Annotated in this window: 193 protein-coding genes, 1 tRNA gene and 10 pseudogenes (2 of these 204 cut by a window edge); 102 read left to right on the top strand and 102 right to left on the bottom strand. The window is 72.7% G+C overall.

What is annotated here, in order from left to right; translation table 11 throughout:
* A pseudogene (locus ACSU6L_RS08685) lies at nucleotides 1–189 on the bottom strand (hypothetical protein); its annotated part reaches 12 nt to the left of the window's first position; the annotation flags it as partial.
* 17 nt (nucleotides 190–206) lie between these two features.
* Here ACSU6L_RS08685 and ACSU6L_RS08680 point away from each other — a divergent pair.
* Nucleotides 207–398, top strand: a pseudogene (locus ACSU6L_RS08680) (carbohydrate ABC transporter permease); the annotation flags it as partial.
* Between the two features lie 42 nt (nucleotides 399–440).
* Here ACSU6L_RS08680 and ACSU6L_RS08675 read toward each other — a convergent pair.
* The 3 genes and pseudogenes from ACSU6L_RS08675 to ACSU6L_RS08665 all read right to left on the bottom strand — a co-directional run bounded on the left by ACSU6L_RS08675 (nucleotide 441) and on the right by ACSU6L_RS08665 (nucleotide 3430).
* Nucleotides 441–1729 (bottom strand): annotated as a pseudogene (locus ACSU6L_RS08675) (ribonuclease D).
* A gap of 130 nt (nucleotides 1730–1859) precedes the next feature.
* Entirely contained in the window at nucleotides 1860–2522 is a 663-nt protein-coding gene (locus ACSU6L_RS08670) for a response regulator transcription factor (protein ID WP_003993737.1), read from the bottom strand.
* Nucleotides 2523–2755: 233 nt separating this feature from the next.
* The gene (locus ACSU6L_RS08665) at nucleotides 2756–3430 is read right to left on the bottom strand and encodes a DUF3000 domain-containing protein (RefSeq protein ID WP_437055190.1); all 675 of its coding nucleotides are present in this window, start codon (nucleotides 3428–3430) and stop codon (nucleotides 2756–2758) included.
* A gap of 114 nt (nucleotides 3431–3544) precedes the next feature.
* Here ACSU6L_RS08665 and hemE point away from each other — a divergent pair, with 114 nt between their 5' ends.
* Nucleotides 3545–4600, top strand: coding sequence for a uroporphyrinogen decarboxylase (gene hemE, locus ACSU6L_RS08660; protein ID WP_437055188.1), 1056 nt, complete (start codon nucleotides 3545–3547; stop codon nucleotides 4598–4600).
* Nucleotide 4601: 1 nt separating this feature from the next.
* Here hemE and ACSU6L_RS08655 read toward each other — a convergent pair whose 3' ends face one another.
* Nucleotides 4602–5426: a rhomboid family intramembrane serine protease gene (locus ACSU6L_RS08655; RefSeq protein ID WP_437055186.1), complete on the bottom strand. Its 825-nt coding sequence runs from the start codon at nucleotides 5424–5426 to the stop codon at nucleotides 4602–4604.
* Nucleotides 5427–5533: 107 nt separating this feature from the next.
* Between ACSU6L_RS08655 and ACSU6L_RS08650 the strand changes: the two genes are divergently transcribed.
* A complete protein-coding gene (locus tag ACSU6L_RS08650; protein WP_073939209.1) occupies nucleotides 5534–5794 on the top strand; it encodes a hypothetical protein in 261 nt (86 codons plus the stop codon).
* A 142-nt stretch (nucleotides 5795–5936) separates the two neighbouring features.
* Here ACSU6L_RS08650 and ACSU6L_RS08645 read toward each other — a convergent pair whose 3' ends face one another.
* Nucleotides 5937–7334, bottom strand: a complete 1398-nt coding sequence (locus ACSU6L_RS08645) for an FAD-dependent oxidoreductase (RefSeq protein ID WP_437055184.1) — start codon at nucleotides 7332–7334, stop codon at nucleotides 5937–5939.
* Nucleotides 7335–7361: 27 nt separating this feature from the next.
* Nucleotides 7362–8324, bottom strand: coding sequence for a DUF4349 domain-containing protein (locus ACSU6L_RS08640; RefSeq protein WP_437055182.1), 963 nt, complete (start codon nucleotides 8322–8324; stop codon nucleotides 7362–7364).
* 157 nt (nucleotides 8325–8481) lie between these two features.
* Here ACSU6L_RS08640 and hemG point away from each other — a divergent pair, with 157 nt between their 5' ends.
* Nucleotides 8482–9936 (top strand): protoporphyrinogen oxidase, encoded by a 1455-nt coding sequence (gene hemG / locus ACSU6L_RS08635; RefSeq protein ID WP_437055180.1) that lies wholly within the window; start codon nucleotides 8482–8484, stop codon nucleotides 9934–9936.
* Nucleotides 9937–9940: 4 nt separating this feature from the next.
* Nucleotides 9941–10666 (top strand): hydrogen peroxide-dependent heme synthase, encoded by a 726-nt coding sequence (gene hemQ / locus ACSU6L_RS08630; protein ID WP_073939205.1) that lies wholly within the window; start codon nucleotides 9941–9943, stop codon nucleotides 10664–10666.
* Between the two features lie 48 nt (nucleotides 10667–10714).
* On the opposite strand, the gene ACSU6L_RS08625 is transcribed toward hemQ, so the two are convergent.
* From ACSU6L_RS08625 to ACSU6L_RS08605, 5 genes are all read right to left on the bottom strand, one after another.
* Complete coding sequence (locus tag ACSU6L_RS08625; RefSeq protein WP_437055178.1) at nucleotides 10715–12301, bottom strand: alpha/beta hydrolase; 1587 nt, start codon at nucleotides 12299–12301, stop codon at nucleotides 10715–10717.
* A gap of 148 nt (nucleotides 12302–12449) precedes the next feature.
* Nucleotides 12450–13226: a TIGR04222 domain-containing membrane protein gene (locus tag ACSU6L_RS08620; RefSeq protein WP_437055176.1), complete on the bottom strand. Its 777-nt coding sequence runs from the start codon at nucleotides 13224–13226 to the stop codon at nucleotides 12450–12452.
* Nucleotides 13227–13412: 186 nt separating this feature from the next.
* Nucleotides 13413–14744, bottom strand: a complete 1332-nt coding sequence (locus ACSU6L_RS08615; RefSeq protein WP_437055174.1) for a DUF692 domain-containing protein — start codon at nucleotides 14742–14744, stop codon at nucleotides 13413–13415.
* A 164-nt stretch (nucleotides 14745–14908) separates the two neighbouring features.
* Nucleotides 14909–15748, bottom strand: a complete 840-nt coding sequence (locus ACSU6L_RS08610; protein ID WP_437055172.1) for a DUF1206 domain-containing protein — start codon at nucleotides 15746–15748, stop codon at nucleotides 14909–14911.
* A 131-nt stretch (nucleotides 15749–15879) separates the two neighbouring features.
* Nucleotides 15880–16023, bottom strand: coding sequence for a hypothetical protein (locus ACSU6L_RS08605; RefSeq protein ID WP_437055170.1), 144 nt, complete (start codon nucleotides 16021–16023; stop codon nucleotides 15880–15882).
* Between the two features lie 159 nt (nucleotides 16024–16182).
* Here ACSU6L_RS08605 and ACSU6L_RS08600 point away from each other — a divergent pair, with 159 nt between their 5' ends.
* Nucleotides 16183–16566 carry a hypothetical protein gene (locus ACSU6L_RS08600; protein ID WP_437055168.1) on the top strand — a complete coding sequence of 128 codons (384 nt, stop codon included), beginning with the start codon at nucleotides 16183–16185 and terminating at the stop codon, nucleotides 16564–16566.
* A 124-nt stretch (nucleotides 16567–16690) separates the two neighbouring features.
* On the opposite strand, the gene ACSU6L_RS08595 is transcribed toward ACSU6L_RS08600, so the two are convergent.
* The 9 genes from ACSU6L_RS08595 to zapE form a co-directional block, all read right to left on the bottom strand.
* Nucleotides 16691–17407 carry a peptidyl-tRNA hydrolase gene (locus ACSU6L_RS08595; protein ID WP_437055166.1) on the bottom strand — a complete coding sequence of 239 codons (717 nt, stop codon included), beginning with the start codon at nucleotides 17405–17407 and terminating at the stop codon, nucleotides 16691–16693.
* A gap of 101 nt (nucleotides 17408–17508) precedes the next feature.
* Nucleotides 17509–17697 carry a hypothetical protein gene (locus ACSU6L_RS08590; protein ID WP_365509927.1) on the bottom strand — a complete coding sequence of 63 codons (189 nt, stop codon included), beginning with the start codon at nucleotides 17695–17697 and terminating at the stop codon, nucleotides 17509–17511.
* 20 nt (nucleotides 17698–17717) lie between these two features.
* Nucleotides 17718–18602, bottom strand: coding sequence for a polysaccharide deacetylase family protein (locus tag ACSU6L_RS08585; protein WP_437055164.1), 885 nt, complete (start codon nucleotides 18600–18602; stop codon nucleotides 17718–17720).
* 102 nt (nucleotides 18603–18704) lie between these two features.
* The gene (locus tag ACSU6L_RS08580) at nucleotides 18705–20072 is read right to left on the bottom strand and encodes a PhoX family protein (RefSeq protein ID WP_437055162.1); all 1368 of its coding nucleotides are present in this window, start codon (nucleotides 20070–20072) and stop codon (nucleotides 18705–18707) included.
* Nucleotides 20073–20160: 88 nt separating this feature from the next.
* Nucleotides 20161–20961, bottom strand: a complete 801-nt coding sequence (locus ACSU6L_RS08575; protein WP_437055160.1) for a slipin family protein — start codon at nucleotides 20959–20961, stop codon at nucleotides 20161–20163.
* Between the two features lie 115 nt (nucleotides 20962–21076).
* Nucleotides 21077–22534 carry a SulP family inorganic anion transporter gene (locus tag ACSU6L_RS08570; protein ID WP_437055158.1) on the bottom strand — a complete coding sequence of 486 codons (1458 nt, stop codon included), beginning with the start codon at nucleotides 22532–22534 and terminating at the stop codon, nucleotides 21077–21079.
* Between the two features lie 8 nt (nucleotides 22535–22542).
* Entirely contained in the window at nucleotides 22543–23124 is a 582-nt protein-coding gene (locus ACSU6L_RS08565) for a carbonic anhydrase (protein ID WP_437055156.1), read from the bottom strand.
* A 79-nt stretch (nucleotides 23125–23203) separates the two neighbouring features.
* The gene (locus ACSU6L_RS08560; protein WP_437055154.1) at nucleotides 23204–23602 is read right to left on the bottom strand and encodes a hypothetical protein; all 399 of its coding nucleotides are present in this window, start codon (nucleotides 23600–23602) and stop codon (nucleotides 23204–23206) included.
* Nucleotides 23603–23816: 214 nt separating this feature from the next.
* Nucleotides 23817–24950 carry a cell division protein ZapE gene (gene zapE, locus ACSU6L_RS08555; RefSeq protein WP_437055152.1) on the bottom strand — a complete coding sequence of 378 codons (1134 nt, stop codon included), beginning with the start codon at nucleotides 24948–24950 and terminating at the stop codon, nucleotides 23817–23819.
* Nucleotides 24951–25051: 101 nt separating this feature from the next.
* Between zapE and ACSU6L_RS08550 the strand changes: the two genes are divergently transcribed.
* From ACSU6L_RS08550 to ACSU6L_RS08510, 9 genes are all read left to right on the top strand, one after another.
* Nucleotides 25052–25819: a pyrimidine reductase family protein gene (locus ACSU6L_RS08550; protein ID WP_437055150.1), complete on the top strand. Its 768-nt coding sequence runs from the start codon at nucleotides 25052–25054 to the stop codon at nucleotides 25817–25819.
* Between the two features lie 178 nt (nucleotides 25820–25997).
* Nucleotides 25998–26471, top strand: coding sequence for an indole-3-glycerol phosphate synthase (locus ACSU6L_RS08545; RefSeq protein WP_437055148.1), 474 nt, complete (start codon nucleotides 25998–26000; stop codon nucleotides 26469–26471).
* 76 nt (nucleotides 26472–26547) lie between these two features.
* A complete protein-coding gene (gene murC / locus ACSU6L_RS08540; protein ID WP_437055146.1) occupies nucleotides 26548–27939 on the top strand; it encodes a UDP-N-acetylmuramate--L-alanine ligase in 1392 nt (463 codons plus the stop codon).
* 18 nt (nucleotides 27940–27957) lie between these two features.
* The gene (msrB, locus tag ACSU6L_RS08535) at nucleotides 27958–28365 is read left to right on the top strand and encodes a peptide-methionine (R)-S-oxide reductase MsrB (protein ID WP_437055144.1); all 408 of its coding nucleotides are present in this window, start codon (nucleotides 27958–27960) and stop codon (nucleotides 28363–28365) included.
* 147 nt (nucleotides 28366–28512) lie between these two features.
* Nucleotides 28513–29868, top strand: a complete 1356-nt coding sequence (locus ACSU6L_RS08530) for an FAD-dependent oxidoreductase (RefSeq protein WP_437055142.1) — start codon at nucleotides 28513–28515, stop codon at nucleotides 29866–29868.
* 220 nt (nucleotides 29869–30088) lie between these two features.
* The gene (locus ACSU6L_RS08525; RefSeq protein ID WP_437055140.1) at nucleotides 30089–30691 is read left to right on the top strand and encodes a toxin-antitoxin system, toxin component; all 603 of its coding nucleotides are present in this window, start codon (nucleotides 30089–30091) and stop codon (nucleotides 30689–30691) included.
* Between the two features lie 53 nt (nucleotides 30692–30744).
* Nucleotides 30745–31932 carry an MAB_1171c family putative transporter gene (locus ACSU6L_RS08520; protein WP_437055138.1) on the top strand — a complete coding sequence of 396 codons (1188 nt, stop codon included), beginning with the start codon at nucleotides 30745–30747 and terminating at the stop codon, nucleotides 31930–31932.
* Nucleotides 31925–33328 (top strand): FAD-dependent oxidoreductase, encoded by a 1404-nt coding sequence (locus tag ACSU6L_RS08515; protein WP_437055136.1) that lies wholly within the window; start codon nucleotides 31925–31927, stop codon nucleotides 33326–33328. The genes ACSU6L_RS08520 and ACSU6L_RS08515 overlap by 8 nt, the downstream gene beginning before the upstream one ends.
* A complete protein-coding gene (locus tag ACSU6L_RS08510) occupies nucleotides 33325–33702 on the top strand; it encodes an FCD domain-containing protein (protein WP_437064815.1) in 378 nt (125 codons plus the stop codon). Before ACSU6L_RS08515 ends, ACSU6L_RS08510 begins: the two co-directional genes overlap by 4 nt.
* 31 nt (nucleotides 33703–33733) lie before the next feature.
* Here the strand turns inward: ACSU6L_RS08510 and ACSU6L_RS08505 are convergent, their stop codons facing one another.
* The 3 genes from ACSU6L_RS08505 to ACSU6L_RS08495 form a co-directional block, all read right to left on the bottom strand.
* Complete coding sequence (locus ACSU6L_RS08505) at nucleotides 33734–36037, bottom strand: hypothetical protein (protein ID WP_437055135.1); 2304 nt, start codon at nucleotides 36035–36037, stop codon at nucleotides 33734–33736.
* Nucleotides 36038–36040: 3 nt separating this feature from the next.
* Nucleotides 36041–36112 (bottom strand) — tRNA-Gly (locus tag ACSU6L_RS08500).
* 87 nt (nucleotides 36113–36199) lie between these two features.
* The gene (locus ACSU6L_RS08495; protein WP_437055133.1) at nucleotides 36200–36394 is read right to left on the bottom strand and encodes a hypothetical protein; all 195 of its coding nucleotides are present in this window, start codon (nucleotides 36392–36394) and stop codon (nucleotides 36200–36202) included.
* An 83-nt stretch (nucleotides 36395–36477) separates the two neighbouring features.
* Here ACSU6L_RS08495 and ACSU6L_RS08490 point away from each other — a divergent pair.
* The 5 genes and pseudogenes from ACSU6L_RS08490 to ACSU6L_RS08470 form a co-directional block, all read left to right on the top strand.
* A pseudogene (locus ACSU6L_RS08490) lies at nucleotides 36478–36823 on the top strand (amidohydrolase family protein); the annotation flags it as partial.
* Nucleotides 36819–36995 (top strand): annotated as a pseudogene (locus ACSU6L_RS08485) (FAD:protein FMN transferase); the annotation flags it as partial. The pseudogenes ACSU6L_RS08490 and ACSU6L_RS08485, both read left to right, overlap by 5 nt.
* Nucleotides 36996–37145: 150 nt before the next feature.
* Entirely contained in the window at nucleotides 37146–38288 is a 1143-nt protein-coding gene (locus ACSU6L_RS08480; RefSeq protein ID WP_437055131.1) for an ABC transporter ATP-binding protein, read from the top strand.
* Nucleotides 38285–38956: an ABC transporter permease gene (locus ACSU6L_RS08475; protein WP_437055129.1), complete on the top strand. Its 672-nt coding sequence runs from the start codon at nucleotides 38285–38287 to the stop codon at nucleotides 38954–38956. The genes ACSU6L_RS08480 and ACSU6L_RS08475 overlap by 4 nt, the downstream gene beginning before the upstream one ends.
* A complete protein-coding gene (locus tag ACSU6L_RS08470) occupies nucleotides 38953–39621 on the top strand; it encodes an ABC transporter permease (protein WP_437055127.1) in 669 nt (222 codons plus the stop codon). The genes ACSU6L_RS08475 and ACSU6L_RS08470 overlap by 4 nt, the downstream gene beginning before the upstream one ends.
* 14 nt (nucleotides 39622–39635) lie before the next feature.
* Here the strand turns inward: ACSU6L_RS08470 and ACSU6L_RS08465 are convergent, their stop codons facing one another.
* The 4 genes from ACSU6L_RS08465 to ACSU6L_RS08450 are packed head-to-tail and all read right to left on the bottom strand — an operon-like array spanning nucleotide 39636 to nucleotide 43722.
* Nucleotides 39636–40256 (bottom strand): GTP-binding protein, encoded by a 621-nt coding sequence (locus ACSU6L_RS08465; RefSeq protein ID WP_437055125.1) that lies wholly within the window; start codon nucleotides 40254–40256, stop codon nucleotides 39636–39638.
* Nucleotides 40243–40683 carry a DUF742 domain-containing protein gene (locus ACSU6L_RS08460; RefSeq protein ID WP_437055123.1) on the bottom strand — a complete coding sequence of 147 codons (441 nt, stop codon included), beginning with the start codon at nucleotides 40681–40683 and terminating at the stop codon, nucleotides 40243–40245. Before ACSU6L_RS08460 ends, ACSU6L_RS08465 begins: the two co-directional genes overlap by 14 nt.
* A gap of 52 nt (nucleotides 40684–40735) precedes the next feature.
* Nucleotides 40736–41212, bottom strand: coding sequence for a roadblock/LC7 domain-containing protein (locus ACSU6L_RS08455; protein ID WP_365509993.1), 477 nt, complete (start codon nucleotides 41210–41212; stop codon nucleotides 40736–40738).
* Complete coding sequence (locus ACSU6L_RS08450) at nucleotides 41209–43722, bottom strand: ATP-binding protein (RefSeq protein WP_437055120.1); 2514 nt, start codon at nucleotides 43720–43722, stop codon at nucleotides 41209–41211. The genes ACSU6L_RS08455 and ACSU6L_RS08450 overlap by 4 nt, the downstream gene beginning before the upstream one ends.
* Before the next feature lie 320 nt (nucleotides 43723–44042).
* Between ACSU6L_RS08450 and ACSU6L_RS08445 the strand changes: the two genes are divergently transcribed.
* The 8 genes from ACSU6L_RS08445 (at nucleotide 44043) to cyc2 (ending at nucleotide 54422) form a co-directional block, all read left to right on the top strand.
* The gene (locus tag ACSU6L_RS08445; protein WP_437055119.1) at nucleotides 44043–45005 is read left to right on the top strand and encodes an ABC transporter substrate-binding protein; all 963 of its coding nucleotides are present in this window, start codon (nucleotides 44043–44045) and stop codon (nucleotides 45003–45005) included.
* A gap of 34 nt (nucleotides 45006–45039) precedes the next feature.
* Complete coding sequence (locus ACSU6L_RS08440) at nucleotides 45040–46530, top strand: aromatic amino acid ammonia-lyase (protein WP_437055117.1); 1491 nt, start codon at nucleotides 45040–45042, stop codon at nucleotides 46528–46530.
* Between the two features lie 115 nt (nucleotides 46531–46645).
* Nucleotides 46646–47131: a hypothetical protein gene (locus ACSU6L_RS08435; protein WP_437055115.1), complete on the top strand. Its 486-nt coding sequence runs from the start codon at nucleotides 46646–46648 to the stop codon at nucleotides 47129–47131.
* Nucleotides 47132–47273: 142 nt separating this feature from the next.
* Entirely contained in the window at nucleotides 47274–47828 is a 555-nt protein-coding gene (locus ACSU6L_RS08430) for a hypothetical protein (protein ID WP_437055113.1), read from the top strand.
* Nucleotides 47829–48120: 292 nt separating this feature from the next.
* The gene (locus tag ACSU6L_RS08425) at nucleotides 48121–49926 is read left to right on the top strand and encodes a S8 family peptidase (protein ID WP_437055111.1); all 1806 of its coding nucleotides are present in this window, start codon (nucleotides 48121–48123) and stop codon (nucleotides 49924–49926) included.
* 324 nt (nucleotides 49927–50250) lie between these two features.
* Nucleotides 50251–50898 carry a ScbR family autoregulator-binding transcription factor gene (locus tag ACSU6L_RS08420; protein ID WP_073939164.1) on the top strand — a complete coding sequence of 216 codons (648 nt, stop codon included), beginning with the start codon at nucleotides 50251–50253 and terminating at the stop codon, nucleotides 50896–50898.
* Nucleotides 50899–50951: 53 nt separating this feature from the next.
* Entirely contained in the window at nucleotides 50952–52130 is a 1179-nt protein-coding gene (locus ACSU6L_RS08415) for a damage-control phosphatase ARMT1 family protein (RefSeq protein ID WP_437055109.1), read from the top strand.
* 123 nt (nucleotides 52131–52253) lie between these two features.
* A complete protein-coding gene (gene cyc2 / locus ACSU6L_RS08410; RefSeq protein ID WP_437055107.1) occupies nucleotides 52254–54422 on the top strand; it encodes a germacradienol/geosmin synthase Cyc2 in 2169 nt (722 codons plus the stop codon).
* Here cyc2 and ACSU6L_RS08405 read toward each other — a convergent pair.
* Nucleotides 54415–55944, bottom strand: a complete 1530-nt coding sequence (locus ACSU6L_RS08405; RefSeq protein WP_437055105.1) for a hypothetical protein — start codon at nucleotides 55942–55944, stop codon at nucleotides 54415–54417. The genes cyc2 and ACSU6L_RS08405 overlap by 8 nt on opposite strands.
* A gap of 186 nt (nucleotides 55945–56130) precedes the next feature.
* Between ACSU6L_RS08405 and phsA the strand changes: the two are divergent.
* A pseudogene (phsA, locus tag ACSU6L_RS08400) lies at nucleotides 56131–58014 on the top strand (O-aminophenol oxidase PhsA).
* Here the strand turns inward: phsA and ACSU6L_RS08395 are convergent.
* Nucleotides 58002–58739, bottom strand: a complete 738-nt coding sequence (locus ACSU6L_RS08395) for a CTP synthase C-terminal region-related (seleno)protein (protein ID WP_437055103.1) — start codon at nucleotides 58737–58739, stop codon at nucleotides 58002–58004. The pseudogene phsA and the gene ACSU6L_RS08395 overlap by 13 nt on opposite strands.
* An 88-nt stretch (nucleotides 58740–58827) precedes the next feature.
* On the opposite strand from ACSU6L_RS08395, the gene ACSU6L_RS08390 reads away from it, so the two are divergent.
* A complete protein-coding gene (locus ACSU6L_RS08390; RefSeq protein WP_437055102.1) occupies nucleotides 58828–59694 on the top strand; it encodes a LysR family transcriptional regulator in 867 nt (288 codons plus the stop codon).
* A 249-nt stretch (nucleotides 59695–59943) separates the two neighbouring features.
* Nucleotides 59944–60540 (top strand): PDZ domain-containing protein, encoded by a 597-nt coding sequence (locus ACSU6L_RS08385; RefSeq protein ID WP_437055100.1) that lies wholly within the window; start codon nucleotides 59944–59946, stop codon nucleotides 60538–60540.
* A 12-nt stretch (nucleotides 60541–60552) separates the two neighbouring features.
* On the opposite strand, the pseudogene ACSU6L_RS08380 reads toward ACSU6L_RS08385, so the two are convergent.
* Nucleotides 60553–61301 (bottom strand): annotated as a pseudogene (locus ACSU6L_RS08380) (metallophosphoesterase).
* 179 nt (nucleotides 61302–61480) lie between these two features.
* On the opposite strand from ACSU6L_RS08380, the gene ACSU6L_RS08375 reads away from it, so the two are divergent.
* From ACSU6L_RS08375 to ACSU6L_RS08365, 3 genes are all read left to right on the top strand, one after another.
* Complete coding sequence (locus ACSU6L_RS08375; RefSeq protein WP_437055098.1) at nucleotides 61481–62107, top strand: LysE family translocator; 627 nt, start codon at nucleotides 61481–61483, stop codon at nucleotides 62105–62107.
* A 115-nt stretch (nucleotides 62108–62222) separates the two neighbouring features.
* The gene (locus ACSU6L_RS08370) at nucleotides 62223–63353 is read left to right on the top strand and encodes an aminopeptidase P family protein (RefSeq protein ID WP_437055096.1); all 1131 of its coding nucleotides are present in this window, start codon (nucleotides 62223–62225) and stop codon (nucleotides 63351–63353) included.
* Nucleotides 63354–63405: 52 nt separating this feature from the next.
* Nucleotides 63406–64395 carry an aminoglycoside phosphotransferase family protein gene (locus ACSU6L_RS08365; RefSeq protein WP_437055094.1) on the top strand — a complete coding sequence of 330 codons (990 nt, stop codon included), beginning with the start codon at nucleotides 63406–63408 and terminating at the stop codon, nucleotides 64393–64395.
* A gap of 56 nt (nucleotides 64396–64451) precedes the next feature.
* Here ACSU6L_RS08365 and treZ read toward each other — a convergent pair whose 3' ends face one another.
* Nucleotides 64452–66197 (bottom strand): malto-oligosyltrehalose trehalohydrolase, encoded by a 1746-nt coding sequence (treZ, locus tag ACSU6L_RS08360; protein WP_437055092.1) that lies wholly within the window; start codon nucleotides 66195–66197, stop codon nucleotides 64452–64454.
* A 174-nt stretch (nucleotides 66198–66371) separates the two neighbouring features.
* Between treZ and ACSU6L_RS08355 the strand changes: the two genes are divergently transcribed.
* The 3 genes from ACSU6L_RS08355 (at nucleotide 66372) to ACSU6L_RS08345 (ending at nucleotide 68863) form a co-directional block, all read left to right on the top strand.
* On the top strand, nucleotides 66372–66923 hold the full coding sequence (locus tag ACSU6L_RS08355; protein ID WP_073939151.1) for a DUF1707 and FHA domain-containing protein: 552 nt from the start codon (nucleotides 66372–66374) through the stop codon (nucleotides 66921–66923).
* Nucleotides 66924–66986: 63 nt separating this feature from the next.
* The gene (locus ACSU6L_RS08350; RefSeq protein WP_437055090.1) at nucleotides 66987–68390 is read left to right on the top strand and encodes a M14 family zinc carboxypeptidase; all 1404 of its coding nucleotides are present in this window, start codon (nucleotides 66987–66989) and stop codon (nucleotides 68388–68390) included.
* Nucleotides 68387–68863 carry an SSI family serine proteinase inhibitor gene (locus tag ACSU6L_RS08345; protein ID WP_437055088.1) on the top strand — a complete coding sequence of 159 codons (477 nt, stop codon included), beginning with the start codon at nucleotides 68387–68389 and terminating at the stop codon, nucleotides 68861–68863. Before ACSU6L_RS08350 ends, ACSU6L_RS08345 begins: the two co-directional genes overlap by 4 nt.
* A gap of 146 nt (nucleotides 68864–69009) precedes the next feature.
* Here the strand turns inward: ACSU6L_RS08345 and ACSU6L_RS08340 are convergent, their stop codons facing one another.
* Nucleotides 69010–70257, bottom strand: a complete 1248-nt coding sequence (locus ACSU6L_RS08340; RefSeq protein ID WP_437055086.1) for a M14 family zinc carboxypeptidase — start codon at nucleotides 70255–70257, stop codon at nucleotides 69010–69012.
* A 132-nt stretch (nucleotides 70258–70389) separates the two neighbouring features.
* Nucleotides 70390–71820, bottom strand: a complete 1431-nt coding sequence (gene lpdA, locus ACSU6L_RS08335; RefSeq protein WP_437055084.1) for a dihydrolipoyl dehydrogenase — start codon at nucleotides 71818–71820, stop codon at nucleotides 70390–70392.
* Nucleotides 71821–71971: 151 nt separating this feature from the next.
* Here lpdA and ACSU6L_RS08330 point away from each other — a divergent pair, with 151 nt between their 5' ends.
* Nucleotides 71972–72949, top strand: a complete 978-nt coding sequence (locus tag ACSU6L_RS08330) for a LysR family transcriptional regulator (protein WP_437055082.1) — start codon at nucleotides 71972–71974, stop codon at nucleotides 72947–72949.
* Here ACSU6L_RS08330 and treY read toward each other — a convergent pair.
* The gene (gene treY / locus ACSU6L_RS08325; RefSeq protein WP_437055080.1) at nucleotides 72870–75227 is read right to left on the bottom strand and encodes a malto-oligosyltrehalose synthase; all 2358 of its coding nucleotides are present in this window, start codon (nucleotides 75225–75227) and stop codon (nucleotides 72870–72872) included. The two genes, ACSU6L_RS08330 and treY, sit on opposite strands and share 80 nt — an antisense overlap.
* An 81-nt stretch (nucleotides 75228–75308) precedes the next feature.
* On the opposite strand from treY, the gene ACSU6L_RS08320 reads away from it, so the two are divergent.
* Complete coding sequence (locus ACSU6L_RS08320) at nucleotides 75309–76592, top strand: MFS transporter (protein ID WP_437055078.1); 1284 nt, start codon at nucleotides 75309–75311, stop codon at nucleotides 76590–76592.
* A gap of 16 nt (nucleotides 76593–76608) precedes the next feature.
* Here the strand turns inward: ACSU6L_RS08320 and glgX are convergent, their stop codons facing one another.
* Nucleotides 76609–78726, bottom strand: coding sequence for a glycogen debranching protein GlgX (gene glgX / locus ACSU6L_RS08315; protein WP_437055076.1), 2118 nt, complete (start codon nucleotides 78724–78726; stop codon nucleotides 76609–76611).
* Between the two features lie 181 nt (nucleotides 78727–78907).
* Between glgX and ACSU6L_RS08310 the strand changes: the two genes are divergently transcribed.
* The 4 genes from ACSU6L_RS08310 (at nucleotide 78908) to ACSU6L_RS08295 (ending at nucleotide 83358) form a co-directional block, all read left to right on the top strand.
* Nucleotides 78908–79750, top strand: coding sequence for a Tat pathway signal sequence domain protein (locus ACSU6L_RS08310; RefSeq protein WP_437055074.1), 843 nt, complete (start codon nucleotides 78908–78910; stop codon nucleotides 79748–79750).
* Between the two features lie 77 nt (nucleotides 79751–79827).
* Nucleotides 79828–81159 (top strand): copper amine oxidase, encoded by a 1332-nt coding sequence (locus ACSU6L_RS08305; protein ID WP_437055072.1) that lies wholly within the window; start codon nucleotides 79828–79830, stop codon nucleotides 81157–81159.
* A 102-nt stretch (nucleotides 81160–81261) separates the two neighbouring features.
* Nucleotides 81262–82509: an SAV2148 family HEPN domain-containing protein gene (locus tag ACSU6L_RS08300; RefSeq protein ID WP_437055070.1), complete on the top strand. Its 1248-nt coding sequence runs from the start codon at nucleotides 81262–81264 to the stop codon at nucleotides 82507–82509.
* Nucleotides 82510–82629: 120 nt separating this feature from the next.
* A complete protein-coding gene (locus ACSU6L_RS08295) occupies nucleotides 82630–83358 on the top strand; it encodes a 3'-5' exonuclease (RefSeq protein ID WP_437055068.1) in 729 nt (242 codons plus the stop codon).
* A 49-nt stretch (nucleotides 83359–83407) separates the two neighbouring features.
* Here ACSU6L_RS08295 and ACSU6L_RS08290 read toward each other — a convergent pair whose 3' ends face one another.
* Complete coding sequence (locus ACSU6L_RS08290) at nucleotides 83408–84271, bottom strand: phosphotransferase enzyme family protein (RefSeq protein ID WP_437055066.1); 864 nt, start codon at nucleotides 84269–84271, stop codon at nucleotides 83408–83410.
* Nucleotides 84272–84509: 238 nt separating this feature from the next.
* Here ACSU6L_RS08290 and ACSU6L_RS08285 point away from each other — a divergent pair, with 238 nt between their 5' ends.
* From ACSU6L_RS08285 to ACSU6L_RS08265, 5 genes and pseudogenes are all read left to right on the top strand, one after another.
* The gene (locus tag ACSU6L_RS08285; protein ID WP_437055064.1) at nucleotides 84510–85445 is read left to right on the top strand and encodes a carbohydrate ABC transporter permease; all 936 of its coding nucleotides are present in this window, start codon (nucleotides 84510–84512) and stop codon (nucleotides 85443–85445) included.
* Entirely contained in the window at nucleotides 85442–86275 is an 834-nt protein-coding gene (locus tag ACSU6L_RS08280) for a carbohydrate ABC transporter permease (protein ID WP_437055062.1), read from the top strand. The genes ACSU6L_RS08285 and ACSU6L_RS08280 overlap by 4 nt, the downstream gene beginning before the upstream one ends.
* Nucleotides 86275–87564, top strand: coding sequence for an ABC transporter substrate-binding protein (locus ACSU6L_RS08275; RefSeq protein ID WP_437055060.1), 1290 nt, complete (start codon nucleotides 86275–86277; stop codon nucleotides 87562–87564). The genes ACSU6L_RS08280 and ACSU6L_RS08275 overlap by 1 nt, the downstream gene beginning before the upstream one ends.
* A gap of 271 nt (nucleotides 87565–87835) precedes the next feature.
* A complete protein-coding gene (gene erm(O), locus ACSU6L_RS08270; protein ID WP_437055058.1) occupies nucleotides 87836–88615 on the top strand; it encodes a 23S rRNA (adenine(2058)-N(6))-methyltransferase Erm(O) in 780 nt (259 codons plus the stop codon).
* Between the two features lie 13 nt (nucleotides 88616–88628).
* Nucleotides 88629–89868, top strand: a pseudogene (locus tag ACSU6L_RS08265) (glycosyltransferase).
* Between the two features lie 58 nt (nucleotides 89869–89926).
* Here ACSU6L_RS08265 and ACSU6L_RS08260 read toward each other — a convergent pair.
* Nucleotides 89927–92173 carry an MMPL family transporter gene (locus ACSU6L_RS08260; RefSeq protein WP_437055057.1) on the bottom strand — a complete coding sequence of 749 codons (2247 nt, stop codon included), beginning with the start codon at nucleotides 92171–92173 and terminating at the stop codon, nucleotides 89927–89929.
* A 391-nt stretch (nucleotides 92174–92564) separates the two neighbouring features.
* Between ACSU6L_RS08260 and ACSU6L_RS08255 the strand changes: the two genes are divergently transcribed.
* The gene (locus ACSU6L_RS08255; protein ID WP_437055055.1) at nucleotides 92565–93113 is read left to right on the top strand and encodes a DUF1697 domain-containing protein; all 549 of its coding nucleotides are present in this window, start codon (nucleotides 92565–92567) and stop codon (nucleotides 93111–93113) included.
* Between the two features lie 82 nt (nucleotides 93114–93195).
* The gene (locus tag ACSU6L_RS08250; protein ID WP_437055053.1) at nucleotides 93196–93420 is read left to right on the top strand and encodes a hypothetical protein; all 225 of its coding nucleotides are present in this window, start codon (nucleotides 93196–93198) and stop codon (nucleotides 93418–93420) included.
* Between the two features lie 231 nt (nucleotides 93421–93651).
* Here the strand turns inward: ACSU6L_RS08250 and ACSU6L_RS08245 are convergent, their stop codons facing one another.
* The 15 genes from ACSU6L_RS08245 to ACSU6L_RS08175 form a co-directional block, all read right to left on the bottom strand.
* Entirely contained in the window at nucleotides 93652–94395 is a 744-nt protein-coding gene (locus tag ACSU6L_RS08245) for a sirohydrochlorin chelatase (protein ID WP_437055051.1), read from the bottom strand.
* Between the two features lie 5 nt (nucleotides 94396–94400).
* On the bottom strand, nucleotides 94401–95303 hold the full coding sequence (locus tag ACSU6L_RS08240) for an ABC transporter permease (protein ID WP_437055049.1): 903 nt from the start codon (nucleotides 95301–95303) through the stop codon (nucleotides 94401–94403).
* The gene (locus ACSU6L_RS08235; protein ID WP_437055047.1) at nucleotides 95290–96081 is read right to left on the bottom strand and encodes an ABC transporter ATP-binding protein; all 792 of its coding nucleotides are present in this window, start codon (nucleotides 96079–96081) and stop codon (nucleotides 95290–95292) included. The genes ACSU6L_RS08240 and ACSU6L_RS08235 overlap by 14 nt, the downstream gene beginning before the upstream one ends.
* 32 nt (nucleotides 96082–96113) lie before the next feature.
* On the bottom strand, nucleotides 96114–97217 hold the full coding sequence (locus ACSU6L_RS08230; RefSeq protein ID WP_437055045.1) for an aliphatic sulfonate ABC transporter substrate-binding protein: 1104 nt from the start codon (nucleotides 97215–97217) through the stop codon (nucleotides 96114–96116).
* 147 nt (nucleotides 97218–97364) lie between these two features.
* Entirely contained in the window at nucleotides 97365–98699 is a 1335-nt protein-coding gene (locus ACSU6L_RS08225) for a sulfate adenylyltransferase subunit 1 (protein WP_437055043.1), read from the bottom strand.
* A 2-nt stretch (nucleotides 98700–98701) separates the two neighbouring features.
* Nucleotides 98702–99640, bottom strand: coding sequence for a sulfate adenylyltransferase subunit CysD (gene cysD / locus ACSU6L_RS08220; RefSeq protein ID WP_437055041.1), 939 nt, complete (start codon nucleotides 99638–99640; stop codon nucleotides 98702–98704).
* Complete coding sequence (gene cysC, locus ACSU6L_RS08215; protein WP_437055039.1) at nucleotides 99637–100173, bottom strand: adenylyl-sulfate kinase; 537 nt, start codon at nucleotides 100171–100173, stop codon at nucleotides 99637–99639. Before cysC ends, cysD begins: the two co-directional genes overlap by 4 nt.
* Before the next feature lie 38 nt (nucleotides 100174–100211).
* Complete coding sequence (locus ACSU6L_RS08210) at nucleotides 100212–100922, bottom strand: phosphoadenylyl-sulfate reductase (protein WP_437055037.1); 711 nt, start codon at nucleotides 100920–100922, stop codon at nucleotides 100212–100214.
* A complete protein-coding gene (locus ACSU6L_RS08205) occupies nucleotides 100919–101098 on the bottom strand; it encodes a hypothetical protein (RefSeq protein ID WP_437055035.1) in 180 nt (59 codons plus the stop codon). Before ACSU6L_RS08205 ends, ACSU6L_RS08210 begins: the two co-directional genes overlap by 4 nt.
* Complete coding sequence (locus tag ACSU6L_RS08200) at nucleotides 101095–102795, bottom strand: nitrite/sulfite reductase (RefSeq protein ID WP_073939121.1); 1701 nt, start codon at nucleotides 102793–102795, stop codon at nucleotides 101095–101097. The genes ACSU6L_RS08205 and ACSU6L_RS08200 overlap by 4 nt, the downstream gene beginning before the upstream one ends.
* 128 nt (nucleotides 102796–102923) lie before the next feature.
* Nucleotides 102924–103007, bottom strand: coding sequence for a putative leader peptide (locus ACSU6L_RS08195; protein ID WP_310591794.1), 84 nt, complete (start codon nucleotides 103005–103007; stop codon nucleotides 102924–102926).
* A 127-nt stretch (nucleotides 103008–103134) separates the two neighbouring features.
* Nucleotides 103135–103707: a GNAT family N-acetyltransferase gene (locus ACSU6L_RS08190; protein WP_437055033.1), complete on the bottom strand. Its 573-nt coding sequence runs from the start codon at nucleotides 103705–103707 to the stop codon at nucleotides 103135–103137.
* Between the two features lie 16 nt (nucleotides 103708–103723).
* Nucleotides 103724–104902 carry a hypothetical protein gene (locus tag ACSU6L_RS08185; protein WP_437055031.1) on the bottom strand — a complete coding sequence of 393 codons (1179 nt, stop codon included), beginning with the start codon at nucleotides 104900–104902 and terminating at the stop codon, nucleotides 103724–103726.
* A 161-nt stretch (nucleotides 104903–105063) separates the two neighbouring features.
* A complete protein-coding gene (locus tag ACSU6L_RS08180) occupies nucleotides 105064–106359 on the bottom strand; it encodes a GAF domain-containing protein (RefSeq protein ID WP_437055029.1) in 1296 nt (431 codons plus the stop codon).
* Between the two features lie 294 nt (nucleotides 106360–106653).
* Nucleotides 106654–108288, bottom strand: a complete 1635-nt coding sequence (locus ACSU6L_RS08175; protein ID WP_437055027.1) for an acyl-CoA dehydrogenase family protein — start codon at nucleotides 108286–108288, stop codon at nucleotides 106654–106656.
* A gap of 110 nt (nucleotides 108289–108398) precedes the next feature.
* On the opposite strand from ACSU6L_RS08175, the gene ACSU6L_RS08170 reads away from it, so the two are divergent.
* Complete coding sequence (locus ACSU6L_RS08170; protein WP_437055025.1) at nucleotides 108399–109538, top strand: YihY/virulence factor BrkB family protein; 1140 nt, start codon at nucleotides 108399–108401, stop codon at nucleotides 109536–109538.
* A gap of 1 nt (nucleotide 109539) precedes the next feature.
* On the opposite strand, the gene ACSU6L_RS08165 is transcribed toward ACSU6L_RS08170, so the two are convergent.
* Nucleotides 109540–110415 (bottom strand): NmrA family transcriptional regulator, encoded by an 876-nt coding sequence (locus ACSU6L_RS08165; RefSeq protein ID WP_437055023.1) that lies wholly within the window; start codon nucleotides 110413–110415, stop codon nucleotides 109540–109542.
* A gap of 80 nt (nucleotides 110416–110495) precedes the next feature.
* Here ACSU6L_RS08165 and ACSU6L_RS08160 point away from each other — a divergent pair, with 80 nt between their 5' ends.
* Nucleotides 110496–111437: an AraC family transcriptional regulator gene (locus ACSU6L_RS08160; protein WP_437055021.1), complete on the top strand. Its 942-nt coding sequence runs from the start codon at nucleotides 110496–110498 to the stop codon at nucleotides 111435–111437.
* A gap of 10 nt (nucleotides 111438–111447) precedes the next feature.
* Nucleotides 111448–112134, top strand: coding sequence for a helix-turn-helix domain-containing protein (locus ACSU6L_RS08155; protein ID WP_437055019.1), 687 nt, complete (start codon nucleotides 111448–111450; stop codon nucleotides 112132–112134).
* Here the strand turns inward: ACSU6L_RS08155 and ACSU6L_RS08150 are convergent.
* Nucleotides 112117–112521 carry a VOC family protein gene (locus ACSU6L_RS08150; protein ID WP_437055017.1) on the bottom strand — a complete coding sequence of 135 codons (405 nt, stop codon included), beginning with the start codon at nucleotides 112519–112521 and terminating at the stop codon, nucleotides 112117–112119. The genes ACSU6L_RS08155 and ACSU6L_RS08150 overlap by 18 nt on opposite strands.
* A 329-nt stretch (nucleotides 112522–112850) precedes the next feature.
* On the opposite strand from ACSU6L_RS08150, the gene ACSU6L_RS08145 reads away from it, so the two are divergent.
* The gene (locus tag ACSU6L_RS08145; protein WP_437055015.1) at nucleotides 112851–113669 is read left to right on the top strand and encodes a class I SAM-dependent methyltransferase; all 819 of its coding nucleotides are present in this window, start codon (nucleotides 112851–112853) and stop codon (nucleotides 113667–113669) included.
* Here ACSU6L_RS08145 and ACSU6L_RS08140 read toward each other — a convergent pair.
* Entirely contained in the window at nucleotides 113577–114209 is a 633-nt protein-coding gene (locus ACSU6L_RS08140) for a VOC family protein (RefSeq protein ID WP_437055013.1), read from the bottom strand. The genes ACSU6L_RS08145 and ACSU6L_RS08140 overlap by 93 nt on opposite strands.
* A 62-nt stretch (nucleotides 114210–114271) precedes the next feature.
* Here ACSU6L_RS08140 and ACSU6L_RS08135 point away from each other — a divergent pair, with 62 nt between their 5' ends.
* Both ACSU6L_RS08135 and ACSU6L_RS08130 read left to right on the top strand, forming a co-directional pair.
* Entirely contained in the window at nucleotides 114272–114931 is a 660-nt protein-coding gene (locus ACSU6L_RS08135; protein WP_437055011.1) for a hypothetical protein, read from the top strand.
* Nucleotides 114932–115187: 256 nt separating this feature from the next.
* The gene (locus ACSU6L_RS08130) at nucleotides 115188–115841 is read left to right on the top strand and encodes a ThuA domain-containing protein (protein ID WP_437055009.1); all 654 of its coding nucleotides are present in this window, start codon (nucleotides 115188–115190) and stop codon (nucleotides 115839–115841) included.
* Between the two features lie 25 nt (nucleotides 115842–115866).
* Here the strand turns inward: ACSU6L_RS08130 and ACSU6L_RS08125 are convergent, their stop codons facing one another.
* Nucleotides 115867–116910 (bottom strand): LacI family DNA-binding transcriptional regulator, encoded by a 1044-nt coding sequence (locus tag ACSU6L_RS08125; RefSeq protein WP_437055007.1) that lies wholly within the window; start codon nucleotides 116908–116910, stop codon nucleotides 115867–115869.
* A 257-nt stretch (nucleotides 116911–117167) separates the two neighbouring features.
* Nucleotides 117168–118181 (bottom strand): hydroxyacid dehydrogenase, encoded by a 1014-nt coding sequence (locus ACSU6L_RS08120; RefSeq protein WP_437055005.1) that lies wholly within the window; start codon nucleotides 118179–118181, stop codon nucleotides 117168–117170.
* A gap of 410 nt (nucleotides 118182–118591) precedes the next feature.
* Between ACSU6L_RS08120 and ACSU6L_RS08115 the strand changes: the two genes are divergently transcribed.
* Nucleotides 118592–120202 carry a carboxylesterase/lipase family protein gene (locus tag ACSU6L_RS08115; RefSeq protein ID WP_437055003.1) on the top strand — a complete coding sequence of 537 codons (1611 nt, stop codon included), beginning with the start codon at nucleotides 118592–118594 and terminating at the stop codon, nucleotides 120200–120202.
* Between the two features lie 66 nt (nucleotides 120203–120268).
* Here ACSU6L_RS08115 and ACSU6L_RS08110 read toward each other — a convergent pair whose 3' ends face one another.
* Together ACSU6L_RS08110 and mmuM are read right to left on the bottom strand one after the other, a co-directional pair.
* The gene (locus ACSU6L_RS08110) at nucleotides 120269–121321 is read right to left on the bottom strand and encodes a LacI family DNA-binding transcriptional regulator (protein ID WP_437055001.1); all 1053 of its coding nucleotides are present in this window, start codon (nucleotides 121319–121321) and stop codon (nucleotides 120269–120271) included.
* 189 nt (nucleotides 121322–121510) lie between these two features.
* Nucleotides 121511–122434 (bottom strand): homocysteine S-methyltransferase, encoded by a 924-nt coding sequence (gene mmuM, locus ACSU6L_RS08105; protein WP_437054999.1) that lies wholly within the window; start codon nucleotides 122432–122434, stop codon nucleotides 121511–121513.
* A 139-nt stretch (nucleotides 122435–122573) separates the two neighbouring features.
* Between mmuM and ACSU6L_RS08100 the strand changes: the two genes are divergently transcribed.
* Nucleotides 122574–123680 carry an aminoglycoside phosphotransferase gene (locus ACSU6L_RS08100; protein WP_437054997.1) on the top strand — a complete coding sequence of 369 codons (1107 nt, stop codon included), beginning with the start codon at nucleotides 122574–122576 and terminating at the stop codon, nucleotides 123678–123680.
* A gap of 79 nt (nucleotides 123681–123759) precedes the next feature.
* A complete protein-coding gene (locus tag ACSU6L_RS08095; protein WP_437054995.1) occupies nucleotides 123760–124620 on the top strand; it encodes a GNAT family N-acetyltransferase in 861 nt (286 codons plus the stop codon).
* An 82-nt stretch (nucleotides 124621–124702) separates the two neighbouring features.
* Here the strand turns inward: ACSU6L_RS08095 and ACSU6L_RS08090 are convergent, their stop codons facing one another.
* Nucleotides 124703–125077, bottom strand: coding sequence for a hypothetical protein (locus ACSU6L_RS08090; RefSeq protein WP_437054993.1), 375 nt, complete (start codon nucleotides 125075–125077; stop codon nucleotides 124703–124705).
* 223 nt (nucleotides 125078–125300) lie between these two features.
* Between ACSU6L_RS08090 and ACSU6L_RS08085 the strand changes: the two genes are divergently transcribed.
* Both ACSU6L_RS08085 and ACSU6L_RS08080 read left to right on the top strand, forming a co-directional pair.
* Nucleotides 125301–126398 carry a glycoside hydrolase family 43 protein gene (locus ACSU6L_RS08085; protein ID WP_437054991.1) on the top strand — a complete coding sequence of 366 codons (1098 nt, stop codon included), beginning with the start codon at nucleotides 125301–125303 and terminating at the stop codon, nucleotides 126396–126398.
* 1 nt (nucleotide 126399) lies between these two features.
* Nucleotides 126400–127812 (top strand): RICIN domain-containing protein, encoded by a 1413-nt coding sequence (locus ACSU6L_RS08080; RefSeq protein ID WP_437054989.1) that lies wholly within the window; start codon nucleotides 126400–126402, stop codon nucleotides 127810–127812.
* 26 nt (nucleotides 127813–127838) lie between these two features.
* On the opposite strand, the gene ACSU6L_RS08075 is transcribed toward ACSU6L_RS08080, so the two are convergent.
* Nucleotides 127839–129518 carry a rhamnogalacturonan lyase B N-terminal domain-containing protein gene (locus ACSU6L_RS08075; protein ID WP_437054987.1) on the bottom strand — a complete coding sequence of 560 codons (1680 nt, stop codon included), beginning with the start codon at nucleotides 129516–129518 and terminating at the stop codon, nucleotides 127839–127841.
* A gap of 191 nt (nucleotides 129519–129709) precedes the next feature.
* Here ACSU6L_RS08075 and ACSU6L_RS08070 point away from each other — a divergent pair, with 191 nt between their 5' ends.
* Complete coding sequence (locus ACSU6L_RS08070) at nucleotides 129710–130780, top strand: rhamnogalacturonan acetylesterase (protein ID WP_437054985.1); 1071 nt, start codon at nucleotides 129710–129712, stop codon at nucleotides 130778–130780.
* A gap of 186 nt (nucleotides 130781–130966) precedes the next feature.
* On the opposite strand, the gene ACSU6L_RS08065 is transcribed toward ACSU6L_RS08070, so the two are convergent.
* A complete protein-coding gene (locus ACSU6L_RS08065) occupies nucleotides 130967–131581 on the bottom strand; it encodes a DUF3995 domain-containing protein (RefSeq protein ID WP_437054983.1) in 615 nt (204 codons plus the stop codon).
* A gap of 368 nt (nucleotides 131582–131949) precedes the next feature.
* Between ACSU6L_RS08065 and ACSU6L_RS08060 the strand changes: the two genes are divergently transcribed.
* Both ACSU6L_RS08060 and ACSU6L_RS08055 read left to right on the top strand, forming a co-directional pair.
* Entirely contained in the window at nucleotides 131950–133641 is a 1692-nt protein-coding gene (locus ACSU6L_RS08060) for a DUF2264 domain-containing protein (RefSeq protein ID WP_437054981.1), read from the top strand.
* 375 nt (nucleotides 133642–134016) lie between these two features.
* Nucleotides 134017–134784 (top strand): isocitrate lyase/PEP mutase family protein, encoded by a 768-nt coding sequence (locus ACSU6L_RS08055; protein ID WP_437054979.1) that lies wholly within the window; start codon nucleotides 134017–134019, stop codon nucleotides 134782–134784.
* Between the two features lie 27 nt (nucleotides 134785–134811).
* Here ACSU6L_RS08055 and ACSU6L_RS08050 read toward each other — a convergent pair whose 3' ends face one another.
* Nucleotides 134812–135426 carry a TetR/AcrR family transcriptional regulator gene (locus tag ACSU6L_RS08050; protein ID WP_437054977.1) on the bottom strand — a complete coding sequence of 205 codons (615 nt, stop codon included), beginning with the start codon at nucleotides 135424–135426 and terminating at the stop codon, nucleotides 134812–134814.
* Between the two features lie 258 nt (nucleotides 135427–135684).
* Between ACSU6L_RS08050 and ACSU6L_RS08045 the strand changes: the two genes are divergently transcribed.
* Together ACSU6L_RS08045 and ACSU6L_RS08040 are read left to right on the top strand one after the other, a co-directional pair.
* Nucleotides 135685–137388: a PHP domain-containing protein gene (locus tag ACSU6L_RS08045; protein WP_437054975.1), complete on the top strand. Its 1704-nt coding sequence runs from the start codon at nucleotides 135685–135687 to the stop codon at nucleotides 137386–137388.
* Entirely contained in the window at nucleotides 137385–137888 is a 504-nt protein-coding gene (locus tag ACSU6L_RS08040) for a hypothetical protein (protein WP_437054973.1), read from the top strand. Before ACSU6L_RS08045 ends, ACSU6L_RS08040 begins: the two co-directional genes overlap by 4 nt.
* A 129-nt stretch (nucleotides 137889–138017) precedes the next feature.
* Here the strand turns inward: ACSU6L_RS08040 and ACSU6L_RS08035 are convergent, their stop codons facing one another.
* The 8 genes from ACSU6L_RS08035 to ACSU6L_RS08000 form a co-directional block, all read right to left on the bottom strand.
* The gene (locus ACSU6L_RS08035) at nucleotides 138018–140879 is read right to left on the bottom strand and encodes a glycoside hydrolase family 2 TIM barrel-domain containing protein (RefSeq protein ID WP_437054971.1); all 2862 of its coding nucleotides are present in this window, start codon (nucleotides 140877–140879) and stop codon (nucleotides 138018–138020) included.
* 12 nt (nucleotides 140880–140891) lie between these two features.
* Nucleotides 140892–141728 (bottom strand): carbohydrate ABC transporter permease, encoded by an 837-nt coding sequence (locus tag ACSU6L_RS08030; protein WP_437054969.1) that lies wholly within the window; start codon nucleotides 141726–141728, stop codon nucleotides 140892–140894.
* The gene (locus tag ACSU6L_RS08025) at nucleotides 141725–142690 is read right to left on the bottom strand and encodes a carbohydrate ABC transporter permease (protein ID WP_437054967.1); all 966 of its coding nucleotides are present in this window, start codon (nucleotides 142688–142690) and stop codon (nucleotides 141725–141727) included. The genes ACSU6L_RS08030 and ACSU6L_RS08025 overlap by 4 nt, the downstream gene beginning before the upstream one ends.
* A gap of 21 nt (nucleotides 142691–142711) precedes the next feature.
* Nucleotides 142712–143977, bottom strand: a complete 1266-nt coding sequence (locus ACSU6L_RS08020) for an ABC transporter substrate-binding protein (RefSeq protein ID WP_437054965.1) — start codon at nucleotides 143975–143977, stop codon at nucleotides 142712–142714.
* 87 nt (nucleotides 143978–144064) lie between these two features.
* Nucleotides 144065–145897: a glycoside hydrolase gene (locus ACSU6L_RS08015; protein ID WP_437054963.1), complete on the bottom strand. Its 1833-nt coding sequence runs from the start codon at nucleotides 145895–145897 to the stop codon at nucleotides 144065–144067.
* Between the two features lie 18 nt (nucleotides 145898–145915).
* Nucleotides 145916–147181 (bottom strand): ROK family transcriptional regulator, encoded by a 1266-nt coding sequence (locus ACSU6L_RS08010; RefSeq protein ID WP_437054961.1) that lies wholly within the window; start codon nucleotides 147179–147181, stop codon nucleotides 145916–145918.
* Between the two features lie 179 nt (nucleotides 147182–147360).
* Nucleotides 147361–148620, bottom strand: a complete 1260-nt coding sequence (locus tag ACSU6L_RS08005) for an FAD-binding protein (RefSeq protein ID WP_437054959.1) — start codon at nucleotides 148618–148620, stop codon at nucleotides 147361–147363.
* A gap of 184 nt (nucleotides 148621–148804) precedes the next feature.
* Nucleotides 148805–149332, bottom strand: a complete 528-nt coding sequence (locus ACSU6L_RS08000) for a TetR/AcrR family transcriptional regulator (protein ID WP_437054957.1) — start codon at nucleotides 149330–149332, stop codon at nucleotides 148805–148807.
* A gap of 135 nt (nucleotides 149333–149467) precedes the next feature.
* On the opposite strand from ACSU6L_RS08000, the gene ACSU6L_RS07995 reads away from it, so the two are divergent.
* The 10 genes and pseudogenes from ACSU6L_RS07995 to ACSU6L_RS07950 all read left to right on the top strand — a co-directional run bounded on the left by ACSU6L_RS07995 (nucleotide 149468) and on the right by ACSU6L_RS07950 (nucleotide 163816).
* Nucleotides 149468–150793: a radical SAM protein gene (locus tag ACSU6L_RS07995; protein WP_437054955.1), complete on the top strand. Its 1326-nt coding sequence runs from the start codon at nucleotides 149468–149470 to the stop codon at nucleotides 150791–150793.
* Between the two features lie 158 nt (nucleotides 150794–150951).
* Nucleotides 150952–152526, top strand: a complete 1575-nt coding sequence (locus ACSU6L_RS07990) for a cellulose binding domain-containing protein (protein ID WP_437054953.1) — start codon at nucleotides 150952–150954, stop codon at nucleotides 152524–152526.
* A 482-nt stretch (nucleotides 152527–153008) separates the two neighbouring features.
* Entirely contained in the window at nucleotides 153009–154001 is a 993-nt protein-coding gene (locus ACSU6L_RS07985) for an alpha/beta hydrolase (protein WP_437054951.1), read from the top strand.
* Nucleotides 153998–156022: a hypothetical protein gene (locus ACSU6L_RS07980; RefSeq protein WP_437054949.1), complete on the top strand. Its 2025-nt coding sequence runs from the start codon at nucleotides 153998–154000 to the stop codon at nucleotides 156020–156022. The genes ACSU6L_RS07985 and ACSU6L_RS07980 overlap by 4 nt, the downstream gene beginning before the upstream one ends.
* Nucleotides 156019–156951: an AAA family ATPase gene (locus ACSU6L_RS07975; protein ID WP_437054947.1), complete on the top strand. Its 933-nt coding sequence runs from the start codon at nucleotides 156019–156021 to the stop codon at nucleotides 156949–156951. Before ACSU6L_RS07980 ends, ACSU6L_RS07975 begins: the two co-directional genes overlap by 4 nt.
* Nucleotides 156857–158254, top strand: a pseudogene (locus tag ACSU6L_RS07970) (SAV_2336 N-terminal domain-related protein); the annotation flags it as partial. The gene ACSU6L_RS07975 and the pseudogene ACSU6L_RS07970, both read left to right, overlap by 95 nt.
* 342 nt (nucleotides 158255–158596) lie before the next feature.
* Entirely contained in the window at nucleotides 158597–160081 is a 1485-nt protein-coding gene (locus tag ACSU6L_RS07965) for a N,N-dimethylformamidase beta subunit family domain-containing protein (RefSeq protein WP_437064813.1), read from the top strand.
* Nucleotides 160082–160639: 558 nt separating this feature from the next.
* A complete protein-coding gene (gene rsgA, locus ACSU6L_RS07960) occupies nucleotides 160640–161752 on the top strand; it encodes a ribosome small subunit-dependent GTPase A (protein WP_437054945.1) in 1113 nt (370 codons plus the stop codon).
* A 115-nt stretch (nucleotides 161753–161867) separates the two neighbouring features.
* Nucleotides 161868–163238: a bifunctional transcriptional activator/DNA repair enzyme AdaA gene (locus ACSU6L_RS07955; RefSeq protein WP_437054943.1), complete on the top strand. Its 1371-nt coding sequence runs from the start codon at nucleotides 161868–161870 to the stop codon at nucleotides 163236–163238.
* Between the two features lie 8 nt (nucleotides 163239–163246).
* Complete coding sequence (locus tag ACSU6L_RS07950; protein WP_437054941.1) at nucleotides 163247–163816, top strand: methylated-DNA--[protein]-cysteine S-methyltransferase; 570 nt, start codon at nucleotides 163247–163249, stop codon at nucleotides 163814–163816.
* Here the strand turns inward: ACSU6L_RS07950 and ACSU6L_RS07945 are convergent.
* From ACSU6L_RS07945 to ACSU6L_RS07935, 3 genes are all read right to left on the bottom strand, one after another.
* A complete protein-coding gene (locus tag ACSU6L_RS07945; protein WP_437054939.1) occupies nucleotides 163813–164187 on the bottom strand; it encodes a PPOX class F420-dependent oxidoreductase in 375 nt (124 codons plus the stop codon). The two genes, ACSU6L_RS07950 and ACSU6L_RS07945, sit on opposite strands and share 4 nt — an antisense overlap.
* A 149-nt stretch (nucleotides 164188–164336) precedes the next feature.
* Nucleotides 164337–164819 (bottom strand): DUF456 domain-containing protein, encoded by a 483-nt coding sequence (locus tag ACSU6L_RS07940; protein WP_437054937.1) that lies wholly within the window; start codon nucleotides 164817–164819, stop codon nucleotides 164337–164339.
* A gap of 79 nt (nucleotides 164820–164898) precedes the next feature.
* Nucleotides 164899–165885: a helix-turn-helix domain-containing protein gene (locus ACSU6L_RS07935; protein ID WP_437054935.1), complete on the bottom strand. Its 987-nt coding sequence runs from the start codon at nucleotides 165883–165885 to the stop codon at nucleotides 164899–164901.
* 299 nt (nucleotides 165886–166184) lie between these two features.
* Here ACSU6L_RS07935 and ACSU6L_RS07930 point away from each other — a divergent pair, with 299 nt between their 5' ends.
* Both ACSU6L_RS07930 and ACSU6L_RS07925 read left to right on the top strand, forming a co-directional pair.
* Nucleotides 166185–168158: a protein phosphatase 2C domain-containing protein gene (locus ACSU6L_RS07930; protein WP_437054933.1), complete on the top strand. Its 1974-nt coding sequence runs from the start codon at nucleotides 166185–166187 to the stop codon at nucleotides 168156–168158.
* 71 nt (nucleotides 168159–168229) lie between these two features.
* Entirely contained in the window at nucleotides 168230–169972 is a 1743-nt protein-coding gene (locus ACSU6L_RS07925; protein ID WP_437054931.1) for a pyruvate dehydrogenase, read from the top strand.
* Nucleotides 169973–170317: 345 nt separating this feature from the next.
* Here ACSU6L_RS07925 and ACSU6L_RS07920 read toward each other — a convergent pair whose 3' ends face one another.
* Entirely contained in the window at nucleotides 170318–171892 is a 1575-nt protein-coding gene (locus ACSU6L_RS07920; RefSeq protein ID WP_437054929.1) for a helix-turn-helix domain-containing protein, read from the bottom strand.
* A gap of 220 nt (nucleotides 171893–172112) precedes the next feature.
* On the opposite strand from ACSU6L_RS07920, the gene ACSU6L_RS07915 reads away from it, so the two are divergent.
* Nucleotides 172113–172721 (top strand): hypothetical protein, encoded by a 609-nt coding sequence (locus ACSU6L_RS07915; RefSeq protein ID WP_437054927.1) that lies wholly within the window; start codon nucleotides 172113–172115, stop codon nucleotides 172719–172721.
* Nucleotides 172722–173124: 403 nt separating this feature from the next.
* Nucleotides 173125–173607, top strand: coding sequence for an ATP-binding protein (locus ACSU6L_RS07910; protein ID WP_437054925.1), 483 nt, complete (start codon nucleotides 173125–173127; stop codon nucleotides 173605–173607).
* A 99-nt stretch (nucleotides 173608–173706) separates the two neighbouring features.
* On the opposite strand, the gene ACSU6L_RS07905 is transcribed toward ACSU6L_RS07910, so the two are convergent.
* Both ACSU6L_RS07905 and ACSU6L_RS07900 read right to left on the bottom strand, forming a co-directional pair.
* Nucleotides 173707–174753, bottom strand: coding sequence for a DUF2637 domain-containing protein (locus tag ACSU6L_RS07905; protein WP_073939070.1), 1047 nt, complete (start codon nucleotides 174751–174753; stop codon nucleotides 173707–173709).
* A 291-nt stretch (nucleotides 174754–175044) separates the two neighbouring features.
* Nucleotides 175045–175896 (bottom strand): (2Fe-2S)-binding protein, encoded by an 852-nt coding sequence (locus tag ACSU6L_RS07900; RefSeq protein WP_437054923.1) that lies wholly within the window; start codon nucleotides 175894–175896, stop codon nucleotides 175045–175047.
* Between the two features lie 175 nt (nucleotides 175897–176071).
* Here ACSU6L_RS07900 and ACSU6L_RS07895 point away from each other — a divergent pair, with 175 nt between their 5' ends.
* Entirely contained in the window at nucleotides 176072–176947 is an 876-nt protein-coding gene (locus ACSU6L_RS07895; RefSeq protein WP_437054921.1) for a GntR family transcriptional regulator, read from the top strand.
* 48 nt (nucleotides 176948–176995) lie between these two features.
* On the opposite strand, the gene ACSU6L_RS07890 is transcribed toward ACSU6L_RS07895, so the two are convergent.
* Both ACSU6L_RS07890 and ACSU6L_RS07885 read right to left on the bottom strand, forming a co-directional pair.
* Nucleotides 176996–177763 (bottom strand): hypothetical protein, encoded by a 768-nt coding sequence (locus ACSU6L_RS07890; protein WP_073939538.1) that lies wholly within the window; start codon nucleotides 177761–177763, stop codon nucleotides 176996–176998.
* A gap of 144 nt (nucleotides 177764–177907) precedes the next feature.
* Nucleotides 177908–179581: a PucR family transcriptional regulator gene (locus ACSU6L_RS07885; RefSeq protein ID WP_437054918.1), complete on the bottom strand. Its 1674-nt coding sequence runs from the start codon at nucleotides 179579–179581 to the stop codon at nucleotides 177908–177910.
* A gap of 386 nt (nucleotides 179582–179967) precedes the next feature.
* On the opposite strand from ACSU6L_RS07885, the gene ACSU6L_RS07880 reads away from it, so the two are divergent.
* The 5 genes from ACSU6L_RS07880 to ACSU6L_RS07860 all read left to right on the top strand — a co-directional run bounded on the left by ACSU6L_RS07880 (nucleotide 179968) and on the right by ACSU6L_RS07860 (nucleotide 186705).
* Nucleotides 179968–180858 (top strand): FAD binding domain-containing protein, encoded by an 891-nt coding sequence (locus tag ACSU6L_RS07880; protein WP_437054916.1) that lies wholly within the window; start codon nucleotides 179968–179970, stop codon nucleotides 180856–180858.
* Nucleotides 180858–181439: a (2Fe-2S)-binding protein gene (locus ACSU6L_RS07875; RefSeq protein ID WP_437054914.1), complete on the top strand. Its 582-nt coding sequence runs from the start codon at nucleotides 180858–180860 to the stop codon at nucleotides 181437–181439. The genes ACSU6L_RS07880 and ACSU6L_RS07875 overlap by 1 nt, the downstream gene beginning before the upstream one ends.
* Nucleotides 181440–181441: 2 nt before the next feature.
* Nucleotides 181442–183826, top strand: a complete 2385-nt coding sequence (locus tag ACSU6L_RS07870) for a xanthine dehydrogenase family protein molybdopterin-binding subunit (RefSeq protein ID WP_437054912.1) — start codon at nucleotides 181442–181444, stop codon at nucleotides 183824–183826.
* A 213-nt stretch (nucleotides 183827–184039) separates the two neighbouring features.
* On the top strand, nucleotides 184040–185506 hold the full coding sequence (locus ACSU6L_RS07865) for an NCS2 family permease (RefSeq protein ID WP_437054910.1): 1467 nt from the start codon (nucleotides 184040–184042) through the stop codon (nucleotides 185504–185506).
* 47 nt (nucleotides 185507–185553) lie between these two features.
* Nucleotides 185554–186705 (top strand): XdhC family protein, encoded by a 1152-nt coding sequence (locus ACSU6L_RS07860; protein WP_437054908.1) that lies wholly within the window; start codon nucleotides 185554–185556, stop codon nucleotides 186703–186705.
* 139 nt (nucleotides 186706–186844) lie between these two features.
* Here the strand turns inward: ACSU6L_RS07860 and ACSU6L_RS07855 are convergent, their stop codons facing one another.
* A complete protein-coding gene (locus tag ACSU6L_RS07855; RefSeq protein WP_073939060.1) occupies nucleotides 186845–187285 on the bottom strand; it encodes an Immediate-early protein 2 in 441 nt (146 codons plus the stop codon).
* Nucleotides 187286–187307: 22 nt separating this feature from the next.
* Nucleotides 187308–188075, bottom strand: coding sequence for a polysaccharide deacetylase family protein (locus tag ACSU6L_RS07850; RefSeq protein ID WP_437064811.1), 768 nt, complete (start codon nucleotides 188073–188075; stop codon nucleotides 187308–187310).
* A 191-nt stretch (nucleotides 188076–188266) separates the two neighbouring features.
* Between ACSU6L_RS07850 and ACSU6L_RS07845 the strand changes: the two genes are divergently transcribed.
* Together ACSU6L_RS07845 and ACSU6L_RS07840 are read left to right on the top strand one after the other, a co-directional pair.
* Nucleotides 188267–189265 (top strand): glycosyltransferase family 2 protein, encoded by a 999-nt coding sequence (locus ACSU6L_RS07845; RefSeq protein WP_437054906.1) that lies wholly within the window; start codon nucleotides 188267–188269, stop codon nucleotides 189263–189265.
* Complete coding sequence (locus ACSU6L_RS07840; protein ID WP_437054904.1) at nucleotides 189262–189825, top strand: HAD-IIIA family hydrolase; 564 nt, start codon at nucleotides 189262–189264, stop codon at nucleotides 189823–189825. The genes ACSU6L_RS07845 and ACSU6L_RS07840 overlap by 4 nt, the downstream gene beginning before the upstream one ends.
* An 84-nt stretch (nucleotides 189826–189909) precedes the next feature.
* On the opposite strand, the gene ACSU6L_RS07835 is transcribed toward ACSU6L_RS07840, so the two are convergent.
* From ACSU6L_RS07835 to ACSU6L_RS07815, 5 genes are all read right to left on the bottom strand, one after another.
* Complete coding sequence (locus tag ACSU6L_RS07835) at nucleotides 189910–190110, bottom strand: hypothetical protein (protein WP_437054902.1); 201 nt, start codon at nucleotides 190108–190110, stop codon at nucleotides 189910–189912.
* 132 nt (nucleotides 190111–190242) lie between these two features.
* Nucleotides 190243–191163, bottom strand: coding sequence for a polysaccharide pyruvyl transferase family protein (locus ACSU6L_RS07830; protein ID WP_437054900.1), 921 nt, complete (start codon nucleotides 191161–191163; stop codon nucleotides 190243–190245).
* A 46-nt stretch (nucleotides 191164–191209) separates the two neighbouring features.
* The gene (locus ACSU6L_RS07825; protein ID WP_437054898.1) at nucleotides 191210–191893 is read right to left on the bottom strand and encodes a DUF6766 family protein; all 684 of its coding nucleotides are present in this window, start codon (nucleotides 191891–191893) and stop codon (nucleotides 191210–191212) included.
* Between the two features lie 85 nt (nucleotides 191894–191978).
* The gene (locus ACSU6L_RS07820) at nucleotides 191979–192389 is read right to left on the bottom strand and encodes a hypothetical protein (RefSeq protein ID WP_437054896.1); all 411 of its coding nucleotides are present in this window, start codon (nucleotides 192387–192389) and stop codon (nucleotides 191979–191981) included.
* Between the two features lie 755 nt (nucleotides 192390–193144).
* Nucleotides 193145–194548: an esterase/lipase family protein gene (locus tag ACSU6L_RS07815; RefSeq protein WP_437054894.1), complete on the bottom strand. Its 1404-nt coding sequence runs from the start codon at nucleotides 194546–194548 to the stop codon at nucleotides 193145–193147.
* 70 nt (nucleotides 194549–194618) lie between these two features.
* Here ACSU6L_RS07815 and ACSU6L_RS07810 point away from each other — a divergent pair, with 70 nt between their 5' ends.
* A complete protein-coding gene (locus ACSU6L_RS07810; protein ID WP_437054892.1) occupies nucleotides 194619–194843 on the top strand; it encodes a peptidoglycan-binding domain-containing protein in 225 nt (74 codons plus the stop codon).
* Nucleotides 194844–195009: 166 nt separating this feature from the next.
* On the opposite strand, the gene ACSU6L_RS07805 is transcribed toward ACSU6L_RS07810, so the two are convergent.
* The 4 genes from ACSU6L_RS07805 to ACSU6L_RS07790 all read right to left on the bottom strand — a co-directional run bounded on the left by ACSU6L_RS07805 (nucleotide 195010) and on the right by ACSU6L_RS07790 (nucleotide 200767).
* Entirely contained in the window at nucleotides 195010–195537 is a 528-nt protein-coding gene (locus ACSU6L_RS07805) for a hypothetical protein (RefSeq protein WP_437054890.1), read from the bottom strand.
* Nucleotides 195538–195772: 235 nt separating this feature from the next.
* Nucleotides 195773–196777, bottom strand: a complete 1005-nt coding sequence (meaB, locus tag ACSU6L_RS07800) for a methylmalonyl Co-A mutase-associated GTPase MeaB (RefSeq protein ID WP_437054888.1) — start codon at nucleotides 196775–196777, stop codon at nucleotides 195773–195775.
* 13 nt (nucleotides 196778–196790) lie between these two features.
* Nucleotides 196791–198965 carry a methylmalonyl-CoA mutase gene (gene scpA / locus ACSU6L_RS07795; RefSeq protein WP_437054886.1) on the bottom strand — a complete coding sequence of 725 codons (2175 nt, stop codon included), beginning with the start codon at nucleotides 198963–198965 and terminating at the stop codon, nucleotides 196791–196793.
* Nucleotides 198965–200767 (bottom strand): methylmalonyl-CoA mutase family protein, encoded by a 1803-nt coding sequence (locus ACSU6L_RS07790; protein WP_437054884.1) that lies wholly within the window; start codon nucleotides 200765–200767, stop codon nucleotides 198965–198967. Before ACSU6L_RS07790 ends, scpA begins: the two co-directional genes overlap by 1 nt.
* A gap of 272 nt (nucleotides 200768–201039) precedes the next feature.
* On the opposite strand from ACSU6L_RS07790, the gene ACSU6L_RS07785 reads away from it, so the two are divergent.
* Both ACSU6L_RS07785 and ACSU6L_RS07780 read left to right on the top strand, forming a co-directional pair.
* Entirely contained in the window at nucleotides 201040–201492 is a 453-nt protein-coding gene (locus ACSU6L_RS07785) for an FAD-binding protein (protein WP_437054882.1), read from the top strand.
* A 159-nt stretch (nucleotides 201493–201651) separates the two neighbouring features.
* Nucleotides 201652–201933: an FAD-binding protein gene (locus ACSU6L_RS07780; RefSeq protein WP_437054880.1), complete on the top strand. Its 282-nt coding sequence runs from the start codon at nucleotides 201652–201654 to the stop codon at nucleotides 201931–201933.
* Nucleotides 201934–201949: 16 nt separating this feature from the next.
* Here the strand turns inward: ACSU6L_RS07780 and ACSU6L_RS07775 are convergent, their stop codons facing one another.
* The gene (locus ACSU6L_RS07775; protein ID WP_437054878.1) at nucleotides 201950–203479 is read right to left on the bottom strand and encodes a ricin-type beta-trefoil lectin domain protein; all 1530 of its coding nucleotides are present in this window, start codon (nucleotides 203477–203479) and stop codon (nucleotides 201950–201952) included.
* A gap of 143 nt (nucleotides 203480–203622) precedes the next feature.
* On the opposite strand from ACSU6L_RS07775, the gene ACSU6L_RS07770 reads away from it, so the two are divergent.
* Nucleotides 203623–205038, top strand: a complete 1416-nt coding sequence (locus ACSU6L_RS07770) for a cellulase family glycosylhydrolase (protein WP_437054876.1) — start codon at nucleotides 203623–203625, stop codon at nucleotides 205036–205038.
* Nucleotides 205035–206156 carry a winged helix DNA-binding domain-containing protein gene (locus ACSU6L_RS07765; protein ID WP_437054874.1) on the top strand — a complete coding sequence of 374 codons (1122 nt, stop codon included), beginning with the start codon at nucleotides 205035–205037 and terminating at the stop codon, nucleotides 206154–206156. The genes ACSU6L_RS07770 and ACSU6L_RS07765 overlap by 4 nt, the downstream gene beginning before the upstream one ends.
* A gap of 107 nt (nucleotides 206157–206263) precedes the next feature.
* Here the strand turns inward: ACSU6L_RS07765 and ACSU6L_RS07760 are convergent, their stop codons facing one another.
* From ACSU6L_RS07760 to ACSU6L_RS07750, 3 genes and pseudogenes are all read right to left on the bottom strand, one after another.
* Nucleotides 206264–207055 (bottom strand): S1 family peptidase, encoded by a 792-nt coding sequence (locus tag ACSU6L_RS07760; RefSeq protein ID WP_437054872.1) that lies wholly within the window; start codon nucleotides 207053–207055, stop codon nucleotides 206264–206266.
* Nucleotides 207056–207232: 177 nt separating this feature from the next.
* Nucleotides 207233–210046 (bottom strand): helix-turn-helix transcriptional regulator, encoded by a 2814-nt coding sequence (locus ACSU6L_RS07755; RefSeq protein WP_437054870.1) that lies wholly within the window; start codon nucleotides 210044–210046, stop codon nucleotides 207233–207235.
* A 230-nt stretch (nucleotides 210047–210276) separates the two neighbouring features.
* A pseudogene (locus ACSU6L_RS07750) lies at nucleotides 210277–211112 on the bottom strand (response regulator transcription factor).
* 124 nt (nucleotides 211113–211236) lie between these two features.
* Between ACSU6L_RS07750 and ACSU6L_RS07745 the strand changes: the two are divergent.
* The 4 genes from ACSU6L_RS07745 to ACSU6L_RS07730 all read left to right on the top strand — a co-directional run bounded on the left by ACSU6L_RS07745 (nucleotide 211237) and on the right by ACSU6L_RS07730 (nucleotide 216078).
* Entirely contained in the window at nucleotides 211237–212913 is a 1677-nt protein-coding gene (locus ACSU6L_RS07745; protein WP_437054868.1) for an AMP-binding protein, read from the top strand.
* Complete coding sequence (locus tag ACSU6L_RS07740) at nucleotides 212910–214493, top strand: AMP-binding protein (protein WP_437054866.1); 1584 nt, start codon at nucleotides 212910–212912, stop codon at nucleotides 214491–214493. Before ACSU6L_RS07745 ends, ACSU6L_RS07740 begins: the two co-directional genes overlap by 4 nt.
* 67 nt (nucleotides 214494–214560) lie before the next feature.
* A complete protein-coding gene (locus ACSU6L_RS07735) occupies nucleotides 214561–215586 on the top strand; it encodes a LacI family DNA-binding transcriptional regulator (protein ID WP_437054864.1) in 1026 nt (341 codons plus the stop codon).
* 54 nt (nucleotides 215587–215640) lie between these two features.
* Complete coding sequence (locus tag ACSU6L_RS07730; RefSeq protein WP_437054862.1) at nucleotides 215641–216078, top strand: hypothetical protein; 438 nt, start codon at nucleotides 215641–215643, stop codon at nucleotides 216076–216078.
* A gap of 401 nt (nucleotides 216079–216479) precedes the next feature.
* Here the strand turns inward: ACSU6L_RS07730 and ACSU6L_RS07725 are convergent, their stop codons facing one another.
* Entirely contained in the window at nucleotides 216480–216929 is a 450-nt protein-coding gene (locus ACSU6L_RS07725; protein WP_437054860.1) for a hypothetical protein, read from the bottom strand.
* A gap of 228 nt (nucleotides 216930–217157) precedes the next feature.
* Between ACSU6L_RS07725 and ACSU6L_RS07720 the strand changes: the two genes are divergently transcribed.
* The 4 genes from ACSU6L_RS07720 (at nucleotide 217158) to ACSU6L_RS07705 (ending at nucleotide 220596) form a co-directional block, all read left to right on the top strand.
* Entirely contained in the window at nucleotides 217158–218288 is a 1131-nt protein-coding gene (locus tag ACSU6L_RS07720; protein WP_437054858.1) for a GH12 family glycosyl hydrolase domain-containing protein, read from the top strand.
* A gap of 172 nt (nucleotides 218289–218460) precedes the next feature.
* On the top strand, nucleotides 218461–219102 hold the full coding sequence (locus ACSU6L_RS07715; protein ID WP_437054856.1) for a glycoside hydrolase family 3 N-terminal domain-containing protein: 642 nt from the start codon (nucleotides 218461–218463) through the stop codon (nucleotides 219100–219102).
* Nucleotides 219103–219212: 110 nt separating this feature from the next.
* Nucleotides 219213–219392, top strand: coding sequence for a hypothetical protein (locus tag ACSU6L_RS07710; RefSeq protein WP_437054854.1), 180 nt, complete (start codon nucleotides 219213–219215; stop codon nucleotides 219390–219392).
* 109 nt (nucleotides 219393–219501) lie between these two features.
* Nucleotides 219502–220596 carry a lytic polysaccharide monooxygenase gene (locus ACSU6L_RS07705; RefSeq protein ID WP_437054852.1) on the top strand — a complete coding sequence of 365 codons (1095 nt, stop codon included), beginning with the start codon at nucleotides 219502–219504 and terminating at the stop codon, nucleotides 220594–220596.
* Between the two features lie 48 nt (nucleotides 220597–220644).
* On the opposite strand, the gene ACSU6L_RS07700 is transcribed toward ACSU6L_RS07705, so the two are convergent.
* Complete coding sequence (locus ACSU6L_RS07700) at nucleotides 220645–221328, bottom strand: hypothetical protein (RefSeq protein ID WP_437054850.1); 684 nt, start codon at nucleotides 221326–221328, stop codon at nucleotides 220645–220647.
* A gap of 201 nt (nucleotides 221329–221529) precedes the next feature.
* Here ACSU6L_RS07700 and gcl point away from each other — a divergent pair, with 201 nt between their 5' ends.
* A complete protein-coding gene (gcl, locus tag ACSU6L_RS07695) occupies nucleotides 221530–223314 on the top strand; it encodes a glyoxylate carboligase (RefSeq protein WP_437054848.1) in 1785 nt (594 codons plus the stop codon).
* 248 nt (nucleotides 223315–223562) lie between these two features.
* Here the strand turns inward: gcl and ACSU6L_RS07690 are convergent, their stop codons facing one another.
* From ACSU6L_RS07690 to ACSU6L_RS07670, 5 genes are all read right to left on the bottom strand, one after another.
* Nucleotides 223563–224102, bottom strand: coding sequence for a TIGR04222 domain-containing membrane protein (locus ACSU6L_RS07690; protein WP_437054846.1), 540 nt, complete (start codon nucleotides 224100–224102; stop codon nucleotides 223563–223565).
* Between the two features lie 156 nt (nucleotides 224103–224258).
* The gene (locus tag ACSU6L_RS07685) at nucleotides 224259–224495 is read right to left on the bottom strand and encodes a hypothetical protein (protein WP_073939031.1); all 237 of its coding nucleotides are present in this window, start codon (nucleotides 224493–224495) and stop codon (nucleotides 224259–224261) included.
* 317 nt (nucleotides 224496–224812) lie between these two features.
* Nucleotides 224813–226270: a catalase gene (locus ACSU6L_RS07680; RefSeq protein WP_437054843.1), complete on the bottom strand. Its 1458-nt coding sequence runs from the start codon at nucleotides 226268–226270 to the stop codon at nucleotides 224813–224815.
* A gap of 173 nt (nucleotides 226271–226443) precedes the next feature.
* Nucleotides 226444–227334 (bottom strand): 2-hydroxy-3-oxopropionate reductase, encoded by an 891-nt coding sequence (locus tag ACSU6L_RS07675; protein ID WP_437054841.1) that lies wholly within the window; start codon nucleotides 227332–227334, stop codon nucleotides 226444–226446.
* Between the two features lie 29 nt (nucleotides 227335–227363).
* Nucleotides 227364–227801, bottom strand: partial view of a TIM barrel protein gene (locus ACSU6L_RS07670; RefSeq protein WP_437054839.1) — the 3' portion only. 402 nt of this gene lie beyond the right edge of the window; only the last 438 of its 840 coding nucleotides appear in the window; its start codon lies off the right edge, out of view — the gene reads right to left on this strand; it ends in the stop codon at nucleotides 227364–227366.

The following is a 227801-nucleotide window of genomic DNA, read 5'->3' as shown; positions in this document are numbered from 1 at the left end:
CTCCATGCAGTACAGGGCGGCCCGGGCGGCGGCCGCGTCGGCATTCTCCCAGCCCCCGACACCGATGGTCACCCGCTCCCCGGGCAGCAGCGTCACCAGGCCCCGGCCGGCCCGCGCCGCCGGGTCCAGCCGGTCGGCCTGCAGCAGCAGATCCCGTACGAGGGCCTGGGCCGTCACCTCGATCCCGCCGGCACCAGGGCGACCTCATCCCCTTCCTCTACATGCCGTCCGAAGACCTTGGCGTGATCTCGACGTCCCTGTTCCGCTTCCGCGGCCCGTTCGGCGCGCACTGGGAGGCGATCTCGGCCGGGGCGGTCCTGGTGATCCTCCCGACCCTGATCGTCTTCCTGCTCCTGCAGAGGTTCATCTACAACTTCATGAAGGGGGCGACCAGGTGAGACGCCGTACGGCCCCCACGGCCCCCACGGCCCCTGTGGCCCCTATGGCGCCTTGGCGGACAATGCCTCGACCAGGACCGGCGTGACCAGTTCGACCTGCCACGGCCGGGCCCCGTACCCCACCAGTGCCTGGGAAACGCCCTCGGCGTCGGCGCCCTTCGGCGGCTCCCAGCAGACCCGCCGTACCGTGTCCGGCGCGACCAGGTTCTCCTGGGGCAGATTGAGCTCCTCGGCCAGCGCGGTGACCTTCGCGCGGGCGGCGGACAGCCGGGCGCGGCCGCCGGATCCTTGTCCGCCCACGCCCGGGGCGGCGGCGGCCCGGCGACCGGCTGCCCCGGCTGCGGCAGCTGGGACTCGGACAGCGCCTTGGCCCGGTCCACCGCGGCCTGCCACTGTTCCAGCTGGCGCCGCCCCATCCGGTGCCCGAACCCGTTCAGCGCGGAAAGGGCGTGCGTGTTGCCCGGCAGCGCGAGCGCGGCCTCGACGATGGCCGCGTCCGACAGCACCTTGCCCGGCGAGACGTCGCGCCGCTGGGCGATCCGGTCGCGGGTCTGCCACAGCTCCCGCACCACGGCGAGCTGCCGTCGGCGCCGCACCTTGTGCATGCCGGAGGTGCGCCGCCAGGGGTCCTTGCGGGGCTCGGGCGGCGGCGCGGAGGCGATCGCGTCGAACTCCTGCCGGGCCCACTCGAGCTTGCCCTGCCGGTCCAGCTCCTTCTCCAGCGCGTCGCGCAGGTCGACCAGCAGCTCCACGTCCAGGGCGGCGTACCGCAGCCAGGGCTCGGGCAGCGGGCGGGTGGACCAGTCGACGGCGGAGTGGCCCTTCTCCAGGACGAAGCCGAGGACGTTCTCGACCATGGCGCCGAGGCCGACCCTCGGGAACCCGGCGAGCCGGCCGGCCAGCTCGGTGTCGAACAGCCGGGTCGGCACCATGCCTATTTCGCGCAGGCAGGGCAGGTCCTGGGTGGCGGCGTGCAGCACCCACTCCACGCCGGACAGCGCCTCGCCGAGGCCGGACAGGTCGGGGCAGGCGACGGGGTCGATCAACGCGGTGCCGGCGCCCGCGCGGCGCAGCTGCACCAGGTAGGCGCGCTGGCCGTAGCGGTAGCCGGAGGCGCGCTCGGCGTCGACGGCGACGGGGCCGGAGCCGGCGGCGAAGGCGGCGATCACCTCGGCGAGGCCGGCCTCGTCCGCGATCACGGGCGGAATGCCCTCGCGGGGTTCCAGCAAGGGGATCGGCGCCTCCGTAGCAGAAGATCCGCCGTCGTCCGGAGGGGCGCCTCCGGTGGTTCGCAGTGAGCTGTCTGCTGCGGTGTTGTGGGCGTCGGTCACCTGTCAAGGGTATCCGTGGATGCCCGACGCCCGTCGACGTAACGTTCCGTCGACGGGCGCCCGAGGGTCGTAAACCGGTCAGCTCGGGGAAACACCGGTGTTCACGAGCCGTGGGCCGGGGTTCAGGGATTCAGTGGATGATGCCGGTCCGCAGGGCCACGGCGACCATGCCGGCGCGGTCGCCGGTGCCGAGCTTGCGGGCGATTCGGGCGAGGTGGCTCTTGACGGTCAGTGCGGACAGGCCCATCGAGACGCCGATGGCCTTGTTGGACTGCCCCTCGGCGACCAGTCGCAGCACCTCCACCTCGCGGCCGGACAGCTCGCGGTAGCCGCCCGGGTGGCTCGGAGCACCCGGGGGGCGGCGGTGGAGGCGGGCGGCGGCCGCGCCGATCGGGGCGGCACCGGGCCGGGTGGGGAGCCCGACGTTGGTGCGGGTGCCGGTGACGACGTAGCCCTTGACGCCGCCCGCGAGGGCGTTGCGCACGGCTCCGATGTCGTCGGCGGCGGACAGGGCGAGCCCGTTGGGCCAGCCCGCGGCGCGCGTCTCCGACAGGAGGGTCAGGCCGGAGCCGTCGGGCAGGTGGACGTCGGCGACGCAGATGTCTCGTGGGTTGCCGATGCGGGGACGAGCCTCGGCGATGGACGACGCCTCGATGACATCGCGCACACCGAGCGCCCACAGATGGCGGGTGACGGTGGAGCGGACGCGAGGATCGGCGACGACGACCATGGCGGTGGGCTTGTTCGGGCGGTAGGCGACCAGGCTTGCGGGCTGCTCGAGGAGAACGGACACCAGGCCTCCTGGGTGCGGGACGGCTTTGAAGGTCAAAGACCTCTTCGGCAGCAAACCCGGCGGCCTTTAGAGAATGATCACGATCTAGTGAGTAGCAATCGGTGCAATTCGGACACGCGGTCGATCGTTCGGTGAACGAATCGGTTCGTTCGAGCGACTGGTCCTGACTGAAAGTGGCCGTATCGACAAAACGACGGCAAAGCCGGAGTGTCGCTCCCGGCGTGACCGCCGACTCAGCGGGACTGCGGCCCCCGCCGCTGCGGCAGCGTCACCACCGACGCGTCGCCCGGACCGGCCGGCGGCAGCCCCGCCACCTGCGCCAGCAGATCGCACCAGGACGCCAGGTGCGCCGCCGTGTCCGGCACCCCGCCCAGGCCCTCGCGGGGCGTCCAGGAGGCGCGGATCTCGATCTGCGAGGCGGCCGGGCGGGAGGCCAGCCCGCCGAAGTAGTGCGAGCTCGCACGGGTGACGGTGCCGCTCGGCTCGCCGTACCCCAGCCCGCGCGCCTGCAACGCCCCCGTCAGCCACGACCAGCACACCTCCGGCAGCAGCGGATCGGCCGCCATCTCCGGCTCCAGCTCCGCGCGCACCAGCGTCACCAGCCGGAAGGTGCCCTGCCAGGCGTCGTGCCCGGCCGGGTCGTGCAGCAGCACCAGCCGGCCGTCGGCCAGATCCTGGTCGCCGTCGACGACCGCCGCCTCCAGGGCGTACGCGTACGGCGCGAGCCGCTGCGGGGCCCGGGTAGGCTCGACCTCGACCTGCGGACGCAGCCGCGCCGACCGCAGCGCGTCGACGGCGGTCCGGAAGACCGGCGGCGCCGCCTCGCCCTCGCCCGTATGCAGATCCCTCTCCTTCGGATCGTCCATTCCGCCAGCGCCGTCCGACAGTCGTCCCTGAGCCGCAGCCATGCGGGGAAGATTAAGCGGAACGGGCGCCCGGCGCAGGGAGAGACACCCCGCCGGGCGCACCGGCCTGCACGGGGCCCGGCCGGGGCCGTCACCGCGCCGTGCGAAACTTGCCCCGTGAGTGCCAACCAGACGCAGCCTTCCGCGACGTACGACTCCGCCTTCCTCAAGGCGTGCAGGCGCGAACCCGTGCCGCACACGCCCGTGTGGTTCATGCGGCAGGCCGGGCGCTCGCTGCCCGAGTACCGCAAGGTCCGCGAGGGCGTCCCCATGCTGGAGTCCTGCATGCGGCCCGAGCTGGTCACCGAGATCACCCTCCAGCCCGTGCGCCGGCACGGAGTGGACGCGGCGATCTACTTCAGCGACATCGTCGTCCCGCTGAAGGCCATCGGCGTCGACCTCGACATCAAGCCGGGCGTCGGCCCGGTCGTCGAGCGCCCGATCCGCTCCCGCGCGGACCTCGCCCAGCTGCGCGACCTCACCCCCGAGGACGTCTCCTACGTCACCGAGGCGATCGGCCTGCTCGTCCGCGAGCTGGGCGGCACCCCGCTCATCGGCTTCGCCGGCGCCCCGTTCACCCTCGCGAGCTACCTCGTCGAGGGCGGCCCGTCGCGTACGTACGAGAACGCCAAGGCGATGATGTACGGCGACCCCGAGCTGTGGGCCGACCTCCTCGACCGCCTCGCGGACATCACCTCCGCGTTCCTGAAGGTGCAGATCGAGGCGGGCGCGAGCGCGGTCCAGCTGTTCGACTCCTGGGCCGGTGCCCTCGCCCCCGTCGACTACCGGCGTTCCGTCCTGCCCGCCTCGGCGAAGGTCTTCCAGGCCGTCGCCGGCTACGGCGTCCCGCGCATCCACTTCGGCGTCGGCACCGGCGAGCTGCTGGGGCTCATGGGCGAGGCCGGCGCGGACGTCGTCGGCGTCGACTGGCGCGTCCCGCTGGACGAGGCCGCCCGCCGCGTCGGCCCCGGCAAGGCGCTCCAGGGCAACCTCGACCCCACGGTCCTGTTCGCCCCGCAGCCGGCGGTCGAGGCCAAGACCCGCGAGGTCCTGGAGGCGGCGGCCGGCCTGGAGGGCCACGTCTTCAACCTCGGCCACGGCGTGATGCCGTCCACCGACCCGGACGCGCTGACCCGGCTCGTGGACTACGTCCACACCAACACCGCCCGCTGACTCACCAGGTGTGCCGGGGCCGTGCCTGCCTGCCGAAGAGCAGGCCACGCGGCTCCGGCGGCGGGGGAGTACCCGGTCTGAGCGGCCAGGCGAGCAGCATCCCGGCGAGGAAGCCGGCGATGTGCGCCGCGTACGCCACGGTGCCCGCGTCGGAGACGCCCTCGCCGGAGGAGTACACCGCCTGGAGCCCGAACCAGAACCCCAGCACCAGCCAGGCGGGCAGCCGCAGCGGCAGGAAGATCAGGAACGGCACGAGGACCCACACCCGGGCCCTCGGATACAGCACCAGATAAGCGCCGAGGACCCCGGCGATCGCCCCGGAGGCGCCGATCAGGGGATCGGCGGAGCCGTCGTTGAGAAGCGCGAAGCCGTACGTCGCCGCGTAGCCGCAGACGGCGTAGAAGAGCGCGAAGCGGGCATGGCCCATGCGGTCCTCGATGTTGTTGCCGAAGATCAGCAGGAAGAGCATGTTGCCGAGCAGGTGCAGCCAGCCGCCGTGCAGGAACAACGCGCTCAGCACGCTCAGCTCGGGCCACTTGGCGTAGTCCGGCGGCCTGACGACACAGCCCGGCCCCTGCGGGCCCAGCGCGGTCTCGCCGGTCGGGACCAGCCGCGGCATCCGATGGTGGATCAGCTCCTGCGGCACCGCCGCGTACTGGTCCAGGAACGCCTGCAGCCGGCACAACTGCGCCAGGCCGCCCTCCCCGGTCACTGACGCGGCCAGGCCGGGCGTGAACAGGAACACCAGCACGTTGGCGGCGATCAGCGCGTACGTCACCCATGGCGTACGGCGCGCCGGGTTCACGTCATGGACGGGGATGACCACGAGGAACTACTGCCCGGGAAGCGTTCGCCGAACCGGTGAACACGGCCGTCCGTGTCTGCGTATGTCTCGGCGGACGGTCCGTGGCACGACGACGTGAGGAACAGGCGATGAGCGACCGTGTGACCCCACCGATGCACGCGATGCCCGACGGCGAGGCCGAACTCGCCCTGGTCATCCGCCTGCCCTGGGAGGACGTGGCCCGCCTCGGCCAGGAGGCGGGGCGGCTGGCGGCGCAGACCCAGCGGCCGGTGACGCTGGACGAGGCGGTGAGCCATCGGCTGCGGTCGGCACGGCTGCCCGCGGCGCACGCGAAGCCGGAGCAGCCGGCGTCGGTGGCGTCGCTGCCGAGGATGAACGGGACGGCTTAGGCGGTCTGCGGTCTGCGGGTGGGCGGGGGTTGCTCCCGCAGTTCCCCGCACCCCTGAGGGCGTCCACTGGTCCGGCCTCCAGGGCGCGGGGAACTGCGCGACCAGCCACCCTCCACCCGCACCCGGCGACGCGACCGCACCCCTACGGCGCCCCCCGCACCGCCTGCGCAGCCTTCCGCGCGGCGACAAGAACCGGGTCCCACACCGGCGAGAACGGCGGCGCGTACCCCAGGTCCAGGTGGATCACCTGGTCCACGGTCAGCCCAGCGGTCAGCGCCACCGCGGCGATGTCGACGCGCTTGCCCGCTCCCTCCCGGCCGACGATCTGCACACCCAGCAGACGGCCGGTGCGGCGCTCGGCGAGCATCTTGACGGTCATGGGGGAGGCGCCGGGGTAGTAACCCGCGCGGCTGGTCGACTCGATGGTGACCGTCTCGTACCGCAGGCCCGCCCGCCGCGCGTCCTTCTCGCGCAGGCCGGTGCGGGCGATCTCCAGGTCGCAGACCTTGCTCACCGCGGTGCCGACGACGCCGGGGAAGGTGGCGTAGCCGCCGCCGACGTTGGTGCCGATGACCTGGCCGTGCTTGTTGGCGTGGGTGCCGAGGGCGATGTGCCGCTCGCGGCCCGAGACCAGGTCCAGCACCTCCACGCAGTCGCCGCCCGCCCAGATGTCCTCGTGGCCGCGCACCCGCATCGCGAGATCGGTGAGCAGCCCGCCGTGGTCGCCGAGGGGGAGGCCCGCCGCGCGGGCGAGCCCGGTCTCGGGGCGCACGCCGATGCCCAGCACCACCACGTCCGCCGGGTACTCGGCGTTCTGCGTGGCCACCGCGCGGACCCGGCCGTCGTCCCCGGTGAGCACCTTGGTCACCTCGGCGTCGTTCACCATGGTGATGCCGAGGCCCTCCATGGCCCGGTGCACCAGGCGGCCCATGTCGGGGTCGAGCGTGGCCATCGGCTCGCTGCCCCGGTTGACGACCGTCACCTCGTAGCCGCGCTTGATCAGCGCCTCCGCCATCTCCACGCCGATGTACCCCGCGCCGACGACGACCGCGCGCCGGCCACGCGTGGCACCGAGGGTGTCCAGCAGGGCCTGGCCGTCGTCGAGGGTCTGCACCCCGTGCACACCGGGCGCGTCGGCGCCGGGCATGTCGGGGCGGACGGGCCGCGCCCCGGTGGCGATGACGAGACGGTCGTACGACATCCAGGACCCGGCGCCGGATTCCAGGTCCCGCGCGTACACCCGCCGCCCGTCGACGTCGATCTCCGTGACCTCCGTGCGCAGCCGCACGTCGATGCCGCGGGCCCGGTGCTCCTCGGGGGTCCGCGCGATCAGCTCGTCGCGCTCGGCGACGTCACCGCCCACCCAGTAGGGGATGCCGCACGCCGAGTAGGAGGTGAAGTGCCCCCGCTCGAACGCCACGATCTCCAACTCGTCGGCGTCCTTGAGCCGACGGGCCTGTGACGCCGCGGACATCCCCGCGGCGTCACCGCCGATCACCACCAGACGCTGCCGGTCACCCCTCGTACCGCTCATGCTCATGCGAACACGCTACGGGGGTCCGGCATTTCAGTCGCGCCCGGCACCCGCCTCGCCGGCCTCCGGGAGCGGGCCCGGCGCCGTCATCGCGGGTGCCTGCGCCGCGCGGCGCGGCAGCCGGGGCCGGACCAGCCGCAGCCACACCAGGACGAGCAGTGCCGTCAGCGCGGCGAAGGGCAGCACCGCGGCGAGGGCCACGACGATCCAGCGCAGCGTCGACACGAACGCGTCCCAGCCGCCCCCGAGCGCGTCGCCGATCCCCGGGTCGTCGTCATCGGCGGCCTTGTCCACCGGTGTCCCGGTCAGCGACAGGGTGATGGTCGCCAGGCCGGCGCGGTCCTTCAGGGACGCCTGCCGGGCGAGCAGTGCCTCCAGGTCGGCCTGCCGGCTGCTCAGTTCGCCCTCCAGCGTCACCACGTCGCTCAGCTTGGTCGCCTCGTCCATCAGCTCGCGGATCCGCGCCACGCTGGCCCGCTGCGACCGGATCCGGCTCTCCACGTCGACGACCTGCTCGGTGACGTCCTGCGCCTTCGCGGTGCGCTCCAGCAGCCTGCCCGCGCCCTCCAGGCCCTTCAGCACCTCCTCGTACCGGTCGACCGGCACCCGCAGCACGACCCTGGTCCGCTCGCCGCCCTCGTCGTCGCGGTGCGTGGTCTCCTGGCCGACGTAGCCGCCCGCGTCCTCGGTGACCGCGCGGGCGTCGGCGAGCGCCTTCGGCACGTCCTTGACCTGCACGGTCAGTGAGGCGGTGCGGATGATGTGGCTCGCGACCGGCTTCGGCGCGGCCTCGTCCCGGTCGTTCTGGCGGGCCTTCGAGTCGCCGCCGCCCGCCTCGTAGCCCGGCGCGGCGGCCTCCGCGGCCTTGGCGCCGTCACCGCCGGAGGAGGTGTCGCTCGCGCCGCTGCATCCGGTGGCCGCGAGGGCGGCGGCGAGCAGCAGCCCGGCGAGGAGCCTGCCGGGCCGGTGGGCGGGTGCGGAACGTGGTGTGCGCATGTGGGATCCCCCGGGGTTCGCTGCGACGGACGTTCCTTCGACGTCCGGCCGGCGCCGGGCGTTTGACGGCACCGGTTCCGAACCGGTCACGGTCGGGACTCGGCCGGGCCACGGCCCCGCGACGGCGCCGCCGGTGCCGTCTGAGAAGGTGGAGGGCATGAGCGGAGTACGGAGCGACGCCGGGCGGGTCGTCGTCATCGGAGCCGGGATCGCCGGGCTGGCCGCCGCCCACCGGCTGCTGGGGCGAGGCGCGCGGGTGACCGTGCTGGAGGCGTCCGACAGGGTCGGCGGCAAGCTCCTGCCCGGCGAGATCGCGGGCGTGCGGGTCGACCTCGGCGCCGAGTCCCTGCTGGCGCGCCGCCCCGAGGCGGTCGGCCTCGCGCGGGAGGCAGGCCTCGCCGACCGGCTGGAACCGCCGGCCACCGCGACCGCCGCGCTCTGGACCCGCGGCGCCCTGCGCCCCATGCCCAAGGGCCACGTCATGGGCGTGCCCGGCACCGCCGCCGCCCTGTCCGGGGTGCTCTCCGAGGAGGGCCTGCGCCGCATCGAGCGGGACGCCGAGCTGCCCCGCACCGAGGTCGGCGACGACGTGGCGGTGGGGGAGTACGTCGCCGCCAGGCTGGGCCGCGAGGTCGTCGACCGCCTCGTCGAACCCCTGCTCGGCGGGGTCTACGCGGGCGACGCGTACCGCATCTCCCTGCGCTCCGCCGTCCCCCAGCTCTTCCAGGCCGCCCACACCCACGACTCGCTCACCGAGGCGGTCCGCGAGATCCAGGCCAAGGCGGCGGCGAACCCGCGGACCGGCCCGGTGTTCATGGGCCTGCGGGGCGGCGTCGGCACCCTGCCGCTGGCGGTGGCCGACTCCGTGCGGGCGCGCGGCGGGGAGATCCTGACCCGGACGGCGGCCACGGAGCTGCGCCGCCGGCCCGACGGCGGCTGGCTCGTCACGGCCGGGGACCGGGTGCTGCCCGCGGACGCCGTGGTCGTCGCCGTCCCCGCGCCCGCCGCGGCCGGACTGCTGCGCGCCGAGGCCCCCGCCGCCGCGGCCGAGCTGACGGCCGTGGAGTACGCGTCGATGGCGCTGATCACCCTCGCCTACCGGCGCGCCGACATCCGCCTCCCCGAGGGCAGCGGCTTCCTGGTCCCGCCGGTCGACGGACGGACCATCAAGGCGTCCACGTTCGCCTCGCAGAAGTGGGGCTGGATCGCCGAGGAGGACCCGGAGACGGTGGTGCTGCGCACCTCGGTGGGACGCCACGGCGAGACGGAGATCCTGGACCGCGACGACGCCGGCCTCGTCGCCGTCTCCCGGCAGGACCTCGCGGCGGCCACCGGCCTCGACGCCACGCCCGTCGCCACCCGCGTCACCCGCTGGGACGGCGGCCTGCCGCAGTACCCGGTCGGGCACCACGCGCGCGTGGCCCGCATCCGCGGCCACGTCGCCGAACTGCCGGGACTGGCCGTGTGCGGCGCGGTGTACGACGGTGTCGGCGTCCCCGCCTGCATCGCGAGCGCGTATGCCGCGGTGGACCAGCTGGGCGGTGACCTGCGCGGTGTGCAGGAGCTCACCGCCCACCCGGTGCAGAGCCTGCACGGCGGAGCGGGAGAATGAGGGCATGAGTGACGACGCCACCACCACCGGACGGGTCCCGAACAAGGGCAAGCTGGCCAAGGACCTCAACGAGGTCATCCGCTACACCCTGTGGTCCGTGTTCAAGCTGAAGGACGTGCTCCCCGAGGACCGCGCGGGTTACGCCGACGAGGTCCAGGAGCTGTTCGACCAGCTCGCCGCGAAGGACGTGACCATCCGCGGCACCTATGACGTCTCGGGCCTGCGCGCCGACGCCGACGTGATGATCTGGTGGCACGCCGAGACCAGCGACCAGCTCCAGGAGGCGTACAACCTCTTCCGCCGCACCAGGCTGGGCCGTGCCCTGGAGCCGGTGTGGTCCAACATGGCGCTGCACCGCCCCGCCGAGTTCAACCGCTCGCACATCCCGGCGTTCCTCGCCGACGAGACGCCGCGCGACTACGTCAGCGTCTACCCGTTCGTGCGCTCCTACGACTGGTACCTGCTGCCCGACGAGGACCGCCGCCGGATGCTCGCCGACCACGGCAAGATGGCCCGCGGCTACCCGGACGTCCGCGCCAACACGGTCGCCTCGTTCTCGCTCGGCGACTACGAGTGGATCCTCGCCTTCGAGGCCGACGAGCTGTACCGCATCGTCGACCTCATGCGCCACCTGCGCGCCTCCGAGGCCCGGATGCACGTCCGCGAGGAGGTCCCGTTCTTCACGGGCCGCCGCAAGTCGGTCGCCGACCTGGTCGCCGGACTGGCCTGACGCCCGGCGGCGCGGGGCCGCGCACTGCCCCGCGGACGGCCGACGGTCCTACCGGTCGGTCCTCGGCTCGGGTTCCGGGCGTGGCGCGCACGCCGCCCGCCGCCCCGGAACCCACCCCTCCAGCAGATACGCGTCGACATACCCGTTGACGCAGGCGTTGGGACCGCCCACGAGCCCGTGCGTCCCCGCGTCCCGCTCCGTCACCAGCACCGACCCCGACAAACGCCGGTGCAGCTCCAACGCCCCCTCGTACGGCGCGGCGGCGTCCCGCTCAGCCGCCAGGATCAGCGTCGGCGGCAGCTCCCCGGGCCCCGTCCGCACGTCCAGCGGCTGCTGACGCGGCGCGGGCCAGTACGCGCAGGGCAGGTTCATCCACACGTTGTCCCACGTCTCGAACGGCGCCAGCCGCGCCAGCCGCGTGTTGTCCCGGTCCCACACCGCCCAGTCCGTCGGCCAGGGCGCGTCGTTGCACTCCACGGCCGTGTAGACCGCGCTCGAGTTCTCCGCCTCGGGCGAAGCCTTCCGGCGCGGACCGGCCAGGTCGATCAGCGGCTGCGGATCGCCCTTCAGATACGCCGACAGCGCCCGCGCTCGCGCCGGCCAGTGGTCGTCGTGGTACCCGGCCTGGAGGAACAGGCTCTGCAACTGCCCCGACCCGACCCGCCCGCCGGCCGGCTCCGCGGCGAGCCGCGCCCGCGCCAGGTCGTAGCCCTGCTGCACGTCCTGCGCCCGGGCTCCCAGCCCGTACACGTCGTGGTGCTTGGCGATCCAGTCCTTGAAATCCGCCCAGCGGTCTTCGAACGCGGCCGACTGGGCGAGGTTGTTGCGGTACCAGACGTCCGAAGGATGCGGGTTCACCGCCGCGTCGAACACCATCCGCCGCACACGCGAGGGGAACAGCGTCGCGTACAGCGCCCCGAAGTAGGTGCCGTACGACGAGCCGATGAAGTTGAGCCGGTCCTCGCCCAGCGCCGCGCGCAGTACGTCGAGGTCGCGGGCGTTGTTGAGGGAGTGGTAGTGGCGCAGCGCGTCGCCGGAGCGCTCCAGGCATCCGCGGGCGTACGCCTTCGCCTTCACGATGCGGTCGCGCTTGTACGACTCCAAGGGGTGCGCCGGGGACTGGGTGGGCCCCTTGAAGACCTGCGCGGGGTCCTGGCAGGACAGCGGCGCCGAACGGCCGACACCGCGCGGGGCGTAGCCGACCAGGTCGTAGGCGGCGGCGATCCGCTTCCACTTGGGAAGCATGCCGACCAGCGGGAAGTGGTAGCCGGAGGCGCCGGGGCCACCCGGGTTGTAGACCAGGGCGCCTTGCCGGGTCATCCGGCGCTCGCCGTCCTGCGGGTCGCGCTCGGTGGCGGGAACCCGGCTGACGGCGAGCTGGATCTGCCTGCCGTCCGGCTGCGCGTAGTCGAGCGGAACGGTCACGGTGCCGCACTCCATGCTGGCCGGCATGTCCCGCCCCGCCGTGCACCGGCCGAACCGGACCCCTTGGGCCGCGGCCCGGGCGACGGCCACCGCGGTGCCGCGTACCTCGGCGGCGGCCACCGGGGTCTTCGGCGCGCTGTCGGCGGGAGCGGCGGCGAGGGTGGTCAGCAGCAGGGACCCGGCGGCCGTGTAGAGGGCGGCAGCTCTCATCGCGTACTCCCTTTCGGTGCGCGGCAGCGACAAAAGGGAAGTTTCGTTTGGTTCTTGGCGAAGGCAAGCACCGGCCGCCCGGTGTCGGCGCCCGTGCTTCCGTACGCCCCCTGAATGGGCCTCCCCGGGCCGCGGGCCCGGCCCGCCGTCAGCCGCGCCGGACGGGCCCGCGCCGGGCGAAGGCCGCCCGCAGCTCGGGCTCGCCGACCGCACCGACCCCGCGGACGGCCACCGTGGTGAGGTAGACGCGGTCGTCGGCCGCGTCGCCGGAGTGCCGGGCCAGCCGGCCCAGCAGCCGCTGCCCGGCCGGGGAGGCCCAGTCCGAGTACGGGTGCGCCTCCATGCGGGCCAGGGCGAGGCAGCTCAGCGTGAGGGCGAGGGGCAGCGCGAACCAGAAGGCGACCAGATGGCGCGGCATGCCCGGCTCGACCGGCAGCAGCAGCGCCGTCACCCCCAGCGCGACCACGGCCAGCGCGGCGAACCGCACCCGCCGCACGCCCGCCGCGACCGTCGTACCGGCCCCGGCCGGGACGGCGAGACCCGCGCGGACCAGCCGGTCGGCGAGCCCGCGCACCGCCTCGGTGGCGGCCGCGGCGGCCCGCACAAGGGCGATCGGGGACTGCCCCTCCGGGCCGATGGCCCCTATCACCGAACGTTCCATCTCGTCGCGCCCGCGCGGGTCGACGACGGTCGCCCAGCCGGTGTGCGCGAGCAGCAGCCGGCGCTGGCGGGCCATCGAGACCAGCGTCAGATCGGCGACCCGCGCGGGCCCGCCGGACAGGAACGCGGCCTCGTAGAGCGTCAGATCGTGCGTTCCGCCCGTGTCCGCGTCGGTGTCGGCGGCGTGCACGGCGGCCAGACACAGCAAGGTGCACGCCGTACCGGCGGCGACCCAGGCGAGCAGCAGGAGGATGACCCAGAACATGCCGTGTTTCTATGCCGGTGATCTGTCGAGCGCCATCCCCTGTTCATCATCCGGACAGAGTGTCGCGGGTATGTGACGTTCCGTTTCCGCGCAGGTCGGAAAGGTGCGGACGGGCCCGAACAGGCGGGACAGGCCGGGCAGAGGAGGGACGAGCCGGGCGGGCCGGGGGCCGGCGGCTACCGCCGCTCAGCGCCCCAGCAGCACCCGGCGGGCGCCGCGCGCCAGCCGTGCCGCCGGACGTGCCGAACGCGGCGCCGGGCCCGAGCGCTCCCGCCACCACGCCCGCATCTCCCGCCGCACCCGCGCCTGCAGCCGGTCCGAATCCAGCAGGTGCTCGGCGAAGTCCAGGGCGTCCCGCCGGTAGCCGCCGGTCATCGGACGCCGGTGCGCGTACGCGAGGAACTCCGTCCGGTACGCGTCCCCGAGCAGCTCCGGCAGTTCCGGGGCCACCTTCGCCACGACCCCCGCCCGTTTCCCGGCGAGCGCCCGCGTCTGCACCCGCAGCCGGGCCCGGTCGAACCCCTCCGGGGCGGGTGTCCCGGCGACGAGCGCGGAGAGCAGCGCGGCCTGGGCGAGACCGAGCCGCTCGCGCACGCCGTCCGGCACGGCGCCCGCGGTGGCGGTCGCGGCGGTGGCCGCCGGGCGCGGCGCGGAGGTCTCCGCCGTCGCCGCCCCGGCCGCCCGCGACTGCCCCCGGCCCTTGCGCAGGGCCTCCCGGATGGCCGCCAGCTCGCCCTCCAGCTCGGCCGGTTCGGGGAAGTTCTCGTCCCGCTCCAGCAGCACCCCGGCCGGTGCCACCCGCGACGCCAGGTCGGTCAGGATGTCCAGGACCGGCCGGGGCACGGGGTGAGCGTGGCTGTCGTGCCAGACGCCGTCACGTTCGAAGCCGCCCGCGACATGGACGTAGGCGATGGCCTCCACGGGGAGTTCGGCGAGCGCCTTGGCCGGGTCCTCGCCCCGGTTGACGTGGTTGGTGTGCAGGTTGGCCACGTCGATCAGCAGGCGTACGCCGGTACGGTCGGCCAGCTCGTACAGGAACTGTCCCTCCGTCATCTCCTCGCCCGGCCACGAGAACAGCGCGGCGATGTTCTCCACCGCCAGCGGCACCGGCAGCGCGTCCTGCGCGATCCGCACGTTCTCGCACAGCACGTCGAGCGCGTCCCGGGTGCGCGGCACCGGCAGCAGGTGGCCCGCCTCCAGCCGGGGTGACGCGGTCAGCGGTCCGCCCGCGCGGACGAACGCGATGTGCTCGGTGACCAGCGGCGACCCCAGCGCCTCGGCCCGCTCGGCCAGCGCCGACAGCCGGCCCGGGTCCGGCCGGTCGGCGCCGCCGAGGCCGAGGGCGACGCCGTGCGGCACCACGGTCACCCCGCGCTCGCGCAACCGCCGCAGCGAGTCCGGCAGATGGCCGAGGCAGACGTTCTCGGCGACGACCTCGACCCAGTCGATGCCCGGCATCGCCTCCACGGCGTCCGCGATCTCCGGCCGCCACCCGATTCCCGTCCCCAGTCGCTGCATGCTTCCCCCACCTCCACGTTCTCGCACGGCGTTCCGCACACCGCGTGAGGGGGGTATGGCCACGCCGCCGGGGCGCGAACCCTGCGGGCCGCGCCTTCAGAGCAACATTTGAGGTTCCGGCCCTGCCCGTCGCGGAGAGGCCGGGAGGCCCGGCGCCGCCCGCTTCAGACCCTGCGGTAGCGGGCGAGAGCGACGGAGAACAGACCGAAGACGGCCAGACCGAGCGCCACCAGGGACAGCAGCCAGGGCCCGGCCGGGGCGTCGGCGAGAGCGCGCAGCGTGCCGTCCAGGCCCTTGGCCCGGTCGGGGTCGTAGTCCACCGCGGCGATCACCACGAAGACGCCCGCCGCCGCGTAGACCAGCCCGCGGGCCACACCGCCGGTGACGCCGAGGACGTCCACCACGCGACGGACCCGGCGGGACATGTCCGCCCGCTTGAGGTGCTTGTGGAAGGTACGCCGGACCGCGCGCACCCCGATGCCCACGCCGACCCCCAGGACGACGAGACCCGCGACGCCGACGAGCCAGCGGCCCAGGGGGAGTTCGAGAGCGCGGGCGGTGAGGTCGCGTGAGGTCGCGTCGCTTCCCTCGTCGTTCTTGGAGGAGGTCACGAACGACAGCACGGAGGACGCCACGAAGCCGTAGAAGACGCAGCGCCCGGCGTTCAGGGCGCGCTTGGACGCCTTGCGGCCGTCCGGGCCGGACGCGCCGAACAGGGCCTCGGACAACCGCCACAGCGCCATCCCGATCAGGCCGATCCCGATCGCCCACACCAGCGCCTCACCGAACGGCTGCCGCGCCAGCTCCTGGACGGCTCCGCTGCTGTCCGCCTGCCCGGCTCCGCCGCCATGGGCGATGCGCAGGGCCAGCAACCCTATCAGCAGATAGATCGTGCCGCGGGCCACCAGGCCCCAGCGGGCCCCGGCGTCGACGACGGAACCGTTCGCCGCCCGGCGAGCCCTCGCGGCCCCCTTGCCTCGCGTCACGGATGCTCCGGTCGCCATGGCCGCCGCCCTTCTGTCGTTGATTCGCCCGGCGGTGTTCGACGCCGGCGAAGGCCCGGATGCCCTGCCCGGGACGGGATATGCGTCCGCCCCGGGCAGGGAAGCCGGCACCTGTTCGCGGGCAGGCGCGGTCAGCGGCGGCGCAGTCGGCCGAGCAGGGTGCGGGCCTGCGCCCGGGTACGGGGATCGGAGGCCGCGCGCCGCGCCGACGCGATGGCCCGCCGGCCCTGAGGGGTGCGGCTGTACTGCTTGATCCGGTCGATGATGCCGGGCATGACACCTCCATGGTCGCTGTGCGGTGAGAAGCGATAGGCCTCCTCTTCGCTGCGTCTACCCGCGCGACGCCGCCGGAGGCAGCGCGGACGCACGACGGTTGTCCAAGGGCGCGTGGACGTAGTGCGTTTGTCCTGAGCGGAATCGGTAACGCGCTCTCCATGGCGAACACACAAGAGCGAGAAGGCAAGACCGCGCAGGCCGCCCGTACGGCGAAGACGGCCGCGTCGAAGACCGGGGACAAGGCCGCGTCGTCGGGCACCACCGCCGCGCGGGCCGCGCGTTCGGCGTCCGAGGGCGGATCGCGGGCGGTGGCGGCCGCGGGCACCGCGCTCGCGAGCACCAAGGACACCGTGGTGTCGACCGCCGGTCAGGTGGCCACCGCCGCCACGACGGCGTGGACGGTCATCAAGGCCCGCAAGCTGATGGCGACCGGTGCCGCGACGGGTGTGACGGCCCTCGCCACCCTGTCCTTCGCGGCGGGCCGGGTCTCCGCGCGCCGCGGGCACGGGCCGATCACGCGGCTGACCGGCGGACGCTTCTGAGCGCGCGGAACCCGCGGCCCCCGGGGGTCCTGAAAGGCTGTCGGCAGGCGCGCCGGCCATGTCCGTACCGCACGACGGCGAGCCCACGGCCTGCTCGTGACATGGCCGAGCCTGCGCACACCCGCTAACGCAGCGCCGGATGCTGGGCGACCACCGTGCAGGAGCCGGGCGCGATCTCCGTGAATCCGGCGTCCCGCACCACCGGCAGGCCGCTCGCGGTCAGCTCGCGCCAGCGCGCCGGGTCCGCGGTGCGCACGGCGAGTGGGAAACCGGCGTCGTGCCAGGCCGCGCGTTCCTCGTCCGGCAGCGCCCACCAGGCCAGTTGAGCGCCGTGCCCGGCCTGCGCCATGGCCTTGCCGGCCGACATCTCCACCTCCGGGCTCATCCACAGCACCGGCGTGCCCGGGTCGGCCGCGGTCGGCCGCTCCGGGTCGTCGAGGTCGGTGCCGGACACCTGGAGCTTGGCCAGTTCCTTCGGCCAGCCGTCCAGCGGCACCGGTGGGAAGACCCGCACCTCCGCCGACTTCCCGGTGACCGTGATCCCGGGCAGTGTCTCCGCCCGCCGCCACTCCGCGCCGCGGGCCCGCCGGACGACCTTGCGGATCCGGGCGTCCTGCCAGTCCCGCACGGCCTGCGCCCACTCGCCGTCCCCCAGCGACCGCTCGTCGGACAGCATCACGAGCACGGCCTTGGCCGCCGTCTCCAGCGCGTCGGTGCGCGCCGGGGGCTCGGCCCGCTCGATGCGCACGACCAGCGGGAGCACGAACTGCGGGGCCTCGTCACGGGCCGAGCGGACGGGACGGAAGGGACTGTCGCCGGGAACGGGGGAAGGATGTGTCACGTCCTTCAGTCTGCCAGGCGGAAGATCCGCGGGGGACGCCCGTCCCCGCCGCCCGGGACCCCGGCCCGCGACCGGGGCGCCGAGCGCCGGAGTCCCGCCGGTCAGCCGGAGCAGGCGGTGCGCTGGGCCTCCTGCCACTCGCAGACGGGGCACAGGGTGATGCCCTTGTACGACTCGGGGTACTCCGTCGGCTCCCGGCACAGCACGCACTCCGCGTACGGCGGCCCGTCCGCCTTGGGCGGCCTGGTCGCGTCGATCAGGCAGTAGTCGTTGACCTCGGCCTCACTCATACCCTCCAGGGTAGGCCTGGTCAGCGAGGTGCGGCACTGATCAGTTCGGACACCTTCACGAACCGGAAGCCCCGGTGGCGCAGCTCGGGCACGATCGTGCGGATCGCCCGCTCGGTCGCGGGGGCGGCGCTCGTCGTGCAGTGCAGGACGACCACCGATCCGGGCCGGACGCCGTCGAGCACCTGCCGGGCCACCGCGTCGGCGTCCGTCGCGAAGGCGTCCCCGCCCACCACGTCCCACTGCACGGCGGTCACCCCGGTGCCGGCGAGCGCCCGCAGGGCCCGCTGGTCATAACAGCCGCCGGGGAAGCGGAAGTACGGCCTGGCGTCCGGGACGCCCACCGCTCGGAAGGCGGCGTAGGCCCGCTCCACGTCCGCGCGCATCAGCGGTTCGTCGACGGTGGGCAGGCCGTAGCAGTCCTCGGTGTAGGAGTAGTGGCTGTAGGAGTGGTTGGCGACCTCGAACAGCGGGTCCCGGCCGATGGAGCGGGCCTGGACCGGATACTCCTCGGCCCACCGGCCCGTCATGAACACGGTGGCCGGCACCCCCAGCGCCCGCAGCGTGGCGATCAGCCGCGGATTGTCGAACCGCTCGCCCGCGGCGGCTCGTGGCCCCTGGTCGGCGGTCATGTCGGCGTCGAAGGTGAGCGCGACGGTCTTGTCGCCGGGCGTCCGGGGCCCGTTGTGGAACACCGGCGTCATTCCGCCGGGGCCGGGCGCGAGGGTGGGCGGCCGGGCGGGGGAGGGAGAGCCGGGGGAGGGGGAGGCAGGGGAAGGGGAGGGAGTGGAGGCTGAGGCCGGAGGGGTGGCCCGGGAGGCGGTACGGGCGGCCTCGGGCGCGCCGCACGCGGAGAGTGCGGCGCCGAGCGCACAGACGGCGGCAATACGTCGTACAAGAACGATCATAATACGAACGTAAGCGGGCGGAGGGGAGGAATCGGCCCGCGTTGCCGTCGGTGCGCTCGGCGCCCGCCGGAACTCACCCGGCCGGGCGGCCGGGCTCCGTCGCTACTTGCGCCAGGGGCCCGTCACCGCGAACGTCGTACCCGGCGTGTAGCAGTTGACGTACATGGTCCGGCCGTCGGGGGAGAAGGTGACGCCCGCGAACTCGCCCCACTCCGGCTCGTCGTCGGTGCCGATGTTCTGCCGGCCGCGGGCCATCTCGTACACCTCCCCCTTCCGGGTGACGCCGAAGACGTGCTGGGCGCCGTTGCCGTCCTCGCTGACCATCAGACCGCCGCTGGGCGCGAGGCAGATGTTGTCCGGGGACTCGCCCGGCAGCTGGACGTCCGTGTCCGGGCCGAAGACGATCACCAGGGTGAGACGGCGGCGGTCCGGGTCGTAGCGCCAGATCTGCCCGAAGTGGTCGGCGGCCGACCCCTCCCGGCTGCGGGCGTACGACGACACGAAGTACACGCTGCGCCCGCCCCAGTAGCAGCCCTCCAGCTTCTGCGCGCGGGTGATGCCCTTCCTGCCGTAGTCCTGGAGGCGGACCGGTGTCTCCGCGGCCAGCGGGTCCGGTACGTCCACCCACTCGACGCCGTCGAAGGAGGCGCCGGGTTCCTGCACGGCCGACAGGTCCGGCACGCCGGGGACCCGCATGGCCTGGAGGCTGCCGCCCGCCCGCAGGGCGCCGGTGCCGCCGAGCGGCTTGCGCGGCAGGAAGCGGTAGAAGAGGCCGAAGGGCTGGATGAACGCGTCCTCGGTCTCGTACACGATGCCGCTGCGCGGGTCGACGGCCACGGCCTCGTGCTGGAAGCGGCCCATCGCGGTCAGCGGGACCGCCCCGGTGCGGCGCGGGTCGGCCGGGTCGACCTCGAAGATGAACCCGTGGTCCTTGGTGTAGCCGTTCGTGCCCGCCTTGTCCTCGGTCTCCTCGCAGGTCAGCCAGGTGCCCCAGGGAGTCGGCCCGCCCGAGCAGTTGACGGCCGTACCGGCGATGGCGACCCGCTCGGACAGCACCTCGTTGCGGGCGTCGAGGGTGAGCGCCGTACAGCCGCCCTTGCCCGCCGGGTCGTAGGTCAGGCCGTCGACCGTGGGGACGCCGAGTCTGGCGGTGGCGCGGTTCTCGTGGTTGCGGACCAGGTGGACGCGGCCGCGCCGGCCGGCCAGGGCGGTCATGCCGTCGTGGTTGGAGGGCACCGGGCCCTCGCCGGAGCGCAGCGGGTCGCCCTCGCGGGACAGCACCTTGTAGCGGAAGCCCTCCGGCAGGTCGAGCAGACCGTCCGGGTCGGGGACGAGCGGACCGTAGCCGGTGTGGCCCAGTTCCTGGGCGGCGGCCGTACCCGCGAAGAGCTCGGAGACGGCTCCGGTGAACGCGATGCCCACTCCCAGGGCGCCGGTGCGGGCGAGGGCCTGACGACGGGTCACAGACATGGAAAAACCTTCCTGCTGGCGGACAGGACAGTTGATCCGCTGTGTCTATCACTCGTATCGCGTCACGGGAACAACGCGCGTAGCACCATCACGTGTCGAGCGCGGGCGGCGGCGGGTGCTTCCCGTCCTGCTCCTGGCCCCGCTCCAGGAAGCGCAGCAGCTCCACCGGGATCGGCAGCACCAGCGTGGAGTTCTTCTCCGCCGCGACCGCCATCACCGTCTGGAGCAGCCGCAGCTGGAGCGCGGACGGCGCGTCGGCCATCTGATGGGCGGCCTCCGCCAGCTTCTTGGAGGCCTGCAGCTCGGCGTCGGCGTTGATGATCCGGGCCCGGCGCTCACGGTCCGCCTCGGCCTGCCGGGCCATGGAGCGCTTCATCGTCTCGGGCAGCGACACGTCCTTGATCTCCACCCGGTCGACCTGGACGCCCCAGCCGACGGCGGGACTGTCGATCATCAGCTCCAGGCCCTGGTTGAGCTTCTCCCGGTTGGACAGCAGATCGTCGAGGTCGCTCTTGCCGATGATGGAGCGCAGCGAGGTCTGGGCCATCTGGGAGACCGCGAACTTGTAGTCCTCGACCTTGATCAGCGCGCTCGGCGGGTCGACGACCTTGAAGTAGACCACCGCGTCCACCCGCACGGTCACGTTGTCGCGGGTGATGCCCTCCTGGGCGGGCACCGGCATCGTGACGATCTGCAGATTGACCTTGTGCATCCGGTCCACGAACGGAACGATCATGGTGAGCCCGGGCGGGCGCACGCCGTCCAGGAGCCGTCCCAGCCGGAAGACCACTCCGCGTTCGTACTGCTTCACGACCCGTACCGCCGCCGCGACATAGACCACACTCGCGGTGCCGACCGCCGCGGCCGCCGTCAGCAGCTCCTCCACCATGACGTCCCCCTCACCCAGAGGGCTGAATGTCCGATGCTGCAACGATATGCCCGGTGTCCGGTCCGGGGCCACGGCGGGCCCCGGACCGGACGCCGGGCGGACGGTGGCTGCCTTGTCAGGCGGCCGTGGTGAGCTTCACCGGCTCTATGCCGGTGTGACTGTGCCGCTCGGCCCAGTTCTCCAGCGCCGTACGGCAGGCATGGTCGAGGTGGTGCACGCCGGACAGGTCCAGCTCCACCGGGCGGTCCTGGGGCAGCGACTCCAGGCTGTCGAGGATCTTCGGCAGCCGCAGGAACGTCGCGTTGCCCGACAGGCACGCCTGGATCGGTCCGGCACCCTTGTCGACGACCTCCAGCCTGATGTGCGAGGCCTCCCAGGCGGTCTTGACGACCGACAGGGCGAGACCGATCAGGACGCCCTCGAACATGTTCACCGCGACGATGGACACCGCGGTGACCACGAGGATCAGCGCCTCACCCTTGTGACTCCGCCACATGTCGACGATCTGGCGGAACGGGATCAGCTTCCAGCCCGCGTGGACCAGGATGCCGGCCAGGGCCGGAATGGGGATCAGGGCCAGGGCCCACGGCATCGCGGCGGCGAACAGCAGCAGCCACACGCCGTGCAGCACGCGAGACGCCTTGGTCTTGGCGCCCGCGTTGACGTTGGCGGAGCTGCGCACGATCACCGCGGTCATCGGCAGCGCGCCGAGCAGACCGCAGACCGTGTTGCCCGCGCCCTGGGCGATCATCTCCTTGTCGTACTGGGTGCGCGGACCGTCGTGAAGCCGGTCCACGGCCGCGGCGCTGAACAGGCTCTCCGCCGAGGCGATCAGCGCGAAGGCGACGATCGTGCCCCAGATGGCCGGGCTCGCCAGGTCGCCGAAGGCCTCCGCCCCGGGCGGCTGGATGACGCCGAGCAGGCCCTCCACCTCCACGGTGGCGACCGGGAGACCGAAGGCGGCCGTGGCGAGGGTGGCCAGGACCACCGCGGCGAGCGCGCCCGGCACGGACCGCACGGCCTTCGGCAGCTTCTTCCACAGCACGATGACCGCTATGGTGCCCGCGCCGATCGCGAGGGAGGTCAGCGCCTCGGTGCTGCCCAGGGCGTCCGCGAACGCCCCCGGCAGGCCCGCGATCTTGCCGACGCCGTTGTCCGGGGCCTTCAGGCCCGCCGCCGCGTATATCTGCCCGGCGATGATCACCAGGCCGATGCCGCAGAGCATCCCCTCGACGACGGCGACGGATATCGCCCGGAACCAGCGGCCGATCCTGAGGAAGCCCATGGCGAGCTGGAGCAGACCGGCGATCAGCACGATCACGCCGAGCGTGCCCACGCCGAACTCGCTGACGGCCTCGAAGACGATCACGGTCAGGCCGGCGGCCGGCCCCGACACCTGGAGGCTGCTCCCGGGCATGAGCCCGGTGAGCAGGCCGCCCACGATGCCGGTGACGAGTCCCAGTTCCGCCGGGACGCCGGAGGCGACCGCCACGCCGACGCACAGCGGCACGGCGACCAGGAATACGACGACGGACGCGAGGAAGTCCTGCCTTATGTGGGGGAATCTGGTCATGGCGGGACTCACAGCGCCTCGAACGCGTCGGTGGCGGAGCGGTGTTCGCGCACCTGGCCGGTGTGCACCTCGTAGTACCAGGCGTGCAGCCGGAGCCGGCCGTCCGTCAGACGGCTCTCGACACACGGGTAGGAGCGCAGCCTGAGCAGCTGGGTCAGCACGTGGTGCTGCACGGCCTCGTTGACCGTCGGGTCCGCCGGGTCGGCGGTCCGCGGCTCGTCGGCGGCGTGCGCCAGCCAGTCGCGTACGGCGGGCACGGCGCTCAGGTCGTCACCGCGCACCAGCGCGCCGACGGCGCCGCAGTGGGAGTGCCCGCAGACCACGATGTCCTGCACGCCGAGGACCTCCACGGCGTACTCGATGGTGGCCGCCTCGCCGGTGGGGGTGCCGGAGGCGTAGGGGGGAACGATGTTGCCCGCGGTGCGCAGCTCGAACAGCTGGCCGGGGCGGGCGCCCGTGATCAGGGCCGGGACGACCCGGGAGTCCGAGCAGGTGATGAACAGGACCTCGGGGGACTGGCCCGCGGCGAGGGTGGCGAACTCCTCAGGGCGCCGGCCGAAGGCCCGGGCGTTGTCGATGAGGGGCTGCATGGTCTGGTGATTCCTCCTGGCGCGCGTGGGGCGCGTCGGGCGTGCATGGCAGATACAGAGGTGGGGGACTGCTCTGTGCTCAGCAGCGGAAGACCTGGAGCGCGGCCGGGGAGTGGGCGGTCGGCGATCTCGCCTCGTCGTACGCGGCACCGGGCGGGGGCGCGGCGAGGCCGGTCCCCGGTGTGCCGCGGACCGGCAGCGGCCGTCCGGTCGTGTCAGGTGCGGGGGTGGACGGGCGGGTGCGGTCGCGGTGGTGCGGGAGACCGGTCGGGTCTCCGCAGAAGGGCGCGCGGTGGAGGTTGTGGTCCTCGGTGGTCCGCGCCGTAACGGAAGGGGGGATTCCGGCCGGGGTGATGGCCACGGGGTTACGGCTCGCGTACGCGTGTGCGAACGATGTGGCGACGACGAGGCAGGGGAAGAGGAAAAGGACGGCGGCGAGGGCCGCTAACCCGGCCCGGGCCGTCGCGCCACGGAACATGCGCTCCCTCCCTCTGTGCCGACACCTCTAGCCCGGACCAATGATTGGTCAACGGCTGGTCAAGAAACACGTTAACCCTGCAAAGTTGTTTGCAGGGTTAACTCGGTGTTTCGAGCGGAAGAGAGCCCAAAAAGCGCAGGTTGCATGGCCGGAACAAGACCTTGATCTTGTGCCGGGGGGTCGGGTGGAGCCGCCGGGTCCGGTAAAGGCGCCGTCAGTCCGTCTCGGCGGTTTCCACCAGGCGCCGGGCGTCGCGGGCGAGCGCGGTCAGACGCGAGATCGCCCGGAAGTACTTCTTGCGGTAGCCGCCCTTCAGCATCTCCTCGCTGAACAGCCGGTCGAACGGCAGCCCCGAGGCCAGCACCGGCACCTCGCGGTCGTAGAGCCGGTCCGCGAGGACCACGAGCCGCAGCGCGGTCGACTGGTCGGGCACCGGGCGGACATCGGTCAGGCAGACCGCCCTGATCCCGTCGGTCAGCGCGCCGTAGCGGCTGGGGTGGACGCGCGCCAGATGGTCCAGCAGTTGCGGGAAGTCGTCGAGCGAGGCGCCCTCGGTGGCGTACGCCGTCTTCGTCACCCGCTCGTCCGAGTACGGCGCCGGAGCCTCCGGCAGGCCGCGGTGGCGGTAGTCCTCGCCGTCGATGCGCAGGGCGCGGAAGTGGGCGGACAGGCCCTGGATCTCCCGCAGGAAGTCGGCCGCCGCGAAACGGCCCTCGCCGAGCTTGCCGGGCAGGGTGTTCGAGGTCGCGGCGAGCGCCACGCCGGCCTCGACCAGCTTGCCGAGCAGCGTCGACACCAGGACGGTGTCGCCCGGGTCGTCCAGCTCGAACTCGTCGATGCACAGCAGGCGGTGCTCCGACAGGGTGCGCACCGTCTGCTGGAAACCGAGGGCGCCGACCAGGTTCGTCAGCTCCACGAAGGTGCCGAACGCCTTGCGGGACGGGTCGGCGGGGGTGGCGTGCCAGAGGGAGGCGAGGAGGTGGGTCTTGCCCACGCCGTAGCCGCCGTCGAGGTAGACGCCGCGCGGGCCCGCCGGGGGCTTCGGCGCCTTGGCCCGGCCGAAGCCGAGGAAGCCGCGGCGGACCGTGCCCTTCCCGGTGGCGTGCGCGCCGCCCAGCCCGGACGCGAAGGACTCCAGGACCTGGACGGCCTCCGTCTGGCTCGGCTGGTTCGGGTCCGGGATGTACGTGCTGAAGCGGACCGAGTCGAACCGGGGCGGCGGGACCATCTCCGCGACGAGGCGCTCCGCGGGGACGTGCGGTTCGCGGGAGCAGAGGGAGAGCGGGGTCGCCGCGTCGCCGGGGTCGGCTATCGGGGGGCGGTGGGCGGGGGCGGGGGTGTCGGACACGGTTATCCATGCTAGAGGGTGCCGTCCCGCGCCCCACGCGTCGGCCCGGCCGCCGTCGCTCGGGAAGTTCGGTCCGGCTCTCGCGTGGAACACTGCTGGGCATGCGACGCCTGTTCCCTGGGGCCGATGAGGCCGAAGACCGCGAGTGGGGCCTTGCCGAGTTGGCGGAGGCCTATGCCTATCCCGAGCCGGGGCCGGGGGAGCCGGCGGCCTGGCTGCGGGCCAACATGGTGTCGACGCTGGACGGGGCCGCCCAGCACGACGGCCGGTCCCAGCCCATCTCCAGCGCGACCGACATGCGGGTCTTCGGCACCCTGCGGGCGCTGGCCGATGTGGTGGTGGTCGGTGCCGAAACGGTCCGCCAGGAGGGGTACCGGCCGGCACGCGCGCGTGCGGAGTTCGCGGCCATGCGGCAGGCGGCCGGACAGGGCCCGGCGCCGGCGATCGCGGTGGTCTCCGCCAGCCTGGACCTGGACTTCTCGCTGCCGCTGTTCACCTCGCCCCTGGTGCCCACGCTGGTGCTGACCGGCGCCGCGGCCGCTCCGGACCGGGTCGCCGCCGCCGGGAAGGCCGGGGCCCGGGTGGTGATCGCCGGGGACGGCGTCGGCGTGGAGCCCGCCCGCGCGGTACGGGAGCTGGCCGGGCTGGGGCACACCCGGCTGCTGACCGAGGGCGGTCCGCGGCTGCTGGGGCAGCTGGTGGCGGCGGGGGTGCTGGACGAGCTGTGTCTGACGGTCTCGCCGATGCTCACCGCGGGGGACGCGCAGCGCATCGCCGGAGGGCCGGGGGTGGCGGTTCCGCAGCAGTTCGCACTGGTGTCCCTGCTGGAGGAGTCCGGGTTCCTCTTCTCCCGCTACCGCCGGTCGTGAGTTCGATGGAATCCATTGTTCCGTTCAGGCGGAATGTACTACTCCGTTTTTCTTCCGCTGGGCACACTGGAACTCGCAGTACCCGTGCGAACACGGGGCAGGATGGTTTCCGCAGGGCCCGGTACGGCCCACGGAGGACAGAGGGCGTCGTAAGCCCTCGAAGGAGAAGGGGCGCCTGGTGTTCACAAGCGTATTGATGATCGAGAAGGCCCTGACGTCCGCCGACGTGGAGTTCGTCACCACCTTGCACGGCGACGAGCCGGTCCGCTTCCACGTGCTGCTCCAGCCGCGCGGCGAACAGGCGGACCGCCTGCTGCGCGCCATCGACGACCTCGCCCTGGGCGAACTGGAGGAGGCCGCGCGCGAGCGTGAGACCCCCGAGGGCGAGGAGGCCAGAACCGCCGGTGAGCAGGCGCTGGACGTGTCGCTGAAGGCGCTGCGCGCGGCGGGCGGCACCGCCGACGGCCGGCTCATCGAGGACCACCCGCTGGACGCGCTGAAAGGCCTGGTCGAGGAGACCGGCGCGGACGAGGTGATCGTGCTGACCGACCCGCACTACGTGGAGGAGTTCTTCCACCGGGACTGGGCGTCGCGGGCGCGCCACAAGGTGGGAGTACCGGTGCTCAAACTGTTCTCCCACAGCAAGGCATAGGCTTGGGCGGCACGCCCTCGGCCCGTCCGGCCCGGGTGTGCGCACATCCTGTACCGCATCTTGGGGAGAAGAACGCATGGCACCCGGCCTTCCTACCGCCATGGACCGACCGCACTTCATCGGCATCGGCGGCGCCGGGATGTCGGGCATCGCGAAGATCCTCGCGCAGCGCGGCGCCAAGGTCGCGGGCAGCGACGCCAAGGACTCGGCCACCGCCGAGGCGCTGCGCGCGCTGGGCGCGACGGTGCACATCGGGCACGCCGCCGAGCACCTGGCCGACGACGCCAGCTGCGTCGTCGTGTCCTCGGCGATCCGCGCCGACAACCCGGAGCTGACCCGCGCGGCCGAGCTGGGCATCCCGGTGGTGCACCGGTCCGACGCCCTCGCCGCGCTGATGCAGGGCCTGCGCCCGATCGCGGTGGCCGGCACCCACGGCAAGACGACGACCACGTCGATGCTGGCGGTCTCCCTCGGCGAGCTGGGCCTGAGGCCGTCGTACGCCATCGGCGGAGACCTCGACGCGCCCGGCTCCAACGCGCTGCACGGCGACGGCGAGATCTTCGTCGCCGAGGCGGACGAGAGCGACCGCAGCTTCCACAAGTACGCGCCCGAGGTCGCCATCGTCCTCAACGTCGAGCTGGACCACCACGCGAACTACGCCTCGATGGACGAGATCTACGAGTCCTTCGAGACCTTCGCCGGGAAGATCGTCCCCGGCGGCACCCTGGTGATCTCCGCGGACCACGAGGGCGCGCGTGAGCTGACCCGCCGCCTCGCGGGCACGGTGCGGACGGTGACGTACGGCGAGTCGCAGGACGCCGACGTCCGCGTCCTGTCGGTCGTCCCGCAGGGCCTGAAGAGCGAGGTCACCGTCGAGCTGGACGGCGCGCCGCTCACCTTCACGGTCTCCGTCCCGGGCCGCCACTACGCCCACAACGCGGTCGCCGCCCTCGCGGCGGGCGCCGCCATGGGCATCCCCGCGGCCGAGCTGGCCCCGGCGCTGGCGGCGTACACCGGCGTCAAGCGGCGCCTGCAGCTGAAGGGCGAGGCCGCCGGGGTCCAGGTCATCGACTCCTACGCCCACCACCCCACCGAGATGACCGCCGACCTGGAGGCGATGCGGGCCGCGGCCGGCGAGTCCCGCATCCTCGTCGTCTTCCAGCCGCACCTGTTCTCCCGCACGCAGGAGCTGGGCAAGGAGATGGGCCAGTCGCTGTCCCTGGCGGACGCCTCCGTCGTCCTCGACATCTACCCGGCCCGCGAGGACCCGATCCCCGGCATCACCAGCGAGCTGATCATCGACGCGGCCCGCGCGGCCGGCGCCGAGGTGACGGCCGTGCACGACAAGGCCGAGGTGCCGGACGCGATCGCGGGAATGGCCCGCCCCGGTGATCTCGTTCTCACCATGGGCGCGGGCGATGTCACCGACCTCGGCCCGCGCATCCTGGACCGTCTGTCGAGCCTGTGAAGTGAGGGGCTGAAGCTCATGTCGTACGACGTCGAGAAGCCGGACGAGCAGTGGCGCGCGGAGCTGAGCCCGGCCGAGTACGCGGTGCTGCGCCAGGCCGCGACCGAGCCCGCGTTCACCGGTGAGTACACGGACACCAAGACCAAGGGCGTCTACTCCTGCCGCGCGTGCGGCGCGGAACTGTTCACCTCGGACACCAAGTTCGAGTCCCACTGCGGCTGGCCGTCCTTCTTCGACCCCAAGGACACCGACGCCGTCGAGCTGATCGAGGACCGGTCGCACGGCATGGTCCGCACGGAGGTGCGGTGCGCGCGGTGCGGGTCCCACCTGGGACACGTCTTCGAGGGCGAGGGCTATCCGACCCCCACCGACCAGCGGTACTGCATCAACAGCATCGCGCTGCGGCTGGCGCCGGACGGGGACTGAGCCGGGAGTCGTCCACCGGCGGCGGCCGATCCGGCGATACTGGTCCCTTCGCACGAGGCGACCATGGGGAGCGGATCGGTGAACTCTGCTGGAGCAACGGGCCGTTGGGGCGAGAGCGGCGGTCGGGGAGGGCGGCACGCGGTCGTCGTGGGCGGGAGTCTCGCGGGGCTGCTCGCGGCGCACGTCCTCGCCGGGTACGCCGATCGGGTGACCGTCGTCGAGCGGGACCGGTTCCCGGACGGCACGAAGGCGCGGCCCGGTGTACCGCAGAGCCGGCATCCGCACGTCCTGCTGGAGGGCGGGCAGGTGGCGCTGGAGTCGCTGCTGCCGGGCCTGCTGGCGGAGCTGCGGGCGGCGGGGGCGCCGCGGGTGGGCCTGCCGGCGGACCTGGTGCTGCGGCAGGGCGAGCGCTGGTTCCGCCGGGTGCCGGCGACGACGCACATCTACACCGGCTCCCGCGCGCAGCTGGAGGAGCTCGTACGGCGGCAGGTGTTCGCCAACCCGGTGATCAGCGTGGTGGAGGGGGCGGACGTCGTCGGGCTCCTCGGTGACGCCTCGCGCGTGCGCGGCGTGCTGGTGCGGGACCGTACCGGTGACGCCAGCGCGGAGCAGCGGGCCATCGAGGCGGACCTGGTCGTCGACGCGTCCGGCAGCGGCACGAAGGCCCCGCAGTGGCTCACCGCGATCGGGGCCGACGCCCCGCGCGAGGAGACCATCGACACGGGACTCGCGTACGCCTCGCGCGTCTACCGCGGCCGCGGCGGCGTCCTCGACGGCGACACCCTCGGCTACTACGTCTATCCCACGCCCGACCAGGTCCACGCCGGCGGTGCGCTGCCGCTGGAGGACGGCACCCACCTGGTCATCGTCTCGGGGCTGCGCGGCGACGAACCGCCCACGGACGAGGACGAGTTCGCGGCCTACACCAAGAGGCTGCCGCACCCGCTGCTGCACCGGTGGCTGGACGAGGCCGAACCGCTCTCGCCGCCGTTCGGCTTCCGGCGCACCGCGAACATCCGCCGCCGCTACGACCTGCCGGGCCGCCACCCGGCCGGGTTCCTCGCCACCGGCGACGCGCTGTGCACCTTCAACCCGATCTACGGGCAGGGCATGGCCGTCGCCGCGATGAGCGCGGTCGCCCTGCGCGACGCGCTCGCCGATCCGCGCCGCACGCCCACGACGCGGCGTGTGCAGCGGGCCGTCCTCGCGGCGTCCCGGCAGGCGTGGGACATCTCCGCCGGGGCGGACCGCGCGATGCCGGGCGCGGTCGGCAACGCGGTCGACGGAGGGCCCGCTGCACGCGCCGCCGGCTGGTACCTGCGGCGCGTCCAGGAGCGCTACTACGGCGACCCCGAAGTGGGCCGCGCCTTCCGCTCCGTACTGACCCTGTCCGCGCCCGTCACCGCCCTGTTCGCCGCACCCGTGGCCCGGGCCGCCCTCTTCGGCCCGCCCGCGCCCACGCCGGCCGAGCCGCCGCTGGCGCCGGAGGCACCGCGGGCTTGACCCGAGCGCGCTCCGGCCACGCGAGCGGCGTGACCGGGCTCATCCCCTCAACGATCGTTTTCGGCTGATCGGCGATCGTTTTCGGCTGATAACGATCGTTGAGGGTGGTATCGACCGGGCGTTAGGGTGCGACGCGTACGCGACAGTCGCTCCGCCGGCGACCGGCTGGGCGCGGGCTCGACTGGGCGCGGCTCGATGAGGACGGAAGCGGAGAACACCGATGAGTACCGGATCGAGAGCGATGCGGCGGCTCAGCGCCCGACTCGTGGAGCACTTACGCCCGCCCCTGTGCGGCGAGGACGTCGTCCCCGCGATCGGCGAGGCCCTGACGCTGGTGCGGGGCAGGCCGGTCCAACTGCGCGCGGCCGCCTTCCCGCCGGCGACGGCCAGCGGTGTGTGGCTGGACCGCACCGGCCAGGACCTGATCGTCTACGAGGAGAACACCGACCCCGAACACCAGCTCGTGATCATCGGCCACGAGGCCTGGCACATGTTCCAGGACCACGGCGGCGACAGCACCGGCCACGGCCCCGCAGCGTCCCGCGCCGGAGACAGCCGGGCGGCGGGAAGGTCCGCCGAATGGGCGGCAGCCCTCTCCGAAGTCCTCGGTGGCGTCGTAGCACCCGGCACGCCCATGGACGCCGCGCTCCACTTCGCCGCCCGCACCGACGACCAGGAGGTGCGGGAGGAGGTCGAAGCGGAGCACTTCGGCTTCCGGTTCGCCACGGACGTGCGGGCCGCCCTGGCGGAGGCCCACGCGACCGGCGACCCGCACACCGGGCGCATCCAGGCCTCCATGGCACACCGGTTCCGCCGGATCTGACCCGTCCGACGCGGGTCGACCGCAGTGCCCGCACCGAGGAGAGAAGCGCCAAGGTGACATCCGGACCGAGCAGTCTCGGCTTCTACGTGTGCGGGCTCATGCTCCTGCTGGTGTGCGCCATGAAGATCCCCGCGCTGGCCCGCAGACGCCACGACACCCTGTTACGCGCGGCCTGCCTGCTGCTCTTCTCCGCGGGCTGCCTGATGATCCTCGCCGCCCCGGAGTCCATCGAGGGACTGAACCGGCTGACGGGCGTCCCCAACTTCGCCGCTCCCGTGGTCTACGCGACGACGACCGCGTTCTCCGGCGCCAGCCTGCTGCTGATCATCAACTGGCGGCCGGCTCCCCCCGAGCGGACCCGGCGGCTGTCCCGGCTGTGCGTGACCGCCTACAGCCTGACCGTCCTCGCCATCGCCGTCCTGTTCCGGGCCGGCAGCGCCCCGGTGGAGCAGCCCACGCTGTTCGACGCGCACTACGCCACCACGCCGTACATCCGGGAGATGATCGTCCTCTACCTGGTGGCCCAGACGGTGGCCATGACGGCCGCGAGCACCCTGTGCTGGCGCTGGTCCGCGAGAGTGCACGGCTCGCTCCGCGCGGGCCTGCGCATCCTGGCCCCCGCCTACCTGATCATCGTGTGCTACGACGTCATGCGACTGGTCGCGGTGGTGGCCCGGTGGACGGGGCACCGGCTGGACTTCCTCGTCGACCGGGTCTCCCCGCTGCTCGCCGCCCCCGCCTGCGTCCTCGGCGCGCTCGGCTTCGCCGTACCACTCGCCGGCCCGCACGTCGTCGAGACCGTCCGGGTCGTACGGCAGCTGCGGCAGCTCGCACCGCTGTGGCGGGCCCTGCGGGACGTCCCCACACCGAGCGCCATCCGCGCCTCGCTGCCGTGGTGGCGCACCCCGCCGGCCGTGCTCCTGACAGGACGCAGGACGGCCCTCTACGACGCCATCCTCGCGCTGAGCCCCTACTGCGACGCCGACGTCCGCGAGGCGGCCTACAGCGCGGCGCTCCGTGACGGCGACGCGTCCGACGCGGCGGTCACCGCCGACGCGGCCATGATCCTCGTCGCCCGCGAGCGCCAACGCGCCCTGAAGGACCAGCCGTTGGACGTCAGTCACGGCGCGGTGTGGCGTCCGCAGGACCTGGTGCCGATATCCAGGGCGCTCGCCTCGTCCGTCGTCCACGACCTCCTTCACCATCACGTGCCTCCGCAGAAAGCAGCCCATCATGAGTGAAACGCCGGCCCACCGTCCCGTCCACGCTGTCGTCGTCGGAGGCAGCATCGCCGGGATGCTCGCCGCGGCGGCCGTCAAGGAGCACGTCGACACCGTCGAGATCATCGAGGCCCACGAACTGCCCGAGGGCCCCGAGCCGCGCACCGGCGTTCCCCAGGCCGCCCACATCCACTTCCTGCAGACCGGCGGCGTCGAGGCGTTCGAGACCCTGCTGCCGGGCAGTGCCGACGCGCTGCTCGCCGCGGGCGCCCACCGCATACCGGTGACCACCGACATGCTCATCTACTCGCCCGAGGGCTGGTACCGCCGCTGGCGGCGGGCCACCCACCACCTGATCACCGCGAGCCGGGACCTGACCGACTCCGTCGTCCGGGCGCTGGTCCTCAAGGACCACCGGGTCGGCGTGCGCACGCACACCAAGGCCGTCGGGCTCCTCGGCGACCGCCGCCGCGTCACAGGCGTGCGGGTGCGCGGCGCCGACGGCACGGAGACGGACATCCGCGCCGACCTGGTCGTCGACGCCTCCGGCCGGGGCTCCCGCATGCCCGAATGGCTCACCGGCCTCGGCATCACCGGGCTCACCCGGGACCACATAGACTCCGGGCTCGTCTACGCCAGCCGCTTCTACCGCGCCCCCGTGCCCACCCAGGGCTGGCCCGTCGTCGGCGTGCAGGCCGACCCGAGCCTGCCCCGGCCCGGCAACGCCGGCGGCATCCTGCCGATCGAGGGGGAGCGCTGGCACGTCAGCCTCATGGGCGCGCCCGGCGGCCATCCCACCCGGGACGCCGACGCCTTCGAGCCCTTCGCCCGCACCCTGCGCCATCCGATCATGGCGGACCTCCTCCGGCACGCCGAACCGCTCTCCGACGTGACGGTCACCCACAGCACCGCCAACCGGCGCCACTACTACGAACGGCTCACCGTGTGGCCGGAGGGACTGGTGGCGCTCGGGGACTCCGTCGCGGCCTTCAACCCCCTCTACGGGCAGGGCATGTCGGCGGCGGCACAAGGCGCCGTCGCCCTCAGGGACGTCCTCTCGAACGGACCGGCCCCCGGCGTCGCCCGTCGCGCCCAGCGCGCCATCGCCCGCCGCGTGGACACCGCGTGGGCCCTCTCGGTGGGCCAGGACATCCACTTCCCCACCACCACCGGCAAGCGCCCGAACGTCGCCGACCGGCTGCTGCACCGCTACGTCAGCCGACTGTCCCGCACCGCGACGGGTTCGTTCCACGCGGCCACGGCCCTGACGGACGTCCTGGCCCTGCAGGCCACGCCTCCCTCACTCGTCCGTCCCGGAGCCCTGCTGTCAGCCCTTGTCGGTCCTTTGCGGCCGACACTCACGGAGCCGCAGTTCACGGCTGCCGAACGCCGGCTCCTGAAGAGCCTCAGCAGCTGAACCCGCGCGCCCCTGTCAGGCCCTCCAGCCCGGCGGGGGCGCGTTCGCATGGGCGTCGCACGCCTCCAAAAAGTCTGGAGGCGGCCCGCGCGGGTGACGCCGTACGCGCCCACCGCGCCGCGGCCGACTTCCATCAGACGGTCATCTCGCTCGCCGGCAACGAACTGCTGAGCGAACTCGAGGGCGTGCTGCGCAGCCGGCTGCGCTGGCTCCTCGGACGGCACGACGACCTGCTGGGCATCGCCGAGGAACACGAGGCGCTCTACCAGGCCATCGCGGAGCGGGACGTGTCCCGCGTCGAGTCCCTCGTCCTGGACCACCTGGCGACCAGCCGCGCCGCGGTGCAGGGCCACTTCAGGCAGGACAGCACCTGAGGCCGCGGCTGCCGGCCGGCGGCCGCGCCCGTCAGCCGGCCAGCAGCCAGTGCCGCTCCGTCGTCCAGCCGAGCAGCCGCCGCCCCCGCCCCCCGTCCGCCGTGCCGTCCGCGTCGAACGTGCCGCCCTCGGCGACCCACCGCAGGCCGTGCAGGGCCGGTGCCAGGCGGGTGGCGACGTGGGACGGGTGGCGGGCCGTCTCCTCGTCCAGCCAGGCGAGGGTGGCGCGCTGCTCGGCCGGTGCGCACCGGGACAGGTGGAAGAGCGTCTGCCGCCAGGCGTAGGCGGTGTCCTTGACGGTGGCCAGCGGACGCGGGTGGTGGTGGACGCGGGCGGTCAGGCGGCAGACCGTGGTGAAGGAGTGGCGGGCCAGGGCCGGCCAGCCGGGTTCCGGGGTGATGCCGGCCCGCGACACCAGCGTGGCCAGGTTGTGCGTCGTCAGGATCTGCGCCTGCTCGATGGTCTTGCCGTTGGCCGCCACCGACCAGGACGGACCGGCGGTCGTACCCGCCCGCTCGGCGCACAGCCGCGCGAACCCCGGGGACGTGCGGGCGCCGTGCCCACGGCTCAGGGCCGCGCCCGTCTCGGCGATCGCCAGGTCGCGGATCGCGCGGTAGTCGATGCCGTAGTAGCGCTCGTAGAGCGTGCCGGTGAGCAGTTCGGCCGCGATCCGTGCCGCCGTGAGGAACTTCGGGCTGAACGCGCCCATGAAGATGTCCGCGGCCAGCTCCTCCACGAACGGGGCGCCCAGGTCCGCCTGGCGGCCGAGCACGCCGAGCTCACGGACGAGCGGGTTGGGCAGGATCGTGCCCGGGAAGGCCCGCACCGCCAGTTCGCCGAGCTGCCGCAGCACGGTGAGCGCGGACGTGTCGGCGGCGGCGTCCTCGCGGTGCCCGGCCACCGCCCGCACCCAGGGCAGCTCCTCCACCCGCACCTGACGTTCCAGGTCGAGCAGGAGCAGCGAGCGGCGGTTGCGGAAGGCCCGGTAGGTGGCGGCCATCAGCGTGCGCAGCGGCTCGTCGCGGTACGCCTGCGCGGTGGTCGCGGCGACCAGCTGCGGCACCAGCTCGGCCAGGACCTCGGCGGACGGGACGACACCCCGGTCCACCAGGGTGCCGACGGGGGCGCTCAGCGCCGCCTCCACCGGCCGCCGGATCGCCGGCGGCAGGACGGCCCCGGCCGGCAGGCCGGTCTCCCGGCTCTCCTCCTCCGTCACCGGGGCGAGCAGCGGCTCCGTGTCCGGTATGCCGGTGTCCTGGGGCAGCGCGGCCAGCCGGCCCACCACGAGCCGGGCCAGCGCGTGGTAGGAGGGGAGCGCCGCCTGCCGTGCCTGCCGGCCGCGCAGTGCCGTGTGCGGGGCGGAGCCGGGCAGGCCGCGCCGCCGCACCATGCCCGTCACCGCCTGCCGCAGCAGGCCCAGCCGGCGCGGGTCCAGCGGCCGTCCGGCGACCGTCTCCTCCAGCGCGCCGCGCAGGATGCCCAGGTTCTCCTTGGGGTTGCGGTGCTTTCCGCACAGGTCGTGCTTCGCGGCCAGCCACCGGTAGCGGTCGAGCAGGGCAGCGCCGCGCGCCGGCCAGGCGGCGTCCGGGGTGCGCGCGAGCACCCGGCCGTCGTCGTCGGCCGTCTCCAGCCAGTGCGCGAGCAGTTCGTCGCCGAACGGCGCCCATACGGTGAGCGCCTCGCGCTGGGTCTCGACGGCCTCGCTGGGCCGCCGTCGTCGCAGGGTGCCGACGGCGTCGGAGGCGGTCCTGCGGTGCACCGCCTCGGCGTCCTTCGGAGCGGGCCGCTCCGTCGGCCGGGGCAGGAAACGCAACTGCCCGGCGAACGGCTCCAGTTCCGCCAGCAGGTCCAGTGCGTCGGCCGCCTCCCCGTGGCGCACCAGCCAGGCGGCGGTGAGCAGCGCGGCCTCCTCGGGGACCGTCACCTCGTACCGGCCGCCGTCCAGCAGTGCCCACAGCCAGTGGAGACCGGCCTCGGTGAGGCAGTGGTCGAACAGTGCCCGCCGGTCGGCCGGCACCCCGAACCGCCGCGCGAGTTCCCTCTCGTACGGCTGCAGGGGGCCACCGGCGCTCGGCGCTCCGGTGGCGAAGCCGCCGCGCACCACCTCGGGGGTCACCCAGGCCGGGAAGCCGCGCACCGGGGTGCGGGAGCCGATCCTCAGCCGGCCGTCGGCCATCCCGGCGAGCACGGCACGCCAGCGCTGCCCGCGCGCCGACGCCCGGTGCCGGGTCGTGGCGTCCTCGTGGGTCAGCGCGGTCACGAAGGCCTTGGCCAGCTGGGCGTGGGCGTAGGACGTGGACACGGTGAGAGGCTGCTGCTCAGCGTTGTCGTTCATAAGCCGGCGTGGCAGGTTCCGCCCCTGCGCCCTCCGGGTAGGAAGCCCGGTGCTCTGCTGCTGAGCTACACGCCGTCGGTCGCCGACCCTAGACGCCGGGGCCGGGCTCGATCAAACGTTTTCCCCACGCCGCGAACGTTCTCCGGTACCGCACGAGTTGTCTCACGCCTCCGCCAGCCTGCGCCGCGCGTCGGCGAGGAAGCCTTCCAGGGCGATGTCGAAGCCCCGGTCCGCGCGGTGCCCGCCGACGGCCGCCAGGGCCTCGGCCAGCCGGGGGGTCGCGGTGTCGTCGGCGACCTCCCACAGCGCTTCGCCGCCGAGCCGGACGCGGACCCGTCCCTCGAACCCGACGCTCACGGCGTCCCCGAAGCGCGCCCGCCACGCGGACTGACCCCCGGCACCCGCACACCCGTCCCACTACGTACGACAAGGAGCCCGCAATGCCCTCCGCCGACCTCGTCCTCACCGGCGCCGGTGTCCGCACCCTCGACCCCGAACGGCCGTACGCCGACGCGGTCGCCGTGCGCGACGGGCGGATCGCCGCCGTCGGGGACCGCGACGACGTACGCGACCTGGCAGGGGCGGGGCACCGAGGTCGTCGACCTGGGCGGCGCCTGCCTCGTGCCCGGCCTGGTGGACGGCCACAGCCGCCCCGTGTGGGGCCTGGACATGGCCACCGGGCTCGACCTGTCCACGGTCACCGACCTCGACGGCCTGCGCGCGGCGCTCGCCTCGGCGGAGCACACCGACGGCTGGGTGGTGGGCTTCGGCCTGAACCACAACAGTCACCGTCGTCGCGCCCACCCTGACCGAGGCCGACGCCGTCGCAACCGCCGCCTTCGCGCTGGGCCCGGACGGCGTCGCCTGGGCGGCCGGGCAGCAGGGCTGCGAGGTGTACGCCGTCGACGCCGGACACCGGGTGCGGCGCACGCCGGGCGTGCCGCTGGCCGCCGCGTGACCCACCGGCGGCAACTGCCCTGCGAGCGGCGGGAATCGGCGGTGGTCTGTTGATCTGGTAGCCATACAACCGGTCTAGACTCTCCCCGCAACGGCCCGCCGCCCGGCGCGAGCGCACAGCAGCTGCCAAACCCGAAGGGTGTTCGGCGTTTTGATACGGATAGATACAGTCACCAAGCGGTACCCGGACGGCACGGTGGCGGTCGACCGGCTCTCACTGGAGATACCGGACCGTTCGATCACGGTCCTCGTCGGACCGTCGGGCTGCGGCAAGACGACGACCCTGCGGATGATCAACCGGATGGTCGAGCCCAGCGAGGGCACCATCCACCTCGACGGCGCCGACATCCGCCGGCAGCCCGTCAGCGAACTGCGCCGGTCCATGGGCTACGTCATCCAGCACGCCGGGCTCTTTCCGCACCGCACGATCGTCGACAACATCGCCACCGTGCCCCGCCTGCTCGGCTGGCGCAAGGACAAGGCACGCGCCCGTGCCCGGGAACTGATGGAGCGGGTCGGCCTCGACGCCTCCCTCGCCCGCCGCTACCCCTACCAGCTCTCCGGCGGCCAGCAGCAACGCGTCGGCGTGGCCCGCGCGCTGGCCGCCGACCCGCCCGTCCTCCTCATGGACGAGCCGTTCTCCGCCGTCGACCCCGTCGTCCGCAAGGGCCTCCAGGACGAACTGCTGCGGCTTCAGGACGAGTTGGGCAAGACCATCGTCTTCGTCACCCACGACATCGACGAGGCCGTCAAACTCGGCACCATGGTCGCCGTGCTGCGCACCGGCGGCCGGCTGGCCCAGTTCGCGCCGCCCGCCGAACTGCTGAGCAACCCCGCCGACGACTTCGTCGAGGACTTCCTCGGCGCCGACCGGGGCATCCGCCGGCTCTCCTTCTTCACCGCGGCCGGGCTGGAACTGCTGACCACGCCGATCGTCGCCGTCGACGCCACCGCCGAGCAGATCGCCGCCCGCGACACCGCCGGCACCCCCTACCTCCTCGTCACCGGCCTCGACGGCAAGCCCCTCGGCTGGGCCGCGCCGCGCGACCTGGCCGCCGGGGACATCCGGCCGGAGCGGCTGCTGCCGTGCGGGCGGCCGTTCCGGAAGGACACCGACTCGCTGCGGGCCGCCCTCGACTGCGCGGTCCTGTCGCCCACCGGGTGGGCGGTCGCCGTGGACGGGGAGGGCCGGGCGGCCGGCGTGGTGTCCCAGCAGGCCATCGCGGAGGCGATCCGCGGGGCGCACGCCGAACGGCGCACCGACGCCGGACGCGTCGAGAAGGCCGTGCGATGAACGGCCTCTTCGACATGACCAGCGACCTCCAGAACAGCTACTGGGGGCTGATCGGGCTGCACCTGCGCGAGGCGCTGCTGCCCGTGCTGGCCGGGCTGCTGGTGGCGCTGCCCGTCGCCCAGCTGTGCGTCCGGCTGCGCTGGCTGTACCCGCCGGTGCTGGGCATCACGACCGTGCTGTACGCGATCCCCTCGCTCGCCTTCTTCGTCGTCCTCATCGACTACACCGGCCAGAGCGAGATCACGGTGATGATCCCGCTCGCCGTCTACAGCCTGGTCGTGTTCGTCCCGGCGATCGTCGACGGCGTCCGCTCGGTGCCCCGGGAGACCCTGGACGCCGCCACCGCCATGGGCTTCGGGCCCGTCCGGCGCTACCTCCAGGTGCAGTTGCCGATCGCCGCGCCCGCCATCATCGCCGCGCTGCGGGTGGCGTCGGTGTCCAGCATCTCCCTCGTCAGCGTCGGCATGCTGATCGGCAACCAGGGAGCGCTCGGCAACCTCCTCAACAGCGGCATGATCTACAACCAGCCGCGCCTGATCTGGCTCTCCGTGGTGGGCACCGCCGTCCTCGCCGTCCTCGTGGACGCCGTACTGATCCTGCTGCGGCTGCTGGTGACCCCCTGGATGCCGCGCGGCGCCCACGACAAGCGGGAAGGGGCGGCGGCGTGAACGTACTCGGCTTCATCGACGCGTTCTTCAGTGACGGCGCCCGCTGGCACGGCTACGACGGCATCCCGACCCGGGTGCTCGAACACCTCGGCTACTCACTGATGGCGCTCGGCATCGCCGCCGCGATCGGACTGCCGATCGGCCTGCTCACCGGCCACACCGGACGCGGCGGCAACACCCTCGCCCTGATCGCCACCGCCGGCCGCGCACTGCCCAGCTTCGGCCTGATGGTCCTGCTGTTCGTGCTGCTCGGCCTCGGCCTCGCCCCGGTGATGATCCCGCTGGTCGTCCTCGCCGTGCCGCCCATCCTCGTCACCACCTACGAGGCGGTGCGCTCCGTCGACCCGGCACCCGTGGACGCCGCCCGCGGCATGGGCATGCGAGAGACCGGGGTGCTGCTGCGGGTCGAACTCCCGGTGGCGCTCCCGCTGATCCTCGGCGGACTGCGCACGGCGGCCGTGCAGATCGTCTCCACGGCCACCATCGCCGCCTACGTCAGCTTCGGCGGTGTCGGCCGCTACATCATCGACGGCCTCTACCAGCGCGACTACGAGAAGGTCGCGGGCGGCGCCGCCCTGGTCGCCCTGCTCGCCCTGGCCACCCTCGCGGTGTTCTGGGCGATCGCCCGCATCACGGTCTCACCGGGGGTGCGGCGCAGCACCTGAGCGGGCCGGGGCCATCAGAAGTCCTGGCCCCCCGCCGTCTCGGTCCGCGCCAGCGCCAGCTCCAGTACGACCAGCAGCGCGTCCCGCACCGAACCGCGCTCCCGGGCGTCGAACACGACGACCGGGACGTGGTCGGCGACGTCCAGCGCCCAGCGCACCTCGTCCAGGGCGTGCTCGACCCGGCCGTCGAAGGCGTTGACCGCCACCGCGAACGGGATCCGCTTGTGCTCGAAGTAGTCCACGGCCGCGTAGCAGTCGTCCAGGCGGCGGGTGTCGACGATGACGAGCGCGCCGACCGCGCCCTCCACGATGTCGTCCCACATGAACCCGAACCGGTCCTGCCCGGGCGTGCCGAACAGATACAGCTTCAGCGTCGGGTCGATCGTCAGGCAGCCGAAGTCCATGGCCACCGTCGTGGTGGTCTTGCGCGGGGTGTGCGTGAGGTCGTCCACGCCCGCCGCGACCTCGGTGATCGCCGCCTCGGTGGTCAGCGGCTCGATCTCGGAGATGGCGCCGACCGCGGTGGTCTTGCCCACCCCGAAACCGCCCGCGATCACCATCTTCACCGGCAGCGGTGGCCGTACGGCGGTCCGCGCGGCGGCGCCCTGGCGGGTGGCGGGCTCAGTCGGTGTCACGGAGTACCCCTCGGGAGTCGGGGATGGCGCGCAGGCCATCGATAACCCTTCGCAGGACGGACGCGTCATGGGTGGCGGCCGCGTTCGGCACGTACACCGCCAGCTGCCCGGCGGCCCGCAGATCGTCGGCGAGCACCCGGACCACGTTGAGGTGCAGCCGCAGCCGGGCCGCGATCTCGGCGAGGGACTGCGGCCGCGCGCACGCGGCCACGATGTCGTGCCGTTCGAAGGAGAGCCCGCCGAGCGCTTCGAGGCCCTCCGCGGTGGCGATCACCTGGGTCTCCACCGGCATCGGCCGCTCGGCCGCGGCCTCGCCCGCGCCCGCCACCCGGCCCGAGGTGACGAGGAACGGGCGAACGGCGGGGACGGGGCCGGCCGGGTCCGGCACCTCGTCCGGGCCCGGGGGCGGCGGGAAGCCGTCCGCCATGAGTGGTCTCTTCCTCTCTCGGCCGGTCCTCGCGCGAGCGGGCCGTGACCGGTCAGCCCGTCGACGCGGCGCCGACGGTGTTCTTCAGCTCCAGCACCAGCTGCGGACTGAGCGCGGCACCGGCACGATTGGCGAACAGCGTCATCTCGTACGCGATGTTGCCGAGCTTGGCCTCCTTGTCGGCGACCACGCCGAGCACGGCCCCGCTGCCGATCGCCGAGACCAGCACATGGCCGCCCTCCAGGTCGATGATGACCTTGTTGAGCGCGCCCAGGCCGTAGTTGCCGGACGCGCCGGCGGCGAGGCTCGTCAGGCCGGACACGATCGCCGCCAGTCGTTCCGAATGGGCTCGCTCCCGCAACTGGGCCACCGCGATGAGCAGTCCGTCCGAGGACACCGCGATGGCGTCCACGACACCCGCGGTCTCGGTCGCGAAGCGGTTGAGCAGCCAGGTGAAGTCGGCTGCGGCGGCCCGCAGGTCGTCCGGTGCGGTGTCTCCGGCGGGAGTGCCACCTGTCTGCGTGCTCAACTCTGCGCTCCTTCCGGGGGGTTGGTCTGGGGGTGCGAGTCGGGGGTCTCGGGTGCGGTGCCGGGGGCATCGATGCCGTCCGGGCGGGGGATGCCGATGCCGTCGCTGTCCCGGTGGGCGCGTTCGACGGCCGCCTCGAACTCCTCCAGCGAGCTGCGCACCGCCTCCGCGTCGGCCGGGGGCACCGCCTCGCGCGGCGAACCGTTGGCGCCGTCCGCGCCGAGCGTCGTCCGCAGGGTCGCCCCGCGGACCCGGCGGCGCAGCGGACGGGCGCCGCCGCCCGCCGGGGCGGACTCGGTGCGGGCCCGCGGGATGAGCGGGGAGCCGTCGCCGCCGGCGGCACCCGGCTCACGCCGGGGCAGCCGCCGGGGGAGCGGGTGCGCGGCGTCGGGCCGCCCGGGCTCCGCACCGGCGTGCGGCGCGGGCCCGCCCGCCGTACCGGCGGCCGCGCCGGCCTCCGGGCGCGCGGGGTGCCGCTCCGGCGGTCGTACGGCGTTCGGCTCGGCGGTGGCGGCGGGCGTGCCGTGCGTGGCCGTACCGGCCGGGCGTACGTCCTTGTTCAGGGCCGGGGCCGAGCCGGTGGGCGTCAGCAGATGCGCGGGCGGGATGACCACCTCGGCCGTCACACCGCCGCCCGGCGTCCGGGTGAGCGTGACGCCGATGTCCCAGCGGCGGGCCAGCGTGCCCACCACGAACAGGCCGAGCACCTTCGTCGGCATGAGGTCGAGCCGTTCGCGGCGGATCAGCCGGGCGTTCTCCTCGGCCAGCCGCTCGGCGCTCATGCCCAGGCCGTGGTCGGCGACGGTGACCGTCGCCCCGTCCGCGCGGCCCTGCACCGTCACCTCGACGGCGCTCCCGGCGGGCGAGAACGACACCGCGTTCTCCAGCAGTTCGGCGACCATCAGGGTGAGGTCGCCGACGATGTCGGGCTCCACCATGACCTCGGTCCCGGCGTGCAGTTCGACCCGCTGGAACCCCTCGATCTGGCCGAGCGCGGCCCGCACCACGTTGGTGAGCGCGGTCGGCCCCGCGTCGAGGACGGTCTCCCGGATGCCGGCGAGCAGCATCAGGCTGTCGGCGTTGCGGCGCAGCCGGACCGCGATGTGGTCGATGCGGTACAGCCGCTCCAGCAGCGCCGGGTCGGTCTCGCCGCGCTCGACCGCGTCGATGAGGGCGAGCTGCCGGGTGGTCAGGTTGCTCACCCGGCGGCCCACGTTGCCGAACATCTCCGCGACGTTGCGCCGGCTCAGCACCTGCCGTTCCAGCAGCGCGGCGGCGGTGGTCTGGACGTGGTTGAAGGCGTCGGCGAGGTCACCGATCTCGTCCCGCGCGGTCACCGGCACCTCGCTCAGCCGCAGCGGCGCGTCGTCCTCGGCGTCGTCGTCGGCGACCCGGGCGAGTTCGCGTCCGGCGACGTCGGCGACCGCGCGGGCGGCACCGGTCAGCGCGTGCACCGGCCGTACCACCGAGCGGCGTACCGCCACTGCGAAGGCGAGCCACAGCGAGAAGCCGAGCAGTGCGAGGCCCAGCAGCCAGCCGGCGTTCCACCAGGCGTCGGAGGACGCGGTGTCGGCGCGGTCGGCGATCTGGTCGATGAGCGAGGCGGTGATCTCCAGCCGGGTCGCGGACTGGTCGCGATAGGCGGGGTAGGCGGCCAGCGCCTCGTTGAACTTCTCCCGGATCCGTTCCGGCGTGCCCGCCTGCAGCCCGCTCGGGTCGATCTGCAGCTCCGCGAACTGCCGGCCGATGACCGCCTGGGCCGCGCTGTGCTCGATCCCGCGCAGCTCGGCCGCCTGCGCCTCGGTGGCGAACCGGCCGAAGCGGTCGGCCTGGTGCCGGTACAGCTCGTCGGCGCCGACCGCGTTGACGAACTCGATCAGCGCGTTGGAGTCGCCCGTCGACGCGGAGAAGACACTCGTCTCGAAGGAGCTGTGGGCGGCGTCCGCGCGCAGCAGCGAGTCCAGCAGATTGCCGGTGAAGGTGGCCGCGAGGGCCGCGTTGCGGTCAAGGTTGAGCCCGTCGATCAGGCCCTCGGCGGCGCCCGTGTAGGCGGGGTCGATGTTGTCGGCGGGCAGGTAGCCCTGCTCGATGGTGGCGCGCAGGCTGTCCAGGCCGCTGATCTCGCGCAGCGCCCGGGACTCGGTGTCCGGCAGCCGGTCGCCGAAGGTGTCGCGCACCTTCTCCACCTGGGCGTCGACCGCGTCCTGCGCCTCGCGGTAGCCCTCCAGGGAGGGCTTCGTGCCGGTGCCCGCCGCCTCGTGGCGCACGGACAGCAGGATGGCCTGCTGGTGCTCCGCCTCCACCCGGTCGACCAGGGTGGCGACCTGGGTGCTGTCCCGGACCAGCCGTGCCGCGGCGGCCGCGTCCTGGGCCTGCTCGACCTGACCGGTGATCAGATAGGAGAGCACCGCGCCGAGCCCGGCGAGGGGCACGCCGACCAGGACGTTGAGCTTGCGACGGAACGGCCACCGGTCGGCGAAGCCACGGATCCCCACCTCGCGCGTGGACATCGGGCCTCCCTCGTGACCGTGTTCCATGACCGTCCTGATCGACACGCATCCGTGTGACGGGCGTCAACTCCGGGGAGACTACCGCCTCTTGAGATGATCGATCGCCACTGCACGTCAAGAATCAGTTACAACACGCTCAGGATCATTGCGAGTTCGTTCGCTTTTCTCACACAAGCTGCCACTTGGCCCCGTCAAACGGCCACTTGTTGAAGGCAATTGTGATCAGTGGGGCCTTGACCAATCGAGAAAGGCCTGGATTGGATCGACGGCGACGCCGGCACCACCGACCACCAACACTCACTCGGCCCGGAACGGGAAACGTGACTTCTACCGTGAAGAGCAGCTGGACCAGAACTCGACACCGCGGCGCCGCCGCCGTCGCACTCGCCGTCACCGCGGCGCTGGTGGCGGGCTGTGGCTCGTCGGACGACGAGGCCGACAACCCGCTCGCGGAGGACAAGGCGGCGGGCGGCGACACCGTCGTCGTCGGCTCCAACAACTTCGCCGAGAGCATCCTCCTCGCCGACATCTACGGCGAGGCGCTCAAGGCCAAGGGCATCGAGGTCAGCTACAAGCCCAACATCGGCAGCCGCGAGACCACCTACGGCATGCTGAAGAACGGCACCATCACCGTCCTGCCCGAGTACAACGGCTCGCTGCTCGCCTACCTCGACCCCAAGGCCGAGCAGAAGTCGGTCGAGGCGGTGAACGCCGCGGTCAAGACCAAGCTCGACACCAGGCTGACCCTGCTGGAGTCGGCGCCCGCCGAGGACAAGGACTCCGTCTCCATCAACGCCGAGACGGCGAAGAAGTACGGCCTCACCGGACAGTCCACCCTGGCCGACCTCCAGGAGATCGCTCCCAACCTGGTCATCGGCGGCTCACCCGAGTTCCAGACCCGGCACCAGGGACTGGTCGGACTGGAGAAGGAGTACGGCCTGAAGTTCAAGTCCTTCAAGGCGCTCGACGCCGGGGGACCGCTGACGCAGGCCGCCCTGACGAAGAACACCGTGCAGGCCGCGGACATCTTCACCACCGACCCGACCATCACCAAGGAGAAGTTCGTCGTCCTCCAGGACCCGAAGAACCTCTTCGGCTTCGCCAACGTGACCCCGCTGGTCCACAAGAGCGGCCTCTCCCAGGAGGGTGTCGACACCCTCGACGCGGTCTCCGCCAAGCTCGACACCAAGACGCTGCTCGACCTGGACTCCCAGGTGCAGCTCGAGAACAAGGACCCGCTCGACGTGGCCAAGGCCTGGCTGAAGTCGGTCGGCCTCGACTGACGTCCGTCCCCGGCACCCGCCCGCCGCACCGATCGTGAGCACCACCGCCGACGAACCGACGCGCATCCCCGGGGGTGCCGCCCGCGTCGCCCTCGACGGCGGTGGGCTCACGGCCGCGGACGTGGTGCGGCTCGCCGACGGCGCGGCCGTACCGGACGTGCCCGCGGCCGCGCTGCAACGCGTACGGGATTCCTGGCGCGCCGCGCAGCGACTCGCCGCCGCGGGGCGCCTGTACGGCCGGGGCACCGGTGTCGGAGCGCACCGCTCGGTCCCGGTCGGACCGGACGACGAGGCGGACCACGGCCTGCGCCTGCTGCGCAGCCACGCGGGCGGCGCCGGCGCCCCGCTGCCCGCCCGCCAGGTCCGGGCCATGCTCGCCGTCCGCGTCAACCAGCTCCTCGCCGGCGGCTCCGGCATCCACCCCGACTTCGTCCGCGCCCTCACCGAGGCACTGCGGCTCGGCCTCCACCCCGCGGTCCCCGAGTACGGCGGCCTCGGCACCGGCGACCTGACGGCCCTCGCGGAGACGGGCCTCGCCCTCATCGGGGAGCGGCCCTGGCTGCCCCACCCCGCCCCCGGCACCGCCCCCGCCCCCGTCACCCTCCGCCCCGGCGACGCGCTCGCGCTGCTCAGCAGCAACGCCCTCGCGCTCGGGCAGGCGGCGCTCGCCTGGCACACCCTCGACACCCTGCTGCGCGCCACGCACGCCGTCGCCGCGCTCTCGCTGGCCGCCGTGACCGGCTCGCCGGAGGCCTACGCGGCACCCGTGCACGCCCTGCGCCCGTACCCGGGTGCCGCGCGGGCCGCCGCGGAGGTACGGCGGCTGCTGGGGCTGCCGGAACGGCCGTACGGCACCGGCCGCCGCATCCAGGACCCGTACGGCTTCCGGGCCTTCCCCCAGGTGCACGGCTGCGCCCTGGACGCCGCGGACGGGCTGCGCCGCGTCGTGGAGACCGAGGTCAACTGCCCCACGGAGAACCCGCTCATCGCCCCGGACGGCACGGCCGCCTACCACCACGGCGGCTTCTACGCCGCCCCGCTCGCCCTCGCCCTGGACGCCCTGAACCTCGCCGTCCTGCAGACCGCCCAGCTCTCGGCCGCCCGCCTCACCGCGCTGGGCCGCCCCGACCTCACCGGCCTGCCCGCGTTCCTCGCCACCGGCCCGGCGGGCAGCTCCGGCACGATGATCCTCGAGTACACGGCCACCTCCGCCCTCGCCGAGCTGCGCACCTGCGCCACTCCCGCCTCCGCCGGCCACGCCGTCCTCTCCCACGGCCTGGAGGAGGCCGCCGGCTTCGCCTCGCAGTCAGCCCGCCAGACCCTGCGCGCCACCGAGGCGTACGCCACGGTCCTGTCCTGCGAGCTGGTCACCGCCGTACGGGCCCTCCGCCTGCACCCGTCCCCACCGGCGGCCCCCGCCCTCATGACGGCGACCAGCCCCCTCCCGCGCGCGACGGAGGACCGCCCCCTGACCACAGACCTGACAGGGGCCCGCGCCCTGCTGCCGGTTCTGGCGGCCCTGTGACCAACCCGCCCTTCCCTTCCCGCCAGGGCGGCCCCGACTGCCTCGAGACGGAGCGCCCCCGCCAGCATTCGGTCACCCTTTCGGCAACCCCGCGCCGCTTGCCTACTGTGGCCGCATGTCCCACGTTCTCGGCGCTCCCGATGCCGCCCGCGCCTCCCTGAGCCGGCTCGCCGCCGTGCTCGGGGCCGAGCCGGTGCCCGGCAGGGGCGGGGGTGCCGGGTTCAGGGCCGTGGTCATCTCCGAGTCCGACGAGGCCGTCGGGGAACCGGCCGGGGCGCTGGTGCTGGCGGTCGGCGCGCGGGGTGCCGAGGCGGTGGCGTCGCTGCGTGCCGCCGGGGCGGCGGGGGCCGTCGCCGTGGCCGTGCGCGAGGCCGGCGACGACGTACGCGCGGCCGCCGTGCCCGCGGGCGTCGCCCTGCCGGTCGTCCCGGCCGGGCTGCGCTGGGGCGAGGTGGAGACCGTGGCCCGCGCCGAACTGGCCCGCGCCGCCGCCACCGCCACGGGGCACCGCGGCGACCTGTACTCCCTCGCCCAGACCCTCGCCTTCCTCACCCAGGGCCTGGTCAGCGTCGAGGACACCGGCCACCGCGTCCTCGCCTAGGCGGGCCCGCCGACGACGCCGACGAACTGCGCCGCCGCTCCATCCTCGGCCGCAGCTGCCCCGAGCCCTGTCTCGCCCTGCTCCGCGACTGGGACTGCTCACCGGCCGTTTCAACGCCGCCGCCCACGCCGCCCACCTCGGCGTGGCCCCCACCGCGGGCGCCTGTGTCGTCGCCGTCGACCTGCGCGACGACCCGGCGCGCGGTGACGCCGCCTGGCGGGACGCCCGCCTCGCCGAGGCCGCCGAGACCGTCTCGGTGCACGCGGCGGCGTACCGCCGGGACGCGCTGGTCGCCCAGGCCTGCGGGCAGATCTACGCGATGCTGCCGCAGCCGCCCGCCGACGACCGCGCGGACACCGAACGGGCGCTGCTGCGCTGGGCCGGCGACGTGGTGAGCGTGCTGCGCGGCCACACCCGCACACCGGTTCAGGCCGTGGTGGCCGGAACCGCCGCCCGCCTCGGCGACATCCCCGCCGTGAAGCTGCGCGGCCACCACGGCCTGGAGATCCTGGCCCGCACCCCCGACCGGGCGGTCGAGACGCACGGCGCGCTCACCTCCTCGCTGCTGGACCGCGAGGCCGTCGCCCTGGCCGGCCTCGACCTCGACGACCCCGAGCACCGGCTCGCCGCCATGCCGGGCCTGCGGCTGCTGGACCACGCGCGGCCGAGGGCGGACGGCGCGCCCTACTTCCCGTAGTGAGCCGGTAACCGTCCCCGCATAGCGGGCGAATCCCGTCAGGAGCGGTCAACTCCCGGACAGCGAGGGTGGGTTTCCGGCCGGATCGAGGGTTTCCCCTGTATCCCTGTGACCTTTCATTTGCCTATCGTTCGAGCACAGCTGACCCACAGGTAACCCCTGACCCAGCTGACGCACCTCGCGCCTGGCCGGCCAACGCGCTCGCTTTTCGGTAAACCCCCCTCCGCTTCGACGAAGAAGCGCCCGACCGCCGCTCCGAGCTGCCCGGAGTACGGCCACGAAAGGCACGCCCTTGCGTACTTCCCCGTCCACCCGTCGCAAGCTGATATCCGTCGCCGCGCTTTCCGCGGCCCTGTTCACCGCCGCCGGCGCCTCGGTCGCCGTCGCCCAGGAGCCCGCCCCGCAGGCCCCCGCCGACCTCGCGGCCCGCACCGAGGCCGCCCCCGGCGTCACCGCCGAACGCCTCATCGTCGGCTACGAGTCGGGCGCCTCCGAGGCCAAGTCGAACAAGGCCGCCGAGGCCGACGCCGTGGCCAAGGGCAAGAAGGCCGGCGAGCGGCTGGACTTCCAGCGCCGCCTCGGCACCGGTGCCGCCCTGGTCGACCTCGGCGAGGACCTGACGAAGACGGACGTCGCCGACGTCATCGCCGAGTACCGGGCCGACCCGCAGGTCGCCTACGTCGTACCGGACCGTCTGAACAAGCCGCAGGCCGACCCGAACGACACCGACTACGCCAAGCAGTGGGACCTGTTCGAGGCCACCGCCGGCATGAACGTGCCGGGCGCCTGGAACGCCACCACCGGCACCGGCGTCACCGTCGCCGTCATCGACACCGGCTACGTCGCCCACTCCGACCTCGCCGCGAACATCGTCGGCGGCTACGACTTCATCGCCGACACCGCCGTCTCCGTCGACGGCGACGGCCGCGACTCCAACCCGGCCGACCCGGGCGACTGGTACAACGCGAACGAGTGCGGCGCCGGCGTCCCGGCCTCCAACTCCTCCTGGCACGGCACGCACGTCGCCGGCACCATCGCCGCGGCCACCAACAACGGCAAGGGCATGGCGGGCATCGCGTACGGCGCGAAGATCTCCCCGCTCCGCGTCCTCGGCAAGTGCGGCGGCTACGACTCCGACATCATCGACGCCATCACCTGGGCGTCCGGCGGCACCGTCTCCGGCGTGCCCGCCAACAGCAACGTCGCCAAGGTCATCAACATGAGCCTCGGCGGCGACGGCGCCTGCACCAGCGCCACCCAGAACGCCATCAACGCGGCCGTGAACCGCGGCACCACGGTGGTCGTGGCGGCGGGCAACGACAACGAGAACGTCTCCGGCCACTCGCCGGGCAACTGCAACAACGTCATCTCGGTGGCCGCGACCAGCCGTACCGGCGCCAAGGCCTCCTACTCCAACTACGGTTCCCTCGTGGACATCTCGGCGCCCGGCGGCCAGACCAGCACCGGCACCGCGAACGGCATCTACTCCACGCTGAACTCCGGCACGAAGACGCCGTCCACCGAGTCGTACGCCTACTACCAGGGCACCAGCATGGCCACCCCGCACATCGCGGGCCTCGCCGCGCTGATGGAATCGGCCAACCCGGCGCTGACCCCGGCCCAGATCGAGTCGGCGATCAAGTCCAACGCCCGTCCGCTGCCCGGCGCCTGCTCCGGCGGTTGCGGCGCGGGTCTCGCGGACGCCACGAAGACGGTGCAGGCGGTGAGCGGCTCCGGCGGCTCGACGGGGGGCACCACCTTCACCAGCACCACCGCGGTCTCCATCCCGGACGCCGGCTCGGCGATCGAGTCCCCTATCACCGTGAGCGGCCGCAGCGGCAACGCGCCGTCGGCCCTGCAGGTGGGCGTCGACATCACCCACACCTACCGCGGTGACCTGGTCCTGGACCTGGTGGCGCCGGACGGCTCGACCTACCGTCTGAAGTCCTCCAGCTCCTCGGACTCCGCGGACAACGTCGTGACCACCTACACGGTGAACGCGTCCGCCGAGGCGGCCAACGGCACCTGGAAGCTGCGGGTGCAGGACGTGGCGGCGCAGGACACGGGCAGGCTCAACAGCTGGAAGCTGACTTTCTGAGTCGCTTCCCCTGACGGGTGGGCCGGACGGTGCGGATGGGCACCGTCCGGCCCACCTTTTTGTTTTCTCGTCTATAAGAACCGCATATCCGGTATGTTTCGGCGGGAGTTTGTCATATGCCGGGCCCCGGGATCGTAAGGTTCCGGTCATCGGCCTCCTGGATCACCCCTGGTTGGGGCTACGATGAACTGCGTCAACGCGTCCACGTGGAGAGGCGTAGCCAGCTGACGGTCTGGCACATGCCAGCGGGGTGTGAGCTATCGTGTGCACCCCGTAACTAAAAAACGGCATGGCCCGTTCTTTTCATCCAGGAGAGTCGAGACGATGGCGAGGCAGTTACGCGCCGAACAGACCCGAGCGACGATTATCACAGCCGCCGCCGACCTGTTCGACCGGCACGGCTACGAATCGACCAGCCTGAGCGACATCGTCGAGCACGCCCATGTCACCAAGGGCGCCCTGTACTTCCACTTCGCCGCGAAGGAAGACCTGGCGCACGCCATCATGGAGATCCAGTCGCAGTCCTCGCGCCGACTGGCCCGCGAGGTCGACGACCGGGACTGTTCCTCCCTGGAAGCCCTGATGCGCATCACCTTCGGCATCGCCCGGCTCGCCGTCGAAGGCCCGGTCGCCCGCGCGGGACTGCGCCTGGCCACCGCCGGCGTGGGCGTACGGCCGCCGCTGCCGCACCCGTTCACGGAGTGGCTGGAGATCGCCTCCCGCAAACTCCTGGGCGCGGTCAAGGAGTCCGACGTCCACCCCGACACCGACATAGACGCCATCGCCCACTCCCTCGTCAGCTTCTTCGTCGGCCTGCGGGTCATGGGCCGTTCCCTCGAACCCCTCGTCCGGCTGCCCCGCCGCATGGCCGAGATGTGGTACGTCCTCATCCGCGGCCTGGTACCGGTGACCCGCCGCCCGCGCTACCTCAGCCTCGTCGCCCACCTGGAGCGGGAGATGAGAACCGCCTGACCGGCCGCGCCGGGACCGGCGAGGCGCCCGATCCCGCGGGTACGGTGAGGCGCATGCCCGACACCGCCCCCGCGCCCGTGCTCCTCGCCGACCGGCCCGGCTCCTTCCCGCACAGCGTGCTGGCCGAACGCCACCCCGCGATCATCCGGCAGGTACGGGAGTCCCTCCCGTACGACCCCGAGCGGCGGCGCGCCCTCGACACGCTGCTGGCGAACTGCACCGAGGGCGTCCTCGAACCGCTCCCCGCCGACGCACCCGACCTCGGCCGCTGGCGGGACTGGGGGCTCGACACCCACGTCGGACGGTCCTGGTTCGACGTGCCGTGGCTGTGGTCCGAGAGCTACTTCTACCGGCGACTCCTGCATGCCGTCGGCTACTTCACGCCAGGTCCCTGGCAGGGCATCGACCCGTTCCGCCCGGTCAAGCTCGCCGAGCTGGACGCCCCGGCGACGGACGACGAACTCGCCGCCCTGGACGCCCTGGAGGACCGCCCGGACGACGAACGCGCCCGCGCCCTGCTGCACGGCTCCCTCTGGGGCAACCGCGCCGACCTCGGTTTCCGGCTCTCCGCCGAGGGCGCCGAGACCCGGGCCGCCGTCCCGGGCCTGGTCGCCGACGACAGCGACACCCTCTGGTCGCTGCTCCCGCCCTCCGGCGCGGGCACCCTCTGCCTGGTCGCCGACAACGCGGGCCGTGAACTCGTCCCGGACCTGCTGCTCATCGCCGACCTCATCCGGCAGGGCCGCGTCGAACGGGCCGTGCTGCACGTCAAGCCGTACCCGTACTACGTCTCCGACGCCACCACCGCCGACGTCCTCGACGCCCTGCGCCGCCTGACCGCGGCATCCGGCGCGGCCGCCGGGTACGGACGGCGGCTGTGGGCGGCGATGACCGACGGCCGCCTCACCGTCCGCGCCCATCCCTTCTCCGGCGGCCCGCTGCCGTACGCCGAGATGCCGGACGACCTGCGCGCCGAGTTCGCCGCGGCCACGGTGACCGTCTTCAAGGGCGACCTCAACTACCGCCGTCTCGTGGGCGACCGGCGGTGGCCGCCGAGCACCCCCTTCGCCGACCTCACCGTCTGGTTCCCGGGTCCCGTCGCCGCCCTGCGCACCCTGAAGTCCGAGGTGATCTGCGGCCTCGACGCCCGCACCGAGGCCTCCCTCGTCGCGGCGGAGGGGCAGCGCTGGCGGACGGCGGGCACGCACGCGCTGATCCAGGTGAGGCCGTGACCCGCCTCGGCGCGGAGGCGTGACCCGAGCCGTCGGCCCCCGGATCGGCCTCGATTCACGCGATGGTGTGATCATGTCCCGCCGTACGGATGCCCCGGCGGGGGCACGGGTAGGGCCCCGGCCATGACGCAGCCGTTCGAACTCCCGCACTTCTACATGCCGTATCCGGCGCGGCTCAACCCGCATGTCGACGAGGCCCGCGCCCACTCGACCGTGTGGGCGCGCGAGATGGGCATGCTGGAGGGGTCCGGGATCTGGGAGCAGGCCGACCTCGACGCGCACGACTACGGCCTGCTCTGCGCCTACACCCACCCCGACTGCGACGCGGACGCGCTCTCGCTGATCACCGACTGGTACGTGTGGGTGTTCTTCTTCGACGACCACTTCCTGGAGACGTTCAAGCGCAGTCAGGACCGCGCCGGCGGCAAGGCCTACCTGGACCGGCTGCCGCTGTTCATGCCGCTGGACCTGGCCACTCCCGTGCCCGAGCCGCGGAACCCGGTCGAGGCGGGCCTCGCCGACCTGTGGACGCGCACGGTGCCCGCCATGTCGGTCGACTGGCGCCGCCGGTTCGCCGTGGCCACCGAGCACCTGCTGAACGAGTCCATGTGGGAGCTGTCCAACATCAACGAGGGGCGGATCGCCAACCCCGTCGAGTACATCGAGATGCGCCGCAAGGTCGGCGGCGCCCCCTGGTCGGCGGGTCTGGTGGAGTACGCGACCGCCGAGGTGCCCGCCTCCGTCGCCGGGAGCAGGCCGCTCAGGGTGCTGATGGAGACCTTCTCCGACGGCGTCCACCTGCGCAACGACCTCTTCTCCTACCAGCGGGAGGTCGAGGAGGAGGGCGAGAACAGCAACGGGGTGCTGGTCCTGGAGACCTTCTTCGGCTGCACCACCCAGGAGGCCGCCGACACCGTCAACGACGTCCTCACCTCCCGGCTCCACCAGTTCGAGCACACCGCGCTCACCGAAGTGCCCGCGCTGGCCCTGGAGAAGGGCCTCGGCCCGGCCGAGGTCGCGGCCGTCGCCGCCTACACCAAGGGACTCCAGGACTGGCAGTCCGGCGGCCACGAGTGGCACATGCGCTCCAGCCGGTACATGAACGAGAACGCCGCCTCGCAGAGCGCGCCGTGGGAGAGCCCCGGCGGACCGGGCACCTCGGCCGTCGACGTCCGGTCGCTGCTCGCCTCGGCGGGCGCCCAGCGGCTGCGGGCCTGGACGCACCGGCCGTACCAGAAGGTCGGCCCCGCCCTCATCCCCGACATCCGCATGCCGTACGAACTCCGCCTCAACCCCGGCCTGGACGGCGCCCGCGCCCGCCTCCTGCCCTGGGCGCAGCGGATGGGCATCCTCAGCGAGGGCGTCTGGGACGAGGACAAGCTCGACGCCTACGACCTGCCGCTGTGCTCCGCGGGGCTCGACCCGGACGGCTCCGAGGAGGCCCTCGACCTCAGCGCCCAGTGGCTGGCCTGGGGCACCTACGGCGACGACTACTACCCGCTGGTCTTCGGGCACCGCCGCGACCTCGCCGCCGCGCGGCTGACCACCGAGCGTCTGTCGGCGTGCATGCCGATCGCGGGCGAGGCGCCGCTCGTCCCCGTCAACGCCATGGAGCGCGGGCTGTGCGACCTGTGGCTGCGCACCACCGCCGGGATGGACGAGGACTCCCGCAGGGCGCTGAAGGCGACCGTGGACGTGATGACGGAGAGCTGGGTGTGGGAGGTGGCGAACCAGATCCAGAACCGCGTCCCCGACCCCGTCGACTACCTGGAGATGCGCCGCGCGACCTTCGGCTCCGACATGACCATGAGCCTGTGCCGCATGGGCCACGGCCCGGCGGTCCCGCCGGAGGTCTACCGCAGTGGCCCCGTCCGCTCGATGGAGAACGCGGCCGTCGACTTCGCCTGCCTCCTCAACGACGTCTTCTCCTACCAGAAGGAGATCGAGTACGAGGGGGAGATCCACAACGCGATCCTCGTCGTGCAGAACTTCTTCGGCATCGACTATCCGACCGCGCTCGGCGTCGTCGCCGACCTGATGAACCAGCGCATGGAACAGTTCGAGCACGTCATCGCGACCGAACTGCCCGTCGTCTGCGAGGACTTCGCTCTGTCGAAGGAGGCGCGGGCCGGGCTGGACGCGTATGTGGCCGCGCTGCAGAACTGGGTGGCCGGCATCCTGAACTGGCACCGCTCGGTGGACCGCTACAAGGCCGGGTGGCTGGCGGGCCGCACGCACGGCTTCGCCCCGGACCGGGCCCCGGCCGTCCCCGTCGCCGCGCGGGTCAGCTGACCGCCGCGAGCCTGTCGGCCGTCGCCTCGGCGAGTTCGCGCACTCCCCGGGCGGCGGCCTCCGACAGGCCGCCGCGTATCTCCTCCGCCGCCTCGAACAGCGCGCGGGCCTCCTCCGGCAGATCCGCGTCGGCCAGGGCGCCGGTCAGCTCGTAGTGCTCCCGGGCGATGAACAGACCGAAGTTGATCCGCCGCCAGTCCGGCACCGATGCGTCCGAGGTGTCGCCCAGCGCGTTCCTGACCCGGGCCAGCGAACCCACGGCCCGGTCGAGTTCGCCCGTGCGCCGCTCCAGTCCGGCCTGGCCGAGGAGGGCCGACGCGCGGTCCCACGCCCTGTCCTGGAGGGCCGCGCACAGCCGCTGGGCGCGCAGCGCCTGCGTGAGGTCGCCCAGCCGCTCGAAATCCGCGGCGATCCATTCCAGCGGGGAGGGGTCCAGCCGGTCCGGGTCGTCCGGTCGCCGCAGCAGGCCCTGCCCCACCTCGATCGCGTCGAGCCGGCGGATCGACGCCACCCGGGCGAGTTCGGTCAGCCCTTGGTCCATGGCCAGCTCGATCCAAGTGGACTCGGGTTCGTCGGCGGGGTCCGTGCCGCACAGCGCATCGTCCATCTCCCGGGCCCACTCCCGCAGTTCCGCGCCGTCGGCCCCGGGCCCGGGCACATCGCTCAGTCCGCAGTGCGTGTCGAAGTCCGTCTCGCGCACCTCGTGCAGCAGCGGCAGATCGCGGCTGTCGCCGTGCAGGCCGATCAGCACGGCGGCCAGCCGCAGCTCATCCGTCATCGACGAGGCCGCCTCCGCCCGCACCAGCCGCCGCAGCAGGCCGAGATCACCCTCCGCGCGGTCGAACTGCGCGGCGCGCAGCGCCAGTCGGCGCCGCACCGGGTCCGCGGCCACCGCCTCACCGGCCGCCGCGTCGCCGTCCCGCAGCAGCGCCAGGTCGGCGCGGCCCCGCGCCAGCACCGCCTCCCACAGGGGCGGCCGGGGGAGGTCGTCGAGGAGTTCGTAGGCGCGGTGCTCCTCGTCGTTGAGCAGGACGAAATCCGGCTCGGTGCGCAGCAGCGCGGCGCGCAGCATCCCCACCAGCTCCACCGGGGAGCGCTCGGGCAGGCCCAGCGCCGCGCGCAGCTCGGCCCGCTCCTCGTCGATGCCGTAGTACTCGCGGATCTCGTCCTCGGCCTCGGTGACCCGCGCGAGGATCTTCTCCTCGCCGTCCTCGGGCGACAGATCGGTGCAGGAGCCCCAGGCGGGCAGGCCGATCAGGATCTCCAGCGCCTCGTCGACGCTCGATCCGATGATCCCGGCCGCGCCCTCCGACGACGCGTACAGCACGGAGCCGTCCCCGCAGACGAAGTACGTGCCGCCCGTGTCGTCACCCGCGATCACCTCCAGCGGGCCGCCGGAGGCCAGCCGGACCGGCTCGACATGGCCGTGCGCCGCCCGGTCCAGGTCGAAGTCGAACGGGAACGCGGCCAGGGCGGCCAGCCGGCGGTCCTGCCGCAGCAGCCGGAGAGCGTGATCGGTCATGTTGCAGAACGTAACAGCCGCCACCGACAACGGCCTCCGGGCCGGTCAGGAACCGGATGAACAACTTCCCTTCACGGTTTCCGAACTTTCTCGTACGGAACGGGGCATTCAGTGAACCGGGGCGGGACGAACGGAGTCCTCTGGGGTGAGGGGAACAGTCGACAGAACACACGGGGGTGTTCGACCTTGACCGACATCATCGAGAGGACCACCGGGCAGCTCACCGAGCGCGACGACGGCGAGCGGCCCGTACCGGCCGACCTCACGCCCTACGTCGCCCCGCTGCCCGTCCCGCCGGTCCTGCGGCCGCGGGGCGACGACGTCCTGCGCGAGACCGAGATCGCGCTCCGCCCCACCTGGGTGCGCCTGCACCCGCAGCTGCCGCCGACCCTGATGTGGGGGTACGACGGCCAGGTGCCGGGCCCCACCATCGAGGTGCGCCGCGGGCAGCGCGTGCGCATCGCCTGGACCAACCGCATCCCCCGGGACGGCGAGTACCCGGTGACCTCCGTGGAGGTCCCGGCCCGCGCCCCCGGCACCCCGCCCGCCACCACCGAGCCGGGCCGCGAGGGCGTCGAGCCGAACAAGGACGTCGCCGCCCTGCCTCCGTGGTCCGTCACCCATCTGCACGGCGCGCAGACCGGCGGCGGCAACGACGGCTGGGCGGACAACGCGGTCGGCTTCGGCGACGCCCAGCTCTCCGAGTACCCGAACGACCACCAGGCGGTCTAGTGGTGGTACCACGACCACGCCATGAACATCACGCGATGGAACGTGATGACGGGCCTGTACGGCACCTACCTCGTCCGCGACGACGAGGAGGACGCCCTCCATCTCCCCTCCGGGGAGCGGGAGATCCCGCTGCTGCTCGCCGACCGCAACCTCGACACCGACGAGGACGGCCGTCTCAACGGCCGGCTGCTGCACAAGACGGTCGTCGTGATCCCGTCCCACCCGGAGACGGGCAAGCCGGTCAGCCTGCCCTTCACCGGCCCGTACACCACGGTCAACGGCCGTATCTGGCCGTACGCCGACGTGGCCGCGGCCTGGTACCGCTTCCGGCTGGTCAACGCGTCCAACGCGCGGATCTACGACCTCGTGCTGGTCGACGAGGACGACAACCCGGTGCCGGGCGTCGTGCACCAGATCGGCAGTGACGGCGGGCTGCTGCCGAGGCCGGTCCCGGTCGACTTCGACGAGACGCTGCCCACCCTGACCGCGGCGCCCGCCGAGCGGTTCGACCTGCTGGTGGACTTCCGAGGGCTCGAGGGCCGCACCCTGCGGCTGGTCAACAAGGGCGCCAACCAGCCGGCCGGAGTGCCCGATCCGGTGGGCAACGTGCGGTACCCGCACGTGATGGAGTTCCGTGTGGGCGACTGCGCGGAGCCCGACACCTTCGAGCTGCCCGAGGTGCTCTCCGGCTCGTTCCGCCGCCTCACCCACGACATCGAGCACGGCCACCGGCTGATCGTGCTGACCCCGCCCGCCACGAAGGGCGCCGGCGGCCACCCGGAGATGTGGGAGATGGCGGAGGTCAGGAACCCCGGCGACATCCAGGTGCCCACGGACGGGATCATCCAGGTCACCGGCCCGGACGGCAGGACGCGGACCTACCGGCGGATGGCCCGGACGTTCAACGACGCCCTCAACTACACCATCGCCGAGGGCAGTCACGAGCAGTGGAGCTTCCTCAACCTGGCGCCGATCGTCCACCCCATGCACATCCACCTGGCCGACTTCCAGCTCCTGGGCCGTGACGCCTACGACGTCTCCGGCTTCGACCCGGCGATCGGCGGCACCCGCACCCCGATCCGGTACGACGCGGACACCGAGATCCCGCTGGCGCCCAACGAGCGCGGCCACAAGGACGTGTTCCGGGTGCCCGGGAACCAGACGCTGCGCGTGATGGGCCGGTTCGACGGGGCGTACGGCCGCTTCATGTACCACTGCCACCTCCTCGAACACGAGGACATGGGCATGATGCGGCCGTTCGTGGTCATGCCGCCCGAGGCACTGAAGTTCGACCACGGCGGGGCGCACGGCGGCCACGGGGAGGGTCACACGGGCTGAGCCGCCTCCCGCGCGGCGGCGTGCTCGACCGCGGCTCGCGCCAGCCCCCGGATCACCGGGTGCGGGCGCGAGCCGTCGCCGGACAGCTCCGGCTGGAAGAGCGTCGCCACGAAGAAGGGGTGCCCCGGCAGTTCGACGATCCGGACGGCTCCGTCCTCGTCCCGTCCGGAGAACCGCAGCCCGTGCGCGCGCAGGGTGTCGAGGTGCCGGGAGGGCCCGTAGTTGCAGGAGTAGCGCTCGACGGTCCGCTCCGAGCCGAGCAGGGAGTGCACGAGCGAGCCCGGCTCCAGCCGTACGGCGGCCTCGTGGCCGGCCAGCGAGCAGGCGAGCGGTTCGATGAGGAAGTCCTCGGCGTCGGGCTCGTTCTCGGCGTGCGCCACCCGGGTCAGCCCGCACACCGCGCGGGCGTACTCCAGCAGCGCGTGCTGGAAGCCGCCGCACGTGCCGAGGAACGGGACGCCCTCCTCGCGCGCGGTACGGATCGCGGCGAGTACGCCCGCCTCGCTGCGGTACGGGCTGCCGGGCACCACCCACACCGCGTCGAACCCGCGCACCGCGCCGTCGGCCTCGGCTTCCTCGGAGGGGATCCAGTACGGGTCGAGGACGAGCCGGTCGCGGGCGGCGAGCGAGTCGAGCAGCAGGGGGATGCGGCTGTGTGAGACGACGTCGGGGGTGCGGTCGCCGACCAGGGCGACCCGCGCGGTGCGCGCTGCGGTCTGTGTCATGCCGTTCATCCTGGGCGCGGCCCTTCGTTCACGTCCAACGATGATCTCTGCATGCTCGATAAGCAGTGCTGATGAGAGGCTGGCCCGCATGGACCCGCACCTCCTGCGCACCTACGTCACCGTCGCCCGTCTCGCCTCCTTCTCCGAGGCCGCGCGCGAGCTGGGCTACACCCAGTCCGCCGTGTCCCAGCACATCGCCGCCCTCGAACAGGACCTCGGCGCATCCCTGCTCACCCGCCGTCCCGTCGCGCCCACCGCCGCCGGGGAACGGCTCCTGGAACACGCGGGCCCGCTGCTGCTCCGCCTCGACGCGGCCCGCGCGGACGTGGCCCGGATCGCGGCGGCACCCGCGCTCGGGCTGACCCTCGCGGCCGCCCCGACCGCGCTCGGCCCCCGAGTGCTCGCCGCGCTCCCGCCGGCCGGCGTCACCCTGCGGGTGCTGCCCCGCGCCGAGATCCCCGCGGCCGTCGCCACCGGCACCGCGGACCTCGGCCTCGTCGACGGCCTGGCCGCGCCCAGCGACCCCCTGCGGCTGCCGGACGTCGCCCCGCTGACCACCGAGGGCGTCGGGGAGGAACCGGTCTGCGTGCTGCTGCCCGAGTCGCACCCGCTGGCCGGCCGCACCGGGTTGCGTCTCGGCGACCTCGCCGACGCCCGCTGGCTCGACGCCCCCGACGCGGCCGTCCCGCTGGACCGGCTGCGGGCGGTGACGGGCGGGCACGGCTTCCGCCCGGCCCTCGGGTACGAGGGCACCGACGTCCGGGCGCTCGGCGCGCTGGCCGCCGCCGGTCACGGACTGGCCCTGCTGCCCCGCGCGGCGGCCGTCGCGGTGCCGGGCGCGGTCGCCGTCCCCGTCGTCGCCCCGCGTGTCGTGCACCGCACGGAACTGGTGTACGGCGGATCGCCGCGGGGAGCGGCGGCGGCACTCGCGGAGGCACTGCTGATCCGCGCGTGAGATGTGTGCCGTGACGTGCGCGCCGCGACCTGCGTGCCGTGTGGCGTGCGAGTCGTGATGTGCGCGCCGCGTCGTGCGCCGGGAGTGACCGTCGTGTGCCGGTAGCGCGGCGCTGTGTCCGGTAGTGCGGCGTCGTGTGCCGGTAGTGCGGCGTCCAAGGATTCCCTTGTCCGGCCACCGGTCAGTCTCACTCGTTCGTGGCACGTCGTGCGCTGGTGCCCCGGGTAGGGCACCAGCCGGAGGCGATCCATGGAACAGACTGCGTTGCGTCCCAAGCCGATGCCTGGTCAGGACCCCGGCGGGGGCGGCCGGAGCGGCGACTCCGCCCGGCGCCCGCACGCCGTGCGCCGGCGCGGCCGACGGCTCACGACCCTGCTGCTCGGCCTGTGCGCCGGGACGGTCCTGGTGCTGGCCGGGGTCGGGCTCGGCACGGTCGGCACCACCGTGGTCGGCATGCGTGAACTCGCCGAGTTCCAGGGCCAGGCCAGGCATCAGGCGCGGCACCAGGCGCAGGCACCGGCGGTCCCAGCCGGCCCGTCGGCTTCGGCCGGCGCCGGCGTGTCCGTGCCCCGGCCGGCCGCCGGGGCGGCCCTCGGCCTGGAGGTCGTGGACGCCGAGAAGGCCGGCGCCCAGGTGGTCGGGGTCCATGTGCCCGGCCCCGGGTACGCGGCGGGGCTGGTCCGCGGCGATGTGCTCCTCACCTTCGACGGTGCCCGGATCGACTCGGCGGCCGACCTGGTCCGTGCCGTCGACCGGGCGAGGCCGGGGGAGCACGTCACCCTGACGGTGCGCCACCGCGGCGGCGGCTACCAGCAGCTCTCGGTCGCTCCCGCGGTCGTGACCTGACCCGGTCCGCGCTCACACCACCCGGAAGTGGGTGGTCAGCCGCCCCTCGTCGTCCAGGACGTGGAAGGCCAGCCCGACCGGGGCGTCCCGGTCGGCCACCTGGTCGCCCTCCCACGGCAGCCGCAGCGTCCACGTCACCCCGGGCCCGACGACCAGCGGGCGTCCGGCGAACACGGTGGCCGCGGGCGTGTGCGCGTGGCCCGTGATCAGCCCGGCGATCTCGTGCCGGCGTGCCAGCAGCGCGGCCAGCCGGTCCGGGTCGCCCAACGGGTAGGAGTCGGGGAGGGGATGGTGCAGCGCCACCGGCGGATGGTGGAAGGCGAGCAGCGCCCGGCGCCCGCCGCCGAGCCCGTCGAGCGTCGACTCGATCCAGGCGTACGTCTCGTCCTCCAGCGCCCCGTCGTCCCGCCCCGGAATGCTGGAGTCGCACATCAGTACGGCGGTGTCGTCGAAGACCCGCACGCTGTTGACCGGCCCATCGGTGGCCGGCCCAGCAGGGCCTTGCGGTACGGCGCCCGGGCGTCGTGGTTGCCGGGACAGGTGAGCACGGGGAACGGCGCCTCGCCGTCCCGCAGCCCCAGGATCCGGGCGGCCTCCTCGTACTCCGCCTCGGCGCCGTGGTCCGCGATGTCCCCGGTCACCAGCAGGGCGTCCACCCGCCCCGGCAGCCGCCACAGCCGGTCCCGCACCCGCTCGGCGCGCTCCGTGGCCCGCGCGCTCCCGTCCAGATGCAGATCACTGATGTGTGCGAGTACGAGCACGGCGAGCGCCTCCTGCGGCCGGGGTCCGACGGTCTGCCGGGTTAACGGTTCATCCGCATCAAAGCATTAGCCATAATGGGTGATCAACCCCCAACCATTAGACGCGGACCGGGTGCGGCCGTCCCGGACTCCCGAAAACCACTGGTCGGCCCCGACCGCGCGGGGCGACGATGAGGCCCATGCTGAGCAGCCTCCTCGCCTTCCTCGGCGCCTGCGCCCTGATCGCAGCCTCACCCGGACCGAGCACCGTCCTGATCATCAAGCAGTCGCTGCGGAGCCGCCGTTCCGGCTTCCTGACCGTGCTCGGCAACGAGACCGGCGTCTTCCTCTGGGGTGTGGCCGCGGCGTTCGGACTCACCGTCCTGCTCACGGCTTCCCGGACGGCGTACGACGTGATGCGGATCGTCGGAGCCGCCGTCCTGGTCTGGTTCGGCGTCCAGGCCCTGCGGCAGGCCCACCGGATGCGCCGCACCGGCGAGGCAGGCGAGGCATGGGAGAGCGTCGAGCGCAGCGGCTGGTACGCCTACCGCGCGGGGCTGCTGCTGAACCTCGCCAACCCCAAGGCAGCCGTGTTCGCGCTGTCCTTCCTGCCGCAGTTCGTCCCCGAAGGCGCACCGCACCTGCCCGCGATGGTCGCGCTCGCCGCGATCTGGGCCGTCTTCGAGGTCGGCTACTACGGCCTGTACGTGTGGTTCGTCGGCCGCATGAAGGCCGTCCTCTCCCGCGCCGGGGCGCGCCGGCGGCTGGAGCAGGTCTCCGGCGGCGTGCTGCTGCTCCTGGGCGCGCGTATGGCCCTGGACGGCTGACCCGTGGCCGCCCGCCCGCTCGAAAGTCCCGAAAGCGCCGCACACCGGCTCGCGCCGCCCCCGCCGTCCGGGCAGGATGCTGCCCGTGGCTCCCACCCCCGCCGAGGAGGCCAGGATGACCGGCAGCAGTAAGCTCGCGCCCTTCACCGCCGACGACTACCGGGCCCGCATGGAGCGCGCCGCGCGGGCGGCCGCCGACGCGGGACTGGCCGGGCTGCTCGTCGCCCCGGGCCCGGACCTGGTGTGGCTCACCGGCTACGCGCCCACCGCCGACACCGAACGGCTCACCCTGCTCGTCGTCGCCGCAGGGCAGGACCCCGTCCTCGTCGTCCCCACCCTGGAGGCCCCGGACGCCGAGAAGGCGGCCGGCGCGCCCGCGCTGACACTGCGCGACTGGACCGACGGCAAGGACCCGTACGCCGCCACCGCGGCCCTCCTCGAGAGCACCGGCCGGTTCGGCGTCAGCGACAACGCGTGGGCCATGCACCTGCTGGCCCTGCAGAAGGCGCTGCCCGACACCACCTACGCCTCCCTCACCGAGGCCCTGCCGATGCTCCGCGCGGTCAAGGACGAGGCGGAACTGCGGCTCCTGGCGGCCGCGGGAGGCGCCGCCGACGCGACGTTCGAGGAGATCCGGAAGGTTCCCTTCGCCGGCCGCCGGGAGTCCGACCTCGCCGCCGACCTCGCCGGTCTGCTGCGCAGGTTCGGGCACGCCCAGGTCGACTTCACCATCGTCGCCTCCGGCCCGAACGGCGCCAACCCGCACCATGAGGTCGGCGACCGCGTCATCGAACGCGGCGACATGGTGGTCCTCGACTTCGGCGGCCTGAAGGACGGCTACGGCTCCGACACCTCCCGCACGGTCCACGTCGGCGAACCCACCGACGAGGAACGCCGGGTCCACGACCTCGTCCGCGAGGCGCAGGAGGCGGGCTTCCGCGCGGTGCGGCCCGGTGCCGCCTGCCAGGACGTCGACCGGGCGGCCCGCGCGGTCATCGCCGACGCCGGGTACGGCGAGTACTTCATCCACCGCACCGGCCACGGCATCGGCGTCACCACGCACGAACCGCCGTACATGATCGAGGGCGAGGAACAGCCCCTGGTGCCCGGCATGTGCTTCTCCGTGGAACCCGGTGTCTACCTGCCGGGACGCTTCGGCGTCCGCATCGAGGACATCGTGACCGTCACCGAGGACGGCGGCCGTCGTCTGAACAACACCCCGCGCGAGATGGTGATAGTGGACTGACCGCACACCACGAACCCGTCCCCGTACGCCCGCACACGACAACGGTCCGACCATGACCCAGGCACCGACACCCACCGAGGACACCGTCCGCCGACTGGTCCGCTCCCTGCTCAGGGAGGGCGCGGGCTCCGCCGCGGGCCCCGACGTCCGGCCGGTCGCCGGCGGCGAGCAGCCCGCCACCTGGTGGGTCGGCACCCGCCACGTGCTGCGCCTCGCCCCCGACGCCGAGGCGGCCGTCCGGCAGCGCCGCGAGCTACGGCTGCGCGACCTCGTCCGGCCGTACCTCCCGGTCGCCGTGCCGGCCAGCGTGGCGCACGGCGAGTGGGCGCCCGGCCTCACGTACACGCTGGACAGCAAGGTGCCCGGCGGCTCCGGCGAACAGCACGACGTCTCCGCCATCGGCGAGGCCGACCTCGCCGGGCTGCTCACCGGCCTGCGCGAGGTGCCGCTGCGGCAGGCCGAGACACTGGGCGTGCCGCGCACCGCCCCGCGCTCCCTGGAGACGCTGCGCCGGTCCGCCGGGCACGCCGCCGAACGCCTCGCCGCCGCCGACGAGTTCGACGCCGCGCGCCTGCACCAGCTCACCCCGGCCGCCGCCGTCCAGCTCGCCGCGCAGCCCGGCGGCGCCGTCCTCGTCCACCACGGCCTCACCGGCGAGCACCTGGTCGTGAGCGCCGACGGACGGGTGCGCGCCGTCCTCGGCTGGGCCGACGCGGTCGTCGGCGACCCCGCCGAGGACATCGCCGGACTCGCGCGCGCCCTGGGCGCCCCCGCGGCCGTACGCGCCGCCACCCTCGCCGGCTACGGCGCCCGCCCGTGCCTGCGCGGCCTCTGGCTGGCCCGCTGCGACAGCGTCCTCCACCTCGCCGAGACCCTGTCCGGCCGCGCCTCCGCCCCGCTGCCCCTCCTGCGCTTCCAACTGCGCCGCGCGTGGGAACCGATCCTGCTGGAGCGCGTGACGGAGCTGCGGGAGGACGCGGACACCGACGCGGGTGCCGACGACACGGGTGCCGGCAGGGACAGGGCGGACGGCACCCCGTAGCCGGGCCGCCCGCCCGGCCCGGCACCCGTCCCACGCGCGAGCAGTGGGTCCTCTGCTCAGGGCTGTGCCAGCACCACGCACGACTCCCCGGGCACCCGCAGCAACCCCTCCGCGTCCGGTACGTCCACCGGCTCCCACGCGGCGAGGATCCGGGCGGGACGGGTGCCCAGGGGGATCGCGGCGGGCTCCCCGGCCAGGTTCACGGCCACGCACACGTCACCGCGCCGGAAGGCGAGCCAGCGGGCCTCCTCGTCGTAGGCCACCCTGATGTCGGCCAGGTCGGGGTCGGTGAGGTCCGGCTGCGCGTGCCGCAGGGCGATGAGGCGGCGGTACCAGGCGAGCACGCGCGCGTGGGGCTCGCTCTCCGGCTCGGACCAGTCCAGGCAGGAGCGGTCCCGGGTCGCCGGGTCCTGCGGGTCCGGGACGTCCTCCTCCGCCCACCCGTGCGCCGCGAACTCCCGCCGTCGGCCCTGCCGTACCGCCTCCGCCAGTTCGGGATCGGTGTGGTCGGTGAAGAACTGCCAGGGCGTGCCCGCCGCCCACTCCTCGCCCATGAACAGCATCGGGGTGAGCGGCCCGGTCAGCGTCAGCGTCGCCGCGCAGGCCAGCAGCCCGGGGGAGAGGGACGCGGACAGCCGGTCGCCCACGGCCCGGTTGCCGACCTGGTCGTGCGTCTGGCTGTAGCCGAGCAGCCGGTGCGCGGCCACCCGGGTGCGGTCCAGGGGCCGCCCGTGACATCGGCCGCGGAAGCTGGAGTACGTGCCGTCGTGGAAGTACCCGCCGGTCAGCGTCTTGGCCAGCGCCTTCAGCGGGGCGCGCGCGAAGTCCGTGTAGTAGCCCTGGCCCTCGCCGGTCAGCGCGGTGTGCAGGGCGTGGTGGAAGTCGTCGTTCCACTGCGCGTGCAGCCCGAAACCGCCCTCCGCGCGGGGAGTGACGAGCCGGGGATCGTTCAGGTCGGACTCCGCGATCAGGAACAGCGGTCGACCCACGTCGGCGGCCAGCCCGTCCACCGCCGTCGAAAGCTCCTCCAGGAAGTGGTACGCGCGCGTGTCCACCAGCGCGTGCACCGCGTCCAGCCGCAGCCCGTCGATCCGGTAGTCCCGCAGCCAGGCCAGCGCGCTCCCCACCAGGTACGCGCGCACCTCGTCCGAGCCCGGCGCGTCCAGGTTCACGGCCGCGCCCCAGGGCGTTTGATGTGTATGGGTGAAGTAGGGGCCGAACGCCGGAAGGTAGTTGCCGGACGGGCCCAGATGGTTGTGCACGACGTCCAGGACCACGCCCAGCCCCAGTTCATGGGCCCGGTCCACGAACCGCTTCAGCCCCTCGGGGCCGCCGTACGGCTCGTGCACCGCCCACAGCGACACCCCCTCGTACCCCCAGCCGTGCCGCCCGGGGAACGGGCACAGCGGCATCAACTCCACGTGTGTCACGCCCAGTTCCACGAGGTGCCCGAGCCGCTCGGCGGCCGCGTCCAGGGTGCCCTCCGGGGTGTACGTGCCCACGTGCAGCTCGTACAGGACCGCGCCCGGCAGCGGACGCCCGGACCACTCCGCGCGCCACGCGTGACGCCCGTGGTCGACGACCGCGCTCAGCCCGTCCGGGCCGTCCGGCTGCCGCCGCGAGCGCGGGTCGGGCAGGGCGGGGCCGTCGTCCAGCGCGAAGCCGTAGCGGGTGCCGTCCCGCGCCTCCGCCTCGGCGACCCACCATCCCGCGCGCTCCGGATCGCCCTCCATCGCGCGCGTGCCCCCCTCGCAGTGGAGCGTCACTCGGTCGGCCTGCGGTGCCCACACCTCGAACTGCACGGACGGTTCCCCTTCGTCTGCTCACCGTGATGTAGCCCGTCCATGGTGCGCCAAAATGGATCAATCCGCTTTTGCATCTTCCCGATTCACCCCCGGTGTCGTCAGGTACGCGCGCGTGGTCGCCGATTTCCCGATTTCTGGACACCCGGGGTTCACTGACCGACAATCACCACCGTGACGTCGTCTTTCGAGTTCCCGACCTCTCTCGCGCGGCCCTCCGACGCGGAGCGCGACCAGGCGCTGAAGGTTCTGCGTGACGGCGTCGCCATGGGCCGGCTGTCCCACGACACGTTCATCCGGCGCATGGAGCTGGCCCTCTCCGCCCGCCACGCGGACGAGCTGGCCGCGCTCACCGCCGACCTGCCCACCGAGGGCCGCTTCTCCCGGCTGGTGTTCGGAAGCGTCGAGGCCGTCTCCGGCTTCACCGAGCGGCTGCGCCGCGCCTGGCAGGCCGAACGGCTGCCCAAGCTGCTGCTGCCCCACCCGTCGGCCGGCCGCCCGCTGAGCATAGGCCGCGACCCCGCCAGCGGCCTGCGGCTGAGCCACGAGACGGTCTCCCGCGTGCACGCCGAACTCAGCCGTCAGGGCGGCATGTGGATCCTGCGGGACCTCGGGTCGACCAACGGCACCGCCGTCAACGGCCGCCGCGTCATCGGCGCCACCGTCGTCCGCGAGGGCGACCAGGTGTCCTTCGGGCAGGTCGCCTTCCGGCTCGCCGCGCACTGAGCCGCGCGGCCAAGTCGCCCGCGCGGTCGCAGTGTTGACGTACACCTGAAGTCGTGACTGACTGTGCGTACACCACGTACACCAGGTGAATCCGCAGCGTCACGACGGAGGTGTGCCCTGCCGCCCCTCCTGCGCTATCCGACCGTCGACGAGCTGGGCGCCCGGGCCGCCGCCCTCGCCGCCCGCCACCCGCGTGACGCCCGGCTGCGCCGCGTGGGCACCTCCCGCGCGGGCACGCCCCTGTGGCTGCTCTCGATCGGTCACGGCCGCCGCCAGGCCCTGATCGTCGCCGGACCGCACGCCAACGAGCCCGTCGGCGGCGCCACCGTGCTGCGCCTGGCCGAGCGCGCCCTCGCCGACCCGCGCCTCACCGAGGGCGCCGACGCCACCTGGAACCTGCTGCTCTGCCTCGACCCCGACGGCCTGCGCCGCAACGAGGGCTGGCTGACGGGCCCGTACCGCCTCGGCCGCTATTTCCGGCACTTCTTCCGCCCCGGCTTCCTGGAACAGCCCGAATGGCTGCCCGACGGCGCGGCCGGCGCCACCTTGCCGGAAACCCGGGCCCTGCTCGCGCTCCAGGACGAGCTGAAACCTTTCTTCCATTGTTCGCTGCACGGCGTCGACGTCGGCGGCGGCTTCGTCGAGCTGACCCGCGACCTGCCCGGCCTCGCCGGGCGCGTCGCCCACATCGCGGCCCGGATGGACGTCCCGCGTGAACTCGGCCCCTACGACACCCTGTACTGGCCGTGCCTCGGCCCCGCCGTCTACCGGATCCCGCCGCCGCGCCGCGGCGACCGGGTCGCGGCCATCACCGAGGCCGCCGTCGAGTCCACCTGGTTCCACCCGCACCGGTACGGCACCGTCACGGCCGTCGTCGAGGCACCCATGTGGGGCGTGGCGGCCGTGGAGGACGACACCGTGCCCGCCGACCCGGAGGCGCGGTTGCGGACCGTCAGCCACACCCTGCGGCACGACACCCGGCTGCTGCGGGACCTCCTCGCCCGGCTCCGCCCGTACACCGCCGGCGCACCGGACGCGGCCCGCCTGCTGGCGCCGGTCGACGACTACCTGCTCGTCTGCCCCGGTCTCGCCGACGCCTGGGACCCCGACCTCGACGACCGGCGCCGTCCCCTGCCGCCGCTCGACGTCGCCCACCTGACCGCCCTGCGCATCGCCGGACGCCGCCTCGCCCTGCGCACCGCCGGACTGCTGCACCAGCTCGTCACCGGGTCGGGCCGGGACCCGGCCGGCGCGCTGCCCGAGCTGAACCGGCTCCTCGACGGGTGGTGCGCCGACTACCGCGACGGCTGCGGAGCCGAGTGGGTCCCGGTGGCACGCCAGACCGAATACCAGTCCCGCGTGGTCCTCGCCGCGTTCGAACTGGCCGCGCGGCAGCCGCCCGCGCGCTCCCGTTCGGGTGAGCCGGACTGGGGCTCCGAGCCGGTCGTGCCGATGCACCGGGAATGACGCACACCACCACAGCGAGAGCCGTACGGCGCGGTCTGCCGACGGCGGCCGCCCTGCTCGCCGCGCTCGCCGTCGCCCCCGCACCGGCGCGGGCCGCGGCCGATCCCATCCCCGCGAGCGGCCCGGGCACCTGGCTCCACCTCACCGTCACCCGGGGCGACGCGCTGTCCCCGGGCCTCGGCTGGCTCCGCCCCGGCGGCGCCCCCTCCGGCACCACGCGTGCCGTCCTGCTCCTGTGCGACCCGCCCCGGGGACACGCACGGGCCGGCGAGGCCTGCGCCCAGCTCGACGCCCTGGGCGGCGGCATCCGCCGTGTCGCGCCCGAGGGGGCCGCCTGCGCGATGATCTACGCGCCCGTGACTGCCCAGGCGCGCGGACAGTGGCGGGGGCGGCCGGTCGACTACCGGGAGACCTTCTCGAACACCTGTCAGCTGGAGGCGGTGACGGGAGCGGTGTTCGCGCTGGACTCCTGAACGGCTCGGGGCGGGCTCGGGGACGGGCACGCGCGCGTGGGGGCACTTTTCGCAGGCACGTGCGCGTGGGGCGCGTCTCACAGGAACGCCCAGGCGCGTGACCGGGACGCCGCCGCACGGTCCCGGCACGCGTCGGCGGGGACGCCTCACACCGCCCTGTCGCGCGCGTGCAGCGCCGCCGCGACCACCGTGCGGGACTGGTGCTCGACCTGGTGCTCCAACGGCACCCAGCGGGCCCGGAACCGATGCGCGAAGGCGTCGCTCCATCCCGTCACCAGCTGCTCCAGCCGCGGCACCGCGCGGTCGTCGGTCTCCCGCAGCACCCGCAGCAGCATCGCCGCGGCCCGCAGCGGCAGCCGCCGGGCGAACGCGTCCACGCTGCCGACGTACGCCATCGTGTGGTCCGCCGGCGGCGTCCGCCGCAGGTCCGCCGCCAGCCCCGGCACCAGCTCCAGCGCCCACCGGGCGGCCCGCAGCAGGGGCCCGTCGAAGCCGTCCAGGCGAGGCAGCGCCTCGGTGAGCACGTCCTCCACCGCCAGCGCGTCCCGCAGCAGCCGGTCCGCCAGCCGCCGGAGCGCCGCGCCCGGCGCGGGATGCGGTGCCGGATCGTCCACCAGGTCGCTCGCCCACATCGGCACCTCGACCACCGCGGTCAGCCCGCCGTACCGGTGGGCGTGGTACCAGGTGCTGCGCCGGGCGTCGTCCGGCATGCTCGGGTAGGCCACCGAGCCGGGCGCGGGCATCACATGCACGCCCGGACCGGAGGCGGGCCAGCCCGCCGCGTCGGAGGCGCCCGTCTCCACCGGTATGCGCAGCTCCGCCGCGGACTTGCCGAACGGCTCCGCGAGGCCCGGTATGTCCTTCGTCAGCTGCACCCAGCTGCCGCCCAGATCCGTCCCGTGGAGCGTCACCTGGAGGTAGGGGCGCAGCTCGTCTATCACGCCGGTCAGAGCGCGGGTCTCGGGCGGCAGCCGGTCCGGGGGCAGTACGGCGGGGGACCACTCGGGCTGCTCCGGTCCGGCGGGCCGGAAGAAGCCGCGGTGGTAGTCGAGCAGACTGCGCGGCGCCGGGGTCACGTGCAGGCTCGCCCCGTCCGGGTCCGCGCACAGCAGGAAGTGCCAGGACGTCCCCGCGCGCAGCCGTCGCTCGGCCGCCACCCGTCCGGCGAGCGCGAGGAGCGTGGAGCGGCCGGCCGGCTCGTTCGCGTGGGCGCCCGCGACGACGAGCACCGCGCGGCGCGCGCGTCCCACGGACAGCAGGTGCAGCGGACGGCCCGCGCGGGAGACACCCACCGCGCGGAGCGTGCACAAGCCGGGGTGCGAGGCGGCCAGCGTCCGCGCGGAGGCGACCTGTTCGGCCACGGTGGGGTAGCGCAGCTCCGGCAGAGGACTCACCCCCGTATGTCCGCCCGGGTTCGCACCGGCAGTACCGCACGCTCTCGGGACGGTGTCAAGGAGACCGCGCGGCACCACGGGGGAGCCTCCAGGGGGCGCCCGGGAGCACGCCCGCGCTGCCCGGCACCGGACTCACTGCTGATGCAGGCCCCGCCCGGCGAGCGTGAGGAACGCCTCGCCGACCGCCTCCGACAGTGTCGGATGCGCGTGCACGTGCCGGGCCACGTCGTCGGGCTGGGCGTCCCAGCCGACGATCAGCTGGCTCTCGGCGATCATCTCCGACACATGGGGGCCGACCAGGTGCACCCCGAGCACCTGTCCGCCGCCCGCCTCGGCGACGACCTTCACCATCCCGCCCTGCCCGTGCACCATGCCCTTCGCCACGGCGGTGAGCGGCATGGTGTTGACGTCGACCTCGTGCCCCCGCGCGCGTGCCCCCGCCGCGCTCAGGCCCACCGACGCGGTCTGCGGCGACGAGTACGTCACGCGGGGCACGGCCGCGTAGTCCACCGGCACGGACGGCACCCCGGCCAGGGTCTCGGCCACCAGCAGGCCCTCCGCGAACGAGGCGTGGGCCAGTCCGAGGGACGGCGGCGGCAGCAGGTCGCCGACGACGTGCACACCCGGCACGGCCGTCTCCAGACGGTTCCAGTCGGCCGGTACGACGAACCCCCGCTCGTCCGTGGAGAGGCCCGCGGCGGCCAGGTCCAGGCCGTCGGTGACCGGCACCCGGCCGACCGCCACCAGCAGCCGCTCGGCCTCGATCACGCGGGTCTCCCCCCGCGTGGTGCGCACCCGGGCGCGTACGCCGTCGGCCTGCACCTCCGCGTCGAGGAGCCGGGCGCCGGTCTGCACGTCGACCCCGCGCTTCTTCAGACCGCGCGTCAGATGCCGGGAGACGTCGGCGTCCTCCAGGGGCACGATCCGGTCGGCGGCCTCCACGAGGGTGACCTGCGCGCCCATCGAACGGTGGAACGAGGCGTACTCCACACCGATCGCACCGCCGCCCAGCACCAGCACGGAGGCCGGGAGCGCGGGCGCGAACAGCGCGTCGTCGCTGGTCACCACGCGTCGGCCGTCGGGTGTGAGCGCGGGGAGCTTGCGCGGGCGTGAGCCGGTCGCGAGCACGATTCCCCGGCGTGCGGCGAAGTCATGCACGCCCTCCGCGCCCCCGCGCCCGTCCACGCCGTCCACCCGCACCGAGCGCGCCCCCGTCAGCCGCGCGCTCCCTCGTACGACCCGCACGCCCGCGTGCGCGAGATGCGCCTCCACGCCCCGGTGGTTGCGGGCCACGATGTCGTCGCGGGTGGCGACCAGCGCCGACCAGTCCACCGCGTCCAGGGTCGCCTTCACCCCCCACCGCTCGCGCGCCTCCGCGATCCCGTCCACCAGTTCGGCGGCGTGCAGCATCGCCTTGCTCGGGATGCAGCCGCGGTGCAGACAGGTGCCGCCCACCTTGTCGCGCTCGACGAGCACCACGTCGAGACCGAGGGCCGCGGCGCGCAGCGCGGTGCTGTAACCGCCGGTGCCGCCGCCGATGACGATGACGTCCGCTGTGTCCATGCGCCCAGCCTCCGCCCGGCACTTGCCATACGTCCAAGGCAATGTTCTTGTGGATTCGATGAAGGACGTTTATGGCAGCCATGGCGGCGTCCATGGCGGCGCGCCGCGTGGGTGACGCGGGCACGGGAGCGGATGCGGGGGCGGTCGGGGCATGAGTCTGCGTCAGATGGAGTACTTCCTCACGGTCGTGGAGGAGCAGTCCTTCACCCGCGCGGCCGAGGTGCTGCACGTGTCCCAGCCGGCGCTGTCCCACCAGATCAAGGCCCTGGAGCGGTCGGTCGGCGGCGAGTTGCTGGAACGCCTCCCGCGCGGAGTCCGCCTGACGCCGATGGGCCGCGCCTTCCGCCCGCACGCCGAGGTCGCCGTCCGCAGTGCCGCCCAGGCGCGCCGCGCGGCCCGCGCCACCGCCGGAGCCGAGGGCGGCGAACTGCACGTCGCGGCCGTCCACGCGCTCGCGGTCGGCGTCCTGCCGGAGGTCTTCGCCCACTGGCGCACCGCCCACCCGGGCGTCGTGCTGCGCCTGCACGAGTACGCCGAGACGGAGTCCCTGCAGGACGCCGTGGAACGCGGCACGGCGGACCTCGCCCTCGGGCCGGCCCCCGCGGACTGGAGCGGCACGATCCTGCCCGTGGGCGAGGAGGAGATCGTCCTCGTGCTGCCGTTCGACGACCGCTTCGCCGGCCGTACGACGGTGTCGCTGCCCGAACTCGCGGACCGCGCCTGGATCCGCTGTTCCATGGAACCCTTCGTCCACGGCCGGCGCATCCTCGACTGGGCCTGCGGCCGCGCCGGATTCGTCCCGCGCAGCGCGGTGTGGACCGAGCACAGCTCCACGGCGGTGCGGATGGCCGCCGCCGGGGTCGGCGTGTGCGCCGTGCCCTCCCACATCGTGCGCGGCGCGGTCGGCGAGGACTGCGTGGTGGTGTCGCCCGACCCGCCGTGGAAGCGCACACTGAGCGTCTACACGCGCGTGCCCCCGACCGGCGTCGCGGAGGCCTTCGTGGACCTCCTGCGGGCCCGCTGGCCGCAGGGCACCGCACCGGCCCGGCTCACTCCTCCTCGCCGACCCGCTCCAGAAGCGCCACCGGCAGCGACTCCAGCAGCTCCGCCACGCGCGCGTACCCACTGAACTCCCGCCCGGTGCCGAGCACGTCGGTCCAGCGTCCCGGCGGCAGCTCCAGCCGGGTGTCGCGCCAGCCGCCCGCCTCCGCCAGCCGCAGGGACAACCGGGTGACCGCCGTGACCACCTGCCCCGAACGCGCGTACGCAAGCAGGTGCGCCGCCGCGGGCCCTTCGGCGGCCAGCGGCGTGTACGTCGCCGTGTCCCCGAACGCCCCCGGCCGCCGCGCCCGCAGCCGCAGCGCGGCCGCCGTCACCGCGCCCTTGTCGCCGGGGTCCTCGGGCGGGAACCGCACCAGCCGCCGGTTGTCCGGATCGACCAGCGCCCGGTACTCCACCTCCGTGCCCTGGTACACGTCCGGCACGCCCGGCATCGTCAGGTGCACCAGGGCGGTACCCAGCACGTTGGCCCGGATGTGCGGCTCCAGCGCGCGGCGCAGCCGGGCCACCGGCTCGCCCGGCGCCCCGCAAGGCCCGGCCGCCACGAACGCGGCCACCGCCTCCTCGTACGGCGGCTCCTGCTCCGTCCAGCTGGTGTACATCCCGGCCTCGCGCACATGCTTCAGCAGCGCCTCCCGCACCCGCTCCGGGTCGGCCGGCCCCAGCCCGAACACGGTCTGCCAGGCCGCCCACGCCAGCTGCCCGTCCGGCGCGCCGGTGTCGGCGCGGCTCACCTCGCCCAGTACGTCCGTCCAGCGTTCCGGGCACTCGGTCAGCACCATGAGCGCGGCCCGCACGTCCGCGCTGCGCTTGGTGTCGTGCGTCGAGACGACCGTCCCGGTGAGGGGCCAGTCACGCTGCACGCGCGCGCAGTACGCGTGGAACTCCTCCGGGGACATCGCGGGCCGCCCCGGGTTCCCGCCCACCTCGGTGGCCGACAGCAGCGGCACATAGCGGTAGAACGCCGTGTCCTCCACCGACTTCGCGCGCAGCGCCGACGCCGTCTGCGCGAACCGGGTGCGGAACTCCAGCTGGTCGGGTCCGCCGCCGTGCCGTCCGAGCACCAGCTCGCGGACCACGTCGACCGCGCCGGCCTCCTCCGGGACGGCGAACGCCGACCGGGCCCGCGCGGCGGCCTCCTCGGTGACGACCAGCGCCGGGTCGCCGGACTCGTAGGGGCGGTAGACCTCCATCCGGACCAGCAGTTCGCGCAGCGCGGTGTGCAGCGCCCAGGGCGCGCGGTCGCGCAGAGCCGGATCCGGCGACGCGGCGCACAGCCGGTTCGCCACCCGGGTCAGCCGGTCGACCTCGGTGGCCAGCTCGTGCTCCAGGACCCGGTACGCCGCCCGCCGCGCGGTCGCCTCCCAGTGCCCGCCCCGGTCCGTCTGGGGGGCCGCGAAACGCCGGTAGCGGGAGAGGAGTTCGGCGGCCCCGGACGGGTCCGTGAACACTCCGTCCACCCGCCGCAGGGCGTCGTAGCCGGTGGTGCCCGCGACCGGCCAGGACGCCGGCAGTTGCTCGTCGTCGGAGAGGATCTTCTCCACCACCGTCCAGCGGCCCCCCGTGGCCTCGTGCAGCCGCCGGAGATAGCCGTCGGGGTCCGCGAGACCGTCGGGGTGGTCGACGCGCAGGCCGTCCACGACTCCCTCGTGCAGCAGCCGCAGCACGGTGGCGTGCGTGGCGTCGAACACCTCCGGGTCCTCCACCCGCACCCCGATCAGCTCCGAGATGCTGAAGAACCGCCGGTAGTTCAGCTCCGTACGGGCCAGCCGCCACCACACCGGCCGGTACCACTGCGCGTCCAGCAGCCGTGGCAGCGGCAGGTCCTCGGTGCCCTCGCGCAGGGGGAACACCTGGTCGTGGTAGCGCAGCACGTCGCCGTCGACCGTCAGCCGCTCCAGCTCCGCGGCGAGCGGGTGACCGAGCACCGGCAGCAGCACCTGGCCGCCCTGCGCCTCCCAGTCGATGTCGAACCACCGCGCGTACGCGGACTTCGGTCCCTCCCGCAGCACCTCCCACAGGGCCCGGTTGTGCCGCGGGGCCATGGCCATGTGGTTCGGCACGATGTCCACCACCAGACCGAGACCGTGCTCCCGCGCGGTACGGGACAGCGCGCGCAGCCCGTCCTCACCGCCCAGTTCGGCGCGCACGCGCGCGTGGTCGACGACGTCGTAGCCGTGCACGGAACCCGGGACGGCCTCCAGCACGGGGGACAGGTGCAGGTGCGAGACGCCGAGCGAGGCCAGGTACGGTACGGCCGCCGCGGCGGCCGAGAACGGGAACTCGGGCTGCAACTGAAGCCGGTAGGTGGCGGTGGGCACCGCGCGGTCAGGGCGCTCAGGTGTCATGGAAAGCCACATACCCGCCCCGCGGTGTTTCGTGTCATCGTCCCCTCCGCGCGCACCCGCGCGCGTGGCTAGCTTCGAGCGATGGGGAGCACCGGGTTGCGCCGCACGCTGGGGACCTATCGCGAGGTGATCGCGCTGACCGGGCCGCTGCTGCCGGTCGTGTCGTTCCTCGGGCGGCTGCCGACCGCGACCATCCAGTTCGGCAGCGTGCTGCTGGTCGCCCGCACCAGCGGTTCCCTGGCCGTCGCCGGCCTGACGGGGGGCGCGCTGGCGCTCGGGCAGGTGGCGTGCGGGCCGCTGGTGGGCCGGCTGGCCGACCGGCACGGCCAGCGCCCGGTCGTGCTCGCCTGCTCCCTGCTCAACGCCCTCGCCGTCACCGCGCTGGTGGCGGGCGCGCTCGCCGCTCCGCCGACGCCGCTGCTCGTCCTGCTCGGCGCGCTCGCGGGCGCGTCGGTGCCGCTGATCGGCCCGCTCGCGCGGACCCGTCTGGTGGCCCTCGCCCGCCGCACCGGGGCCCCGGACGCCACGGTGGGCGCGGCGCTGTCCTTCGAGAGCACCCTCGACGAGATCTCGTTCGTGCTCGGACCCGCCCTGGTCGGCCTCGCGGCGGTCGTCGCCCATCCGGGTCACGCCCTCGCGCTGGCGGCCCTCCTGGTGGCCGTCTGCGGCACCGGCTTCGCCCTCCACCCGACCGCGCGGGCCACGGCGCCGGCCCGCTCCGGCCCCGCCCCCGAGTCCCCGGCCGCCCCGTCCCGGCCCCGCATGCCCCGTTCGGTCCACCCCCTGCGGGCCGCCCTCGCGCTCCAGGGTGCGATGTTCGGCGCCTGCCAGGCCGGCGTCACCGCGCTCACCGAACGGCTGGGCCGGCCGGAGCAGGCCGGGCTGGTGTACGCCGCGATGGGCGTGATGAGCGCGGTCGCGGGCCTCGCCATGGCCACCGTACCCGCCCGTTTCGGGCTGACGGCACGCTGGCGGACGGCCACCGCGGCGGCGTGCGCTCTGTCGCTGCCCCTGATGGCCACGGACGGCCTGGGCGCCCTGTACGCCGTCGTGACGGTGCTGGGCGTGGCCTACGCCCCGCACCTGATCACGGTGTTCGGGCTGACCGAACGCGTGGTCCCGCGAGCGCGGCTCGCCGAGGCGATGGCGTTCGCGACGAGCGCGCTCGTCGGCGGCCAGGCCCTGGCGCTCGCCCTCACCGGCCGGCTCGCCGAGTCGCACGGACCCGGCGCGGCGTTCGCGGCGGCGAGCCTCGCGGCCGCACTCGCCTGCGCGATCGCGCTGACGGCGCGTCCGACGACGTACTCCGGACGCGCCGAGAACCCCCTCCACGCGCGCGTGCCCGAAAAGCCGGGTCGGCCCTAGCCGGGCAAGCCAGGACCTAGGCGGGCCGCTGCAGCACCGTCAGGCTCCGGTCCAGCAGCCGCATCCGCTCGCCGGCCGCCACCTTCGCGCCCGTGCCCGGCTGCACCCCCTCCGGGAGGGCGGTGTCGACGACGACCTGCCACTGGCGGCCGTGGTTCACCGGCACCACGAAGTCCAGCGGCCTGGGGGAGGCGTTGAACATCAGCAGGAAGGAGTCGTCGCCGATGCGCTCCCCGCGCGGCCCCGGTTCTGAGATGGCGTTGCCGTTGAGGAACACCGACAGGGCCGAGGCCTGCGCCGACTCCCAGTCCCGCTGGGTCATCTCCCGGCCCTCGGGGGTGAACCAGGCGATGTCGGACAGGTCGTCGTGCGTGCCCTCCACCGGCCGCCCGTGGAAGAAGCGCCGGCGGCGGAAGACGGGGTGGTCCTTGCGCAGCCACACCATCGCCCGGGTGAACTCCAGCATCTCCGGGCCGAGGCCCTCGCCGTCCGGCCACTCCACCCAGGACAGCTCGTTGTCCTGGCAGTAGGCGTTGTTGTTGCCGCGCTGGGTGCGGGCGAACTCGTCGCCGTGGCTGATCATCGGCACACCCTGGGACAGCATCAGCGTGGCGATGAAGTTGCGCATCTGGCGGGCGCGCAGCTCCAGTACACCGGGGTCGTCGGTGTCGCCCTCCACCCCGCAGTTCCAGGACCGGTTGTGGCTCTCGCCGTCACGGTTGTCCTCGCCGTTGGCCTCGTTGTGCTTGTGGTTGTACGAGACGAGGTCGTGCAGGGTGAAGCCGTCGTGGCAGGTGACGAAGTTGATGGAGGCCAGCGGGCGCCGGCCGTCGTCCTGGTAGAGGTCGGAGGACCCGGTCAGCCGGGAGGCGAACTCCGCGAGCGTGCGGGGCTCGCCCCGCCACAGGTCGCGCACCGTGTCCCGGTACTTGCCGTTCCACTCGGTCCACAGCGGCGGGAAGTTGCCCACCTGGTAGCCGCCCTCGCCGACGTCCCACGGCTCGGCGATCAGCTTCACCTGGGACACCACCGGGTCCTGCTGCACCAGGTCGAAGAACGACGACAGCCGGTCGACCTCGTGGAACTGCCGGGCCAGGGTGGCCGCGAGGTCGAAGCGGAACCCGTCGACGTGCATCTCGGTCACCCAGTACCGCAGCGAGTCCATGATCAGCTGGAGTACGTGCGGGGAGCGCATCAGCAGCGAGTTGCCCGTCCCCGTGGTGTCCATGTAGTAGCGGGGGTCGTCCGCGAGCCGGTAGTACTGCGCGTTGTCCAGGCCCCGGAAGGACAGCGTCGGGCCCAGGTGGTTGCCCTCGGCGGTGTGGTTGTAGACCACGTCCAGGATGACCTCGATACCCGCCTCGTGCAGCGCTCGGACCGCCGACTTGAACTCCAGCACCTGCTGCCCGCGGTCGCCCCAGGAGGCGTACGCGTTGTGCGGGGCGAAGAAGCCGATCGTGTTGTAGCCCCAGTAGTTGTTCAGGCCCATGTCCACCAGACGGTGATCATTGACGAACTGGTGTACGGGCATCAGTTCGAGGGTGGTCACGCCCAGCTCGGTGAGGTGCTCGATGACCGCGGGATGGGCCAGGGCCGCGTAGGTGCCGCGCAGCTCCTCCGGGAGCCCCGGATGGCGCATGGTCAGGCCCTTCACATGGGCCTCGTAGATCACCGTCCGGTGGTACTCGACCCGGGGCCGCCGGTCGTCGCCCCAGTCGAAGTACGGGTTCACCACGACGGACGTCATGGTGTGCGGCGCGGAGTCCAGGTCGTTGCGCCGGTCGGGCGCGCCGAAGTGGTAGCCGTACACCTCCTCCCCCCAGTCGACCGCCCCGCTGATCGCACGGGCGTACGGGTCGAGCAGCAGCTTCGCGGAATTGCAGCGCAGCCCGCGCTCCGGGGCGTACGGGCCGTGCGCGCGGTAGCCGTACCGCTGCCCCGGCATCACACCCGGCAGGTAAGCGTGCCGTACGAACGCGTCGCTCTCCCGTAGTTCCACCGCCGTCTCCGAGCCGTCGTCGTGCAGCAGACACAGCTCTACTCGGTCCGCGGCCTCCGTGAAGACCGCGAAGTTGGTGCCGGCGCCGTCATACGTGGCGCCGAGTGGATACGCCTCTCCAGGCCAGACCTGCATGGTTACGACTCTTCCAGGTGTGCCGCGCCACGGGGGGTGCCTTGGGCCCGAGTCTCCTTCGAAAGTGAGGGAACCTCCTCTGCCCTACTTCCCTCTTACCGGTCGACCAGTGCATACGACGTATGCCGAACCAGCGGGGCAGAAACGTACTCCCATGCGAACCGGGGGAGTAGGGGGAGATGTGCGCGACACAGTGCGCCGCCATCTGGGCAAGGTGGTGGCGGGAACGGGGATCGCGGTCGCGGGGACCGCGTTGATGATGGCGATCACCCTGCCGGGCACGGCCGGGGCGGACGACACGGCCGGGGGGCCGGCGTCGGGCCGCACGACCGGACAGCCGGCCCAGGGGCAGAGCCGGGCAGAGGGGCCTCAGGAACAGGGAGCGGCCGTCGGGCCGGGCGTCGTCGAGGAGGCGCCGGCCGACGAGGAGCGCGGCACCGGCCGTGACCCGCTCACCGACGACGAGCGGGCGCGGGTCGAGCGGGTCGCCCTCAGCAAACAGCTCTTCCGCTCCAGCGAGGACGTCGACGGCGACCGCGGCCCGCAGCGCGTCGGCCTGGACCTCGCCGAGCCGGAGGCCGACGAACTCGACGACCCGGACGCGCCCCGGCGCGCCGAGGTGTCCTTCTACGACTACAAGGACGACACCCTCGTCACCAGGACGGTGAACCTGGAGACCGGCAAGGTGGAGGCGACCGCCACCCAGCGCGGCGTCCAGCCGCCGCTGAGCCGCGCCGAGCAGGACGAGGCGGCCGGGCTGCTCCTCGCCGACCCGCTGGCCGCGGGCCTGAAGGCGGACTACGAGGACGCCACCGGCAAGGAGCTCACCTCCGCGGACCAGCTCCAGCTGCACAGCATGATCTACAAGTCGGCCCCCGGTGCCCAGCCCGCCGTGCTCGACCAGTGCGGTGAGCACCGCTGCGCGCGGCTGTACCCGAAGGTCAAGAACGGCCCGTGGATCGACGCGGGGCACCTGGTGATCGACCTGAGCGCCCGCAAGGTCGCCGCGCTCGACCGCGACTGAGCCCGCCGAGGGTTCGCTTTTCCAACTCATCCTCCAGTCGGAGGACCTGCGTTCTCCTGTAAGGGAGTCACTTTTCCATGCGCCTCGACAGATTCAGCCGTGCCCGCACGCACGCGGCCGTGGGGCTCACCGTGGCAGCGCTGGCCGCCGGAGCCGCGGCCGGCGCGGGACCGGCCGCCGCCCAGCCCGCGGCACAGCCGAAGGCCGCCCCCGCCGCGCCCGCCGCCGACTGCGGCGCCGCCTACCGCATCGAGCAGAAGCTCGCCTCCGGCACCACCTGGCGGATGTGCTGGCGGTTCGAGAGCCGGGCCGGGATCGTCCTGGAGGACGTCTCCTACCAGCCGCCCGGCGAGCCCCGCCCGATCAAGGTGCTCAACAGCGCCAAGCTCGCCCAGATCCACGTGCCGTACGACGACGGGGGCAACGAGTTCAACGACCTGACGGAGTACTTCTTCGGCGACGGACTGATGAACCTGTCGCCCGGGGAGTGCCCCGGCGGCACCATCAAGACGGTCAAGGTCCCGGAGCCCTCGTACTCCGACAGCTCGAACGTCAAGGGCCTGTGCACCACGACCCGCTCCCGAGGCCACGCCTACCGCTGGCTGTCGGACGCCGGGAAGTCCTACCAGAAGCAGGGCAAGGACCTGCTCGTCTACAGCGTCAACAAGGTCGACTGGTACGAGTACATCACCGAGTGGCGCTTCTCCGACGACGGCACGATCTCCATGAACGTCGGCGCGACCGGCAGCCTCTCGCCCAACGACTACGACGCCGACGACGGCCGCGGCTGGCCGATCGGCAAGGGCGCCGAGGACAAGGCGACCAGCCACAGCCACAACGTCTTCTGGCGGCTCAACTTCGGCCTCGACGGCTCCTCCAAGACGAAGATCGAACAGTACGACTCCGTCGTCAGCCCGCCCTCCCAGGGCCGCCCGGCACCGTCCAACAAGACCACGCGCACCAAGGTCACCAAGGAACTCGCCGGCGACTCGAAGAACATGCGCTGGTGGCGCGTGGTCAGCACCGCCGGCAAGAACAAGGACGGGCACCCGCGCTCCTACGAACTGGTGCCCGGACCCACCGCCAAGTACCCCGGCCGGGCGTTCACCAAGCACGACGTCTACTTCACCGAGTACAAGAAGTGCGAACAGTACGCCAGTGACAACCCGCACCACTGCGGCACCGGCGCCGGAAACTCCGTCGACAAGTGGGTCGACGGGCAGACCCTCACCCGGCCCGTGGTCTGGATGAACATCGGCTTCCACCACGTCGCACGGGACGAGGACCAGCAGCCGATGCCCGTCCACTGGCAGGGCTTCACCATCGCCCCGCGCGACGTCACCGCTATGAATCCGCTCACTCCGAAGGAGCTGGCCGACCAGAACGGGCGCGTCACCCGGGGAAGTTGAGAAAACCGGCCTGCCCATCCGGCTGCACCGCCCACCGCTCCCGGAGTACCCTTCCTTGATCGTTGACACGGGGAGTGCCCGGGAGCGGAAGGCGGTGCGCGGGTGGGCTCGGGAGGGCTGGAGTTGCCCCCAGGTGACGAGGGTCACGAGGGGAACTCCACAGACGTCCCGCCCGGCACGGTGTCCCTGGCCAGGCCGATGGAGACCAACTCCATCGGCCCTGAGCTGGACTGGGACGCCGAGGCCTGGCGCGAGGTGCGCACCCGCGCCCAGCGCGCCGGCCGGGCCTACATCTGGCTGAACCTCGTGGAGCAGCGGATGCGCGCCGTCGTGGCCGCCGTCCTGCGCCCCATCTACGAACCCGTCCACGGCGACGAGTGGGTCGTCGCCGCCGCCGGACCGGCCGGACAGGAGTGGGTGCAGCGCGCGGTCGCGGTCCGCGAGGTCAGCCGCCGCAAGGGCTACCTGCTCGACCCCGCCGACGACAACGTCCTCAGCTTCCTCACCCTGCCGCAACTGCGCGAGCTGATGGTGCAGCACTGGCCCTGCTTCGAGCCGTACATCGACGAACGCCGGGACGTCGAACTCGCCCTGGACGAGCTGGAGGTCACCCGCAACGTCGTCTCCCGCAACCGCGCCCTCTCCGAGGCCGTGCTCGGCCAGGCCGAGCGGGCCTCCGCGCGGCTGCTGGAGATCCTGGGCGCGGGCGGCGACGTGCCGTCGGCCCGCCGGCTGCCCGTCGACGCGGTCGAGGACCTGGTCGGCGACCGGTACGCCGACGTGGTGGCCGTCCACCCGGACCGGGTGCGGCTGATGCGCCAGTTCCCGGCCGAGGACATCTTCGGCGGGGCCCGCCGCCTCGACGCCATCGGCATCGGCCTCAACCTGCTGGTGCAGAACTTCTCCGGACGGCGCCTGGTCCGTCTCGCCGAGGCCGGCTGCCGGACCCGGCTGCTGTTCCTCAACCCCGCCTCCAGTGCGGTGAAGCGGCGCGAGCGCGAACTGGGCATCAAACGCGGCGAGCTGAGCCGGGCCGTGGAGATGAACATCCTGCACATGCGCCGGGTAAGGGCCCGGCTGCGCGACCCGGGCGCGTTCGAGATCCAGGTCTTCGACGAGACGCCGCGCTTCACCGCCTACCTCGTCGACGGCGACGGCTCCGACGGCATCGCGGTCGTGCAGAACTATCTGCGACGCACCCGCGGCATGGAGGCGCCGGTGCTGGTGCTGCGCAACGGCGGCCGGGTGGTCAAGGCGGACGAACAGGACGGGGCGCTGGACGCCGGGCTCTTCTCCACGTACCGCGAGGAGTTCGAGGTGGCCTGGGCTGATTCGCGACCTGTGTCCTGAATGCCGGTGTCCTGAAGGCCCGGTGGGGTCGGTGAGCGGAACGTGGGCCGCCGATTGTCAGTGGCGCATGCGAAGGTGGAGACCACTGGGGGAAAGCACCACCGAGAAGGGGGACCGCCCATGGGCTGGCACCGCGAGCTGCTGATCGGCTTCGACCTGGAGACGACCGGGACGGATCCGCACGAGGCGCGTATCGTCACGGCCGCCGTCATCGAGGTCAGGGACGGGCAGCCGCTGGGCCGCAAGGAATGGCTGGCCGACCCGGGAGTCGAGATCCCGGCGGACGCGGTCGCCGTGCACGGCATCAGCAACGAACGCGCGGCCGCCGAGGGCCACCCCGCCGACCAGGTCGCCGACGCCGTCGCGGACGTCCTGGCCGGGTACTGGAAGGCGGGCGTCCCGGTCGTCGCCTACAACGCCTCCTTCGACCTGACCCTGCTCTCCGCCGAACTGCGCCGGCACGGACTGCCGTCCCTGCGCGAGCGCCTCGGCGGCCAGGACCCCGCCCCGGTCGTCGACCCGTACACCATCGACCGCCGGGCGGACCGCTACCGCCGCGGCAAGCGCACTCTCGAAGCGGTGTGCGCGGAGTACGGCGTTCCCCTCGACTCCGCCCACGACGCCTCCGCCGACGCCCTGGCCGCCGCGCGCCTGGCCGGTGCGATAGCCGACCGCCACCCGAAGATCGCGGCCCTCGGCCCGGCGGAACTGCACCGCCGCCAGATCGAGTGGTACGCGGACTGGGCGGCGGACTTCCAGAACTTCCTGCGCCGCAAGGGCGAGCGGGACGCGGTGATCGACGGCAACTGGCCGCTGCGGGAGCAGCCGGCCGGGGCGGCGCAGATCTGATGTGACGGGTGGACCGGGGCGGGGCTCGGAGCCCGGTCCGAGTGGTCCGTCAGAAGGGGTACCACCGCACCGTCTCGTCCCCGTCCCGCAGTGACGCCACCCGTCGCTCGAACTCGGCCAGCGCCTTGGGATTGCTCGGCGCGTGCTGGGCCACCCAGGCGCAACTCGCCGTCTCACGGGCGCCGCGCAGCACCGTACAGCCCTCCCAGGCGCGCACGTCCCAGCCGTAGGTCTCGGTGAATGTGCCGTACGCCTCGGCGGGCAGCCCGTACCGGTCGCGGGAGAGGGCCATCACCACCAGGTCGTGCTCGCGCAGGTCGGCGGAGAAGGTCTCCAGGTCGACCAGGACAGGCCCGTCGGGGCCGATGTGCACATTGCGGGGCAGCGCGTCGCCGTGGATCGGCCCCGGCGGCAGATGCGGGGTGAGCGCGGCCGCGGCCGCCGCGAAGCCGTCCCGGCGCTCGCGCAGATACGCCGCGTCCGCCGGGTCGATGGCATCGCCGGCCAGACGCAGCCAGCGTTCCACACCGCCCAGCAGCTCGCGGCGCGGCAGATCGAACGAGGGGGAGGGCAACGCGTGGACGACCCGCAGCAGTTCGGCGAGGTCCCGCGGCTCCGCGGGCCGCACGGCATCGGGCAGCCGGTGCCACACCGTCACCGGGTGGCCCTCGACGAGCAGCGCCTTCGGCTCGGCCGCCCGCACCGTGGGGACACCGGCCTCTTCCAGCCACACCGCGATGTCCAGCTCACGGCGGGCGCGGTCCAGCAGCTCGGCGTCCCGGCCCACCTTCACGACCAGGTCCCGGGCGGCGAACACGGCGTTCTCGCCCAGGGCGAGCAGCCGGGCGTCCCCCGCCGGGCCGGGCAGCACACCCGCCTCGGCCAGTACGTCCCGCGCCAGTGCCTCGTCCATCGTCCGCCTCCGTCTTCTCGATCCGTCGTTCCGTCGATCCGCGATCCGCTGATCCGCGATCTGCCGGTCCGTCGCCGTGGCCGATTTCCGCCGCTTGTCGGCCAGTCTCGCATCCGCACAGGTCGCACCGGGTAAGCGGCCGTATGCGCGGTGCCTTGACGGCGTATACCGCCTTCACGACCATGACGGTGGCCCGCCGGGCTTGGACCGTCACGACCCGCGCAAAGGAGCCGATGACGTGACAGTGGTGACCGAGGTGAGGCGCCCGGAGAAACGCGCGCCGAACCAGGGCCGCCGGCGGCGCGGCGACGGCCACGGGGCCTGGTTCCTGGTACTGCCCGCGCTCATCCCGATCCTGGTGCTGAGCGCCGGACCGCTGCTGTACGGGGTCCTGCTGGCCTTCACCGACGCGCAGTCGGGCCGGACCGAGCCCACCCAGTGGATCGGCGGACTCAACTTCCGGGACCTGGCGCAGGACACACTGTTCTGGGAGTCGTTCCGGATCGGCCTGGTGTGGGCGGTCGGGGTGACCGTGCCGCAGTTCCTGCTGGCCCTCGGCCTCGCCCTGCTGCTGAACCAGAACCTGCGCCTGAGATGGCTCGCCCGCGCCCTCGCCATCATCCCGTGGGCGATGCCCGAGGTGGTCGTCGGCATCATGTGGCGCCTGGTCTACAACCCGGACGCGGGCATCCTCAACGAGACCCTGCGCGACCTGGGACTCGGCGACGGCCGCGACTGGCTCAGCGGCCTCGGCACCGCACTCCCCGCGGTGATCGTCGTCGGCGTGTGGGCGGGAATGCCGCAGACCACGGTCGCCCTGCTCGCCGGGCTGCAGAACACCCCACGGGAACTGCACGAGGCGGCGGCCCTCGACGGCGCGGGCGCCTGGCGCCGCTTCCGCACCGTGACCTGGCCCGCCCTGCGCCCGATCGCGCTCGCCATCACCGCGCTGAACTTCATCTGGAACTTCAACTCCTTCGCCCTGGTCTACGTCCTGACCAACGGCGGCCCCGGCGGCCGCACCCGCCTGCCCATGCTCTTCGCCTACGAGGAGGCCTTCCGCTACGGCCAGTTCGGCTACGCCGCGGCGATGGGCTGCGTCATGGTGGCGGTGATCTCGGTACTGCTCGCCGTGTTCCTGGTCGGCCGGCTCAAGGGAGGTGACGACTCGTGAGGACCCGCACCGCGGCCCGGATCGGACAGTACGCGGCGCTGCTCGCGTACCTGCTGTTCCTCGCCTTCCCATTCCTCTGGCTGCTCTCCACGGCCTTCAAGCCGCCGCAGGAGCTTGGCAGTCTGCACCCCACCTGGATCCCCGAGAACCCCACCCTGGCCAACTTCCGGCAGGCCTTCGACGAGCAGCCGCTGCTGCGCGCGGCGCTCAACTCGCTGCTCGCGGCGGCCGCGGCGGCGGTGGCCGCGGTGCTGATCGCGACGCCGATGGCGTACGTCATGGCCCGGCACCGCACCCGGCTGGCGCGGGCGGCGACCGGATGGGTGGTGGTCAGCCAGGCGTTCCCGTTCGTGCTGGTGATCATCCCGCTGTTCCTGGTGCTGAAGAACCTCCGGCTGATCAACTCCCTGCCGGGCCTGGTGATGGTGTACGTGGTGTGGGCGCTGCCGTTCGCGCTGTGGATGCTCGCCGGGTACGTGCGCGCGGTGCCCACCGAACTGGAGGAGGCGGCCGCGGTCGACGGGGCCGGACGGCTGCGGACGCTGGTGTCGGTGACCGCGCCGCTGCTGGCGCCGGGCATCGTGGCGACGGCGCTGTTCGCGTTCATCACCGCGTGGAACGAGTTCTTCTTCGCGCTGGTCCTGCTCAAGTCCCCGGAGAAACAGACGCTGCCCGTGATCCTCACCCACTTCATCGGCGCGGAGGGCGTCGCCGACCTCGGCCCGCTGGCCGCCGCCGCGTTCCTCGCCACCCTGCCGTCGCTGGTCGTCTTCGCCGTCATCCAGCGGCGGATCACCGGCGGCATGCTCGCCGGGGCGGTGAAGAGCTGATGCGCACCAGGCTGACGGCGGCGTTCCTCGCGGCCCTGATGCTGCTCGCGGGCTGCTCCGGCGACGGCGCAGACGACGGGGGCGGGGACGGCCGGATCACCCTGCGCTTCCAGTCCCTGGCCTGGCAGCAGGAGTCCGTCGAGGCCAACAAGGAACTCGTGGCCGAGTGGAACGCCACCCACCCGGACGTCCGTGTCGAGTACGTCCAGGGCAGCTGGGACAGCGTGCACGACCAGCTCCTCACCTCCTTCGAGGGCGGCGAGGCCCCCGACATCATCCACGACGCCTCCGACGACCTCGCGGACTTCGCCTACGGCGGCTATCTCGCCGACCTGACCGACCTGCTGTCCGACCGCCTCAAGACGGACATCCCGCGGCACACCTGGGACACGACGACCTTCGGCGACGGCGTCTACGGCGTGCCATTCCTCCAGGAGCCCCGGGTGCTGATCGCCAACGCGACCTGGCTGAGGGAGTCGGGCGTGCGGATCCCGACACCCGAGGACCCGTGGAGCTGGGAGGAGTTCCGCGCCGTCACCCGCCGGCTGTCCGGGGAGGGGAAGTACGGCGTGGCCTGGCCCCTGAAGGAGCCCGTCTCCGCCACGCTCAACCTGTCCCTGTCGGCGGGCGGCCGGCTCTTCCACCGGGACGCGGACGGCAGGGTCACCGTGCGTTTCGAGGCGGCCGACGAGGTCGTGCCGCGCACCGTCCACGACCAGGTCGCCACCGACCGCAGCGCCTCGCCCACCACCCTCGGCAGCGGCGGCTCGGACACCCTGCCCGGCTTCTTCGGCGGCCGGTACGCGATGGTCCCGCTCGGCTTCTCCTACCGCCAGCAGATCGCGCAGCAGGCCCCGGAGGGCTTCGACTGGCAGGTGCTGCCCGCCCCGGCCGGCGCGGACGGCCTCGCCCAGGGCGTCAGCCCGCAGACGCTGTCCATCGCCGAGGACAGCCCGCACAAGAAGGAAGCCGCCGCGTTCGTCGACTTCCTGCTGCGGCCGGAGAACATGGTGCGTCTCGCCCTCGGCGACTGGATGCTGCCCACCGGCACCGAGGCCCTGAAGGACCCGGCGCTGCGCACCGCCGAGCACGACTGGGCCACGGGCACCGCCCTGGCCGCCCACCTGCGCTCGGCGCCCGCCCAGTCGGTGCGGGGCTATCCGGAGTGGAAGGACAAGGTGGCGACCCCGGCGTTCCAGGAGTACTACAGCGGCGGGATCGGCCTGGACGAGCTGCGCAGACGCCTGGAGGAGGACGGCAACCTCGTCCTCGCCCGCTACCAGCGCTGACGAAAACGCGTTGCCCGCCGGCCCCGGGGCGCCTAACGTCCGTTCCGTGGCAGCCTTCAACGCGATCTTCAACTCCGGTCACGGCCGGGGCATGACGTACTTCCTTCGGATGCGTCGTGGCCCCGGAGCCCTGACCGGCCTGGGGTCCCGCGCGCGCTGATCACCCGGCGCCCCGCGTCCGCCACCCCTTCTTCTCACCTTTCACGGTCTTCCGGTCAGGGCCTTCGGCTGCCCTTTTCCGCATCTCACCGGAAGACAAGGACCGCAGGCCATGGCCCGCCCCACGCGCACCTCCAAGGTGCTCTCGCAGAACTTCCTCGCCGACCGCCGCACCGCCGAACGCTTCGCGCGGCTCGCCGTCCCGGACGGCCGCCGCACCTCCCTGCTCCTCGAAGTCGGCGCGGGCAAGGGCGCCCTGACGGAGCCGCTCGCCCGCCGCTGCCGGGAACTGCTCGCCTACGAGATCGACCCGCGGCTCGTACCCGGGCTGCGCACCCGCTTCGACCGCAGCCCCCGCGTCCGGGTCGTCGCCGGCGACTTCCTCGCCGCCCGGCCCCCGCGCGTGCCGTTCTCCGTCGCCGGGAACGTGCCCTTCTCCCGCACCGCGGACATCGTCGACTGGTGTCTGAGGGCGCCCGCCCTCACCGACGCCACCCTCATCACCCAGCTCGAGTACGCCCGCAAGCGCACGGGCGACTACGGGCGCTGGACCCTGCTGACCATCCGCACCTGGCCGCGCCACGAGTGGCGGCTGGCCGGGCGGGTGGGCCGGCACCACTTCCGGCCCGCGCCGCGCGTCGACGCCGGGATCATCCGTATCGAACGCCGCCCCACACCGCTGCTGGACGGCGCCGCGTACCGCGACTGGGCCCGACTGGTCGAGCTGGGGTTCTCGGGGGTCGGCGGCTCGCTGCACGCGTCCCTGCGACGCGCCCATCCCGGGCGACGGGTCGACGCCGCCTTCCGCGCCGCGCGGCTGGACACGGCGGTGCTCGTCGGTGAGGTGCCGCCGGAGCGGTGGCTGCGGCTGCACGAGGCGCTGACGCGGTGATCGCCGAAATAAGTTGCACGAGACGTCTCGTCTCGCATACGCTCCGCGACATGACCAGCCGCGCCCACATCGCCATGTTCTCCATCGCCGCCCACGGCCACGTGAACCCCAGCCTGGAGGTGATCCGCGAACTCGTCGCACGGGGCCACCGGGTCACGTACGCGATCCCGCCCGTCTTCGCGGACAAGGTCGCCGAGACCGGCGCCGAGGTGAAGACCTGGAACTCGACGCTGCCCTCACCCGACGACGACCCGTCGGCCTGGGGCAGCACCCTCCTGGACAACGTCGAGCCGTTCCTGAACGACGCCATCCAGGCCCTGCCCCAGCTCATCGCGGCCTACGAGGGCGACGAACCCGACCTCGTCCTGCACGACATCACCTCGTACCCGGCACGGGTCCTCGCCCACCGGTGGGGCGTCCCGGCCGTCTCCCTGTCGCCGAACCTCGTCGCCTGGGAGGGGTACGAGAAGGAGGTCGCCGAACCGATGTGGGAGGAACCGAAGAAGACCGAACGCGGCCAGGCGTACTACGCGCGCTTCCACGCCTGGCTGGAGGAGAACGGGATCACCCAGCACCCCGACCCGTTCGCCGGGCGCCCCGACCGCTCCATCGTGCTGATCCCCAAGGCGCTCCAGCCCAACGCCGACCGCGTCGACGAGAGCGTCCACACCTTCGTCGGCGCCTGCCAGGGCGACCGGAGCGCGGAGGGCGGCTGGCGGCGGCCCGCCGGCGCGGAGAAGGTCGTCCTGGTCTCGCTGGGCTCGTCCTTCACCAAGCAGCCGGAGTTCTACCGCAACTGCGTCCGCGCCTTCGCCGACCTGCCGGGCTGGCACGTGGTGCTCCAGATCGGCAGGCACGTCGACCCCGCCGAACTGGGCGACGTACCGGCCAACTTCGAAGTGCGCTCCTGGGTGCCGCAGTTGGCGATCCTGCGGCAGGCCGACCTGTTCGTCACCCACGCCGGGGCGGGCGGCAGCCAGGAGGGACTGGCCACTGCCACCCCGATGATCGCCGTCCCGCAGGCCGTCGACCAGTTCGGCAACGCCGACATGCTCCAGGGCCTCGGTGTCGCCCGGCACCTGCCCACCGAGGAGGCCACCCCCGAGGCGCTGCGCGCCGCCGCCCTCGACCTCGTCGACGACCCCGAGGTCGCCCACCGCCTGAAGGAGATCCAGGCCGACATGGCCAAGGAGGGCGGCACCAGGCGGGCAGCCGGCCTCATCGAGGCCGAACTGGCCAAGCCGCGGGCATGAGTGAGGGCCCGTCGGCTCCCCCGGAACCGACGGGCCCTCGGTCATGAAGAGGACGCGGTCACACCCTCAGCGGCTCCTCCTCGCCCCGCACCGGCTCCGCCGCGATCGCCTCCGGCGCCTCGTCGTGCGTGAGGTCCGGCAGCCGGTGCAGCCACCGCGGCAGATACCAGTTGCGCTCGCCCAGCAGCGCCATCACCGCGGGCAGCAGCACACCCCGGATGACCGTCGCGTCGATCAGCACGGCCGCCGCGAGACCGACGCCCATCTGCTTCATCGACTGCATCGACAGCGTTCCGAAGATCGCGAAGACGGCGACCATGATGACCGCGGCGCTGGTGACCACCCCGGCCGTGGTGACCACCCCGTGGGCGATCGCGTCCTTCGTCGTCCGTCCGCGCAGCCGCGCCTCGCGGATCCGCGAGACCACGAACACGTGGTAGTCCATCGACAGGCCGAACAGGATCACGAACAGGAACAGCGGCAGCCAGCTGACGATCGCGCCGACGCCCTCCGCGCCCACCAGCGAGGCGCCCCAGCCGTGCTGGAAGACGGCGACCAGGATGCCGTAGGCCGCGCCCACCGACAGCAGGTTCAGCACGATCGAGGTGATCGCGACGGTCAGCGACCGGAACGACAGCAGCATCAGCAGGAAGGCGAAGACCACCACGAAGACGAAGACCGGGACGACCGAGCCGGCGAGCTGGTCGTTGAAGTCCTTCGACCCCGCGACCTGACCGGTGATCGGCGCCTCCACGCCGTCGACCTTGCCGAGCGTGGCCGGTCGCACCTCGTCACGCAGCTTGTCCAGGCTCGCGCCCGCCTTGTCCAGGTCGGAGCCGCCGACCAGCGGGACGTAGACGAAGGCGACGTTCCGCTCGTCGTGCAGCTTGATCTCGACCGGGCCCCGCGAGGCACCCGAACTGACCGCCCGCGCCCGGAAGTCGGCGAGCGCGTCCCGCACCTCGGGCGCGTTGATGTCGTCCGCCTTGACGACCACCTCGGCCGGCTCGGAACCGCCGGGGAAGGCCTCGTTGACCCGGTTGTACGTCTGCACGATCGGCAGCGAGTCGCCGAACTCCTGGTCCAGGGTGAGCTGCTGCGTCTTCATGCCGACCGCCGGAGCCGCGATCGCCAGCAGCGCCCCCGTCGCCACCAGCACGGACACCACGGGCCGGGCGAGCACGCCCTTCAGCACGGCCGTCCAGAACCGGCTCTCCCCGCTGCCGCCGCGGCGCCGCCGGGACAGGAACGGCAGGCGGCCCTTGTCCACCCGCTCACCGAGCAGCGACAGCAGCGCCGGCAGCACGGTCACCGAACCGACCATGGCGACCGCCACCACCATCAGCGACGCCAGACCCATCGCCTCGAACTCGGCGAGCCCGGTGAACAGCATGCCCGCCATCGCCACGCACACCGTGACACCGGAGACGACGATCGCGCGGCCACTGGTCGCGGCGGCGATCCGCAGCGCGGTCTGCGCGTCACGCCCCGCGGCCCGCTCCTCGCGCTCCCGGCGCAGATAGAACAGGCAGTAGTCGACACCGACGGCCATACCGACCAGCAGCATCACGGAGTTCGCGGTGTCACTCATCGGCATCACATGGCTGACGACGCCCATCAGGCCCATCGTCGCCATGATCGCGGTGATCGCCAGCAGCACCGGCAGCAGCGCCGCCACCAGCGCGCCGAAGGCGATCAGCAGGATGCCCAGGGCCACCGGAACGGCCGAGTACTCGGCCTTCTTGAAGTCGTCGCCGAACGCGTCGTCGAACGTCTTCATCATGCTCGCGCCGCCGATCTCCTCGATCCGCAGCGTCCCGTGGTCCTTCTGCACCTCCTCGACGGCCTTCAGCACGGGCTCCACCCGCTCGCCCGCGGTGTCCGCCTCGCCGCGCATGTCGAACTGCACCAGCGCGCTGCGGCCGTCCGCAGAGATGGTCTTCGTGTCGTACGGCGAGGTGATGTCGGTGACCCGGCCGGTGCCGTCGACCGCCTTCATCACGGCGTCCACGGCGGCGCGGAACTCCGCGTCGGTCGCCTTCGTGTCGCCGTCCTTCGACTGGATCAGAACCGTCTCGCTCGCCGGTTCGTCGATCCCCGCTTCCTCGATGATCTTCGCCGCGGTGTGCGTCTCACCCTTGAGCTGATCGCTGTCCTTGACCTCGACCTGGCCCGCGGCCGAGCCGAGCCCCATCGCCAGGACCACGAACAGCACCCATATGCCGACGGCCGCCCAGCGATGCCGGGCGCTCCAGCCGCCCGCCCGCGCGGCGAACCCCCGCACCCGTATCTCTCCGTTGGACATGACAGTCCCCCTGCCGGTCTTCATGCCGGGCTGCCCCTCGTGCACGGTGGCGGCCCCCTGCCGTCACCTTTCGCTTCGAAGGTAGGCGCCGCGTAAGGCCATCTCGTCGTACTGCCCGGTGAAGCCCGCAGGCCCCGACTCATCCCCTCGGCCCCCCGCTCCTCACCACTGAGGAGGACTGCGGCCCCTTACATCTATCGGGACATCCCTGGGACACCCGGCCGTCCGCGCACATGAGTTGTGGATTACGCAACCTTGTTGAGTAAGTCACAAGAGCGTGTAGGTGTTGATCCATCCCCCTGTTTCGGCGAGAGTTTCGCGCACCCCCACCGGGGGACCGCGGCCGTCGTGCCCGCCCCCACGGGGCACGACGGCCGCTTAGGGTGGGCGGGTGACGACGTATGCGGCGCTGCTGCGCGGAATCAACGTGGGCGGCAGCAAGAAGATCCCGATGGCCGGCCTGCGCGCCCTGATCGAGGGACTCGGTCACGACGACGTTCGGACCTATCTGCAGAGCGGCCAGGCCGTGTTCGCCGCCGGCCACGGCGACGAGGCATCCCTGGCCGCCGGACTCACCCGGGCGATCGAGAAGCAGTACGGCTTCCCGGTGGACGTCATCGTCCGCGACCACGCCTATCTGAAGGCCGTCGCCGACGCCTGCCCGTTCCCCGCCGCCGACCTGGAGGCCAGGCAGCTCCACGTCACCTACTTCTCCGCCCCCGTGGACGAGGCGCGCTTCGCCGAGGTCGACCGGGACGCCCACCTCCCGGAGGAGTTCCGGCTCGGCGACCGCGCCCTTTACCTGTACGCCCCCGACGGACTCGGCCGCTCCAAGCTCGCCGACGTCCTGTCCAGGCCCCGCCTGACCAAGGGCCTGATCGCCACCACCCGGAACTGGAACACGGTGCTGAAGCTGGTGGAACTCACCGCCCCGCGTTGACCGTCGGGGAACCCCGGCCCGCACCCGGTCGTCTTCCCTGACAGAACCGCACAACCGGGCGGCGCGACGGAGGCGAGGGGCGATGGCGACGCAGGCGAACGACCCGACGAAGCTCGAGACGACACTGGCCGACGGGCGGCGCGTGACCCTGTCGCTCCCGTCGACGGACGCGCCGTGGGTCGCCGACGGCATCCAGGGCCTGCGCTCCGTCCCACCCACCCACACGGGCCGCGGCGAGGAGCCCCCGGCCCTGCCCTCCCGGCCCCCGCTGCCGCTGGAAGTGGCCCTGCTGGGCCTCGGCCTCTAGACGCCAGTCGCTGGACGGCAGGCGCCAGGCGCTAGGGGTGTCTCGTCGATCAGGCCGGATCAGGGAGCGGCGTCTGGTGCCGTGCATCGCAAGGCGGAGGAGGGAGCCGATGCGATGGGGGTCCCCCCTGCTCGAGCGGAGCCGAGAGCTTGGGGGAATCGGGGACCGACGACAACGCGGCGAGGCGCGGTGCCAGGCGCCGCGAGCCCGGCATGATCGGCGAGACGTCCCCTAGGCGCCGACCGCCGCCAGCATCGGCGTCCGCGCGGCGTCGTAGCGCTCCAGCAGCACCCGCGCCACCTCCGGCGCGGGACCGAGCACATCGGCCAGGATGTCCGCCTCGGCCGCGCCCCGCGCGATGCGGTCCGGGAGGAAGCCGGGCGCGAGGACGTAGGGAGCGACGGCGACCCGCGCGCAGCCGAGAGCGCGCAGTTCCCGCACCGCGTCCTCGGTCCGGGGAAGGGATGCGGAGGCGAACGCAGGCCGCACGGCGCACCAACCGGTGTGCCGCCACTCCCGCGCGATTTCTGCGATCACTGCGATCGCCTCCGGGTCGGTGGACCCCGCCGAGGCCAGTACGACCCCGGTCGAGGACTTGTCGGCGGGCGTCAGCCCCGCCTCGTACAGCCGCCGGTCCAGGGCGGTGAGCAGCAGCGGCGAGGGGCCCAGCACCTCCGCCTGCCGGATCCGCAGCCGGGCCGGCGCCTCCCGCAGGACAGCGGGGATGTCCGCCTTGGCGTGGAAGGCACGGGTCAGCAGCAGCGGCAGGGCGACGACGTCGCGGACGCCCTCTGCCGCCAGCGACTCCAGCACCCCCTGCACGGAGGGGATGTTGAAGTCCAGGAAGCCGGTCTCCACCCGCAGCCCGGGCCGCAGCGCGCGTACCCGCTCCACGAGGGCGTGCACGGTCGCGGCATGCCGCGGGTCGCGGCTGCCGTGGGCGATGACGACGAGGACGGGACGTACCGGCTTCATGGGAGTCAGCCCTTCACCAGCAGACCGCGGCTGCGCAGCACCCGCCGCTCCAGCGGACTGAAGATCAGCAGGTCGATCGCGATGCCGACGATCAGGATGAGCAGGATGGCGAGGAACACCATGGACATGGAGCTGGTGTTGCGGCCGTTCTCCAGCAGCTGGCCGAGCCCCACGCCGAGGTCGGGGGAGGAGGCGATGATCTCCGCGGCCATCAGGGACCGCCAGGAGAACGCCCAGCCCTGCTTCAGACCCGCCAGATAGCCGGGCAGCGCGGCCGGCATGACGATGTGCCAGGTGCCCTTCAGACCGGTCGCGCCCAGGGTGCGCCCCGCCCGCAGGTACAGCGGCGGCACCTGGTCGACGCCCGACACCAGGCCGTTGGCGATGGACGGGACCGCGCCGAGCAGGATCACGGCGTACATCATCGAGTTGTTCAGGCCCAGCCAGATCACGGCCGGCGGCACCCACGCCACCGACGGCAGCGACTGCAGGCCGGACAGGATCGGCCCGATCGCGGCCCGTACGAACTTCATCCGGGCGACCAGCAGACCGAGCGGCGTGCCGATGGCCAGCGCCAGCAGGAAGCCGAGCAGGCCGCGCGAGACGGACGTCCAGATGTAGTCGAGCAGGGTGCCCTGGAGCCAGGCCGTCTCCACCTCGCCCCACACTTTGGAGGGGGAGGGCAGCTTGCCGGGGTCGTCGACGATGCCGAAGGTGACCAGCGCCTGCCAGACGACCAGCACCAGCGCGATCGCGGTGACCGGCGGCAGCACCTTGTGGACCAGCGTCGCGCGCAGCGGGGTGCGGCCCGACTCGACCGTCTCCAGGGCGTCCAGCCCGGCCTCGAGACCGGCCAGGTCGCCCCCGTCCTTGACGGGTGTGTCGACGGACGTGTCAGTGCTGGCCATGGCGGCGGATCTCCCCACGCAGTTCTTCGGTGATCTCTCGGGACAGCTCGGCGACCTCGCTGTCCTCGATGCGGCGCGGCTGCGGGATGTCCACGGTCCACTGGCGGGCGATCCGGCCCGGGCGGGAGGACAGCAGCACCACGCGCTGGGCGAGCCGTACCGCCTCACGCACGTTGTGCGTCACGAACAGCACGGACAGGCCGGTCTCGCGCCAGATCCGGGTCAGCTCGTCGTGCAGCACGTCCCGGGTGATGGCGTCCAGGGCGGCGAACGGCTCGTCCATCAGCAGCAGCCGGCTGTCCTGCGCGAGAGCACGCGCCATCGCGACGCGCTGGCGCATACCGCCGGACAGTTCGTGCACCCGCTTGCCGTACGCGCCCTTCAGCCGGACCAGTTCGAGCAGTTCCTCGGCCCGCTGCCGGCGCTCGGTCTTGGCGACCCCGCGCAGCTTCAGCGCCAGCTCGATGTTCTTGCCCGCGGTCAGCCACGGGAACAGCGCGTGCTCCTGGAACATCAGCGCCGGACGGCCGTCGGTCGCGATCGACCCGGCGGACGGCCGGTCCAGCCCGGCGACCAGGTTGAGCAGCGTGGACTTGCCGCAGCCGGAGGCGCCCAGGAGGGTGACGAACTCGCCGGGTGCGACATCGAGGCTGATGTCGTCCAGGATGAGCTGCGGCCCGGCGGGGCCCGGGAACGACTTCGAGACATGCTCGATACGGGCGGCGTGCGCGACCGAGGTCTCGGTACCGTCGGCGGCCTTGGCGAGGGTCGTGGCCATGGTCGTCACCTCCTGGATCTCTCGGAATTCGGTTACTTGACGCCGAGCCCGGCGTCGTCGACGGTGGCCTGGCCCCCGGCCGTGAGGACCTTGTTGAGGAGCGTGAGGTCGTAGACGCCCTTCAGGTCGGGCCGCTCCAGCAGGCCGGCCTTCACGGCGTGTCCGGCCTGGGCGTCGAGGGTGGCGGCCAGCGGGTCGTCGAGGAAGGCGATCGACTTCCAGGCCGGGTCGAGCACGTCGGCCGGCAGCGGCTTGCCGGTGTCGGTCTCCAGCCGGTCGTTCGCCGCGGCCTTCGCCTCGTCCGGATGGGCGTTGATCCACCGGTTGGTCTCGACCGAGGCCCGCAGCACGGCCTCGACGGCCTTCGGGTGCTTCTTCAGGAACTCCTGGGACACGATGATGTTCGTGATCACGAACTTCTCGTCGGGCCACAGGCCGGACTCGTCGAGCAGCACCTTCGCGCCTTCGGCGACCAGCTTCGACGCGGTCGGCTCCGGCACCCACGCGCCGTCGATCGAACCGGACTTGTAGGCGTCCGGCGCGATCTTGTTGTCGGTGCGGACGACGGAGACGTCACCGTTGCCGCTCTGCGCGTCGACCTTCCAGCCCTGCTCGGCGATCCAGTTGAGGAACGCCACGTCCTGGGTGTTGCCGAGCTGCGGGGTGGCGATCCTCTTGCCCTTGACGTCCTTCAGGGACTTGATCCTGTCCGGGTTGACGACGAGCTTCACGCCGCCGGACGCCGAACCGCCGATGATCCGCAGGTTCGTGCCGTTCGACTTCACATAGCCGTTGATCGCGGGGGAGGGGCCGATCCAGCCGATGTCGATCGACTTGGAGTTCAGCGCCTCGATCTCCGACGGGCCCGCGTTGAACGTCGCGTACTTCGCCTGTGTGCCGCCCAGCTCCTTCTGGAAGAAGCCCTTCTCACGGCCGACCAGGGCGGTGGCGTGGGTCAGGTTGCCGAAGTAGCCGATACGGACCGAGTCGAGCCCGTCGATCTTCTTCGCGCCCGCGGCGACCTGGACGTCGTCGAGGTCCTTCGCCTGGGAGCCGTAGCCGCAGGCGGCGAGCGCGAGCAGCGGCAGCGTGGCGATCACCGCGAGGACGCGGCGCAGGGCGGGTGTGGCAGGCACGGAGGTCGTTCCTCTCGAAGGCCCCGGCGGTGACCGTCGGATCAGTGCGGGGCCGGGGGGTCGGCGGGTTCTCGGTGGCGGCGTGCGGGGTCCGCGGACGTCATCGCGAACATCGCCGTCCGCCGCCGAACCGAAGGGAGTTCATGCTCAGAAGTCCCATCCGTCGTCGTCGGCCTCGTCCTTGACGGGCTCCGGAGAGGCGAACGACTCACCGACCATGCCGGCGGTGAGGGTGGTGCCGTCGTTCGGGTCGATCAGGATGAACGAGCCGGTGCGCCGCGAGTCGGCGTAGGAGTCGACCGGCAGCGGCTCGGCGGTACGGATCTTCACCCGGCCGATGTCGTTGGCGACGAGCTGCCCCGGGTGCGGGTGCAGGGACAGGTCGTCCAGCGTCAGCCGGGACGGGATGTCCTTCACGATCGCCTTGACCGTGCGGGTGCCGTGCTTGAGCAGCACCCGGTGGCCGACGGCGAGCGGCTGGTCGGCGACATGGCAGACGGTCGCCTCGACGTCCTGCGTGGTCGCCGGGGCGTCCTTGCTCGGCACGATCAGGTCGCCGCGCGAGATGTCGATGTCGTCGGCGAGCAGCAGCGTCACCGACTGCGGCGTCCAGGCCACGTCGACCGGCTCGCCCAGCAGGTCGATGCCGGTGACGGTGGTCGTACGGCCGGACGGCAGCACCGTGACCCGGTCGCCGACCCGGAACGTGCCCGCCGCGATCTGCCCGGCGTACCCCCGGTAGTCGGGGTGCTCGGCGGTCTGCGGCCGGATCACGTACTGCACGGGCAGCCGCGCGTGGCAGTGCGCCAGATCGTGGCTGACCGGGACCGTCTCCAGGTGCTCGAGGACGGTCGGCCCGCCGTACCAGTCCATGTTCGCGGAGGGCTCCACGACGTTGTCGCCGGCGAGCGCCGAGATCGGGATCGCGGTGACCTCGGGGACGCCCAGCTCGATGGCGTACGCGGTGAACTCCTCGGCGATCGCCGCGAAGACCTTCTCCTCGTAGCCGACGAGGTCCATCTTGTTGACCGCCAGCACGACGTGCGGCACCCGCAGCAGCGCGGCGATCGCCGCGTGCCGGCGGGTCTGCTCGACGACACCGTTGCGGGCGTCGACGAGGATCACGGTCAGCTCGGCCGTCGAGGCACCCGTGACCATGTTCCGCGTGTACTGCACGTGGCCGGGGGTGTCGGCGAGGATGAACCGGCGCCGCGGCGTGGCGAAGTAGCGGTACGCCACGTCGATGGTGATGCCCTGCTCCCGCTCGGCGCGCAGACCGTCGGTCAGCAGCGCGAGGTCGGGGGCGTCCTGGCCGCGGCTGCGGGAGGCGTGCTCGACGGCCTCCAGCTGGTCGGCGAGGACCGACTTGGAGTCGTGCAGCAGCCGTCCGACCAGGGTGGACTTGCCGTCGTCGACGGAGCCCGCGGTGGCGAACCGCAGCAGGGTGGTGGCCGAGAGCTCCTCGGTCGTGGTCGTGCTCATGCTTAGAAGTACCCCTCGCGCTTGCGGTCTTCCATCGCGGCCTCGGAGAGCTTGTCGTCGGCGCGGGTCGCGCCGCGCTCGGTCAGCCGGGAGGCGGCGATCTCGGCGATCACGGCGTCCAGCGTGGTCGCGTCGGAGTCGACGGCGCCGGTGCAGGACATGTCACCGACGGTCCGGTAGCGGATGAGCCGCTTCTCGACGGTCTCGCCGTCCTTCGGCCCGCCCCACTCGCCGGCGGTCAGCCACATGCCGTTGCGCTGGAACACCTCGCGCTCGTGGGCGAAGTAGATCTCCGGCAGCTCGATGCCCTCGCGGGCGATGTACTGCCAGACGTCCAGCTCGGTCCAGTTGGACAGCGGGAAGACGCGGACGTGCTCGCCGGGGGCGTGCCGGCCGTTGTACAGGTTCCACAGCTCGGGCCGCTGACGGCGCGGGTCCCACTGGGAGAACTCGTCCCGCAGCGAGAACACGCGCTCCTTGGCGCGCGCCTTCTCCTCGTCGCGCCGCCCGCCGCCGAACACCGCGTCGAACTTCTCGCTCTGGATCTTCTCCGTCAGCGGAAGCGTCTGCAGCGGGTTGCGGGTGCCGTCCGGGCGCTCCTTGAGCACACCGCGGTCGATGTAGTCCTGCACGGACGCGACGTGCAGCCGCAGGCCGTGCTTGGCGACCGCGCGGTCCCGGTACTCGATGACCTCGGGGAAGTTGTGCCCGGTGTCCACGTGCAGCAGCGAGAACGGCACCGGCGCGGGCGCGAACGCCTTGAGCGCCAGGTGCAGCATGACGATGGAGTCCTTGCCGCCGGAGAACAGGATCACCGGCCGCTCGAACTCGCCCGCCACCTCGCGGAAGATGTGGACGGCCTCCGACTCCAGCGAGTCCAGGTGCGACAGGGCGTACGGGGTGTCGGTGCCCTCGTCGATCGTGGCGACGGTCGTCGTCATGCCAGTCCCCTTTCAGTGAGCAGCGCGTACACCGACGCCGCGGACTCCCGCACGGTCTGGTTCTGGGACTCGATCCGCAGATCCGGCGTCTCCGGCTCCTCGTACGGGTCGTCGACACCGGTCAGCCCGGACAGCTCGCCCGCCGCCTGCTTGGCGTACAGGCCCTTCACATCGCGTACGGAGCACACCTCGACGGGCGTGGCGACATGCACCTCGACGTACGGCGTCGAGTTCGTCTCGTGCCGCTTGCGCACGGCGTCGCGGCTGTCGGCGTACGGCGCGATGACCGGGACGAGGGCGAGCACGCCGTTGCTGGCGAGCAGTTCGGCGACGAAGCCGATGCGCTGCACGTTCGTGTGCCGGTCCTCGCGGCTGAAGCCGAGGCCCGCCGAGATGAACTCGCGGATCTCGTCGCCGTCGAGCACCTCGACGCGGTGGCCCTCCTCGCGCAGTCGGCCGGCCAGCTCGTACGCGATGGTGGTCTTGCCGGCGCTCGGCAGACCCGTGAGCCAGACGGTGGCTCCGGTCGTCACGTGCAACTCCTTGGTGTTCGCCTGAGAGACATTCGCTGTCATCCGTGCAGCCCGCACTCGGTCTTGGCGCGGCCCGCCCAGCGGCCGGCGCGCGCGTCCTCGCCCTCCAGGACGCGGCGGGTGCAGGGGGCGCAGCCGATGGAGGCGTAGCCGTCCATCAGCAGCGGGTTGGTCAGGACGCCGTGCTCGGTGACGTAGGCGTCCACGTCGTCCTGGGTCCAGCGGGCGATGGGGGAGATCTTCACCTTCTGGCGCTTCTCGTCCCAGCCGACGACCGGGGTGTTCGCCCGGGTCGGGGACTCGTCGCGGCGCAGCCCGGTCGCCCAGGCCGCGTAGCCCTTCAGGCCCTCCTCCAGCGGCTGCACCTTGCGGAGCTTGCAGCACAGGTCGGGGTCCCGGTCGTGCAGCCTGGGCCCGTACTCGGCGTCCTGCTCGGCGACCGTCTGGCGCGGGGTGAGGGTGATGACGTTGACGTCCATCACGGCCTCGACCGCGTCACGGGTGCCGATGGTCTCCTCGAAGTGGTAGCCGGTGTCGAGGAACACGACGTCGACGCCGGGCATCGCGCGGGAGGCGAGGTGGGCGACCACCGCGTCCTCCATCGAGGAGGTGACGCAGAACCGCTTGCCGAAGGTGTCGACCGCCCACTGCAGGATCTCCAGCGCGGAGGCGTCCTCCAGGTCGCGGCCCGCCTGCTCGGCGAGCACCTTCAGTTCCTCGGCCGTGCGTGCTTCCTGAACCGTCGTCATATCCCGTCCCCTCCCGTGGTGTCCTGCCGAAGCCCACGGGTCAGCAGCCCGAGGAACTTCAACTGGAATGCGCGGTTGCAGGCCGCGCACTCCCACGCGCCGTGGCCCTCCTCGCTCGGACGCAGGTCCTCGTCGCCGCAGTAAGGGCAGTAGAACGGTGCGGCACGCTCGCTCATGACAGCGCCTCCTCGGAGGCCCGGGCCGCCCAGGTGGCGAACCGCTCGCCGTCCTCGCGCTCCGCCTGGAAGCGCTTCAGGACCCGCTCGACGTAGTCGGGCAGTTCCTCGGAGGTGACCTTCAGACCGCGCACCTTGCGGCCGAAGCCGGCCTCCAGGCCGAGCGCGCCGCCCAGGTGCACCTGGTAGCCCTCGACCTGCTCGCCCTGGTCGTTGAGGACCAGCTGTCCCTTGAGACCGATGTCCGCCACCTGGATACGGGCACAGGCGTTCGGGCAGCCGTTGAGGTTGATGGTGATCGGCTCGTCGAAGTCCGGCAGCCGGCGCTCCAGCTCGTCGATCAGCTGGGAGCCGCGCTGCTTGGTCTCGACGATGGCCAGCTTGCAGAACTCGATGCCGGTGCAGGCCATGGTGCCGCGCCGGAACGAGGACGGCCGGGCGGTGAGGTCCAGCGCCTCCAGGCCGTCGACGAGCGAGTCGACCTGGCCCTCCTCGACGTCGAGGACGATCATCTTCTGCTCGACGGTGGTGCGCACCCGGCCCGAGCCGTGCGCCTCGGCGAGGTCGGCGATCTTCGTCAGGGTGGCGCCGTCGACCCGGCCGACACGCGGCGCGAAGCCGACGTAGAAGCGGCCGTCCTTCTGGCGGTGGACGCCGATGTGGTCGCGCCACTGCTGGGCGGGCTGCTCGGGGGCGGGCCCGTCGATCAGCTTGCGGCCGCCCAGGTACTCGTCCTCCAGCACCTGGCGGAACTTCTCCGCGCCCCAGTCGGCGACCAGGAACTTCAGCCGGGCGCGGTTGCGCAGCCGGCGGTAGCCGTAGTCACGGAAGATCGAGATGACGCCCTCGTAGACGTCCGGGACCTCGTCGATCGGCACCCAGGCGCCGAGGCGGACGCCCAGCTTGGGGTTGGTGGACAGGCCGCCGCCGACCCACACGTCGAAGCCGGGCCCGTGCTCGGGGTGCCGTACGCCGACGAAGGCCACGTCGTTGATCTCGTGCACCACGTCGAGCAGCGGGGAACCGGAGATCGCCGTCTTGAACTTGCGCGGCAGGTTCGAGTACGCCGGGTTGTTCAGGACGCGGCGCTTCATCTCCTCCAGCGCCGGCGTCGCGTCGATGATCTCGTCCTCGGCGATGCCCGCGACGGGGGAGCCGATCATCACACGCGGGGTGTCGCCGCACGCCGTCACCGTGGACAGACCGACCGCCTCCAGGCGGTTCCAGATCTCGGGCACGTCCTCGATCCGGATCCAGTGGTACTGGACGTTCTGCCGGTCGGTGATGTCGGCGGTGCCGCGCGCGAACTCCTGCGAGATCTCACCGATGACGCGTAGCTGCCGCGTGGTCAGCGCACCGCCGTCGATGCGGACGCGCAGCATGAAGTACTCGTCGTCCAGCTCCTCCGGCTCCAGGATCGCGGTCTTGCCGCCGTCGATCCCGGGCTTGCGCTGGGTGTACAGACCCCACCAGCGCATCCGGCCGCGCAGGTCGTTGGGGTCGATCGAGTCGAAGCCACGCTTGGAGTAGATCGTCTCAATGCGTGTCCGCACATTGAGACCGTCGTCGTCCTTCTTGAACTGTTCGTTGCCGTTGAGCGGGGTGAAGTGCCCCGCGGCCCACTGACCCTCGCCGCGGTGACGGCTCACCTTGCGGCGGGGAGTCGCGGCGGCAGGGTTCTGCGGGGTGGCGGCCATGGTTGATACGTCCTTCGGGACAGGCGGAAAGCGGCTCTGACCTGCGCGTACGGGCACTTTCAGGCATACGTGCGCGTCATTGCGCGGGTGCAGACAGAAGAAAGGGGAACCGGGGTGCTGGTGGGCTGTCAGCGGGCCGGACAGATGGCGCTGGACATGCGGCCGAGGTCGACGTGCCGTCGACTCACCAAGGCGATTCCAGTTCCAGACATGACGGAAGCCTGTCACGGCGATCTGGACACAGTCCAGCTTCGTCCAATATTCGGACACCCTTGTCTCGCTTAACGAGACAAGGGTGTCGTCGGTCACACCGGCCGCAGAGGGCCTTGTCCATGCAGGTCAGGCGCGGTATGCGCCAGGCCAGGGGCCCGGCGTGGCGATCTCCGCCTCCTCCTCGACCTTGGTGTCGAAGAGCTTGAAGCCCCGGCGCTGGTAATTGTCCATCGCGAACTCGCCGTCCTTGCTGCAGGTGTGCAGCCACACCCGCTTCGTCGGCGGACGCCCCGGCCAGCGGTCGGCGAGATCCCAGGCCCGCGCGGCGCCGTACGACAGCAGGTGGCCGCCGATCCCGCGGCCCCGGAAGGCCGGGATCAGCCCGAAGTAAAGGATCTCCACCGCGCCGTCGTCCTGCGGGTCCAGCTGCACGTACCCGGCGGGCGTCCCCCGGTCGTACGCCACCCACGTCTCCGCGCCGGGCCGCTCCAGCTCCTCCTGCCACTGGGCGTACGTCCAGCCCAGCCGGTCGGTCCAGCGGATGTCCCCGCCCACCGCCGTGTAGAGGAACCGGCTGAACTCGGGCGAGGGCACCTCGGCGCGGACGATCCGGATGTCGCCGTCGGGCTCGGCGGCCGGGAGCAGATCGCTCGGCGAGGTCTGCTCCAGCGACCAGGTGGTCACGGGGATGTTGGTCATGCGGTCAGGGAATCATCTAGTCCAGCGACCTGTCGATCGTGTTCAGTCCCAGCGAAAACAGCATCCGCCCGGACTGCGACCACACCGTCCCGCTCTCCTCCCAGTACGACAGCGACGCGGCCGGTTTGCTCCAGCACTGGTACGTCCCGTCCGGCCCGCACTGCGCCGCCCCGGCGCCGTCGCCGTCCAGCCGCACCAGCGTGCCGTGCCCGTCGAAGGCGCCCGCGCTGCGAGCCAGGTACCAGCGGGACCGGTGGGTGAGCACCCCCTGGACGCCGGCCGCCTCCGTCTCGAACGCCTCGACCGGGGCCGGGTCGGGCAGCCCGGCGTCGGGGGCGAGGACGTCCGTCTCCAGGGCGTAGCGCCACAGCCGGGCCGGCCGGTCGGTGTCCGCCGGTGTCGCCTCGCTCACGGCCAGGCTGTCCGGCGCGGTGCTGCGGTCGAGGGAGAGCGCGCCGATCCGGGTGTCACCGGCGAGGCGGTACGCGCGCTCGGCGGGCAGCTGGAAGGAGGGGCCTTCGGTGCCGGCGGAGGTCCGCCGGACGCGGTCCATGTCGTAGACGTACAGCGTCCGGCCCTCGTCGCCTGTTGCCAGCAGCTTGTCCTGGTACCAGACCAGCCCGGACAGCGGCGAGCGCAACGGCCGCAGGGAGCGCCCGCCGTCCGCCGGGACCACGGGCTGCACCCAGGCGTACGTCATGCGCTCGGCGTCGACGACCGCGATCCGCGCGCGGCCGCGCGGGTCGCTCCAGCCGGACAGCAGCACCCGGTGCTCGCCCCAGCGTCCGTCGTCGTCGGCGTCCCCGGAACCCGTGACCGCGCCGGCCCGCGCGGCGTCCGTGCCGGGCTCGTCCCAGCACCAGGCGTCGGCGGCCGCCGGCGTCACGGGCAGCGCGGAGCGGTCGGAGGCGGGGCAGTCGGCGGCGGGACGCAGGGCGTGGTCGGCGTCCGCGAGGACGTCGGCGACCCGCAGGGCCGGGCCGGGAGTCGCCGGGTAGGTCTCCTCGTCCAGGCGCAGCTCCTGGAGCGCGACGGCCGAGGTGAGCGGCTTCAGCGGTCCCGGGCGGGCGCCGTCCTCCGCCTGGGAGGCGCTGATCATGGTGGCGGCGGCGGTGAGCGCGAGCGCGGTCCCGGCCAGGGTGGCGCGCAGCGCCTGGCCGCGCTTGCGTCTGCGATGTCGGCCGCGTTGCTTCATCAGTCCTCCCGAGGGGCCAACTGCGCCGCGCGTTCCGCAGGTTGAGCGTGGAGCAGGTGGGGGGCCCGTAGGGGGATGCTACGGCAGGTGTCCGGGGTCGGGGACGAAGACCCCGTAATTGATCCGAAGAGGCCACCGCGGCCCGTACGCTGGGTCACCGCTCAAGGCACCGCGGCCGCGCGCCGCGCCCTCACCACCGCCGGGGCGGTCGAGTGCGCGAGGAGGTCCCGCCGGTCGGAGGGGAGCAGCACCGTCACGTCCACGTCATCGGAGAAACGATACGGCCGGTGTTCCAGGAATCCCCCCAGGTAGCGCCGCACCCGGGACAGTTCCGCCCGCACCGTCACCGTGCGCGCCGACTCGCCGAACATGTCCTCGGCCAGCCCGGCCGCGCTGCGCCCGGAGCGGTGCATCGCCAGCAGATACAGCAACTCCGCGTGCCGGGGACTCAGTTCATGGGTCCACGAACTCAGGCTGCCGACGACCGTCACCGTCCAGCGGCGCGGCTGGGACAGGTCCAGCACGATCCGGGTCGGCGTGTCCCGGGGCCGCGGCTCGTCCTCGGCGGCCCGTACCAGCCAGCCCCCGGCCAGCGGCTCCACCGCGCACGCCCCCAGCGCCGGCAGCCGGCGCCGGCCCGCCGACAACGACTTGGGCAACGCGACCCGATGGGTGTACGGCATCCCGGTCACCGCCGCCGTCCAGCCGTCCCGGTCCACCACCAGCGCCCGCCCGCCCAGCCGGGCCAGCACCGGCGCCGCCACCGCCCGCAGCCGCTCCAGAGCCGTCTGATGCAGCTCGCGCAGCCGGGCCTCGGCCAGCTTCGCCACCGAGTCCACCCAGGCCAGGGTGGCCGGATGCATGGTCTCCAGCGGGCCGCTGACGTCGACCACCCCGATCAGCCGGCCGTCCCTCGGATCGGTGATCGGCGCCCCCGCACACGTCCAGGTGGCGTGCGACCGTACGAAATGCTCGGAGGCGAACACCTGGACGGGCCGCCGCACCACCGCCGGGGTGCCCACGCCGTTGGTGCCGACGACGCTCTCCCGCCAGTCCGCGCCGAGCATGAACCCCAGCGCGTCCGCCTTGCGCAGCACCGCCATGCTGCCCTCCCGCCACAGCACCCGGCCGTCCGCGTCGGCGACCACCATGATGTGGTGCGCCGCGTCCGCCACCGACACCAGCCCCTGCCGCAGCACCGGCATCACATGACGCAGCGGCGACTCGTCACGCCGCCGGCGGACCTCCTCGGCGGTGAGCAGACCCGACCGGAAGTCGTGCTCCGGATCCACCCCGCTGCGCAGCATCCGCCCCCAGGACTCCTCGATCACCGGCCGGGGCGCGATGGGCGTGCGCTGTCCGGAAAGGGTGGCGTCGCGTACCTCGCTGAGCATCCGCGCCGCCCGTGCCGCGTCGGTGGCGGCGAGTCGCGTCACGTTCAACGGCGAGTTCGCCACAGTCGTCCTCCGGGGAATTGCCTCTCGGGCAACCGGTGTCAAGCCTTCCGGCAGACGGTTTCCGGTCGCGTGCTGATGGTTGTCCCATACTGCCGCCCACCGGGGACGGAGGGGCACACTCCGGTCACCGGCACCAAACAAGTTGCAACCCCTTGCAACCCTGGTGAACACGTATACGTTGATTGAAAATTGAGCAACGTCGCCCGTGCGGCGCTCGTGGCCTCAACGGGCCCACAGTGGCAGGGGTGGTGCCGTGTCGGCGCAGCACCACCCCTGCTGACGTGTCCGCACAGGTCAGCCGACCGGCCGGGCCCGCTCCACGACCGACCGCAGATCCAGCGTGTGCGGCAGCGTCCCGAACGACGCCCCCCAGTCCCCGCCCAGCCGCGACGCGCAGAACGCGTCCGCGACCTCCGGCGGCGCGAACCGCACCAGCAGCGAACCCTGCAGCACCAGCGCCAGCCGCTCCACCACCCGGCGGGCCCGCGCCTCCACACCCTCCAGGTCCGCGAGCTCGGTCAGCAGGTTCTTGACCGCCGCGTCCAGCCGGTGATCGGCGCCGCGCGCCCGGCCGATCTCGGTCAGCGTCGCGTTCAGCGCGGCCGGCTCCCGCCGCAGCGCCCGCAGCACGTCCAGCGCCTGGACGTTGCCCGCGCCCTCCCAGATCGAGTTCAGCGGCGACTCCCGCACCAGCCGGGGCAGCCCCGACTCCTCCACGTACCCGTTGCCGCCCAGACACTCGGCGGCCTCCACCGTCACCGCCGGACACCGCTTGGTCACCCAGTACTTCGCGGCGGGCACCGCCAGCCGGAGGAAGGCGCGCTCCTCCTCACCGCCGTCGTCCCAGGCTGCCGCCAGCCGCAGCGCGAGCGTGGTCGCCGCCTCCGACTCCAGCGCGAGATCGGCCAGAACATTACGCATCAGCGGCTTGTCGACGAGCTTCCCGCCGAACGCCTCACGGTAAGAGCAGTGGTGGACCGCCTGCGCGACCGCCTGCCGCATCAGCCCCGCCGACCCCAGCACACAGTCCAGCCGGGTCGCCGCGACCATCTCGATGATCGTCCGCACCCCCCGGCCCTCCTCGCCGACCCGGCGCGCCCACGTCCCGTCGAACTCCACCTCCGCGGAGGCGTTCGACCGGTTGCCCAGCTTGTCCTTCAGCCGCTGGATCCGGAACACGTTGCGCGAGCCGTCCGCCAGCACCCGCGGCACCAGGAAGCAGGTCAACCCCTCCGGCGCCTGCGCCAGCACCAGGAACCCGTCCGACATCGGCGCCGAGCAGAACCACTTGTGCCCGGTCAGCTCGTACGTCCCGGCCTCCGCGAGCGGCGTCGCCACCGTCGTGTTCGCGCGGACGTCACTGCCGCCCTGCTTCTCCGTCATCCCCATGCCGAACAGCACGCCCGCCTTCTGCCCGGCGGGCCGCAGATCACGGTCGTACACCGTGGACGTCAGCAGCGGCTCCCACTCGGCGGCCAGCGCCGGATCCGCGCGCAGCGCCGGCACCGCCGCGTGCGTCATCGACAGCGGGCAGCCGTTGCCCGCCTCGACCTGCGTCCACACCACGAACGCCGCCGCCCGCCGCACATGCCCGCCCGGCCGCGTCCAGGCGGAGGTCAGCCCCGCCGAGACGCCCTTGCCGAGCAGCCGGTGCCACGCCGGGTGGTACTCCACCTCGTCGATCCGCCGGCCGTACCGGTCGTGGGTGCGCAGCCGAGGCGGATGCTCGTTCGCCAGCACCCCCCACTCCTGCACCTGCGCCGACCCGGAGGTCCGGCCGAGCGCCGACAGCTCCGAGCGGGCGTCCTCGATCAGCTCCGGGGCGATGTGCCGTGCGACCGCCGCCGTCAGGGCCCGGTCGGCGGAGTAGACGTCGTAGCCGACCAGCGGCGGCGCCTGATTGGTCACGGTGTGGGTGCTGCGTGCCATGACTGGCAACCTACCCCCAGGTACCGATCGGATACCCTGCGGTCCGGCCACGACGGCCGCCCCACCGGACCAGGGTGAGCGCGACCTCGTACGACGGATACCGTTGGATCGTGCAGCCAGCAAGTGAAACCCCCGAGCGGCCCTCCGGTCGTCTCCACCGGGCGCGTGCCCTCTACCGGAACGTCTCCAAGCGCAGGACCGCCTGGCTGCTGCTCAAGGACACCGTCAACTCCTGCATCGAGTACCGCATCCTCGGCCTCGCCGCCGAGGCCGCGTTCTTCACGCTGCTGTCCGTGCCGCCGCTGCTGCTCAGCCTCATCGGCCTGCTCGGCTACGTCGACGTGTGGACCGGCACCGACACCATCACCAGCCTGGAGACCAACCTCCTGGAGGCGTCCCGCACGGTCCTGTCCGACAAGGGCGTGAACGAGATCGCCCGGCCGATCCTCGACGACGTGATGAACGGCGGCCGGCCCGACGTGATCTCCATAGGGTTCCTGTTCGCCCTGTGGTCCGGCTCCCGCGCGGTGAACGTCTTCATCGACACCATCACCGTCATGTACGGCCTCGACGGGGTGCGCGGCATCGTCAAGACCCGGCTGATGGCGTTCCTGCTGTTCATCGTGGCGCTGCTGATCGGCTCGGTCGCCCTGCCGCTGATGGTGGCCGGCCCCGACGCGGTGGTCCGGATCCTGCCCTGGTCGACGACGGTGGTGCAGGTCCTCTACTGGCCCGTGGTGATCGTCCTGTCCATCGCCTTCCTCACGACGCTCTATCACGTGTCCGTGCCCGTCCGCTCCCCGTGGATCGAGGACGTCCCCGGCGCCCTGGTCGCCCTCGGCATGTGGGTCCTCGGCAGCTTCCTGCTGCGCATCTACCTCACCAACACCATCGAGGGCGCCACGATCTACGGCTCCCTCGCCGCCGCCGTCGCCGTCCTGCTGTGGATCGGGGTGTCCGCCTTCGCCGTCCTCGTCGGTGCCGCCGTCAACGCCGCGATCGACCGGGTGTGGCCCGCCGCCGCCACGGCCGCCGCCCGCGAGGCCAACGAGCGGATCCGCGAGGCGCAGGTCGCCGAGTACGTCGCCCGCGCCGCCGCCGCCCGCGAGGCCGACCCCGACGACCCCGACATGCCCTCCGAGTTCCCCGAGCGGTGGTCCCGCTTCCTGCCGCCGGAGGACGTCACCGCCCGGCTGCGCACCCACCACGCGAAGAGCGCCCACAAGGGCGACACCCCCGAGGAACAGTGAGCTACGGCGCCTTCCAGGCGCCCGCCGCCGCGGCCTCGGCCGCGTACTCCGCGAAGTCCCTCGGCTCCCGCCCCAGCACCCGGCGGACACCGTCCGAGAGATACGCGTTCCGCCCGTCCAGCAGCGACTCGAACACCTCGACGAGGAACGCCACCTCCTCGGGCGGCAGCCCGAACCCGGCCAGCCGCTCCCCGTAGTCCCGCGCCGGAACCGGCCGGTACGACAGCTCCCGGCCCGCCGCCTCGGCGACCTCCGCGACCGCCTCGCCGAACGTCAGCAGCCGCGGCCCCGACACCTCCACCACCTCCCCCACATACCGGTCACCCGCCGTCAGCGCGGCCACCACGACCTCCGCGACATCCCGCACGTCGACGAACGGCTCCCGCGCCGCACCCCCGCAAAACACCAGCTCCCCGCCCTGCCGCAGCTCCTCCACCAGCGGCCCCTCGCTGAAGTTCTGCGCGAACCACGCGGCCCGTACGACCGTCCAGTCCGCGCCCGACTCCCGCAGCGCCGCCTCGGTGGCCAGCGCCTGCTCCTCGCCGCGCGCCGACAGCAGCACCAGCCGCCGCACACCGAGCCCGACCGCCTCCCGCGCCAGCCGCCCCACCGCCTCGGCGGCCGCCGGGGCACCCACGTCCGCCGGATGCACCAGATACGCGGCGTCCGCGCCCCGCAGGACGTCCGCCCAGCCGGCCGGGGAGTCCCAGTCGAAGCCATGGGCGCGCGAGGCGGGCCGCACGCCCAGCCCGGCGGCCCGCGCGGCCTCGGCGACGCGCCGCCCGGTACGACCGGACGCACCGGTCACCACCACGGTCATGCCCTTCGTGTCCCGCCCGTCCAGCATGTCCCGCCCGTCGTTCCCGTTCGCTGTCATGCGCCCAGTCAACTGCCGCCCGCACCACGGGCCCATCGCCGAACGGCTCATTCCCATAAGCGCGCGTCTACGCTGACCGCATGGACGCACTCGGAGCCCTGCTCGCGGGTCCCCGCGCCCGCGGCGCCTTCCTGATCCGGGCCTGCTTCGACCCGCCGTGGGCCGTGCGGGTCGAGGACCGGGCACCCCTGACGGTGATGCTGATGGCACGCGGCGACGCCTGGATCACCCCGGCAACCGGGAAACCGGTGCGTATCGGCCCCGGCGACCTGGCCATCGCCCGCGGCCCCGACCCGTACACCTGCGCCGACCACCCCGACACGGCCCCCCAGGCGCTGATCCTGCCCGGCGGCGAATGCCACCACCCCGACGGCCGCCCGCTCAACGGCTCCATGGACCTCGGCGTCCGCACCTGGGGCGACCGGCCCGACGGCACGGCGGTGATGCTGATCGGCACCTACCTGTGGCCCGGCGAGGTCAGCGGCCGGCTGCTGGACGCACTGCCTCCGCTGCTCACCCTCACCGCCGACGTCTGGGACTGCCCCCTCACCCCGCTGCTCGCCGAGGAGATCGTCCGCGACGCCCCCGGCCAGGAAGTCGTCCTCGACCGGCTCCTGGACCTGCTGGTCATCGCCGCGCTGCGCGCCTGGTTCGCCCGCCCCGAGGCCGAGCCGCCCGGCTGGTACCGGGCGCTGGCCGACCCGGTGGCCGGCCGGGCGCTGCGGCTCATGCAGGACGACCCCGCCCACCCCTGGACCGTCGCCGGCCTCGCCGCCAAGGCCGGCGTCTCACGCGCCGCCCTCGCCCGCCGCTTCACCGACCTCGTCGGCGAACCCCCGATGACCCACCTCACCCACTGGCGTCTCGCCCTCGCCGCCGACCGGCTCCGCGACACCGACGACACCCTCGAGGCCATCGCCCGCCAGGTCGGCTACGGCAGCGCCTTCGCCCTCTCCAGCGCCTTCAAACGGGTGTACGGGGTGAGCCCGCAGCAGCATCGCAGCCGCACCGCGGCCGCGTAGCCTGGCACACGTGTACCGGGAGCGGACGTCCGCACTGCTCGGCGCCACGGTGTGGACCAACACACCCTCCGGCGCGGAACCGGGACGGGTCCTGCCGGACGGCTGCATGGACCTGCTGTGGCACGAGGACCGCCTGCTCGTCGCCGGCCCCGACACCAGTGCCCACATCCCGGACGGCCCGCCCACACTCTGGGCGGGCATCCGCTTCCCGCCCGGCGTCGCCCCCGCCCTGCTCGGCGTCCCCGCGCACGAGCTGCGCGACCGGCGGGTCGACCTGACCGAGCTGCGCCCGGCGGCGGACGTACGACGGCTGCGCGCCCGCGTCCGCGCGGCCGGCGATCCCACCGCCGGACTGGAGGCCGCCGCCGCCGACCTCGCGGCGGACGCCGACCCGCCGGACCCGCTGCTGCGCCACCTCGTCGCCGCCCTCGACGCGGGCCGCCCGGTCGCCGCCACCGCCGACGAACTGGGCATCGGCGCCCGCGCCCTGCACCGCCGCTCGCTCGCCGCGTTCGGGTACGGCCCCAAGATGCTCGCCCGCGTCCTGCGGCTGCAGCGCGCCCTCGCACTGGCCCGCACCGGCGTGCCGTACGCCGAGACCGCGGCCCGGGCGGGCTTTGCCGACCAGGCGCATCTGGCACGGGACGTCAGGGAACTGGCGGGCGTGCCGCTGGGCCGGCTACTGGGCGGCCGGTAGCGGCGCGAACAGGTCGACTCCGTTGCCGTCCGGATCGTGCACGACGGCGTACCGCTGCCCCCAGAAGGCGTCCCACGGCTTCAGCTCGCCCTGGTACCCGGCGCCGACCAGCTCCTCGTACACCGCGTCGACCTCCTGCGGACCGTCGCACAGCAGCGCGATCGAGGTCCGTGAGCCGCCCCCGGACGGCGGCCGCCACTGCGGGTGGAAGGACCGCACGGTCTCCTCGCCGTCCAGCAGCAGCCGCAGCCCGCCGGGCAGCTCGGCCTCCGCGTGCGGCTGCTCCTCGGCGCCGTCCGGGAAAACGAACCCGAGACGGCGGTAGAAGGCGACGGAGGCGGCCATGTCGGAGACGACCAGGCCGATGGCATCGAATCGTGGACTCATGCGGCCACGGTAGGCAGGGCCGCGTTGCCGGGTCTTGAAAAAATCGGACACCGCCCCGCGCGGGCGGAACACGAACGAGCCCCGTCCCTCCGACCGGAGGAACGGGGCTCGTACAGTGGAGCGCCGGGCAGGCCTTGCACCTGCATCTCCCCGCAGGAAGCGGGGCGTCTTTCCTTGGACCACCAACGCCTGGCCGGTCACCGGGTGTTCCGGCGGCCTGGCAAGATCGACTATACCCCAGGTACCGCCCGCGCACCAAGTCCAGGGACCGCCGGGGTGAGTCGCACCCCCGGTTGCCGCCGCCGCGGGCGCCCCCTACCGTCACCCGCATGGTCGACCCGCTCTTCGGACACCCCCGGCTCGCCGCGCTCTACGACGTGCTCGACTCCGACCGCGGCGACCTGGACGCCTACCTCGGCGCCGTCGAGGAGTTCGACGCCCGGACCGTGCTCGACATCGGCTGCGGCACCGGTGTCTTCGCGCTGCTCCTCACGGCGCGCGGGGTCGACGTCGTCGGGGTCGACCCCGCCGGAGCCTCCCTGGACGTCGCCCGAGCCAAGCCGGGGGCCGAACGGGTGCGCTGGGTGCACGGCGACGTGACGGCACTCCCGCCGCTGCGGGTCGACCTCGCCACGATGACGGGAAACGTCGCCCAGGCCATCGCCGACCCCGAGGCCTGGCGGCGCACCCTGCGCGGGGCGCACCGGGCGCTGCGGCCCGGCGGGCACCTTGTCCTGGAGACCCGCGATCCGGCACGCCGCGCCTGGGAGGAGTGGACCCGCGACACCAGCCGGCGCGTCACGCACGTACCCGGCGTCGGCGCGGTCGACAACTGGGTCGAGGTGACCGCCGTCGACGGCCCGCTGGTCACCTTCCGCTGGACCTTCGTGTTCGACTCCGACGGGCAGGTGCTGACCTCGGACTCGACCCTGCGGTTCCGTGAACGGGACGAGGTGGCGGCGGACCTGGCCGCGCACGGCTATGTGGTGGAGGACGTCCGGGACGCTCCCGACCGCCCCGGCCGGGAGTTCGTCTTCGTCGCCCGCACGGCCGGCTCAGCCGAAGGTGACGGGTCCGCGCGGGGTGCCGAGGGTGAAGGAGATGCCGACCGGCCCCTCCGCGAGGACCAGGTCGGTGCCCAGGGCTGACAGCAGCGGCCGGATCTCGTCGGGATCGGGAGCCGTGGCCGTCAGCCGCAGCAGGGGACTGGTGGGCAGACCCATGGCCGTGGGATGCCGGGACGCGCCCCAGTCGATGAGGAACGGCACCAGACCGGAGGGGTGCGCGGCGGCGCCGTCGGTCAGCCGCCACTCCAGCAGGGTGCCGTCGGGTGTGCGGCGGCTCATCGCCTGGGCGGGGCCGGGGTCGTAGCCGCGGGCCCGGGCGGACGCGATGGCCGCGTCCAGGTCCGTCGTGCTGATCGCCCAGGTCACCGTGCGCGGCCCGGACAGCGCGTCCACCCCGAAGGGGCGGGGGCCGGACGGGCCGGACTGCTCCGGGTCCGGCCCGATGATCTCCAGATACCCGGCACCGCCCAGGCCGACCAAATGATTACGGGTGCCCAGTCCGACATGCTTACCGCCGACGGCCGGGGTCACCCCGGTCCGCCGGGTGAAGTCGGCCACCGTCGCGGCGAGATCGGGGGTGGCGAGCACGAGATGGTCCAGGTGTGCCGGAATCGTGTTCATCGCCGCCGAGGCTACGCCAACCCCCGCCCCGCTGTGGAACACCTGTGCGGGAGGATGGGCCCATGACTCGTCTGCCGCGCGCCCTGCCGTACGCCTCCCTGCTGCTGCCCGCGCTCCTCCTGACCGGCTGCGGCAAGGAGCGCCAGGCCGCCGACCAGGCCGAAGTCGCCTCGCGGGCACGAGCGTTGGGCATCGCGCCCGAACACGTCTACGCGATCGACGCCGACGGCTTCACCGTGGCCCAGCAGTCCGTCGGTGTGTACGGCGGCGACGGCTTCTCCGCGGTCTACGTCTCCCGGTCCACCGGCGGCCAGATCCAACTCCGCGTCGACCGCACCGAGATGACCCCGAAGACCTGCCCCGATCAGCCCGTCGGCGACGCCTCCGGCGGGCACACGGAATGCCGGAAGGACGGCGACGCCTGGTACCGCAGCGCCGGCGACCAGCGCGAGTACGCCGTCCCCAAGGACGGTCACGTCGTCCGGGTCGGCGGGGGCCCCGGCGTCAGCCGTGACGTCCTGCGCGAGGCGGCGCTCGGCGCGCACCATCCCACTGCGGAGGAACTCGACACTCTGCTGCCGGGGAACGGGGGCGGTGGCGGGAACGGTGGCGGTGGCGGTGGCGAGGGCGGGACCGGTGAGGGCGGCGAACCCGTCGAGCGTGGGGACCTGCCTCCGGTGGGCGACGGGGCGCCGAACAACGATGTGGACGCGGGCGGCTGACCTCACCGCGGGGCCGGAAACGCCGAGAACGGCGAGAACGCCGAGAACGCAGAGTGCGGCGAGAACGCCGAGAACGCAGAGTGCGGTGAGAACGCCGAGAACGCAGAGTGCCGCGAGAACGCAGAGTGCGGCGAGGAGGCCGAGAACGGCGAGAACGGCGAGAGCGGCGAGAGCGGCGCGGAGGCTCAGAGCGCCGAAAGTTTCGCGCCCATCGCATGCCCTGGGACCCCGCGGCGACCCCGCATAGGGTCGCCGCATGGCCCCGCGACTGCTCGTCTTCACCCGCACCACCGCCTACCGCCACGACTCCATCCCGGCCGGCGTCGCCGCCGTACGGGCGCTCGGGCGGTTCGAGGTGGAGCACACCGAGGACCCGGACGCGCTCGACGGGCCGCTGGACGGCTATGCCGCCGTCGTCTTCCTCTCCACCAGCGGCGAGGTCCTGACGCCCACCGGGCGCGAGCGGCTCGCCGCCTACCTGGAGGCGGGCGGCGGGTTCGTCGGCGTGCACGCCGCCGCCTGCACGGAGTACACCTGGCCCTACTACGGGGAGATGCTGGGCGCCTGGTTCGACCGGCACCCCGCCCACCAGCCCGGCAAGGCGCTCGTGGAGGACCGTACGCACCCGGCCACCCGGCATCTGCCCGCCGTCTGGGACTTCACCGACGAGTGGTACGACTTCCGCACCAACCCGCGCGAACACGGGGTGCGCCTGCTGGTGTCCGCCGACGAATCCTCGTACGACGGCGGCGGGATGGGCGCCGACCATCCCCTGGTGTGGTGCCGGAAGCAGGGAGCCGGACGTGTCTTCTACACCGCCTTCGGCCATTCCGCCGAGGCGTACGACGACCCCGGGTTCCGGGAGCATCTGCGCGGCGGCATCGGCTGGGCGGCGCGGCTCGCGGAGTGATCCGGCCGCCGGCTCCGACGGTGGCTCAGCCGCGCGGCGGAGCCGTGCTCGCCCGGAGGACGAGGCGGGTGGAGAGTTCCGTACGGGTGCTCTCGGGGCGCTCGCCGTCCATCATGCGCACCAGCAGCCGCAACGCCGTCGCCGCCATCTCCGCCAGCGGCTGACGGACCGTGGTCAGCGCGGGCGCCGCCCAGCGGGCTTCGGGCAGGTCGTCGAATCCGACCACGCTGACGTCGTCCGGGATACGGAGACCCCGCTCCGCCACCGCCTCGTACACCCCCAGCGCCATCCGGTCCGAGCAGACGAACACGGCCGTCGGCGGCTCCGGCAGATCCAGCAGCTCCGCCATGCGATGCCGGGCGACGACCTCGTCGAACCCGGCGGGCCGCAGGTACTCCGGCCGCTGCGGCAGACCCGCCGAGGCCAGCGCCGAACGGTAACCGGCGAGCCGCGCGCCGCTGCACATCGTGCGGCGGCGGCCGGTGATCACAGCGATCCGCTCGTGCCCCAGGGACAGCAGATGCTCGGTCGCCGTCACCCCGCCCTGCCAGTTCGCCGCGCCCACCGACACCACGCCCGGCGGCGGCTCCAGCACCGGGTCGATCATCACGAACGGGATGCGGTGCTGTTCCAGCCACGCGTACTGCGTCTCGGTCAGCTCGGCCAGGTTGAACAACACCCCGGCCGAGCCGCGCACGGTCAGCTTGTCCAGCCAGCCTCGCTCGGGACGCCCGGCGCGGCTGCGGGCGAGCGCCGCCGAGACCACGACGTCCAGCCCCGCGTCGTGGGCCGCCTCCTCCACGCCGTGCAGCACCGCACCCGACCAGGAACTGTCCAGGGAGTGGACGACGAGGTCCACCATGCCCGGTGACTTGGCCGCGTCGAAGCGGGGTCTGCGCACATAACCGAGCCGGTCCAGCGCCTCGGTGACCCGGCGGCGCGTCTCCGGCGCCACGTCCTCGCGCCCGTTGACCACCTTGGACGCGGTGGGCACGGACACCCCCGCCTCCCGGGCCACCACCGCCAGCGTCGGACCGGCCGTCGCGCTCGCACGTGCCGTTCGGCCCATCGGAAACCACCCCTCCGGCCCGCCCGAGGGCCCTCGAAAGTTGCGACCAGCACCTTGCTCCCGGGTCGTCGCCTCGACCGTATAGAAAGCGCTTCCTACCCTAGGTGTGCGGCAGGGAGTCGTGAAGACACGGGACCGAGAGGAGCGCTGCCGCCTGAACTTTCGAAACCCGAACGCGTCGGAGGAATGGGGGGTGGACGGGGTATGGACGGGTGCGGGCGGGCTGTGAACGGGTGTCGGCGGGTGTGGACGGTGTGTCAGGCGACCCGGATGAGGTCCGCGTGCCGCACCTCGTGGGCCGGCGGCAGCCCCTGCGTCAGGCGCTCCAACTCCTCCACGACGATCCGCCCGAGCCGCTCCAGCTCGTTGCCCAGGGAGCCCGCGATGTGCGGGGTGAGGAAGACGTTGGGGAGGGTGTAGAGGGGGGAATCGGCCGGCAGCGGCTCGGGTTCGGTGACGTCGAGGACCGCGCTCAACCGGCCCGAGACCAGTTCGTCGGTGAGGGCGTCCTGGTCGACGAGGGCGCCCCGGGAGGTGTTGATCAGCACGCCGCCGTCGCGGATCAGGGCGAGACCGGTCCGGTCGACCATGTGATGCGTCTCGGGGATGTCAGGGGCGTGCAGACTGACGATGTCACTGCCGCGCAGCAACTCCTCCAGGGAGACGGCACGAGCGCCGAGCGCGGCGGCCTCGGCGGCGTCCGCGTACGGGTCGTACAGCAGGACCTCGAACTCGTGGGGCCGTAGCAGTTCCAGCAGCCGGCGGCCCACCCGCGAGGCCCCGACGACGCCGACGCGGCGGCCCAGGTTGCCGATGGCGGCGGTCTGTGCGGGCGACGGGAATGCGTGCGTGGTCCGATACCGCTCCCGGTGTCCGAACGCGTCCTTGCCGGCCAGCAGGATCATCGCGAGCGTGTACTCGGCGACCGGGACCGCGTTGCCGGTGACCGCGCTGGAGACGGTCACGCCGTGCTGCCAGAGCGCGTCGCCGACCAGGGAGCGGACCGAGCCGGCGGCGTGCAGCACGGCCCGCAGCCGGGGCACGGCGGCGAGGACGTCCGCGCCGAGGTGGGGGCAGCCCCAGCCGGTGATCAGCACGTCCGCGCCGGCCAGCGCGTCGGCGGCGGCCGGGTCGGTGAAGTCCCGTACGACGAGAGTCGGGTCGAGCTCCGCGGTTCGCCTCAGCCGGGCCAGGAGGGCGTCGGGGAAGAGCCGGGGGACGTGCACCGGATCCATGGCGAACACGGTCCTGGGCAGCTGGGCGCTGGGCATGACTCTCCTGACGGGCGAGGGAGGTGCGAGGAGTGCCTGAGGTGCTGATCGGCTCTGAAAGCGCCTTCTACCGTAGGTGTGCGGCTGAGGGAGGGTCAATCGCGGAATGTCGGCGGTAGGCGGTGTGCGGTATGCGATCGGCGATATGCCGTATTCGCTTCTGCGGTCTGCGGTCTGCGGTCTGCGGTCTGCGGTCTGCGGTCTGCGGTCTGCGGTCTGCGGTCTGCGGTGTGCGGGATGCGGGATGCGGGATGCGGGATGCAGGATGCGTATACGGGATACGTGATGCGGGCAGTCACCCGTCGGCGGCATACCGTATACCGCTCGCTCTGGCCTCCACCGGAATACCTCCCCGCGATGCGATGCTCTGACATGAACGGTGCACGAGCGCTGCGAGGAGCTGGTGGCGGATGGCGGCAGCAGACCGGACAGACCCGACAGGGCCCGTGGTCCACACGCCTCACGGAGCCGTCCGCGGCACGTACGAGCATGGTGTCGCCGTGTTCCGAGGCATGCCCTACGCGGCACCCCCCTTCGGCCCGAACCGCTTCCGGCCACCCCTCCCACCCGAGCCCTGGCACGGAATCCGGGACGCGCTCGCCTTCGGGCCGACCCCGCCGAAACCGCCGTACTCCGACGCCTTCGCGCAGTATCTGTCCGACCCGGTCGTGCCCGGCGACGACTGCCTCAACCTGAACGTGTGGACACCCGAGCCGGGCCCAGGAGCCCGGCTCCCGGTTCTCGTCTGGCTGCACGGCGGGGCCCTGACCAGGGGATCCTCCAGCGTGCCGGTGTACGACGGCCGCACTTTCGCCCGCGACGGCGTCGTCTTCGTGTCGATCAACTACCGGCTCGGCGTTGAGGGCTACGGATTGTTCCCGGACGCCCCCGCCAATCCCGGCTTGCGCGACCAGCTCGCCGCCTTGCACTGGGTGCGCGAGGCGATCGCGGCCTTCGGCGGCGACCCGGACGCCGTCACCCTGGCCGGCCAGTCGGCAGGCGCCATCAGCATCGGAGCCCTGATCGCCGCCCCGCAGGCCCAGGGCCTGTTCCGGCGGGCCGTACTGCAGAGCGGGGCGCCGGAGGCCTCCGACCGGGACAAGGTGCGGCGCATGGTGCGCCGGATGGCCACCCGGCTGAAGGTGCCCGCGACCGCCGAGGCCTTCGCCGCCGTCGACCGAGAGCTGCTGCTGCGCGCCCAGGCCGAGGTCGGCCGTCTCAGCAGCCCCGTCCTGGGCGGCCCCGCCTTCGGCATCGTCGTCGACGGCGACCTCGTACCCCGTGACCCGCTGGAGGCCCTGATCGACGGCGAGGCCGCGGCGGGCGCCGAACTGCTCATGGGCTGGACCCGCGACGAGTACCGCCTGTGGCTGGTCCCCGGCGGGCTGCTGGAACGCGTCGACCGGCTCGGCCCGGTCGCCCTCGCCGGCGCCATGGCCCGCTGCCACGCCGGCCATGAGGTGCCGCGCGGTTACCGTGCCCTGCACCCCGGGGCCGGGCCCGCCGAGATCGTCGGCCAGATGGTCACGGACCATCTGCTGCGGCGCCCGCTGCACCGCCTCGCCGACGCCCGCCCCGGCTCGTCGTACGTCTACGAGTTCGCCTGGCCGTCACAGCGGCCCGGCCTCGGCGCCTGCCACGCCCTGGAGCTGGGCTTCGTCTTCGACAGCGGTGAGGTGCCCGAGTCGGCCAAGCTGGCCGGCGAGGGCGCCCCGCAGGAGCTGGCCGACGCCATGCACGCCGCGTGGGTACGGTTCACCGTCGACGGAAGCCCCGGCTGGGAGGCCTGGGACACCGCACACCCCGTACGGATCTTCGGCGACGGTGAACCGCATACCGTATACGGTCCACGGGATCCCCAACTCGCCCTGTGGACCGTCGACCCCGCCGCCACGCCTCCGGATTCGGAATCAGCACCCGCACCGGCCCCGGCCGACGGTTCGCCCACTCGAGGCACGAGCACGCAACCGCGGTCGGTGGCACGTCTCCTCCGTCGGCCCGGCGGCGTCCGACGGCACTGATCACCGACACACCGCCCATCAGCGGCTCCGGGAACGTAGGGCGAGCCGACTTGTCCGCCCGCAGGCTCAGCCGACCGCAGCCACCGAATCCCGCACCACCACGTGCGTACCGAGCAGCAGATGCTCGTCGGGGGCGTCCGGGGTGCGGCCGAGTGCGGTGCGGACGGCGAGCCGGCCCAGCTCCTCGTAGGGCACGCGGACCGTGGTGAGCGCCGGATGCAGATCGCGGGCGAAGGGGATGTCGTCGTAGCCGGCCAGCGATACGTCGCGGGGTACGTCGAGGCCCGCCTCGTGCAGTGCCGTGAGCGCGCCCGCGGCGACCGTGTCGGTGGCGGCCACCACGGCGGTGAACTCCAGCCCGTCCGCGAGAGCGCGGCGCATCAGGCGGTGGCCCGAGTCGCGGGTGAAGTCGCCGTGCAGCAGCAGCGCCGGATCCGGCTCGACGGCGCGCGCCCGATGGGCGGCGAGGTAGCCGCGTTCGCGGCCCAGGGCCGTCGTGTGGTCCGGCTTGCCGCCGAGGAAGAGGATCCGCCGGTGCCCCTGGGCGAGGACGTGCGCGACCAGGGCGTGGGCGCCGCCCTCGTTGTCGTACTCGACGACCGTCACCGGCGCCCCCGCCCCGAGCGGCGGCCGGCCGCACAGCACCAGCCGGGAACCCGCCGACGCCAGCGAGTCCGCCATCCGGCGGGTGCGCTCCCGGTGCGCGGGGCTGTCCGCGCCGCCACCGACCAGGATCACGGCGGCCGCGCGCTGGGCCCGCATCATCTCCACGAAGTCCAGCTCGTGCCGCACGTCGCCCTCCGTGCTGCACACCAGGCACAGATGTCCGTGCCGGGCGGCCTCCCGCTCCACCCCGTGCGCCATGTGCGCGGACGTCGGGCCGGTGATGTCCTCCAGTACGAACGCCAGGGACGGCGTACCCGCACCGGCGACCGCTCTGGCGCGGGCGTCGGCGACGTAGTCAAGGTCGCGCACCGCCCGCAGTACGCGCGTACGCGTCGAAGAGCTGACCGGATACTCGCCGCCCAGCACCCGGGACACCGTCGACGCGGACACCCCGGCCCGCGTCGCGACGTCCCGGATCGTGCTGCGGCCGGCGTCGCCGCTCTTCCTCGTCATACCCGCTCGCCCCTTCCGCCGGGCCCGGCAGCGGCCTCCGGGGACCTGCGGGAACGCGTAGAAACCGGTTCCCGACCTTCCCGGTGCGTGGAGGCTAGCAGCGTGTGACGGAGTCGAGGAGGCGGCGCGGAGGTTGTGCGGAGGCCGCGCGGGGGCGCCGGAGTCAGGCGGGGGAGCGGTGCGCGAGGCTCACGCCGTCCGCAGCGCGTCCGCGATCGACGCGATGGCCCGCGGACCCACCCGGCAGCAGCCGCCGATCAGCCGCGCCCCGCCCGCCCGCCAGCCCTCGACCTGCGCGGCGGTGAAGGTGGAGCGGCCCTTCCAGGCACGGGCCCCGGCGTCCCACGCCTCCCCGCTGTTCGGATAGACGACCACCGGCTTGCCGGTCACCCGGGCCGCCGTCGCCACCGCCGTGTCGACATCCTGCGGGGCGCAGCAGTTGACGCCCACCGCGATCACCTCGTCCACGTCGGCGGCGAGCGCGAACGCCTCCTCCAGCGGCTGGCCGGCACGCGTCCGTCCACCGTCGACGGTATACGACATCCAGGCCGGCACCCCGAGCCCGCGCACCGCCCGCAGCAGCGCCGCAGCCTCGTCGGCGTCCGGCACCGTCTCCAGCGCGAGCACGTCCGGCGCGGCGGCGGCCAGCACCTCCAGGCGCGGCCGGTGGAAGCGCTCCAGTTCGTCGACCGAGAGCCCGTAACGACCCCGGTACTCCGACCCGTCCGCGAGCATCGCCCCGTACGGCCCGACCGACGCCGCCACCCACAACGGCCGGCCGGCGCCCCCGGCGCGCGCCCGCCGGGCCGCCTCTCGCGCCGACTCCACACTCGACGCGATCAGTCCGGCCGCCCGCTCCCGCCCGATGCCGCGCTTGGCGAACCCCTCGAAGGTGGCCTGATAGCTGGCGGTGATGGCCACGTCGGCGCCGGCTTCGAAGTAGGCCAGGTGCGCCTCGACGACCGCTTCGGGCCGCTCGGCGAGCAGCCGCGCCGACCACAGCTCGTCGCTCAGATCGTGCCCCGCGGACTCCAGCTGGTTGGACATGCCTCCGTCCAGCACGACCGTTCCGGCGGCGAGGGCGTCCGCGAGCGCGGGGGTATCGCTGGTCATGCCACGACGCTAGTCGATGAGGCGGGTAGGAGAGGCCCGCGGCCGCACGAGGCGGATCCGCACGGAGCGGAGCCGCACGGAGCGGAGAGAGATCCCCGGAGCCGACCGGAGCCCGAGCAAGCGCCACTAACCTGGCCGCATGCTCGTTGCCTCCCCGGACACCGAAGCGCGCGAGATCCTCGGCGGCGCCGGCCGGCCCGTCCTCGAACCCCTGGTGCACAACCCGAAGAACGGCGTGACGGCAGGCGTCTGGCGGGTCCGCCGCGGTGAGCGTACGGCCGTACTCAAGGTGCTGACCTGCCGCAAGGAGGCCGACGGCCGCTGGGCCGCCTCCGACGACCCCCGGCACTGGAACTACTGGCGCCGCGAGGCCCACGTCTACGACTCGGGCCTCGCCCGGCACTGGCAGCCGTACGGCATCCGCGCACCCCGCCTCCTGGCGCGCGTCGACCGGCCGGACGGCGACATCGCGCTGTGGCTGGAGGACGTTCCCGGCGAACCGGCCACCGCCTGGCCGCTCGCCCGGCACATCGAGCACGCCCGTCGGCTGGGCGCCGCACACGGAGCCGGTGAGCCCGCCTGCCGGCCGTGGCTGAGCCGCCGCTTCCTGCGCCAGTACGTCAGCGCCAACACCCTCGGCCAGGAACTGCTCGACGACGCCGCGGCCTGGGCGCAGCCGCTGGTCCGCGACCACTTCCCGCCGGGGCTGCGTACCGCCATGGTCCGTCTGCGCCACGACCGCGAGTGGTTCCTGCACATCATGGAGTCCCTGCCCCGCACGTTCGCCCATCTCGACATGTGGCCCGCGAACGTCCGCTCCTCGGGCCCGGACAGCGTGGCCTTCGACTGGGCGTTCCCAGGTGACGGCGCACTCGGCGAAGACCTCGGCAACTATCTGCCCGACTCGGTCTTCGACCTGTTCGTCCCCGCCGACCGCCTGCCCGAGTACGCGACGGCGGCCTACGAGGCGTATCTGCACGGCCTGCGCGAGACCGGGTGGCGTGGCGACGAACGGCTCGTCCGGCTGGGGGTGTGCGCCTCGGCGGTGAAGTACGACTGGCTCACCGCGCTGATGCTGGCCCGCGCGGGCGAGGAACAACTGGACTACGGCGGTGCCGGTACGGTCTCGCCCGAACTCCGCTACCGCGAGCGCGGCAAGGCTCTCGCGTTCCTGGCCGGCTGGGCCGCCGAGGCCCGGACCCTCGCACCCCTACTGGGCTTTCCGGAGGCGCCGAGCGGACGCTGAGCGGGCCGGACATCGGCCACCGGGCGAGGCCGGAACCCCCGTCCTTCCCCACAGCCGACTCCACCAGGGACCATGGAGCATGCGCCCGGCAGACTGGCAACTCACCGAAGACATCGACGACTTCCTCGCCCGAGCCGGAGACTTCCTGCGCTCGCGCCCCGTCCTGCACACCATGCCGCTGACGGTGACCGAGAAGCTGCGCACACTGGGGGCTGCCGCGTACGGCACTCCAGGCCCCGTGTTCGGCAGGCTGGAACGGGCGGGCGAGGTCGCCGCCATCTTCTACCGGTTCCCGTCCCGAGGGCTGAGCGTCACCGCTCTCACGCCCGGGCAGGCCGACGCCCTCGCCGCTCACCTGCTCGACCTGGGGCACTCCCTTCCGTTCGTCGGCGCGGACCACAGCACCGCCGCCGCTTTCGCCGAGGCCTGGCAGCGGCGCACGGGCGCGACGCCGACGCTCCGAGTCCGGCTCCACCTGTACCGGCTCGGCCCGCTCACCCCGCCGGAGCCGTTCCCCGAGGGCGGGGGCCGGCTCGTCGGGGAGCGGGACCACGAACACCTCATGCGCTGGTGCCGTGAGTTCGCCGCGGACGTCGGGGAGGCCGTGACCATCGACGCCGCCTCCTGGGCCGGTACCCGCTTCGCCGAGAAGAGCTACACCTTCTGGGAGACCCCGGACGGCACGCCCGTCGCCATGGCGGGCGTGAACCCGATGGTCGCCGGCCAAGCCCGGGTGGATCCTGTATACACCCCGCCCCACCTGCGCGGACGCGGCTACGCGGGCGCCGTGACGACCGAGGTCAGCCGGGCCGCGCTGGACGCGGGCGCCAAGGAGGTCGTGCTGTTCACGAACGCGGCCAACCCCACCAGCAACGCCCTCTACCAGCGCGTCGGATACCGCCGGGTCACCGACTTCGCCGTCTACGACTTCGCAGGCTAGAACCTCGCGGGCCAAGACTTCGCGGGCCAAGACATCGCCCGGTAAGTCTCCACGGACTCGGAGGCCTGCCGGCAGGCGGCCGTCAGAAGGGGGGCCACTGCGAACCGGGGGGCGGGGCCGGATTGATCCGTCCGCCGTCCCGCATCTCCTCCGGCCAGCGCCGGTCGATGACGGTCGCGGTCTCCTTGCAGGCCTGACAGGCGTGCGGCGCTTCCGGCAGCCACCAGTACGGGCTGGCGGTCAGGCCGTCGTGGGCGATGCCGCACAGGGTCGTACCGAAGTGTCCGTAGGCGTGGGCGACGGCTTCCGGCAGCTCGGGTCCCTCCGCCCGTTCCCAGCGCCGGCTCAGGGGCTCGTACTGCGGACGTGAGACCTCGTGCGGGTGGTGTCCCAGGTCGGTCCAGGCGTAGCACCAGCCGCAGAACCACCGCTCCCTCAGCGGCGGCTCCCATCGCATCCGCGGCTCCGGCACCGGCTCCCGCCGCATTTCGTGTCCGCACACGTCACAGGTCACGGGCCGACCCTCTCACGGGGGCCGGTCACGAGGCGACCCGCTCACGGTGCGGCCACCTGCCCCACCGGACCCGTTGACCTGTCCCCAACGCGCCCATACCTTGTGCGCGTTCGGAATAGCAGATGGTATCCGAAATTTCGAATCGAAGCATCGAGAGGCAGTCTGCATGAGCCGCGCCGACGACCGTCCCCTCACTCCCCACCACCCCCACCGCCGACTCGTCCTGAAGGGCGCCGCCCTCGCCGCGGGCGCCCTGGCCGCCGCCCCCGCCGGGGCGTCGGCGGCTCCGTCCACCACATCCCCCAAGGCAGCCCCGTACGTGAACCCCCTGGTCCTCAACCGCGCCGACCCGCACATCAACCGGCACACCGACGGCTTCTACTACTTCACCGCCACCGCCCCCGAGTACGACCGGATCGTCCTGCGCCGCTCCCGCACGCTCAACGGCCTGTCCACGGCCGCCGAGTCCGTCATCTGGCGGGCGCACCCCTCCGGTGACATGGGCGCGCACATCTGGGCGCCGGAACTGCACCGGGTGGACGGCAAGTGGTACATCTACTTCGCCGCCGCGCCGAAGGAGGATGTCTGGCAGATCCGGATCTGGGTGCTGGAGAACGCCCACCCGAACCCGCTGCGCGGCACCTGGGTCGAGAAGGGCCGGATCAAGACCGCCTGGGAGACCTTCTCCCTGGACGCCACCACCTTCACCCACCGCGGCACCCGCTACCTCGCCTGGGCCCAGCACGAGCCCGGTATGGGCAACAACACCGCGCTGTGGCTGTCGGAGATGGCCGACCCGTTGACGCTGACCGGCCCGCAAGTGCGGCTGTCCACACCCGAACTGGACTGGGAGTGCGTCGGCTTCAAGGTCAACGAGGGCCCCTGCGTCCTCCAGCGCAACGGCCGCGTCTTCATGACCTACTCCGCCAGCGCCACGGACCACAACTACTGCGTCGGCCTCCTGACCGCCGACGCCGGCAGCGACCTCATGGACCCCGCCAGCTGGGCGAAGTCACCGGTCCCCGTCTTCACCAGCAATGACTCCACCAAGCAGTACGGGCCCGGCCACAACTGCTTCACCGTCGCCGAGGACGGCCGCACCGACGTCCTCGTCTACCACGCCCGCCAGTACAAGGAGATCGTCGGCGATCCGCTGAACGACCCCAACCGGCACACCCGGATCCAGAAGCTCGGCTGGAAGCCGGACGGCACCCCGGACTTCGGCATCCCGGTCGCCGACACCCCCGCACGGGCGGAGGACTGAGATGAGACGCGTGTACGCCGTCCTCCTCGCCGTCTGCCTGAGCCTGATCGGCGCCCTCGCCACCGCCGGCCCCGCCCGGGCCGCACCCCAGGTGATCAGCAACGGCACACAGTTCACCGACATCTCCGGGAACCCCGTGCACGCCCACGGCGGCGGCATCGTCAAGGTCGGCTCCTACTACTACTGGTTCGGCGAGCACCGCAACGCCGACAACACCTTCCGCTACGTCGACGCCTACCGCTCCACCGACCTGAAGAACTGGGAGTTCCGCAACCACGTGCTGACCCAGTCCACCCACCCCGAGCTGGCCGTCGCCAACATCGAACGCCCGAAGGTGATGTACAACGTCGCCACCGGCAAGTTCGTGATGTGGATGCACAAGGAGAACGGCTCCGACTACGGCGAGGCCCGCGCCGCCGTCGCCGTCTCCGACACCGTCGACGGCGACTACACCTGGCAGGGCAGCTTCCGCCCGCTCGGGCAGCACATGTCCCGGGACATCACCGTCTTCGTGGACACCGACGGCACCGGCTACATGGTCTCCGCGGCCCGCGAGAACTACGACCTGCACATCTACCGGCTCACCGCCGACTACACCGGCGTCGCGAGCCTGGTCGCCAACCCGTGGCCGGGCGGCCACCGCGAGGCACCCGCCCTCTTCAAGCGGGGCGGCGTCTACTTCATGCTCACCTCGGGCGCGACCGGCTGGAACCCCAACCAGCAGCAGTACGCCACGGCCACCAGCCTCACCGGCCCATGGTCGTCGATGACCAATGTGGGGGATACGACCGCCTACGGATCGCAGACTGCATACGTTCTACCGTTGCAGGGATCCACGGCCACGTCCTACCTCTACCTCGGCGACCGCTGGGGCAACTCCTTCGGCGGCACGGTCGGCGACTCCCGCTATGTCTGGCTCCCCCTGACCTTCCCGACCGCCACCTCGATGTCGATGTCCTGGACCCCGGAGGTCACCGTCGACACGGCCGCCGGAACGGTCACGGGAACCGGCGCCGCCTACCAGACGCTCGTCGCCCGGCATTCCGGCCGGTGCGCGGACGTCACCAGCCAGTCCCAGTGGGCCGGCGCGCAGATCAAGCAGTACGACTGCAACGGCGGCAACAACCAGAAGTACTGGTTCAGGTCCGTCGGTGGTGGCTACTACCAGTTGGCCGCCCGGCACAGCTCCCTGTGCGTGCAGGAGAACGCGAGCACGGTCACCCAGGAGAACTGCGCCGGCTCGGCGACGAGCCAGCAGTGGTCGCTGACCACCACCGGCTCCTACGTCACCGTCAGGTCCCGCGCGACGGGCGAATGCCTCGACGTGAACGGCGGGTCCACCGCCAACGGCGCCGCGATCATCACGTACGCCTGCAACGGCGGCACCAACCAGCAGTGGACGCGCGGCAACTGACGTGACCGGTGCTGCCCCGGCGAAGGTCAGGCGAGCAGGTCGATCGCGTCGATCGCCGTGCCGGCACTGAGATAGGAGGTGGTCCCCGAACCGCTCACCACGTTGATCCTCAGCGTGTTGTACTGGCCGGTGTCCGTGAGCCAGGCACTCGCCGGGACGCTGTAGGTGAACGTGTGGTTGTTCCCCCGGTACGAGCCGTTGGTCAGCGACCGGGTGTTCGGCTGGGTGGGCGGTGAGGGGATCGCCGACGTCCAGGTGTCGTTGACCACGACCTGCGGACGGCCGTTGGCGTAGGCCGTCGTCACCCCGATGCGCAGGGTGTGTGCGGCGGCGGCCTGGGCGGCGGTCAGCCGGAAGTGGACGACGATGCCGCTGTTGACGTCCTTCCAGAGGTAGCAGGGGAAGGCCGAGGTCTCCGTGCCGCTGCCGATGACGACGTTGCCGGTCCACGGGGCCGCCCGGACGTCCGAGGGATGCGCGTACGTCATCAGGTCCGCGTTCTTGAAGCCCTTCGGCGTGCCGGTCCAGTCGCCGATGCGCCAGATGACGCTCGCGTTGGCGGGGTCGTTCGTCGACGGTATGGCGATGGTGTTGAGGGTGGTCGTCGATCCTGCGGACACCGTCACTTGTGTACTGTATACAGCCAACTCGTCTTTGTAGACAGTCAGCGTGTACGCCCCCGGCAGTACACCGGCGACGGAGAAGTAGCCGTCCGAGGCCCGCGCCGCTCCCCAGTACTGCGCCGTCGCGTTGGCGAGCCCCACCGTGTACGCATGCGCGGTGTTCCGGCCCTTGATCCCGACGCCGGCCACCCGCCCCCGGCCGCTCGTCCCGACATACCCGGGCATACCGAGCGAATCCGCCCACGGGGTGGTGAGCGTGCCCGGGAACAGCGAGGCGGAGGGCGCGCCGCCGTCCGTGAGGGCGATGACGTACGGGCCCTGAAGACCGAAGCGCTGGGCCTCGGTCTGGTTCTGGCCGTAGTACAGGATCTCGTACAGGCCGCCGCCGTCGGCGCTCTGGTGCCGCAGCAGGGAGCGGTAGAACGGTCCGCCGGACGCCTTCTCGTGGTTGCTGCGTACGATCCACAGGCCCGCGCCGCCGCCGGTCCAGCCGACGTAGTCGTAGTCCATGACCCGCAGCTTCGAGTAGTGCTTGGAGCGGGTCTGGCCGTCGGACTTGGCGAACACGTCCGAGGCCTCGATGGCGGTCGGTGCGTAGGTGTACGAGTCGGGCTCGTCGTTGAGGAAGAGGCCCGCCTTGACGCGCAGGATGAAGCGGGTCGCCGAGACGGAGTCGTCGGCCTTGTCGGTCCACAGGTAGATGTTGTTCTCGCCGCTGCGGGCCGCGTAGTAGTGCCGCAGCGTGCCGTACGCGACCGAGATCAGGATGGTCGAGCCGGACTGCCGGATCGTCACCGTGGAGCTGCCGAGGCCGGACTCGATGTGCGAGTTCTTGCCGCCGTAGCCCTGGTACTCGGTGCCCCGGTAGACCAGCGAGGTCAGATCGCCGTTGGACTTGCTGACTTTGAAGACCAGTTGGGCGCCGGTGTCGACGACGTAGTTCGCGCCGTCGTCGCTCCAGCCGAAGGCCGCGGCGGCCGCGGAGCCGGCCAGCGGGCCGCCGAGGGCCGCCGTGCCGGCGGCGGCCGCGGCGCCGAGGACCAGGCTGCGGCGTCCGACCGGTCGGTTCGCGGATCCGGGCATGGGGGTGCCTCCTTCGGGAGGTGAGGGGGGTGCGGGTGACTGGCAGGGTGACAGTTGAATCGTTTTCGCGAAAGAGCTTTCACGCAGTCGAAGCTGAGAGTTGTGTAAAAACTGCCTGAGGGCTAGAAAGCGCTTGCCGGGCGCGATACGGTCCACCGCCAGACCCGTCGTCCGTGATCGAGGAGCCGGAAGTGAGACGTTTCAGCATCGCCGCGCTGGTGGTGGCGACCCTGGGGACCGTACTGTCCGCGGTGCCCGCCCACGCGGGGAGCGCCCAGGCCGGGAACGCCGAGGTCCCCACCGCGTCGTCGCTCGGACCGGAGAACTGCACCGCCGACGCCTGCCACTTCGACGTCCCGCCCGGCACGTACGACGTGAAGGTCCTCCTCGGCGGCGACACGGCGTCCAGCACTCGCATCGGCGGCGAGACCCGGCGCGCCCTGCTCCCCGAGACCGCCGCCCCGGCCGGAGAACGCGTCGCCCGCACCTTCACGGTGAACGTCCGCACCCCCGAGGGTGAGCCCACCGGACCGGCCGGCACGCCGGGCCTCGACCTCGTCATCGGCGGCGCGGCCCCCGCCCTCGCCGACATCCGTGTCACCCCCGCGCGGCACACCCGGCAGATCTTCCTTGTCGGCGACTCCACGGTCTGCGACCAGCCCGGCGACCCGTACACCGGCTGGGGCCAGCAACTGCCGCAGTACCTGCGCAAGGGCCTGTCCGTCGCCAACTACGCCGACTCCGGCGAAAGCACGGTCAGCTTCCTGCGGAACCCGCAGCTCTGGGCCACCGTCCAGCCGCAGATCCGGCGCGGCGACCTGGTCCTGATCCAGCTCGCCCACAACGACAAGACGACCGACGAGACCAGCTACCGGGCCAACCTCGAAGCGCTGGTGGCCGGTGTCCGCGAGAAGGGCGGTGAGCCAGTGCTCGTCACCCCGATCGTGCGCCGCTGGTTCAACGCCGACGGCACCCTGAACAACAACACCGCCCTGCTCGTCAACGGCCTCGGCGTCGACCACCCGGCCGTCCTCCGCTCCGTCGCCACGGCCGAGGGGGTGCCGCTGATCGACCTCACGGCGAAGACGAAGGCGGTCGTGGAATCGCTGGGCGTCGAGGCGTCCAAGGCGCTGTACCTCTACAACGAGAAGCGCGACAACACCCACACCTCCGTACACGGCGCCACGATGTACGCGGAGCTGGTGCGCGATGAGCTCCTCGCCCAGCATCTGGTACCGCGCGGCCTGGTCCGCGCGGGATGAGCCCCTGGGGCGCCCCGACCGGAACCGGGGCGCCCCAGGTCAGTGTCCGCCCGAGGAAGTCCCAGTCCCGTCCATGCGGCGGTCGGCAGGGCCGGGGTGGCCGCGCATGGCCGGGGGCGTGGGGGCGTGGGGGCGTGGGGGTGTGGGGCGTGGGGGTGTGTGGGCGCGGGAGCGCAGGGCGTTGGGTCAACCGACCCCGGCAGCCGTTGCCGCCACTGACAGGACCAGGGCGGCGAGCGCGCCCACAGCGCCATGGAGCCGCAGCTTTCGCCGGTCGTCGCGGGGACGGACGTACAGCGCGGTGGCCCCGGCGAAGGCCAGACCGCCGACGATGAACCACGGCCCCCAGAGGCAGAGGTACCAGTCGGTCAGGGCGGCCAGATCCGGTTCGACGGCGCGCGCTCCCGCCTCGACCAGCACACCGTGCACGACGAAGAGGCCACCGTGCCAGGTGAGCAGGGCCGCCGCGCCACCGCCGCAGAACACCAGGAGCCGGCTGATCCGCGAACCCCGCGGTCGCGTCAGGCCGAAGCCGACCAGCGCCCCGAAGAGCTTCAGCAGGCCGGTGACCACCAGGACGGCGACGAACCACGGCACTCCGTCGCGAGCCAGCTTCACCAGCGACGGCGACACCGTCGACCGCGCGCCGAAGGTACTGCCCGTCGCCCAGACGAAACTGGGTACCGCGAACGAGACCCCCCACGCCACAGCGGCGTATGCAGGCCACTTGCTCAGGTGGTGACGGACGGCACCGCGCGGGACGTGAGGCACCGTGTCGTCCGGAGAACGCGTGATCGACATGACTCGACCATCTTCCGAACCGCGCCGACGTACGTCATCCGCACGAACGATCCGCCTCCCCCGAGGGAGCTACCGAGAACTGCCCGTCACCGCTGTAGGCAGGGCTTGGGCCGCCTGGGACGTAGGGGGCGATGCGGCGGCGAACGGCATGACACTGCTGTTTGGTTCCTCGTGACGTGGCGCGGCATGCCGGACTTCTATCCCGCACCCCTGTGCCCGGGTAACGTCCCGCCGTGGTGGCCGGGCTTTCTCTCTGCGTGAGTACGGAGCGAGGCATCCACCCGCGAAATCGAGGCCCGGAAGGCCCGGAAAGAAGCCTGGCAAGAGGACCGGAAAGAAGACGGGGAAGAAGACCGGAAAGAGGACCGATGCAGCTGCCTCCCGAAGACCGCACCCTCAGCCCGTACACCGGCCTCACCCGCGCCCACTGGGAGGCGGCAGCCGACGCGCTGCTCGCGGCGGTGGAGCCGTACGCCACCGAGGACTTCGCGCTGTACCACCTCCCAGGCGGTCGGGAGAGCTGGTCCGGTCGTCTTTCCGACGGTCTGGAGGGGTACGCCCGTACGTTGCTGCTGGCGGCCTTCCGCCGTGACGAGACGGCGCTGCAGCGCTACGCCGACGGGCTCGCGGCCGGCGCCGCGGGTGTCTGGCCCCGTGTCGAGAGCCGGACCCAGCCCCTGGTCGAGGCCGCGTCGATCGCGCTCGCGCTGCGGCTGACGCGGCCGTTGCTGTGGGACCGGCTGGACGACGGAGTGCGGCAGCGGGCGGCGGACTGGCTCGCGGACGCGCTCACCGCAGAGGCGTGGCCCTGCAACTGGGAGCTGTTCCCGGTGACCGTCGGAGGCTTCCTCCAGGAGATCGGCCACGAGACGGCGGCGTCCCGGGCGGCGATCGACCGGGGGCTGGAGCGCATCGAGAAGTGGTATGTCGGCGAGGGTTGGTATACAGACGGCGACGGCCGGAAGTTCGACTACTACAACGGCTGGGCGATGCACCTGTATCCAGTCCTCCACGCATGGTTGGCGGACGACGGTGAGCTGTCGGCTGTATACGGTCGACGGTTGTCGGAACACCTCGCCGACTACGCCCGCCTGTTCGCCGCCGACGGCGCCCCCCTCCACCAGGGCCGCTCCCTCACCTACCGCTTCGCCACCACCGCGCCCCTCTGGCTCGGCGCGCTGACGGGCCACACCCCGCTCCCGCCCGGCGAGACCCGCCGCCTGGCCTCCGGCGCCCTGAAGTACTTCCTCGACCGGGGCGCCGTCGACGAGCGCGGCCTGCTCACCCTCGGCTGGCACGGCCCCGACGAGTCCGTGCTGCAGAACTACTCCGGCCCCGCCTCCCCCTACTGGGCGAGCAAGGGCTTCCTCGGCCTGCTCCTCCCGCCCGACCACCCCGTCTGGACGGCCGTGGAGGAGCCGGGCCCGGCGGAGCGCGAGGACGCCGTCACCCCGGTCGGCCCGCCCAACTGGCTGCTGCAGTCGACACGTTCGGACGGGCTGGTCCGGCTTCACAACCACGGCAGCGAGGACGTCCGCTACGACCCGTACTACACCCGCCTCGCCTACTCGACGGCCACCCGGCCCGACCCGTCGTACGACAACAGCGTGATCGTCGGCGGCGACGCGAGCCGTACGGACATCGTGCCGCTGGGCGTCGGCGACGGCTGGGTCGCCTCACGGCACTCGGCGGGCGGGGGAGCGCGGGTGACCAGTGTCGTGCTCGCGCACGGGGCGGCCGAGCTGCGGGCGCACCTGGTGACGGGAGCCGCCCCCGGTACGCCGGTACGGGTCACCGGGTGGGCGGCGCGGGACGGCGTACGCGCCGAACTGCTTCCCGTGCACGGCCTGTCCGACACGGCCAGCGGTGTCACCGCCGACGACGGCACGCTGTTCGTCGCCCTCGCCCGCCTCACCGGCGAACCGGACCCCGAGCCGCTCGCGGAGTCGGTGTGCGTGGCGGTGGACGCCGGCAGCGGGGTGCTGGAGGTCCGCTGGAGCGCGGGTCCCGCGCTGCGGGTCCGCCTGGACGCCGACGGGGTGGACGTGCGGCCGGTGTGAGCGGAGCGGTCCGGGACGGCCGCCAAGCAGGGCGTGAATCAGAGCTGAGACATGCGCGGATACGTCTTTCCGGGCACCGCAGTCGCAGCCGCAGCCGCAGCCGGACTCCTCATCCGGCTCCGTTCACGACCGGAGCGACAGCCCCTGGTCCACGCAGTCACGGCAGTGTGACCTCGCACGCCCGGCCGACGCCCGAAGCGCTGCGCCAGCCGGGTCATGGCCTGCGACATCCTTGACGGCATCGAGTCCGGTTCCGGGATGGTCAGCGGTCGCTGCCGGCCTTTACGCGGACACTCGGCCCGGGACCGGGCGGGAGCCCGTCAGCGCCAGGACGTTTCGGCAGCCGCCGAACGGAGTCGGCTCTACCGTTCCCGTATGACCGCCTTCGCCGACCTCCACCGCGCCGGGAACCCGCTCCTCCTGCCCAACGCCTGGGACCACGCCTCGGCCCGGTTGTTCGCCGGGCTGGGATTCGACGCGATCGCCACGACGAGTCTCGGGGTCGCGGCGGCGGCCGGGCTGCCGGACGGCAGAGCGGCGACGCGCGACGAGACCCTGCGCCTCACCCTCGCCCTCGGCGCGGAACCCTTCCTGGTGTCGGTCGACGCGGAGGGCGGCTTCGGGGAGGACCCGGAGGAGGTGGGGGAGTTCGCGCGGGAGCTGGCCGTCGTGGGTGCCGTGGGGATCAACCTGGAGGACGGCCTGGGCTCGCCCGCCCTGCACGCCGAGAAGATCGCGGCGGTCAAGTCCGCGGCCCCCGGCCTGTTCGTCAACGCCCGCACGGACACGTACTGGCTGAGCGACGGCGAGGGCACTTCGCGCCGTCTGGAGGCCTACCGGGAGGCGGGCGCCGACGGCGTGTTCGTGCCCGGACTGACCGATCCCGCCGAGATCGCCGCCCTGGTCCGCGACCTCGGCGGCATCCCCCTCAACATCCTCTACTCGCCCGCCGGCCCCTCCGTCCACCACCTCGCCGACCTGGGCGTCCGCCGGATCAGCCTCGGCTCCCTGCTCTACCGGCAGGCGCTCGGCGCGGCCGTGGACGCGCTCACGCAGATCCGCGCGGGGAGCGTGCCGGGCGGCACGGTGCCGTCGTACGACGAGGTGCGGGCGCTGGCGGCCGGCCCTCCGGAGCGGCGCTGACCGTGGCCGGCGGGGCGCCGGCCGTGCTCACGCAGGCGAGTTGCCCCTCTGCTCACTCATCTCCCCGCCGTTCTCCTCACCCGGCCAGTGCGTCAGAGCCGTGTGCAGGGCGTCGACGGCACGGTCCCAGGACCGCTGTACGTCACGGGGGGCGCCGAAGCCGCCGCCCGCCTCCAGGACGCAGTAGCCGTGGAAGGTGGCGCGGAGCAGGCGTACGGCGTCGGTGAGGTCGGGTTCCTCCAGGCCGTAGGCGCGAAGCATGCCGTAGGTGATCTCGGCGGTGCGGCGCAGGGCGGGGGAGCCGGCGACGAGGGACTGGTCGACGCGGGTCTGGGTGGCCGCGTAGCGGCCCGGGTGTTCCAGGGCGTACGCCCGGTACGCGCCCGCGAACGCGGTCAGCGCGTCCTTGCCGGCGTGTCCGGCGACGGCCACCGCGATGCGGTCGATCAGCTCGCCGCCGGCCCGGAGCGCCATCCGGGTGCGCAGGTCCTGGAGATTCCTGACGTGCGAGTAGAGACTCGCGTCCTTCACCCCGAACCGGCGTGCCAGCCCGGACAGCGTCACGTTCTCGAACCCGGCCTCGTCGGCGAGTTCGACAGCGGCGGTGACGAGACGGTCCGCGGTGAGACCGGCACGGGGCATGGGGGCCTCCCTGACACGAACCTGGGGTTTCCAGGCCGCAGGCTAGTGGACTTAGGTACCGGTTTCAGGCGACCGGCGCCTACGGCACCCCCAGCAGTCGGGAAAGCTGTGAACGGCGAGGCGAGCGGCCGTGTCCGGGACCGCTGTTGCTCACCCCCGAGTCGTTCAACATTCATCTTCTGCCTTGATCCTCCTCACGCGGCACGGCAGCGCCGCAGAAGGCGGCCGCGCACACGCAGCGGCATCGAGGAGGCACACATGGGGCACGCCCACCACCACGGCCACGGGCATCACCACCATCACCACGAGCACGACCACACGCACGACCACGCGGCCCTGCCCGCCGCCTTCGACACCTCCGTGCCCGACGAGGCCCTGACCCCCGAACAGCACTCCCGCCGCTCGCTGCTGCGCCGCGCCGGACTGCTCGGCGCGGGCCTCACCGCCGCGAGCGTCCTCACCCCTCAGGCACCCGCGTACGCCGCCCCCGGCGGACGCAAGCGGGACGGCTTCCTGTGGCTCGCTGGCGACCACCACATCCACACCCAGTACAGCAGCGACGGCAAGTACCGCGTCGTCGACCAGGTCCGCCAGGGCGCCCGGCACGGCATGGACTGGCTGGTCATCACCGACCACGGCAGCGCCACCCACGCCAAGATCGGCGTCGAGAAGGTCAACCCGGACATCAAGGAGGCCCGGGCCGCGTTCGAGGACACCCTCGTCTTCCAGGGCCTGGAGTGGAACATCCCGGCCGCCGAGCACGGCACCGTCTTCGTCCACCCCGGCAAGAACGAGGTCGCCGTCCTCAAGCAGTTCGAGACCGACTACGACGGCAGCGTCAAGGGCGCGACCGACTCCACGCCCGCCAACGAGGCCCTCGCCGTCGCCGGTCTGGCCTTCCTCGGCGAGCAGGTCCGCCGCCGCAAGGTCAAGGACGCCCTGATGCTCGCCAACCACCCCGCGCGGCGCGGCGTCGACTCCCCGCACGAGATCCGCGCCTGGCGCGACGCCACCTCCGCCGAGCACCAGATCGCCGTCGGCTTCGAGGGCGCCCCCGGCCACCAGGCCGCCGGCCTGCCCGCCCCGCTCGGCATGGCCCGCGCCCGCGGCATCTACGACAACAACCCCGGCGCCAACTCCTTCGCCGGCTACCCGCCGGAGTCCTACCGCACCTGGGGCGGCTTCGACTGGATGACCGCCACCGTCGGCGGCCTGTGGGACAGCCTCCTCGCCGAGGGCAAGCCCTGGTGGATCACCGCCAACTCCGACTCCCACCAGGTCTACGGTGACACCGCCGTCCGCGGCCCCGGCGGCGACTTCAACGCCAACGGCCGCTACGAGGACCCCGTCTACGGCGGCAAGATCGACGTCACCCAGGGCGACTACTGGCCCGGCCAGTACAGCCGCACCCACGTCGGCGCCGACGGCTTCTCCTACGCCGCCGTCATGGACGGCATCCGCGCCGGCCGCGTCTGGGTCGACCACGGCCAGCTGATCAGCGCCCTCGACGCCCGGGTCGCCGGCGGCGGCCGCTGGGCCACCCTCGGCGGTGCCCTGCACGTCAAGAAGGGCACCCGGGTCACCCTCACCGTGGACGTGGCCCTCGCCGGCGGCCCCAACTGGGCCGGATTCGTGCCGAGTCTCGCCCGCGTCGACGTCATCCAGGGCGACGTCACCGGCGAGGTGAAGGACAAGGACACCTTCACCGCCCCCACCGCCAAGGTCGTCAAGTCGTACGAGGTGAACAAGTCGACCGGCACGGTCCGCCTCACCTACGACCTCGGCCGCGTCGACCGTCCGGTCTACGTCCGGCTGCGCGGCACCGACGGCAACCGCACCGCCGTCGGCGCGATGGGCGCCGCCGTCGACCCGGCGGGCCCCGCCCTCGACGTCGTCGGCGACGCCGACCCCTGGCTCGACCTGTGGTTCTACTCCAACCCGGTGTGGGTCCTGCCGTCGTGACCACGCCGTACGTCCTCACCGTGGACGCGGGCCTGAAGGACCTGCGCGCGGCCGATCACCTGCTGCTGGAGCTGGCGGCCGAACTCGCCCTCCCCGAGGGCACGTTCGGCTGCACGCACCTGCTGCGGGGCGACCGGCCGCGCGTCGCCCTCTCCCTCACCACGTCCGCGGAAGGCTGCCGTGAGCGGCTGATCGCCGAGGGGTACGAGGTGAAGGGCGGCGCCCCCGACGAGGTGGGCCGCGCGGTCCTCTACCCGGGCGCCGCCCACCTCACCGGCACGCTGACGGTCGGCGAACTGCTGTCCCGCTCCGCGATCGACGCCGTGACGGTGCTGGGCGCGGCCGGGCCACCGGACCCGGCGACCCCGCTGGTCACCCGCGACCACGTACGGCCCCAGTGGCAGCAGGGCCGACTGGTCCTGACCGCCATGCCCGCGGTGGGCGGCCGGCTCACCCCGTTCGAGGTCCCCGAACCCACACCGTGCTGCGTCGACCACTGAACCGTTCCCGCCGGACCGAGCGGACCGAGCGGACCGAGCGGACCGAGCGGACCGAGCAGACCGGCGGGGCGACGCGGCGCTGCGACCGGCCGGCACATCCCCGAGGGGTGCCGGCCGGTCGGCGTCGGCTCAGCCGTTCGCCTCGAAGACGAAGGAGAACGTCGCGGGCTCGGCCCGCAGGTGGTACTGGGGGAGTGCGCCCGGGCCGCAGGACTGTGAGCCGATGCCCATCTGACCGTGGTCGAGGTTCACCCACACCGTGTCACCGGGGACGAGATCGGTCAGGTGCCCGGCGGCGTCCAACTGTTCGCTGGTCCACCGGCGGGCGCTGAACCAGAACGCCGGGTCGCCCTCGACGCGCAGGCCGCCCAGTTCCGCCCAGCGGACGTCGGCGCGGGCGCCGTTCTCCTGCGGACGGACGTAAGGCGTCTGCAGATCGTCTACAGTCGACCGCCAACGGCCGATTGTCGACGCCATCCTGGTGTCCGGATACGCCTCACCGGGCCCGCCGCCGAACCACGACACCTCGTCCGCGCCCGCGAGCCCGAACCGGATGCCGAGCCGCGGCAACGGCACCGCCCAGTCGCCCTCGGGTGTCACCGAGACGGTGAGCTTCAGCCGGCAGCCGTCCGACGTCCAGCGGTATACAGTCCGCAGCCCGAGGTCGACGGCGGCCGGCGCCACCCGGGTCCGCACGGTCAGCGCCTCGTCCGTCAGGTCGACCGCGTCGAGGCGATGCCGCATCCGGTGCAGGCCCAGCTCGCGCCACAGCAGCCCGTAGCGGGCGTCCGGCTGCCAGGGCGCCCCGTTGTCGTTGTCGGTCGGCGCCCGCCACACGTCCAGGCGCAGACCCGTCACGTCCACGCCGCCGACGGTCCGCAGGGCGCCGGTGCGCGCGTCGAAGGAGGCCGGGCCGAGACGCACCAGCCCCCCGCTCACCGCCGGCCGCTCGCTCGCCGCCACCGACGACGCCACCCGGCCCGTGACGGGGACCTGGCCCCACGCCACCACATGGCCCTCCGGCCCCCACGCGGTGGCCTCCGCCAGCAGCGCCCGCACCGTCCACCCGGTCTCGGCACCGGCCGGCGCGGGGCCCGGCTCCGGCAGCTTGACCTCCGCCGACTCGCCCGGCGCGAGCACCGGCACCGGCAGCGGGCCAGCGTCGACCGTCTCGCCGTCCACCTGGTACGACCACGCGAACGCGAGCGCGGACAGGTCCGCGAAGTCGTGCCGGTTGGTGACGCGGACGGTGCCGCCCGCGCCGTCGCCCTCGATCCGGACCGGCTCGATCACCTTCTTGAACTCGACCAGGCCGGGCGACGGCCGCCGGTCGGGGAAGACGAGCCCGTCGCAGACGAAGTTGCCGTCGTGCAGCTCCTCACCGAAGTCGCCGCCGTAGGCGAAGCCCAGCTCCGGGTGGGCGATGCCGTGGTCGATCCACTCCCAGACGAAGCCTCCCTGGAGCCGGTCGTACGACTCGAACAGCCGCTGGTAGTCGGCGAGTCCGCCCGGTCCGTTGCCCATGGCGTGCGCGTACTCGCACAGGACGAAGGGCAGTTCGCGCCGCTTGAGCGTGCCGCCGTCCAGGCCGCGGCCGATCCGCTCGACCTCGTCGTGGAAGGCGTACATCCGGGAGTACACGTCGGTGTCCCGGCAGTCGATGTCACCCTCGTAGTGCAGCAGCCGTGAACCGTCCCGGCCGCGGATCCACTCCGCCATCGCGGTGAGGCCGCGCCCGGTGCCGGCCTCGTTGCCGAGGGACCAGATGACCACCGACGGGTGGTTCTTGTCCCGTTCCACCATGCGGGCGGCGCGGTCCAGCAGGGCCGGGGTCCAGCGGTCGTCGTCGACGGGGTTGTCCCGCCAGGACTGCTCGACGAAACCGTGCGTCTCCAGGTCGCACTCGTCGATCACCCACAGTCCGTACTCGTCGCAGAGGTCGAGGAAGGCCGGGTGCGGCGGGTAGTGCGAGGTGCGCACGGCGTTGACGTTGTGCCGCTTCATCAGCAGCACGTCCTCGCGCATGGTCGCCAGGTCCAGGGCGCGGCCCCGCTCGGGGTGCCACTCGTGCCGGTTGACGCCCTTGAACAGCACCGGCGTGCCGTTGACCTTGATCAGGCCGTCCTCCAGGGCGACGGTCCGGAAGCCGATCCGCAGCGGCACCCGCTCGCCCGGCGTGGCCAGCACCCCGTCGTAGAGCCGGGGTGTCTCCGCCGTCCACGGTTCCACGGGGACCGTCACCGGCTCGCCGGTCGCGATGTCGACGCCCAGCTCCGGCACGGTGACCCGGCCGGCGACCTCCGAGTCGACGCACAGGGTGCCCGCGTCGGTCACATGGTCGTAGGAGGCGTGCACGAAGAAGTCGCCCGCGGCGCCCCGCGGGCGGTGCAGCACGGTGACGTCACGGAAGATGCCCGGCAGCCACCACTGGTCCTGGTCCTCCAGATAGGAGCCGGCCGACCACTGGTGGACACGGACCGCCAGTACATTGCCTACGGTCTTCAGCAGACCGCCGACCGTGAACTCGTGCGGCAACCGCGATCCCTTGAACTCGCCCAGCTCCGTGCCGTTCAGCCAGACCCGGGCGCAGGACTCCACCCCGTCGAAGCGCAGCACCGCTTCCCCGTCCGCCGGCCAGTCGGCGGGCAGGTCGAAGACGTGCAGATGGTCGCCGGTGGGGTTCTCGGTCGGGACGTGCGGCGGGTCGACCGGGAACGGGTACAGGTGGTTCGTGTAGACGGGCGCGCCGTGGCCTTGGAGGACCCAGTGGCCAGGCACCGTGACCTCCGCCCAGCCCTTGGCGTCGTACCCGGGCTCGGCGAACGAGTCGTCCTCGGCGTCCGCCGTCGCGGACAGCCAGAAGCGCCAACGGCCGTTCAGGGAGAGGGATGCGGCGTCGGAGGACGCGTACCAGGAGCGGGGCGGAAGGGTTCCGCGGCCCGGGGAGACGTCCTCGACGTGGTCGGCGGCGGGGGTGGTGCGGACAGACATCGGTCTCCTAGCTCAGCCCTTGATGCCGGTCTGTGCGACGCCCTGGACCAGCCAGCGCTGGAGGAACAGGAACACGAACACCAGGGGCAGGATGGAAATGGCCGTGGCCATGAAGATCAGATGGAAGTTGACGGTCTGGTTGGTCATGTACGAGGAGAGCGCGACCTGCACCGTCCAGGCCTCCTGGTCCTGGCCGATGACCAGGGGCCACAGGAAGGCGTTCCAGCCGCTGATGAAGGTGATGGTCGCGATGGCCGCGAAGAAGTTCAGGGAGTTCGGTACGACGATCCGCCAGTACGCGCCCCAGTAGCCGAGCCCGTCCACCCGCGCCGCCTCCTCCAGTTCCTTCGGGAAGCCCAGGAAGTACTGGCGGAACAGGAAGCAGGTGAAGCCGCTGAACAGGCCGGGGACGACCAGGCCGCGCAGGCTGGACACCCAGCCGAGGGACGACACCAGCACGAAGCTGGGCACGAAGGTGACGGCGGTCGGCACCATCAGGGTGATGAGGACGGCATAGAAGATCTTGTCGGCGTGGCGGTAGGGGATACGGGCGAGGCCGTATCCGGCGAGCGAGCACACCAGCAGCGTGCCGACTGTATGCAGTACACCGACGACGGTCGAGTTCCACAGCGACTGCGCGAACGGCACCGTCGGATCGTCGAACAGCTCGCCGATGTTCCCCCACTGGATCTCGGTGGGGAAGAACTTCCAGTTCTCGCCGGTGATCTCGGCGTCCGTGGACAGCGCGTTGCGCACGATCAGATAGAAGGGGACCAGGAAGAGGAAGGCGGCGACACCGGTCGCCAGGTACAGGCCGACGGAGCCCGCCCCGCGGGTGCGCTGGGTCACTTCGACTCCTCTCCTCGCCCGAAGCCCATGATCCGGCCCTGGAGCAGGGTGACGACGCAGATCAGCAGGGTCAGGATCATCGCGCCCGCGCTGCCGGAGCCGTAGTCCTGGTTCTCGCCCAGGGCGGTGTAGTACAGCTCGACCAGCGGCGGACGGCCCCAGGTGGTCTTGTTCAGCAGGTTGAAGAACTCGTCGAACGCCTGGTAGGCGGCGACGAGCAGCAACAGGATCACGGCCGTGGAGGTGGCCCGCAGCTGCGGCAGGGTGACATGGCGGAAGGTCTGCCAGCCCGGCCTGGCGCCGTCGATCGCGGCCGCCTCGTACAGCTCCTGCGGGATGTTCTGCAGGGCCGCGAGGAACAGGATCATGTAGAAGCCGGCCTGGAGCCACAGCCGTACGGTCAGGATGACCAGCCAGTACCAGGGCGGGTCAGGGTTGGCCAGCCAGGCGATGTCGTCCGTGCCGAACCAGCCGAGAACGGTGTTCATCAGCCCGAAGCGGACGCCGCTGAAGACGGACATCTTCCAGATCAGCGAGGCGGCGACGAAACTGACCGCGGTCGGCAGGAAGAACACCGACCGGAAGAACGCCTTCATGAAGCGGATCCGGTGCACCAGCAGCGCCAGCCCGAGCGACAGCGCCCACGTGATCGGGACGACGATCGCGGCGAAGACGGTGAAGGTGACGAGGGAGTCGACGAACTTGTCGTTCGTCAGCATGTACCGGTAGTTGTCGAACCCGACGAACGTGCTGGGCGTGACGGTGTAGCGGGCCTCGAAGAAGGAGAGGTAGGCGCTCCAGCCGATCGGGATGTAGACGAAGATCGCCAGCCCGGTCAGGAACGGCCCGGTGAACAGCCAGAACGCGAGGGTCCGGCCGCGGACCCCCCGTTGCCGCCCGAGCGCGGGGGCCTTGCCGGAGGCGGGGCTCTCGGCGGCCCGCGAGGGTGTGGTGGTCCACATGGTCGTGGTCCGTCCGCCGGCCTATCCGAAGAGCTTCTTCAGCTCACGGCCCACGGTCTTGTCGGCCTTGTCGAGCGCGGCCTCGGGGCTGCCGCCCTTGCGGACGGAGTCGGCGATGACGCCCTCCAAGGCGACGATCATGGCCTGTGTCCAGGCCGGGTTGTCGAAGTGCCCGAACTCGTTGAAGAGCTTCACGCCCTCCGCGGCCAGACCCGACTTCAGCTTGTCGGCGGACTCGGCGAGCGAGGTGCGCGGCGGGATGTGGAAGCCGTAGGACAGCGCCCAGTCCTCCTGGTACTCCTTCTGGTCGATCCACAGCCACTTCACGTACTCCTTCGCCTCGTCGACGTGCTTCGACTTGGCGTTGACGAACATCGACCAGCCGCCGTTGACCACGGCCGGCTTCGCCCCGTCCGCCGAGGACGGGAACGGGATGATGCCGACGTCGTCGCCGAGCGCCTTCTCGATCACCGGCATCGCCCACATGCCGCACCACTGCATCGCGACCAGGCCCTGGGTCAGCGCCGACGGGTCCCACCAGTCGGCGGGCGCGTCCAGCAGCAGATGCCCGTCGGCGAACATGCCGCGCAGCTTGCCGAGCCCGGCGGCCACCGCGTCCGTGTGGTAGGCGATCCGGTTGTTCTCGTCGAGCGTGTCGGCGCCGGCCGACCAGATCAGCGGGTTCATCACCGGGACGATGGTGTTGCCGAGGAAGAGCCCCTTGACGTTGTCGGTGGTCAGCTTGGCCGCGGCCTCGACCAGTTCGTCCAGCGTGGTGGGCGGCTCCACGCCCGCGTCCGCCAGCATCGACTTGCGGTAGTAGAAGAACTGCGGGTCGTCGATCATGCGGACGCCCCATATCTTCCCGTCGATGGTGTGCGAGGCGATGTCCGCCTGGTTGAAGTCGTCCTTCACCGGGCTGACGATGTCGGTCAGATCCGCCACCTGGCCGCTGCGGACGAGCTGGATCTGCGGGTGGAACTCGAAGACGTCCGGCGCGTTCTCGGTGAGCAGCGCGGAGAACAGCTTGCTCTCGAAGTTCGACCCGGTGATCCACTGCGTGCTGACGGCGGCGTCCTTGTAGGCCTTCGCATACCGCTTGACCGCCTGCTCGGTGCCGGCCTCGCCGTAGGCGTGGAAGTACTGCACCAGGCTGGTCCCCGAACCCGCCCCGCCGCCACGGCCGTTGTTGCCTCCGCACGCGGCCAGCCCGCCGGCGGCGGCCAGTCCCATGGCGGCCCGCAGTACGGACCGGCGGTCCCAGGTGTTGTTGCTGAATGCCGACATGCTGACGTCCTTGTCTCGAGTGCGGGGTTGCGGCTCAGATGGCTCAAACGGGCGAGGTGGCCCGCCGGCCGTCGGAAAGCGGTCGGACTACTGCCGGAACCAGGCCTGGTTGGCCCCGCCCGTGCAGCTGTAGAGGATCACCCGGCTGCCGTCCGCGGTCGCCTGCCCGCTGACGTCCAGGCACTTGCCGGAGGCCTCGCTCACGATCTGCCCGTTGCCGTTCAGCAGCCAGCGCTGGGTCGCCTCCCCGGTGAACCCGGCACTGGTCGCGAGCCCCGAACTCCCCGCCGTCAGATACCCGTCGGCGTTCTTCAGGGCGCCCCTCGCGTCGTACGACCACTGCTGCCCGGACCCGTCGGCGCAGCTGCCGATCGCGGCCCCCGAGGCGTCCGCCGTCAGGCACTTGCCGGACTGCCTGCCCTGCCAGGGCCCCGTCACCGCCGTACTGCCGCGGCCCTTCCGGTCGAAGACGTACGTCGTGACGGAGCGCGCGGCGAGTGTCGCCGAGACGGCGCCGTCCGCGCCCACCGACGGCTTCGCCACCGACGCCCAGTCCTCGCTCGCCGACGTACGCACCGCCTTCACCGCCCGCACCGGCGTGTCACTGTTGAAGTGCAGGTCCAGCGGGGTCGCGGTGGTGTTGTGGTTGTTCACCACGACCACCCACCTGCCCTTGCTGTCGTACGCGCTCACCTCCACGCCGCTCGGCGCGCCGGTCACGTTGTGCGCGACGGCGCCCGGCCGGACGAACTTGCTGTACTGGCCGAGCGCGTAGTAGCGCTTGGTGAAGTACAGCGTCTGGTTGCCGTTCGTCGCGTAGTCCGGGTCGTAGTAGATCAGGCCGTCGTTCCAGCCGTCGTCGTTCCTCGCGTACGGGTCGGAGCCGATCATCTCGGACAGCGCGACCCACCAGTGGAACGCCGAGTCGTGGGCGGTGGCGAAGTCCTTGTGGATGATCCGGGACAGGTTCAGGCCACCGTCGATCGTCGGGTCGTACTCCTTCGCCCAGCCCGTGCCGCCCTGGCCGAAGCAGCAGATCTCCGTCGACCAGGACGGCTTGCCGACCGCCTTCGAGGTCTCGTGGATCCGCGCCCGCTGGTCGTCGCCCGGGTTGTTGTACGTGTGGTGGGCGAGCCTGGACACGTACCGCGCCGTGCCCGGCTGGGCGATCCACTGGGGCAGTTCGGTGTTGAACTGCACGGTGCTGCTGGACTCGTCCGCGATGATCCCGGTCCTCTGGTGCCGGGCGCGCTGCTCGGCGCCGAGCGCCCGCACGATGTCGTCGCGCTGGTCGACCGGGACGAGCATGCCCTCCTGGCCGCACGAGTCGAAGCTGTTCGTCGGCTCGTTGAACGGGCTGATGTAGTCGAACCGGGCGCCCCGCGCGGCGAAGTGGTCGGTGACGTCGGCGATGTAGCGGGCGAAGTCCTCGGTGTTCTCCGCCTTCAGATGGCCGCCGCAGCTCTGCCCGTTGGTCTTCCACTCGGCGGGGGCGCTGTTGACGAACGCGATCAGGTCCTCGACGCCGTACTCCGCCGCGTACTTCAGGAACGTACGGCCGCCCTCGTCCCGCGACCAGTCGTACGTGCCGTCGTCGTCACGGAAGTCCTCCGGTGCCCGGGACGGCGTGGTCACCGCCGTGCCGCCGCCGCCGATGTTGTAGCGGTAGGCGCTCAGGTCCAGGCCCTGCTCGGAGAACAGCAGCCGCGCGACCCGGGCCTGGACCTTCGGGTCGAAGTTCCTCAGGTCGTTCACCCACCAGGCGCCGGACGCGCCGAGGTTGTCGATGGTCTGGGCGGCGTGCGGGGAGACCTCGGCGGGCGCCGGCCCGGCGGCGGTCGCGGGGGGTGCGGACATCAGGGCTCCGGTGACGGCCAGCGTGGCCGCGGCCGTCCCGAGGATCGATCTGCTGGTGCGCAACGTGCATCCCTTCCGTCGTCATGAAGGCGGTGCGGTACGGCTCCTTGCAGGGCTGGTGGTACGTCGTACGGGCTGTGCCTTCTTCCTCTGCGGCCCGACCGGCTGCAGCGCGCCCTCCAGCGCGAACGTCGCCGCGCCCAGGCACACCGGGTCGGTGGGGATCGGGGAGAGGACGATCTCGGTGGCGCTCAGCGGCCGCCGCAGCGCGTGGCGGGCCATGGCCTCGCGCACCTCGGCGAGCAGCGGCTCGCCCAGCGTGGCCGCGACCCAGCTGCTGAGCACCACCACCTCCGGGTTGAGCAGATTGACCAGGTCGGCGATGCCGGCGCCGAGATAGCGGGCGGTGTCCCGCACCACCTTCACGGCCACCGGGTCACCCGCGGCGACCCCGCGCGCCAGCGCGTCCACCGTGGCGGTCTGGTCCTCGGGGTGCAGCAGGGCGCTGCCGGGGCTCAGCTCCCGCAGGTTCAGCATGATCCCGGGCGCGCCGACGTACGTCTCCACACAGCCGTGGTTGCCGCAGTGGCACAGCCGCCCGTCCAGGACGAGCGTGGTGTGCCCCCACTCGCCGGCGCTGTTGCTGACGCCCCGGTGCAGCCCGCCGCCGAGCACCAGACCGGCGCCCACGCCGGTGCCGAGGTTCACCACCACGGCGTCCCCGCGCCCGCGCGCCGCCCCGAACCACAGCTCGGCGACCGCGCAGGCGCGCAGCGGATTGTCCAGGTGGAGCGGGTAGGCGATGTGCTCGGTGAGCAGGTCGAGCAGCGGCACGTCGTGCCAGTCCCAGTTCGGCGCGTACTCGGCGACGCCGGTGTCCCGGTCCACCTGCCCCGGCACGCTCACCCCGACGCCCAGCACCCGGGCGCCCTCGACGCCGGCCTGCGCGACCACCGAGCCGACGGCCGCGGCGACATGGCCGACCACCTGCTCGGGGCGGCTCTCGCCGGGCCGCATGTCCTCCTCGGCGCGGGCCAGCACGTTCAGCGCCAGGTCGAACAGCTCGACATGGACGTACGTCTCCGCGATGTCCACGCCGATCAACGCGCCCCCCGACGCGTTGACGGCGACCAGACCCCGGGGGCGGCCGCCCGCCGAGTCCTCGAACCCGACCTCGGTGATCATCCCGAGGTCGAGCAGCTCGCCGACGAGGGTGGCGACCGTGGCGAGACTCAGCCCGGTGGCGGCCGCCAGCTCCTGCCGGGAGGTGGGCGACTCGGCGATGATCTGGCGCAGCACCTCGTAGCGGTTGGCGGTGCGGATGTCGCGAGATGTGCCGCGCTTCATCGAACTCCCTTCGGCTCGTGCGCAACCGGGCACGGCGGCACCGGCGCGGCGCAAGGCTATGGCGAACGGGAGACTTTCGACAAGGGGTTCGGAAAGGGGGTGTAAGAAGTCGGTCGAATTGTGCGGGGCGTGGCGTCAAACGCCATGTCCGTCCGTCAGCGCCCCGGCACCACGTCCGTTTAGCCCTCCAGCACGTTCCGTACGAACGCGTTGGCGAACTTCCCCTCGGGATCCAGCTCCCGGGCGAGCGCCGCGAAGTCGCCCAGCCGCGGATACCGCTCCCGCACCACACCCGCCGGCACCGCGAAGACCTTGCCCCAGTGCGGCCGCGCGCCGAACCCGTCCAGCGCCTGTTCCACCCGCAGCACCGCCGGGAGGACCGCCGCCTGCTCCGCGATCCAGGTGAAGTGCAGGGCCACCGAGTCCCGTCCGTACGCGGGGCTCATCCACTGGTCGTCGGCGGCGACGGTGCGGATCTCGCAGGTCTGCAGTACGGGGGCGACCGTATCCCGGATCCTGTCGATCGCATACAACGCGTCGACCGCCGAGCCCCGCGGCAGCAGATACTCCGACTGCAACTCGTCCCCGCTGCTCGGCGTGAACTCCGCCCGGAAGTGCGGCAGTCGCTCGTGCCACGGCCCCGGCACGCCGAACTGCTCGGTGCAGTTCACCGCCGGCATCCCCGGCACCGGGTGCATCGCCTCGGTCGCGGGCGCGGCCCGGTCGACCCCGGCGTACGGCTGATCGGCCCGCCGCTTCACCCACACCTGCCGGAATCCGGGCGCGCCCCAGTCGGTGAACAGGCTGACGCTGTACGCCGCCCCCATCACCGCCTCGAACCCGTCCGGGTCCAGGCCCGCGAGCGGCAGTTCGGTGAACACGTACTGCTCCACCTCGAACGCGGGCTCCAGCTCGAGGGTGAGGGCGGTGACGGCGCCGAGCGCGCCCAGCGAGGTCACCGCGCCGCCGAACCGCTCCTCGCCCCGCCCGATCCGCACGGTCTCCCCGTCGGCGGTGACCAGTTCCACCTCGCGCACGGCGACGGAGAGCGGCCCGTTGCCGATGCCCGAACCGTGCGTCCCGGTCGCCACCGAACCGGCCACCGAGATGTGCGGCAGCGACGCCATGTTCGGCAGCGCCAGCCCGTGCCGGTGCACCACGCGGGCCAGTTCGGCGTACCGGACGCCGCCCGAGACCCGGACCGTCCGCGCCGAGGTGTCCACGTCGATCGCGGGCGGCAGCTCGGCGAGCGACAGCAGGACCCCGTCGGGGCCCGGTTCGGCGATCTCGTTGAACGAGTGCCCGCTGCCCAGCACCCGCACCCGCCCGCTCCCGGCGACGAGCGCGCGCAGCGCGTCGAGGGAGCGCGGGCGGTGCAGTTCCTTGGCGGCGTACGTGATGTTGCCCGCCCAGTTGGTCACGGGTGTGGTCGCGGTCATGCGGTGGGTCCTCCCCGGGGATCGAGACCGAGGCAGTGTACGGCGCGGCGGTCCGCGGGTGTGAAGCGCTTACTTCCCCGTGCTCGTGCCCCCGGCGTCCTGTCCCGCCTCCTGCTCCTGCTCCCGCCTCCTGCTCCTGCTCCTGACCCTGACCCCTGCTCCCGCCCCCCTCCCCGGAGGGGCCTCAGCGCTCCGTACCGAGCCCCGCCACCACCAGGTCGACCAGGCGGCGCAGCCGGCGGTGGACGGTGTCGGGTCCGCCGCCCGAGCCGTCGATGCCGGCGGCGGCGGCGAGCAGGGCGGACGCCGTCTCCAGCGGCTCGGCTGTGTCGGCGAGCAGCTGGGCGAGGACGTGGACCAGCTTCTCGTCCACCGGGCTGAGGCCCATGGCCTGCGCCTGCTCCATCAGTTCCTGCCGGTAGCGGGGCTCGGCGAGCCCCGCCGTCGCGTCCAGCCGTACCGCCAGCACGCCGTACACCCGGTCCGCGAGCGTCCCCTCGGCGTCGCGGGCCCCGTGCGCCGCCGCCACCAGCCGGCCGGTCACCTGCTCGGCGACCGCCGCGAACACGTCCTGCTTGTTGCGGAAGTACTGGTACAGCGCGGGGCGGGAGACCCCGGCGGCCTGCGCCACCAGGTCCATCGACGTCTGCCGGAAGCCGTACCGGCCGAACACCTCGACAGCCGCCGTCACGATCTCTTCCCGCTTGTCCATATTGACGACTCTGACGAAAACTGTCAGAAACGTCAAGGCTCACGGTGGACCCGGCTGCACACCTCAGAAGGCATGGGGCATACCGTGAGGAGTCGAACGTCGCACCACGGAATCGCCGCAGGGAGGAGACACGGGATGGGCAGCCGCACCGCGCTCGTCGAGGATCTGATGGAGCGCTTCCCGCATGTGCCGCGGGAGGCGGTCTTCAAGGAGGACCTGCTGCGCGGCGGCGTGGCCTTCGACCCGTCCGCGCTCAGCGACAACGAGGGCGGCGAGGTCAAGCCGAAGTCGTACTTCATCTTCTCCTTCGACCACGGCACCCTGCCCGAGCTGGGCGAGGCCGCGCTGCGCCGCCCGCCCGAGGAGATCATCCTCACCGGCGGCCCCTACGACCTGCGCCGCACCGTCGTCTCGGTCCGGGTGAACCCGGCCTCGCCGTACCGGGTCGCCGCCGACGACTCGGGCATGCTCGGCCTCTATCTCGACGGCAAGCGCATCGCCGACGTCGGCGTGCCCCCGATGCCCGAGTACTACCGGCACACCCTCTCCAACGGGAAGTCCGTCATGGAGGTGGCCCCCACCATCCAGTGGGGCTACCTGATCTACCTGACCGTCTTCCGTGTCTGCCAGTACTTCGGCGCCAAGGAGGAGTGCCAGTACTGCGACATCAACCACAACTGGCGACAGCACAAGGCCGCCGGTCGGCCGTATACAGGAGTCAAGGACGTCGAGGAGGTTCTCGAGGCCCTGGAGATCATCGACCGGTACGACACCCAGAAGGCGTCCACCGCCTACACCCTCACCGGCGGCGCCATCACCAAGACCGTCGCGGGCCGCGACGAGGCCGACTTCTACGGCCACTACGCCAAGGCCATCGAGGAGCGCTTCCCCGGCCGCTGGATCGGCAAGGTCGTAGCCCAGGCGCTGCCCAAGGCCGACGTGCAGCGCTTCAAGGACTACGGCGTGCAGATCTACCACCCCAACTACGAGGTGTGGGACGAGTACCTGTTCAAGATGTACTGCCCCGGCAAGGAGCGCTACGTCGGCCGCGACGAGTGGCACAAGCGCATCCTCGACTCGGCGGAGATCTTCGGCGCCCGCAACGTCATCCCCAACTTCGTGGCCGGCGTGGAGATGGCCGAGCCCTTCGGCTTCACCACCGTCGACGAGGCCATCGCCTCCACCACCGAGGGCCTGCGGTTCTTCATGTCCCACGGCATCACGCCCCGCTTCACCACCTGGTGCCCCGAGCCCACCACCCCGCTCGGCAAGGCCAACCCGCAGGGCGCGCCGCTCGAGTACCACATCCGGCTGCTGGAGGCGTACCGGGCCACCATGGACGAGTTCGGCCTGACCTCCCCGCCCGGCTACGGCCCGCCCGGCCCCGGCAACGCCGTCTTCTCCGTCAGCTCCTTCATGGACAGCCTCCCCGCGCAGGAGGCGGCCGCTGCGGGAAAGTGAACCCCGGGACATCGCTTGTCAGTTGTGGGCGAACCGTGAAAGGGTCGTGCCCGCCCTCGAGGTTCCCCGCAACTCCCCGCTCTTCTGTGACGAGTTGACCGCGGTGAGTCGACCGTGGGTGAGTTGACCTCGCACGTGCCCGCGCACGCAGGAGACCCATGCCCGACCTGCCGACCCCCCGGGACGCCACCGAGGAGGCGCTGTTCACCGAGTGCTGGGACACGGTGCTCTCCTACGCAGACCTGTGCACCTCCGGCTCCGCGGCGGCCGGCCGGCTCGCCCGGGAGGCGTTCGCCCGGGGCATGCGCGAAGTCCGCGGCGCCGAGTCCGCCGTACCCAGGGGCCCCGGCCGCCGTCCCGCCCGGCTGCCGCGCATCCCGCTGCTGCTGACCGCCGTACGCGACACGGCGGCCGACTGGGAGGCCGCGGGGGAGGGGCACCACCTCGACCCCGATCTGCGGCTGTGGCTCAACTCCGACAAGGCCGCCCGCCACACCGGGCCCCCGCAGCGCCGTCCGCTCGCCCTGCGCGGGCTGCGCGACATGCAGGAACCGGACGCCGCGCTGCTCTGGCTGACCGAGGTGGAGGCCCTGCCGCTGCCCGTCGCCGCCCGGCGGCTCGGCCTGGACCCGGCCGGAGCGACCGCCGAACTCGTTGAGGTCCGCGCCCTGTTCCGGGACCGCTGCCTGCGCAGCCACCGCGACGCGCCGCTCGACCCGCCCTGCCGCGGCTACGCCCGTCTCCTCGACGCAGTCACCCGCAACCCGGCCACCGAGAGCCCCGAGGACCTGACCCGGCACCTCGCCCACTGCGTCCACTGCTCCGAGGCCGCCGCATGCCTGCGCACGCACGGCGGCGGACTGCCCGCCGCCCTCGCCGGCGGGGTGATCGGCTGGGGCGGCCTCGCCTATCTGGAACGCCGCCGCCGCGCCGCCGAGGCCCGGCTCGGCCCCGGCCGCCCCGACGACTTCGAGCGGGACCCGGAGGACACCGGGGCGCACAAGGCACGCGTCCTGCGCAACGGGCTGCTCGTCGCCGCCGTGCTCGTCTCCGTGCTGGCGCTCGCCGTCACCCTGGTCCCCTTCGACGGCACCGGCGACCACGCCGCCGCCCCCGCCGACTCGGCCGACCGCCAGCCGGTCGCCGACCCGCACCCGTCCCAGCCGGGCCCCGAGCCCTCCCGGCGACTCACGACCCCGTCGCCCGACTCGGGCTCCGCCACCCCGACCCGCCGGTCCGGGACGCGGCCCACCGACGCCACCGACGCCACCGACGCTTCCGAAGGCCCCCGAGGCACTGAAGGCGCCGACGCCGCCGACCGGCCCCACCGCCCCGCCCCCGACCCGGACCCCGAGCCGCAGGGGACCGCCACCGCCGCCTCCACCGCCCCCGCCCCACCCCCCGGCGAGACCACGTCCCCGTCCTGCCACGTCCGCTACTCCCTCGCCGGCCAGTGGCCCGACGGCTTCCAGGCCACCGTCACCGTCCACACCGACCGCGCCCTCGACGACTGGCGCGTCGGCTGGACCTTCCCCGACGGCCAGCGGGTGAACCAGATGTGGGACGCGACCCACACCCAGGACGGCTCCCGCGTCACCGCCCGCGCCGCCCACTACAACCGAGCGGTCCCCGCCGACGGCACCCTCTCCTTCGGCTTCCTCGCCTCCTGGCAGGGCCGCAACGCACCGGCGTACGACTTCACCCTCAACGGCCGCCCCTGCGGCAGCTCCTGAGCGGGAAAGCCCTGGTGGAAAACGCGTTGACGGATCCGGCGGCGGTGGCGGGACGGCCACCGCGGAACGGTCGTAACTCTGGCCCGGCCCCGTGGTGCGCCGCCGGGACCGCCCTTGTGAAGGGCCTTTCCCGTGGCTTCCACTTCGGTTTCCTCCGCTCTCGCCCCCTACGGCTGGGACGACGCCTGGGCGGGCCGCGTCGAACGCCTCCTGGCGCTCGCCCGAGAGAGGGGTGGCTCATACAGCAGGTGGGCGGGACACATCAAGGGCGACAGCCACCAGTGTTTTCGGACCCTGAACCCGTCGGCTGACCAGTAGGAGGTGGGCCGAGCGCGGTGCTGGCGACGAAAGTGTCGTGTCAGCCAGAGCCTGGAGCTCCTCGGCGGATCTGACGGCGTTCAAGGACTCGGGGTGGATGCGGGTGCCGTCCACTCCAAATTCGCTGTTTCATGCGGTGTCGCGGTTTGCGCTGGGCTAAGGTCATGGGTCGCCAGCATTTCTCCCCCTTTGCCGTTCGTGGAGGCCCGGTGGTCTTACGGCTCGTCTTCATCCATGGCATCGGTGGTCCGCGCCGGGTCGAGTTGGACCGTGACCGATGGACTGCGGCGCTGGCTCAGGGAGCGAAGGCTGCGGGGCATGCCAAGGCCGCAGCGAAGCTCGTGGAGGGCAGCCTCGCGGATGTCGTCTTCGCGTATTACGGCGATCTGCTTCACAAGCCCGGAGCTCAGGGGACGGCCAGTCCGGAGTCGGTGGATGCCGAGGCCGAAATCCTTGCAGGACTCTTAGCGGAGATCATGGAGACCCACCTCGATCTAACGATCAGTCGCCATGAAGAGTCCGCCCTCCGCCATGCCCTGGCCGAACTGCGTCCCGCGGGCAACGTGCCACAGGGATCGGGCAACGTGGTCCGGGCCTGCATCAACGCGAGCACGACGTTGCTGGATGCGGGGCCCTGGCGCAAAGGCGGCCAATGGGCCGGCGGTAAGTTCCTGGTACGTGATCTCAACCAGGTGGCGCAGTACCTGGCACGAAGCCGCAACGCCCTCGATGTCCTGATCAGAAGTGTGGTGGCACAGGCGATAGGCACCGGTCCGTCGGTCGTGGTGGCGCACTCCCTGGGCAGCGTGGTGGCCTACGAGACGCTGCACGAGTTCCCGGTTTCCGTGCCGCTGCTGGTGACCATAGGTTCACCGCTGGCGATGCGCGCGGTGGTGTGGCCGCACCTGGAGCCCAAGCCATGCAGCACTCCACCCGGTGTCGCTTCCTGGCTCAACTTTTGGGATCGCGACGACGTCATCGTGCCCAGACCAATCCTGGAGTCGGACGTCGGCGCGAACGCCGACGGAGTGCGTGTTCACAGCTCCCGTGTCGACTCGGACGGTTTCTGGGTGCACACGGCCACCAAGTACCTGAGTCAAGGAGCGGTCGCCGGCCCAGTGATCGAGGCTCTTCAAGCAACTGCCGCACCCTCATGACAGCAGGTGAGCGTAGGCATCTGCTGGTCGTCGCCGCGCAGTGCAAGGCAATGGAAGACCTCCTGGAGCTGGAAAGTGCCGCGAATTCTCTGGTCGCCGTACTTGCCGACCCCGAGATAGGCGACTGTGCCCCAGGCTTGCCGGACGGCAGGTCACTGCTCCTGGGTCGTGTTGATGTCGACGAGATCTGGATCGCGGTTCGGGGCGCGATCGCGCACGCGGCGGCAAACGGTGCCGCTCTGATCATGGCCTTTCTCGGTCATGGTCTGGTCTCAGGCGAACACGCGACGTTGCATCTGATGGGCTGGCAGTCTACTGAGGGCGTGGCAGTCTCCGCCGTGAACATCAAAGATCTGCTGGGGCAGGCGGCCAACCAGCTGGGCGTGAGAGGCGTCATCGCAATCATCGACACGTGCAACGCTGCAGCCGCACACCCCTCGATCGAAGAGCTCACCACTGGCGCACGGAGCGGCCGGACCCGGATCGACCTGCTCATGGCTTCCGCCGTCCAGCAGAGGGCCTACGATCTGGACTTCTCCAAGGGGCTCGCCAAACTCCTGTGGGGCGGCGTACCAGCCGGGGGAGAGCGCCTTGGAGTGGGAGTGCTGAAGGAGCGCCTACGGGCCGGGGCGGCCACGTGCGGGGTCATCGCCTCCTCCTACGACGGTGACTCCTCGGCCCCCGAGCTGTGGCTGGCGCGTAACCGGCAAGCCGGCGGCTGCGCCCCATCGGCAGTCGGCCAGCGGGGAACGGATGAGCTGGCCATCGGACTGCTCGCTCTCTTCCCGGACAGGGAGTTCCCCCGGACTTGGACAGCGACCGCGCTGCGCGACCTCCAGAGGGAGATCGACGGCCTTCCCACTACGCCGGCGCAGGTCCGCGTAGCCAGAGCGTTGGACAGCCTGCTCCTCGCCAGGCAGACCGTCACGTTTCTGCACTCCTTCATGCCGACAGGTCTCAACACGCCCGCGCTTCGTCGCGCCATGGCGACCGTGGGAGCGCGGGCACACCGGCCTCTGGACGGTGCGCGAGACGCGGTGGAGAGCATCGCCCTCAACCATCCCGTGGAAGACGGCTCCTGCCGACCCGCCTTGGCGCGGTTCGTTGTGGCTTTGGCCGAGGACACCGGATGTGACCTCGAAGCACCCGAGTTGCGGTCGTGGGCCCTCGGCATCGATGCGCTGGTTCCCTACAACGATGCGGTGCTCCGAGCTCGGGAAGTCCGTCGGGAACGTCGTCTGCGGCTGGTGGTCCGCCTCGACTCGCCGGCTGGAGACTGGCCGGAAAGCCTGACCGCGTGGCTCCTCCTGGACGGGGCCATCCACGGTCACGCGGTGTTCACTCAGTGCACGGCCAGCCAGGCCGGTGCTGAGGCAAAGCTCATCGAGGTGGTCGAGTGGGCCGAAGCCATGGCCGAGGAACTCGACCTGCGTCTGCAGCGCATCGAAGTGGCCGTTCCCAGCAGGATCATGCTGCGGTGGGCTCCCGAGGGAGCCGTCAATGGCACACGTCTTGGAGTGCAATACGACGTACGTACCCGATGGAGCATCCGCCTCGATCCACCGGCCGGAATGCGGTGGATCAATAAGCACGCACAAGCGAGACTCTCCGCCATCGCAGCGAATGACAACGGCAGCAGCCCCATAACTTGGCTGGCCGACCACGAAGTGAGACCTCACGAAAGGCTGCGGGACGAACTCCAGAACGGTTGTCTCGTGAAACCGATCGGCCTTTTGGACTGCCCCCGTGGCGACCCGGAGCTCCTCGACCTGCTTCTGTCGTACGCGCCCATCCTGCTGTGGCCGGACGGGACCGGCTGGTCGGCCGAGCACTGTGCTCAAGTCGCCAAGCGCTGGAACGACCTACCGGCCGGCTTTCTTGCCGCCTACCGCGCTCGGTGGGCCGGAGACCAGAGCGACCCCATGGCTGACGTACGTGCGATTTGGGACGACGACGAGTGGCTGGCCTTCTGTGCAGGCGTCAAACGCCACTCGCATGCTTCACCAAGGAGAAATCAATGACGTGGGGTTCTTACTACCGTGGCGACGGTGTCACGCGTGATGTGTCGCTGGGCGCACCGCCACCGTGGCGTGAGTTCCCCCGGCGCTCACTCGGTATCCCCTTCCAGCCTCCCGACGGCCTCCCGGAAGCGGTGAACGCGGCGCTGAGTCTTCGTCGGCCGTTGCTCATCACCGGAACGCCCGGATCGGGCAAGTCGACGGTTATCGAGTCGGTCGCCGAGGAACTCCGGCTCGGCCCCGTACTACGCTGGCACATCACATCCCGCAGCACGCTGAGCGAAGCGCTGTACCGCTACGACGTCCTCGGCCGCATCCATGACCAACAACTGGCTCAGCCCAGTCGCCCGGCGGATGACATCGCCCACTTTCTTCAGCTGGGCCCGCTTGGCACAGCGATGATCCCGTCGCCCAAGCCCCGCTGCCTACTGATCGACGAACTCGACAAAAGTGACCTGGATCTGCCCAGCGACCTTCTCGAAGTGCTCGAACGCGGAGAATTCGAGATCCCAGAGCTGACCCGCTACAACCGCAAGGACGTGGATGTCCGCATGTGGGACAGCGAGGAACGTCACCGGATCACTCGAGGCCGAGTCCAATGCGCCGAGTTTCCGTTCATCGTCATGACCAGTAACGGGGAACGCGATTTCCCCGCGGCATTCCTCCGCCGGTGCATCCGCTTCGTCATGCCCAAGCCTGACAACGAGGCCATCCGCAAAGTGGTTCTGGCCCATCTCGGCCTCGATGTGACCGATTCCGCGCCGCTGGCCGACCTCGTGCGGGGCTTCGTCACCAGGATCCAAGCGGGCGACAGCCTGGCCGTCGACCAACTGCTCAATGCCCTCTTCGTCGTCGCCGGTGATGACGCGCCGCGCGGCGCACCCCGCGAGCGCGTACTCCGTCTGCTGCTGCAGGATCTCAATGGTGGCTGACAATCTCGACGGGCTTGTGCAGTCCGTTCTACGACTCGATCTGGGCCTCGACGCCACGGCCATCGCCGAGGCGTTGTGGCTGGCCACGGCGACACCGCCGGACTCCACTAGCGGCCATGTGGCTGGCCTCCGCAAGGCGGCGCGTCACACCGACTCGCCACCGTGCGCCGCCGCTGATCCGCAGAGGCCGGAGCCTGTGCAGACCGATGCCCAGGGCCCGACCAGGACGGCGTTCGCCGACGCGTCGGCTTCCGGTGTCCGTCGGACGGTGTCCAACGGACAGGTGCCGGTCCGTCAGGCAGACGCTCTCCCCAGCACACTGGCCCTCGGCAACGCCCTGCGCCCACTCAAGCGGCGCTGGCCCCAAGGGCGGCAATCGGAACTCGACCTCGAGGCCACCGTCCGGTCGTTCACCCTCACGCGCAGACTCATCCCGGAGTTCCGGCCCGCGCCGGAGAGATGGTTCGATGTACTCCTTGTCATCGACGACTCACCAGGCATGGCCTTGTGGGACCATGCCGTCGCCGAGCTGACTCGTCTACTTCAACAGCTTGGAGCTTTCCGCCGCATCCAGCAGTGTCGTATGACGCCCTCGGGAGACCGCTCCGTGCTGCGCAATCAGCAGGGCGACGCCGTAGGTCCCGATCAGCTCAAGGCGCCCAACCGCCGCACCCTCGTGATCGTGGTCACCGACGGGAGCGACGCCGGCTGGCGCCAGCCGAATGTGTGGCGCATGCTCCGTGCCTGGGCGTTGTCCAGTCCGACCGCCCTTCTCACTCCCCTCCCCGCCCGGCTCTGGTCCCGCTCCGGCCTCGATCTCCCCACGATTCGCGTGGGTGCTTCGGTGCCTGGAGCTGTGAACACGGAGTTGAGTCACCTGGTGCCCCACGTGCTGCGGAAGCGGTCCCACGATCAGTGGGTGCCGATTCCAGCCGTCAGGCTTACGCGGCACGCGCTCGGGCAGTGGGCCAGAACCCTGATGCAGAGGGACGCGCCGGGCTGTGATGCTCTACTGATCCCCCAAGGCGGCCGTCCGCACGAGGATGCTGAGCCCGTCTCCGGGGCGGACCTAGCCGACTCGTTCCAACGCGTGGCATCACCAGCTGCAGCTCGACTGGCCGTTCTCTGCTCCCCGTTCAGTGATCTGACACTACCGTTGATCAATCTCATACGTCAGGAACTGGTGCCCGAGGCGGGGACGGACGACGTTGCCGAGCTGATCAGCGGTGGTCTGCTGCTCAAAGACGGTCCAAGCTTCCATTTCCGCGAAGACGTACGAGTCGCGCTGACCAAGGTTCTGGGCCAATCCGACGCATGGCGGGTCCACGATGTCTTGCAGGAGCACATCGCCGACCGAGCAGGGCCAGACGGTGCCCAAGCCTCCGCCGTTTCCGATCGTGAGGGAAACACGGCGCTCTTCGCACCCTTGCAGTCACTGACGGCTGCGTCCCGCCAGACACTCGAACTCCTTGGGGTGCTCCGACCCACCGCGGCAGACTCCTCTCGGCCGAGTCAGCCGTCCCAGCCGCGTGATCAGAACGACGGGGTCCAGGCTGTCCTGCGGCATCCAGAACCCAGCGCGCCCGGTGCAAGGTTGCCGCGTAGGCCGCCCCTGTCGGGCCGCGGCACAGCCGAAGAACCGACTGTGACCAGTGTGAAATTGCGTCGGTGGGAGTCGGGTGCACTGGCGCACGCGGTCACCGATCCCTTCGGCCAGGGCCCTGTGCCCTGGCTTAGAGGCAACGAGGAGTACTTCGACGACACCGGTCACGTTGTCCCCTGGTACATCGACCTCGCCCAGAGCAGTGGAGAGACTGTCTCCCACGCCCGCGTCCGCGGTCCACGCTCGGCCGACGACGTGCATGGTCAGATCAAGGGCTTCGTCTCGCCCGGTGCGGTCGCGCCGGGTGAGGCGATCGACTTCCGCATCACCGTCGACCCGCCCCAGGAGTTCAGCGTCGACATCTACCGGATCGGCCACTACGGCGGCGACGGCGCCGCGAAGATCACCAGCAGCCCGCGGTTGTCGGGGATCGCGCAGCCGCCGCCTCTTGCCGCCGATCGCACGGTCTCCTGCCATCACTGGTGGCTCTCCTGGCGCCTGCAGATCCCGAGCTACTGGAACGCCGGCGCGTACGTGGCCGTGCTCACAACCGCCAATGGATACCGCTCCCACGTCCCCTTCACCGTGCGCGACAACAAGCCTGCGGACCTTCTTCTTCTGCTCCCGGACATCACCTGGCAGGCGTACAACCTGTACCCGGAGGACGGGCGAACCGGCGCCAGCCTCTACCACGCCTGGGACGAGAGCGGCCGATTGCTCGACGAGTCCGAGGCCGCGACGACCGTCTCCTTCGACCGCCCGTACGCCGGCGCCGGCCTGCCCCTCCATGTCGGCCACGCCTACGACTTCATCCGCTGGGCCGAGCGCTACGGTTACGACATCGCCTACGCCGACGCCCGGGACCTGCACGCCGGCCGCGTCGACACCACTCGCTACCGCGGCCTGGTCTTCCCGGGCCACGACGAGTGCTGGTCGACGGCCATGCGCAGGGCCGTCGAGGCTGCCCGCGACCAGGGCACGTCACTCGTCTTCCTTTCCGCCAACACCATGTACTGGCAGGTCGAGCTCGATCCGTCCCCCTCCGGCGAACCCGACCGTCTCGTCAGCTGCCGCAAGTACCGATCCGACTCGAAGGGCCGTACCGCCCTGTGGAGGGACTCCGGTGAGCCGGAGCAACTGCTCCTCGGCGTCCAGTACACAGGCCGGGTCCCGGAGCCGTCCCCCATGGTCGTGCGCAACGCCGACCACTGGCTCTGGGATGCGACTGGCGCACACGAGGGCGACGAACTCGACGGGATGGTCGCGGGCGAGGCCGACCGCTACTTCCCGCACACGCGGCTGCCCGAGCACCGGGTCCGCATCCTTCTCGCCCACTCCCCGTACCAGGACAGTGAGGGCGTCACCCGCCACCAGGAGACCTCCCTCTACCAAGCCCCAAGCGGCGCTCTCGTCTTCGCCTCCGGTACCTTCGCCTGGTCCCCCGCTCTGGATCGCCCAGGCCACGTCGACCCCCGTATCCAGCGAGCCACCGCCAATCTGATGGATCGCATCTGTAAGCGCAGTTGATCGCGTCCGACTAGCCGACGGGTCAGTGGCCCACGGCGACGTTCAGCCCAGGTTCGTCGACAGGACTGGGGCGGGCCCGTCGTTGTCAGCGGGACGCTGCCGTGATCGCGAAGTTCTGGGAGTCGCTGCCCTGCACATGTCGGTGCTCGACCCGGCGCGGACCCGAGAACGCGGCCCAACCGTTCGCGAAGGGGTCATTCGACATTGGCCGACATCGATGACGCGGCTGGCGAGGCGTCGGCAGCTGATCGCAAGTGACAGCGGTTGCCAAACTCGCAGGGGTGCACACAACACCGTCTACAAGCACCTGACGCGAAAAATTCGGTGGCGCCGGAATGTGGGCGACTCTAGGGTGAGGTTCGCTTCACGCGCGGGCTGTTGGCCGCCGCTGTCGACTGAGTGAGAAACGGGAGGTGTGACCGATGGCTGTCTCTGTGATGTGCGCTGTCCGCAACCAGAAGTTCATCAACTCCACCTCCGTGGTCTCCGGCTGATCTTTCCCACTTCTACGCGCCTGCCAGTGCGCGCGGCCGGGGCCGCCCCTGTGAAGGGTTCCCCTTGAATCTCTCTTCTCCTTCGGCTTCTTCCGCTTCGTCGCACCCTCTGATCCCCTACGGTTGGGACGCGGGCTGGGAAGCGGAGCTCGCTCCGTACGCCGACCAGGGTCTCCTGCCCGGACGGGTGGTACGTGTCGACCGCGGGCAGTGCGACGTGGTCACCGCGGACGGCGTGGTCCGCGCCGACACCGCCTTCGTCACCCCGCACGACCCGATGCGGGTCGTGTGCACCGGCGACTGGGTCGCCGTCGACCCCGAGGGCGGCAACCCGCGCTACGTCCGCGCGTACCTGCCGCGCCGGACCGCGTTCGTGCGGTCCACCTCCTCCAAGCGGTCCGAGGGGCAGATCCTCGCCGCCAACGTCGACCACGCCATCGTCGCCGTCTCCCTCGCCGTCGAACTCGACCTCGGCCGCGTCGAACGCTTCCTGGCGCTCGCCTGGGAGTCCGGCGCGCAGCCCGTCGTCGTCCTCACCAAGGCCGACCTCGTCCCCGACCCGGTGACGCTGTCGCACCTCGTCCAGGACGTGGAGACCTCCGCGCCCGGCGTCCCCGTGCTCACCGTCAGCGCCCTCGACGGCGACGGGCTGGAAGTGCTCACCGCCGTCCTCGGCACCGGCACGTCCGTGCTGCTCGGGCAGTCCGGCGCGGGCAAGTCCACGCTCGCCAACGCCCTCAAGGGCGAGGACGTCATGACGGTGCAGGCCGCCCGGGACGTGGACGGCAAGGGCCGGCACACCACCACCACCCGCAACCTGCTCGCCCTACCCGGTGGCGGAGTGCTGATCGACACCCCGGGCCTGCGGGGCGTGGGCCTCTACGACGCCGAGGCCGGCGTCGGACAGGTGTTCTCCGAGATCGAGGAACTGGCCGAGCGGTGCCGGTTCCACGACTGCGCCCACGAGGCCGAGCCCGGCTGCGCGGTGCTCGACGCCGTCGACACCGGCGAACTGCCCGCCCGGCGGCTGGACAGCTACCGCAAGCTCAAGCGCGAGAACCAGTGGATCGTGGCCAAGACCGACGCCCGCGTCCGGTCGGAGATCCGCAAGGACTGGAAGCGCAAGCACGCGGAGGGCCGGGCGGCGGTGGAGGCCAAGCGGAAGGGGTGGCGGTAAGGCCACCATCGGGTCGCGCTAGGCCGCCCATCGGGTGGCGCCGGCTTCCGCACCGGGCTCGGTGTCCGATTTCCGCCAGCGGTCCGTGCCGCCGCGGCGGAGACTGGACGGTGTGATGGACGAAGACAGCAGGTACGAGGCCGTACGCAGCCGGGACGCCCGGTTCGACGGGGCGTTCTTCTTCGCCGTCGAGACCACCGGCATCTACTGCCGGCCGAGCTGCCCGGCGGTGACGCCGAAACGGCGCAACGTACGGTTCTTCGCGACGGCCGCCGCCGCGCAGGGCTCCGGTTTCCGGGCCTGCCGGCGGTGCCGTCCGGACGCCGTGCCCGGCTCGGCCGACTGGAACGTCCGCGCGGACGTCGTCGGCCGGGCCATGCGCCTGATCGGCGACGGCGTCGTCGACCGGGAGGGCGTGGCGGGACTCGCCGCGCGGCTCGGCTACAGCGCGCGGCAGGTCCAGCGGCAGCTCACCGCCGAGCTGGGCGCCGGGCCGGTCGCGCTCGCCCGGGCGCAGCGGGCGCACACCGCGCGCGTCCTGCTGCAGACCACCGGCCTGCCGGTCACCGAGATCGCCTTCGCGTCGGGGTTCGCCAGCGTGCGGCAGTTCAACGACACGATGCGGGCCGTGTACGCGTCGACCCCGACCGAACTGCGGGCCGCGGCCCCCCAGGGCCGCCGTACGGCGAACCGCACCAGCGCCGGCATCCCGCTGCGGCTCGCCCACCGGGGCCCCTACCAGGCCGGGCGCGTGTTCGACCTGCTGGCACGGGAGGCCGTGCCCGGCGTCGAGGAGATCGAAGGTTCGCCCGGCCGCCGCACCTACCGGCGCACCCTGCGGCTGCCGTACGGCACCGGCATCGTCGCCGTCGACGAACGCCCCGGCGCGCCGCGCTCGGCCACCGGCGGCTGGCTCGACGCCCGGCTGCACCTGACCGACCCCCGCGACCTGACCACCGCCGTGCAGCGGCTGCGACGGCTGTTCGACCTCGACGCCGACCCGTTCGCCGTCGACGAGCGGCTGGGCGCCGACCCGCGCCTCGCCCCGCTGGTCGCGGCCCGGCCGGGACTGCGGTCACCGGGCGCAGCCGACCCGGAGGAACTGGCCGTACGGGCGCTGGTGGGGCGCACCGCTGCCGAGGACCTGGTGCGGCGGTACGGCAAGGCGCTCGACGCGCCGTGCGGCACCCTCACCCACCTCTTCCCCGAACCGGCCGTCCTCGCGGAGGCCGAGCCCCACGGCCCCCTCGGCGCGCTCACCGCCGCCCTCGCCGACGGCGCCGTACGACTCGATCCCGGCGCCGACCGCGACGACGCGCAGGCCGCGCTGCTCGCGCTGCCCGGCATCGACGCGGCCACCGTCGCCGTCATCCGCACCCGCGCCCTGGGCGACCCGGACGTCGCCCCGCCCGGCGCGGACGTCCCCGACACCTGGCGCCCCTGGCGCTCGTATGCCGTACGACACCTGCGAGCAGCAGGGGAGTAGGAGAAACCGTGCACACCGGAACGACTGAACCGACCACACCGACCGGGTCTGCCGCACCGTCCAGGCCTGCCGGGCCGAGCGCGCCGACGTACTGGACGCACCTCGACAGCCCTCTTGGCACCCTCCTCCTCACCGCGGACCCGGACGGCGCCCTGACGTCCCTCTCCGTGCCCGGTCAGAAGGGCGGGCGTACGGACCTGGAGGGCTGGCGGCAGGATCCCGGCCCGTTCCGCGAGGCCGCCGCGCAGCTCACCGCCTACCTCGCCGGCGAACTCAAGGAGTTCCACCTGCCCCTGCGGACCCACGGCACCGCCTTCCGCGAGCGGGTCTGGGCCGCCCTCGACACCATCCCCTACGGGGCGACCACGACGTACGGCGAGATCGCCGCGCGGATCGGCGCGTCCCGCGCGGCCGTACGGGCCGTCGGCGGCGCCATCGGCGCCAACCCCCTGCTGATCGTCCGCCCCTGCCACCGCGTGATCGGCGCCGACGGCTCCCTCACCGGCTACGCGGGCGGCCTCGACCGCAAGATCCGGCTGCTCACCCTGGAGGGAGTGCCGGTCCAGGACCTGGCCTAGGCCTCGCCGTCCAGACCCCAGCTGTGGATCCAGCGCGGGTGGATGCGGATCAGTTCCTCGCTGAAGTGCGGGCCCAGCTCGTGCGGGCCGGTGAGCAGTTCGGCCTCGCCGCGGATCTCGATGCCGCGCACCTGCCACGGCCTGACGCTCACGATGTCGTCGACGACCAGGGACAGCCGGGGGTTCTGCCCTAGGTTGCGCCACTTCTTCGTACGGCCCATGGCGTACCCGCCGATCAGGATGGTGCCGTCGTCCTGGGGGAAGAAGCCGACGGGGTTCGCCTGCGGCTGTCCCCGGGGGTCCACGGTGGCCAGCCGCCCCAGCCGCTGCTCCTTCAGATACGCCCGCTCCGCCTCACTGAACTCGGTCATGCCGCCCAGCCAAGCACGCCGCCGCCCACGGCACATCGGCTTCCCGCCCTAGGCCGGAGGGACCAGCCGGAGGGACCAGCCGCAGGGGCCAGCCGCAGGGGCCAGCCGTAGAGACCGCGGGAGACACCAGCCGTAGGGACCAGGGGGGCTCAGCCCCAGAACACCGCGCCCAGCCACGCCCCCATGATCAGCAGGCAGGCGAACAGCTCCACCAGCACACTCGTCCCGCCCGACCGCATCGTGGCCCGCAGCGCCGCCCGTGCCTCCCCGGACCGGCCCAGACGCAGGCGTTCGGCGAGGTAGATGCCACCCATGAAACCGGGGATCGCCCCCAGCACCGGCAGCAGGAAGAAGCCGAGCAGCGCGCCGAGCCCGGCGCACACCGTCATCCGGGGAGTGGCACCGCCCGCCCGCAGCCGCCGGGGCGGCAGCACCCAGCGCACCACCTGGGCGAGGAACAGCACGACCGTGGCCCCCACCAGCACCCCCCACGCGACCGGCCGGGGATCCTTCAGCGCCCACCACATCACCGCGGCCCACACCAGCCACGAACCGGGCGCACCCGGCACCAGCACTCCGCACAGGCCGAGCAGCATCACCAGGCCGACCAGCAGGAGCTCCCACACTCCCATGAGCCAAGGGTGCCGGAGCCCGCCGCGGCGCGCAGTCCCACGGGAGCCGTACAGCGGGACCGGTGCAGCGGGCGCCGGATCAGGGGCGTTCGCGCGCCACCCAGCCCCGCTCGTACGCGTGCCAGCCCAGCTGGAGCCGGGTCGTCACCCCGGTCAGCTCCATCAGCCGCTTCACCCGGCGCTGCACCGTCCGCAGGCCCAGGTCGAGCTGCTTGGCGACGCTCGCGTCGGTCAGCCCGGCCAGCAGCAGCGACAGCACCTCCAGGTCCGTGCCGTCGGGGCCGTCCGGGCCCTCCTCCCGCACACCGGACGCGCCGAGCCGCAACGGCAGCGCGTCCCGCCACACCGCCTCGAACAGGCCCGACAGCAGCTCCAGCAGCCCGCTCGCGTGCACGACCAGCGCGGCCGGCTCGGCGGTGAGGTGGGTGAGCGGCACCAGCGCCAGCGAGCCGTCGGCGACGACCAGCTTCGTCGGCACCTTGTCCACCACCCGCACCTGCTCGTCACGGCCGAGGGCGGCGGTCAGCTCCGTGATGCCGTGCGGCTGGTCCAGCACGGCCCGCTCCACCACCACCCGGTAGCGCACGCCGCGGGCCGCCGCCTGCTCCTCGGCGTCGTTCTCCATGCCGGTCACGGCCACCGGGGTGCCGGTGACCAGCGCGCACACCTCCTCGCTCGCCGCGAGCTGCAACTGCAGGAACCGCTGGGTCACCGCGGCCGCGCCGATCACCACCTCGACCAGGTCGTGCACGGCCGGCTCCGAGGCCGCCGCCCGGTACTCCTCGGCGAGCAGCGCCGCCGCCAGTTCCGCCTTCTCCAGCTCGTGCCGCTGCTGGGCGAGCAGCGCGCCGAGCGCCACGCCCGGCGGGGCGGCCACCCAGCGGCCGGGGCGGGCCGAGGACTGGGCGGCGAGCCCGTGCCGCTCCAGGCGGCGCAGCGCCCGCTCGGTGTCCTGCTCGCCGAGACCCAGGCGCCGGGCCAGATCGGGTACGTCGGCGGCGCCGACCGCCACCAGCGCGCGGTACGCCGACTCGTGCGTCTCGTCCAGCCCTATCGCTGCCAGCACCAGGCTCCGCCCCTCCCCGACGACACGTCCCGCGGTGTCCACGCGTGGCGGGAAACGGCCACGGCGCAAAACCGCCGCCGAACATCATCGCCGTAGCCCCTCGCGCTCTGCCAAGGTGGGGTCACCGGCGCCGACGGGGCCGGGTCTCACGCCGTCGCCGGGCGGCTCTCCCGTGGGGGGTGGAGCCGTCCGGCGACCACCAGCACCCTTTGCCCGCACCGCTGTTCGACATGTCACGGTGTACGGGATTTTCCTGATGCCCCGTTTTCCCGCGGCCCGCGCGGTGGACAATTAGGGGCATGAGCCAGCAGGGGGGAAGGCCCACCGGTCACTCCGACGACTGGTGGGGGCAGTTGTACGACGACTCCACCGAGGACACGGGCCCCACGCGCACGCCCGACTCGCTGGACGACCGCTTCGCCTCCGCATCCGGAGCCCTCTCCGCCGACCCACCGCCACCACCGCCGCGCGTACCCGCTCCGCGCCCCGACAGCGCGCCCATCAGTCGTGCATGGTCCCCCAGGCCGCCCGGTGACGCCCCTGCGGGAGACGGCTGGTCCCCGACGCCGCCCCGTAACGCCCCTGCGGGGGACGGCTCAACCCCGGCACCGCCCGGTGACGCCCTCGGCGGACACGGCGGACACGGCTCCGAGCCGCCACCACACCCGCCCGGCGACCCACGTCACGCCCCACCCCGCCCACCGGACCCACCGGCGCCCACGGTCCCCCCACCCGCCGGAAGGGCCCCGGAGCCCGCTGACGCCCCGCCGTTCGCCCCGACACAGCCGGAGCCCGCCGACCCCCGGCCCGCTGCGAGGCCAACCGGATCCGCGGCTCATCCGTTCAGCGCCAGGCCGCCGGCGTCCGCTGCCGCGCCGCCCGGCGGCAGGCCGCCCGAGTCGGCCGGGGCGGTGCCCGGCCCGAGGCCGCCGCAGCCCGCCGGCCCCTCGTCCGGTGGCAAGGCGTCCGAGGTCGCCTTCCCGCCGCCCGGCCCGAGGCCGCCGCAGCCCGCCGGCCCCCCGACCAACGGCAAGTCGCCCGAAGCCGTCTTCCCACCGCCCCGCCCCACGCCACCGGAGCCCGCCGACCCCCCGACCGGCGGCAAGTTGCCCGAGGCCGTCTCCCCACCCCCCGACCCAAGGCCGCCGACGCCCGCCGTCCCGGCGCCCCAGGGCCCCACCGTCTCGACCACCGGGCGGCATACTGCCCCCGCCCCCACGCCGCCCGTGCCCCCGCCTCCCACGCCGGCCCCGCCATCCGCCGGCCGGGTGGGCGCGGGAGCGGGCGTCGAGGCGCCCGTGCGTCTCGCGGGGCCCGGCTACGTCGGGTCCGGGCCTCCGACCTACGACCCCGAGCCCACCGCGCTCCCCGCCGTCGATCCCGACGGCCTCGACGAGCTCGTCCCCGACACCGTGCTGGACGGCGCCCGGCAGGGAACCTGCACGTTGCGCGCGGTCTCCATGCGGGGTGACTCCGCGCGCTACCGGGGTGAACCGCGCCGCGACGCGCTGCTGACCGCCCGCTTCGGCGCCGGGGAGCAGTCGCTGGTGCTGGTGGCGATGGCCACCGGCGCGCGGGCGACGCCCCGCGCCCACCACGCCGCCGCCGAGCTGTGCCGGTGGATCGGCCGGGCCGTCGGCCGCAGTCACGCGCGGCTCGTCGAGGACATCCGCGCCGGCCGCCGCGGCGACCTGAAATCGGGCCTGCACCGGCTGACCGACCGCAGTCTCGGCAGACTGCGCGGCGCTGCCGTCGAGCAGGGGCTGCGCCCCGAGGAGTACGCGGCGACCCTGCGCTGCCTGCTGCTGCCCGCCGATCCCGCCTGCCGCGTCCGCGTGTTCTTCGGTGTCGGCGCGGGCGGGCTCTTCCGGCTGCGCGACGGCGTCTGGCACGACATCGAACCGCCGGTCACCGAGGTCACCGGCGAGCCAGTCGTCGGCTTCGGCTCGCCGCCGGCCGAGACCTCCGAGGGCGACCGGCTCACCATGGACCTCGGCATCCCCACACCCCCGAGCCCGTACGACCCGAGGCCCGAGCCACCCCGCGAACCGTTCCGCTTCCGTGCCTCCGTAGCCCGACCGGGTGATGTCCTCCTGATGTGCACCGCCGGCCTCGCCGAGCCCCTGCGCGGCGAACCCGGACTCCCCGCGCATCTCACCGAACGGTGGTCCCGCCCGCAGCCCCCGGGCCTCGCCGCGTTCCTCGCCGACACCCAGGTCCGGGTGAAGGGCTACGCCGACGACCGTACGGCGGCGGCCGTTTGGGAGGCGTAACCGCGCCCCCTGTGGATTGATGGAGGGACGGACCCGAGGAGCGGGACGAGACCCAAGGGGTGCATGGATCCATGGCCAAGCAGAACGTCGCCGAGCAGTTCGTCGACATCCTCGCCCGCGCCGGAGTCAAACACCTGTACGGCGTCGTGGGCGACAGCCTCAACCCCGTCGTCGACGCCGTCCGCCGCAACTCCGCCATCGACTGGATCCACGTCCGGCACGAGGAGACCGCCGCCTTCGCGGCCGGCGCCGAAGCCCAGATCACCGGCAGGCTGACGGCCTGCGCCGGCTCCTGCGGCCCCGGCAACCTCCACCTCATCAACGGCCTGTACGACGCCCACCGCTCCATGGCCCCGGTCCTCGCCCTCGCCTCGCACATCCCGTCCAGCGAGATCGGCCTCGGCTACTTCCAGGAGACCCACCCCGACCGGCTGTTCCAGGAGTGCAGCCACTACAGCGAGCTGATCTCCAGCCCGAAGCAGATGCCCCGGCTGCTGCAGACCGCCATCCAGAACGCGGTCGGCCGTTCCGGCGTCAGCGTGGTCTCCCTCCCCGGCGACATCGCCGCCGAACCCGCCCCCGACCGGGCCGCCGAGACCGCCCTGGTCACCGCCCGGCCCACGGTCCGCCCCGGCGACGCCGAGATCGACCGGCTGGTCAGGATGATCGACGCGGCCGACAAGGTCACCCTGTTCTGCGGCAGCGGCACCGCGGGCGCGCACGCCGAGGTCATGGAGTTCGCGGAGAAGATCAAGTCACCGGTGGGGCACGCCCTGCGCGGCAAGGAGCACATCCAGTACGACAACCCGTACGACGTCGGCATGAGCGGACTGCTCGGCTACGGCGCCGCCTACGAGGCCACTCACGAGTGCGACCTGCTCCTGCTGCTCGGCACCGACTTCCCGTACAACGCCTTCCTGCCGGACGACGTGGCCATCGCCCAGGTCGACGTACGGCCCGAACACCTCGGCCGGCGCTCCAAGCTGGACCTCGCCGTGTGGGGCGATGTGAAGGAGACGCTGCGCTGTCTCATCCCGCGGGTGCGGGCCAAGGAGAACCGCCGGTTCCTCGACAAGATGCTGAAGAAACACGCGGACGCGCTGGAGGGCGTCGTCAAGGCGTACACCCGCAAGGTCGACAGGCACATCCCGATCCACCCCGAGTACGTCGCCTCCGTCCTCGACGAAGTCGCCGCCGAGGACGCCGTGTTCACGGTCGACACCGGCATGTGCAACGTCTGGGCGGCCCGCTACATCTCGCCCAACGGCCGGCGCCGCATCATCGGCTCCTTCTCCCACGGCTCCATGGCGAACGCGCTGCCGATGGCGATCGGGGCGCAGTTCACCGACCGCCGCCGCCAGGTCGTGTCGATGTCCGGTGACGGCGGGTTCTCCATGCTGATGGGCGACTTCCTCACCCTCGTCCAGTACGACCTGCCGGTGAAGGTCGTACTCTTCAACAACTCCTCCCTCGGCATGGTCGAGCTGGAGATGCTGGTCGCAGGCCTCCCCTCCTACGGCACCGCCAACGCCAACCCGGACTTCGCCGCCGTCGCCCGCGCCTGCGGCGCCTACGGCGTCCGCGTCGAGAAGCCCAAGCAGCTCGCCGGTGCGCTCAAGGACGCCTTCAAACACAGGGGCCCCGCACTCGTCGACGTCGTCACCGACCCCAACGCCCTGTCGATCCCCCCGAAGATCAAGGCCGAGATGGTCACCGGCTTCGCCCTGTCCGCGTCGAAGATCGTGCTGGACGGCGGCGTCGGCCGCATGCTCCAGATGGCCCGCTCCAACCTCCGCAACGTGCCGCGGCCCTAGGGGGCGTCTCGCCGATCATGCCGGGCTGATCCGGCCTGATCGATGAGACACCCCTAGGGCATGTCCGCGAAGCCGCGGCAGGCGTTCCATCCGCCGCAGCCGTGGCGGCGGTCGCCAGGGCGGCGCTCCGCTGGGCGGTGGGTGCCCGGGTGGCGTTCCGCTCGGCGGCGGGGCCCCGGGGCGGGTGACGCAGAGCGCGTGGGGAGGGCGCACAGGCGCATTCACGCGAGCTGGGGGCGGACGCCCATGGTGCTCATGGCAGCCCACTGCCACCATGACGGAGGCCGCCGAGCCGGGCCGGCCGTCGGGGGTGTTCGTGGAACGGCGCTACTTTGCGGACACGCCCTAGCTGTAAGGCGCCCAGCGGCGGGCGGAGGTGTCGTAGGTGTAGCGGGGCAGGTCCTCGATGGCGCTGGTGCGGAACGGGCGGCCGTGGTCGTCGATCCGGACGGTGCCCGTGCGGCCCTGGGAGGACCAGTCCAGCTCCAGGTACCAGCGGCAGTCGCAGCCCGCGGTCCGCGCGGTGACCAGCAGCACCTCCGGGTCCTCCGCCGACACCCGGTACGGCAGCCGGACCGCCGGGATCGGCGTGCCCGCGTCGTTCCCGGCCACCGAACGGGCGATCGGCCGGTCCTTGTCCAGGTCCACCGCGAAGTGCCGGGGCGTGATCGAACCGCCGCAGCCCTCGTCCATCGCGTAGGCGTTGCCGGCCGCGGGCTCGGTCCGCCCGGCCACGCGCACCCGCAGCGCCTCCAGCACGACGGCCGTGGACGACAGCCCCTGCACGGAGATCCGCACGTTCGTCTCCCTGCCGTGCACCGCGCCCTGCGCCGCCGCCCACGTCCCGGCGTCCTGCGGGACCGGGGGCGGCGGCACCCGGTCCGGCGGCGCGGCGACGACGTAGTCGTGACCGCAGCCGAGCGCCCACACCTGGGAGTCGGCGGTCCAGGCGAGCGGGGCGGCGGGGGCGGCGGGCGTGCCGCGGCCGGTGGGGGAGGGACCGGCGGACCGTCCCTCGCCCCGCGCGGGCGGCGACGAGGTCGCCGGAACCGATGTCTCCGACGGTGTCGCGGAGCGGCTCGGCGTGCGGGTGGGGGGCCCGGTGGGCGCCGTACGGGAGTCCGCGGTGGCGGAGTCCGCCGTACGGGACGAAGGCGCGGCCCCGGCGGCCGAGGGACCGCGCTCGGTGGGCAGCGCGGCGAGGCCGCCCACCGTGGCGAGCAGGACGCAGGCGACGGCGGCACTGACGACGGTACGGCGACGGCGGTACCAGGGGGCGGGCAGCACCGGGGCCGGGGCAGTGGCTTCCGGAACGGGTCCCGGTGCCGGCGCGAGTCCCGGCACCGACGCGGCTGCGACGGCCTCTGCCGACGCGGTTGGCTCGCCCGGCGCGGTGGCGTCCGCCGGTGTCGTCGGTTCGTGGGGTGCGGTGGGCTCGTCCGGTGTGGCGGCCTCCACGAGTGCGATGCCTTCCGCCGGTGCGGTGGCGTCCGCCCGTGCACCGGCTTCCGCCGGTGCCGTCGGCGCGTCGGCTGCGGCGCCCTCCTCCGGTGTGGCGGCCTTCACCGGCCCGGTGGCCTCCGCAGGTGCGGCAGCCTCCCCCAACCCGGCAGCCTCCCCGGCTGCCCCGGCCCCGTCCGTCACCGCCCCCTGTTCCCCGCGCGGCCGGCGCCGGGCCGCTGCCGCCGACAGCCACCGGCGGTGCAGTTCCAGCCGTTCCTCGGGGGTCGCCCCGCACAGCGCGGCGAAGCGTTCGACGGGGGCGAAGTCCTGCGGGACCGCGTCTCCGGCGCAGTAGCGGTGCAGAGTGGAGGTGTTCATGTTCAGGCGGCGGGCCAGCGAGCCGTAGCTGCGGTCCGTGCGGTCCTTCAGCTCTCGCAGCAGCGCCGCGAACTCGGCGACGTCGTCCTGTCCGGACACCCTTCCCCCGGTGCGCTCACGTCCCGGGACGGCATCCCAGGTACTCCATATCACTGCACGTCAGACGGCATGGGATGGTTCCATGCCGGCGGATCCGGCGTCCCCTGTTGCGTCCGCCGGCGACCGCGGCCGATGCTCTTGGTGCCGCACCGAGCGCCGGTTCGACCGTCCGGCGGAGCGCGGCAGCCCACGACGTACGCACTCGCACACGGGGAGACCCATGCCCATCCGCACCCGAGCCGGCGCGCTCACCGTACTCGCCGTCGCCGCACTCACCGGCCTCACCGCACTTGCCGGCCCGGCGGGCGCCGCGCCCGCGCCCGCCTTCCTCTCGGCCGCCGACCTGCCGCCGCACCCGTCGTCGTCCTGGACGGCGGGCGAGGTCACCGACGGGGTCCCGGACGAGCTGCGGCTCTGCCTGGACGAGGTGTTCCCCGGCTACGACTCCCGTTACCGCGCGTTCCACACCGACCTGGACACCGGTGCCCGCCAGCTCACCATCGTCACCGGCACGACCGCGAAGGCGAAGGCGCTGGCGGACCGGATGAACCGGGAGATCAAGACCTGCGCGGCCCGCCTCGAGCAGGCCGACCCGGAGGTGGAGGCGGCGTACCGCGGTTACGGGAGCCTGCCGGTCGAGGAGGGCGCCCGCGTCCACGGTCTGCACACCGAGACCGGCTGGGGTGCCACCGACATCCGCCTGCTGGGCGTGGGACGCGACGGGCGGACCGTCACCGTCGTCGAGTGGTCGCAGCTGGGCGACTTCGGCGACGCGCCGGTCGGCGCCTTCAAGAAGACGACGACGACCGCGGTGAACAAGCTGTACTGAGCGGACGGAGGACCGTCGCGAGGCCGGCCCGGTGGCCGTCTTCCCGCCACGGGGGTCGGGAGGGCGGCCCCGGGACGGACGTGTTCCGGCCACTTTCGTCCCGGGGGCACCGGAGGGGAGGCGCCCCCGGGACGGCCACCGCCGGGGAACCATCCGCCCCATCTCTTGGCCGGGTACGGCCGGAACGGCAGTCGGCAATAGACAGTTGAGCCGATCTCCGCCGCTCGCCCGCGGCGCGGGACGCGCGGGCCGGGGCCGGTCCGGCCGCCCCGGACCGTTCCCGCCGTGGCCGAACCCCTTTCGTCCGCGATCCGAGATGACTGGCCCGGTGCCCACGGGGCATGGATCCCCGTGAACGTGTTCGAGCAGGAGGGAAACCGACATCGGCACGCGGGCGGGGGAGATGAAGAGGCAGGCACGAGGGGGCGGTCCCACGACGGTCGGGGCCTTCTCGGCAGGAACGGTGGAGGAAGAGTCCGACGGCGCCGCAGAGCAGTCACCGGCGCCCCAACTGAGGCGCAGACTGGGCCGGGCTGACCTCCGGGCCGTCCCGGAGGCCCGCCGGGAGCTGCGCGAACTGCTCCGGCGCTGGGGGGCTCCCGGCTGCTCGGACGTGGCGGAACTGCTCACCAGCGAACTCGTCACCAACGCCCTCGTGCACACCGACGACGACGCGGTCCTGACGGCCACCGTCGGACCGCGCGGACTACGGGTGGAGGTGCGGGACTTCGTCGCCCGCAGGCCCCGGCCGAGCGCACCGGACGCCGACGACGGTACGCACGGCCGGGGCCTGCTGCTGGTGCAGTCGCTCGCCGACGCGTGGGGCGTACGGCCGCACGCGGTGGGCAAGTCGGTCTGGTTCGAGCTGGGCGCGGACGCCGCGTGACGCACCGGCCGCGGGCCGGACGACGGTGAACGAACGGGACGGGGTGCGGCACCTGCGGCCGCACCCCGTCCCGTCGTCGCCCGGTCCCCCCGGTACGGGCTAGCCGAACTGCTGCTCCAGGTCCTTGAGCTTGCGCTCCAGGGATTCCAGCCGGGGCAGGGCCATCGTGTCGTCCTCCGCGGTCAGGTCCACGGTGATCGGGTCAGCGGACGAGCCTCGGACCGGCTGCAGGGAGGGCCGGGTGCGTACCGGCAGCGGTTCCGGGGTGGATATGGCAGGCTCCGCGGAGACCATGTCGGAGCCCTGCTCCACGGACGGCAGTTCCACCTGACGGCCGCCGCCCCGGCCGACGAAGCCGCGGTGGCCCCGGCTGATCGCCTTCAGCTGGGCGCGCTCCAGGCGCTCCTTGTCGCGGCGGCGCATCCGCTCCTGCTCCTTCTGGCGCTTGTCCTCGCGGACCTCCTCGACCGCCTCGTCGAGGCTGCGCACGCCCTCCAGCAGCATCAGGGACCAGGCGCGGTACGTCTCGCGCGGCGCGCGCAGCCAGCGCACGATACGGATCTGCGGCAGCGGCCGCGGGACCAGTCCCTGCTCGCGCAGGGCGGCGCGGCGGGTCTGCTTCAGCGCGCGGTCGAAGAGCACGGCGGCGGACAGCGACATGCCCGCGAAGAAGTGGGGGGCGCCGGCGTGGCCCGCGCCGCGGGGTGCGTGCACCCAGTTGAACCAGGCGGCGGCCAGGGCGAAGGTCCACACGAGTATCCGGGAACCGAGCGCCGCGTCACCGTGGCTGGCCTCGCGCACCGCGAGGACGGAGCAGAACATCGCCGCGCCGTCGAGACCGAACGGCACCAGGTACTGCCAGCCGCCGGTGAGGCCGAGGTTCTGCTCGCCGAAGCCGACCAGACCGTGGAAGGAGAGCGCCGCCGCGACCGCGGCGCAGCAGAAGAGGAGAACGTAGGAAACGGTGCCGTAGATGGCCTCTTTGCGTCTGCGGCGCTCCTCGCTGCGCTCCCACGAGTCGTCGGCGCTCGAGTCCTTCCCCGCGGCCCGCTTGCCGCGCGCGAGCACCGCCACCGCCGCCAGCATGCCCAGGAGCAGTACGGCGCCCGGAAGCAGCCAGTTCAGCGATATCTCGGTCAGTCTCATCTGGGGGTCCCTTGCATTGGGATAGGGCGTAACGCCCGCCATAGTGGCCCAAACCCGCAGGCCCTCAGGGGGTTTCGGGGCAAGAGGCCGCCAAGGAGGCGCAAGGGGCTGCCCGGGGCCGCGTTATGCTCGAACTTCCGCTTGAGGGGTGGGAGTTGAGTTCGAACGAAGATTACCCGCACGGGTGGTTCCGCGGAAAGTTCCCGCGACACGTGAGGATTGCGTGAACCACTTGTGGCTTCACGGACACAGGGGTCGCAGGCACCCTTAAGGGACAGAAGTGACGATGGATCAGCTCGCGGCCGCCGAGGCCGCCAGCTTGACGATCCGGTCCGCGTCACAGGTGCGCGGGCAGGTGGCGCAGGTGTCCTCCGGGCGCAGCGTGTAGAACATGCAGCAGCTCGCCCGGTCCCGGGTGGGCAGCGACTCGCCGTTCGGGCCGGTCAGCTCACGGAACGCGGCCGAGCCGACGTACGGCTTGGTCGCCCCCGGCAGCAGCAGCTCCAGCTCGTGCCGCGCCCGCTCCTGCTCGCCCAGCAGATGGGCGACGTACCACAGCCCCTCCACGACCTCGTCGGTCGCCATGCCCCACAGCGCGCGGCCGCGCCGGCGCATCCGGGGGCCGAAGCCGCCGAGGACCGGCTCCAGGTGCTCGGCGACCGCGGCCCGCACCTCGGCGCGCAGCGCCTCCTCGCCGGTGACCACCCGGGCGCCGGGCAGCGCGGCGGCCGGGTCGCCGGGCAGGCAGGCGAAGCCGGCGGACCGCACGGCCAGGCGGCCCATGGACAGGCCGGGGGCGGAGCGGTCGTACGAGACATGCGTCACGGGGAAGCGGGGGACGCGGCGGTGCAGGAACCACGGGACGGTGATCAGCAGGCAGGCCGGCCAGGCGTAGCGGTGCAGGCCGAAGCTGGCGATCACGTCCGGGCGGGCCTGCTGGCCGTAGTCCCGGACGACCTGGGCGTCGTCCCAGGCCAGGAAGGAGTCGAGGCCGGCTCCGCCTTCCGCGAGCGAGGCGGCGGCGACCCATCCGCCGCCCCGGGGGGCCGGTTCCCCGGAGTCCAGTTCGGTGACGGCAAGGCCCGGGAGCACCTCGGTGAGGCGGGCGAACGCGTCCGCGACGGCCGACGAGGGCACAGGCATACCAGGACCACCGATCGAGATCTTGTAGGTAAGCCTAACCTTACCCAATCGCTCGGGAGTTTGAACTACCGCGTAGTCCGCCTAAGGTGCTTGACGGTCGAGTGACAACCGGCCGTAATCTGCCCAACCACCGACAACCGACGACAACCGACGACAAGCCCGTCTGGAGGCACCCGTGAAGCAGGCCGCGCGCGGTTCCGCCGAGCCGGGCCACGGTGCCTCGGATGCCTCCGGTCTTCCGTCGGGCGGCGGGGAGACGCCCGCGACGCGGGTGCCGCCGCAGGCGCAGGGCGGGGCGGGTGTCGCGGGCCCGGTCGGCGACGGGAGCGGTGCCGCCGGGGAGCGGCGTGCCGGGGCGGTGCGCGGTGAGCACACGCACAGCGAACAACCGTTTCCGCAGTCGCGGCCCGGGCCGGCCCGGCCCGTCGTGCAGCGGTCCTCCGTACGCGGGCAGATCCTCCAGGCGCTGCGCACCGCGCTGGCCACCGGCGAGCTGCGCCCCGGCGCCGTGTACTCGGCGCCCGCGCTCGGCGAGCGGTTCGGGGTGTCGGCGACACCCGTCCGTGAGGCCATGCAGCAGCTCGCGCTGGAGGGGGCCGTCGAGGTTGTGCCCAACCGGGGCTTCCGGGTCGTCGAGCGGGACGCGCGGGAGCTGGCGGAACTGGCAGAGGTCCGGGCGCTGATCGAGGTGCCGGTACTGCTGCGGCTCGCCGGCGCCGTGCCCGCCGCGCGGTGGGCCGAACTGCGGCCGCTCGCGGAGGCGACCGTGCGGGCGGCGGCGTCCGGCTGCCGGGCCACCTACGCCGAGGCGGACCGGGCGTTCCACCGCGCCGTGCTGAGCCTCGCGGGCAACGAGCAACTGGTGCGGATCGCCGACGACCTGCACCGGCGGGTGCAGTGGCCGCTCACCGGCGGGCCGGCCGCCCGCACCCGCACCGAGCTGATGACGGACGCGGCGCAGCACGTGGGGCTGCTGGACGCGCTGATCGCCGGGGACGCGGACGGCGTCCGGGCGCTGGTGGGAGAGCACTACCCCGGCGTGGGCGCGTGACCCGGCGCTGAGGGGGACCGCCGCGCGGGTCCGCGAGGCGTCAGCCGGTCACGCCGTCGCCGCTCCCGGTGCCGGAGGCGTCAGTTGGCGGGCCAGCCACGTCGGCACCCCGCCCAGCAACTGGAACAGACGGCGGGCCTCCTCCCGCAGGCGGGAGGCTTCCGGTTCCGGCTGGGTGTCGGCCAGCGAGACGAGCGCGGGGGCCGTGCCGACGAGGTAGCCCAGTTCCTCGCGGATCCGCAGGGACTCGGCGAAGCCGTGCCGGGCCTCGGCCAACTCGCCGTCCCGCAGGGCGAGTCCGGCGAGGTGCCGCCAGGTGAAGGACTGCAGCAGCGGATCCGCCTGCGCCGTGGCACCCGCGTGGGCGCGTCGGTAGGCGGCCCGGGCGGCCTGCGGGGAACGCGTCAGGTTCTCGGCGAGCAGTCCGCGCCGGAAGTCCAGCAGGGCCCGCGCCGGCGCCCCCGGCGGGATCAGGGCCGCCGCCCGGCCGAGCGCGGCGCGCGCCTCGTCGGCGCGGTCCCGCACCCCGTGCAGCGTGGCGGCGTACGCCAAGTACCCGCGTTCACAAGCGGCCGCGCCCCGTTCGTCGTCGCCGTGGGCCAGCGCCTCGGCCGTGCGCAGCGCGTCCTCGGCCTCCTCCCAGCCCCGCTCGGTGTACAGACACCGCTCCACCAGCAGCGCCGCCCGCTGCAGCGCGGCCGCCGGGGTGACCGGCTGGAGCAGGGCGGCCGCGTCGGCCCAGCAGGCGCGCGAGCGCAGCCGCCATACCGCGGTCTGGAGTGGATCGTCACCGGCGGTCGTTCCGTTACCAGACATGGCGGTATGCGCCACGTTGCCCTCCCCGAGCACGCCGTCGAGCTGTTGAGTGGTGGCGGCATCTCAGCACGAATCGCCCGGCCCGGCCAAGAGGGTGGGTGAAGGATTTCACAAAGTCGTGGGACTCCGCGTCCCCTTCAGGTTTCAGCTCATCCGCAGCGCCAGGAAGAAGTCCAGCTTGTCCTCGAGGCGCGACAGGTCACGGCCTGTCAACTGCTCGATTCGGCCGACTCGGTAGCGCAGTGTGTTGACGTGCAGGTGCAGCCGGGAGGCGCAGCGGGTCCACGAGCCGTCGCACTCCAGGAACGCCTCCAGGGTCGGGATGAGCTCGGCGCGGTGCCGGCGGTCGTAGTCGCGCAGCGGGTCCAGCAGCCGGGCGGTGAAGGCGCGGCGGACGTCGTCGGGGACGAACGGGAGCAGCAGGACGTGGGACGCCAGTTCCTGGTGGCCCGCCGCGCAGACCCGGCCGGTGCGGGCGGCGGCGACCCGGCGGGCGTGCCGGGCCTCCTCCAGCGCGCCGCGCAGGCCCTCCGCGGAGTGCACGGCCGCACTGACGCCGAGGGTGAGCCGCCCGTCGCCGTCGAGGCCGGCCGACAGCGGCTCCCGTACGGTGGCCAGCAGCTGGTCGGCGAGGACGCCGGACTCGGAGCCGTCGTGCTCGGCGGAGACGGCGGGCAGCGGGACGAGGGCGATGGCCTCGTCACCGGTGTGGGCGACGGCGATGCGGTCGGAAGGCTCGGGGCCGGTCGCGACCGGGTCGACCAGGACCTCCTCCAGCAGCGACTGGGCGACCGGGCCGGACTCGATCTCGTCGCCGTCCCACTCGACCCGGGCGACGACGATCTGCCAGTGCGGGGCCGCGCCGAGGCCGGGCAGCAGCACCGGGGCGGCGACCCGCAGCCGGGCGGCGATCTCGGCGGGCGGGGCGCCGGTCTGCACCAGCTCCAGCACCTCCTGGGCGAGCCGCCGCCGCACGGTGCGCGCGGCGTCCCGGCGGTCCCGCTCCACGGCGATCAGCTGGGTGACGCCGTGCAGCAGGTCGAGCCGTTCGTCGGCCCAGTCCCCGGCGTCCGCCTCGACGGCGAGCAGCCAGTCGGACAGCACCGTCTCGCGCACGTCGCGGCCGGTCTGCGGGGAGCGGCCGCTGCTGCGGATCGGGAAGAGGGAGTACGTCGTCCCGTCGACCGGCAGCCGGTGCGGGCCGCGCCGGCCGCCGCGGGTGGCGGCCAGGTGCTCGGCGGAGAGCTTCGCGCACAGCTCGGCGGGCAGCGCGGGCCCGGCGACCTTGGGCCCGGCGATCAGCCGTCCGGTCGGCGACAGGACCCAGGCGCGCAGGTCCAGGTCGGAGCCGAGCAGGTCCAGGACGACGTCGGGGCCGCCGCCCGCGGGGCCGGAGGTCATCATCCGCCGGTGCCGGTCGACGACGGCGGCGAGGTCGCCGGCGCGCTCGCCGGAGACCTGCCGGACGACGTGCTCGGTGATCGTGGCGAAGGCCACCGACTCGTGCACCGCGAACAGCGGCAGGCGGTGCCGGGCACAGGCCGTCACCAGGTCCTCGGGGACGTCCCCCAGCTCGGCCTCGCCCGCGGCGAGGGCGGCGACGCCGGCCTGCACCAGGATGCGCACGAAAGGCTCTGAGTCGTCGGCGTCCCGGCGCCAGGCGAGGCCGGTGAGCACGAGCTCGCCGCCCGAGAGGTAGCGGCTGGGGTCCCTGAGGTCGGTGGTCATGACACCCCGGACGCCGCGGTCCAGCTCGTCCTCGCCGCCGAGCAGCCTGAGGCCCAGCGCGTCGGTGTCCAGCAGTGCGCGCAGCCGCATTCTCGTCGCCGCCGTTCTTTGTCTCGAAACCTACGATGAAACTGATGGTCTTGGTGGGTTTGGGTCAGCGGGCCATTCGACGGGCCGACACATGGTCGCCCGGTGCGGTCGCTCGCCGTCTCCTCGGAGGCGTCCCAGGTCACGCGGGCCGGGTCGGACGTTTCCAGAGGAAAGCAGAGAGGTTACAGGGGGCCTCCGTTCATACGAATCTACAAGATGACCGCCCTGGCCAGCCAACTCCTTCATGGTTTCGGTGACTGACCCCGCTGGAGTACCGCGCTGTGTACTGACATCACTCCGCGTTAACAGCACATGAACGAGCCGGGCCCGCCGCACACGGATTGGCTCAATCTGAACGACCCACGAGACGAAGAAGAGAGCCGGTCATGGACTTCCTTCGCCCCGCCAGTTGGGAGGAGGCGCTCGCCGCGAAGGCCGAGCACCCCACCGCTGTGCCGATTGCGGGTGGCACCGATGTGATGGTCGAGATCAACTTCGACCACCGCCGGCCCGAGTACCTCCTCGACCTCAACCGCATCGGCGAGCTGACCGAGTGGGAGGTCGGCGAGGACTCCGTGCGCCTGGGTGCCTCCGTCCCGTACACCAAGATCATGGAGAACCTGCGCGCCGAGCTGCCGGGCCTGGCTCTCGCCTCCCACACGGTCGCCTCGCCGCAGATCCGCAACCGCGGCGGCGTCGGGGGCAACCTCGGCACCGCCTCCCCGGCCGGCGACGCCCACCCCGCGCTGCTCGCGGCGGGCGCCGAGGTCGAGGTCGAGTCGGTGCGCGGCAGCCGCCGCATCCCGATCGACGAGTTCTACACCGGCGTGAAGCGCAACGCGCTCGCCCCCGACGAGCTGATCCGCGCCGTCCACATCGAGAAGGCGGACGGCCCCCAGCAGTACTCGAAGGTCGGCACACGCAACGCCATGGTCATCGCCGTGTGCGCGTTCGGGCTCGCCCTGCACCCCGAGACCCGCACCGTGCGCACCGGCATCGGCTCGGCCGCGCCGACCCCGGTCCGGGCGAAGGCCGCGGAGGAGTTCCTGAACGCGGCTCTGGAAGAGGGCGGCTTCTGGGACAACGGCAAGATCATCACCCCGTCGGTCGCCAAGCAGTTCGCGGACCTGTGCTCCGCCGCCTGCAACCCGATCGACGACGTCCGCGGCACCGCGAGCTACCGCCGCCACGCGGTCGGCGTGATGGCCCGCCGGACGCTCACCTGGACCTGGGAGTCGTACCGCGGCGCCCGCCGCGCCTCGGAGGGAGCTGCGTAATGCGCGTCAACTTCACCGTCAACGGACGTCCGCAGGAAGCCGACGACGTCTGGGAGGGCGAGTCCCTGCTGTACGTGCTGCGCGAGCGGCTCGGCCTGCCGGGCTCCAAGAACGCCTGCGAGCAGGGCGAGTGCGGCTCCTGCACCGTGCGCCTCGACGGCGTCCCGGTGTGTTCCTGCCTGGTCGCCGCCGGGCAGGTCGAGGGCCGCGAGGTCGTCACCGTCGAGGGCCTGGCGGACTTCGCCAAGCAGCGCGCCGAGGGCGGCTGCGCCACCGGCGCCTGCGGCACGACGCTCCAGGACGCCCAGCAGTGGGAGGCCAAGGGCGCCGACTCGCAGACCGGCGAGGGCACGGAGCTCTCCCCGATCCAGCAGGCGTTCATCGACGCCGGCGCCGTCCAGTGCGGCTTCTGCACCCCGGGTCTGCTCGTCGCCTCCGACGAGCTCCTGGAGCGCATCCCGAACCCGACCGACGCGGACATCCGCGAGGCCCTGTCGGGCAACCTGTGCCGCTGCACGGGCTACGAGAAGATCATGGACGCGGTCCGCCTGGCGGCCGCCCGGCAGTCAGAGGGGGTCTGACCATGCCTGCCACCGGCGCACCCACCAAGATCACCCAGGGCTCCCAGACCAAGGGCGGCATCGGCGAGTCCACGCTCCGCCCGGACGGCACCCTGAAGGTCACCGGCGAGTTCGCGTACTCGTCCGACATGTGGCACGAGGACATGCTGTGGGGCCAGATCCTGCGCTCCACCGTCGCCCACGCCGAGATCGTGTCGATCGACACCTCCGAGGCGCTGGCGATGCCCGGCGTGTACGCCGTGCTGACGTACGACGACCTGCCCACCGAGGTGAAGAACTACGGCCTGGAGATCCAGGACACCCCGGTCCTCGCCCACGGCAAGGTCCGCCACCACGGCGAGCCGGTCGCGATCGTCGCCGCCGACCACCCGGAGACCGCGCGTCGCGCCGCCGCGAAGATCAAGGTGGACTACAAGGAGCTGCCCGTCATCACCGACGAGGCCTCCGCGACCGCCCCGGACGCGATCCTCGTCCACGAGAACCGCGACGACCACCACAGCGGTCACGTCCCGCACCCGAACATCGTCCACCGCCAGCCGATCATCCGCGGCGACGTGGCGGAGGCCCGCAAGCGGGCCGACGTGATCGTCGAGGGCGAGTACACCTTCGGCATGCAGGACCAGGCCTTCCTCGGCCCCGAGTCCGGCCTCGCCGTACCGGAGGAGGACGGCGGCGTCCACCTCTACATCGCCACCCAGTGGCTCCACTCCGACCTGCGCCAGATCGCCCCCGTGCTCGGCCTGCCCGAGGACAAGGTGCGGATGACGCTGTCCGGCGTCGGCGGCGCGTTCGGCGGCCGCGAGGACCTGTCGATGCAGATCCACGCCTGCCTGCTGGCGCTGCGCACCGGCAAGCCCGTGAAGATCGTCTACAACCGGTTCGAGTCCTTCTTCGGGCACGTCCACCGCCACCCGGCGAAGCTCTACTACGAGCACGGCGCCACCAAGGACGGCAAGCTCACCCACATGAAGTGCCGGATCGTCCTGGACGGCGGCGCGTACGCCTCCGCCTCCCCGGCGGTCGTCGGCAACGCCTCGTCCCTGTCGGTCGGCCCCTACGTGATCGACGACGTCGACATCGAGGCCATCGCCCTCTACACCAACAACCCGCCCTGCGGCGCCATGCGCGGCTTCGGCGCGGTCCAGGCGTGCTTCGCCTACGAGGCGCAGATGGACAAGCTGGCGAAGAAGCTCGGCATGGACCCGGTGGAGTTCCGGCAGCTGAACGCCATGGAGCAGGGCACCATCATGCCCACCGGGCAGCCCGTCGACTCCCCGGCCCCCGTCGCCGAACTCCTGCGCCGCGTCAAGGCGATGCCGATGCCGCCGGAGCGCCAGTGGGAGTCCAGCGAGGGCGCGGACGTACGGCAGCTGCCGGGCGGTCTGTCCAACACCACGCACGGCGAGGGCGTCGTCCGCGGTGTCGGCTACGCGGTCGGCATCAAGAACGTCGGCTTCTCCGAGGGCTTCGACGACTACTCCACCGCCAGGGTGCGCATGGAGGTCGTCGGCGGCGAGCCGGTCGCGACCGTGCACACCGCGATGGCGGAGGTCGGCCAGGGCGGCGTCACCGTCCACGCGCAGATCGCCCGCACCGAGCTGGGCGTCACCCAGGTGACCATCCACCCGGCCGACACCCAGGTCGGCAGCGCCGGTTCCACGTCCGCCTCCCGCCAGACGTACGTCACCGGCGGCGCCGTGAAGAACGCCTGCGAGCTGGTCCGCGAGAAGGTCCTGGAGATCGGCCGGCGCAAGTTCGGCTCCTACCACCCGGCGTGGGCGACCGCCGAACTCCTGCTGGAGGGCGGCAAGGTCGTCACCGACGGCGGCGAGGTCCTCGCCGACCTGGCCGACGTGCTCGAGGGCGAGACCGTCGAGGTCGAGGAGGAGTGGCGGCACCGGCCGACCGAGGCCTTCGACCTGCGCACCGGCCAGGGCAACGGCCACGTCCAGTACTCCTTCGCCGCGCACCGCGCGGTCGTCGAGGTCGACACCGAGCTGGGCCTGGTCAAGGTGATCGAACTGGCCTGCGCCCAGGACGTCGGCAAGGCGCTCAACCCGCTGTCCGTCGTCGGCCAGATCCAGGGCGGCACCACCCAGGGTCTCGGCGTCGCGGTGATGGAGGAGATCGTCGTCGACCCGAAGACGGCGAAGGTGCGGAACCCCTCCTTCACGGACTACCTGATCCCCACCATCCTCGACACGCCGACCATCCCGGTCGACGTGCTCGAACTCGCCGACGAGCACGCCCCCTACGGGCTGCGCGGCATCGGCGAGGCCCCGACCCTGTCGTCGACCCCGGCCGTCCTCGCGGCGATCCGGAACGCGACCGGGCTGCAGCTCGACCGGACGCCGGTGCGCCCCGAGCACCTCACCGGCACCGTGTAGGACCCTCCGGGCGGCGCACCGGAACGTCACAGCCTCCCCGCGCCGCCCGGAGCACTCAAGCACCGCACCGCTCGCGGTACTTGGCATCACCGACTGAATCGTTCGTCTCGGGCCGTCCCCCGGGTCGTGCGGCCGAAGCACCTTCCCAAATCCCGCAACCGCCCCCTCGCGGTCTCCTGCGGGTGCCCCTTTGAACCTTGGGAGTAGGCCCACATGACCCAGCAGTCACTGGAGCCGAAGACCGTCGCGGAGGACGCGGGCGCGGGAACCCGCGTTCCGGCCGGACGCTCTTGGCTCGACCGGTACTTTCACATATCCCACAGAGGATCCACGGTCGCGCGTGAGGTGCGCGGCGGCGTCACCACCTTCATGGCGATGGCGTACATCCTCCTCCTCAACCCCCTGATCCTGTCCGGCAAGGACGCCGCGGGGGACACGCTCGGCCAGAAGGCCCTCATCACCGCGACCGCGTTCGCGGCGGCCTTCACCACGCTGCTGATGGGTTTCGTCGGCAAGGTGCCGCTGGCCCTCGCCGCCGGCCTCTCCGTCTCCGGAGTCCTCGCCTCCCAGGTCGCCCCGCAGATGACCTGGCCGCAGGCGATGGGCATGTGCGTGATGTACGGCGTGGTCATCATGCTGCTGGTCGTCACCGGCCTGCGCGAGATGGTCATGAACGCCATCCCGCTCGCCCTCAAGCACGCCATCACCATGGGCATCGGCCTGTTCGTCGCCCTGATCGGCCTGGTCAAGGGCGGGTTCGTGCACGAGAACCCGGCGCCCGGCGGCGGCCCGGTCCAGCTCGGCGCCGTCGGTGAACTCGCCGGCTGGCCGGTGCTGCTGTTCTCCGTCACCCTGCTCGCCATCTTCATGCTCCAGGCGCGCGGTGTCCCCGGCGCCATCCTCATCGGCATCGTCGGCGGCACGCTGATCGCGGTGATCCTCAACGCCGCCGGTGTCATCGACCCCAAGCAGTGGGCGAGCGGCGCGCCCGAACTCCACGGCAGCGCGGTCTCCATGCCCGACTTCTCGCTCTTCGGCGCCGTCGAGTTCGGCGGCTGGGGCGAGGTCGGCGCGATGACCGTCGGCATGATCGTCTTCACCCTGGTGCTCGCCGGGTTCTTCGACGCGATGGCGACCATCATCGGCGTCGGCACCGAGGCCAAGCTCGCCGACGACAAGGGCCGGATGCCGGGCCTGTCCAAGGCGCTGTTCATCGACGGCGCGGGCGGTGTGATCGGCGGCGCGGGCGGCGCGTCCGGCCAGACCGTGTTCGTCGAGTCCGCGACCGGCGTCGGCGAGGGCGCCCGCACCGGCCTGGCCTCCGTGGTCACCGGTCTGTTCTTCGCCGCCTGCCTCTTCTTCACCCCGCTGACGGCGATCGTGCCGGGCGAGGTCGCCGCGGCCGCCCTGGTGGTCATCGGCGCCATGATGATGATGAACGCCCGCCACGTGGACTGGGGTGACCGCGCCACCGCCATCCCGGTCTTCCTGACCGTCGTGATCATGCCGTTCACGTACTCCATCACCGCGGGTGTCGCCGCCGGCGTCATCTCCTACGTCGCCATCAAGGCCGCCCAGGGCAAGGTCCGCGAGATCAGCGCGTTCATGTGGGCACTCACGGCGATCTTCGTGGTGTTCCTCGCCCTCAACCCGATCGAGAGCTGGATGGGCGTGCACTAGCGCCCCGCACGACCGCCCTTCACCCAACCGCTTAAGGAGACCGACAGATGCTGGACATCGCCGAAGAGCTGCACCGGTGGGTCGAGCAGGGACGCGACTTCGCCGTGGCCACCGTGGTCGCGGTCGGCGGCAGCGCCCCCCGCCAGCCCGGCGCCGCCCTCGCGGTGGACGCCGACGGCACGGCGATCGGCTCGGTCTCCGGCGGCTGTGTGGAGGGCGCGGTCTACGACCTGTGCCGGCAGGCGCTCGAGGACGGCGAGACCGTCCTGGAGCGCTTCGGCTACAGCGACGAGGACGCCTTCGCGGTCGGCCTGACCTGTGGCGGCGTCATCGACATCCTGGTCACCCCGGTCCGGGCGGGCGACCCCGTCCGGCCGGTGGCGGCCGCCGCCCTCGCCGCCGCCGCGGACGGGGCGGCCGCCGCGGTCGCCCGTGTCGTCTCGGGCCCGGCCGAACTGCTGGGCCGCGCGCTCCTGGTGCGTCCCGACGGCTCCCACGACGGCGGCTTCGGCGCCCATCCCGAGCTGGACCGCACGGTCGCGGCCGAGGCGGGTGCCTTCCTGGACGCCGGCCGCACCGGCACCCTGGAGATCGGAGAGCAGGGCTCACGCTGCGGAGCACCGCTCACCCTGCTCGTCGAGTCCTCGGTTCCCGCCCCCCGGATGATCGTCTTCGGCGCGATCGACTTCGCCTCGGCGCTGGTCCGCGTCGGCAAGTTCCTCGGCTACCACGTCACCGTCTGCGACGCCCGCCCGGTGTTCGCCACCGAGGCCCGCTTCCCCGACGCCGACGAGATCGTCGTCGAGTGGCCCCACCAGTACCTGGAGCGCACCGAGGTCGACGGCCGCACCGTCCTGTGCGTCCTCACCCACGACGCCAAGTTCGACGTCCCCCTGCTCCGCCTCGCCCTGCGGCTGCCGGTCGCGTACGTCGGCGCCATGGGCTCGCGCCGCACCCACCTGGAGCGCAACGAGCGGCTGCGGCAGGTCGGCGTGACCGAGCTGGAACTGGCCCGGCTGCGTTCCCCGATCGGCCTCGACCTGGGCGCCCGTACCCCCGAGGAGACGGCCCTGTCCATCGCCGCGGAGATCGTCGCCGCCCGGCGCGGCGGCAGCGGTGTCTCGCTCACCGGCGCGCACACCCCGATCCACCACGACACGCCGTCGGCACCCGCCGGCCGCATCGGCTCGGTGGCCTGACCGGCCGTCACGGCGCTCCGGGGTGCGGGAGTACGGCAATCCGGCCTCCCGAAGACTGCCGGTTCGAGGCGGTCCGGGGCCGGCCGGGCCGGTGCCACGATGACACGCATGACATGTTCCCGCCGCGGGCTGGGCTGACTCACGGCTGCCGCAACAGCCGGTTCACCGCCCGTCCGAACACCGCCCGCGCCGTCCGCTCCAGTGGCCGGTCGAACAGCGCGGGCAGCAGACGTACGCCCAGCTCCTCCCGCCAGATCACCCGGGCCCGTCCGCCGGGGCCGGGCCGGACCTCCAGTTCCGCCCAGCCGAGGACGAGCCGTCCGCGCTTCTCCAGTCGGCACAGCCCCGGCGTGCCGTCGCCCGGCGGCTGCCACACCGTCACCTCCATCCGGTCGTCGAAGGCGAGCGGTCCGACGCCCGAACGGGCCACGAAGACCGTGCCGGCCCGGGTCGGCGGCGGCGTCAGCACGGTGACGCGGGTCAGCGGGACGGCGTCCGCGTGCCGGGACCACTCGGTGAGCCGGCGCCAGGCCTCGGGCAGGGGGAGCGGCGCCGTGCGCTCCAGGGTGAAGGTGACCACGGGACGATCTTAGGGACGCCGGCTACCGATACACCTTGCCCGGCTCGGCCTTCCCCGGCGCGAGGAGCTGCGGAACGGTCACGAACACATACCCACGCTCCTTGAGTGCTTCGACGATCCCGGGTACGGCCGGCACCGTCCCGTCGTAGATGTCGTGCAGCAGGATGATCCCGTCCCGGTCCGCCTGCTCCAGCACGCGCTTCTCGATCAGCGCGGAGTCGTTCGTGGTGTAGTCCTTCGCCGTCACGGTCCACAGCACCTCGGCGAGTCCCAGCTCGCGGCAGATCTCGTGCACCGTGTCGTCGGTGCGGCCCTGCGGCGGGCGCATGAGGGTGGGGCGGCGGCCTGTGAGGTCCTCTATCGCCTCGTTCGGGCGCTCCAGCTCCTCGCGTATCCCGTCCTCGTCGAGGCTGGTGAGGATCTTGTGGTCCCAGGTGTGGCTGGCGACCTCGTGGCCCTCGTCGGCCATCCGCCTCACCAGCTCCGGGTACTTCTCGATGTGCCGCTTGCCCAGCAGGAAGAAGGTCGCCGGGACCTGCTTGTCCTTCAGGATGTCGAGCAGCCGCGCGGAGTGCTCGCTGGGGCCCGCGTCGAAGGTGAGCGCGATGCACTTGGCGCGACGGCAGTCCACGGTGCCGAATCCGGCGGCCTCGGCGCCGGACGCGGCCTGCGCGCGGACGGTGCTCGGCGCGGTGGTGTCGAGGCGGGTGCACCCCGTCAGCGCGAGCGTCAGGGAGACGGCCGCGGAGACAAGCACCGCCGTTCGGAACCCGGCCGCCGGTCTTTTCATCTTCTTGGTCGCTGAAGGCATGCCGGGACTATACATCGCGTGTATACATGCGATGTATAGTTTTCTCGGTGTGCGCGGAATCCCGCTCCGGTGTGCCCGGAACCCCGCTGCGGCGTTTGATCCGCCCGCACCCTGGCACCCGCGAAGAGAGCAGCGCGCGCAGGGAGCCGACGCGGAAAGGGGGCGCGCACATGACCGCGTACGCCGTGGTGATCCCCACCCTCGTCCCCGACTCGCTGGCCGACTGCCTCGCCGCGCTCGCCGCGTCCATCGGGCCCGCGCCCCGGCAGATCGTGCTCGTCGACGACCGGCCCGACCCCGGACCCGGCGCCCTGGACCACCCGCTCGACGTCCTCGGCGACCTGCGCGCCCACACCGCCGTCCTCGCCGGCGGCGGCCGCGGCCCCGCCGCCGCCCGCAACACCGGACTGCGCGCGGTCACCACGCCCTGGACCGTCTTCCTCGCCGACGACGTCCAGCCCGGCCCGCACTGGTGCGCACAGCTCGACTCGGACCTCGCCGCCGACGCCCCCGACATCGCGGGCAGTCAGGGTGTCCTCGCCGTCCCCCTGCCCGACGGCCGCGCACCCACCGAAGCCGAACGCGAGACCGCCGCCCGGGCCCGCGCCCGCTGGACGACCGCCGACATGGCCTACCGCACCGACGCCCTCAAACAGGCCCGCGGCTTCGACGAACGCTTCCACAGCGCCGACCGGGCCGACACCGACCTCGCCCTGCGGCTCCTCGACGCCGGCCTGCGCATCCGCCAGGGCCGCCGCACCAGCAGGATGCCGGTGCCGCCCGCCGACCGCCGGGCCGCGCTGCGCGCCCAGCGCGTCCACACCGACGACGCGCTCATGCGGCGACTGCACGGCCCCCGCTGGTGGCACCGGGCCGTCGCCCCGCGCGGCCGCCTCCCCGGCCACCTCGCCGTCACCGCCGCGGGAGCCGCCGCCTGCGCCCTCGCCGCCGCCGGCCGGCGCTCGGCCGCCCTCGCCGCCGGAGCCGGGTGGGCCGCGGGTACCGCCGAACTCGCGCGGTCGCGGATCAGCCCCGGGCCGCGCACCCCCGACGAGGTGACGACCCTGCTCGCCACCAGCGTGCTCGTCCCGCCCGCCGCCACCTGGCACTGGCTGACCGGGCAACGGCGGCACCGGCACGCCGTGGCCTGGCGGGAGGTCGCCGAATGACCCGGATCCGGGCCGTGCTGTTCAACCGCGACCGCGTGCTCGTCGAGAACGCCGGGGACGGCCCCGACGGCGTGCGTCCGGTGCCGGGCGCCGCGGAGGCACTGTGGCATCTGCGCCGGCACGGGCTGCGCACCGGAGTCGTCACCGCGCGCGGGCCGCTCAGCGCGGCCGGGACGCGGCAGCTCGACGAACGCGTCGACGAACTCCTGGGCCCCTTCGACGTCTGGGCCGTCTGTCCGCACGGCACCGGCGAGGAGTGCCGCTGCCGCGCCCCCGAACCCACCCTGCTGCTCTGGGCCGCGGGCCGGCTGTGCACCGCCCCGGACGCCTGTGCCCTCGTAGGCGACACCACAGCCGACGCCGAAGCCGCGCACCGCGCGGGCGCCCGCGCGTTCCTGCTGCCCACGAGCCGGCCCACGAGTCCGCCCACGAGCGGAACGCGGCCGGAGCCGCCGGTGGACGGTGGAGGTGGCGCCCAGCTCGTACCGGATCTCACGGCCGTGGCCCTGACGCTGGCGCCGGGACGAGCGCCGGGGGACCCGGGTGACGGCGACGGGTGACGGGGCGGTCGGCGGGGCACGCGGTTGAGCGCCCGACGCGGGGTGAGGGCCGACGCCGGCCGGTCCTCGCCCCACGTCCGGCGCTCAGCCACCGCCTTCGGAACGCTCGCCCTTGGGGCCGCGGCCGCGTTCGGTGCGCGGGCCGCCGCTTCGCCGCTCGGGTTCCTGCTGCAAGGTCTCGTTGGCCCGCTCGTTGGCGTCCTGGTCCGAGATCCCGGACCGCTCGGCCTCCTTGCGCAGTCTCGCCCGCTGGGTGTCGTACTTCTTGCTTCCGGGTCCTGGCACGACGATCACCTCCTGGCGACCGGGTCCCCGACGGCCTCTCCCGGCAAACGCTCAGCCGTATGCGGTCGGCGGGCGACCGTCCGGTGCGGGCGGCAGACCGTCGACGGCATCCCGTATACCGTCGCCAAGCGCTCAGCCGTATGCGGTCGACGGGCGACCGTCCAGTGCGGGCAGCAGACCGTCGACGGCATCCGGCATACCGTCGCCGGTGAACCGGTCCCGTGCCCGCCGTGCCGCCTCCCGCCCCGCGCCCAGGCACCACCCCCACCACCGTTCCAGCCCCTCCGGGCCCGCCTCGTCGGCGGGCAGCAGCGCGGGCCAGCCGCAGGCGCGGGCCTGGGCGGTGACCTTGGCGCCGCCCTCGACCGGGTCCACGGCCAGCGCGGGGGTGCCGGCCCGCAGGGCGAGGACCAGACCGTGCAGCCGGTCGGTGACGACGACGTCCAGCCGGGACAGGACGGCGGCGAGCTGGGCGGGCGTCGCGCACAGCCGCCAGTCACGCGTGTCGAGCCGGGTCTCCAGCTCCAGACGCGCGCAGTCCTTCCCGGCCAGCCAGCGCGTCACCCGCTCGGCGACCTGGTCGTGCCGCCGCCGCGGCCCGTACTCGTGCTGCCCGTGGGTGAGGATCACCCCGGCCACCGGGCGGGCGGGCGCGGCCGGTGCCCGGGCCGCCAGGTCGGTCGTCGGCGTGATGCCGGGCGCGTCCCGGGCCAGCACCCGGTGGAACCCGGTGACGGCCGGTGCGGCGGGGTCCGGCACGGACGTGCCCACCGCGACGCGCACGCAGTGGGCGAACCGCCGGTGCAGTCCCTCGATCTGCGGGCCGTGCAACGGGCCGCACACGAACACCAGATGGGAGTACCGCTCGGCACACACCTCGTCCAGGTGCAGGGCCCGCGGCCGGAAACCGGGGCTCCAGACGACGTCGTACGGCAGTCCGGCCCGCCCCAGCACCTCCTCGGTGCGGGCGAGCGCCAGCACGTCCCCGGCGGTCGCCTCCCCGTCGAGGAAGCTGAACCACCCGGTGAGCAGAATCCGTCGCGGCGTGTTCACGGTCCCGCCGAGTGCCCTCGCGGGACGGCCTCCAATCGCATGCGCCTCAGCCTTCCACGCCGGTGGCCCCGTGCGACGCGCCCACCGGCTTGGACTCGGGGGAGCCGCGCTGGCGCAGGTAGATCGAGAGGACCGCCATGGAGGCGACCGCCAGCAGCTCGGACTGCCAGTTCTGCAGGGTGCGGTTCCAGAAGTCGGCGGAGGTGAGGTAGGCGGCCCAGCTGGTGGGGCCCTCCAGCTGCCGTAGCTGCTGCTCGTTGTACGCGGCGACGCCGGTGATCGACTGGGACAGCCAGGACAGCACGAAGACCGTTCCCATGACCAGGCCCAGGGATCGGGAGAAGAGGAGCCCCCGCCAGCCCGTGTCTCGGGCCCAGCGCGGCGAGTCCTGCCGCGCGTGTTCGCCGACCCGCTGGTCCCGGTCGGACTCGGTGCCCGCCTTGTGCAGCTCCTTCGACTCCGGTGAGCCGCGCTGCAGCAGCCACACGGTGCCGAAGATGTAGAGGAAGAACTGCAGGTACTCCGACTGCCAGTTCTCGGTGACGTCCACGGCGAAGTCCGAGGTGGCGAGGTACGCGGAGAGGCTCACCGGTGCCAGGCCCTCGGAGGTGAGCTGGTTGTTGAAGTCGGCGTGCCCGGCGACCGCCTGACCCGCCAGGGCGATCAGGAAGGCGGTCAGGAAGGCCAGCCCGAGGCTGTTCTCGCGCAGGAAGCGCCCGGCGCGGCTCATCGCTGCGTCAGCCCCAGCGCCGTGAAGTACACGAGGCCGGCGGCGATGATCAGCAGGGTGGTGACGAACAGCGTCCTCATGCCGGTCACCCGCCCTCGATCGCGCACTGGTAGGGCCGTTCGGGCCGCGGCAGGCACCCGGCGGCGGTCACCTTCCAGCCGTCGGGGAAGTGCGAGAGGAAGACGGTGTCGTGCTCCAGCACCACCCGGGCCTGCGCGCCGTACACGTCCACCTGCCGTACGGCCCCTCCCGGCGGCAGTTCCTCCTGGCCGATGGCCCGCGGACAGGCGGCCTCGGCGGTGTGCTCCAGTTCCTCGCGGGTGGCGGGGGCGAGGGTGCCGCACAGTGGGGCGTACCGTCCGGCGGCGAGCAGCCGCTCGAAGCGGGCGACCTCCGCCGTGACGGCGTCCCGGCGTTGGGACAGGGACCCGCAGGCGCCGACGGCCGCCAGCACCGCCACGGCCGCCACGCCCCGGCCGTACCGCTGTCCCGGCATGCTGCCTCCCGTTCGACCGGCCACCCGGCTCCATGGGACGGCCGTGCCCGAAGGCCCGCAACCGGGGCACGGCCGTTCGGCCCAGCCGGCCCATGACGACTGCATCGCGCGGGCGTGCCGTACGCCGGTCGCCGCCACGGCAGCAGGCCCGGCGGCAGCTCCGCCTCCTTCGCCTCGTCGCCCGGCTGGAGCCGGTCGGCGTAGCCCGCCTCCGTCCACACCAGTTTCTTGAACTGGGCCGGCGTCAGCGCGCCCGGCCAGGGGGTGCCCCCCGGGCAGAACACCGAGCCGCAGCCGTAGCAGTAGTGCGCCGGCCGCCACAGCCGGTCGGCGCGTCCGCCGCCCGCCTCGGCGGCGGCCTTGCCGCGGCGGTCGTCACGGACCACGAAGAAGGTGCCCACGAGACACACGAGGGCGAGCACGGCGCCGCCGACCGTGTAGAGCGGCTTCTCCTGGCTCACTCCGGTGTACGCGAGCGCCACGCCGATGCCGGTCAGCACCATGCCCTCGACGAAGTGCACACACCCGTCGCCGCCCGAGTCGGGGCCGGGCGCCAGTCGGCCGTACAGGTTCCGGCGCGACGCGCCCTTCGCCGTGCGCGCCTGCTCCACCGTGCGCACCTCTGTGCCCCCGCACGCCGGGCACGCCACCCACGCCGGGTATCCGGTCCCCTCCATCGCCATGAAGATCAGCTTATCGGCGCGCGTGTGCGGGTTCCGTGGGGACCGTGTGCGGGGGCGGGGCTCACCGCAGCCTCACCGCCACGGCGTCGCCGTGAGGCGGATGCCCGCGCCCTCGCCCACGATCGGGTGGGCGTTCACGGGGAAGGGGATGTGCGCGACCCAGCGGCCGACGGCGGGATCCTCGTCGGTCAGCGGGCGGCCCTGCGGCTCGTGGTCCTTGATCGCGCCGGGGATCAGCGAGTTCCAGGTCGCCCAGATCGCGGGCGCCGGACCGGTGCCGACGTCCACGACGAGGGCGTCGTCGAAGTCGGCGGTCTGCTCCAGGTGGTCGCCGAAGCCGAGGACGCCCCTGTCCGTCCGCAGCGACAGGATCCGCAGGTGCAGCGCGTACCGCATGGTCGGCGACGCGGCGGGCCGGGGCAGGTCGGTGCGCAGGAACGTGGTCGTCAGCGGCACGGGCTCGGCGGCGCCGGCGGTGTCCGGCCTCGGCAGCGGCACCGGGCACCAGTGGGCGGCCTGCCGTTCGTGCACGACGACGGGCAGCCCGCGGATGGCCATCAGCACCTCGGCCTGCCAGCTCGTCCCCGGCTCGGCGGGCAGCCGGTGACCGACGAGCGAGGCCTCGACCCGCAGGTCGCCGAAGAGGAAGCGGCGCAGGTTCTGGTAGCCCTCCTCCGAGTTCACCAGCCCGTACCGGCCGCTGTGGCTGCGATGCACGAACGCCCCGTGGGAGTCCGGGACCGCGGCCCGGTCGATCTGCACCAGTCCGTCGCTGCGGGCGCCGACCGCGGCGGCGGACATCCCCAACGCCACGTCGTAGTCGGCCGGATTGGTGCCGACCAGGCAGAACACCCGCTCCAGCGGGAACCGTCCCGCGCCCTGCGGCATGACCCGGGCGTCCCAGCCGTCCGGCGGATCGCCTCCGCGCCATTCGAGGCGTGGCGTCAGGTACTCGTACATCCGGCGCGGGCCGAAGATGTCGCCCCCCTGGATGCCGAAAGAGTCCCGCAGCCGCTCGAAGACGCCGAAGCCCTTGTCGAAGACGATGCCGCCGTGGGGTGTCCCGTACGTGAAGAGCTTGTCGACGAAGTCCGCCGGATCCTCGCCCTGTTCGGGCAGTATTTTCTGCAGCAGGCAGCGGCACACGAGCCCGCCCATGGAATGGGCGACCAGATACACGCGGGGCGCGCCGGTCCTCTCCCGCAGCCTGCGGATCAGCCGCAGCAGGTCGGCGGCGGCGTCCTCCAGCCGGAACTCCCTGGGATCGGCGCCCCAGCTGGTGGCCGACGCGTCGTAGAAACGGTGCACCCAGATGCTGTCCGCCGGAATGTCCCGGTGCGATTCCAGACAGGACTCCTGGCCGCCCTCGACGAGAACGTGGTAGCCGTCGTCGAGGTGGAGCCGCAGCAGCGGGCTCTCGAACTGATGGAAAGTCGGGCGGAAGACATTCCCGACTCTACGTCCGGCCGACCGCACCGGCCACCGCACGATTCGCCGAACGCAGCCCTAGGAACCACACTGGAAGGGAGGTACAGGAGGCGGAATCATGGCTTTCTTCAACCTTACGAGCCCTCAAGGAGTCCAGGCGGCCCTGACGGAACTCGGGTTCGACCCGGGGCCCGCCGACGGCATCGCCGGACCCAAGACCCAGAAGGCGGTCCGGGAGTACCAGGCCAGCAAGGGCCTGACGGCGGACGGCATCGTCGGACGCATGACCCGCGCGGCCCTGGCCGAGGACCTGCGGGCCCGTGGCCACGACGTGAAGGAGTGACAGGACGGCATCGGTTCACCTCGGCGGTGGCCGGCACAGGTTCTGCGAGGCGCCGGGCTGCCGGGCGGCGAACTCCCGCAGCAGCTCCGGCGTCACCGACGGGTCGAGCCCACTCGTCGCCGTCGGCCACCGCCCATACCGCGCGCACCACTTCCTCCGACGCCGGTCAGCGCCACACGCAGCCGCTCTCCGCGAACGTGCCCACGCTGTCGTACATCTCGACCGGCGTTCCGCTCAGGCCCGTGAACGCCCGCAGGTCCGGCCCCGACTCCGCGTCGCTGTCCCGGCGGGCACCGGCCGGCACGCCGTAGCCGAGCGAGCCCAGTGCGGCCCACAGGTCGCCCCCGTGCTCGGCGACGGCGGCCTCGAGGCGCGCCGCGGTGTACTGCGGCACCTTGCGGCGCAGGGTGGACGGCTTGGTGAGGGTGAGCACCGCCAGCACGGCTCTGATCCGGCCGTCGTCCAGGCACAGCAGCCGTACGCCGCCGACGTCGAGGGACTCGGCGGCGGCACCGCCGTCCGTCCCCGGGGCGATCTCGGCGGTCAGCAGTTCCGCGCTGACCAGGCCCCGCGGTGGATGCGGAACGAACACGACGTCGTCCGCGACGAGGACTCCCGGCACGGCCGGAACGCCGGCGGACCGCACGGTGACCTGCGGTCCGGCGGGCGGGGACTGGGGGCTGGGACTGGTCATGGAGCACTCCCGAAGGCGAGTCCGCCATGGCGGAAAGAACACGCTGGGTGACGACTCCCGTATCGCACCGCGAGGCGAACCCCACTGTCCATCACCCACCCGGGTGAGCGGGGCGCTCGGCCCCGCGCACCGCGGCGCACCCGCGGGCACCGCGCGCGTCCGCGTGGACGACGACGTCAGGGGGCAACCTGCTGAGGTCGCTCGCGCGTTCGCCGCCGATGCCGGCCGACCGGTCTCAGCGCCCCGCGCCGTCACCCCCGGCGCTGTCCCGGAAGGCGGCGAGGATGCGTTCCGCCGCCAGGGTGGACGTCAACTCGCCGTCACGCACCCGCTGTTCGAGGGAGGGGGCGAGGGCGCGTACCGCCGGATCGGAGCGCAGGCGGTCGAGGAGTTCGTCGTGGACCATGCTCCACGTCCAGTCGACCTGCTGGTCGCGCCGTTTGGCGGTGAGGCGGCCGGTGGAGTCGAGCAGGGTGCGATGCTGTTCGAGGCGTTCCCAGACGACGTCCAGGCCGGTCGACTCCCGCGCGCTGCAACTCAGCACGGGCGGCGTCCAGAACGCGTCCTTGCCGTGCATGAGCCGCAGCGCGCCGGCCAGTTCCCGTGCGGCGGCGCGGGCGTCCCGCTCGTGGGGGCCGTCCGCCTTGTTGACGGCGATGACGTCGGCCAGTTCCAGGACGCCCTTCTTGATGCCCTGCAACTGGTCGCCGGTGCGGGCGAGGGTGAGCAGCAGGAAGGAGTCGACCATGTTCGCGACGGTGGTCTCCGACTGGCCGACGCCGACGGTCTCCACCAGGATCACGTCGTAGCCGGCGGCCTCCATCACCACGATCGACTCGCGCGTCGCCTTCGCCACCCCGCCCAGCGTGCCCGCCGTGGGGGAGGGGCGCACGAACGCCGCCGGCTCGACGGCCAGGCGCTCCATGCGGGTCTTGTCGCCCAGGATCGAACCGCCCGTGCGGCTGGAGGACGGGTCGATGGCGAGCACCGCGACCCGGTGGCCGAGCGAGGTGAGCATCGTGCCGAACGCGTCGATGAAGGTCGACTTGCCCACCCCGGGCACGCCGCTGATGCCGATCCGCCGGGCCCGCCCGCCGTGCGGCAGCAGCTCGGTCAGCAGCCGCTGCGCCAGGGCCCGGTGGTCGGGGCGGGTGGACTCGACGAGCGTGATGGCGCGGGCCACCAGGGCCCGCTTGCCGTCGAGCACACCCTTCACATACGTGTCGAGATCGATCGCCATGCGGGCCCCGGCCTCAGATGTCGTGGCCGAGACCGGCCGCCAGCCGCGTGACCAGGTCGTGCGCGGCGTCCGGGATGACCGTGCCGGGCGGGAAGACCGCCGCCGCGCCCATCTCCAGCAGCGTGGGCACGTCCTGCGGCGGGATCACCCCGCCGACCACGATCATGATGTCCTCCCGGCCCTCCTCGGCGAGCTGCTCCTTCAACGCCGGTACGAGGGTGAGGTGTCCGGCGGCGAGGGAGGAGACGCCGACGATGTGCACGTCCGCCTCGACGGCCTGACGGGCCACCTCGGCCGGGGTCTGGAACAGCGGGCCGACGTCCACGTCGAAGCCGAGGTCGGCGAACGCGGTGGCGATCACCTTCTGGCCCCGGTCGTGGCCGTCCTGGCCCATCTTGGCGACCAGGATGCGCGGGCGGCGGCCCTCGGCCTCCTCGAAGGCGGACACCAGGGTCCGGGTGCGGTCCACGGACGGGGACTCCCCTGCTTCGTTGCGGTACACGCCGGAGATCGTACGGATCTGGCTCGCGTGCCGGCCGTACACCTTCTCCAGGGCGTCGGAGATCTCCCCGACGGTCGCCTTCGCGCGGGCCGCGCGCACCGCCAGCTCCAGCAGGTTGCCCTCGCCCCCCGCGGCCCGGGTGAGCGCGTCCAGCGCGTCCCGGCAGGCGGTCTCGTCCCGCTCGGCGCGCAGCCGCCGCAGCTTCTCGATCTGCTGCGCGCGCACCGAGGAGTTGTCGACCTTCAGGACGTCGATCTGCTCGTCGCTGTCGACGCGGTACTTGTTGACGCCGATGACCGGCTGCCGCCCGGAGTCGATGCGGGCCTGGGTGCGGGCCGCGGCCTCCTCGATGCGCAGCTTGGGGATGCCCGCGTCGATGGCCTTGGCCATGCCGCCCGCCTGCTCGACCTCCTGGATGTGCTGCCAGGCGCGGCGCGCGAGGTCGTACGTCAGCCGCTCGACGTAGGCGCTGCCGCCCCACGGGTCGATGACCCGGGTGGTGCCGGACTCCTGCTGGATCAGCAGCTGGGTGTTGCGGGCGATGCGCGCGGAGAAGTCGGTGGGCAGCGCGAGCGCCTCGTCGAGGGCGTTCGTGTGCAGCGACTGGGTGTGCCCCTGCGTGGCCGCCATCGCCTCGACGCACGTACGCGTGACGTTGTTGAACACGTCCTGCGCGGTCAGCGACCAGCCCGAGGTCTGTGAATGGGTGCGCAGCGACAGGGACTTGGTGTTCTTCGGGTCGAACTGCTTGACCAGCTTCGCCCACAGCAGGCGGGCCGCGCGCAGCTTGGCGACCTCCATGAAGAAGTTCATGCCGATCGCCCAGAAGAACGACAGCCGGGGCGCGAACGCGTCCACGTCCAGGCCCGCCTCCCGGCCCGCCCGGATGTACTCCACGCCGTCCGCGAGGGTGTACGCCAGCTCCAGGTCGGCCGTCGCGCCCGCCTCCTGGATGTGGTAGCCGGAGATGGAGATCGAGTTGTAGCGGGGCATCCGCTGCGAGGTGAAGGCGAAGATGTCGGAGATGATCCGCATCGACGGCTTCGGCGGATAGATGTAGGTGTTGCGGACCATGAACTCCTTGAGGATGTCGTTCTGGATGGTCCCCGCCAGCTTCTCCGGCGGCACCCCCTGCTCCTCCGCCGCCACGATGTACAGGGCGAGCACGGGCAGCACGGCCCCGTTCATCGTCATCGACACGGTCATCTTGTCCAGCGGGATGCCGTCGAAGAGCTGCCGCATGTCGTAGATCGAGTCGATGGCCACGCCCGCCATGCCGACGTCACCGGTCACCCGCGGATGGTCGCTGTCGTAGCCGCGGTGGGTGGGCAGGTCGAAGGCGACCGACAGGCCCTTCTGGCCGGCCGCCAGGTTGCGCCGGTAGAAGGCGTTGGACTCCTCGGCGGTGGAGAAGCCCGCGTACTGGCGGATCGTCCACGGCTGGTTGACGTACATCGTCGGGTACGGGCCGCGCAGGTACGGGGTCATGCCCGGGTAGGTGCCCAGGAAGTCCAGGCCCTCCAGGTCGCGCCCGGTGTACAGCGGCTTGACCGGGATGCCCTCGGGGGTCTCCCACAGCGGATCGTCCCCGCCGGTCGCCTGCTTCACCGCGGTACGCCACTCGTCGGCGCCGCCTGCGGACGCGGGCACCCCGAGTTCGATTCCCGAGAAGTCGGGGATTCCCATCAGGACACTCCCATCCGGTCGAGGGTCGCGGACAGCACGGCGACGGCGTCGCAGCCCGCGAAGACGTACGCGTCGATGTCGGAGTACCGCCCGGGGCGGCCGGCCAGGAACACGTGTCCGGCGCCCGCCGCCTTCAGGTCGCGGGCGGCCGACTCCGCCTGCTCCTCGTACACCGCGTCACTGGAGCACAGGCAGACCTCGGTGGCGCCGCTGTCCTCGAACGTGCCCTCGGTGACGGGTTCGATGCCGCCCGCCTGGAACAGGTTCGCCGCGAACGTCGCCCGCGCGGTGTGCGCGGCGGCCGGGCCGAGGGTGGCCAGGTAGATCCGGGGCCGGGCGCCGGTGGCGGCCAGGTGCGCGTCGGAGCGGGCGCGCAGCGTCTCGTACGCCTCGTCGCGGCGCACCCGGGGCAGTCCGCCCGCCGGGGACGCCGGGGCGGGCTCGCGCTCCACGGGCTGCTCGGCGAGGAGCGGGAACTCGCTGACACCGGTGACGGGTTCGCGCCGCTTGGCGAGCCTCTCGCTGCGCGCGGCCCAGGTGGCGGCCAGGTCCTCGCCGAGACGGCCCGAGCGCAGCGCGGCGGCCTGTCCGCCCTGCCGCTCGACGTGCTGGAAGAACTCCCAGCCGGCGTACGCGAGTTCGTCGGTCAGCCGCTCCACGTACCAGGAGCCGCCCGCCGGGTCGATCACCCGGGCGAGGTGCGACTCCTCGATGAGGATCGTCGAGGTGTTGCGGGCGATGCGCCGGGCGAACGCGTCCGGCAGGCCGAGGGCGTGGTCGAAGGGCAGCACGGTGACCGAGTCGGCGCCGCCGACCCCGGCGGCCAGCGTGGCGACCGTCGTGCGCAGCATGTTCACCCAGGGGTCCCGGCGCGTCATCATCACCGGCGAGGTGACGGCGTGCTGGACCTGCCTGCCGGGCGCCCCGCACACCTCGGTGACCCGCGCCCACAGCCGGCGCGCCGCGCGCAGCTTGGCGATCGTCAGGAACTGGTCGGCGGTGGCCGAGTACCGGAACTCCAGCTGGGCGCAGGCCTGTTCGACGGTCAGGCCCGCCTCGGTCAGCTCCCGCAGGTAGGCCACGCCGGTCGCGAGGGAGCAGCCCAGCTCCTGCGCGGCGGAGCCGCCGGCCTCGTGGTACGGCAGCGCGTCCACGGTCAGCGCCCGCAGCCCCGGGTACTCCTCGGCGCACAGCCGGGCCAGGGAGGCGGCCGGCGCGAACTCCGCGGCCCGGCCCGTACGGGCCTCGTGGCCGAGCGGGTCGCCGCCGAGACCGCCGCGCGCCGCCTCCTTGGCGACGCCGCGCTCGGCGTGGAGCCGCAGCAACTCCCGTGCGGCGGCCTCGGTCTCGTCGCCCGCTTCGAGGACGACGGGGGCCAGGTCGAGATGGACGCCGTCCAGGACCCGGCCGAGCGACGACACCGGGATGCCGTCCTCGCCGACGACCAGCCAGAGCGAGGTGACGCCGTTCTCCAGGTCCGCCAGCACCGACCCGTCGGCGACCGCCGTGTGGCGCTGGCGTACGTCCCAGCCGCCCGCGGTGTTGCCCTGGGCGCGGCCGCCGCGGACGAAGGGGGCGAATCCGGGGAAACCGGGATCGGGTGCGCTGTCGTTCGCGGTGTACAGGGGGCGGGTGCGCAACCCGTCCTCCAGCGGGGTGGACAGGGCAAGCTCCGCCGCCGCTCCCGACACGTCCTTGCCCGCCTTGCGCAGCACACCTTCCACCAGGTGTTGCCACTGCTCGTGGGTCGCGTCAGGGAACTCGGCGGCCAGCGAGAGCCCGTCGTCAGGCAGGACCGTCATGCTCGGATGCTAGGCCAGAAGGACAAAGGAGCAGCAGGGGACGCGGCTGTGACCTTCCCCTCGCCCACCCTGTGACCTGGGCCTCTGTGGGGCCCCTCGCAGCACTCTGGCAGCGGGTGACCCCTTGGGGCTACCGTCGGTAACACCGTTCTGGTCCCCACCCCGTGCACCCTCCGTACCTCTTTCCGGAAGGGCAGTCCATGGACAACTCCCCAGCGCACCCCGGGACCGGTAGCACGTCCGGGTCAGCGTCCGGATCCACGTCCGGATCCGTGCCCGGGATCACCCGCCGCCACGCCCTCACCGCGGCCGGCGGAGTGCTCGCCGCGACCCTCGCGGGCGCGGTGCCCGCCTTCGCCGCCGAGTCGCAGGACGCGGACGCGATCGTCGTCGGCCACGGCCTCGCCGGACTGGTCGCGACCGCCGAACTCGCCGCCGCCGGCCGCAAGGTGCTGCTCCTCGACCAGGAACCCGAGGCGAGCCTCGGAGGGCAGGCGTTCTGGTCCTTCGGCGGCCTGTTCCTCGTCGACTCCGACGATCAGCGCCTCATGGGGATCAAGGACTCCCACGACCTCGCCTGGCAGGACTGGCTGGGCACGGCCGGCTTCGACCGGGGCGTCGACGACCCGTCGGGCCAGGACCACTGGGGCCGCAAGTGGGCGCAGGCGTCGGCTCCGGGGTCTGCCAGATGCGGGAGAGCAGCATCCAGACGTTCTTCTCGGTGAGGTCCGGGTTCTGTTCGGAACCGGAGAGCGCGAGCTCCTTGGCGAGGATCTTCTGGGTGGTGACGAACCAGGAGTAGTCGTACCCGGTGCCGGTGATGGACTTCAGGGGTGTGGAGGGTGTCGTAGCCGGGGATGTCGGGGCTGCCGAACCGCTTGCCGGTGGCGTCGAACCACATCGAGGACGGGCCGGGCAGGATGCGGATGCCTCGCCTCAACATCCTCACCCGCAAGACCCTCGGCGGCCTCCAGACCGACCTCTTGGGCCGGGTCCTGAACACCTCCGGCGAACCGGTCCCCGGTCTGTACGCCGCCGGGGAGGTGGCCGGCTTCGGCGGGGGCGGTGTCCACGGCTACCGCTCGCTGGAGGGCACCTTCCTCGGCGGCTGCCTGTTCTCCGGCCGCCAGACCGGCCGGGCCGCCGCCCAGGCCACCGCGACCTGAGCGGCTGTGACCCGCCCTACGAGGTGAACCGCTGGCCGGCCGAGCCGTCGCACGGCTGCAGCCGCAGCGGTTCCCGGGCCGCCGCCTGCGTCAGGCACAGGCCGGGCTCGGCGGACGGGCGGATGGTCGTACCGTCGCGGACGAACCTCTGGTTGGCCGAGCCGGAGCAGTTCCAGACGATCAGCGCGGTGCCCGCGCGGTACCGCGCGCCGGGGACGTCCAGGCAGCGGTCCTGGGTGAGCTGGGTGTGGAAGGTCTGCCGGGCCGTGTCGTACCACCAGCGCTGGTTGCGGGTGTCGGCGCAGTCCCAGCCGAGGACGCCGGTGCCGTTGGCACTGCCGGAGGCGGCTACGTCCACGCAGGTGCCGGTCGCCTGGTTCTTCAACGGCGCGAAGACGTCGTCCCAGGCGTGCGGGAACAGGACCGGGCTGCCGGAGGAGGCGACGTCCGCGCAGGAGGCCTCGAGCAGGTCCGAGGCGTAGAACCGGGTGAGGCAGGACGCGAAGGCGGCGTGGCCGCGGGCGTTGGGGTGGAAGGACTGCCGGACGGAGTTCTCGTCCGGCGTGCCGGGCTTGGACAGGTCGATGTACAGGCCGCGCGCCCAGGTGTCCTCCATGCACACCTCGTGGCCGTGGAAGAGGCGCGAGGCGTCCAGGTAGGAGGCGCCCGCGGCGGCCGCGGCCTTGCGGACCCCGCGTTCGAAGGCGGGTACGGCGGTGTCGCGGCCCCACACCGTGTCGGAGTCGTAGCCGAGGCCGCCGCAGGCGAGTTTGCCGCCGAAGTCGGGGTTGTCGCGGAAGTCGGGGCCGATCGGGCTCGGGTAGCTCATCACGACGAGCTTGTAGTCGCCGTCGGCGTACCCCGCGTCGCGCATCACGGACCGCAGGTCGCGCAGGGTCTGCTCGACCTTGGGGACCAGGCCGTCCACCCGGGCCTGCCAGCCGGGGGCGTACTTCGGCTCGCAGGGTCCCTGGGAGAGCAGGTAGCGCTGGACGCAGTCGGTCATGACGGGACCGAACTGGAGGTCGTCGTTGGCCCCGGCGACGAGCAGCACCATCTTGATCCGGGTGTTGCGCGCCTTGATCGCCAGGCTGTCGCTCTGCACCTGCTCGTCGGCGTACTGCTTGGCGCCCCCGATCCGGATGTTGCCGGTGGAGGCGCCGGAGCAGGACACATTGAAGGTGAGGTCCGCGGCGATGCCGGTGCGGTGGACGGCGGCGTCGGGGGAGCGGTGGCACCAGTTCGTGGGGCCGTTCGTCGGCGGTTCGTAGGTGCCGACGCCCTCCCCGGAGATCTCGCTGTCACCGAGCGATATCAGCGCGGTCCTGCGTTCGGCGAGGGGGCGTTCGGCGGGGTCGCCGTAGAGCGCGGTGGCTTCCCTGGCTCTGATCGCCTCCAGGTCGGCCGGGAGCGGGGTGGCGGCCGCGGGCCGTGTGCCGGCGGCCGTGGCGGGGGTGGCGGTGGCGGGAACGGCGGCCGTCGCCATGGCGAGGACGGCCGCGGCCGCGGTGGCGAGCCACCGCAGCCGGTACCCGGAGCGTCTCATGACACCTCCTGGACGTGGGGTTACCCACGGTATTTACTGGCCGGTAGTCGCCAGGGGAACACCTTTGCCGAAAAAAGCTGAGGGAGCGTCATGTTCCGTTTCTGGGCGGCCGATCGGAGTCGGCTACGTGCAGGAGGTTGCCCGTGCTGCGAACGACCCTGACCGCGAGTGTGGCCGTCGGTGCCCTGCTCGCCCCCGTGACGGCCGCCCAGGCGCGGCCGGACGCACCGGACATCCCTCCCCTCACCGACCGGCACGGGCGGGTGCTGACCCTGCGCGGCTGGAACGTCGAGGACAAGGTGAACCGGGGCGGCAAAGCCCTGTCGGCCGTCACCGAACGGCACTTCGCCGACATGCGGGCCCAGGGCTTCAACCTCGCCCGCCTGCTGGTCTTCTGGGACGACCTGGAGCCCCGGCCGGGGCAGTACGGCACCGGATACCTGAGGAAGATCGACCGCGTCCTCGACTGGGCCCAGCGCAACGACGTCAAGGTCCTGATCGACGCCCACCAGGACGTCTTCGGCCCGGCCTTCGGCCATCGCGGCATCCCCGCCTGGGCCACCAGAACCGACGGACTGCCCTTCACCCCCCACCCGGACGACTGGTTCGCCGAGTACTTCGAACCCGCCGTCCAGCGCGCCTTCACCCACCTCTACGAGGACCCCGACCTGCGCCGCGCGCAGGCCGACGCCTGGCGGGTGCTCGCCGGGCACGTCGCCCGCCACCCGGCCGTGATCGGCTACGACCTGATGAACGAGCCGATGGGCGAACTACGCGAGGGGGAGGACCTGCCGACGGCCGCGCGCCGCATCGAGCGCGACCAGATCACCCCGATGTACAACCGCCTCGCCGACGCGGTGCGTTCGGCCGACCGGGACGCCTGGATCTTCGTCGAGCCCACGCCGATCGTGGGCGAGGGCGTACCGACCGGCCTCGGACGCGTCGACGACCCGAAGGTGGTGTACGCGCCGCACTTCTACAACACCGCCATGGAGGCGGGCGCCGACTACGACCCCGGTGCCGGCTGGATCGAGGCCTACGAGCGGGCCGTCGGCGAATATCCGAGGCGCTACCAGGTGCCCGTCGTGGTCGGGGAGTGGGGACCGCTCAACAACTCCCTGCCGAACATGGGCCTCTTCTACCGCGACGCCATGGCCTCCCTCGGCCGCTACACCTCCGGCTGGGCGGGCTACGTGTGGTGCTACGGCGGCGGGTACTGCGCGGTCGACGACACCGGCGCCTTCCGCACCCACAAGGAACTGACCGCCGAGCCGTACGCGGCGAGCGTCGCGGGCACCGTCGCCTCGGCCTCGTACGACCCCTCGGACGGCGTGTACCGGCTGGCCTACCGGGCGTCCCGGCACGGCCCGCGCACGACCGAACTCTCCCTGCCGCCGGGCACCTGGCACATCACCGCCGACGCGGCGACCGTGCTGCGCACGGAGCCGGGCCGGGCCCGGGTCCTGGCCGCCCCGGGCCGCGACGTGACCGTCACCGTCCGACGGTCCCGCATCGAGGACCGTACCTGTCCGCAACGGCGGCTAGCGTGCCGCCCATGACCAGGACGAAGGCCCAGCCCGCCACGACCGCCCCCGTGCTCGGCACCCGCGCCCTCAACCGGGCCACCCTCGCCCGGCAGCTGCTCCTCGGCCGTTCGCCGATGTCCGCGAAGGCGGCCGTGGAACATCTCGTCGGACTCCAGGCGCAGGAGGTGAAGCCGCCGTACCACGCGCTCGCCGCCCGCCTGGAGGGCTTCGCCCCCGAGGAGCTGTCGGGGCTGCTCGACGGCCGCGAAGCGGTGCGGATGGTGACGCTGCGCTCCACCATCCATCTGCACACCGCCGACGACAGCCTCACCCTGCGGCCCCTGGTGCAGCCCGCGCGGGACCGGGAGCTGAACATGAAGCAGTTCCGCGACGGCCTCGTCGGTGTCGACCTCGGCCGGCTCGCCGGCCTCGCCCGCGACCTCGTCGAGGCGGAGCCGCGCACCATGAGGCAGCTGCGCGAGGCCCTGCGCGCCGAATGGCCGGACGCCGATCCGCAGGCCCTGGCCGTCGCCGCCCGCTGCACGCTGCCCCTGGTCCAGGTCACACCGCGCGGCCTGTGGGGGAGGAGCGCCCAGGTCGCCGTGACCACGGTCGAGCACTGGCTGGGCCGCCCGGCCGAGCCGCCCGCCGCCCTGGACGCGGTCGTGCTGCGCTATCTCGCCGCGTTCGGGCCGGCCTCCGTGCGGGACCTGCAGACCTGGGCCGGGCTGACCCGGACACGGCTCGCCTTCGAACGCCTGCGGCCCTCCCTCGTCACCTTCCGCGACCCGAACGGCGTCGAGCTCTTCGACCTGCCCGACGCCCCGCGCCCCGACCCGGACACCCCGGCCCCGCCCCGCCTGCTGCCCGAGTTCGACAACCTGCTGCTGTCCCACGCCGACCGCACCCGGGTGATCCCGCCCCCGCACCGCGGCCGCACCTGGCAGGCGAACACCTTCCACTGCCCGCTCCTCGTCGACGGCTTCCTCGCCGGCGTGTGGCGCCTGCGCGACGACGCCCTCGTCATCGAGCCCTTCACGGACCTGACCCGGGCGGCGCGCGAGGAGGTGGGCGCTGAGGCCGAGCGGATGCTGCGCACGCTGTACCCGCAGGGGTCGTACGACATCCGGTTCGGCACCGTCACCGGCTGAGCCGGCGGTGACCCCGGACATGGAAAGGGGGCGCTGCGGGCCGCTCGTGGAGGCCCGCAACGCCCCCTGGTACTCACCTGAGGGGTGCCCTCAGGAGCTTCTCCCGGTTACGAGTTGACCTGCGCGGTCACCAGGCTGGAGAAGGTGGTCAGCCGGGTGTACACACCCGGGTAACCGGCCTGGGCGCAGCCCTCGCCCCAGGAAGTGATCCCTGCCAGGACGCCCCCGACAAGCAGGGGACCGCCGCTGTCGCCCTGGCAGGTGTCCACGCCGCCGGAGGAGTATCCGGCGCACACCATCTCGTTCGCGACGTAGTCGGAGCCGTAACTCCCGCCGCAGCTCGAGTCGGAGACGATCGGCACGGTCGCGGTCCGCAGCTGGTTGGAGGAGCTGCCGCTCTGCGACGTCGTACCCCAGCCGAGCACCCGGGCGGTGGTGCCGGCCTTGTAGACGGAGGTGTCGGTCGACGAGACGTACTTGGCCGTGGTGTACGGCATCGACGTCGACAGCGTCAGCACCGCCACGTCCTCACCGCGGGTCGCGGTGGTGTAGTTCGGGTGGATCCATATCTTGCTGACCCGGGCGACCGTCCCGTTGGTGCCGTTGAGGTAGGTCCGGCCGCCGACCACGCGGACGCTGCTGGTGCTCTCCCCGACCATGCAGTGCGCGGCGGTGACGACCTTCGTCGGCGAGACCAGCGTGCCGCCGCAGAACTGGTTCTGCGAGGCGTCGGTGATCTGCATCATGAACGGATAGGCGCTCGTCGTGGTGGTGGTGCCGCCGACGACGGGCTGGGGCGCGGCGACGGCCGAGGGGGCGCCGGTCAGCAGGGTCGCGGCGGCGGCGCCGCCGGCGGCGACGGCCACGGCGGCCTTTCTCGCACGGGTGAGCCCGAACATGAGTCTCCTCAGGGATTGCCGGTGGGGGGTCGCGCGGGGTGGGGGGTGGTGCACGCGGATCTCGGGACAGATCCCCGTGTGCCCGGCGAGCGGCACGCCCTTACGCTAGGGCCGGCGGCCCCGCCCTCCCAATGAGGGAACCCCCTAAGGGGGTTGGTGAGGGAAAACCCTCGGTGCTCAGGGCGCGCGCCGCCCCGCCGCCAGCCGGACGATGTCCACCCGCGACCGGATCCCCAGCTTGCGGTAGACCCGGGTCAGGGTCGCCTCCACCGTCTTGACGCTGATGAACAGCCGCGCGGCGATCTCCCGGTTGGTCGCGCCCTCCATGACCAGCGCGGCGACCTGACGCTCCATCGACGCCAGCCCCTCCAGCACGGCCGGCGCGGGCCCGGGCGCGAGGGCCGGTTCCGGTGGCGCCGGCATCGCGGCCGCCGCCTCCACCTGCCGCAGCCACGGCAGCGCCCGGCACCGCCGGAACAGCCGCGCCGCCTCGTCGTACGCCGTCGGCCCCGGCCGCCCGGGGCGCAGCCGCGCCAGCACGAACGCGGCCCGCGCCTCCTCCAGCCCGTACCCCAGCTTGGCCAGGCGGTCCTGAACCGACGTCAGCTGGGCGATCGCCCCGTCGAGTTCCCCGCGCGCCGCGCGGACCAGCGCCTCCGCCCGGTCCAGTACGGCGAGCACGCTCTCCCGGCTCAGCCGCAGCGCCTGCTCCCGGGTCACGTCCACGACGTCCTGCGCCTCCGTGATCTCCCCGATCCGCACCAGCGCCTCCGCGAGGTCGCCGTGCCAGCGCCCGCGCGCCGGGTCGGTCACGCCGAGCCCCTGCTCCAGCTCCCGCACCCGGCGCAGCGACCGCACGGCGCCGGCGGCGTCCCCGGCGACCAGCTGGACGTGGCCGAGGGAGGCCAGAGCGCGGGACATGTAGATGTGGTCGCCGTCCTCCTCCGCGTGCTCGGCGGCCTCCCTGGCGAGCGCCAGCGCCCGGTCGACGTCGCCGCCGGAGGCCTCCGCGACGGAGGTGAGCACGGCCGACGCCACCTCGCCGATCCCGGAGTCCCGGGCCAGGCGCATGCTCTCGCGGGCCAGGTCGAGTGCGCGCCCGCAGTGCCCGGAGCGCAGTTCGGTCTCGGCGAGCATCCGCAGGAAGTGCACCTCGCTCTCCACCATGCCGCGCCGCCGCGCCTCGCTGAGCAGCTTGGTGACGGTGGCGCGGGCGTCCGGCAGCTGGTCGCTCATCAGCAGCCAGCGCAGCCGGGTCGAGCCGGCCCCGTTGTGATGACAGGCGACCTGCGGGTCCTGGGGCTCCTTCAGCGCCCGCTTGATGGTCGCCGGGGCGTCCGGGTGGCCCATCAGGGTCTCGGCCTGCGCCTGGAAGGCGAGCGCCAGCAGCTCCGTGCGCCGGTCCCCGCCCCGCGCGGCCAGCTCCGCCGCGTGCGCGGCCTCCTCACGGCCCTCCGCGAAGTCGCCCTCCACGACCAGGCCCCGCCAGGCCAGCTGGTAGTGCACCAGGGCGAGCAGCCGGGGGTCGTCGCCCGCGTCGGCCAGCGCCTGCGGGAAGACGGCGTCGACCTCCCCGAGGGCCTGTCCGGCCGCCTCGATCACCACCATCCAGGCCCGCACCCGGTCGGCCGGCACCGCCGACCGGGCCAGCACCTCCCGCGCGATGTCCCGGGCGAGGTCCACCTCGCCGGCGGTGATCGCGTCCTCCGCGGCCTGCAGCCGCCGCTCGTCGCCGCCCGGCTGCCCGTCGGCGGGGGTGTGCCGGGCGGCGAGCAGCCCGAGCGAGGCCGCCATCGACGGGGCGCCGCGGTCCCGGGCCAGCGCGGCGGCCTCGGCGAGCCGGGCCGCCACCTCCGGGTCGGTGCCGGTGGTCGCCAGCGCCAGGTGCCGGGCGCGTTCGATCGGGTCCGAGGCGGCCTCAGACAGCGCCGCGTGCGCGGCCCGCCGCTGGTGCGCGGGCGCCTCCGCGTACAGCGCGGCGGAGATCAGCGGATGCGCGAACCGTACGGCGGGACCCTCCGAGTCGGTGGCCAGCAGCCCAAGTTCGGCGGCCCGCGCGGTCTCCGCCTCGGCGTCGTGCCGGCCGGCCGCGTGCAGCAGGGCCAGCGTGGGCCGGGCGCCCGCGCTGGCCACCAGGAGGGTGTGCCGGGCCTCGTCCGGCAGCATCTCCAGCCGGCTCAGCACCAGCGCCCGCAGCGAGGTCGGCACCGGCAGCGGCTCGCCCGGCCGGGGCGGCGTCGGGGCCTCGGCGAGGGCGCGGCCCAGCTCCAGCGCGAACAGCGGGTTGCCGCCGCTGGTGCGGTGGATGTCGCGGACCGTGGAGCGGGCCAGGCCGGTGTAGCCGCGGTGGTCGAGCAGCGCGGAGACCTGGGCGCGGGAGAGCGGGCCGAGGCGCAGGGCGAGGGTGTCGGGCGGGCTGGCCCGCAGCTGCCGGTCGTACTCCTGGCCCTCGGTCCGCACCGCGCACAGCAGTTGGACGGGGGTGTCGCCGAGGCGGCGGGCGGCGAAGCCGAGCAGTTCGGCGCTGGCCGGGTCCAGCCACTGCAGATCGTCGGCGACGAGCAGGACGGGCCCCGCCGCGGCGAGCGCGCGCAGCGCCGACAGCACCGCGAGCCGCAGGGCGAGGCCGTCGCGCTGGAGGCTGGACTCGCCGCGGCCGGTGAGCGCGGACTCCAGCGCGGTGCGCTGGGTGGCGGGCAGCTGGTCGGACACCTCGTCCAGGACCAGGCCGAGGAGGTCGGCAAGGGCGAGGAAGGGGAGATGGGATTCGGACTCGGTCGCGGAGCAGCGCAACACGGTCCGTACCGTCGCGCCGTATTCCGCGGCCAATGCCCGCAGCACGGTCGACTTTCCTATTCCGGCGGGCCCGTGGAGCAGCACACTGCCGCCGCGCTCCAGCTGGTCACGGGCGCCGGCGAACGGCTCCTCCCGTCCGATGACCAGGTCGGGGCGGCATCTGGCAGGCTCCTTGAAGTCCCGTCGCACGGTCACCGCTCCCCTCCGTGTGTCGTGTCCGGGCCAAATTCTAGGCGGCAAGTCATTGAATTTCGGAGGGGTGAGACGGTGAGGGAAATAACAACCCGGTGCATGGGGAATTTCAGCGGGGGGTCAATTGCATGAAGGGGGCACTTCCGGCGCATCACGGACGGGACTTCGTTGCGCGATGAACGAAACCTCGCAGCCGCCGAACGCCCGCGGACCGAACGCCCCCGGCGCGGGAGTTACGGCAGCACCCCCGCCCGCCGTGCCGCGACCACGGCCTCCCCGCGCGTGCGCACCCCCAGCTTCCGCATGGCGGAGCGCAGATAGCTCTTCACCGTCTCCGGCCGCAGCCCCAGCCGCTCCGCGGTCACCGCGTTCGTCGCCCCCGACGCCACACACGCCAGCACGTCCACCTCCCGCGGCGCCAGCCGCACCGCGTCCGGCACGGCCTCCGGCACCAGCAGCCCGCACGCCTGCAGCAGTTCCGCCCGCAGCGCCGGGTCGGCGATCCGCGGCGCCAGCGCCCGCAGCGCCGCGTGCGCCTCTCGCATCCGCTCCCGTACGGCGCCCGCCGCCGCGTCACCCCCCGGCGCGGCCTGCGCGGCGTCCAGCAGGCCCCGGGCCTCGTCCCGCGCCACCAGCGCCTGCTCCACGTCCCGCGCCGCCTCCACGGCCGCGTGCAGCGTCCGGTCGCCCAGCGGGTCGGCGGTGCGCAGCGCGCCGTACAGCACCCCCCGCCCACCCGCCGCCGTACGACGACAGGCACGGCGAGCACGGACCGCAGCCCCTCCGCCGCGACCGGCGCGTCGTACTCGTGGCTGATCTGCCGCGAGGCCGAGTAGTCCGCCACGGCGCACGGCCGGCCCAGCGCCACCGCCTTGCCGCCCAGCCCGTTGCCGGAGGTCACCGCGAGCGCGCTCAGCGCCGGGGTGCGGGTTCCGGTCAGCTCGGTGATGCGCATCCGCGGCCGCCCCGCCTCCACCAGCCCGCCGAAGGCCACCGGCAGGCCGGTGGTACGGCGCAGCCGCAGCAGCGCGCCCCGAATCTCCCCCGTGTCCGCTGCGTCTGCTCCCACGTGCTCGCCCTTTCCCGGCCGCGTCCTGCGGCGCGCACCCCCGTTAGGGGGTAGTGAGATTTGCATCACGGATTACACGATGTCCGGGAGCCGCCCGGCAACGGTCCGGACAGAGGGAGAACAGATGACGACGGCGACGGCGACCGAGGACTTCCGCAGGGCGCGGGACTTCCTGCTGGCACACCGTGAGGACTACGCCACGGCGTACGAGGGGTTCGCCTGGCCCCGGCCCGAGCACTTCAACTGGGCGCTGGACTGGTTCGACGTCATCGCGGACGGCAACGACCGCACCGCGCTGCACATCGTCGAGGAGGACGGCGCCGAGACCCGGCTGAGCTTCGCCGAACTGTCCGACCGCTCCGACCGGGCCGCGAACTGGCTGCGCGCGCGGGGCGTCACCGCCGGGGACCGCGTCCTTGTCATGCTCGGCAACCAGGCCGAGCTGTGGGAGACCGCGCTGGCCGCGATGAAGCTGCGCGCGGTCGTCATCCCGGCCACCCCGCTGCTCGGCCCCGCCGACCTGCGCGACCGCGTGGAGCGGGGCCGGGTCCGCCATGTGCTCGTCCGCGCCGACGACACCGGCAAGTTCGCCGAGGTGCCCGGCGGTTACACGCGGATCGCGGTGGGCGGCGCGCCGGACGGATGGCTGCCGTACGAGGAGGCGTACTCGGCGCCGGCCGGCTTCACACCCGACGGCCCGACCCGTGCCGACGACCCGCTGATGCTCTACTTCACCTCCGGCACCACCGCCCGCCCCAAGCTGGTCGAGCACACCCACACCACGTACCCGATCGGGCACCTGGCGACCATGTACTGGATCGGCCTGAAGCCCGGCGACGTGCATCTGAACATCTCCTCGCCGGGCTGGGCCAAGCACGCCTGGTCCAACCTCTTCGCCCCGTGGAACGCCGAGGCGACCGTCTTCCTGCACAACTACACCCGTTTCGACGCGGCCCGCCTGATGGCCGAGATGGACCGGGCCGGCGTCACCACCTTCTGCGCCCCGCCCACCGTGTGGCGCATGCTCATCCAGGCGGACCTGAGCGCGCTGCGCATGCCGCCCCGCGAGGTCGTCGCCGCCGGCGAGCCGCTGAACCCGGAGGTCATCGAGCAGGTGCGGCGCGCCTGGGGCGTCACCATCCGCGACGGCTTCGGCCAGACCGAGACCGCCGTACAGGTCGCCAACACCCCCGGCCAGCCGCTGAAGACGGGCTCCATGGGCCGCCCCAGCCCCGGCTACCGCGTGGAACTCCTCGACCCGGTCACCGGCGCCCCCGGCGCCACCGAGGGTGAGATCGCCCTCGACCTGTCCGCCCGCCCGGTCGGCCTGATGACCGGCTACCACGGCGACGCCGAGCGCACGGCGGAGGTGATGTCCGGCGGCTACTACCGCACCGGCGACATCGGAGCGCGGGACGAGGACGGATACCTGACGTACATCGGGCGCAGCGACGACGTCTTCAAGGCGTCCGACTACAAGATCAGCCCGTTCGAGCTGGAGAGCGCCCTGCTGGAGCACGAGGCGGTCGCCGAGGCCGCCGTCGTGCCGGCCCCGGACGAGCTGCGCCTGGCCGTCCCCAAGGCCTACGTCGTCCTCGCGGACGGCTGGTCGCCGGGCCCCGACACCGCCAAGGTGCTGTTCGAGCACTCCCGCGAGGTCCTGGCGCCGTACAAGCGCATCCGCCGCCTGGAGTTCGCCGACCTGCCCAAGACCGTCTCCGGCAAGATCCGCCGCGTGCAGCTGCGCGAGGCCACGGCGGCCGGTTCGGACGCCGAGTACCGCGAGGAGGACTTCCGGTGAACTCGTACACCCACGGGGTGAGCGCCACCCCGCTGCTCGGCGACACCATCGGGGCGAACCTGGACCGGACGGCCGCCGCCTGGCCGGACCGGGAGGCGCTGGTCGACGTACCGTCCGGCCGCCGCTGGACGTACGCCGAGTTCACGGCGGACGTCGACACGCTGGCCCGGGCGCTGCTCGCGAGCGGCGTCGCGAAGGGCGACCGGGTGGGCATCTGGGCGGTCAACTGCCCGGAATGGGTCCTCGTCCAGTACGCCACGGCGCGCATCGGCGCGATCATGGTCAACATCAACCCGGCGTACCGCACCCACGAGGTGGAGTACGTCCTGAAGCAGTCCGGCGTCTCGCTGCTCTTCGCCTCGCTCAGCCACAAGACCAGCGACTACCGGGCGATGGTCGAGCAGGTGCGCGGCGACTGCCCGCTGCTGCGGGAGGCCGTGTACTTCGGCGACCCGAGCTGGGAGGCGCTGCTGGGCCGGGCCACGCCCGACGCGCGCCCCGAGGAACTGTCCTGCGACGACCCCATCAACATCCAGTACACGTCGGGCACGACGGGCTTCCCCAAGGGCGCCACCCTCTCCCACCACAACATCCTCAACAACGGCTACTTCGTGGGCGAGTCGATCGGTTACGGCGAGGGGGACCGGGTCTGCGTGCCCGTGCCCTTCTACCACTGCTTCGGCATGGTCATGGGCAACCTGGCGGCCACCTCCCACGGCGCCTGCATCGTCATCCCCGCCCCCTCCTTCGACCCGAAGGCCACCCTGGAGGCGGTACAGCAGGAGCGCTGCACCTCCCTGTACGGCGTGCCGACGATGTTCATCGCGGAGCTGAACCTCCCCGACTTCGCGACGTACGACCTCTCCTCCCTGCGCACGGGCATCATGGCGGGCTCGCCCTGCCCGGTCGAGGTGATGAAGCGGGTGGTCGCCGAGATGCACATGGCGGAGGTCTCCATCTGCTACGGCATGACCGAGACGTCCCCGGTGTCGCTGCAGACCCGCATGGACGACGACCTGGAGCACCGCACCGGCACGGTCGGCCGGGCCCTGCCGCACATCGAGGTGAAGATCGTCGACCCGGCGACCGGCGTGACCCGGCCGCGCGGCACCGCGGGCGAGTTGTGCACCCGCGGCTACAGCGTGATGCTCGGCTACTGGAACGAGCCCGAGAAGACCGCCGAGGCCGTCGACGCCGGCCGCTGGATGCACACCGGGGACCTCGCGCTGATGCGGGACGACGGATACGTCGAGATCGTCGGCCGCATCAAGGACATGATCATCCGGGGTGGCGAGAACATCTACCCGCGCGAGATCGAGGAGTTCCTGTACGGCCATCCGAAGATCGCCGACGTCCAGGTCATCGGCGTACCGCACGAGCACTACGGCGAGGAGGTACTGGCCTGCGTCATCCCACGCGATCCGGCCGACCCCCCGACCCTGGACGAGCTGCGGGCCTACTGCGACGGCCGGTTGGCCCACTACAAGATCCCGACCGGCCTCCGCGTCCTGGACACCTTCCCGATGACGGTGTCCGGAAAGGTGCGCAAGGTCGAACTGCGCGAGCGGTACGGCACCTGACGGACCCCCGGGCGTTCGATCACGACGGGCCACGGCCCGTAAGATCGGACGCCCATGGGGGGTGGACATGGTCAGACGGCGGGCCGGTACGACGCCCACACTGGAACAGGTGGCCGCACTCGCCGGCGTCGGGCGGGGCACGGTCTCCCGCGTCGTCAACAACGAGGCGGGCGTCAAGGAGTCGACGCGCCTCGCCGTGCAGCGGGCCATCGCCGAACTCGGCTACGTGCCCAACCTGGCGGCACGGTCGCTCGCCGGGCGGCGGGCCGACGCCGTGGCACTGGTGATGACGGAACGGGACTGGCGGCTGTTCGGCGAGCCGTTCTTCTCCGAGACGGTCACCGCCGTCGGTGACGCGCTGACCGACACCTCCGTGCAACTCCTGCTCACCCTGGTCCGCACGGACGCCGAACGGCAGCGGTTCGTCGAGTACGCGCGCGGCGGCCGCGTCGACGGCGTCCTGCTGATGTCCGTGCGCGCCGAGGACCGGCTGCCCGACATGCTCGCCGACGCCGGCCTGCCCACCGTGCTGCTCGGCCGCCGCTCCGGCGACGAGCGGGTCACCTACGTCGACGCCGACAACGTGGGCGGCGCCCGCGACGCCGTCGCCCACCTGCTGCGCGGCGGCCGGCGGTCCATCGCCGCCATCACCGGCCCGCTCGGCATGTACGTCGCCCAGTGCCGCCTGCGCGGCTACCACCAGGCCCTCGCCGACGCCGGCCTGCCCGCCGACGCCTCGTGGACCGTCGAGGGCGACTTCACCGAGGCGAGCGGACGCCGGGCGATGACCGAACTCCTCCGCCGGCACCCGGACGTCGACGCCGTCCTCGCCGCCTCCGACACCATGGCCGCCGGAGCCCTCGCCGTCCTCCGCACGGCAGGCCGCCGCGTCCCCGACGACGTCGCCGTCATCGGCTTCGACGACTTCCAACTCGCCCGGCACACCGACCCACCACTGACCACCGTCCGCCAGCCACTGGAGGAGATCGGCCACACGATGGTGCGACTGCTCCTGGAGGAGATGGAACAGCCCGAGGTGGCCTGGCGGCACGTGATCCTGCGGACGCGGTTGGTGGTGCGGGAGTCGGCGTGAAGGGAGCCCCGACCGGGCCCCGCGACGGGCGGCGGCCGGGCGCAGAATGACGGCATGAGAACCGAAGGGGACACCCCGCTCACCGAACGCGTCCTGCTCGTCGAGAGCCGCGCCGACGAGGGAGCCCTCGCGACCATGGGACGGGAACTCCCCGCGCGTTCGGCGAACGAGGTGGCCCTCTTCCTCTCCTACAACTACGCCGACGTGCCGGTGGGAAGACGCTTCGACTGCTGCTACCGGCGCCACGACGCCGACGACGTCGCCTGGGTGACCACGACGGTCGTCGCGGTCACCCAGCAGTTCGCCCGTCCGATGGACGCGATCCCGCACGGCTGGAAGACGCTGACGGTGCTGCGCTTCGCGCCCGGGATCCCCGCACTGATCCGTGAACTGCCGGAGGCCGCCCAGTGGTACGACCACCCCGTCTCCCTCCACATCTCGGAAGGAGCCACCTGGGAGGCGCGAGCCGCCGCGAGCGCAGCTCGGCTGTGACTACGAGCGGGTGGGGCCGCCACCCATACGCCGGCGCTGAGCGCTTCCTCTGCCGTGACCGGCCGTAGCCTGTCCGCGCCGCGTCCCACTCGGTGCCGCCGCCGAACAGCCGCAGCTGCACGTAGGGGCCGACGAAGCCCATGACCTTGCCGATCTTCTGTGCGCCGGTGCCCTGGACGAGGTCTCCGAGGCGGGGCTGGCAGGTCACCACCAGCGCTCACCCCTGAGGGGGCCCGCCTGGGTGCTCGCGTAGACGTCCGTGCCCAGGCGAGCCACGTAGGGCCGGACAAGGACGCCCGCGTGCTCCCACGGTGCCTGTGCGGATGAGGCGCGCCGGTTCCGTCGGTGGCGCGGGCTGTCCGCGTCCTGTGCCGCCGTCATGGCCCGGTCTCCGGTGAGCATCACCAACTCCGGGGCGGGCTGGAGGAGAGGAACAACTGGGCCAGGTGGTAGGTCTCGGCGAGCGCGACGAGGGCGCGCCGGCGGTCGGCTCCCTCGAGCGAGCGCGTGGCGTGCTGGGTGTCGGCGAGCAGACCGGGCAGGAGAGCGGCGATGCGTGACCGGTTGCCCTCGACGGTGTGACCCGGACCCGAACGGCGGTCGCGGGCATGCCACAGCTTCCACGCCTGCCGCAGGCGCGCGGCGAGTACGTCGGCGGGCTCCGGCTCCCGGTCGGCGGAGGCGAGTCGGTAGGTCGTCAGCGAGCGCTTGATGGCGGGCAGGGCGCCGTGCTGGGCCTTGCCGTACGTGGTGGCAGCGATGCGCTCGTCTCCGGTCAGTTCGGCGAAGTGGGAACTGGACGATCCGTCGCGCTGACGTTCTGCTGTCGCAACTTTCGGGAGCGCTCCCAACTCCCTTGATCTTCCGGCTCGTTGTTCGATCCGCCCAAGCGTCACCCGCCCGACCTGCGTCTTCGAAATCCATTCGACGGATTCGCGCGCACAGGGTTGTCAGGGACATGGACGGCTCCTACAGTCGCGTCCGAAACCGGTGGGGTGGGAGCGCTCCCATCAGTGGGGAGGTGGGAGCGCTCCCGAAAAAACAGAAGACCGCCAGTTCCCTCCCAGAGAGGCCCCCGCATGCGATCGTCACCGCACCGCCTCCGCACCGTCCGCGCCCTCCTCGGCGCGCTGTTCACCGCGCTCGCCACGCTGGCGGCACTCGTCGCCGCCGGAGCGCCGGCCCAGGCCGACACCACGATCTGCGAACAGTACGGATCGACCGTGATCCAGGGACGCTACGTCGTCCAGAACAACCGCTGGGGCACCAGCGCCACGCAGTGCGTCACCGCCACCGACACCGGCTTCCGGGTCGCCCAGGCCGACGGGTCGGTGCCCACCAACGGGGCGCCGAAGTCGTACCCCTCGGTCTTCAATGGCTGCCACTACACGAACTGTTCGCCCGGCACCAAGCTCCCGGCGCAGCTCAGCACCATCTCGAGCGCGCCCAGCAGCATCTCGTACGGTTTCGTGTCCAACGCGGTGTTCAACGCGTCGTACGACATCTGGCTGGACCCGACGCCCCGCACCGACGGCGTCAACCGGACCGAGATCATGATCTGGTTCAACCGGGTCGGTCCGATCCAGCCGATCGGTGCGCCGACCGGTACCGCCACCGTCGGCGGTCGCACCTGGGAGGTGTGGACCGGCAGCAACGGCTCCAACGACGTGATCTCCTTCGTCGCCCCGTCGGCGATCGGCAGCTGGAGCTTCGACGTCATGGACTTCGTCGACCAGACCGTCGCCCGGGGCATGGCCCAGACCAACTGGTACCTGACGAGCGTTCAGGCCGGGTTCGAGCCGTGGCAGAACGGGGCCGGGCTGAGTGTGAACTCCTTCTCCTCGGCCGTGAACATCGGCGGCACCGACCCCGGTGACCCGGGCGACCCCGCGGCGGCGTGCGAGGTGTCGTACGGCGCCAACGTCTGGCAGGGCGGCTTCACCGCCGACGTCACCGTCCGCAACACCGGTTCGACCGCCGTCGACGGCTGGCAGCTCGGCTTCACGCTGCCGACCGGGCAGCGGATCGCCAACGCCTGGAACGCGACCGTGTCCGGATCCTCGGGCGCCGTCACGGTGAGCCCCGCCGCGCACAACGCGCGGATCGCGGCCGGCGGCACCCAGACCTTCGGGTTCCAGGCCACCTACAGCGGTGCCTTCGCCGAACCCGCCGGCTTCACCCTGAACGGCACCGCCTGCACCGTCGCCTGATCCGGCTTCGCCTGATCCGGCATCGTCCGATCCGGCTTCCTCCGATCCGGCGGTTCGTTCGCCGCACCGGCCCGTTCCGGGGCCCGCCCTCCTTCCCCGCGCCGACAGGGGGCCGGGCCCCGGGGCGCACCTTCCCCGCCCCTCCGGCCCGCACCCGGAAAGGCCCCCGCCCATGAGCCCGCGCCCCGCACCCTCCGCCCGCCGTCCCGCGATCGTCGCCGCGCTGTGTGCCGTGGTCCTCGCGGTGACCGCGCTGACCGCCGCCGCCCCGCCCGAGGGCGCAGCCGTCCCCGCCGCCGCCCTGCCGTACCAGGACCTCTCCCTGCCGGTGCCGGAGCGGGTCGACGACCTGCTGGGCCGGATGACGCTCGACGACAGGCTCGGCCAGATGACGCGGGTCGAGGAGGACGCCCTGGTCCCGCGGTCCGACCTGGCGGCGTACCGCATCGGCTCGGTGCTCTCCGGCGGCGACTCCATGGTCAGCCCCAACAACGCCCAGACCTGGGCCGACACCTACGACGACCTGCAGCGCACCGCCCTGACCACCCCGCTCGGCATCCCGATGATCTACGGCATCGACGCGGTGCACGGCCACAACACGGTACGGGGCGCGACGATCTTCCCGCACAACATCGGTCTCGGAGCCACCCGCGACCCCGCCCTGGTGGAGCGCGTCGGACGCGCGGTGGCCGAGGAGGTGGCGGGCACCGGCATCGACTGGTCCTTCGCGCCGTGTCTGTGCGTGGCCCGCGACGACCGGTGGGGCCGCGCCTACGAGTCGTTCGGCGAGACCCCGAACTGCCCACCGCGATGACCTCGTTCATCACCGGCACGCAGGGCGACACGCTGGGCGCCGGCCCGGCCTCCGTGCTCACCACAGCCAAGCACTCCGCCGCCTGACCCAGCCCAGGGAGGAGACAGCACATGACTGACCGGACCCGACGCGGGGCCGCCCGGCCGCGCCGACCGCACCGCAGGCGGGCCGCCGCGCTTGCCACCGTCGTGACCACCCTGCTGCTCGGGGCGGCGGCTCAGCTGTCCGCGGGCGAGGCGCCCGCCGCGGAGGCGGACGTGTCCAGGACGTGGAGCGCGCCGGCCGACTGATCCGCGTACCTCCCCCACACACTCCCTCGCCCGTCCGGTGCGACGCGTTCCCCGGGCGGGCGGGGGCTCCACAGCGGACAGTCCCGACCAACGACAGGAGACAGACACGATGGCTCGACGCAGAAACCGCCTCCTCTCCTGGGCGGCGGTGCTGGGCACCCTGCTCAGCGGGATCGGCCTGGTGCTACTCGGCCAGGGAAGCGCGCAGGCGCACGGTGTGGCGATGATGCCGGGTTCGCGTACCTACCTCTGCTACCTGGACGCCAAGACCAGCACCGGTTCCCTGGACCCGACGAACCCGGCCTGCGAGTCCGCGCTCGCCGAGAGCGGTGCGACGGCGCTGTACAACTGGTTCGCCGTGCTCGACTCGAACGCGGGCGGGCGCGGCGCGGGTTACGTGCCGGACGGCAAGCTGTGCAGTGCCGGCGACCGTTCCCCGTACGACTTCAGCGGCTACAACGCGGCCCGCGCCGACTGGCCCCGCACGCACCTCACCTCGGGGGCGACGATCCGGGTGAAGTACAGCAACTGGGCGGCGCACCCGGGCGACTTCCGGGTGTACGTCTCCAAGCCCGGCTATTCGCCGGCGACCGAGCTGGGCTGGGACGACCTGGAGCTGGTCCAGACGGTCACCAACCCGCCGCAGTCCGGCTCGGTGGGCAGCGAGACCGGCCACTACTACTGGGACCTGAAGCTGCCCTCCGGCCGCTCGGGTGACGCGGTGATGTTCATCCAGTGGGTGCGCTCGGACAGCCAGGAGAACTTCTTCTCCTGCTCCGACATCGTCTTCGACGGCGGCAACGGCGAGGTGACGGGCATCCGCGGCTCGAACGGCACCCCGACCCCCACCCCCACCCCCACCCCGACGCCAACCCCGACGCCCACCGACCCGCACACCGGGTGCATGGCCGTCTACTCGGTGACGAACTCCTGGAACGGCGGCTTCCAGGGTTCCGTCGAGGTGATGAACCACGCCACCGCACCGCAGAACGGCTGGGCGGTGCGCTGGCAGCCGGGCGCCGGCACGAGGATCAACAGTGTCTGGAACGGCACGCTCAGCACCGGCGCCGACGGCGCGGTCACGGTCAGGAACGCCGACCACAACCGGACCATCGCGCCGGACGGCAGTGTGACGTTCGGCTTCACCGCCACGTCGACCGGCAACGACTTCCCGGTCGGCTCGATCGGCTGCGTCAACCCGTAGCACCCCTCCCGGCGGCGCCGGCTCCCGCTTCTCCGGGAGCCGGCGCCGTCATGTGCGCGGGGTGTCGGCGGCGAGCGCGTCGGCGTGGTCGTTGACGGGCTGCGGGGTGCCCGTCAGGTCGAGCACGAACAGGGGGACGCGCAGCGTGTCGGCGCGGGCGCGGGCCTCGTCGGTGTACCCGGCGAGGGAGAAGTAGACGCAGGCCGCGGACTCCGCCATGGCGGTCAGCCACAGGCACTCCACGTCCCGGGGCTGCGCGGGGCGCACGGTCGGGTCGACCTGGGCCAGCACGCCGCTGGCGGCGAGGCCGATGCCGGACGGCGGGCGCCGGTCCGCGCGCCGGACGTCCCGGTGGCCGAGCCAGCGCAGATAGAGGGCGGCGGCGGTGACCGCGTCCCGGGCGGTGCGGATGGTCACCGGCTGGAAGGCGGGGCGCGTGGGCGCGGAGGTGGTGTCCGGCGGCTCGGCGGGCGCGCCCGCCACCGGTATCCGCAGCACCGTGCCGCAGGGGCAGCCCAGCTCGGGGCGGGGCCACTGGGCGACGCGGTCGCAGGCCGGGCAGCGGACGGTCACCCACTCCTCGTCCCAGGCGCGATGGGTGACGGCGGCCGCCGCCGGGTGCGGGTCGAGCGGCGGTGTGACGGGCGCGCCGCACGCGCACGGATAGGACGGCGCGGCGTAGACATGGGCCCGCCGGCAGGCCGGGCAGCGCACCGGCACGCTCTCGGACATGCCCTCCATCGTGCTCCAGCGGCGGCCCGCTTGTCCGTTGGTTGGAGCGTCTCTTGACGGCTTTCGCCGACCCCATTACCTTGCTTCCAGATAGCAGAAGTTAGTTTCCGCAATACGGAAATGCGGGAATTGAACAGCGGAGGGGTGCTCACCGCGGGGCGCGACGGGAGTGCGAATCCGACAGCCGAACCAGGAGTTCCCATGGCTCGTATGACCGCTGCCCGTGCGGCAGTCGAGATCCTCAAGCGCGAGGGCGTCGCCGACGCGTTCGGTGTGCCCGGCGCCGCGATCAACCCCTTCTACGCGGCCCTCAAGGCCTCCGGCGGCATCAACCACACCCTCGCCCGCCATGTCGAGGGCGCCTCCCACATGGCCGAGGGCTACACCCGCACCCACCCCGGCAACATCGGCGTCTGCATCGGCACGTCCGGCCCGGCCGGCACCGACATGATCACCGGCCTGTACTCGGCCATCGGCGACTCCATCCCGATCCTGTGCATCACCGGCCAGGCCCCGACCGCGGTGATCCACAAGGAGGACTTCCAGGCCGTCGACATCGCCTCCATCGCCAAGCCGGTCACGAAAATGGCGGTGACCGTCCTGGAGGCCGCGCAGGTCCCCGGCGTCTTCCAGCAGGCCTTCCACCTGATGCGCTCCGGCCGTCCCGGCCCGGTCCTCATCGACCTGCCGATCGACGTCCAGCTCACCGAGATCGAGTTCGACCCGGAGACGTACGAGCCGCTGCCGGTCTACAAGCCGGCCGCGACCCGCGCCCAGGTCGAGAAGGCGCTCGGCATGCTGAACGCCGCCGAGCGCCCGCTGATCGTCGCCGGCGGCGGTGTCATCAACGCCGACGCGGCCGACCTCCTGGTCGAGTTCGCCGAACTGACCGGCACGCCGGTCGTGCCCACCCTGATGGGCTGGGGCGTGCTGCCCGACGACCACGAGCTGAACGCCGGCATGGTCGGCCTGCAGACCTCGCACCGCTACGGCAACGCGACCTTCCTGGAGTCCGACTTCGTCCTCGGCATCGGCAACCGCTGGGCGAACCGCCACACCGGCAAGCTCGACGTCTACACCCACGGCCGCAAGTTCGTCCACGTCGACGTCGAACCCACCCAGATCGGCAAGATCTTCGCCCCGGACTACGGCATCGCCTCCGACGCCAAGGCCGCGCTGGAGCTGTTCGTCGAGGTCGCGCGGGAGCTGAAGGCCGAGGGCAAACTGCCCGACCGCTCCGCGTGGGCCGCCGCCGCGCAGGAGAAGAAGGCGACCCTGCTGCGCCGTACCCACTTCGACAACGTCCCGATCAAGCCGCAGCGCGTCTACGAGGAGATGAACAAGGCCTTCGGCGCGGAGACCCGGTACGTCTCCACCATCGGCCTCTCCCAGATCGCCGGCGCCCAGATGCTGCACGTCTACAAGCCGCGCCACTGGATCAACTGCGGCCAGGCGGGCCCCCTCGGCTGGACCGTCCCGGCCGCGCTGGGCGTGGCGAAGGCCGACCCGGACGCGCAGGTCGTCGCCCTCTCCGGCGACTACGACTTCCAGTTCATGATGGAGGAGCTGGCGGTCGGCGCGCAGCACAAGATCCCGTACGTCCACGTGCTGGTCAACAACTCCTACCTGGGCCTGATCCGCCAGGCGCAGCGGGCGTTCGATATCGACTTCCAGGTCAAGCTGGAGTTCGAGAACATCAACTCGCCCGAGCTGGGCGTCTACGGCGTCGACCACGTCAAGGTCGCCGAGGGCCTGGGCTGCAAGGCGATCCGGGTGACCGACCCGAACGAACTGGGCGCGGCCTTCGAGCAGGCCAAGAAGCTCGCCGCCGAGTTCCAGGTGCCGGTCGTCGTCGAGGCGATCCTGGAGCGCGTCACCAACATCTCCATGTCCGGCACCAACGACATCAGCAACGTCGTGGAGTTCGAGGACATCGCGACCGAGCCGGGGCACGCCCCGACGTCGATCAAGACGCTGAAGGCCTGACGCGCCGAGTGGTGAGGGCGGCCCATCCGGGGAGGGTGGGCCGCCCTTCGGCATGCCCGCACCGGCTCAGTCGGAGCCCCCGCCGCCGCAGCAGCCGCCGCCGCAGCCGTGCGCCCCGCCGCCGTAGGCCCTGTCGTTTGGATCAGGGCGGCGTCGCGGGGTCTGGCACGCACTCCCCCAAGCTCTTCGAGCAGGGGGGACCCCCAGCCGCGTTGTCGTCGGTCGCCGCCTGATCGACGAGACACCCCCTAGCCCCAGGAGGAGCCCGGGCTCCCAGGGTCCGCCACCCCGGCGCCGGGCAGCAGCCCCGTCCGGTAGGCGAACCGCGGCACGAGCACCCGCAGGGCCGCCTCGCCGTGCAGGGCGACGGCCAGCAGCTTGTCGTGGTCGGTCAGTCCGTCCCGCCGGGCGGGCAGCGGGTGCCGCTCCCGCAGCGCCACCAGGTCCCGGCGGGCGGCCCGTGTCGGTCCGAGGAACGGCCAGCGCAGCAGCCCCTCCTCGGCGAGCCGGACACGGATCAGTGACACGCCCAGCCGCACGTACGGCCGGCGCGTCAGCCGGCGCGGCCGCAGCGGCTTCTCCAGGGCGGAGTGCACGACGTCCTCCCAGGGGGAGGCGAGCCGCGAGACCGCGGCGTCCCAGGGCACCGCGCGTACCGTGCCCGGCCGTCCGGGTGCCACCACGCCCCGCAGATGCAGCGCCACCAGGGCGACGGTGACGGCGGCGCGCGGGCCGCCGCGCAGCAGCGCGATCTCGTGCGGCTCCAGGCCCGCCGTACCGTCGCTCATGGCTCACCCCCGTGCCGGGGCCCGCCGCCCCCGTGCCGGCGGGTCCCGTGACAGCACTGTGCCCGCCCCCGGGGGTCGCTCACGCCTCGCGGGGGCGGGTTCAGAGGTTCATTTGAGGATGTCGTAGCCGCCGTACGGCCGGTGACGTACGGCCGTTCAGCCGGCGTGGTGCTCCGACAGGCCCGGCCAGTCGTCGGGGCCGCCGCCCTGCCATTCGATGAGGTCGTTCTCCGCCACGTCCGTCACGTACAGGTCGGCCAGCCGCAGGATCTCGCCGACGTCGTCGGCGTGCGAGGCGATCCCCAGCGTCTCGTCGCCCTCCGTGACCCGTCGGGATCCGTCCAGGGCGGGGGGATGGACCACGACGTGCGGATGCTGCCTAGGTTGTGCCATGCCTTCAGCGTGCTGCGCGGCGGATGAATCCGCACCCCGGCGGGCACGGGCGGCCGGGCACGGGAAAGCGCCGGGTGCGGGACCGTCCGCACCCGGCGCTCGTCCGGGGTGTTGCCGAGATGCTGCTGGGACCGCGGCGGATGCGACGGAGCCGTGAACTCCCTTCCCTCAGGTCGAGAAGGGGGTCGCGATTCCTTCACCACCGCACTGGCTCGCACGCCGCCGCGGTCCGCACCCTGTCCGTGCCCGCCCACCGCGGGCGGCCACCCCTCATCCGGGCCGCCCGGCGGCCGGGCACGGTCAGGGAGTCAGGGAGTTCAGTCCTCGCCCAGGGCGCGGACCGCCTCCTCCACGCGCTTGCCGTACTCGGGGTCGGCCGCGTGGAAGTGGGCCAGGTTCTTCTCGATCACGTCGTCGCGGGAGACCTGGGAGAGGCCGCCGGCGATGTTGGCGACGAGCCGGGACTTCTCCTCCGCGCTCATCAGCCGGTACAGCTCGCCCGCCTGGAAGAAGTCGTCGTCCTTGGTGTGCTGCGGCGCCGCGTGGTTGCCGGTGTACCCGGCCACCGCGAGCGGGGCGGACAGCGGGCGGCCGGTCTCGACCGGGCCGTCGTACGAGTTCGGCTCGTAGTTCTTGGCGTGGCGGCCCTGGCCGTTGACCGCCATCAGGCCGTCGCGGCCGTAGTTGTTCGCGACGGTCGCCTTCGGGGCGTTCACCGCGAGCTGGGTGTGGTTGACGCCCAGGCGGTAGCGGTGCGCGTCGGCGTAGGCGAAGAGCCGGCCCTGGAGCATCTTGTCCGGGGACGGGCCGATGCCCGGCACGAAGTTGTTCGGGGAGAACGCGGCCTGCTCGACCTCGGCGAAGACGTTGTCGGGGTTGCGGTCCAGCACCAGGCGGCCCACGCGCTGCAGCGGGTAGTCCTTGTGCGGCCACACCTTGGTCAGGTCGAACGGGTTGAAGCGGTAGTCCGCCGCCTCGGCCGCCGGCATGAGCTGCACGTACAGCGTCCAGGACGGGTTCACGCCCCGCTCGATGGCCTGGAGCAGGTCCGTCTGGTGGGAGTTGGGGTCCTTGCCCGCGAGCTCCTGGGCCTGCTCGGTGGACAGGGAGCGGATGCCCTGGTTCGTCTTGAAGTGGTACTTCACGAAGAAGGCCTCGCCCGCCTCGTTCGTCCACTGGTAGGTGTGCGAGCCGTAGCCGTTCATGTGGCGGTACGACGCCGGGATGCCGCGGTCGCCCATCAGCCACGTCACCTGGTGGGTGGCCTCGGGGGAGTGGGCCCAGAAGTCCCAGACGTTGTCCGGCTCCTGCTTGCCGGTGAACGGGTCGCGCTTCTGCGAGTGGATGAAGTCGGGGAACTTGATCGGGTCCTTGATGAAGAACACCGGGGTGTTGTTCCCGACGAGGTCGTAGTTGCCTTCCTCGGTGTAGAACTTCACCGCGAAGCCGCGCGGGTCGCGCACCGCGTCCGCCCCGCCGAGCGAGTCGGCCACGGTGGAGAAGCGCACGAAGACCTCGGTGCGCTTGCCGATGGTGTTCAGGAAGTCGGCGTGGGTGAAGCCGGTGACGTCGTCCGTCACCTCGAAGTAGCCGTAGGCGCCGGAGCCGCGCGCGTGCACCACGCGCTCCGGGATGCGCTCCCGGTTGAAGCGCGCCAGCTTCTCCAGAAGGTGCTGGTCCTGGAGCAGGAGCGGGCCGCCGACGCCGGCGGAGGCGGAGTTCTGGTTGTCGGCGACCGGGGCGCCGGACTCGGTGGTGAGCACGCGCTTCGACATCGTGGACCTTCCGTACGAGGGGCAGCGGAAAACCATTTCCGCTTTGTGGAGCCTAGAAGTGGGCCGATCTGGGCGTCAACAGTTTGTTGAATTGGATTCCGGGCGACGCCGCCGCCTGGGCGCGACAGGACAGGTGTCAGCGGCGGCGCCGCCCGGGGTCTCGGTGGGGCCGGTCAGACCTGGGCGCCCGACAGGCGCTCCACGGCCCGCAGCAGGGCCGAGTGGTCCAGGCCGCCGTCGCCCTGGGCGCGCAGCGACGCGACCAGCTGGGCGACCACGGCGCCGACCGGCAGGGCGGCACCGACGTTGCGGGCGGCGTCGGTGACGATGCCCATGTCCTTGTGGTGCAGGTCGATGCGGAAGCCGGGCTTGAAGTCGCGGTTCAGGAAGTTGTCCTTCTTCCGCGTCAGCACGGTCGAGCCCGCCAGGCCGCCGTTGAGGACGTCCAGCGCGGCCTTCAGGTCCACGCCCGACTTCTCCAGGAAGACCACGGCCTCGGCGCACGCCTGGATGTTCACGGCGACGATCAGCTGGTTGGCGGCCTTCACGGTCTGGCCGGAGCCGTGCGGGCCGCACAGCACGATGGTCTTGCCGAGCGCCTCGAGGATCGGCTTGGCCTGGTCGAAGTCGGCCTGCTCGCCGCCGACCATGATGGACAGCACGGCCTCGATGGCGCCGGCCTCGCCGCCGGACACCGGGGCGTCCAGGACGCGGATGCCCTTGTCCCGCGCCACCTTCGCCAGGTCGACCGAGGTCTGCGGGGTGATCGAGGACATGTCGATCAGCAGGGCGCCGGACCTGGCGTTCTCGAGGATGCCGTCCGGACCGTAGGCGATGGCCTCGACCTGCGGGGAGGCGGGCACCATCGTGATGACCACGTCGGCGTCGCGCACGGCCTCGGCGATCGACGAGGCGGCGGTGCCGCCCGCGGCGGCCAGGCGGTCCAGCTTCTCCTGCTCCAGGGTGAAGCCGGTGACGTCGTAACCCGCCTTGAGCAGGTTCTCGGACATGGGGGAGCCCATGATGCCGAGGCCGATCCAGGCGATCTTGGGAAGGTTGCTCATGATGGGGTGCCTCTCTTGGTGCAAGGTGGTCAGCGGGCGGCGCGGGCCTCGGCGGGCAGCCAGTCGAATGCCTCCGCGCTCGGGCGGTCGCCCGGCTTGTACTCCAGGCCGACCCAGCCGTCGTAACCGGCCTTCTTCAGCTGGTCGAGCAGGTCCTCCAGCGGCAGGTTGCCGGTGCCGGGGGCGCCGCGGCCGGGGTTGTCGGCGATCTGCACGTGGCCGGTCTTCGCGGCGTACCGCTCGATGACCGACGGCAGGTCCTCGCCGTTCATGGACAGGTGGTAGAGGTCCATCAGGAACTTGGCGTTGCCCAGTCCCGTCGCCTCGTTGACCTTGTCGACGACGCCGACCGCGGCGGGCGCGCTCACCAGCGGGTACAGCGGAGACTCGGGCTGGTTCAGCGCCTCGATCAGCAGGATCGCGCCGATCCGGTCGGCGGCCCGGGCCGCGAGGGTCAGGTTCTCCAG

Origin of the sequence: Streptomyces sp. enrichment culture, from assembly GCF_964272855.1 — a bacterium.
Taxonomy (GTDB): Bacteria; Actinomycetota; Actinomycetes; order Streptomycetales; family Streptomycetaceae; genus Streptomyces.
The sequence above is the reverse complement of the archived record's forward strand: the minus strand, read 5'-3'. Positions and strand labels throughout refer to the sequence as shown.

What these genes read in the sequence shown, in the direction of transcription:
- ACSU6L_RS07905 (WP_073939070.1), bottom strand. Translation starts at nt 174,753, where the DNA reads ATGAGACTGACCGAGATATCGCTGAACTGGCTGCTTCCGGGCGCCGTA.
- ACSU6L_RS08640 (WP_437055182.1), bottom strand. Translation starts at nt 8,324, where the DNA reads ATGCGCACACCACGTTCCGCACCCGCCCACCGGCCCGGCAGGCTCCTC.
- ACSU6L_RS08005 (WP_437054959.1), bottom strand. Translation starts at nt 148,620, where the DNA reads ATGACCGCGACCACACCCGTGACCAACTGGGCGGGCAACATCACGTAC.
- ACSU6L_RS08420 (WP_073939164.1), top strand. Translation starts at nt 50,251, where the DNA reads ATGGCGAGGCAGTTACGCGCCGAACAGACCCGAGCGACGATTATCACA.
- murC (WP_437055146.1), top strand. Translation starts at nt 26,548, where the DNA reads ATGGCACCCGGCCTTCCTACCGCCATGGACCGACCGCACTTCATCGGC.
- ACSU6L_RS07705 (WP_437054852.1), top strand. Translation starts at nt 219,502, where the DNA reads ATGGCTCGACGCAGAAACCGCCTCCTCTCCTGGGCGGCGGTGCTGGGC.
- ACSU6L_RS08505 (WP_437055135.1), bottom strand. Translation starts at nt 36,037, where the DNA reads ATGAACGACAACGCTGAGCAGCAGCCTCTCACCGTGTCCACGTCCTAC.
- ACSU6L_RS07865 (WP_437054910.1), top strand. Translation starts at nt 184,040, where the DNA reads ATGACCCAGCAGTCACTGGAGCCGAAGACCGTCGCGGAGGACGCGGGC.
- glgX (WP_437055076.1), bottom strand. Translation starts at nt 78,726, where the DNA reads ATGCAGGTCTGGCCTGGAGAGGCGTATCCACTCGGCGCCACGTATGAC.
- ACSU6L_RS08065 (WP_437054983.1), bottom strand. Translation starts at nt 131,581, where the DNA reads ATGTCGATCACGCGTTCTCCGGACGACACGGTGCCTCACGTCCCGCGC.
- ACSU6L_RS08175 (WP_437055027.1), bottom strand. Translation starts at nt 108,288, where the DNA reads ATGGCACGCAGCACCCACACCGTGACCAATCAGGCGCCGCCGCTGGTC.
- ACSU6L_RS07810 (WP_437054892.1), top strand. Translation starts at nt 194,619, where the DNA reads ATGGCTTTCTTCAACCTTACGAGCCCTCAAGGAGTCCAGGCGGCCCTG.
- ACSU6L_RS08275 (WP_437055060.1), top strand. Translation starts at nt 86,275, where the DNA reads ATGCGCACCAGGCTGACGGCGGCGTTCCTCGCGGCCCTGATGCTGCTC.
- ACSU6L_RS08415 (WP_437055109.1), top strand. Translation starts at nt 50,952, where the DNA reads ATGCCCGACACCGCCCCCGCGCCCGTGCTCCTCGCCGACCGGCCCGGC.
- ACSU6L_RS08330 (WP_437055082.1), top strand. Translation starts at nt 71,972, where the DNA reads ATGAGTCTGCGTCAGATGGAGTACTTCCTCACGGTCGTGGAGGAGCAG.
- ACSU6L_RS07955 (WP_437054943.1), top strand. Translation starts at nt 161,868, where the DNA reads ATGGACGAAGACAGCAGGTACGAGGCCGTACGCAGCCGGGACGCCCGG.
- ACSU6L_RS08625 (WP_437055178.1), bottom strand. Translation starts at nt 12,301, where the DNA reads ATGAGAGCTGCCGCCCTCTACACGGCCGCCGGGTCCCTGCTGCTGACC.
- ACSU6L_RS08025 (WP_437054967.1), bottom strand. Translation starts at nt 142,690, where the DNA reads ATGTGGACCACCACACCCTCGCGGGCCGCCGAGAGCCCCGCCTCCGGC.
- hemQ (WP_073939205.1), top strand. Translation starts at nt 9,941, where the DNA reads ATGAGTGACGACGCCACCACCACCGGACGGGTCCCGAACAAGGGCAAG.
- ACSU6L_RS07915 (WP_437054927.1), top strand. Translation starts at nt 172,113, where the DNA reads ATGCCCATCCGCACCCGAGCCGGCGCGCTCACCGTACTCGCCGTCGCC.
- ACSU6L_RS08240 (WP_437055049.1), bottom strand. Translation starts at nt 95,303, where the DNA reads ATGGCCAGCACTGACACGTCCGTCGACACACCCGTCAAGGACGGGGGC.
- ACSU6L_RS08395 (WP_437055103.1), bottom strand. Translation starts at nt 58,739, where the DNA reads ATGACACAGACCGCAGCGCGCACCGCGCGGGTCGCCCTGGTCGGCGAC.
- ACSU6L_RS07840 (WP_437054904.1), top strand. Translation starts at nt 189,262, where the DNA reads ATGACCCGGATCCGGGCCGTGCTGTTCAACCGCGACCGCGTGCTCGTC.
- ACSU6L_RS08605 (WP_437055170.1), bottom strand. Translation starts at nt 16,023, where the DNA reads ATGCCCGGCATCATCGACCGGATCAAGCAGTACAGCCGCACCCCTCAG.
- ACSU6L_RS08055 (WP_437054979.1), top strand. Translation starts at nt 134,017, where the DNA reads ATGACCGCCTTCGCCGACCTCCACCGCGCCGGGAACCCGCTCCTCCTG.
- ACSU6L_RS08245 (WP_437055051.1), bottom strand. Translation starts at nt 94,395, where the DNA reads ATGAAGCCGGTACGTCCCGTCCTCGTCGTCATCGCCCACGGCAGCCGC.
- meaB (WP_437054888.1), bottom strand. Translation starts at nt 196,777, where the DNA reads ATGGCGATCGATCTCGACACGTATGTGAAGGGTGTGCTCGACGGCAAG.
- ACSU6L_RS08125 (WP_437055007.1), bottom strand. Translation starts at nt 116,910, where the DNA reads ATGGGCCGAACGGCACGTGCGAGCGCGACGGCCGGTCCGACGCTGGCG.
- ACSU6L_RS08205 (WP_437055035.1), bottom strand. Translation starts at nt 101,098, where the DNA reads ATGAGCGAGCGTGCCGCACCGTTCTACTGCCCTTACTGCGGCGACGAG.
- ACSU6L_RS08550 (WP_437055150.1), top strand. Translation starts at nt 25,052, where the DNA reads ATGCGACGCCTGTTCCCTGGGGCCGATGAGGCCGAAGACCGCGAGTGG.
- ACSU6L_RS07940 (WP_437054937.1), bottom strand. Translation starts at nt 164,819, where the DNA reads ATGGGAGTGTGGGAGCTCCTGCTGGTCGGCCTGGTGATGCTGCTCGGC.
- ACSU6L_RS08200 (WP_073939121.1), bottom strand. Translation starts at nt 102,795, where the DNA reads ATGGCCGCCACCCCGCAGAACCCTGCCGCCGCGACTCCCCGCCGCAAG.
- ACSU6L_RS07980 (WP_437054949.1), top strand. Translation starts at nt 153,998, where the DNA reads ATGACAGCAGGTGAGCGTAGGCATCTGCTGGTCGTCGCCGCGCAGTGC.
- ACSU6L_RS08210 (WP_437055037.1), bottom strand. Translation starts at nt 100,922, where the DNA reads ATGACGACGGTTCAGGAAGCACGCACGGCCGAGGAACTGAAGGTGCTC.
- ACSU6L_RS08260 (WP_437055057.1), bottom strand. Translation starts at nt 92,173, where the DNA reads ATGTCCAACGGAGAGATACGGGTGCGGGGGTTCGCCGCGCGGGCGGGC.
- ACSU6L_RS07715 (WP_437054856.1), top strand. Translation starts at nt 218,461, where the DNA reads ATGAGCCCGCGCCCCGCACCCTCCGCCCGCCGTCCCGCGATCGTCGCC.
- ACSU6L_RS08050 (WP_437054977.1), bottom strand. Translation starts at nt 135,426, where the DNA reads ATGCCCCGTGCCGGTCTCACCGCGGACCGTCTCGTCACCGCCGCTGTC.
- ACSU6L_RS08160 (WP_437055021.1), top strand. Translation starts at nt 110,496, where the DNA reads ATGGACGCACTCGGAGCCCTGCTCGCGGGTCCCCGCGCCCGCGGCGCC.
- ACSU6L_RS07985 (WP_437054951.1), top strand. Translation starts at nt 153,009, where the DNA reads ATGGGTCGCCAGCATTTCTCCCCCTTTGCCGTTCGTGGAGGCCCGGTG.
- ACSU6L_RS08615 (WP_437055174.1), bottom strand. Translation starts at nt 14,744, where the DNA reads ATGCAGCGACTGGGGACGGGAATCGGGTGGCGGCCGGAGATCGCGGAC.
- ACSU6L_RS08305 (WP_437055072.1), top strand. Translation starts at nt 79,828, where the DNA reads ATGCGCCTCGACAGATTCAGCCGTGCCCGCACGCACGCGGCCGTGGGG.
- ACSU6L_RS08475 (WP_437055129.1), top strand. Translation starts at nt 38,285, where the DNA reads ATGAACGGCCTCTTCGACATGACCAGCGACCTCCAGAACAGCTACTGG.
- ACSU6L_RS08385 (WP_437055100.1), top strand. Translation starts at nt 59,944, where the DNA reads ATGGAACAGACTGCGTTGCGTCCCAAGCCGATGCCTGGTCAGGACCCC.
- ACSU6L_RS08035 (WP_437054971.1), bottom strand. Translation starts at nt 140,879, where the DNA reads ATGTCTGTCCGCACCACCCCCGCCGCCGACCACGTCGAGGACGTCTCC.
- ACSU6L_RS08645 (WP_437055184.1), bottom strand. Translation starts at nt 7,334, where the DNA reads ATGAGCATGAGCGGTACGAGGGGTGACCGGCAGCGTCTGGTGGTGATC.
- ACSU6L_RS07675 (WP_437054841.1), bottom strand. Translation starts at nt 227,334, where the DNA reads ATGAGCAACCTTCCCAAGATCGCCTGGATCGGCCTCGGCATCATGGGC.
- ACSU6L_RS07745 (WP_437054868.1), top strand. Translation starts at nt 211,237, where the DNA reads ATGACGACGGCGACGGCGACCGAGGACTTCCGCAGGGCGCGGGACTTC.
- ACSU6L_RS08085 (WP_437054991.1), top strand. Translation starts at nt 125,301, where the DNA reads ATGAGCCGCGCCGACGACCGTCCCCTCACTCCCCACCACCCCCACCGC.
- ACSU6L_RS08390 (WP_437055102.1), top strand. Translation starts at nt 58,828, where the DNA reads ATGGACCCGCACCTCCTGCGCACCTACGTCACCGTCGCCCGTCTCGCC.
- ACSU6L_RS08435 (WP_437055115.1), top strand. Translation starts at nt 46,646, where the DNA reads ATGTCCCACGTTCTCGGCGCTCCCGATGCCGCCCGCGCCTCCCTGAGC.
- ACSU6L_RS08020 (WP_437054965.1), bottom strand. Translation starts at nt 143,977, where the DNA reads ATGTCGGCATTCAGCAACAACACCTGGGACCGCCGGTCCGTACTGCGG.
- ACSU6L_RS07685 (WP_073939031.1), bottom strand. Translation starts at nt 224,495, where the DNA reads ATGGCACAACCTAGGCAGCATCCGCACGTCGTGGTCCATCCCCCCGCC.
- ACSU6L_RS07765 (WP_437054874.1), top strand. Translation starts at nt 205,035, where the DNA reads ATGACCAGGACGAAGGCCCAGCCCGCCACGACCGCCCCCGTGCTCGGC.
- ACSU6L_RS08375 (WP_437055098.1), top strand. Translation starts at nt 61,481, where the DNA reads ATGCTGAGCAGCCTCCTCGCCTTCCTCGGCGCCTGCGCCCTGATCGCA.
- ACSU6L_RS07850 (WP_437064811.1), bottom strand. Translation starts at nt 188,075, where the DNA reads ATGAAAAGACCGGCGGCCGGGTTCCGAACGGCGGTGCTTGTCTCCGCG.
- ACSU6L_RS07870 (WP_437054912.1), top strand. Translation starts at nt 181,442, where the DNA reads ATGCCTGCCACCGGCGCACCCACCAAGATCACCCAGGGCTCCCAGACC.
- ACSU6L_RS07900 (WP_437054923.1), bottom strand. Translation starts at nt 175,896, where the DNA reads ATGCCTGTGCCCTCGTCGGCCGTCGCGGACGCGTTCGCCCGCCTCACC.
- ACSU6L_RS07885 (WP_437054918.1), bottom strand. Translation starts at nt 179,581, where the DNA reads ATGCGGCTGCGCGCACTGCTGGACACCGACGCGCTGGGCCTCAGGCTG.
- ACSU6L_RS08580 (WP_437055162.1), bottom strand. Translation starts at nt 20,072, where the DNA reads ATGTCTGTGACCCGTCGTCAGGCCCTCGCCCGCACCGGCGCCCTGGGA.
- ACSU6L_RS07925 (WP_437054931.1), top strand. Translation starts at nt 168,230, where the DNA reads ATGGCCAAGCAGAACGTCGCCGAGCAGTTCGTCGACATCCTCGCCCGC.
- ACSU6L_RS08110 (WP_437055001.1), bottom strand. Translation starts at nt 121,321, where the DNA reads ATGACGAGGAAGAGCGGCGACGCCGGCCGCAGCACGATCCGGGACGTC.
- ACSU6L_RS07735 (WP_437054864.1), top strand. Translation starts at nt 214,561, where the DNA reads ATGGTCAGACGGCGGGCCGGTACGACGCCCACACTGGAACAGGTGGCC.
- ACSU6L_RS08120 (WP_437055005.1), bottom strand. Translation starts at nt 118,181, where the DNA reads ATGCCCAGCGCCCAGCTGCCCAGGACCGTGTTCGCCATGGATCCGGTG.
- ACSU6L_RS07680 (WP_437054843.1), bottom strand. Translation starts at nt 226,270, where the DNA reads ATGTCGAAGCGCGTGCTCACCACCGAGTCCGGCGCCCCGGTCGCCGAC.
- ACSU6L_RS08045 (WP_437054975.1), top strand. Translation starts at nt 135,685, where the DNA reads ATGGGGCACGCCCACCACCACGGCCACGGGCATCACCACCATCACCAC.
- ACSU6L_RS08565 (WP_437055156.1), bottom strand. Translation starts at nt 23,124, where the DNA reads ATGCAGCCCCTCATCGACAACGCCCGGGCCTTCGGCCGGCGCCCTGAG.
- ACSU6L_RS08585 (WP_437055164.1), bottom strand. Translation starts at nt 18,602, where the DNA reads ATGATCGTTCTTGTACGACGTATTGCCGCCGTCTGTGCGCTCGGCGCC.
- ACSU6L_RS08010 (WP_437054961.1), bottom strand. Translation starts at nt 147,181, where the DNA reads ATGAAGCGCGGCACATCTCGCGACATCCGCACCGCCAACCGCTACGAG.
- ACSU6L_RS07910 (WP_437054925.1), top strand. Translation starts at nt 173,125, where the DNA reads ATGAAGAGGCAGGCACGAGGGGGCGGTCCCACGACGGTCGGGGCCTTC.
- gcl (WP_437054848.1), top strand. Translation starts at nt 221,530, where the DNA reads ATGGCTCGTATGACCGCTGCCCGTGCGGCAGTCGAGATCCTCAAGCGC.
- ACSU6L_RS07710 (WP_437054854.1), top strand. Translation starts at nt 219,213, where the DNA reads ATGACTGACCGGACCCGACGCGGGGCCGCCCGGCCGCGCCGACCGCAC.
- ACSU6L_RS08405 (WP_437055105.1), bottom strand. Translation starts at nt 55,944, where the DNA reads ATGACCGATCACGCTCTCCGGCTGCTGCGGCAGGACCGCCGGCTGGCC.
- ACSU6L_RS08090 (WP_437054993.1), bottom strand. Translation starts at nt 125,077, where the DNA reads ATGCGATGGGAGCCGCCGCTGAGGGAGCGGTGGTTCTGCGGCTGGTGC.
- ACSU6L_RS08250 (WP_437055053.1), top strand. Translation starts at nt 93,196, where the DNA reads ATGGCGACGCAGGCGAACGACCCGACGAAGCTCGAGACGACACTGGCC.
- ACSU6L_RS08600 (WP_437055168.1), top strand. Translation starts at nt 16,183, where the DNA reads ATGGCGAACACACAAGAGCGAGAAGGCAAGACCGCGCAGGCCGCCCGT.
- ACSU6L_RS08140 (WP_437055013.1), bottom strand. Translation starts at nt 114,209, where the DNA reads ATGAACACGATTCCGGCACACCTGGACCATCTCGTGCTCGCCACCCCC.
- ACSU6L_RS08590 (WP_365509927.1), bottom strand. Translation starts at nt 17,697, where the DNA reads ATGAGTGAGGCCGAGGTCAACGACTACTGCCTGATCGACGCGACCAGG.
- ACSU6L_RS07975 (WP_437054947.1), top strand. Translation starts at nt 156,019, where the DNA reads ATGACGTGGGGTTCTTACTACCGTGGCGACGGTGTCACGCGTGATGTG.
- ACSU6L_RS08320 (WP_437055078.1), top strand. Translation starts at nt 75,309, where the DNA reads ATGGGGAGCACCGGGTTGCGCCGCACGCTGGGGACCTATCGCGAGGTG.
- ACSU6L_RS08460 (WP_437055123.1), bottom strand. Translation starts at nt 40,683, where the DNA reads ATGGCGGACGGCTTCCCGCCGCCCCCGGGCCCGGACGAGGTGCCGGAC.
- msrB (WP_437055144.1), top strand. Translation starts at nt 27,958, where the DNA reads ATGTCGTACGACGTCGAGAAGCCGGACGAGCAGTGGCGCGCGGAGCTG.
- ACSU6L_RS08560 (WP_437055154.1), bottom strand. Translation starts at nt 23,602, where the DNA reads ATGTTCCGTGGCGCGACGGCCCGGGCCGGGTTAGCGGCCCTCGCCGCC.
- ACSU6L_RS08190 (WP_437055033.1), bottom strand. Translation starts at nt 103,707, where the DNA reads ATGACCAACATCCCCGTGACCACCTGGTCGCTGGAGCAGACCTCGCCG.
- ACSU6L_RS08365 (WP_437055094.1), top strand. Translation starts at nt 63,406, where the DNA reads ATGACCCAGGCACCGACACCCACCGAGGACACCGTCCGCCGACTGGTC.
- ACSU6L_RS07875 (WP_437054914.1), top strand. Translation starts at nt 180,858, where the DNA reads ATGCGCGTCAACTTCACCGTCAACGGACGTCCGCAGGAAGCCGACGAC.
- ACSU6L_RS07790 (WP_437054884.1), bottom strand. Translation starts at nt 200,767, where the DNA reads ATGACGGTCCTGCCTGACGACGGGCTCTCGCTGGCCGCCGAGTTCCCT.
- ACSU6L_RS08095 (WP_437054995.1), top strand. Translation starts at nt 123,760, where the DNA reads ATGCGCCCGGCAGACTGGCAACTCACCGAAGACATCGACGACTTCCTC.
- ACSU6L_RS08650 (WP_073939209.1), top strand. Translation starts at nt 5,534, where the DNA reads ATGAGCGACCGTGTGACCCCACCGATGCACGCGATGCCCGACGGCGAG.
- ACSU6L_RS08450 (WP_437055120.1), bottom strand. Translation starts at nt 43,722, where the DNA reads ATGTCCACGCGCGAGGTGGGGATCCGTGGCTTCGCCGACCGGTGGCCG.
- cyc2 (WP_437055107.1), top strand. Translation starts at nt 52,254, where the DNA reads ATGACGCAGCCGTTCGAACTCCCGCACTTCTACATGCCGTATCCGGCG.
- scpA (WP_437054886.1), bottom strand. Translation starts at nt 198,965, where the DNA reads ATGGGAATCCCCGACTTCTCGGGAATCGAACTCGGGGTGCCCGCGTCC.
- ACSU6L_RS08525 (WP_437055140.1), top strand. Translation starts at nt 30,089, where the DNA reads ATGAGTACCGGATCGAGAGCGATGCGGCGGCTCAGCGCCCGACTCGTG.
- cysD (WP_437055041.1), bottom strand. Translation starts at nt 99,640, where the DNA reads ATGACGACGACCGTCGCCACGATCGACGAGGGCACCGACACCCCGTAC.
- ACSU6L_RS07690 (WP_437054846.1), bottom strand. Translation starts at nt 224,102, where the DNA reads ATGAGCGACGGTACGGCGGGCCTGGAGCCGCACGAGATCGCGCTGCTG.
- hemG (WP_437055180.1), top strand. Translation starts at nt 8,482, where the DNA reads ATGAGCGGAGTACGGAGCGACGCCGGGCGGGTCGTCGTCATCGGAGCC.
- ACSU6L_RS08135 (WP_437055011.1), top strand. Translation starts at nt 114,272, where the DNA reads ATGACTCGTCTGCCGCGCGCCCTGCCGTACGCCTCCCTGCTGCTGCCC.
- ACSU6L_RS08225 (WP_437055043.1), bottom strand. Translation starts at nt 98,699, where the DNA reads ATGAGCACGACCACGACCGAGGAGCTCTCGGCCACCACCCTGCTGCGG.
- ACSU6L_RS08295 (WP_437055068.1), top strand. Translation starts at nt 82,630, where the DNA reads ATGGGCTGGCACCGCGAGCTGCTGATCGGCTTCGACCTGGAGACGACC.
- ACSU6L_RS08115 (WP_437055003.1), top strand. Translation starts at nt 118,592, where the DNA reads ATGGCGGCAGCAGACCGGACAGACCCGACAGGGCCCGTGGTCCACACG.
- ACSU6L_RS08195 (WP_310591794.1), bottom strand. Translation starts at nt 103,007, where the DNA reads ATGTCTGGAACTGGAATCGCCTTGGTGAGTCGACGGCACGTCGACCTC.
- ACSU6L_RS07805 (WP_437054890.1), bottom strand. Translation starts at nt 195,537, where the DNA reads ATGACCAGTCCCAGCCCCCAGTCCCCGCCCGCCGGACCGCAGGTCACC.
- ACSU6L_RS08570 (WP_437055158.1), bottom strand. Translation starts at nt 22,534, where the DNA reads ATGACCAGATTCCCCCACATAAGGCAGGACTTCCTCGCGTCCGTCGTC.
- ACSU6L_RS08130 (WP_437055009.1), top strand. Translation starts at nt 115,188, where the DNA reads ATGGCCCCGCGACTGCTCGTCTTCACCCGCACCACCGCCTACCGCCAC.
- ACSU6L_RS08185 (WP_437055031.1), bottom strand. Translation starts at nt 104,902, where the DNA reads ATGAAGCAACGCGGCCGACATCGCAGACGCAAGCGCGGCCAGGCGCTG.
- ACSU6L_RS08150 (WP_437055017.1), bottom strand. Translation starts at nt 112,521, where the DNA reads ATGAGTCCACGATTCGATGCCATCGGCCTGGTCGTCTCCGACATGGCC.
- ACSU6L_RS08080 (WP_437054989.1), top strand. Translation starts at nt 126,400, where the DNA reads ATGAGACGCGTGTACGCCGTCCTCCTCGCCGTCTGCCTGAGCCTGATC.
- ACSU6L_RS07825 (WP_437054898.1), bottom strand. Translation starts at nt 191,893, where the DNA reads ATGAGCCGCGCCGGGCGCTTCCTGCGCGAGAACAGCCTCGGGCTGGCC.
- ACSU6L_RS08575 (WP_437055160.1), bottom strand. Translation starts at nt 20,961, where the DNA reads ATGGTGGAGGAGCTGCTGACGGCGGCCGCGGCGGTCGGCACCGCGAGT.
- ACSU6L_RS07945 (WP_437054939.1), bottom strand. Translation starts at nt 164,187, where the DNA reads ATGACCGAGTTCAGTGAGGCGGAGCGGGCGTATCTGAAGGAGCAGCGG.
- ACSU6L_RS07930 (WP_437054933.1), top strand. Translation starts at nt 166,185, where the DNA reads ATGAGCCAGCAGGGGGGAAGGCCCACCGGTCACTCCGACGACTGGTGG.
- ACSU6L_RS07990 (WP_437054953.1), top strand. Translation starts at nt 150,952, where the DNA reads ATGCCCGACCTGCCGACCCCCCGGGACGCCACCGAGGAGGCGCTGTTC.
- ACSU6L_RS07700 (WP_437054850.1), bottom strand. Translation starts at nt 221,328, where the DNA reads ATGTCCGAGAGCGTGCCGGTGCGCTGCCCGGCCTGCCGGCGGGCCCAT.
- ACSU6L_RS07845 (WP_437054906.1), top strand. Translation starts at nt 188,267, where the DNA reads ATGACCGCGTACGCCGTGGTGATCCCCACCCTCGTCCCCGACTCGCTG.
- ACSU6L_RS08620 (WP_437055176.1), bottom strand. Translation starts at nt 13,226, where the DNA reads ATGTTCTGGGTCATCCTCCTGCTGCTCGCCTGGGTCGCCGCCGGTACG.
- lpdA (WP_437055084.1), bottom strand. Translation starts at nt 71,820, where the DNA reads ATGGACACAGCGGACGTCATCGTCATCGGCGGCGGCACCGGCGGTTAC.
- ACSU6L_RS07730 (WP_437054862.1), top strand. Translation starts at nt 215,641, where the DNA reads ATGAGAACCGAAGGGGACACCCCGCTCACCGAACGCGTCCTGCTCGTC.
- ACSU6L_RS08000 (WP_437054957.1), bottom strand. Translation starts at nt 149,332, where the DNA reads ATGGACAAGCGGGAAGAGATCGTGACGGCGGCTGTCGAGGTGTTCGGC.
- ACSU6L_RS07720 (WP_437054858.1), top strand. Translation starts at nt 217,158, where the DNA reads ATGCGATCGTCACCGCACCGCCTCCGCACCGTCCGCGCCCTCCTCGGC.
- ACSU6L_RS07890 (WP_073939538.1), bottom strand. Translation starts at nt 177,763, where the DNA reads ATGTCTGGTAACGGAACGACCGCCGGTGACGATCCACTCCAGACCGCG.
- ACSU6L_RS08345 (WP_437055088.1), top strand. Translation starts at nt 68,387, where the DNA reads ATGACGCACACCACCACAGCGAGAGCCGTACGGCGCGGTCTGCCGACG.
- ACSU6L_RS08060 (WP_437054981.1), top strand. Translation starts at nt 131,950, where the DNA reads ATGCAGCTGCCTCCCGAAGACCGCACCCTCAGCCCGTACACCGGCCTC.
- ACSU6L_RS07760 (WP_437054872.1), bottom strand. Translation starts at nt 207,055, where the DNA reads ATGTTCGGGCTCACCCGTGCGAGAAAGGCCGCCGTGGCCGTCGCCGCC.
- ACSU6L_RS08235 (WP_437055047.1), bottom strand. Translation starts at nt 96,081, where the DNA reads ATGGCCACGACCCTCGCCAAGGCCGCCGACGGTACCGAGACCTCGGTC.
- ACSU6L_RS08100 (WP_437054997.1), top strand. Translation starts at nt 122,574, where the DNA reads ATGCTCGTTGCCTCCCCGGACACCGAAGCGCGCGAGATCCTCGGCGGC.
- ACSU6L_RS08290 (WP_437055066.1), bottom strand. Translation starts at nt 84,271, where the DNA reads ATGGACGAGGCACTGGCGCGGGACGTACTGGCCGAGGCGGGTGTGCTG.
- ACSU6L_RS07995 (WP_437054955.1), top strand. Translation starts at nt 149,468, where the DNA reads ATGGGCAGCCGCACCGCGCTCGTCGAGGATCTGATGGAGCGCTTCCCG.
- ACSU6L_RS07775 (WP_437054878.1), bottom strand. Translation starts at nt 203,479, where the DNA reads ATGAGACGCTCCGGGTACCGGCTGCGGTGGCTCGCCACCGCGGCCGCG.
- treY (WP_437055080.1), bottom strand. Translation starts at nt 75,227, where the DNA reads ATGACACCTGAGCGCCCTGACCGCGCGGTGCCCACCGCCACCTACCGG.
- ACSU6L_RS07880 (WP_437054916.1), top strand. Translation starts at nt 179,968, where the DNA reads ATGGACTTCCTTCGCCCCGCCAGTTGGGAGGAGGCGCTCGCCGCGAAG.
- ACSU6L_RS08665 (WP_437055190.1), bottom strand. Translation starts at nt 3,430, where the DNA reads ATGGCTGCGGCTCAGGGACGACTGTCGGACGGCGCTGGCGGAATGGAC.
- ACSU6L_RS07860 (WP_437054908.1), top strand. Translation starts at nt 185,554, where the DNA reads ATGCTGGACATCGCCGAAGAGCTGCACCGGTGGGTCGAGCAGGGACGC.
- ACSU6L_RS08145 (WP_437055015.1), top strand. Translation starts at nt 112,851, where the DNA reads ATGGTCGACCCGCTCTTCGGACACCCCCGGCTCGCCGCGCTCTACGAC.
- ACSU6L_RS08370 (WP_437055096.1), top strand. Translation starts at nt 62,223, where the DNA reads ATGACCGGCAGCAGTAAGCTCGCGCCCTTCACCGCCGACGACTACCGG.
- ACSU6L_RS07820 (WP_437054896.1), bottom strand. Translation starts at nt 192,389, where the DNA reads ATGCCGGGACAGCGGTACGGCCGGGGCGTGGCGGCCGTGGCGGTGCTG.
- ACSU6L_RS08075 (WP_437054987.1), bottom strand. Translation starts at nt 129,518, where the DNA reads ATGCCCGGATCCGCGAACCGACCGGTCGGACGCCGCAGCCTGGTCCTC.
- ACSU6L_RS08165 (WP_437055023.1), bottom strand. Translation starts at nt 110,415, where the DNA reads ATGACAGCGAACGGGAACGACGGGCGGGACATGCTGGACGGGCGGGAC.
- ACSU6L_RS08515 (WP_437055136.1), top strand. Translation starts at nt 31,925, where the DNA reads ATGAGTGAAACGCCGGCCCACCGTCCCGTCCACGCTGTCGTCGTCGGA.
- ACSU6L_RS08610 (WP_437055172.1), bottom strand. Translation starts at nt 15,748, where the DNA reads ATGGCGACCGGAGCATCCGTGACGCGAGGCAAGGGGGCCGCGAGGGCT.
- mmuM (WP_437054999.1), bottom strand. Translation starts at nt 122,434, where the DNA reads ATGACCAGCGATACCCCCGCGCTCGCGGACGCCCTCGCCGCCGGAACG.